Genomic DNA, 228,639 nt, shown 5'->3' on the forward strand with positions numbered 1-228,639 from the left:
GGTGAAGTATTCCCGTTGCCCCGACGCCGCGTGCCGGTAGCGTCGCCCTTCGATGAAGCCGTCGATGCCGACGCGTTCCGGCACATGCTCACGCATGTGCCAGCGGTTGTATTCCTGCGCATGCTGGGGCGCAACGTCATTCCAGAGCGCCAGAAACGCCGGGCCGGGAAATACCATGAGTCGTTTGTCCAGTTGTCGATAAAGGGGCCGCGCGTTCAGCGCGTCACGGGCGTCAGCACCGGTACCGGCTCGCGCCGGAGCGGTGGCATCGCAAACATGCAGCAGGCGGCAAGCAAGGCGGGAATGCCGACGATCAGGAACAGCACGGGATACGCCATGCCTGAACCGAGCAATATGCCGCCGATGCTGGAGCCCAGCATCGAGCCGAAGCGACCAATGCCCGTCGCCCAGGCCACGCCCGTGGCACGGTTCGCCGTCGGGTAATACGTCGCCGCAAGGCCGTTGAGGCCAACCTGCGTGCCGCTGATGCAAACACCCGCCAGGTATACGAGCGGCGCGAGCATGGCAACTTTGCCGAATGTCTGGCCAACACAAATCACGGTGACGAAGGCCACGGCATAGGCCACGCCCAGTACGCGTGTCGGCTTGGCACTGTCCATGACGCGTCCCAGCAGCAAACCGCCGGTCGTACCGCCGATGGACCACAGCGCGGTGATGAGTGCCGCGTTGCGCATGGAGCCACCGGCGTTGGTGATGATGGTCGGCAGCCAGCTTGCCATCAAGTACAGCACGGACAGTCCCATGAAGAAGGTCGCCCACAACAGCAACGTGCCGCGCGCATAAGGCGCCACCAGCAACTCGCGCACCGGCGAGCGGCTCGGCTTCGTCTCAAGGGCAACGAAGGTCGTCTGCAACGTCACGTCATCGGGCGCGATTCGGCGTCCAAGCGCGCGGAGGCGCTCCTGCTCATGCGGGCGGCGCAGTGCGAGAAAACGCATCGACTCGGGCAGCAGCGCCCACAAGACCGGCAACAACAACAGCGGCAACACGCCACCCACGAGCACCATGGCGTGCCAGCCGTGCCGATCGATGATCTGCGCGGCCACCACGCCGCCGACGGCGGACCCCATCGAGTTGCCGCACATCATCAAGGTGATGATGGACAGCTTGCGCTTGCCCGACGCGTACTCGGCCGTGAGCGTGACGGCGGCAGGCGAAGCCCCCCCGATGCCCGCGCCGGCGACGAAGCGCAGGATCGACAGTTCGGTAACGTTCGTTGCGAACAGTGTCGCCAACGTCGCCAGGCCGAAGGTGGCGACCGACGCGAGCAACACGAGCCGGCGACCGCGCCGGTCGGCCAGCGGTCCGAACACCAGTGAGCCGGCCATCATGCCGAGCAGCGCCGACAGAAAGATCGGTGAGAGTTGCGCCACCGACAGGCCCCATTCGCGCCGCACCGAAGGCGCGATGTATGCCGCCAGTCCGATGTCGATGCCGTCAATGGCGACAATCAGAAAGCACAGGGCGACGACGCGCCACTGCAGCCGCGACATTCGGCGTCCATCGAGGAACGACTGAAGATCGAGCGGCGAATGGGCGTTCGGAAGATGAGTAGTCTTTGACATGCGAGTTCAGGCCCCTTCGATATCGTCAGAACAGCTTGCGCAATCCGACGCGCACGGCCAATTGGTTGGGGGTTGTCGACGCGTTCAACCCGAAGATGTCGGCCACGGCGGCCTTGCCCGTTGAATCGTGCCCGCTTGCGTGCTGCCAGACGAGAATTCCGTAAACGTAGGTGGTCTTGGAGAAATTGTAGGCGGCCCCGCCTTCGACGGACTGATAATGCCCACCCGGCGCGAAGCTGTACTGGTAACCGACGCCAGCCATTGTGTTCGCCGAGAGGTTGTAGCCGTAGTTGATCTGATAGTTGTTGAAGACAGCGTTGGGCGGTGCCGATGGGTTGGCCGCAGTGCGCACGATGTCGAGAAAGCGCACGTTCTCGTACATGGCCGAGACCTGCGAACGACCCCACGTGTATTTCGCCCCACCGCCGACGACCTGCTGGCTCGTGGCCGTGACGTAGTTCTGGAAGATCGGGTTGGTGACCGGGTTGCTATAGGCGGCACCGGGCTGTGCCGCACTCGTCGCGCCGAAGATCGACGTGCCGGGGGTGCGCATGTTCATGTACGCACCGCTGATCAACAGGCCACCGCTCGTGTACGAAGCGCCTGCGCCGTACGTCCGGTCCTTGGCAAAATCGCCCGCCGCATTCCCGAACGAGAACATCGTGCTGAATTTCAGACCGCCGTAGGTCTGACTCTCGTATTTGACGACGTTATTGATCTTGTTGTAGTTCCACGAGCCGTCGATGTCGCCCAACGTCGCGCCAAGTCCCCCGGCAAACATGAACGAGGTGGACAGCGGTACGAAGTAGTCGTTGGTCATCGAGTACTGATGACCGATGGTCAGCGTACCGAGTCGCGCGTCGGACAGACCGACGAACGCCTGACGTCCGAACAACGTGTTGGCCGGTTGCGCGGTGCCGTTCATGATGTTGAAGCCGGCTTCGAGCGTGAAGATGGCCGACAGGCCACCCCCGAGATTATCGACACCCCGCAAGCCAAACTTGTCACCGGCGCGCCCGCCACTCGCGGCCTGCCAGGCCGAGCTGCCGCCAGTGTTGTTCACGTAGGTCATGGCGGCGTCGACCGCGCCATAGAGTGTGACGTTGCTTTGCGCAAACGCGCTCAGCGAGCATGCCGCGAGCGGCAGACAAGCGATCCAGTGCTTCAAGGTTGTCTCCTATATCTCTTATTTTCTGTCGGATGTCGCCGGGCATCGGGCATGCCGTACACCGGTCGGCCAGATCATGGCCGAACGGGGCGCGCAGACATAGCAGCGGAGTGGAAGTTCAGAACACGCGATTTGGAAATAATCGCGCTGCGCCCTCAGGGCGAGGCAAGCGATACGGCGGCGGGGCTCACAGGTCGGTCCCTTGCGCCTTCAGCCTCGCCAGTCCTTCGACGAGAAAATCCAGCAGCGCATGGAACAGTTTGGGATTGTGATGGTTCGCTGGACGCAACACCTTGATCCAGTAGTCGGGTAGTCCGAACCCCGGAAGAATCTGCACCAGCCGACCCGCCAGAACGCTGTCGCGCGCCCGATAGCGCGGCAGGATCGCCACGCCCATGCCGTCGACGCAGGCGTTGTGCATGGCGTCGATGTCGTTGGTCGCGAAGCCACCGTCGACAGTGACCTGGATGTCGCCGGCACGCGCATCGGTAAACGTCCACGTGCGCACGGTGTTCTGGTACGAGTAGAGCAGGCAGCGATGGCCGGGCAAGTCGGACGGATGCTCGGGGGTGCCTTGGTGCGCCAGATAATCGGGCGACGCGTAGACGTGGCGCTTGAACGGACACAAGGGGAATGCTTCGACGCCCTCGTAGGTCACGGGCAGGCCCGTGATCACGAAATCGAAGTTCTCGAGCACGGGGTCGACGGCGCGGTTGGCCAGTTGCAGCTCGATGCTGGCTTTGGGATGAGACAGGAAGAACGCGTTGAGCAGCCTGCCGAGGAAGTGGTTAGTGAACGATGCAGGTGCCTTGACGCGCAAACGCCCGCCAAGCGAGCGTTCATCGACCACGGCGCGTTCGGACAGTCGCTCGTAGGCGGCCAGGAATTCGCGCGCTGCGCCCAGCATGTCGCGTCCCGAGGCCGTCAGGGTGAGGCTGCGGGTGGTGCGCTGGAAAAGCAGCACCTTGAGCTCTTTTTCCAGCGCACTGACCCGCTTGGTCACCACCGGCGCCGACACGTCGAGCCTGCGCGCGGCCGCGGTGAAGCTGCCCATGTCGGCCACCGCGAGGAACGCTCGCACGTTCTCTACACTATCCATCGCTCCATACCTCTCATCTTCTTATGGAGGTGAATTGTATAGATAGCCGCTCCCGTCGCCCACGAACGCCACCCCTGCCCGCCTACATCACCCTCGCGCGTCGCACTTCAGAGATATAAATCAGGATCAGCGAGACCCAAACGACGCCATAAAGGAGCATGAAACAACTTGAGCGAATCTTGACGATGTCGAGCAGCGCGCCGAACAGGATCGGCAGCAGGAACCCGCCCAGGCCACCCGCCAACCCCACGATACCGGTCACGACGCCCATGTTCTCGGGAAACTCGTCCGCCACGTACTTGAACGTCGAGGCCATCCCGAAAGCGAACACGGCACCCAGCACGAACGCGAGCATCACGAATCCCACCACGGATACGCTGATGTGGAACGTTTGCGGTCCCTGGATCGTGTAGATCACGAAATCGGTCTTCGGATACGACAGGAGGAACAGGCAGATCCAAGCCACCCACAGGCACCACCACGTGACCGCGTGCGCGCCGAACTTGTCGGCGAGCACGCCACCGACCGCGCGCAGCACCGAGCCGGGCAGCGAAAAACCGGCCGCCACCGCCGCGGCCATCACCACTGTCATGCCGTATTCGGCCTTGAGATACTGGGGAATCCATAGCGACAACGCCGTGAACCCGCCGAAGGTGATCGAGTAGTACTGACACAACCGCCATACGCGTGCATTGCTCAGAACCTTGAACGACGCCAGGATCGAACCGCCCTTCTTCCCCGCGCCCGGGTCTGGCGCGGACGCCAGCCAGAAGATCACTGCCGTGACGAGCAGCACGACCGCATAGATGCGTGGGACCGCACGCCAGCCGTACGCCGCCTCCAAGCTCGGCGTGATGAACAGGTTGACGGCCGCCCCGGCCGTGCCTGCCCCGAAAAAGCCCATCGCGAATCCGCGCCTGTCCGGCGGGAAGAAGCGCGCGACATAGGGTGTACCGACGGCGAACGACGCGCCCACGCACCCAAGAAATAGCCCGATAACGAGGAATTGCCACAACTGCGTCGCGTAGCTGACGACATACACGGGAATCGCGCACGTCACCAGCAACACGGTCATCACGAGGCGCCCGCCAAAGCGGTCCGTCCAGATCCCGAGCGGCAGGCGCATCACTGCGCCAGTCAGCACCGGCGTCGCCGTGAGCAGACCGAATTCTGTGCTGTTCAGGCCAAGGTCCTCGCGCAACTGGATGCCCAGCACGCCGAACATCATCCAGACCACGAAACAGACGAGAAATGCGAACGTACTCGCGAACAACACCGAGTACGCCTTGGCGCCCGGCGCGGGCAGATTGCCGGCAACCGATGGCGATGCGGCAACGCGTGCGATATCCATCCCTTCTCCTTTATTGGACCAGCGGCCCGTCGGCGCTCGCAAACGTCACGCCTTCCAGGTCGGCTTGCGCGGCCAGCAGTTGCACGTACTGACGCGTGGCGCGCAGGCGCACCTGCGCCGTTAGCATCGTGGCGATGTCGTCCTGGACGGCCTCGAACGGAATCAGCGCACCCGGCACCCGGTGATCGATTCGCACCAGATGAAAGCCGAAGCGGGTTTTGATCAGCCGCGGCAGAACGCCGATCTCGTCCGAACCGAAAATGCCTTGCGCGAACTCCGGCACGCAGCTCGTGCGCTCGAGCTGGCCAAGGCTCCCGCCCACCTGCGCGGACGGACAGTTCGACCGCTCCGCCGCCATCGTTTCGAACTGGTCGGGCGCTTGCAGGATCGCGTTGAGCGTCTCTTCCGCCTTGGCGCGCACCAGCGCGAGCGGTGCTCGACCGGTCACACCGAACAGAATATGGCTGGCGTGCACCAGTTCGCCGCTGGTGAAGCGATCGCGATGCTGCTCGTAATAACGACGCGATTCCTCGGCGGTGGCCACGGGCGTCGCGACTTCCTTCGCGAACACCGCATCGGCCATCGCGTCGGGCCGGTCGGCGTCGATGGGCAGCCCCAACTCGACGGCACGCTGGCGCACCAACTCGCGGATCGCGAGCGCGTAGCGGGCCATCGTCTCGGCATCGGCCGTCGGATCGGCGCCGGCGATCGGCGCGTCGGCAAGTTCTGCCGCCGCCTCGTCGATGGCGCTCGTGGGGATCTCGACACCGTTCACGCGCAGCGGCGCGCGGGCATCTGCCAACAAGGTTTGCATGTTGAGGGTCCTTGGCCGTAGGGACGTTATTCGACGCTTATCGACGTTCAGGTGCAACCATTAACGCCGCGCCTCAGCGCTTGCGCACCAATTGATACGGGCGGATCAAATAGACCACGGACGCCAGACCGCTCCAGATGTGCACCATGCGCGTGAACGGCGATACGAGGAAGATCGTGAAGCCGAGCGCGATATGCGCGCGATAGGTCAGCGGCACGCCTTCAAGCAAGGTCGCCACGCCCGGCTGGAATGTCACGATGCCTTTCACGTAATCGGTCAGTTGCTCGAACATCGCGCCGTCCATGTGCCGCATGGAGAGCAACACCGTGCCGAGTCCGAGCGCGAGCTGAATCCAGAGCATGAACACGATGACAATGTCCCACGTGCGGCTCGTGGCACGCACGCGCGGCGTGCCGATGCGACGGGCGATGAGGATCGTCAGGCCGATGATGGCCACCACGCCCGCGGCTCCGCCACCCACCATCGCGATCAACTGGTGCTGCGACGCGTTCAGGAACGGCGAAACGAGCCAGTGCGGCGCCAGGAATCCGGCGAAATGCCCGGCCACGACGACCAGCACGCCCCAGTGAAACATATTGCTGCCCAGGCGCAGCATGCCGTGCTTGAGCAATTGCGACGAATCGCTCTTCCACGAATACTGCTCGCGGTCGAAGCGGATCAGGCTGCCGATGAGCAGCACCGTCAGGCAAATGTACGGATAGATGCCAAACAGAAACTGATGAAAGAAAGCTTGCATGGTCACACTCCTTGCTTTCCGAACTCAGCGCCCGGGACGGCGCGCATGGAACTGAATCGGTTCACCGACGGTATTGCCCTGCCCGCTCGGATGGCCCGCGCCCATGAAGCGCACCGGGGCATCCTGATAGCTGGCGTCGATGGCATCGTAGTCCGCCGCACGCGGAATATGCGACGCATCGTCGACGTGTTCGGGCGGCGTCTGCGTCTCGCGCTGCGCCGCGGTTGCACCGCTCAGCCAGAGCAGCGCGCGCGTGAGTCCGGCATAGGGCGATCCGCGTTTGGCGAGCCCGGCATCGATGGCCTGCAGGAGATGCTCGATGTCCTTCAGACGCGCCAAGCCTTCCGACTCCGGCAGGACCCCGACGTATTCGAGAAACGCGGGCAGATAGTCGGGCAGTTCGCCGGGCGCCAGATAGATGCCGCTGCGCTCATAGGTCTGCATGAGGTCGACCATCGCCTGCCCGCGATCGCGCGACTCGCCGTAGACGTGTTCGAACAGGTAGAGCGACGTCACGCGGCCACGGTCGAACTGCGCCACGTAGTTCTCCTGCAACGTGAGCAAATCGCGCTCGCGCCAGTAGGCAAAGAACGCGTCGAGCTCACGCCGCGCGGCGCCGCCAATGCGCGGACTGCCCAGCAGCGTCTGCTCGATCTCGGGCAATGCGAGGGCCACTTCGTCGTCCGGGTAATGCAGCAGTGCGCCGAGCAGGCGGCACTGCAAGCCGAGGGGGGTATCGGAGGCGGACATCTCAAATCTCCTGAATCGGAATGGTCCGCTTGTTCTTCTTGACCGGGTTGAACAGGTTGCCTGTGTCGTTGCCCGACGAGCATCCGTTGCCAAACGAAAAACCGCATTCGCCATGCATGTCGAACGTGTTCTCGGCGTATTCGCGATGGGCAGTCGGAATCACGAACCGGTCTTCGTAGTTGGCAATCGCCAGATACCGGTACATCGACTCCACCTGAGCGACGGACAGACCCGCTTGGGCCAGCACGTCGTCGGCCTGCACGCCGTCGACGTGCCGTGCGCGCATGAACGCGCGCATGGCGAGCAGGCGCTCAAGGGCTAGCTTCACCGGGGCTTCGTCGCCGGCGGTCAGCAAATTCGCGAGATAGCGCAGCGGAATGCGCAGCGACGCCACGTCGGGCAGCGCGCCGTTCATGCCGAGATCGCCGCTGTTGGCCGCGGCGTTGATCGGCGAGAGCGGCGGCACGTACCAGACCATCGGCAGGGTGCGATATTCCGGGTGCAGCGGGAACGCGATGCGCCAGTCGACCGCCATCTTGTAGACCGGTGACGCCTTGGCGCCTTCGATCCACGCATCGGGCACGCCGTCGAGCCTGGCCTGCGCGATCGCCGCCGGATCGTTGGGGTCCAGGAAGACCGACAATTGCGACTCGTACAGGTCTTTCTCGTCGGCAACACCCGCCGCCTCGCTGATGCGGTCGGCGTCATAGAGCAGCACACCGAGATAGCGAATGCGGCCCACGCACGTCTCCGAGCAGACGGTCGGCTGCCCCGCTTCGATGCGCGGGTAGCAGAAGATGCACTTCTCGGCTTTGCCGCTGTGCCAGTTGTAGTAGATCTTCTTGTACGGGCAACCCGACACGCACATGCGCCAGCCGCGGCACTTGTCCTGGTCGACGAGCACGATGCCGTCCTCCTCGCGCTTGTAGATCGAGCCCGAGGGGCACGATGCGACACACGCCGGGTTCAGGCAGTGTTCGCACAGGCGCGGCAGGTACATCATGAAGGTGTTCTCGAACTGGCCGTAGATGTCCTTCTGCACCGCTTCGAAGTTGTAGTCCTGCGAGCGTTTGGCGAACTCGCCGCCGAGAATCTCTTCCCAGTTCGGTCCCCACTCGATCTTCTCCATGCGCTCGCCGGTGACCAGCGAGCGCGGCCGCGCCACCGGCATGGCTTTCGCATCCGAGGCGGTCTGCAGATGACCGTAGTCGAATGTGAACGGCTCGTAATAATCGTCGATCTCCGGCAGATGCGGATTGGCGAAAATGCTGGCGAGCAGCTTGAGCTTGCCACCCTGCAGCGGTTCGAGCTTGCCGTTGGCCTTGCGCGTCCAGCCGCCGCGCCAGCGTTTCTGGTTCTCCCAGTCTTTCGGATAGCCGATGCCCGGCTTGGTCTCGACGTTGTTGAACCAGGCGTATTCCATGCCTTCGCGGCTCGTCCAGACGTTCTTGCACGTAATCGAACAGGTATGGCAGCCGATGCACTTGTCCAGATTGAGCACCATGGCAATCTGCGCACGCACTTTCATTGGCGTTCTCCGGTCGGGGGCACGAGCACCTGGTCGGCGGTATCGTCGAGCCAGTCGATACGATTCATCTTGCGCACTACCAGGAATTCGTCGCGGTTCGAGCCGACAGTGCCGTAGTAGTTGAAGCCGTACGAAAGCTGGGCGTACCCGCCGATCATATGGGTCGGCTTGACGCTGATGCGCGTGACCGAATTGTGAATGCCGCCGCGCGTGCCGGTGATCTCCGAGCCCGGCGTATTCACGATCTTCTCCTGCGCGTGGTACATCATCACGGCCCCGCTTGGAATCCGCTGACTCACCACGGCACGGGCGCACAACGCCCCGTTCGCGTTGAAGCACTCGATCCAGTCGTTGTCCACGATGTCCAACTCGCGCGCGTCGGCCTCCGACATCCATACGATCGGTCCGCCGCGCGACATGGTCAGCATCAGCAAGTTGTCGGTGTAGGTGCTGTGGATGCCCCACTTCTGGTGCGGCGTGAGGAAGTTGAGCACCTTTTCGGGATTGCCGTTGCTGCGCTGGCCGAGCATGTGCGCATAGCTGCCCGTGTCGATGGGCGGCTTGTAGACGCACAGCGATTCGCCGAACGCCCGCATCCACGGATGGTCCTGGTAGAGCTGCTGGCGTCCGCTCAGCGTGCGCCAAGGCACGAGTTCATGGACATTGACGTAACCGGCGTTATACGACACGTGCTCCGATTCGATCCCGCTCCAGGTGGGCGACGAAATGATCTTGCGTGGCTGGGCCTGAATATCGCGGAAGCGGATCTTCTCGTCGGCGCGGGCTTCGGCGAGATGCTTGTGCGACAGGCCGGTAACTTTCGTGAGTGCCTGCCAAGCCCGCACGGCCACCTCGCCATTGGTCTCGGGCGCAAGCGTGAGAATGACCTCGGCGGCGTCGAGCGCCGACTCGATGCGCGGCCTGCCGTTCGAAACCCCGGCCTCCGAGACCTTGTAATTGAGCTGCCCGAGCAGGTCGATCTCCTCGTGCGTCTCCCACTGAATGCCCTTGCCGCCGTTGCCGAGCGAATCCATCAACGGGCCGAGCGACGTGAATTTACGGTAGGTGTTCGGATAGTCGCGCTTGACGACGACCACGCCTTGCGCGGTCTTGCCCGGCACCGGGTCACACTGCCCCGCGCCCCAGTCCTTCACCTCATACGGTTGCGCGAGTTCGCCGGGGGCATCGTGCGCGATGGGCGCGAGCACCACGTCCGTCTCGTTGCCGAGATGGCCGTCGCACAATTCGGAGAAGCGCTTCGCGATGCCCTTGAAGATCTCCCAGTCGCTGCGCGCCTGCCACGCCGGATCGACGGCGGCCGAGAGCGGGTGAATGAACGGATGCATGTCGGACGTGTTCAGATCGTCCTTCTCGTACCACGTGGCGGTGGGCAGCACGATGTCGGAATACATGCATGTGGTGGACATCCGGAAGTCCAGCGTCACGAGCAGGTCAAGCTTTCCCTTGGGCGCTTCGTCGCGCCATTTGACTTCTTCCGGACGGGCACCGTGGCTCTTGCCGATATCTTCGCCCTGCACGCCGTGCGTGGTGCCCAGCAGGTGCTTCAGGAAGTACTCATGCCCCTTGCCTGACGACCCGAGCAGATTCGAGCGCCACACGAACAGATTGCGCGGGAAGTTGTCGGGGTGATCCGGGTCGGTACACGCCATGCGCAGCGTGCCGTCCTTGAGGGCGTTCGCCACATACTGGCCCGCCTTCGACGGGTCGGGCAGCGAGCGGCCGACATCGAGCGGATTGGTCTGCAGTTGAGGCGCCGTCGGCAGCCAGCCCATGCGCTCGGCGCGCACGTTGTAGTCAATGGGGCGTCCGTGGAACGGCGTCTTATCAGCAAGCGGCGAGAGCAAGCCCGACGGATCGCTGTTGTCGTAACGCCACTGGTCCGTGTGCGCATAGAAGTACGACGTTGCGTTCATCTGGCGCGGCGGGCGGTGCCAGTCGAGCCCGAACGCAAGCGGCGTCCAGCCCGTTTGCGGGCGGAGCTTTTCCTGGCCGACATAGTGCGACCAGCCGCCGCCGGATTTCCCGATGCATCCGCACATCACCAGCATATTGATGATCGCGCGGTACGACATATCCATGTGGAACCAGTGATTGATACCGGCCCCGATGATGACCATCGACTTGCCCTGCGTCTTGTGCGCGTTCTCGGCGAACTGGCGGGCCACCGAAATCACGTCTTCCCGCTTGACGCCGGTGATCGCTTCCTGCCACGCCGGGGTGTAGGGCACATCGTCGTCGTAGGTGTGGGCGATGTGTTCGCCGCCGAGGCCCTGATCGAGCCCGTAGTTCGCGATGAACAGGTCGTAGACGGTTGCCACCAGCACTTCGCCTTCGGTGGTCTGGATGCGGCGCACACCGACATTGCGGCGCTGCACGGAGGCGTGCGACGTGCAGGTGAAATGCGCATGAGGCTGGTTGCCGAAATAGGGAAAGAGCACGGGCACGACCTCGTCGTGGCCCTTCACCAGCGTGAGGCACGGCTGGATGGGCTTGCCATCGGGGCCCTCTTCGCGCAGGTTCCACTTCCCCTGGTTGGCGTCGTCGCCCTGTGCCCAGCGATAACCGATCGAGCCGACCGGCGCGACGAAATCACCGCTCAGCTCATCGATCACGACCGTCTTCCAGTCGGCGTTGTGCGGTTGGCCCAGCGCGCCGTCGAAGTCGGCCGCGCGCAGTTGGCGCTCCGGCACGTAGCCGTCGCCCTGCTTGACCATCCGAACGAGACACGGCATGTCCGTGAAGCGTCGGCAGTAGTCGATGAAGTAATCGCTCTTGCCGGCCAGATGAAACTCGTTGAGGATCACGTGTCCCATGGCGAGCGCCAGCGCGGCATCGGTGCCCTGCTTCGGATGCAGCCACAGGTCACCGAACTTCGCCCCTTCCGCGTAGTCGGGGAAAATCGACACGATCTTGGTGCCCTTGTAGCGCACCTCGGTCATGAAGTGGGCGTCCGGCGTGCGCGTCTGCGGCACGTTCGAGCCCCACATCACAATGAACGTCGAGTTGTACCAGTCGGCCGACTCAGGCACGTCCGTCTGCTCGCCCCACGTTTGCGGCGAGGCCGGCGGCAGATCGCAGTACCAGTCGTAGAAGCTCAGGCAGACGCCGCCAATCAGCGACAGATAACGCGCGCCCGCGGCATACGACACCATCGACATCGCCGGAATCGGCGAAAAGCCGGTGACGCGATCCGGGCCATAGCGCTTGACCGTGTAGACATTGGCGGCGGCAACGATCTCATTGACCTCGTCCCACGAGGCACGCACAAAGCCACCGAGGCCGCGACGGGCCTGATAGGCACGGCGTGACGCCTCGTTTTCCACGATGGAGGCCCACGCCTCGACCGGCGCGAGCGACTTGCGCGCGTCGCGCCAGCGCGACACGAGTGCGCTGCGCACGAGCGGATACTTGAGACGATTGGCGCTGTAGAGATACCAGGAGTACGATGCGCCGCGCGAGCAGCCACGTGGCTCATGGTTCGGCATGTCAGGGCGTGTGCGGGGGTAATCGGTCTGCTGCGTTTCCCAAGTGACGATGCCGCCTTTGACATACACCTTCCAGGAGCAGGACCCGGTGCAATTGACCCCGTGCGTCGAGCGCACGATCTTGTCGAATTGCCAGCGTTGACGGTAAGCGTCTTCCCAGTGGCGGTCTTCATCGGTCGTGGCGCCGTGCCCCTCGGAGAACTGGGGACGTGAAGACGTGAAAAAACGAAGACGGTCAACGAAATGACTCATGGCGTTTCCCTGGCATGAGTCGGCGCAAGACTGCGCCGACAGGCGAGCGAAAGCGGGAACGCCACACGATTCCGAAGTGTTGGGGGGCGGTTCCCGCCGGCTTAAGGCAACGACTGCGCAGTCGGGTCTTCGAATACGAGGCGATTATTCTCCTTCGCCTGCGTCATGTAAAGCGCGTCGCATCGAAGGTTTGCGTTGGCTCAACACGTGTCGATATTTCTTGTAGTGCTATATAAGCCGTGCCCCGTTTCTGCTTGACGTTGCCCGCCCGGATGGCGGCGCAAAGCGCTATATCCTTGCTGATATAGTGCTTTGGACTAGGTCCGTCGGGCCAGCACCTCGTCGCGCGGGCCGGCGTCGACAACGCGTCCCCCGTCCATGACCACGAGGGTGTCGAATCGATCGAGCAGACTCGGCCGGTGCACCGACGCGACGATGCAGGCGTTCGGGAACGCTTCATACAGGCGATCCAATACCCGTGCCTCGGCTAGCGGGTCGAGCGCGCTGGTCGGTTCGTCGAGCAGCAATAGCGAACTCCCTCGCGCTGCCAGCGCGCCCCGCGCGAGCGCGAGCCGTTGTCGCTGACCGCCAGAAAGGTTGCCGCCGCGCTCGTTGAGCGTGCTGGCCAGGCCCTCAGGAAGATGCTGGAGGACGTCGTCGAATGCCCCCGCATGCACGGCGGCCTGCACGGACTGCGCGTCGGCCGGTTCCCCAAACGTCAGGTTCTCCTCCACGCTCGCCTCGAACACTTCGGCTTCCTGCGGAATCAGTGTGGCCAGCGTGCGCAGATCGGCCCACGGCGTTGACGCGCCGTCGCGCAGCAATTGGCCGTGCTGCGGGAGATAGAGTCCGGCGAGCGTGCGCAACAGTGTGCTCTTGCCGCCACCGCTGGGGCCAACGAGCGCCACGCGGGTGCCGCGCCGGAGCACGAGGTCAACGCTATGAAGTCCGCCACGCGTGTCGTCGGCGTAATGCCACGACACGCCGCGCAATGTCAGTGTGTCCCACGGCGCATCAGGCACGACAGCGGGGGCGATCGCGTCGGGCTCGCCCGGTGCCGCCCAGATCGGCGCGGCGCTGCCGAAATCCGTGTGCATGCGGGCGAAGCTCTGGAAGTTCGACGCCATCGCGCCGACCACCGTCGCCGCCTGCTGTGCGTATTGGTAGATCATGAATACCGTGCCGAGCAACACCGCCTGCCCCGGCTGGCGCGACTGCAACACGTAGACGATGACCAGGATCCAAGTCAGCCCCATGCCGAGAATATCGACGGCGAACCATTTGCCCTCGTTCACCACGACGGCGCGACGCAGCGGCGCCATCACCGTCTCCATGCGACGCCCCAGCACTTTGCGAGACGCTGCCTGCAGGCGCAGGCCGATCACCGTGCCCGCATTGCCGACGAAGTCGAGCAATGCGGCGGCGTAGCGCCGTTCGGCGTCGTTCTCTGCGCGCGCGAGCTGCATCAGAACACGGTCGAACCGCAGGATGATGAGCGCCACGACGACATAGCCCGTCACGGCAATCACACCGCTGGTGCGAGACAGCAATGCGAGCGCCACCAGCGGCCCGACGAAATTGAAGGCGCTTTGTAGATAGCCGAATTGATTCTGGGCGAAGTCGGACAGGGCGCGACTGGATTGCACGACGCGGTGCTGCAACTCGCCCGAGTGGCGGCCATCGCGCCATGCGAGCGGTGCGGTGGCGATCCGTGCATACAGTTGATCGGCCAGCCGGACACGCACGCGAACCCCGACGTTGCGCTCGAGTATCCGGCCCGGGCCGTGGAGCAGCCACGACACCAGATAGACACCGACCAGATAGACGATCCAGCGGCCCGCCGTCGTCATGTCGCCTTGTTGCAGCGCATTAATCGCCTGTGCCGCCAGCCACGGCATGGTCAGACGCAACAACTGTGCAGCCGACAACAGGCCGGCGGCGCCGAGCAAATGCAGCCGCACGCCGTGGGCGTGACGCCAGAGCGCGCGGTAGAGATCTCGCGCCGCACCGCCCAACCCGATGGCGGGCGCTTGTGCTGGAGCGTCGGGCACCGTCATGCGTGCATCGTTCCTTTGCCGTTAGGCTCAGCCCCCGGTCCGCATGCCCCTCGACGGGCGGACGGCGAACCGGGAAGTCGTCAGGCGCCGCAAAGGGTGCCAGAAGTGGCGCCAAAAGCGGCGTCGCGAGCGGTCAATATATTGGAAAATCGATCAAGCGTCGCGCTTACAGGCTGGAATGCGCGTGCCGATCATCCGGGTCGCGCGCGTGTGCGTGGGTTCTCGCCTGCCCGGCCAGCGCGGCCGACACCGTCACCGCAAGGGGCGCCGGCGTGGCATCGGGTTGTGTTCGGCGATCGCGCGGCGATGGGGCCACATAGTAGAAGCGCAGCTCAGCGTCGGGATAGTGGTACGGCACCATGGCGAGATTGACGGCACACGAGTCGCAGAACGGCAGACGCGAGCACAGCACGATCGAGCGAACGACGTTCTCGCCCACCGGGTTATCCGCATAGATCTGCGCCAGAATCATCCGCTCCGTATCGAGCGTGCGGGACCGCACCCCGCCCGTGGCGGCGTTGAACGTCGGCAGGTCCGCGTCGGCCATTGCCAGACGCAGTTCGGGCGGCTCGGTGAAAATGACCTCCTCTCCCGAGCGGGCTGCTGTGCGGCGTTGGGCGATGACATTGTGGTCCCGCCGCGCATACGCCCGGCCCGCGTCCACGATGCGCACGCTCGGCGTGTTCGTACGCAGCGTAGTGCGCTGGAGTCCCGACAGGCAGTAGTAAATCGTTCTCGTGCCGTCGACGAGCGTCACTTCCGCCACCGCGATATTCGCGTTGCGCGAGACCGCGCGCATCCGGTCGCCGACATCGCGTGCCGCGCGCGCTGTGCCGCCGACCAGCGCCTGGATCCCCGACATGCCGGGAAACAGCGTCTCGAAGATCGACAGCACATCGCGTGTCGTTTCCACGTCGCCGACGAAGGGCAACTGCGACCATACGGCCAACGGGGCGGGACGCGAGACAAAGTCCCTCGCGATCGCATTGATGAACGCTTCGGCTTGCGCCGGATAGTGTTGCCAGTGGCTCCACAGTCGGTTGAACATCGGCATCAACGACGCATCGATGCCGGGGGCGGAGAAAAGCCGCTGGCGCCGGGCGACGCCGGCGGTGTTCTGGCGGCGGCTACCCGGTGTTCGATCGCTTGCGTCAGGTCCCGAACCGCTTGCCGCGCCTCGATCACCGACAGTGAAACGTCCTCAAGCCCGCGCCAGACGTCCCCCGGAGACGGCGCCTGCTGCCAGAGCTTGAGATACAACTGCAGAAACGTGCGCGCATCGCCGTAGGCGATCGTCGGCAGCACCGTCGCGTTCTCGGCGGCCGCGCGATGGTGCTGCGCCGTGCGGTACGCGCGAATGTCGCGGTGCTTCGCCGCGCGCAAGTGCAGGCGCACCCGACGTGACGAACGTGACGATTCGCCCTCGTCGCTGTCGGGCAACCCGAAGCGGTAATAAACGTCGCTCGTCAGTTGCACCACACCATGCAGCGCGCCATCCGTGTCCCGATACGTTCCGAATGGCGCCGCGATGCGCATGTCGCCAAGCGTGAGACGCACGCGACGCCCACCGACCGGCCCCTCCGTCGTCGACTGCTCATAGAAGGACAATTCGCCGTCCAGCTCCGGCGCATACACCGACGGATCGACGAGTGGCGAGTCCGGCGAGACGTGCGGCACGCCATGCTCGTCCAGACGCCCCATACGCCCAAAGGCAAAGAACACGTGGCTACCGTCCTCCGCTCGAGACAAACGGGAATAGACGGCGACACGCAGGCGAGCGAGTGGCGACGCGTTCATTGGCTGATGCTGCGTAAGCGTTGCGCCCTGCTCCGTGACCGTGACCTCGTCGGGTCGCTCGGAGTGGCATTCGAGACACATGCCGTCGATGTCGATCCCCGTTCCCCGCGAGATGCGGCACAGCGACTCCGGCCCACGCTCGCGACGGATGTCCTCAAGTGGCCGGAGGTCTGACGCGTGTTTGCGCGAGTGCGCCACGGTCGCGCCGTACAGGACACCGTCGATGTCGAACACCTTTACGCCGTTCTGCGTCAGGTCCGGGAGGTACTCCACGTAGACATCCGGCGGCAACGACCATTGCACGCCTCGGCCCAGCGGACCGGAGAATGGCTCGTGTTTGATAAATCTCGGCAACGGCGGTGGCGTCGGCGTCGGCGTGGCATGAGTAGAGGCTTCTATGGGGTTGTCCGGCCAAAGGTGCTGGAGCAGCGCGATGGCATCCTGGTGGAGCGTATCGGCGCGCACCATGGCGGCCAGACATTCAAGCCCGGACATCGTCAGGCGAGAGGCCAATGGGTTGGGCGCAGGACCTCGGCATCGGCAAACGCCGCACGCGTTTGCGCGTCCGATACGGCGACGGATTCCCGAATCAACGCGACGATAGCGCACTGGATATCCCCTCGGTACGCTTCGAGCCCCGCTCTCAGGGCCTCGCGGCTGTCGGCTGGCGCTGGCGGCCGACCGAGCGACCTGGCGTGCGGCGCCGGCAGGCACTGCGCCATCACGCCACCGCCGTCGGGGCGGTAAGGCCACACGCGCAGCAACGCGTGAACGCCGGACACCGCGTCAGAATGCGGCAACGCCATCGGCGCCGTGGTTGGACCCGGTTCGATACGAACCTCTCTACGGCCGATCGACCGCGGCCCGGCAACCGGTGCCCGCGGGGCGACGGCCGCGACCGCTACGCCTGTCGTACAGACCACCGCCAACAAGCCCAGCGCGAAGGCCGCATTGGGGGCCTCACGGCCCGTTGCGCCAACCGCTGCGCGAGCGACGGGCTCGGTCAACAGCGGTGGCGGGGCCGAACGCGGAGGCGCCTGCGTCTGGACGGCGCGACGACGGGGCACCGACAGACCGGCCCGCCAGTCGTCAACGAATGCGGGGCGAGCGATGCCCCGTCTTGTATGGTGCGCATTGGCGGTCGGTCGATGCGCGTGGTGCGGCATGGCGTAATGCAATCGAGTCATTCAGCGTTTCTCCGTGAATTCGGCGGCGTTGTACGATCGCGAGATTGCGAAGGACAACATCCGCAGCGAGGGGGAGAACGCTAACGCGGCCCGCGCAGAAGCGATTGCTGAAACGAACCGGCGATTGTGGCAGTCTTCACTGCTGCCACCGCCGCTAGGGAGAAATTCGGAAATCGCCGTCCGTGCCGAGAATGGCGGTCCTGCCATGCACGACGCTGACCGACAGCGTCTACGGCTGGCGTGGCGTAAGCTTGCGATGCCCCCAGTGTGCTCGCGTCATGCAGACGTCATGCTGAGGTCACCGCGTCAGCGCTATGATGGCGAACTTTGTGTTGCTGGATAACGTAAGTTGGAACCCTTGAAAACCGAGATCGAGACCGTCCCGGGTCCCGCCACGACGCATGCGCGCGCCGCCCTCGAAGTGCTCCGCACGTTTCTCCTGCTGGGCCTGACCAGCTTCGGCGGACCGGTCGCCCACATCGGCTATTTCCGGCGTGAATTCGTGGAGCGGCGTCGCTGGCTCGACGACGCGAGCTTCATCGATCTGGTGGGGTTGTGTCAGTTTCTGCCCGGACCGGCGAGCAGCCAGGTTGGGTTTTCCATCGGCCTTCGGCGGGCCGGATGGTTGGGCGGCATCGCCGCGTGGTGCGGGTTCACGCTGCCGTCGGTGCTGCTGCTTCTGGTCTTTGCCGTCGTGGCACCGCACCTGGGCGGTCCGGTCGGCGATGGCGTGCTGCATGGCTTGAAGCTGGTGGCGGTCGCCGTCGTGGCGCAGGCCGTATGGGACATGGCGAGACGATTATGTCCCGACACGCGCCGCGCGGGGATCGCGTTGGCCGCCATGACTGTGCTCGCGTTGACGACCACCCAGTTTGCGCAGCTCATCGTGATCGTGCTGGGCGCGGGCCTTGGGGTTCTGCTGCTGCGCTCGGGCCACGCGATGGCGGCACCGCCGTTGCCCTCGCCCGCGCGATTCCGAATCTCACGTACAGCGGGCGCTGTGGCGCTGATCCTCTTCTGCGTGCTGCTGGCCGGGTTGCCGTTCCTGCGCCATCTCACCGACGAGCGGTCCGTGGCCATATTCGACGGCTTCTACCGATCCGGCGCGTTGGTGTTCGGCGGTGGCCATGTGGTGCTGCCGCTGCTTCAAGAGCAGACGGTGGCGACGGGATGGGTGTCGAACAGCGACTTCCTGGCGGGGTATGGTGCGGCGCAGGCGGTGCCGGGCCCGCTCTTCACGTTCGCGACCTACCTTGGGTGGCGCTCGGGGAGCCCGCTGCATCCGTGGCTTGGCGCCGTGCTTGCGACGGCGGCGATCTTTCTTCCCGGGCTGTTGCTCGTCGTGGCTGCGCTGCCGCATTGGCAGGCGCTGCGTGAGCGTGCATCGACGGCGGCCATGCTTGCCGGGGTGAATGCGGCCGTCGTGGGCATATTGGCCTCGGCGTTGTACTCCCCGGTGTGGACGAGCGCCGTGCACAGCGCCGCCGATTTCGCGGTAGCCGCGATTGCGTTCGTGCTGTTGACGCGGTGGAAAGCGCCGCCGCTTGCCGTGGTTGCGCTATGCGCTGTCGCCGGCGCGGCGGGGCTTGCCTGACGGGCTTGAGGGGCCTCGATGTTGAATACCGCCTGACCGATCCGAGCGCGGCGTGGGCCAGGCGGGATGCGTCAGGACGATTCGTTATCGCAGCCGGACACCGGGGGCGAGCCGGCTTCCGTGCGCGATCTTGCTTGCGTGATGTTGCTGAACGGCGGGACGTCTTGCGTGAGCCAGACGTTGCCGCCGATCACCGAGCCTTGTCCGATAGTGACGCGACCGAGGATCGTTGCGCCGGCGTAAATGACCACGTTGTCTTCCACGATCGGGTGACGCGGTAGGCCTTTGCGCGGATTGCCGTCGTCGTCGGCCGGGAAGCGCTTGGCGCCGAGCGTGACGGCTTGGTAGACGCGCACGCGCTCGCCGAGAATCGCGGTTTCCCCGATGACCACCCCTGTCCCGTGATCGATGAAGAAGCCGGCACCGATCTGGGCGCCTGGGTGAATATCGATCCCTGTTTCCGAATGGGCTTGCTCGGCGATGATACGGGCGAGCAGAGGCAATTCCAGTCGATAGAGTTCGTGGGCGACGCGGTGGTGAATCATCGCGTGAATGCCTGGGTAGCAGATCAGCACCTCGTCGACGCTGCCGGCGGCCGGATCGCCTTGATAGGCGGCGAGCACGTCACGGTCGAGCAATTCGCGGATTGTCGGGAGCCGTTGGGCGAATTGCTGGATGGTGGCGTGGGCGCGTTCCTCGATGCGTGCGGGCGTGAGGTTGGCGTCGTGGCGGGCTTTATGGCGCCATTCCATGCGGGCTTGTTCGGCGAGACCGTTGAGCACGCTGGTCAGCGTGTGACCGACGAAATAGTTCTCGCCTTGCTGGTGCAGGTCTGGCGGGCCGAGGCGCATGGGGAAGAGCACGCCTTTGAGGGCGCCGATGATGGCGGCGAGGTGTTCACGGGAGGGCAGATCGCGCCCACCGGATTCGAGCAGGCGGCGTTGGCCGTCGCGCCAGCGCAGGCGAGCCGAGTGCAGGGAGGAGACGATATCGTCGATGTCGAAAGCGGCCACGAGGGGGAACTCCTGAAAAGCGGGTGCCGGGGACGGTGTCGTCGCCGAAAAGCGAAAGAAAACGGAGTGCTGGAAAGCGCACAGACCAAAGAAGGATAACGGGTTTCCAAAGCACCAGTGGTGAAGTGGTTTATTTGGGCGGTGCCGGGCTTGGGTCGTTGGGTGGAGGGACTGGGGGCGTGGAGGGGAGACGGACCGGGGCCCCTTTCTGCAGCGAGTTGGGTTTATGTTTGAGAGGCGGAAAGGGGCCCCGGTCCGTCTGGGGGGCAGGTGTGGAAAGCGTCAAAACGCGTCAAAACGCGTCAAAGAGGCGCCAACGAGGCGGACAACCATCGCAACGGACGCGCCGAGTGGCAGACGATCGTTGCGTACATCGCGTGGGAAGAAGCGGAGATACCAGGTATGAAGCGTCAATTCCGACACCTCAACGTTCCCTACAGATCGCAGTGGGGCGATCCGGCGTTGAACCGAGTGGACGCGGCATGCTGATCGATTTTGGCGAAGGCGCAAACGTCCCCTTCGCCCGGACCAGCCCCTTACAGGGCCCGCTTGACGGTGCGCGCCGCGCCTGAAATATCCTGCCCGACGCCGTCGACCGTATTGCAGCCTGCCAACGAGAGCAGCGAACCGACCACCAGGAAAACCGCCAAAATACGCGCCAACATATCGACCTCGATACAAAAAACGTAATAACCACGAGTTTCCGGCCCCCTCGGAGCCTCCCAGGGCCCGGAACCCGGCTTCTTGTTGTGATGAGCAGGGAAGCGACTACCCCCGCCTCAAAACGATGCGCAATTGTGCGTCAAATTCACCTGAACAGGGGCAAACATGAAAACCCCACGTCCCCGCCCTACAACACCGCCAGCGTTCGCCGAATGTGATCGGCAAACGCCACGCTCAAGTGATTCGGACGCGCGCGATCGAACTTTACCGTAATCCCGACCGACGGCAATGGCGGCAACGTATCACCTGTAACAATGCGTAAATCCTGGGGCACCGCCGTTTGCGTCATCACCGCGAACGCCTGCCCCGAGCGTGCCAGCGCCGTCAATCCCGCCAGATTGCTGCTCGCGTAGGCAATGCGATACGCCCTGCCCGCGCGCGTCAACGCCTCGCATGCCGCCATATGATCCAGCGTATCCGGGTCGGACAATGCCAGCGGCAGCGCCACGTCGGGATTCGAAAGCACCGCCTCCAGGCCCGGATTCCCGATCCAGACCAACGGTTCCCGTCGGATGACGCCCTCATCGTCCACGCCGTCCGGCACCGAAATCAGCGCCAGATCCAACGTATGGCGCGACAGTTGCTCCATCAAGCGCGGTGTCGGCTCGCAAATCACCTCCACCAACGCGTGCGGATGCGCCACCGCAAACTCACGCAACAGATGGGGCAGAAACGCGGCAGCGTAATCGTCCGGACACCCGAATCGAATCGTGCCGCTCAACCCCCGGCCCGACATCTCCGCCATGGCCTCGTCGTGTACCCGCAGAATCCGCTGGGCATGCCCTAGCAAACGCTCGCCAGGGCTCGTCAACGCCACACCGCGGCCCGTGCGCTGCAACAACGGCTGATCGACGATCGCTTCCAGACGCTTCATCTGCTGGCTCAGCGCCGATTGCGTTCGCGCGATGCGCTGCGCCGCACGGCTGAGCGAACCCGCCTGCGCAATGGCGACGAACGAACGCAGCAAATCGATTTCCAGGGACAGGCTCAAGATATTAGACTCACTTCTATCTTCCATTAGCACTATTCGCTTCCATGAAATCAGAGCGCTGCCTAGACTGCAAGCGGTAAATGCCCCGCCCCATCGCCGTTGCCCATCGGAGACACCTGCATGTCCAAGAACCAAGACGCCGACTTCTGGCGCAACGCCCGGCAACATCTGATCCGTTACGGCGGCACCTTCGAGCCGATAATCATCGAGCGGGCGCAAGGCAGCTTTGTCTACGACGCCGACGGCCGCGCAATTCTCGACTTCACCTCCGGACAGATGAGCGCCGTGCTTGGCCATTGCCATCCGGACATCGTCGCCGTCGTCACTGAGTCTATCGGTACCCTCGACCACCTGTTCAGCGGCATGCTCTCCCGGCCCGTCGTCGATCTCGCCACGCGGCTCGCCGACATCACCCCCGAAGGCCTCGACCGGGTCATGCTGCTGAGCACCGGCGCCGAATCGAACGAAGCCGCCATTCGCATGGCCAAGCTCGTCACCGGAAAATTCGAAATCGTCGGGTTCGCCCAATCGTGGCACGGCATGACAGGTGGCGCCGCCGCAGCGACCTACAGCGCGGGACGCAAAGGCGTCGGGCCGGCCGCCGTCGGTTCGTTTGCAATTCCCGCGCCGTTTACCTACCGTCCCCGCTTCGGCCCGGCCGGTCAGTACGACTACCTCGCCGAACTCGACTACGCGTTCGACCTGATCGATCGCCAGTCCAGCGGCAACCTCGCGGCCTTCATCGCGGAACCCATCCTCAGCTCGGGTGGCATCATCGAACTGCCGCCGGGCTATCTCGCAGCCCTCAAGCGCAAGTGCGAAGAACGCGGCATGTTGCTCATTCTCGATGAAGCGCAGACCGGCATCGGCCGCACCGGCACGATGTTCGCGTTCGAGCGCCACGGGGTCACTCCCGACATCCTGACGCTCTCGAAAACCCTCGGCGCCGGACTGCCGCTCGCCGCCATCGTGACGTCCGCCGAGATCGAGGAACGCGCCCACGAACGCGGCTACCTCTTCTACACCACCCACGTCTCTGATCCACTGCCCGCCGCCGTCGGCTTGCGCGTGCTCGACGTCGTCGCGCGCGATGGGCTTGTCGCGCGCGCCAATGCCATGGGCGAACGTCTGCGCAACGGATTGCTGGGGCTGATGGAGCGCTTCGAATGCGTGGGCGATGTGCGCGGACGCGGCCTGCTGCTCGGCATGGAAATCGTCAAGGATCGTCACACCAAAGCGCCGGCCGACGGACTCGGCGCGAAGATCACACGCGAGTGCATGAACCTCGGCCTGAGCATGAACATCGTGCAACTGCCGGGCATGGGCGGCGTGTTCCGCATCGCGCCGCCGCTGACCGTCAGCGAGGCAGAGGTCGACCTCGGGCTTTCGCTGCTCGGTCAAGCCATCGAACGGTCGCTGTAAGGTCGAGCACGTCGCCTGGCTCCCACTCACCCCTGCGACGACTGACGGCGGACCACCGTCGTGGTTTGTCCCGCATAACCCCAGTTGTCCGTGTCGATCTCTTCGATCACGATATGGGTAAGGTGCGGCGGCTTGTGCAACACGCGCTCCAGCGTTTCGGTGACTTCGCGGATCACCTGTGCTTTCTGCTCGGCGGTATTCCCTTCCCGGGTGATACGAATGCTGACGAACGGCATGACTGACTCCTCAACGTGGCGCGGCCGGCGAACTCGCCGGACCGCCGTTCCATGGAAAACCAAGGCGAAACGCCGTGTCGATCAGCGTCCGGCGCTGAAACCGCCGTCCACCGGAAGAATCGTCCCCGTCACATATTCGCTCTGCACGAGGTACTGCACCGCCCGCGCGATGTCCGATACATCGGCAATGCGTCCGAGCGGATGCATCTGCCCCAGCGCGTCGTGCGTTTCAGGGGCATGCATCGGCGTGTCCACGACCCCGGGGGCTACCGCGTTGACCGTTACACCGTACGGCGCCAACTCCAGCGCTAGTGCGCGTGTCGCCTGATTGAGGCCTCCCTTGAGCGCGGCCGCCATCAAGGCGGGAACACTCGAATGCGCCTGCAACGCGATCGACGCGGTCACGTTGACGATCGCGCCGCGACGGCGCTCGCTCATGTGGCGCGCCGCCACTTGTGAAAAGTACAACGCGCCCTTCAGGTTCGTGGCGATCTGCTCGTCGATCTCGTCCGGTGTGAAATCGACAAACGGCTTCGCCGTGAAGATGCCTGCGTTATTGACGAGCACATCGACATGACCGAACGCCTCGATTGCGCGCGCGAAGGCCGCTTCGGCCACCGTGGGGTCACCCACATCGCCCGCGACCGGCACGAATCGCTCGCCCATCCCCAGCGCCGTGCGCGCCGCGTCGAGGCGAGCGCTGCTCCGCCCGGTCCCCACGACGTTGAAACCCGCCTTCAGGAAAGCTTCCGCCAACCCGAGTCCGATGCCACTTGAGGCACCCGTGATAATGGCCGTGCGTTCCGAATGGTTCATGATGTCTATCCTCAACTTGAAGTGGCCTGCCGGGACGGCGGATCATCCACATGCCCCGCGGGTTGAGCACCACTCTATTCGTGAATGAGGACGCGAAAAACACATACGGATACACTTGTCTTTTTACATGATGTAAAGAATCGATATGCAGCGGCAATTCGGCGACATCCTGCTCGGCAGCATCGAGTTGTTCTGCCTGGCAGCGGAAGCGGGCAGCTTCACGGCGGCCGCGAACCTGGCGGGGGTGACGCCGGCCGCCGTCAGCCGGTCGATCGCCCGTCTCGAGCAACGCCTCGGGGTACGTCTCTTTGTCCGCTCGACAAGGCGCATCCGTCTGACCGAAAGCGGTAGCACGTACTACGACGAATGCCGATCCGCCCTTGGCATGCTCTCCGAAGCTGAGCATCGTGTCTCAGGCGCCCAGTCGCAGCCGTCCGGCACCCTACGTATCAGTGTGCCGACGACCTACGCGCACTATCGACTGCTGCCGCTGTTGCCCGCGTTCCAGGCGCAATATCCGCGCATCAAGGTGCACGTGCATGTGAGCAACCGCAACGTCGACCTTCATGAGGAACGCTTCGACTTCGCCATCCGCTTTCGCGCCCAGCCCGAGTCGAGTATGGTGGCGCGCCCGCTCGAAGACGCCGCACTCGTGGTCGTCGCCCACCCGGATTACCTGAATCGCGTGGGAACACCCCGAACCCTTGACGACTTGGCCGAGCACGACTGCATCGAATTTGACCTGCCGAGCACGGGGCGAGCGATACCGTGGCTGTTCCGCGAGGCGGGCCGCGACATCGAGCATGTCGTGAATGGCCACTTTCGTTGCAGTGACGACGTGCTCTCGGGCGTCACACTCGCGAAGGCCGGTGCCGGGCTGTTCCAGACTTACCGCTTCATCGTTGAGGAAGATCTGGCCGCCGCGCGTCTGGTCGAGGTGCTGGCCGCTTATGGGGGACGCTCGCGCCCGGTGAGTCTGATGTACCCGCACGGCAAGACGTTGCCGTCTCGCGCCCGAGTCTTTGTCGAATACTTGCTGCAAACGTTGGGGCATTCGTCCGCCCTTCGCAACACTGACTTCCGCGCGGCGGCCATTCCCGCCCCCCGGCGCTCGGACTAGACTCGGTCGTAGCCCGCTCCCACGGTCCACGCCAATTCCTTGCGCAATGCTGAGGTTCCTGTGAAGCCCCCCGTCGACGTGTCCCAATTCGCCTCGGCCGATGCCGCCCACGCAGCCGACGGCGCCAGTTATGCCGAGCGCAACATTCGGTACTGGCGCCGTAATCTGACTATTGCTGTGTTCGGATCGTTTACTACGTTGGTCAGCCTGAGCCTGTTGCTGCCATTCCTGCCGCTCTACGTCCAGCAGCTTGGCGTTGCATCGGAGGCGGCCGTCATTCAATGGTCAGGCGTAGCGTTCAGTGCGACGTTTCTCGGCACCGCCGTCACCGCGCCCCTCTGGGGCCACCTCGCGGACCGTTTCGGCCGCAAGCCAATGCTCATCCGCGCGGCCGTCGGCATGGCCATCGTGATGTCACTCATCGGCGTCGCGCACAATGTCTACCAACTCGTGGGGTTGCGTCTGATTGCCGGTCTGGTCGGGGGTTATGCGTCTGCGTCGACGGTGATGGTGGGCACACAGGCACCGCGTGAACGCGCGGGTTGGGCACTGGGTGTGCTGTCGACGGGCGCCCTCGCGGGCAGTCTGGTCGGGCCGCTGGTCGGCGGATTGCTGCCACCGTTGCTCGGGATTCGTGGCACCTTCTTCGCCGGCGGTGCGATGATTGCGGTCACGGCACTGCTCACGATCTTCGGGGTTCGCGAAGACTTCGATGCGTCGCGCGATGGGAAACGCCACGCCCCATCGGTAACGCCGACCGACGATCACTCGCCGCACGCCGGCAGCATCGCGGCCATTCTGGCCACGGCCATGATGGTATTGCTGGCGAACATGTCCATCGAACCGATCATTACCGTCTACATCGGGCAATTGGGCGTTGACAGCGCGCACCTCACGCGCGTCGCCGGCGTCGTCATGGCCAGCTCGGCGCTGGGCAGCATGCTCACCGCAGCCCGCTTGGGTGCGCTCGCGGATCGTGTCGGGAGTTGGCGCGTTATCGTCGGTTGCCTTGTCGCGACGGCACTGGTCATGGTGCCGCAAGCGTTTGTCACCGCATGGTGGCAATTGGCCGCCCTGCGTGTGCTCATGGGCATGACGCTCGCGGGGCTGCTGCCCGCCATCGGCAAACTCGCCCGTCACTCGGTCGGCGAGCGCAATACCGGCAAGATGCTCGGCTACCTTCAGTCGGCACAATTCAGCGGCCAGGTGATCGGGCCCGTCGTCGGCGGCCAGATTGCCGTCGCGTTCGGGCTGCCGTCGGTGTTTTTCATGACGGCAGTGTTGCTCCTTGCCTGCAGTCTGTTGGCGAACGGCGCACGAACCCGAACTGCCGAAGGCGCGCGTCGACTCGCCTGACGGCGTGACGCCGCACTGAGCGGCGCCGATTGCGCCGGCGGCTCGACCCGACGCAGGGTCTCAATCGGTATCATTCACCGACGCTTAATGTTTGATGTTGCGACGTTTAACCACGAGGCCCCCTATCGTTCCTACACTGCCTCCTTCGACGACGGCGCTGTGCCCTGCCATCCCGCGAATGCGCAACGGCGGTGGCCAGCGCCCATGTCCCTCCCCACCGTCCGAGACATCGCACCATGACCGCCAAGCCGCCCCTTCCCCCGCCCTCATTGCCGACACTCGACACGCCGGCCGCCGTGATCGACGTGCCGCGCATGCAGCACAACATTCGCCGGATGCAGTCCCGCATGGACGCCCTGGGTGTGCGCTTTCGTCCCCACGTCAAGACCAGCAAGTGCGTGGAAGTGGCACGCGCTCAGATCGAAGCGGGAGCCGCCGGCATCACCGTCTCCACCCTGAAGGAAGCCGCCCGCTTCTTCGACGATGGCGTGACCGACATCCTCTATGCCGTGGGGATGGTTGCGAGCAAACTGCCGGCGGCCCTCGCGTTGCGACGCCGCGGCTGCGACCTGAAGATTCTCACGGACAGCATCGCCTCCGCGCAGGCCATCGTGGCATTCGGCGCCGAGTTCGGCGAGACATTCAACGTGTGGATCGAGATCGACACCGATGGCCACCGCTCGGGTATTGCGCCTGAAGATGATGCGCTGCTCGACGTGGCGCGCGTGCTGCATGAGGGCGGTGCGACGCTGGGCGGCGTGATGACCCATGCCGGCTCCAGCTATGACGTCGACACGCCCGAAGCGCTCGCCGCCATCGCGGAACAGGAGCGCGCCGGCTGCGTGCGCGCCGCCACCCGTTTGCGCGATGCCGGACTGCCGTGCCCGGTGGTCAGCGTCGGCTCGACGCCCACTGCCCTCACCGCACCGCATTTAGATGGCGTCACCGAAGTGCGCGCGGGCGTATACGTGTTCTTCGATCTCGTCATGCATAACATCGGCGTGTGTACGACCGACGAACTGGCATTGAGCGTGCTCACGACCGTGATCGGGCATCAGCCCGAGAAGGGCTGGGCCATTGTCGACGCCGGCTGGATGGCCATGAGCCGCGACCGCGGCACACAAAAGCAGAAACGCGATTTCGGCTACGGACAAGTGTGCCGCATCGACGGCAGCCTCCTGCCTGGGTACCAGTTGAGCGGCGCCAATCAGGAACACGGCATTCTGTCGCACGAAGGTGAGCCGGACCTCGACATCGTCGCGCGATTCCCAATCGGCACGCTGTTGCGCATACTGCCGAATCACGCCTGTGCCACCGGCGCGCAATTCCCCGAATACCACGCCATCGCTCCAGATCGCGAGCTGGCGGTCTGGTCGAGATTGCACGGTTGGTGAGCGGATTCGGCTCGCTTCGCGGCGCGCCGCAGTGCACCTTTGGCGCGGCTTCGTCTTGACCGATGCCGTGCGCAGCGGGTCGCGTTTTTTCTCCTCCGCAGTGAGCGATTGGCTTATGCTTCAGGCTTTCCCACCCGCACGTCAGTGACCGGAGAAGCCATCAAGGTGCCACGTCAATCTGCCCAACCGACTGTCGAAACGCTCAACGAACAAGGGCCGGCACCGCGCTACCTGCAACTCAAGCAGTTCATTTGCCGTCAGATCGACAGTGGCGCCTGGCCGCCGCATCACCGCATCCCCTCGGAAAACGAGCTGGTCGAGTTCTCGGGCGTGAGTCGCATGACGGTCAATCGCGCGCTGCGAGAACTCACCGTCGAGGGACGTCTCGTACGCATGCAGGGCGTCGGCACGTTCGTAGCCGAGCCGAAATCGCACTCCCCGCTGCTGGCCGTCAACAATATCGCGGACGAGATCGCCGAGCATGGCCATCGCCATCGCGCCGAAGTGAAGCTGCTGCGCGAAGAACTCGCCGGCCCCGAACGCGCGCTTGCGATGGACCTGCAGGAGCGCGAAACGCTGTTCCACTCGGTGATCGTTCACTACCAGGACAACGTGCCGGTGCAGATCGAGGATCGCTGCGTCAATCCCACGCTCGCGCCACACTACCTCGAACAAGACTTCACCCAACTGACGCCCAACGCCTATCTGCAGCGGCTCTCGCCGCTCACATCGGGCGAGCATGTGGTCGAAGCCGTGACGGCCACCCCCGAGGAAGCGCAACTGCTGCACATCGCACGCACGGAGCCGTGCCTGCTGATCCGTCGGCGCACGTGGACGGGCAAACGCGTGGTCTCGGTTGCCCGGCTGCTGCACCCCGGTTCTCGCCACCGCCTCGAAGGCCGCTTCGGCGCGCCAGAATAAGCCCCGGCAAGCCAACGATCAGGCACCGATAAGCCAGCGCCGGCCATCCCCTGTAACGCCGTCCCCTCGGCTCACTGACGTACGTAAAAACCCTAGTTCACGACAACTTGTATATACAATACTGTACAAGTCATTCTCCGCTCCGAATTTGAGGAACACGTTGTGAGCCAAGTCACCCGATACCGCGATGTCACGATCCGCGCCCCGCGCGGCACGCAGCTCAATGCCCGTAGCTGGCTTACCGAAGCCCCGCTGCGCATGCTCATGAACAACCTGGACCCGGACGTCGCCGAGAACCCGAACGCGCTCGTTGTGTACGGCGGCATCGGCCGCGCCGCCCGCAACTGGGAGTGCTACGACAAGATCGTCGAAGCGCTCAAGACGCTGGGTGACGATGAGACGCTGCTCGTACAGTCGGGCAAGCCGGTGGGCGTGTTCAAGACGCATGCCGACGCGCCGCGCGTGCTCATCGCCAACTCGAATCTGGTACCGCACTGGGCGACCTGGGAGCATTTCAACGAACTCGACGCCAAGGGGCTGGCCATGTACGGCCAGATGACCGCCGGCTCGTGGATCTACATCGGCAGTCAGGGCATCGTGCAAGGCACTTACGAGACCTTTGTCGAAGCCGGCCGCCAGCACTACGACGGCAATCTGAAGGGCCGCTGGGTGCTCACTGCCGGCCTGGGCGGCATGGGCGGCGCGCAGCCGCTGGCCGCTACGCTGGCCGGCGCCTGCTCGCTGAACATCGAGTGCCAGCAGACCAGCATCGACTTCCGTTTGCGCACGCGCTACGTCGACGAGCAAGCCAAGGATCTCGACGACGCCCTCGCGCGCATCGCCAAATACACGGCGGCCGGTCAGGCCGTGTCCATCGCCCTGTGCGGCAATGCGGCCGAAATTCTACCGGAACTGGTGCGCCGTGGCGTGCGTCCGGACATGGTCACCGACCAGACCAGCGCCCACGATCCACTCAACGGCTATCTGCCGATCGGCTGGACCTGGGACGACTACCGCGAACGCGCCCGCGCCAGGCCCGCAGAAGTCGTCAAGGCCGCGAAGCAGTCGATGGCGGTCCACGTCAAGGCCATGCTCGACTTCCAGGCGATGGGCGTGCCGACGTTCGACTACGGCAACAACATCCGCCAGATGGCCGAGGAGGAAGGCGTCGAGAACGCCTTCGATTTCCCTGGCTTCGTGCCCGCCTATATCCGTCCGCTCTTCTGCCGTGGCGTCGGGCCGTTCCGCTGGGTGGCGCTGTCGGGCGATCCGGAAGATATCTACAAGACCGACGCAAAGGTCAAGGCGTTGATTCCCGACGACGCGCACCTGCACCGCTGGCTCGACATGGCGCGTGAGCGCATCAGCTTCCAGGGCCTGCCCGCGCGGATCTGCTGGGTCGGGCTGGGCTTGCGCGCGAAGCTCGGACTGGCCTTCAATGAAATGGTACGCTCAGGAGAACTCTCGGCACCGGTCGTGATCGGCCGCGACCACCTGGATTCGGGATCGGTCGCCAGCCCGAACCGCGAAACGGAAGCCATGCGTGACGGCTCGGACGCCGTCTCCGACTGGCCGCTGCTCAACGCGCTGCTCAACACGGCGAGCGGCGCGACCTGGGTGTCGTTGCATCACGGTGGCGGCGTCGGCATGGGCTTCTCGCAGCATTCGGGCGTGGTGATCGTGTGCGACGGCACCGACGCGGCGGCCGCGCGCATCGCCCGTGTACTGAACAACGATCCGGCGACGGGCGTCATGCGCCACGCCGATGCCGGCTATGACATCGCCGTCGACTGCGCGCGCGAACATGGCCTGAACCTGCCCATGCTGGGCGACGCGAAGTAAGCGAGATACTCCAAAAACTGTCGAATCAAGGAAATCCGTCCATGGCACACCTGTTTGTGACGCCCGGCGCGCTCACGCTCGCGCAACTGCGCGACGTCTTTCAACACCCGACCACCCTCACGCTCGACGAGACCGCCTACGCGGCCATCGACCAGAGCGTGGCCTGCGTGGAAAACATCGTCGCCGAAGGCCGCACGGCTTATGGCATCAATACTGGCTTCGGACTGCTCGCCACGACGCGCATCGCCAAAGACGATCTCGAGAACCTGCAACGCTCACTCGTGCTCTCGCACGCCGCCGGCGTGGGCGCACCGCTTGATGACGCGCTCGTGCGCCTCATCATGGTGCTCAAGATCAACAGTCTGGCGCGCGGCTATTCGGGGATTCGCCGCAAGGTCATCGATGCCCTCATTACGCTGGTGAACGCCGAGGTCTACCCGTGCATCCCGCTCAAGGGCTCGGTCGGCGCCTCCGGCGATCTCGCCCCGCTCGCCCACATGTCGCTGCTGTTGCTGGGCGAAGGTCAGGCACGCTATCGCGGTCAGTGGATCAGCGCCCGCGAAGCCCTCGCCGTGGCCGGACTTGAACCGCTCACGCTCGCCGCCAAGGAAGGCCTGGCGCTGCTCAACGGCACGCAAGTCTCGACGGCCTATGCCCTGCGGGGTCTGTTCGAAGCTGAGGACATGTTCGCCGCCGCCAGCGTCTGCGGCGCCTTGACCGTGGAAGCGATGCTCGGTTCGCGCGCCCCGTTCGACGCCCGCATTCACGCCGCGCGCGGCCAGCGTGGCCAGATCGATGCCGCCGCGCTGTACCGCCATCTGCTGGGCGAGACGAGCGAGGTGGGTGAGTCCCACGCGCACTGCGATAAGGTGCAAGACCCCTACTCGCTGCGCTGCCAGCCGCAAGTCATGGGCGCGTGTCTCACGCAGATCCGTCAGGCGGCCGAGGTGCTCGCCGTCGAAGCGAATGCGGTGTCGGACAACCCGCTCGTGTTCTGGGAACAAGGCGACGTGATCTCCGGCGGCAACTTCCACGCCGAGCCGGTCGCCATGGCGGCGGACAACCTCGCGCTCGCGCTGGCCGAAATCGGCGCGCTGAGCGAGCGTCGCATCTCCCTGATGATGGACAAGCACATGTCGCAATTGCCCGCGTTTCTCGTGGCCAACGGCGGCGTGAACTCCGGTTTCATGATCGCGCAGGTGACGGCCGCCGCACTCGCCTCCGAGAACAAGGCATTGGCGCATCCAGCCAGTGTCGACAGTCTGCCGACCTCGGCCAACCAGGAAGATCATGTGTCGATGGCCCCCAACGCCGGCAAGCGGCTTTGGGAGATGGCCGATAACGTCAAGGGGATTATCGCGATCGAATGGCTTGGCGCCTGCCAAGGGCTGGACTTCCGCGAGGGGGTCAAGTCGACCCCGGCACTTGAGCGCGCCCGCGCGCTCCTGCGCCAGTCGGTTCCGTTCTACGATAAGGACCGCTATTTTGCGCCCGACATCGAGGGCGCAAGCGCGTTGATCGCCCAGCGCCAGCTCAGTGCGCTGGTGCCCTCAGGCACGTTGCCTAGCGCGCCAGTCGCTTAAATCGCACAGGCCTCTTCCCCCGCCGGGGCGAAGCGAACTGCGATTCGCGCCACCGGCGGTTGGGGACTGGGTTGCCCGTCCCCCCGCATTCCCTTGCCGCCCGCGATCGCGGGCTGGCTCATCACGCATTCAGGAGACAGCTTGAAAAACCTGCAACGCAATCTGAGCGCGCGACACATCCGCTTTCTGGCGCTCGGCTCCGCCATCGGCACGGGCCTGTTCTACGGCTCGGCGTCCGCCATCCAACTGGCCGGTCCGGCGGTCATCCTGGCCTATATTCTGGGCGGCGCCGCCGTGTACATGGTGATGCGCGCGCTGGGCGAGATGGTCGTGCGCCAGCCCGTGTCCGGCTCGTTCGGCCGCTATGCGAGCGACAACCTTGGCCCCCTGGCCGGGTTTCTCACGGGCTGGACCTACATTCTGGAGATGGTCATCGTCTGCCTGGCGGACGTGACCGCGTTCGGCATCTATATGGGCTTCTGGTTCCCGGACGTGCCGCAATGGATCTGGGTGCTTGGCATCGTGATGCTGATCTGCGGGCTCAACCTGTGCAACGTGAAGGTGTACGGGGAGATGGAATTCTGGCTGGCGCTGGTGAAGATTCTCGCCATCGTCGCGATGATCGTGGGGGGCGGTGTGATTCTGTTTGCGGGCGTGCAACTCCATAGCGAGCATGCCCCTGCGGTAAGCAATCTCTGGTCGCACGGCGGTTTCCTGCCCAATGGCTGGGGCGGACTCGTGGCGTCGCTGGCTGTGGTGATGTTCGCGTACGGCGGGATCGAGATCATCGGCATTACCGGCGGGGAGGCCAAGAGTCCCGAAACCGTGATCCCGCGCGCCATCAACGCCGTGCCGATGCGCATTCTGCTGTTCTATGTGTTGACGATGTGTGTGCTCATGGCGATCTTCCCGTGGACGGGCATCGGCAGCCAGGGCAGTCCGTTCGTGCAGATCTTCTCGGGGCTGGGCATCAAGTCCGCCGCAGCCATCCTCAACGTGATCGTGATTTCCGCCGCCATCTCGGCCATCAACAGCAACATTTTCGGCGCGGGTCGCATGATGTTCGGCATGGCCGAACAGGGTCAGGCGCCTGCCGCGTTCTCGGCGATGTCTCGCCATGGGGTGCCGTGGGTCACGGTGCTGGTGATGACGGCCGCGCTGCTCGGCGGCGTGGTGCTCAACTACCTGATCCCGGAAGGCGTGTTCCTGATCATCGCGTCCATTGCCACGTTTGCCACGGTGTGGGTGTGGCTGATGATCCTGCTCTCGCAGGTGGCGATGCGCCGTCGCCTTTCTGCCACGGAGGTCGCCGCGCTCAAGTTCAAGGTGCCGCTATGGCCGGTCGGTCCGGCGCTGGCCATCGCGTTCATGCTGTTTGTGATCGGGGTGCTCGGCTTCATGGAGGACACCCGTGTCGCGTTGTATGTCGGTGCCGGCTGGATCGTACTGATGTCGGTGGCCTATCAGTTCGGCGTGAAACCCAAGGAAGCGCAGGTGCGCGGCCCAATGAGCCTGGAATGAGCCTCTCATGAAACGGACCTACTGGAAACACTGTCACGTCGCGACGATGCGCGACGGCCGTTACCACGCCATCGAAGATGCCGCGATCGTCACATGCGGCAAGCATATCGAGTGGGTCGGCGCGCGCAGCGAGCGCTCCGCCTCGGGCACCGACGCATGCGTCGATCTGCAAGGGGCGTGGGTCACGCCCGGCCTGATCGATTGCCATACGCATCTGGTGTTCGGTGGCAACCGCAGCCTCGAATTCGAGCAACGGTTGCAGGGGGTGAGCTACGCGGACATCTCGGCCGCCGGCGGCGGCATCAAGCACACGGTGCGGCACACACGCGACGCCACCGAGGATGCGCTCTTCGAATCGGCGCGCAAACGGTTGCTTGCCTTGATGCGCGACGGCGTCACCACGGTCGAGATCAAGTCGGGTTACGGCCTCGATCTGAACAGCGAGCGCAAGATGCTGCGCGTGGCACGTCGCCTGGGCGAGGCGTTGCCGGTCACGGTGAAGACCACGTGCCTGGCTGCGCACACGGTGCCTTCGGAATTCGCGGGCAAGGCGGACGAGTATGTGAATTACGTCTGCAATGACATCCTGCCCAAGCTCGCGGAGGAGCATCTGGTCGATGCGGTCGATGCCTTTTGCGAGACCATTGCCTTTTCACCGTCGCAGGTGATGCGCGTGCTGCTGCGCGCGCAGAAACTGAAGCTGCCGGTGAAGCTGCACGCCGAGCAACTCTCGCCGCTCGGCGGCGCAAGTCTTGCGGCCGAGATGGGTGCCCTGTCGGCGGATCATCTGGAATATATGAGCGCTGACGATGCCGCCGCGATGGGACGCGCGGGCACGGTTGCCGTTCTGCTGCCGGGCGCGTTCCACATGTTGCAGGAGACGCGTCGCCCACCGGTGGATCTGCTGCGTCGTCACGGCGTCGACATCGCGGTGGCGTCGGATCTGAACCCGGGCACGTCGCCCGCCCTCTCGCTACGCTTGATGCTCAACATGGCCTGCACGCTGTTCGGTCTGACCCCGGAAGAAGCACTGGCGGGCGTCACGCGCAATGCGGCCAAAGCCCTGGGCATGCTCGGCACGCACGGCACGATCGAAGCCGGGAAGACGGCGGACTTCGTGGCGTGGGAAATCGATCGACCCGCGGAACTGGCCTACTGGCTGGGCGGCGAGTTGCCGTCTCGGACCGTACGCCACGGCGAGTGGCGCGACCTGACCTCGGTTTGATCTCGCACGGCGCACAGGAGACTTGCATGGCAATTCATTGGCAATCGGTGCCGGGCGATCCCCCGATCTGGCGCGGGCGCACGGATACCGGCGAGCGTGGCGACACGCGCCGGCTGTTCAACGTCGTGCGCGAGATCGATGCGCGCACTGATGCGGCGGCGGGCGGCGCGCCCGTGCTGCTCGGCTTCGCCTGCGATGCGGGCGTCAAACGCAACCAGGGACGCGTTGGCGCCGGTGAGGGTCCGCAAGCGATCCGTCGGGCGCTGGCGAACCTGCCCGCCCACGACATCGCGTGCCTGTTCGATGCCGGCGATATCACCTGTGACGGCGATGATCTCGAGGCGGCGCAAGCAGCACTGGCCGACGCGGTACGCCATCAGCTCGATGCCGGGGCGCAACCGGTGGTGCTGGGCGGCGGTCACGAAATGGCGTGGGGCACGTGGCAAGGACTCCGCGCGCATCTCGATGCGACTGGCGACCGCTCGCGCGTGTTGATCCTGAATCTCGACGCCCATTTCGATCTGCGCACGGCGCGCCCAGGCACGTCGGGCACACCGTTCGATCAGATCGCGCAGGCCTGCGAAGCGGCCGGACTTCCGTTCGACTACGCATGTCTGGGTGTCAGCCGGTTGAGCAATACGGCATCGCTGTTCGACCGCGCGCGCGAGTTGAACGTGATCCACGTGGAAGACACCGAAATGCAAGAGCGGCATCTGGACGCGCGTCTCGCACAGATTGACGCTTTGATTGCCGACGTCTCACATGTCTATCTGACGATCGATCTCGATGTGCTTCCGGCGCCAGTCATGCCAGGGGTATCCGCCCCCGCCGCGTATGGCGTGCCAATGTCCGTCGTCGAAGCCATCGTCACGCATGTGCGCCGCTCGGGCAAACTGCGCGTGGCCGACCTGGCCGAATACAACCCGCGCTTTGACCCGCAAGGCGCAGGGGCTCGCGTCGCCGCCCGCCTCGCTTATCGTCTGCTCTAACGTCTGCCCCACGTAGCCGCCGGTACGTCGGGTGCGTCCCGGTGGCGTCGCGTCCGCTTCACACGCTTCACACGCTTCACACGCTTCACACGCCCCACCCGCTTCACTCTCCCACAGTCAGACGGACCGGGGCCCCTTTCCGCCTCTCAGACATAAACCCAACTCGCTGCAGAAAGGGGCCCCGGTCCGTCTCTCTCACCGCCCCTCACCACCCTCCCCGCACCACCGCCCCTCACCACCTCCCCGCACCGCCTCGCCCCACGCCCTCCTCCGATACCTCCTCCGTCTGATGCCCCCGCTTTCACCGACCGAGACGAACGTCCCGCTCCCGTCGCCACTGCTCGCCCAAAATTCCCTCGCCCTAATACAAAGTATTAGTTTTTCTTATGTTGATTTTGTTTTATGCCCTTCAATCCCTACAATTCTTAAAAATTCTTATATCGATTCATCGCGACGCGCCAGCAAGGCCATTTCCGCCCGCTAAGACGCGTCGCCCGAACCGGAGACACGCCGATGAAAAAGCGCGCAGACCTCGATGTCAGATCACTTCGGATTTTCGAGGCCGTCGCGTCGGCAGGCAGTCTCTCTATCGCCGCCGATGCCCTGGGCGTCACGCAATCCGCTATCTCCCAAGCCATCGCGCAAATCGAACAGACCGTCGGCACACGCGTGCTCGATCGGTCGCGCCGCCCACTCAAGCTCACCCCGGCCGGACTCGCGCTCTCACGCCACGCGCGTCAGATTGTGGACGACATGGACCGGCTTATCGCTCAGGTGCAGGACGCCGACGTCGCCAGCCGTGCCGCAGTGCGCGTGGGCATGATCGATTCCTTCGCCGCGACGGTTGGCCCGTCCATCGTACGTCAGATGTCGGACAGCACCAGCGAGTTGCTGCTCTGGTCGGGCCTTGCCAACGGCCACGCGCAGGCGTTGCTCGCCCGCCAGCTCGATCTGATCGTAACCAGCGATCCGATGCATGACATGGAGCGCCTCGTGCGCCGCCCGATCTTCACGGAGCCGTTTATCGTCGTCGTGCCCAAGGCCCGCGAGGCCGATCTTGCACAGGCCGATTTGAGCGAACTGATCCGCACGCTGCCCTTGATTCGCTTTTCGGGCCGTTCGCACTTCGGCGCCGTGATCGAACGACATTTGCGCCGCACCGGCCATTCGCCTCGCATGCATCTCGAAATCGATACGTCGGATGTCGTGATGTCGATGGTTGCCGCCGACCTGGGCTTCACGATTGCCACGCCGCTGTGCGTGTTGCAAGGCCGTGCTTCGCTGCCGCAGGTGGCCGCACTGCCACTGCCGGGCCCCGCCCTGTCTCGCACGATCTATCAGGTATCGCGCGAGGGCGAAGTGTCGGAGATGGCCTCGCAGTGCTTTCTCGCCGGGCGCATGGCCCTCGCGCAGGAAGCCTTTCCAGAACTGCGCCGCGTCATGCCCTGGCTGGGGGAACGGCTGGCGCTTTGCTGAGCCCGGCCAACGATGGTCAGCCACCGCCCCAGGCGCCGGGCCAGATGAATTTCACCTGAAGCGCGCCCATCGTTCAACGCGAATAACACATAACCTACCAAGGAGACACGCATGAACCTGTCACGACGCAATTTCCTTCACTCCAGTGCGGCCCTGTCGGCCGCCGCTGCCGCCGGCACTCTGTCCCTCTCGGGTATCGCCCGCGCGACGAACGCGACGTCCGTTCAGTACGGCGGCTCGGCATGGCTCGGTCACTACCCGGCCTACCTCGCCATGAAGTCGGGGGCGCTCGCCAGCGCCGGCATCGACCAGCAATGGCAGTCGTTCGGCACGTCGTCGGCGCGCATGAGCGCTGTGCTCTCGGGCGGCATCGATATCGCTTGTACCGGTATCGTGTCGGCGCTCGCGCTGATGGCGCGCGGCTCCAAGCACTTCTCGATCGTCGCGGTGCCGGAGAGCTTCGGCCGCGTCGAGGGGTTGTTCGTGCGCGATGGTGTGAATTCGTTGCAGGATCTCAAGGGCAAGAAGCTGGGCGTCACGTTCGCCTCGAGCGCGCACCTGCTCGTGCTCGATCTGCTCGGCAACGCCGGCCTGTCGAACGACGTCACGGTGCTCAATGTGCCCGCCCCCGAGTTACCCGGCGCAATTCAATCGGGCCAGATCGATGCCGCCGCCGCTTGGACGCCGCAGTTCAATCGCATCCGCGCCATGTCGGGTATGAAGCTGCTGGCCGACGATACGCAGTTCTCGCTTTACAAGAAGTACAACGTCACGCCGGGCCCCGATGTGCTCATTGTGCGCAATGCGTGGGCCGAGAAGAACGCCGACGCGGTTCGCAAGTACCTCAAGGTGTATTTCGATACCTGCCAGATGTTGCGCGAGAAGCCGGACGACGCGGCACGCTCGCTGATCGCGCTGACCGGCATGTCGGCGCTCGATCAGGTCGAGACGATCAAGGGCGCGGAGTGGTACGGCCTCGCCCAGCAAACGCAGTTGCTCAAGGCGCCGGGGAGCTATGTCGACGGCCTGCAACGTCTGGCGGAAATGCTCGTCACGTACAAGCAGATCGACAAGGCGCCGGCCGTGCGTCAGTGGATCAACACGTCGTATCTGTAAGTCCTGCGGCTGGATCAGTGCGCCGGGGCCGGTCCATCGCGGTGCCGGCGCACGCTCGAGGAGTCTGATTGTGAGTCATCATCAACCGTCCCGCGCCACGCTGCTGGGTGTGGGCTTTGTGTCCGTGGTCGTGTTCCTGCTCGCGTGGGAAGCGGCGTGCCGCACCGGGATCGTCGATCCCTTGTTCCTGCCACCCCCGTCGGCCGTCGGCGAACGCATCGTTTCGATGCTGTCCGACAGCACGCTGCTCGCGAACGTGCTCGCCTCGACGCGCCGCGTGATGACGGGCTTCATTGCCGCGACCGCCGTGGCCATTCCGCTGGGGATCGTGCTCGGCACGTCGAGCTACGCCCGTGCGGCGTTCGACCCGATTCTGTCGTTCCTGCGACCGCTGCCTTCGATGAGCTGGATTCCGCTCTCCCTGTTGTGGTTCGGCATCTCGGAGACGCAGAAGTACAGCATCGTGTTCATGGGAACGTTCGCCCCGGCGCTCGTCTACGTTATCGAAGCCACGCGCAATGTCGACCCACTGCTCATCCGCGCCGCGAAGAACCTGGGGGCGAGCAACGCGCAAGTCATGCGAGAGGTCATCCTGCCCGCAAGTCTGCCGCAGATTCTGAGCGGGATGAAGATCATTCTCGGCCTGTCGTGGACGTGCGTGATCTCCGCCGAGTTGGTCGCTGCGCGCGAGGGCTTGGGCTTTCTCATCATGAACGGCAAGGAGTTTTTCCAGACGGAAGTCGTCGTGCTCGGCATGGTGATGATCAGTGTCACCGTGCTGGTGACGGATATCGTTTTTCGCGCCATCGAGCGCAAGGTGTTGAGGTGGCAGGCATGAACGATCGAATCGATTCCCACGTGGGCGCTTTGCACGCGTCGGGTGCCGCGTCTGCAAGCCCCGCCGAAACCATGATCGCCATCGATGGCGTGTCGAAGCGTTACGGCGATTTTCAGGCACTCGAGCGTGTGGACATGAATATTGCACGCGGCGAGTTTGTGGTGTTGCTCGGGGCATCGGGCTGCGGCAAGTCGACGCTGCTGAACCTCATCACGGGCTTCGACGCCCCGACCACCGGGCGCATCCGCGTGAACGGCCGCGAGGTCAAGGGCATCGACCCGCATTGCGGCATGGTTTTCCAGCAGTACGCGCTGTTCCCGTGGCTGAGCGTGCTCGATAACGTGGCGTTCGGCCTGAAGATGAAGGGCGTCGACAAGGCGTCCCGCTACGCCACGGCACGACGCTACATCGACACGGTTGGCCTCAGGGGCTTCGAGGATCGGTATCCGAAGGCGCTCTCGGGCGGCATGCGCCAACGTGTGTCGATCGCCCGTGTGCTCGCGAACGACCCGGACGTGATTCTGCTCGACGAACCGTTTGCCGCACTCGATGCGATGACGCGTCAGGTGTTGCAGGAGGAGTTGCTCCAGATCTATCAGAAGAGCGGCAAGACCATCGTCTTCATCACGCACTCCATCGACGAAGCCCTGATGTTGTCGACGCGCATGGTGATCATGAGCGCGCGACCCGGGCGCGTGGCCTGCGACCTGCCGAACGATCTACCGATGCCGCGCGACGCCCAGGTTCAGCTCTCGCCGCGCTACAACGAACTCAAGTCGCAAATCTGGAACACCGTGCAGACCGAAGTCATGCGCAGCCTGGAAAGCCAGGCTGCATAACGTTCGGCGAGCCTCCGTCCTTCTATCGTCATGCCCAATCAAGTCACTCCCTCCCGCAGCGCGCGGGACACTTTCCCCGCGTATCAGGCGGGGGCCGGCTGGAACGCCCTGCTGCCGACGCGCATGCCACACACGCAGCCGCCTGTGGCCCGCAGCTTCGACGTCATCGTCATTGGTGCGGGGTTCACCGGACTGGCCGCCGCACGGCGCGTAGCGGAATTGCGTCCTGAGGCGTCGGTGCTTGTGATCGACGCCACCACGGTCGGCAATGGTTCCGCAGGCCGCAATTCGGGCTTTCTCATCAACCTGCCGCACAACACGGGCATGGGCGGGCACGGCAGCCCGATGGAGGTCGCGCGCAAGCAGATCCGGCTCTACGACATCGGCCTGAAGTGGCTGCGTGACCTCGTCACCACGCATGGCATCGACTGCGACTGGAACCCGGTCGGCAAGTACCACGCGGCCGCCACGCCCGATGGCGAGCAGCGCCTGCGCGACACGCTCGCGCAATATCGCGAATGGGGGGTGACTTACCGGGAACTGTCGCGCGATGCCCTGCAAAGCGAGATCGGCACCGACTATTACGGCTACGGCTATCACTCGGAGAACAACGTCTTCGTACAGCCTGCCGCGCTCGTGCGCGGTCTGGCGGATAGCCTGCCCGCCAACGTCCGGCTGTGGGAAAACGAGCCGGTCCTGTCGCTCGACGGCACCGGACCCTTCACCGTGACGACGGCGCGCACGCAACTGCGCGCCTCGCAAGTCATCGTGGCGAACAACGGGTTCGCGCGCAAGCTCGGGCTGGCGCGCGACCGCGTCTTCACGATCTACACTTACGCGGCCATGACCGACGCGCTGCCGGCCGACGAGTTGGCCAAGCTCGGCCCCGCGCGCGAATGGGGCGTGATTCCAGCCAATCGTCTCGGCACGACGCTGCGCAAGACCCACGGCGGCCGGTTTGTCGTGCGCAGCGCCTATTCGTACGAGAAGGAACGTCCGATGGCCGAGGTGAGCGCCATGCTCACGGACGCGTATCGGCGCCGCTATCCTCAAATGGACTCGCACAGGTTCGCGTTTGTCTGGGGCGGTGTGACGGCGCTCACCCGCAACGGTGCGCTCTACTTCGGCGAGATCCGCAAGGGCCTGTTCGCCTCGCTCGGCTGCAACGGCGCGGGAGTGCTCAAGGGCAGCATGTTCGGCAAGCTGCTCGGCGAGATGGCCTGCGGCCGGCAGTCGCCCGAACTGGCCGATGCGCTGGGGTTCGAGCGGCCGACGTGGCTGCCGCCCGAGCCGATCCGACGCGTGGCGATCCTGTCGGCGATTCACTATCAGAAGCATCGCGCCGGAAGGGAACGATAGGCCGACGCGCAACGGCGAGCGCGGCTTATTGCGACTGCGCCACCGCCACGTCCGCACGCCGGCGATACCAGACCGCATAGATCACCGACAACGCCACGACAAACGGCACGCCATAGACCAGCGTCAGGCGGAATTCGTCGGTGAAATAGGTGGTGACCAGTGTCGCCAGCATGAGCAGCGCGCCCGCCAGACTCGCATACGGATAGCCCCACATGCGAAAGCTCAGCGACGCTGCCGCGTGCGCGCGGCGGAAGTACAGGTGCGTGACGAAGATCATCAGCCACGTGAACATCGCACCGAACATCGACACGGACATCATCAGCGTGAACGACGCCTGCGGCACGAACACGTTCAGGGCGACCGCCAGCCCGATGCCGATGGTCGAGAGCATGAGCGCCGCGACCGGTACGCCGTTGCGGCTCACCTCGCCGAACCGGCGCGGCGCGTACCCGGCCCGCGACAGGCTGAACATCATGCGCGTGGTGATGTAGAGCTGACTGTTCATCGCGGAGAGCGCGGCCACCAGAATCACCAGGTTGATCACCCCCGCCGCGCCCGGGATATGCGTCGCGGCCATCACCTTGACGAACGGACTGCCGTCTTCACCCGCCGCGTTCCACGGCACGATGGCAAGCGTCAACGCGAGCGTGAGCAGATAGAAGAACACCAGACGGAACATCGTCGCCCGGAAGGCGCGCGTGATCGCCCGCTGCGGATCCTGCGCCTCGCCGGCCGCCACGGCAATCATCTCGATGCTCAGATAGCTGAAGATCGACACGATCACCGCGACCCACATGCCCCACGCCCCCTTCGGGAAGAATCCGCCGTGCGACGTGTAGTTGGCCACTCCGATGCCGCTGTCCACCGGCGCCCGAAACACCACATAGGCCCCGAGCATCAGGAACACGACAATGGCCGCGATCTTGAGCATCGAAAATCCGTACTCGACCGCGCCGAACACCTTCACGCTCGCCGCGTTGATGCCGATCAGGCCGGCCGAGAAGCCAACGATCCAGTACCACCCCGGCACCGCCGGAAACCAGTATTTCATGTAGACGGCAATGGCCGTCACCTCGGTGCCGACCGCGAACACGATCGACGACCAGTAGCCGTAACGAACCAGAAACCCCGCCAGCGGCCCGATATAGTGCTCCGCATAGGCGCCGAACGACCCAGAGGTCGGGTGCGCCACGGTCATCTCCGCCAGACACCCCATCAACAGCAGCGCAATCAGGCCACCGATCGCATAGCTCACCAGCACGCTCGGCCCGGCAAAGCCAATGGCAAACGCACTGCCCAGAAAGAGGCCGGTGCCAATCGCACCGCCAATGGCAATCATCGACAATTGCCCGCTGCTCAGGCCGCGATGCAGCCCCTTTTCTCGCTCGACAATGCTGTCGAAGCCCGCTTGTGTCGTCTTCAATTTCGTCTCCTGTGAGTCGGATGGTGTTGTTCAAAAGCTGTGTTCGATGCCGAAACCGATGCCCCGGTAGTGCGCGCCCGGCGGTGCGCTTGCGCCGTTCGCGCCGAGCGTCGGACGCGGCGAGACGCCGTACCGACCCCAAGCGCGATTGATGACCTGGTAGTACGCGACGTACACGTCCGTGCGCCGTGAAAAGTCGTAGCGATAGCCAAGATTGAGTTGCGTGGCTCCAAGCCCGTCGGTACTGCACGACGCACCGCCCGAGCGGGAACACGCGCCGTTCGTCGCATAGCCGCCGCCGAGCCAGACCGAGTGACGGCCGCCGCCAAACCAGTGCTGGACCATGGCGTAGAACGCATCGCGCCGGTAGCGGTTGAGATTGCCGAGAGTGCCGTCGTCCGTGCGGTAGGTCAGCCGATCCCAGCCCGCGACCCACTTGGTTTGCGCATAGGTAAAGACCACAAGCACCTTGTGCGCGTCGTCGCGCGACCCCGTGGCGTGCGATCCGACATTGGACGGATTGGCGGACGACGGCGCGCCGAGCCATGCCAGCCCGAAGTAGTCCTTGTGCAGCGCGTACGCGTAACGCACGCGCAGCGGACCGTTCAGGTACTCCAGTCCGGCCCCGAACACCTGTGGCGAGATCTCGCCCGCCGGCGTGACGACCTTGCTGTTCGACGGCGAGTACGAGAACCGCAGTTGCAACCCGGCCCACGTCGGTGTCCAGTACTGAAGACTGTTGCCCTGCCGACGGTTGAACGTGGCATCGACCGCACTGCCCACCCGCCCCGATTGCGTCGTCGTGTTCGGCACATTGAATCCGGGATTGCTCAGGATCGTACTCAGGTCGCCGGTGTATGGATTGCGCACCGGCGAGCCGACCGCGAGCGTCGACCATTGATACGGCGTGTCCCAGTTGCCCAGAAACGCCGTACCGAACGGCCCGGTCAGGCCCACATTCGTATTGCGTCCCGCGATGGTGCCGGTCGATTTGCCGTCGAGCGCGACAGGTGTCTCGATCTGCCAGATCGCGGCATACCCGTCGCCAAGATCTTCCTTGCCGCGCATGCCGAAGTACGAAATGCTCGACAGCATGCGCGCACCGCTCGCCGTCGGCGCATTGATCGCCCCCGACGGCGCCTGGGTCGGACGCGGCGCCGACGCGCTCGCCTGACGCCCGCTAACACTGACCCAATCGGTCATCGGCGTGAGGTGGCCGTAGACCTGCACCTGAGCGTGCGACACCTCGCAAGCGCCCGGACCCAGCGCCAGCGCAAGGCCCCATGCCACTGCCAGCCTCGTGCCCCCCCGCGCAGTCAGGTGCCGCGTGGTCCCGACATACAGCCAGCCACGACATATCCCTCGATACCGCAACGTGCCGCGCATGTCCGCTTACCCTGCCAACGTGAAACCGCAAGCGGCCAACTGCGCGTGCAGCCGTACGTGTTGGTCGCTCGTCAGTTGCGTAAGCGGCGCACGCACGCGCGCCCACGCCGGATCGTCACGATGCGAGGCCAGCACCGCCTTGAGCGCCGGAATCATCGGGAACGACTGCACGATGCCGCGAACGATGTCGGCCTGTGCCTGAAGCGCCGCACCGGCATCGTCCGCCCACTCGCGACACAACCGCCCGATCATGGGCGCATTGATGTTGACCGTCGCGGAAATGCAGCCTTTCGCGCCCTTGGCCGACGCGCGCGACACCAGCGACTCCGATGCCGGGAAGATGCCGAAGCCGGGGAAGGCGTCGAGCATCGCACTCAGATGAGTCCAGTCACCCGAGCTGTCCTTGATGCCAACCACGGTCCGCGGGAAGTCGCGCCTGAGCCGCTCGATCACCGGTAGCGTGATGGGCACGCCCGAGAGCGCTGGGATGTGATAGAGGTACAGACGCAAACGCGCATCGTTCACCTGATCGATCACGCGGGCGTAGTAGTCGTACACGCCATCGTCGGTGACGCCTTTGTAGAAAAACGGCGGCAGCATGAGCACCCCCGCGCAGCCACGCTCGACCGCGTGCCGCGTGAGCGTGACGGTCTCGGGCAACGAGCAGCAGCCGGTGCCGGGCAGCATGCGCCGCACATCAAGACCGTTGTCGACCAGATGATCGAGCAACGCCATGCGTTCGCGGGCGTCGAGAGAATTCGCTTCGCTGTTCGTACCAAACGGGGCCAGGCCCACGTCGTGCGAGAGCAACCATTCGCAATGCGCGAGAAAACGGGGGGCATCCGGCGTCATATCCGCCTGAAACGGCGTGACGACGGGCGCAAACGCCCCGGTCAATTCGTGATCGACCATGACAGTTCCTTAAGGGAGGGAGAGATGAACGGCGCTGCCCGCACCGAGAGCCGCCTGTTCGCTGCTGACCCGCCGCTGAACCGCCGCCGATTCGATCAACGGTTCAACGGTTCAAGGGTTCAACGGCGCAATGGCTCACCGGCGCAGGCAGGCGCGAACCGCATCAGGGCGATGGGTCGATGTCGTGCAGGAAGTGCAGGATCTCGCGACCGAGCGACTCGTCGCCGGAATCGAGATGCGCAACCACCGACGTATGGTTGTGGTCGCGCACCTGTAGCCAGCGCGGCGCGCGGGCGTCGCGCTTGGCCAGCCGGTGACAGAACTCAAGCGCATAGGTGTCGAGATGGGGATTTTCGAACTCCGCCACGACGGTCATCACGGGCACCGGCATCGCTTCGGCATGCGCCATCGGCGCGTCGGCCTCGTGGCGTGCAGGCGCGTCGCCGTAATACGCCACCACACCGGGCGCGTTCGGATTGTCGGGCAGCACATCCGCACGCAGTCGCGCGCTGATAAGCACGGTCCCCGCCACCTCGGGCTGCGCCGGCCGCACCCGCGGGTCGCACAGATAGCTGGCCACGTGCGAGCCGCCGGCCGAATGGCCGATCAACAGCATGCGCTTCACGTCGGCCCCACCCTCGCCCGCATACTCGCCGATATGCTCGCGCACCCAGCGCACCGCGGCGCCCACGTCCTGTGCGCCGCCCGGGAACGGCGCCTCGGGCGCGAGCCGATACTCCACGTTGACCGCCACGCAACCGTGACGCGCGAAGTATCGGGGCACGTTGCCGTAGATCTGCGCATTGGCGTTCATGTCGCCGCGAACGAACCCGCCGCCATGCACGAAGATGACGACCGGTGCAGGCTCGCGCAAACGCGACGCCGGCCGATAGACGTCAAGCCGATGCCGCGCATGCGGCCCATAGGCCAGATCACGCACGACGGTGTACGCGTCGGTCGACGCTTGCGCGAGCAGCGGCGTGTAGGTCTCCAGCACGAGGCGCCGTCCGGCAGCGATATCGTCGGCCCAGCGCGGCCCGAGCGCGCGCATGTGCGATCGCGCTCGCGCCCACCCGTCTGCCGTCGCCGCAATCGTCTGTCCGGTCATCAATAGACCCCCATCAGTTGCGAGAGCTGCGCGACATACCCGGCGTATCGCGGGTGCTGCTTGATCGTCTGCGGCGAGCGCGGACGCGGCAGATCGATCACGACTTCCTGCTGCACCTTGCCCGGACGCGCCGACATCACGATCACGCGATCCGACAGGAACACCGCCTCCTCGATGCTGTGCGTGACGAGCAACACCGTTTGCCGGTGCTCCTGCCAGATGCGCAGCAGTTCGACGTTCAGGTTGTCGCGCGTGAGGGCGTCGAGCGCACCGAACGGCTCGTCCATGAGCAGCACTTTCGGTTCGAGCGCCAGGATCTGGCCGATCGACGCGCGCTGGCGCATGCCGCCGGACAACTCGTGCGGATGATGATCGGCGAACTGGGCGAGCCCCAGCATCTCCAGCAGCGCCGCCACGCGCGGCTCGCTCTTGGCTTTCGGGATCTTGCGCAGACGCGTGCCGAGCAGCAGGTTTTGCCGCACCGTGAGCCACGGCAACATATTGCTCGTCTGGAACACCACGCCAATCTCGGGGGCGGGCCGCGTCACGCGCTGGCCCGCCACACGCACCTCGCCGCCATCGTGCGGCACGAGGCCGGCAACGATGCGCAGCAGCGTGCTCTTGCCGCAACCGCTCGCGCCGAGAATCGACACGAACTCGCGATCCGCAATCGAAAGCGATACGTCGTCGAGTATCTTCACCGGTGAGGCCTTGCGCTGCTTGGCGGCGAAGGTCTTGTCGATGTGGCGCACTTCGATCATCGTGTTTTGGACCTGCGCGGCGTCCGCCGGTGCCACTTTCGCATCGCCGGCGGGGCGCGACGGCGCGGGGAACGGCGTCACCGTAGTCGTCGAGATCGTCATACGTTGATCCCTCGCCACCAGACAAAGCGCGCCAGACGCTCGATCACCCAGTAGAGCACCACCGCCAGCAGCGTCACCATGAGGATGGCCGCGAACATGACGTCGGTGCGCGCCGCCGCCGACGCAAACACGATCAGATGCCCCAGCCCCGCTTCCGAGCCGATGAACTCGCCTACGATCGCGCCGATCACCGCGAGCGGCATGGCGATCTTCAGGCCATCGGCGAACGCGGGCAGCGCCGCCGGCAGGTACAGCCGCCAGAAGGTGTCCCACGGGCTCGCGCCCAACGCGCGGAAGTGCTCGTCGAGGTTGCGCGCGACACTGGCGAGTCCGCCCATGGTCGCCACGACGACCGGGAAGAACGCGAACAGGAAGGTCGACGCCAGCTTCGACGCAAACCCATACCCGAACCACACGATCATCAGCGGCGCGAGTGCGATCTTCGGCATGCTCTGCAAGGCAGTGACGAGCGGGTACAGCGTGCGACGCGCAAACGCGCTGTAGCTGATGACGACGCCAATCACGAGCCCACCTGCCACCGCCGCCACGAAGCCGGTCAACACTTCGACCGTTGTGATCCAGGTGTCCTCCAGCATTTGCGGATGCACTTCCCAGGCCGCGCGAAAGATCGCCGACGGCGGCGGCATCAGGTACGACTGCACCTTGAAGTACGTCACGGCCAATTCCCACAGGGCGAGCAGCACGCCCCAAAATACGATCGTCTGTGCGATGCGTTTCATTCGATGTCTCCTCCGGAATCTCGGCTGGCTAGGTCTTTCCGCCCGACTTGTCCTTGACCATGCCCGGCGGGGGCGGCACGACGAAGCGTTCGAAGCGGAACCGGTCGAAGCTCTCGATAGAGCGCTCCCACACCTTCGCTTCGTACGGGTGGTCGTCGTCGATCTGCGTCATTTCGCAATACAACTCGACGTTGTTGCCATCCGGGTCCTTGAACACGAGGAAATAATTCGCCCCCGGCCCGTGACGCCCGATCCCACGCACGATCTCGACGTCATGCGCACGCAGCACCGCCACGGCTTGCTCCATCTCCTCGACACTGTCGACGAGGTAGGAGAAGTGCTCCATGCCGGGACGGCCGTAACGCGGCAGATCGTCGATGTCCGGCGAATCCTTCGGAATCTGCGAGAGCGCCAGATCGTGGTGGTCGGTGCCCGCGCGCAGGAACACCATCTGGTCGCCAATCCAGTCGGAGACGGTCAATCCGAGCACTTCGGTGTAGAACTTCGCCGACTTCTGGATATCACGCACCACCAACACCAGGTGACCAAGGCGCTTCGGGTTGAGCTTGGGTTTGACGCTTGTCATCTCGACTCCTTGCATTGCAGCGATTGCGCGACCGTCATTCGACGAACTGGTTGGTATAGAGGTCGGTGGCCTTCAGTGTGGGGGGCAGGTTGAAGGCGTCGCGCACGAACTGCGCGGTCGTCGCCATGCGCGCCACCGGCAGCCAACCCGCCTTGTGCCCCTGCGTTTCGCGGTCGGTCTCCAGCACGCCGATCTGCCGAATCTGTTCGACCATGACCTGTTTGTCGAGCATGGGGTACTGCGACACGATCACACCCGCCGACGCCTCTGGATGCTCGCGCATCCACGCATAGCCGCGATAGGTGGCCTGCACGAAGCGACGCACCACGTCAGGCTGCTTCGCAATCATCGTCTCGGTCGTGACGATGCCGTTGCCGACCATGTCGAGCCCGAAATCTCGGTAGCGCAGCGATCCGATCTCCCGTCCCTGCTTCGCCGCGAGCGACTTGAGCACCGGCAGGTTCGCGCCTTCCCAGCATTCGGTGAGATCCACGCGACCTTGCAGAAACGACGGATTGATCGTCGACGGGTCGAGCCGCAACAGCTTGATCGCCGTCGGCGGCAAGCCATTGGCCTTGAGCCAGGCCGGCACGATGTTCTGTAACGGCGACGCCCCGCCGCCGCCCATCGACAACCCCTTGAGATCGGCGGGCTTCGCAAGGGTCCGCCCCGGTTTGACGAGGTAGCAGATCGCGCCGGGCCAGACGGCATTGATCGCGCCAACCATCTTCGTCTTCCCGCCCTGCGCGCGGTTGAGCATCACGCTGATCGGATCGCCGTAGCCGAACTCGAACAGGCCCTGATCGACTTCATTGACGGTGCGCTGCCCGCCATGGCCAACGACCGCCGACACTTCGAGGCCTGCCTCGCGGTAAAAGCCCTGGTGAATGGCAACGAGCACCCCCCCGGTGCTGCCCTGTGGCAGCCACGAGAGGTTGAACTTGACCTTCTCCTGTGCGACGGCCGGCGTCGGCCACAGCGCGCCCGCACCGATAGCACTCACCGTGCCGATCGCCCCCATCGCTCCCATCGCACCGATCGATCCGGCACACGCAAGCACCGTCCACCACCGCCTTGCCCACTGCCACTGCTCCATTGCCGCCTCCTCCTGGCCGCTACCTGAGCGGCCGTTGTTATCTTTGCTGCGCCACGACGCGGTTCTCGATGGCCCCAATGCCCTCGATGCCCGCCACCATCACGTCGCCGGCCTTGAGATAGACGCCGCGTCCCATGCCCACACCGGTCGGCGTGCCCGTGGCAATCAGATCGCCTGGCTTGAGCGTGAGAATGTCGGACAGGTAGGCGATCTGCTCCGCAATGTTGAAGATCATCCCCGCCGTCGTGTCGTTTTGCATCATTTCGCCATTCACCGACAGCGTCATGCGCAGTTGCTGGGGATCGAGAATCACCTCGCGCGGCACAAACCACGGCCCCAGAGGGGCGAAGGTATCGAAACTCTTCCCGCGAAACCAGTCGTGCGTGAACGGATAGTCGGTGCGGCGGTTCAGGTCGCGCGCGCTGACATCGTTGATGACCGTATAGCCCGCGATCCATTCATGCGCCTGCTCGACCGGAATATGCCGTCCCGGACGGCCGATGACCACCGCCAGCTCGACCTCCCAGTCCACGCGCTGCGCATGCGGCGGCAGCACGACGTCCGTGCCGGTCGCCGTCACGCTCGTCTCCGCCTTCATGAACATGTACGGCGAACTCTCGCTGCGCGGCGCGAGCTTCGTACCCATTTCGGCCGCGTGCTCGTAATAGTTCGATGCCGTTGCAAAGATGCGGCCCGGCTGATAGGGCACGCACAGGCGATAGGCGTCGCTCGCCAGCGCGCCGATCTTCGCCGGCACACCCGCGTCCAGCGCACGGCGCACGGCGGCGTTGATCGCTTTGCCGTGCACATCCCAGTCCGAGAGCAGCGCCGTCAGATCGTGCGCCGCCAGCACCGCATCGTCCACGTCCGTGCCCATGTGGCGCAGCACGGCTTCCAGATCGTACAAATGCCCATGTTGCACGAGCGCCGTACGCCGCGCGGCAACGGCGCCCGGCGCCAGCGATTCATAAGTTGCAAGTCCAAACCAGGTCACACCTTCCTCCTTGTCTTCCCTCAGGGAACCGACGTCGCGCGTTGCGCATCGGTCGTTTTTTTGATTGCCATGTGAAGATACAATACATAGCATATGTATACATAGCAAATGATTTGTATTTTATTTTCCTATCCAAACGATCTTCACGATGAAGGCCTCCATGACCGACGCTTCGCCACTCCTCTCCCTCATCCCGCTTGCGCCGATCACCCGCGCGCGACTGATCGCCGCGGGACTGCGTCTGCACGAGATCGACGCCGATTGCGAGGCCGTCGATCGGGCCGATGCCATCCGCCTCATGTCCAATGCGTCCAACGTTCGCTTCGTGCTCACCAATGGCACGACAGGCCTTACGGCCGTGCAGATGGATGCGCTACCGAAGCTCGAACTCGTCTGCGCCTTCGGAGCGGGCTACGAGAACATCGACGTCGCCTCCGCCACCGCACGTGGCATCGCCGTCGCGCACGCGCCCAACACCAACGGCGAGACCGTCGCCGATCACGCCCTGGCCCTCATGCTCGCCACCGCACGCGGCCTCATCACGCTCGATCGCGCCGTGAAGGCCGGTGGCTGGGCGAACCACCGCGCACCGCGCCCGACGCTGCATGGCGCGCGACTCGGCATCGTCGGCCTGGGTCACATCGGTCACGCGATTGCGACGCGCGCGGAAGGCTTCGGCATGTCCATCCGCTATCACACGCGCACACCGCGCCGCGACTGCCGTTGGCACCATGTCGCTGACGTCGGCGCCCTGGCCGACGCCAGCGACTTTCTCGTGCTAGCCTGCCCGGGCGGTGCCGCGACACATCACCTCGTGAACGCCGACGTGCTGGCGCGGCTCGGCGCCGACGGCTTTCTCGTGAACGTGTCGCGCGGCAGCGTCGTCGATACCGTGGCCCTGATCGAAGCTCTGTGCGACGGCGTGATTGCAGGGGCCGCGCTCGACGTGTTTGAGCACGAACCCGAGGTGCCTTCGGCATTGCGCATGCTGGAGAACGTTGTGCTGACGCCGCATGTCTCGGGACGCTCGCCGGCCGCCCTGCACGCACAGATCGACGCGCTGCTCGCCAGCCTTCACGCCCATCTCGCGGGCGCGCCGCTGGCGTCCCCCGTCAATGCGGTGGCGCGGCATGTCGCGCGATAACGCGTTCAGGTGAAAAAAGAAGCGGGCAACCAGGAGACCTTCGGAGGTTGCCCGCCTCAACACTTCACGCTTTGGAGGCCCTGTGAAGTCGTGCGCGGCGACGGCACGACGCGTCGTGCCGCCTTGACACTGTGCTTACCGTGCCGGCCAGGGTTTTGCCGGTGCGCCCATCACGGGCTCACCCAGCAACGGGCTCGACAGGGCGTAGGCGCCGTTCTCGGTGAAGGCCCACATGATGTTGCGGTCGTACTCGGTGTACATCGCGAGCACCCCCTTGCCCAGCGTGTAGACGGGCAGCTCGGACTCGTCGGCCAGCCCCGGCACGAAGTAGCCCGCAATGCGCGGCTTGGCCGGATCCTTGACGTCGAATATCTGCACCCCCGCGTTGTAGAACGAGTACGGCACGATGCCCTGGCGCCACGCGCCCGGCTGGCCGATCGAATTCGAACGCTTCGGACCGAAGTTGCCGCCGCGCTGGCAGAAGCTGGTGAACGGCGCCCCTTCGGGGACGTCGGGCTCGGGCAGCTTCGCCGCGACCTTCATCTTGGCCGGGTTGCGCGCATCGACCACGAAGATGTCCTTGTACGGCTCATAGCAGTCCCGGTTCATCGGGTAGCCGCTGGTCAGCACGTACCCCGTGCGCTCGTACTGGCTCACGTCCGCATTGTCGTACTCGGTGCCCGCGAAGCTCGGCGCCGTATTCACGTTGCCCAGTACCTTCGGATGCGCCGGATCGGACAAGTCGAACGACCACAGCCCCAGACCCCCCATCGCGCCGAAGCCCACCTTGCCGCCCTGCTCCAGCGGCTTGGGTAGGAAGATCGGCATGCGCGAACCCATCCACGAGGTGCGGTTGCCCGCCCGCGGATTCTGCAAATAGGCCTGTTCGTGCGCCGCATTGCCAAGAATCTGCCCCGGCACCGAGATCTGCGAGACGAACTTCGGATTGGCCGGATCCGACATATCCCACACCTGGTAGCCCGGCGAGTAGAGATAGTTCGGGTACTCGGTAAGTGCGTAGCTGTCGTCCGGCGCCGATGAGAGAATCATGTACTTGCCGCCGTAGAACTCCGGTGAATCGAGTGAGCCCGAGCCCTGCTGCTGCCCGACCGGCGCGTCCGGATGCTGGTAGTCGGTGGTGCGCGTGGCGATGAGCTTCCAGTCGGACGGTAGCGGCCCATCCATCTCGAAGACCTTGAAGCCCTTGAGCGAGTTGTAGTGCCGTTGCGCGGCCACCTTGTCCGGTTGCTTCGACTTGTCGGTCATCAGGCCGTAACGGCCGATTTCGAACGACGCCACGAGAATCGGCTTGCGCCGTGTCTTGTTCCACACGATGGTGGCACCGCCCAGATAGCCGTGCACATTGTTCGGATCGAACTTCTCGCTCGATCCCTTCGGGCCCCACACGCCGCCGGTCGAATACACCACCTTGCCATGCGCGGGATCGGTCACGTCCATGATGCGCAGGTAGTCGCGATCGTGAATATAGAGGTAGCGCTTGCCGTTGAAGTCGGCGATGTTGTTCCATGCGTGGAACGGCGAATTGACCCCCGGGTAGAACGCCAGGACTTTCACGTTCTTGGTGTAGCTTTTCTTGTCCCACGTCGTCAGTTCACCCGGAAAGCGCTGACCGGTGTGCACTTCCGGTGTGGCCTTCGGCCAGATGAATTTGCCCGTTGCCGGATCCATGCCGTAATCGACGCCCGCCTTGAGCGGCTTGGGCTCCCGATCCGGCGTGAGGCGCAACCATCCCGCCAGGTAAGGATCCTTGACGTTCGGCATACCGGGCGTACCGGTGGGCTGTGTGTCCGACCGCGTGGCAGCGGGCGCCGCCGGCGCGCTGTCCGGTGCCGACGCGTGGGCCGCGAGCGTCATCGTGAGCGCCGCGAGCAATGCCGTCGCGGTCAACGAAACGCCGAGTGTGGGCTTGCGAAACATGTCTTCCTCCTTCGTCTCAAAAATCTTCTCGCCAGCGCGTCAGTCAGGCGCTGGCGGCGTGATGTCGCCGATCGGAACGCGTCAGAACGCGTGGCGGATGCCGAACTGCACGCCCGACGGATTCTGTGTGCCGGTCGGCGTGACCTGGAACGTCACCGGGTAATGCACCGTTGTGTCGTTGCTGTGCTGCACACGGGCATAGGTGGCGTAAAGCGTGGTGCGTTTGGACAAGCCGTACATGTAGCCGATCACGAAGCCGTTGCCGTTCGAGAGCGCCTTGTTGTCGTCGTCCTGGCGATGGACAAAGCTCGCGTAGAAGCGATGACGGTCGGTCAGCGCATACCGCACACCGGCCTGAATATCCCAGCCGCGCACGTTGAATGCGACATACGGCGGGTACGCGTAGTAGCCGTTGTACGTGTGATAAATCAGGGTCGGCTCGACGCTGCCGAACTTGTAGGTGGCCGAGAAGTAGTTGTCGCGCGACGAGTGGATCTGGCTCGACGAGTAGATGTCGCGCGTATATTGCAACTCGCTGACGGCGCCCAGGAAGATGCCGCCGTTGCGGTAATCGAGGCCGGCCGAATAGAATCGGCCCGAGCGCGTGCCGTCGCCTACACCGGTGGTGGCCATGAAGCGGCCCATCAGCCCATGCCAGCGGGGCGTGTTGTACTGAATGGCGTTGTCGACGCGGTACGACGCGTAGAAGAACTCCATGTTGTTGACCATACTGAAGTCCGCCGCCCAGCTAGGGTCGGCGTAACCGGCGATCCAGTAAGACGGCGTGAACTGACGGCCGAGCGACACTTCGCCCCACGCCCCCTTCAGGCCAACGAACGACTGGCGCGCCTGCGCCGATTGCGTGCCGTTCGCGGCAGAGAACATGGGCTCATACGTGAAGAATGCGCGGTTGCCGCCGCCCAAGTCCTCGAACCCGCTCAAATTGAAGCGAGAGTTGTTCAGCCCGCCGCTGGAGACCCGCGTGACCTTGCCGCCATTGGCCCCCGATCCCCACAACTGCTCGACGTTCAGGTCCACGAACCCCGAAAGCGTCACGCCCCCGGTCGATTGCGCGTACGCACCGCCCTGCAGTGCGCCCAGCAACAATGCACACAACACTCGCTTCTTCATGCTGTCTCCTGAGTTTTCTCGTTTTTGTCGCGGCGCCCCTGACCGGGTGTCTGCCGCCCGCGCTACATGTATACAATCAGTCGAATTATTATACATAGCAAAGAAATTGAATTTCTACCGCTATTTGTTTATACAAACGATCGATTTTTTTATAGCGGGTCACCCCGGATGGCCACTGGCCCGTGAGCGCTGGTCGCTGAGCGCCGCCGGCGCGTGGCGTCCGGCGGGCAGAGGCAGGTGTTGCGAACCCTGGCGCCGAGCGAGAACGGCGTGCTATCAGAGCCCCGTGCGATCGGCTTGCAGCCCTTCGTGACGCAGCGCTGGCGCGTTGTCCTTGCCCGTGCCGTCCTTCGACGCACCGCCCCAGCCGTGGGCAGTGACATCGAAGATCACGCCATTCGGATCGAAGAACTTCACTTCATAAAAGATGTTGCTCTTCACCGGCACTTCGCCCATGTAGTAGCGGCCCCCGGCAGCTTCGATTTTCGTACGCGTGGCCTCGACATCCTCGACCCAGATCCCGATGTGATGCAGCCCCACATACTCGCGGCCGCGATCGCCTGCGGCTTCGTCGTTCTTGTAATTGAGCAACGCCAGGTTGATGACGCCGTCAGACAGATAAACGCCCCGAGCGAGCGACGAGTCCGTCTCGCCCACTTTCTTGAAGTCGAATGCCTGCATATAGAACGCTGCCGCCTTCCACGGATCGGGCACCGAAAGCGCAATGTGACGCAGTTTGGCCATGATGAGATGTCTCCTTCGAATTGAGGTGTCGACGCGTGCCGGAACACCCGGCAAACGTTCATGTATACTATCTCAGCATATTGCATCCAAAAACGTATTTTTGAATGCACTTGGATCACCCTGCTGCGCTTTCCATCCGGGAATGGCGTCCTGATGACGCCTCCAGACATAGTGGCGAAGGAAAATACTCGTATAATCTCCATGTATACAATCGCATCAAAAAGACACATCCACGGAGCGAGATAGACAAGCATGGCCGAAACCATTGCCGCACGAATCTGCCGGGTGTTGACCGGCGAGATCATCGACGGACGCCTGCCGCCGGGACAGAAGCTCGAGGAAGTCGCGCTGGCCGAGCGCTTCAAGGCGTCGCGTACGCCCATTCGTGAAGCGCTGCGCGAACTCAATGCACGCGGCCTCATTGAACTCACCCCGCACAAGGGCGGCGTGGTGGCGAGCATCAGCGTCGACGATCTGTCCGACATGCTCGAAGCGATGTGCGAACTCGACGCCCTGTGCTGCCGGCTGAGCGCCCAGCGCATGAGCGCGATGCAGAAGAAGCAGCTCGAGATGATTCACATCCAGAGCAAGCAGTGCATGGATGCGGGCGACGAAGCCGGCTATCTCGCGCTCAACCGCGAGTTCCATCAGTTGCTGAGCGCGGGCACGCAGAACAAGACGTTGATGGCGCTGATCGACAGTCATCGTGAACGTCTGGCGCCCTTCCGCGCGGCGCAAGCCGATGTCGAAGAGCGCTTCGCCGTGTCGTTCGACGAGCACGAGCGCGTCGTCGAGGCCGTGCTCGCGGCCGACGCCGAAGCCGCCTATAACGCCATGCGCAGCCACACGGCGCGGTTGAGCATTCATGTGCTCGAACGCCTGCAACACAGCCGCAAGCTGAGTTAAGCCCCGCCCCCGCTCGTCTGTCCAGGCCGGCTTCGTTCACACGGCCGGCCGATACGCTCCTGTCGCTGACGCCCCCGATGCCCGCACGCACGCATCGGCCTTCCTGGGGGCATCGCTCCAATTCCCCGATTGGTGTATCGGTGCCCATCCGCGCAACGCGAGTCGCGACGCCGCTTTGCACGCAACTGTCACTCATAAAGCGCAGCCCGCGCGAGGTTGAACATTGCCGTCGCCGTTTCTAGGCTCCATCCGTGAAGCGCGTTGCCGCGTTTCGCGCGCGGCCGGCAGGCCGCCGGCTTAGAGACCGCCATCGTCCGATGGACGGCATCCAACTCAGCCTTTCGTGGAGAAACACATGTCGCAAATCACCGATGTGCTGGTCAGCATCGACACCAAGACGATCGTCGACCGGTACGGCAAGAACTCCAGCATGGCGAATCCCCCCCTCATCGACTTCAAGCACGTCTTCATGATCGTGGCGCAGGGTAACGTGGTGAGCGGACAGGCGGGCGGTGAGCTGGACGTCGCGGCGACCGTCGGCGACGTCATCCGGTGGCGCGAATGCTCGCTCTCGCTCGGATTCGAGCAATCGTGCATCTTCTACAAGTTCATCGGCAATCAGGGCAACGACCTGATCTCCCCGCCCTCGCCACGGGAAGCGGAGGTCACGATCCCCGTGCCGAATCCGCCCGACCCGACCCATCCGAAGAAGCAGACCTGCTCGAACTACTTCTGGTCGTGCGAAACGCTCAAGACCGGTCGCGTCACCTACCACTTTCAGTTCATGATCCTCGATCGCAGCGGTAATTTGTGCGGCTGCTACCAGTGGGATCCGTTCATCACCATTCGCAATCACTGACGAGCGCCGCGCCGCGATCCACGACGCGCCAATCCGGGCGCCCGATCGCGGTCACCTAGGCTCACGGCAAGGAATCCCAATGTCCAACGCAAACACCTCCGACGGCGATGGCGAATGCGGTGCGATTGCCGACGTTCTGCTTGTCATCGATACCGTGACGCTGCTTGACCAGCACCCCGAAGCGATCGACGCGCCCGTGGGCGTAGACGCCGACTGCTGCCATGCGCTGGCCGCGGATAGCGCGGCGCTCACCGGTGTCAATGCGGCGCAATGGCGTGTCGACGTTCGCCCCGGCGACCGCTTGCGGCTGCGCTGGACGCCGCTCGCCATGCGTGGCGAACATGCCGTGATGCTCCAGCTCTGCCTCGATGACGAGACAACGCTGAGCGGCCTGCAGTTGCATTGCCTTGAGCACGCCACGCGCTACGCGCCGCAATCGGGTTCGCCGCAGGCCGCCGTCGCGCGCGACGCCCCGGATGCCTTTTGGCAAGCCGATGTCGTGGGCAGCGGCACGGCAGCGCTGACCATCGAGGCCATCGTCACGGACCGCGATGTCCATGTGCTCGGCCGATTTCGCTGGCCAATGCGCGTGGTTGTGCCCTGAGCGTCTTCATTCATTCAAAAATCGAATGTCACCCATTTTGATATTTAATTTGTCGATGGATGGCGGGTTCGCTATCTTGTGCATCTTTCCCGATGGTTTCGCCCCCACGAAACTCCGCGATCAGAACGACACAGGAGCCATCAATCATGTCGAAGACTACGTATTACGCGCCGCAGGGTGGGCATCCGAGCCAATCGGAACTGCTGACCGACCGCGCCATGTTCACCGAAGCGTACGCCGTCATTCCCAAGGGCGTGATGCGCGACATCGTCACGAGCCATCTGCCGTTCTGGGACAACACGCGCCTGTGGGTGCTCGCCCGTCCGCTCTCGGGCTTCGCCGAGACCTTCGCGCAATACATCATGGAAGTCGGAGCGGGGGGCGGCAGCGACCAACCCGAGCAGGATGAAAACGCCGAGGGCGTGCTGTTCGTCGTCGAAGGGGAGATCACGGTGACGATCCAGGGCAAGGCGAACCGCCTCACCCCGGGCGGCTATGCGTTCCTGCCGCCCGCGACCGACTGGCAAGTGCGCAACCACAGCCAGGGCACCGCCCGCTTCCATTGGATTCGCAAGCACTATCAAGCCGTGCCGGGTTTGCCGGCCCCTGAGCCGTTCGTGAAGCACGAGCAGGACGTCGAGCCGATTCCGATGCCCGGCACCGACGGCCGCTGGGTGACGACGCGCTTCGTCGACATCCAGGACATGCGCCACGACATGCATGTGAACATCGTGACGTTCCAGCCCGGTGGCGTAATCCCGTTCGCGGAAACTCACGTCATGGAGCACGGCTTGTATGTGCTCGAAGGCAAGGCCGTCTATCGCCTGAATCAGGATTGGGTGGAAGTCGAAGCCGGTGACTTCATGTGGCTGCGCGCCTTCTGCCCGCAGGCGTGCTACGCCGGTGGCCCCGGCCCGTTCCGCTACTTGCTGTACAAGGACGTCAACCGTCACATGAACCTGACGCTGGGTGCCCAGCCGAAGTAAGCGCCGAAACAAGCGCTGAAACCGGTGCCGTAGCAGGCGCTGAAGTCAGCGTCTGCGCTATGCGCCCCTTGGCGCCCATCCCCGCACGCATCCCGCCGCGCGCGTCGCTCACTTCGGCGCGCGCGGTTTCGTCGCGAGCATCCCGACGAGCACTTTGGCGAGCGCCATCACCATGGCATCCGCCGTCGGTCGGTGAAAGATCGCCAGCTCGAAGGCGTCGATGACCGGTAGCCCCTGCGCCCGGCCAAGCACCGCATGCCGCGGCAGTACGGCGCGCGGCGGCACCAGACTGATTCCCATCCCGTCGGCCACCGCGCCCTGAATGCCGCTCAGGCTGGAACTGGTGAAGCTGATGCGCCAGTCGCGTCCCATCGTCTCAAGTGCATGAATCATATCGTCGCGATACAACCCGCGCGCGGGAAACGTCACGAGCGGCACCGGATCGCATCCGAACGACGGATGCGCCGCGCTGTCGATCCACGCCAGCCTCTCGGGGCGGCTCGCCACCGATTCGCGACTGCCGCGACGCTGCTTGACCAGCACGAGATCGAGCTCGCCGCGATCGTAGCTCGCGAACAAATCGCGGCTCAGGCCGCTCGTGACTTCGAGCTTGACCTGCGGATACTGCCGATTGAAACGCGCGAGCACCTGCGTCGTGGCGCCGGTCGCGAAATCCTCCGGCACGCCCAGCCGCACCGTCACTATCACGGCTCCGGAGAGCGCCTCGAACATCTGGTCGTTGAGCGCGAGCATCTGACGCGCATGGCCGAGCAATCGCTCGCCCGCGTCGGTGGCATGGACGTCGCGATTGCCGCGTTCGAGCAACTTGTGCCCGACCAGGTCTTCGAGACGCCGCACCTTTTGGCTCACGGTGGATTGCGTCGAATGCAGACGCGCGGCCGCCGCCGTGAAGCTGCCGCAATCCGCCACCGTGATGATCGAGCGCAGCAGATCCAGATCGAACAGCGGGCGATTCGATTTTGCACTGCCAGCCATGTGAAGTATTTACGTTGTCGATGGATGGCAGCACTTGTATCACGCGCGACAACCGAGCGTCAAAGCCCCAGGGCCCGACCATCGCTGCGAGGATCGTGGGCACCGCTCATCTGCCCGTGCGCACCGATGCGAATCGCACCGGGATGGCCCGCCAACTGACTCTGCGGCGGCAGCTCGCTCATCTCGTGCCCACGCGCGGCCAGCGCCGCGAACACTTCGGCACCGGCATCCTGTTCGAGCTTGAGGGCATCGCGGCTGTCGGAGAAGGTCTTGCCGAGCAGGAAGCGCGGCCGTCCCAGCGCGGTGAGCGGATCCATCTCGTAATCGATCAGGCGGGTGAGCACCGCGGCCAGCGTCTGCGGTTGCCCGTCGGCGCCCTGCGTACCGTAAAGCAGTTGCGGGCGTCCCTGCTTCAGATACATGCCTGGATTGAGCGTATGGAACGGGCGCTTGCCACCGTGCAGCACGTTCGGACTCCGTGCGTCGAGACTGAACGACGCGCCCCGGTTGTGCCACAGCACGCCCGTGTCCCCCAACACCACACCGCTGCCCCAATCGAAGTAGACCGTCTGCAGCATGCTCACGCAGTTGCCCTGACTGTCCGCTGCACCGATGTACACCGTGTCACCAGTCTTGAACACATGCGGCCATGACATGGCGCGATCCATGCGAATGCTGCGGGCATGCGCGTCAAGGTGGGCGCTCGCCAGCAAGCGATCGACCGGCACATCGACGAAATCGGGGTCGGCTACATAGCGATTGCGGTCGATGAATGCGAGCTTCACCGCCTCGACCAGCACGTGGTAGTAGTCGGCGCTGCCCTCGGGCATCGACTTCAGATCGAAGCGATCGAGAATGCCCATGATCTCCAGCGTTGTCACGCCCTGCGTCGGCGGACGCAGCCCGAGCAGCTCGCCGTCACGATAGGCCACGCGCAGCGGCACTTCCTCGCGCGCCTGCGCCCGTGACAGGTCGCCGGCGCGCAGCGGCGAGCCGGCCTGCTTGAGGCCTGCCGCGATGCGGCCGGCCAGATCGCCTTCGTAGAACTCGCGCCCGCCATGGGTGGCAATGCGATCGAGACTGCGCGCCAGTGCCGGCTGATGAAAGCGCTCGCCCGCCTGCGGAATGCGGCCGTTCGGCATGAAGACCGAGGCGAAGCCTTCCCAACCCTGCAATTCGGCCGCGCGCAATGTTTGCCAGAAGTGTTGCGACGGGGTGACCGGGAAGCCGTTCGCCGCATATTCCGTGGCGCGTGAGAACAGCGACGACCACGCCTGTTGTCCCCCCCATTGCTGGCGACTGAGGTCGAATGCCTTGTCCCAGATCGCCACGGTCGCGGCCGTGGTCAGCGCCGCCCCCGGACCGCGCACGGGGATGGCGCCGCGGTAGGCCGGCACCTGTGCGGCGGCTTGTCCGATGCCCGAGAGCGTACGCACGTTGCCTTCGCGGTCGCTGATCACCATGAAGGCGTCGCCGCCCAGACCGGTGAAGTGAGGATACGTCACGCTCAGCACCGCGCCGATGGCAATCGCGGCCTCAATGGCGTTGCCGCCCGCGCGAAGCACTTCGAGTCCCGCCTCGCTGGCCAGTGCGTGCGGACTGGTGACCATGCCCCGCGTCGATTGCGCAAGGCGCGGGCCGGCGTCGGCTCGTGCGTCGCTGTGGGCGGCTTGGGCCGCGTCGGCCGCCGGCGCGGGCAGCACCGCGCTACCGGCCAATGCGGCTGTGCCTCGCAGGAAGTTTCGCCGCGTGGTGCTGCCGGCGGTGTCGCCAGTCGCGACCGGAGGTGTCGTGGTCAGCCCATCGGCCATGTCTTGTGCGAACGTCATGCCGTCCGTCTCCCCAAACAATGTCATTGGAAGGCGAAGCGCGCCCGACACCGGCAGACGCTTCGACCCGATCCCATCCGTGCGTCGAGCCGGAACCGGCTCGCACCGTGCCGCCGCCCCGGCTGGATGCGCGAAACGGCAGGCTTGCGTCAGACTTCCGCCTTCCAGCCCTTCCAGTGGCGTTGATGCGTCACTTCCGGGGCCGAGAAGCGCTCCTTCACCCAGGCGTAGACCGGGCCGAGGGCGTTCATGGCGACGGCCGCCCCGAGTGCCGCCAACGGGTCCTGTGCCACCGGGCCGAAGCCGCCGAACAGCGTGGCGAAGTACGTCGCGAACCCGAAGAACATGCCCGGAATGAAATTCAGTGCCGGGAACACGCGGGCCAGCGCCATCATCGAGCCGTTGCCCGCGAAAAGAATCACCATCTCCGCGGCGACAAGAGTGTTACCGCTGAACTGGGCGCCCGCTTGCTTGAACCCCAGCACGATGAGGCATGCGAAGCACGCGCCCACCGGCAGCGTCGCCCAGATCCGTTTTAGGTTCACCAACGTGGGTCCCCCCATGGCAAAGGTGGCGGCCCAACTGATAAAGATCGCCCAGGGCGGCAAATGCAGCGGCAGCATCGCGATCGGGATGGTGGTGACGGCCAGTAACGAGGCAACGACTTCCGCAGGCAGCTTCTTCATGAGTGTCTCCTTGAGTGTGATGAGAACTGCATTACGCGCAACAACAGGAATGCCGGTGAATCTCGCAGTGATGCTGCGTCACGACCGTGATTCGGCCGCGTTTGATCACCCACAGGCGTGGCGGGATGTCGAGCAGCGCATCGGCCACCTTGAACGTGTCGAGAATGATGAGATCGGCTTGTTTGCCCACGGCGATGCCATAGTCGTGCGAGAGTCCGATGGCACGCGCGGCGTTATGCGTGCCCATGTCCAGAATCGCCTGCTGGTGCTCCGGCACGCCGAATTGCGCCACGTGCGCGAGCAGATTGCCGATCTGCAACATGTCGGCCTTGCCGAACGGCGTGAAGGCGTTGCGCACGTTGTTGGACGAATACGCCACGTTGACGCCTGCGGCATGCAACGCCTTGACGGGCGTGAGACCCCGCCGAGGGTTCTGCACGTCCTTGCGCCCACCCAGATAAAGATCGGTCGCGGGCAGCGTGACGATGCTGATGCCGGCAAGACGGATCTGCTCGATCACGGGCGCGAGTTCGTCGTTGTCGAGCGCACCCAGGCTGGTCACGTGCCCCAGCGAGACCCGGCCCTGATAGCCGGTATCGATCGTGCGCTGCGCAATGTACGAGATGGCCGCGAAACGCTGATCGCTGGTGTCGTCGGCAAAGTCCGCATGCATGTCGATGGGCGCATCGAAGCGCTGCGCCAGCTCGAACACGATGTCGATATGGCGCTTGGTGTCTTCCCAGTTCAGCTCGTTGTAAGGGCATCCGCCGACCACATCCGCCCCCATGCGCAGCGCGTCGATCATCAGCTCGTAGGTGCCCGCAGACTTGAGAATGCCCTCCTGCGGGAACGCAACGATCTGCAGATCGAGCAAGCTTTGGTACTCATCCTTGAGCGTGAGCAGCGTCTCGACCCCGATCAGCCCCTGAATCAGGTCAACGTCCGGATGGGCGCGAACCGCGACGGTGCCGTTCTTGATCGCCATGTCGAGGACCTGACGCGAGCGATCGAGCACGTCCTCGCGCTCCTGCCGGCTCTTGAGAATGCCGGTCACGCGGATGGCCTCGTCGAGCGTGCCGAAGCGTGCGGGCAGACGGCGATGCAGCAGTGCCTTGTCCAGATGCAGGTGCGCCTCGATAAGCCCGGGAATCGCCGCGCGGCCTTGCGCGTCGATCTCCTCGGTCGCGCTGGCGTCGATGCCGGGCTCCATCGCAGCGATGCGTCCGTCTTTGATGGCGATGTCCACGAGCGGCGCATCGTCGCGCACGCACACGTGTTTGATCAGCAGGTCCACATGCATGGTGCGGTCTCCTTACGTCTCAGGGTTGAATGAAATGCTGGCAAGCGCCGGCCGGGTGGCAGTGAGTCGGTGCCCCGCCTTCGGGGCTTGAAGCAAGATTAGGGGAGTGCCCGCGGGCGGGGCATCGGGATTTGCTGGTTTTCGTCTAAGAATTTCCCTAGACGCAGTGCAGCAAGCGAAACCGAGGGGGAATGCGTGTGGCCGATGATCGCGTCGGGAATGTCTTGCGCGTTGGGGGCGTGGGTCGCGTGTGGGATCAGGCGTCGGTGCCGGCGACGATCAAGCCGTGTTCGATGGCGTAGAGCACGAGGCCCGCCGTCGACGGAATGTCCATCTTGGTGAGGATATTGGCCTTGTGCGTACTCACGGTCTTGGCCGAGAGCGACAGGCAGCGCGCGATCTCGTTGATGCCATGGCCCTCGACCAGCATCTGGAATATCTGGAATTCGCGGGCCGTCAGCCCGCTGTGCGGCAACGCCTCGGCCGGTTGCTGCAACTGACGCACGAGCTTGTCCGCGACCAGGGGCGAGACGACCGTGCCGCCGCGTGCCACGCGCCGGATGGCGCTCATCAACTGTTCCGACTCGGCGTTCTTGGTGAGATAGCCGGCGGCCCCGGCGCGGATGGCCTGCACCGCGTATTGCGATTCGCGGTACATGCTGAGCACGAGTATGGGGAGCGCCGGATACGTTGCCTTGATCTGCGCGATGAGGGCAATGCCACTCTTGCCAGGCATCGACATATCGAGCAGCAGCACGTCCACGGCGATCAGGCGAAGCCGGTTGAGGACATCCGCGCCGTCCACGGCTTCCGACACCACGCACATGTCAGGTGCCATCGAGATGATCTTTTTCAGCCCATCGCGAATGATCGCGTGGTCGTCGGCAATCATGACACGCATCACCACTCCCTCTCGTTCGTTAGGTTCATTAGGTTCGTGAGGTCCGTGAGGTCCGTGAGGTTCGATGGGGTCGCCGGGCTCGTTGCGTTCATTGCGTTGGCGGCATCATCGTCGGTCAACCCTGCCGCAGGTGCGCGCGCAGGAATTCTCACCCGCACGCGGGTTCCCTGTCCCGGGGCGCTTTCGATCTCGAACGCACCGCCCAGCATCAGCGCGCGTTCGCGCATGCCCATCAGACCGAGGCGCTGACCGTCCCCGGCCCGTGCAGTGTCCATGCCCCGGCCATCGTCCGCGATGCTCACGTAACAATCGCCGTCGCGCAGCTCGAGCGTCACACGCACCTGCGACGGCTGCCCATGTCGGCTGGCATTCGTGAGCGACTCCTGCACGATACGGAAGATCGCCGTGCTGCATTCGCTGTCGAGACGCGTAGTCACCGCTTCCGGCATGTCCAGCTCGCACGGCAACCCATGCCGCTGCGCGAACGATTCTGTCAGCCACTCCAGCGCCGCGTGCAGGCCCAGTTCGTCGAGCACGGCGGGCCGAAGGTCGGCGGCGATGCGATGCACCGCGTCGATGGTCTCGTCGACCAGGTCCTTGAGCATCTGGATATGGGCGGACCGATCGGCCGGCGACGCGACGGGTTGCGTGTCCAGGTAGCTCAGGCCAAGCCGAAGGCCGCCCAGCCACTGCCCGAGTTCGTCGTGAAGTTCGCGCGAGAGTCGCGTGCGTTCCGCTTCTCGCACCGTTTGCAGATAGGCGGAGAGCTGACGCAGTTGCGCGCGCGAGTCGAGCAATGCCGTTTCGGAGCGCTTGCGGTCGGTGATGTCGCGAGAAATCCCAACGGTGCCCACGATACGGCCAGCCGCGTCGCGAACCGGCATCTTGACGGTGTCGAACCAGCGCGGCGCGCCGTCGGCCCCCGGCCGGCTCTCTTCGTAGCGCCGGCGTTCGCCGCTGGCCACGACCGCTTTGTCGGTGGCGAGGTAGACCTTCCCCCATTCCGAAGACCAGACCTTGTCGGGCGTGTTGCCGATGATCTCGGCTTCCGTGCGGCCGCAAGCCACCAGGAAAGCGTCGTTGACGAGGATGTAGCGCGACTCGGTGTCCTTGAGCCAGGCCTGGTCCGGAATGTTGTTCAGAATCGCCCGGTGCAGCTCTCCATGCGTCTCCACTTCGTCTCCTTGGCTGGCAACGGACTGCCGCAGCGGCGCGGCGACGTTACGCCCTCACGCACTCGCGAACGGGGCGCTCGCCCCATCGACAGCACACCGTGACGTCGGTGCCGGTCCGCCCCCAATATAGCCAGACCGGCGCCTGGGCGCGCCTCTAGTTTTCCCGCATATCGCCATGCTGCGGGGCTGACGCACGCCCGACACCTCAGCCTTCATACCCCCGGAACAGCCCGCACAGCCGGAATACATCTTCCGTGAATGGCGTGCCCTTGACCTTGCAATAGCGGCTCGCCAGCTTCATCAGTTCCTTGATGTCGCGTCCGCTCGCGTTCGGGTAACGGCTCGCGAGCGACTCGATCAGGGTGTCGTCGAGCGGCGCACCGACCTGATCGGCCTGCATCCGCCAGAGCCGGCGCGCATGCGACGGCGATGGCGTCTCGTAATGGATCGTGGCGATACAGCGCGACAAAATGGCGTCGTCGACGTCGCCGCTCCGGTTGGTCGTCATGAACAACAAGCCATGGAAGTATTCCAGCGAACGCAGAAATTCCGCGACGATGGCGTTGTGCTCCAGATCGTTGTCGCGCCGACGGATGTACACGTCCGCCTCATCGAGCAGCAGAATGGCATTCCAGCGCATGGCCCGACGCAGAATGCTCATGAGCGTGGCCCCGACCGACGCCGCGGTCGTCCCCAATTGCCCCGAATGCACTCGGTAGAGCGGCTTGCCGACGACTTCGGAATAGATCTCCGCCGTGAGCGTCTTGCCGAGTCCCGGGGCGCCCTGGCAAAGGATGGTCGCACCGCCCGATTTGCCCGGCACGAAGTCCGGCATCATCACATCCATGTTCGATGTCAGGATGTCGATCAGGTCGTGATGATGCGCCGGCAGCACGAGCTTGTCCCGCAGCCCCGGCTGATACGCATACTCGGTCATGTTCTGCACGTGCACCCAGAGGTTGCGGTGCCAGTCCAGGTGGAACACGTGCACATAGCAATGCAGCGGAATGGTCTCGAACCCCTGCGCGACCTCGGCGTTGCGCCAGAAGTCCGCATCGCACGCCATCTCGAAATTGCGCTCCAGGCGCTCTTCGTCGTTCACGCACTTCGCTGCCGCGCCGTCCACCACGCGAATCAACTCGGTCGCGCCTTTTGCATCGACGGAGAACGCCGCGCGGCGCAGTACGAACTGCGCGCCGAAGGCACGCTGCACGCGCAGAAACCGCTGCGCATGCTGTTCGTATTCGCGCTTGAACTCGGCGCACTCCTTGTAGAAACCGAACTCGGCGAGCAGCTCGGGAATGGTGCGATTGGCGATGTCGTCGCGCGTGAACACGAGCGACGTGGTCATGCCCGAGCGGCGCAGGCGATGCTCCGTCAGATTGGAATTGGCCGACTGCATTGTGTTCGCCAGCATGTCCATGACGACATAAGGCGATCCTTGCTCCGGCTCTACATAGCGCAAGCGGCGCACGAGCCACGGCAGCAACGCACCGTCACGGTGACGTTGGTACAGCCAGCCATCGATGACGTCGCGCGCCAGATAGGCGACGAGGCCCGGCACCAGCTTGTCCAGACTTGGGATCACCCGCGCCTGCGGGGCATTGAAGACGTTGTCGAGCGCGAGCATCTGGAACATCAGCGCCCGTTCGTTCTGCGTCTTGCACAGCACGTAGAGCGTATTGAGCGACTTGGCGTCGAACCAGTGGCTCGACACTCGCAGGTTGCCGCGACACACGCCGTAAGCCGTCAACTGTTTGCCCAGCGTTGAATCAGTGCCGATCAGTTGCAGCAGCGGATGAATCAGTGACTCGGGAATTTCGAAATCCATGAACGGCACTCCCCGTAAGGCGTATGGCCCGTGCGTACGTTGCCCCGTGGCAAGGCGCGTGTCAGGCGAGGAAGAAGTCGACGGCACGCGCCACGACGTCCGGCTCGATGATGTGCCGTCCGTCGAACTCGACGAATTGCACGTCGTAGCCCGCCGCCGCGAGCTTGCTGGCGTTTTGGCGGCCGCTTGTCTCGATGGGCAGTTGTTCGTCGGCGCGTCCGTGCGCGATGAAGACGCGGGGCTGCCCTTCCTGAACGAAGATGGACATGAAGCCGCCCGAGAACGCGATCACATGGGTCGCAATGTCGCCGTTCGTCACCCCGATGGACAAGGCGTAACTCGCCCCGTCGGAAAAGCCCGCGAACGCCACACGCCCTGTGTCGATGCGATACCGGCTGGCGACCTCGCGCAGCGCCGATTGAAGACGCTCCAGATCGGGGCCGTTGCCGCCGATCACGATGTCCCACGTCGGAAAGGTCGAATGCGGTGCGAGCACGAGAAACTTGTGACGCTGCGCATGCGGCTCAATGAACGGCAACACTTTTTCCGGAAAGCCGCCCGCGCCATGAAACATGACAAACAGAGGAACGGCGGTGTCGGTGGGGAGATCGGGCGGCACGTAAAGCACAGTGTCACGCTGCTCACTCAACCCAAGCGAGTGACGGCCGGAAGGCCAGGGGGACAGCAAGGCCGCGCCGGATGACGTCGGCGCAGGCACCGCTGCGCCAACGTCGGGAGAGGCGGACGTCAGCACGTCCGGTGACATTCGTCCAAACAACGAAGGGTCGAACATAGCGAGGAGATTGTCTCGTGATCGTTGATGTTATTGATATATTGTATATCAACAAAGATCTCCGCCGATGTCCGATATGCCTTTGGACAGCCGCCTTATTCGGCCATATAGGCGGTCAATCCTGCCACGAGCGCGTCGAAGGTGACTTTGCAGCGCGGACTCTGACGCAAGTCTTCGTGCATCGTGACCCACGTTTGCAGTGAGAAGCGAAAGGCGTCGGGCAGCACGCGCACGAGCCGGGCATCTTGTTGCGCCAGCGGCACCTGACACGCACCGATGCCGTAGCCTGCCCGGATCATGGCCAGTTGCGCCAGATCGCTGTCGGCGCGAAACGCAAAACTATCGCGTGACCAGACGGGCATGCCCCGTGTGGCCTCGCGGATGAACGGCGTCATCTGATCGAAGCCGATCATCGTGTGATGCGCGAGATCGGCCAGCGACGTCGGCACGCCGTAGTGCGCCAGGTAATCGTCGCGCGCATGCAGGCCGACGTCGATGTTTCCGACGCGACGCGCCATCAGCGCGTCCTGCTGTGGCGGCGCCATTCGCACGGCAATATCCACCTCGCGATGCAGCAGATCCTGAATGCGGTTCGTGGGTACCAGTTCGATCACGAGCTGCGGGTGGGCACGTCGCAGCGCGCTCAGGATCGGTGGCAGCACCTCCACGCCAACGACTTCGCTCGCCGAGAGGCGCACGACGCCGTTCGCCCCCTCCCCTTGGCTTGCCGCCGCCCGCTCGAATGCCTGCGCGGTGTGTTGCATCGCCTGCGCATGGGGCCGTAGCGATGCCGCCGCATCGGTGGGCAGCAAGCCGGTCTGCGAACGCGTGAAGAGCGTTTGCCCCAGCACCGCCTCCAGTGAGGCGATGTGACGGCCGACCGTCGGCTGCGTAATGCCCAACGCACGCGCCGCGCCGGAGAGCGAGCCCTCGGTCAGCACAGCGAGAAACGTTCGGCAGAGATCCCAGTTCAGTGGCGTCATCATACAAAAATGTATAGCCGATAGATGGTTTTAGGCAATTTTAATTGAATTGCCTCGCGCGGAGAATGGCGTCACCGACAACATTCAAGGAGCGGCATCATGCACTACGGGTCCCAACACAAAATCTCTCGCGCGCTGGTTCTTGGGGCGACCGGTGGCATCGGCGGTGAAGTCGCGCGTCAGTTGCTCGCCGCCGGCTGGCATGTGCGCGCGTTGCGTCGTGGCGGTGCGCCGCGTGCCGCTGCATCGCCCGCCGGCATCGAGTGGCTCGACGGCGACGCCATGCAGACCGGCGACGTCCTCGCGGCGGCACGCGACTGCGAGGTGATCGTGCATGCCGTGAACCCGCCCGGCTATCGCCACTGGGACACGCAAGTGTTGCCGATGCTCGAGAACACGCTCGCGGCCGCCACGATGCATGGCGCCACGATCGTTCTGCCTGGCACGGTCTACAACTACGGCACCGAGACATTCCCGGTCCTGCGCGATGACGCCGCGCAGCGGCCGCGCACACGCAAGGGCCGCATCCGCGCGACGATGGAAGCCCGTCTGCGCGACGCGAGTCGGCACGGCGTGCAGACGATCATCGTTCGCGCCGGCGATTTTTTTGGTGCGCAATCACGCAATAGCTGGTTTGGACAAGGACTGGTGAAGCCGGGTCGGATCGCGCGCGTCGTCCAGGTGCCCAACGCACCCGGCGTGGGTCATCAATGGTCCTATTTGCCCGACGTCGGCCGCGCGATGGTCATGCTCATCGAGCGTCGTCATGCGCTCGACGCCTTCGCCACCTTCCACATGGCCGGGCATTGGGATGCCGACGGCACTCAGATGGCGGCCGCGATCACTCGCGTCATGGCGCGACACGGTGTCGACGTCAAACTCCGTCGATTCCCGTGGTGGCTCGTTTGGGCGGCATCGCCCTTCGTCACGACGCTTCGCGAGCTGCGTGAAATGCGCTATCTGTGGCTGCAGCCCGTGCGCATGGATAACACGCGACTCGTGGCGACGCTCGGGCATGAGCCTCATACGCCGCTGGACGTCGCGCTGAGCGCCACGCTCGAAGGGCTCGGATGCTTGCCAGGTGGCGGGCCTTCAGACAGCACGCCGGCGGCACATCCGACCCCCGGGGCGCGGTAGCGCGCGTCAATGTCACGCCACCGGCAACCGAATGACCGACGGGCAGTCCGAGTAAAGGCGAGCCACGTCGTCGGCGCGCAAGGTCAGCACGGCGCGCTGATTGACGTAGCCCTTGTCGGTGATCTCGCCTTGCTCGAGCGACGGCGGCGCCGCCAGGATCACCGCGCGGGCGGCACGCTGCGAACTGCCCGCGTCCTGTGCCAGTTGTGCGAGCGCACCTGCCACCCACGCCCGGACATCGTCGTGCAGCGCCATTGCCTTGCCCTCGTGCAGCGCGTCGTCCGATGACAGCTTGGCGCGCATTGCGGGGCTCGGGAAGATCAGCAATCCGATCTCATCACGGTCGTGCCCCGCGATCACCACATCCGACGCGTACGGTGCCAGCGCACTCACGGCACGCAAACGCAAGGCACCGACCGACACCCATGTCCCGCTCGTCAGCTTGAAATCTTCCGAGACGCGACCGTCGAATATCACGCCCGCCCCGGGGTCGTCCGGATCGCACAGGCGGCCCGCGTCTCCGGTCCGGTAGAACCCCTCCTCGTCGAACGCGGCGGCCGTTGCCTCCGGATCGCCCGCATAGCGTTCGAACACCGACGGCCCGCGCACGCGCATCTCCAGCTTGTCTCCACTGGGCACGAACTTGAGTTCATTGCCCGGCACCGGTACGCCAATATTGCCTGCGCCCGGAATCGGAAAATGCACGCTGGTGATCAATGGCGACGTCTCCGTCGCCCCCCACGCCGACGTGAAGAATGGCAATGTGTCGCAATGCTTCGACGCCAGTCGTTCGAACCGCTGCCATACCGCCGGAGGCAGGCTCGCCGCCGCGTAAAACAGCGCTTGAAGACGACCGAAGAAGCGCGCGGCGAACGCGTCGTCCGCTTCCAGAAACGGCGCGAGCGCCTCGAATCCCTTGGGCACATTGAAGTGCAGCGTGGGCGACACATCGCGAAGATTCTCGACGGAGCGCCCGATCAACTCCGGCACGGGGCGGCCGTCATCGACATAGAACGCACCACCATTGCGCAGCACCATATGGAAGTTGTGATTCGCACCGAACGTATGACTCCAAGGCAGCCAATCGACCACCACCGGTGCCGCCTCGTCGATGAAATGCCAGCATTGCGCGATCATCTGCTGATTCGCGGCGAGCATCCGATGCGTGTTGACGACGATCTTCGGCTTTCCCGTGGAGCCGGAGGTCAGCAGCAATTTGGCGGTGTCTTCCGGAAGCACCTTGGCAAACGCCGCCTCCACAGCGGGCGATGCCGCCGTGGCGGCGAGCGTCTTGAACGACAGCCAGTCTGCCCGCTGGCAGTCGGTCGCGACGATCGGGCATCGGATAGGCGCCCCCGCCAGCGCGCGCGCATAGGCGTCGCCATCTTCCACGTAGACGAGCGCCGGGTCGAGACGCGCCAGGATGCCATGCAGCTTGCCCATGTCCTTCGCCACGCGCGAATAGGCCGACGACACGATGGCCGTCTGACGCCCCACCATCATCGCGCCGAGTACCAGCAGTGCGTGGTTGACGCTATTGTCGGACAGGATCACAACCGGTCGATCTCGCGGCACGTCGAGGTCGAGCAACGCCTGCCCGACGCCGCGCGCCATGGTCAGTGCGTCGCGATACGTCACCTGACGCCAGCGATCGCCCGCCTCGGGCGCATGCCGCTGCGCGAGGAACACCGCACCGGGGGTGCGTGCCGCCCATTGCACGAGCCAGTCGGCCGGGCTGCGCGCGAATTCGCCCAGCGGCGTCCGTGAACGAATCACGAAGCTGCCGTCGGCACGCGTCTCACGCTCGATATCGGGCCGGGCCAATCGGCGCGCACCGGCCGCGGCGGCGCTCAATTGATCGTCCACTTGCCGCCTTTCACCGTAACGAGCACGCGACCATCTTCGCCATACGCCGAATGGTCCTGTGCATTGACGTTGATCATCCCGTGGGTTGCCGCCAAACCCCGGGTCTGCTCAATGGCCGCGACCAAGGCGTCGCGAAACGCCTGCGTGCCAGGTTGCGCCTGCTTGGCCGCCACGGCCACCGCTCGGTCGAGCACCAGATAAGCATCGTAGGCATAGCCGGCAAACAGATTGCGCGAACCCGCCCCGTATTGCGCCTCGTAACGCTTGACGAAGTCCACGGCCACGGCACGCCCGGGGTGGTCCGCGCGCAGTTGCTCGGCCACGAGAATGTTGCCTACCGGCAGAATCACGCCCTCGGCAGACTTGCCCCCGACACGCAGAAAGTCGTTGTTGGCAACGCCGTGCGTCTGGTAGATACGCCCCTTGTAGCCGCGCTCGCGCAACGTGTTCATCGGCAAGGCCCCCGGCGTGCCGCTGGCCGCGACGAGCACGGCGTCGACGTTGGCCGACATCAACTTGAGGGCCTGTGCGGTCACCGACTGGTCGTTGCGAGCGTAGCGCTCGACCGGCGCGACCTGAATCTGCCGTGCAACCGCGCGTGCCTGAATGTCCTTGAGCCACGCCTCTCCGTAAGAATCGGAAAAGCCGATGAAGCCGAGCGTCTTCACGTGATGCGCTTTCATGTCGTCGAGCACCGCATCCGCCATGACGGCGACCGACTGCGGCAGCGAGAAGACGTAGCGCATCTGCGTCGCACTCGGCACGAACGGGCAGAGCCCCAACTGCGGTGTGCGCGTATCGGCCGCGACCGCCGCCACCGCCAGACATGCCGGCGTCGTCGATGAGCCGATGATGGCGTCGACCTTGTCCTCCGTCGCCATGCGGCGCGCGTTCTTGGTTGCCGTGGTCGGGTCGGTCGCGTCGTCGAGCACGATATATCGCGCGGGCACGCCTCCGAGCGTGGGCGGGAGCATGCCGATGGCCTGCTTCTCCGGAATGCCAAGCGATGCGCCAGGCCCCGTGGACGAAAGCGTCACACCGATAGTGACGCCGGGCGGTTGTGCGCCCGCGGGCGGCGCGACGCACAGCGCCGCCGCACAGAAGGCCATTGCGCCAAGCGCGGCGCGCGAGAATGCAAAACGGTGAGTGAACCTCTTTGCCGCCATGTGACATGTCTCCTTGTCTTTTTGTATTTGGGGCCATGCCCCATGCCGCGCCGGCGCCGGAATCAACGCACCGCGAACTCCGGCAGCACTTCGCGATTGCGAGGTAGGCCCATGATGTCGCGGGCTTCGGCCGGTGTCGCCGGCTCGTAACCCATCTCGCGCACGAGCCGCACCACGCGCTCGGTCAGTTGCTGGTTCGTTGCCGGCACCCCCTGTTCGTAATACAGGTTGTCTTCCAGACCGACGCGGACGTGCCCGCCCAGCAGCAGCGAATTCATGGCCGACGGCAGTTGCGCGGGACCAATGCCGCTCACGCAGAAAATGCTTCCCTTGGGCAGCAGATCAACCATCGACTGCAACACGCGCGGCGTGTATGGCATGGCATTCTGAAATCCCCGGTGCACACCGAGCACCAGATTGACAAAGAACGGTTCGTCGTCGAAGCCCGCAGCAGTGAGGGTAGCGAGGTCCTGCACGATGTGCGTCGGGCTGAAAACCTCCCATTCGGGCTTGATACCGCGCTTCTTCATCTCGATGGCGAGATGTTTCGAACGCTCCGGCGACGTATGCATGAGCAGTTCCCGGCCACCGAAGCTCGCGATGATCGTGGTGGCGTCGAGCGTGCACATCTCGGCACCGGCATCCATGCCCTTCAACCGCTCTTCCCAGAGAATTTCCCAGTAGCCATTGTCGGCCTGGCGGATCATGTCGCCGTGCACACCGCCGCCCGTCGAGTTGTTGATCACGATGTCGCATTTGTCGCGAATGCGGCGGTTGATGTCGCGGTAGATGGCCGGGTTGCACGTGGCGCCATCGTCGCCGGGACGGCGCGCATGGATCGCCACGACGCTCGCGCCCGCGTTGTAGCAGTCGTAGACGTCGCGCGCGATCTCGTCGGGCTGCGTGGGCAGGTGGGGGTTCTGCGATTTGTACGCCATGCCGCCCGTCGGCGCGATGGTCACGATGACTTTCGGTTTGCTCATGCCAATGTCCTTGCGTCCCGGAATGCGGGGCGTCGAATGGATAGATCGTTGAATTTGGGGCGCGGGCGGTGTGTCCGAGGATGCCCGCGCCCGCGTCGACTAAGCCTTGCCCGCGAGAATGCCGAGAATGACCGCATCGCGCTGTGCTTCGAGTTGCGCATTGCCGCGGCCGGCCAGTTCGGCGTCGACGCCAGCGGCGATGCGCGCCTTGAGGTCGTCCGTCAACACTGGCTCGCCGAGATCCGCCCACCACGATTCGATCGGCGGGCCGAGATGCTCGAGCATGTGGGCGATACCGCCCGCACCGCCCGACAACTGCAGGTTAACGAACGGACCGAAGGCCGCCCAGCGCAAGCCCGGACCGTAGGCGATCGCGTCATCGATGTCGGCCACCGAAGCCACGCCGGTGTCGACCAGATGTATCGCCTCCCGCCAAAGCGCCGCCTGCAGCCGATTCGCGATGTGCCCCTTGACCTCCTTCTTCACATGGATCGCACGTTTGCCGATGGCGCGGTAGAACTGCATGGCGGTCTCGATGGCCGCCTGCGACGTCCGCTCGCCGCCAATGACTTCGACCAGCGGAATCAGATGCGGCGGATTGAACGGATGCCCCAGCACCACGCGCTCAGGATGCGTGCAGACCGACTGCACACGGCTCATCAGTAGTCCAGAAGAACTCGATGCGATGACGACGGACGATGGCAAGGCAGCGTCCATCTTGCGAAAAAGATCTTGCTTGAGGTCCTCGCGCTCGGGACCGCTCTCCTGCACGAAGTCGGCGCCGGCGAGCGCGGCGTCGAGCGTGTCGTGGAACGTCAGCGCGTCGCGCGAGGCACCCGCCGTGAGGCCGATCCGGATCAGCGTGGGCCAATGCGCATCGATTGCCTCACGCAAGCGCTCGCGGGCGCCCGGCGCCGGATCCCAAGCACTCACGCGCAGACCGCGCGCCAGGAAGTAAGCCGCCCAACTGGCACCGATGACACCCGTGCCGATGACGGCGATCTGTTCGATGTTGTCGTATTTCACATTCGTCTCCATAGGGAGGGGGGGTGGAACGACTAACGTGCCACCCGGCCCAAAAAGCGTTCCATGCGTTCGCGTGCGTCCGGCGTCGCGAGCATCAACGCGCTCGTGACCGACTCGGTAAACAACCCGTCGGCCATGGACATATCGTGAATGCGCGAGAGCGCGTGAATCGTCGCCCAGTTCGACAGCGGGCTATTGGCCGCCGTCTCGTGGGCCAGTTGCGTCGCGAGCGCCAGTCCCTCGCCCGCTTCCGTCAAATAATGGCCCAGGCCCAGGCGTTCACCGTCGACGGCATCGTAACGGCGGCCCGTGAGCATCATTTCCGTCATGCGGTCCGGCCCGAGAATGCGCGCCACACGTACCGACGCGCCGCCGCCCACGAAGAGGCCGCGCTTGCCTTCGGGCAACTGAAAGAATGCGCTTCGCTCGATGACGCGCACATGCGCGGCAAGCGCAAGTTCCAGCCCCCCGCCGATCACCGCGCCGTGAAGCACCGCCACCACGGGGCGACCGCTGAATTGGATCTCGTGGAACACCTTGTGCCAGCGTTGCGAAACCCGCAGCACGTCGATGGGGTCCCGCGCACTGTTCTCCGACAGATCCAGCCCGGCGCAGAAGTGCTCTCCCGCGCCGTTCAGCACAACGGCGCGTACGCTGTCGTTGAAATCGCGAAATGCGGCGTCGAGCGAGTCGATGGCAGCATCGTTGAGCGCATTGCGCTTGTCTGCGCGATCCAGTGTCACGAAAGCGATGCCGTCGTCGACGCGCACGCGCAAGTGGGGATAAGTCATTGTCTGCAGTCGCTCCAAAAGATGAAAAGTATCTTATAAGATATTTTCCGCTTTGCGCGGATGGTGCAATGCAGTTCAGGGTTAACAGGGATAAATACGTTTTCAGGCAATTTAATGCACGCCATGCGGACATTCTGGCGACGAGTCCGGATAACGTAGGACACACGGCGGGTATCTCATAGTATATTTATGCGCAAGCCTTGCATTCCCTGTCTGCCCGATGCCGAAACCGCCCGCCGACCACCCCACCCTAGATCCGGCCGATGACGCCGAGGCAGGGGCATCGTCGCCTTTGGCGTCGTTGGCTCGGCAGGTACGCACGTTGCGCGCGCAGCGGGGCATGACGCGCAAGCAGCTCGCCATGCAATCGGGGGTGTCCCTCCCCTATCTCGCTCGCGTGGAAGCCGGCACCGGCAACGTCTCGCTGGCCGTTCTGCACAAGCTTGCCGATGCGCTGAACGTGCGCGTGGAGGCGCTCGTGGCCGAGCGCACCGCTTACGATGGCGATCTGCTCATCCTCGTCGAGTATCTCCGTCAGCAACCGCTGGAAACGCTCGCACGCCTGCGTCGGCAGATTGTCGTGCCGGGCGCGGCAGACGCGCGCCGCACGGGGCAGCGCATTGCCCTCATCGGCTTGCGCGGCGCGGGCAAGTCAACGCTTGGTCCGGCGTTGGCACAGGCCATCGGCGCGCCCTTCGTCGAGCTGGACAAGGAGGTCGAGCGCGAGGCGGGCATCGCCATCGGTGAAGTCATCACGCTTTACGGACAGGCCGCGATGCGGCGCATCGAACGGCAGTGCATCGAGCGGATCATTGCGGAGCACGACCATGTCGTGCTCGCCACCGGCGGCGGGATTGTCTCGGAAGCGCCCACCTACGAGCGCGTGCTCCGCGCATTTCGCACGGTGTGGCTGCGCGCCCGCCCAGAAATTCACTTCCAGCGCGTGATGCAGCAAAACGACGCGCGCATTGCCACCGAGGCGCTTCGCAACGAGGCGCTCGATCACATCCATCGCATGCTCGATGCGCGCGAGTCGCTCTACCGGCTAGCCGACGTTACGCTCGATACGTCGGACATCACGCCCGACGCCGCGCTCTCGGCGCTCACGCGCGATCTGTCGCCTGCCCGCGCCGCGTGAGCGGTCCCCCAACGGGTGAAAGACGCATTCGCATGTCGCGCGCTTGAGCTGTCACAGACGCCGTACTATAGTGGCCGACGCCATGCATCGCTCGCGCTGTCGTGACGTGCTCGATCAGCGGCACGTCGGCGCCGCACGCCAACTCAAGGATTTCGCTCACTATGGACACCACCGTCGTCGAAAGCTGGAAGGATTTCATGGAACTGTCCTCCCGCTTCGAAGGCTGGGCCTTTCGCGGGCAGCAGGACGCACGCTGGCATCTGCAAAGCTCGCTCTCGCGGTACCTGCACGCCTATGTGGCGGACAAGGAACAGTGGCGCAGCCGTGAGGCACGCGCCATCCGCATCTTCCGGCGCAAGGCGCACAACCATGTGCCCTGGCCCGACCTGCTGCACGACGATCTTCGCTGCCTTGGGCTGATGCAGCACCATGGTGCCCCGACCCGTTTGCTCGACTTCACGAAATCGCCCTTTGTCGCCGCGTTCTTTGCACTGGAGCGCGCCACGAGCGATTCGGCCATTTTCGCGCTCAACACCCCCGCACTGTACGACGACCGTGCTCGTCCGCGTCATGCACCGTGGCTCACCCGCGATACGATCGATCCGCGCGTCAAGGGGAACATGGAGAAGTACTTCCTCGGCAACGACAACGAGGTGGTCTGGTTCGGCGAGCCGGAAGAAATGGACGGTCGACTGATCGCACAATCCGGCACATTCGTGGTACCCGGCGTGATCGACCGGCCGATGCACCGCATTCTCGACGGCTATGAGAGCGACGAACCGCTGCTGCGCAAGATCGTGCTGCCGTTGGCGCTACGCGCGGACGCAATGAAATGGCTTTATCGGATGAACGTCACGAACGCATCGCTGTTTCCGGATCTCGACGGCCTCGCCCGCTCGATTGCCATCGAAATCGAAATGATCTGGCCAACGCAGACGCTGGGATGAATGCCCCGGCGTGCGGGTCAGTCAGGCGTCAGATCAACTGCTGCAAGAAACTGGCCCCGCCGGATTTGCGCGCGGACTTGTTGGCATACATACGCTGATCGGCCACGCGGATGAGTTCGCTCATCGACTCGCCGTCGTCGGGGAACACCGCCACCCCGACACTTACGCGCACGCTCAGGCTGGCATCGTTGACGGAGATGACCTGCTCGATCTCGGCGCGCAGACGCGTGACGGCGACGTCGATCCGCTCGACGACCTCCGCATCCTGGACAATGGCGACGAACTCGTCGCCCGAGTGACGCGCCACGAAGCCGCTTCCCGTAACCCCGGCCTTCATACGCTGACCAATCTCCTTGAGCAACAAGTCGCCGACCGCGTGCCCCAGGCTGTCGTTGACCCCCTTGAACCCGTCGATATCGGCGAACAGAAGCGCCAGCTTCCCGTTGGTGCGCTGTGCGCGGCGCACGGCCTCGCTCGCGAATTCGCCAAACGTGCGGCGGTTCGGCAGCCCGGTCAGCTCATCGAATCGCGCCGCTTTGTAGAGGTCGTCGATCAGTTGCTTTCGCTCGATGGCCAACGCGGTCTGGTCGCAGACGAACGCCAGCAGCCGCTGCGCAGCCTCCGCCCGCAGCGCGCTGGCCGGGCCGTAGAGCATGAGTGTGCCCACGGCACGGCGCGCCGTGTGCATCGGCAAAATCACCAACGCCTGTGCGCCGGGCCTGGCGAGCGCGTCTGGCGCGAACGGCTCGGTACATAAGTGGGGGATCGATTGCCCAGCGCCGTCGATAGGGGCCGCTTCGATCAGGTGCCACAGCGATTGTTGCGCTTGCGCAGCCTGCGCAGCGAGGCCCCGCGCCTGCGGCCAGTCGAGCAAGGGGATGTCGGCGCTGTCGCGATACTGATACGCCTTGTCCCACGTCATCAGGGCCGCATCGCAGGTCGCCACGACAATGGCATCGATGGGAAACAGCGTGGCCAGCGTGTCGTGGACAGCCTTGCACAGGGAGCGAATATCGGCGGCGTCGTGGGCTGCTTCGGATATCGAGTACGTGGCGCGCTGCAGCGCTTCGGCCTGCTTCTTGGCCGACACGTCGCGTGCCACGCCAATGCGCAGTTCGTGGTCTTCGGACCAGCGGGCGGACCACATGATGTGGACGTAATGACCGTCCTTGTGTATGTACCGATTCTCGAACCCGATCCGGGGAAGTCCCGCCATCACGAACTTCGATTCTTCAATCGTGCGCTCGCGATCTTCCTTCACGACGAAATCGATCATCGAGCGCCCCAGCAATTCCTCCGGGGTGTACCCGAGAATGCGCTCGCAGGCCGGACTCACATAGACGAGAGCGCCAGCCTTGTCGACAAGAAACACAGCATCGAGCAGCAACGCCATACAGCTTGCCAAGACGTCTTTTGTTACAAATTCCATGGATCTCGAACGGACACGAAGGCTCCGCGCAGTATAAGGCAATCTCAATATGTGAATATTTCGTCACCTTGACGACGCAAAACTTGCGATCGCTTCCCCGCCGCACTACGATCCCGCGCTCCTCAAAAAATCAGTTGCTTCAGCCACCCCGGCGCTGCGATATTTGCCGCGCATTGCGCCCGCACGTTCCGGCACGCGGTCTCGTATTCACTTCGCAGCAGCTTGATTCTCGCCGCAACGAGACGCCGGAATGCCAACTCGCGCTCGCTGAATCCCACCCGGTCCTCATATCGGGTACCGTCGGGCAAGGGGCCTCGAATTTCGTAATACGTCACCCCGTCACGCGAATACTTCACGACTTTGGCTGCCATCTTGTCTCAATACTTTTCAGTTTTCCCCGCCCCAGTGTGCCCATTATTGTTTTGCGTTTCCGGGGTGTGAGTGCGATTGTCACTTGACGGATTCAAATTGGCAACCGGGAACGTGCGCCCGTGGCGGTCGCACCACGGAGCGGTCACCGCAATCCGGCGTTAACCGAACGTCGATTTTCGATTGAATGGATTAAACGAAGAATTAAAAGGCGTTTCAAATCGCGCCGCGCAGATGCCGGCGTGATCGACATCGACATGACCCTCGCGCATCGCGGCGCCATCGCTGATCGATGCACTTGACGCCACTTGCGTACAGCGGATAGAGTCTGGCCATGACGAATTTCCGAATCCCCTGCTCGCCGCGGTTGCGCGTTGTCCCGATGGGACAGCGGGGTGCGTTCGTCAAAAGCAAAAAACAGTCGCTCAACTGACCGGGGCGTGCTGTTCCGTCAGTTGAGCGACGGAACAGCCACGTGGACCCGGCAGTCCTCACCTCGCGCCGCCCTGCCTCACTCGGCGCGCCTGCCTCGAAGTTTCCCACGCGCCTGCCATTGCCCGTCGTCCTGCTGAACGGTTTTCTTACCGGTCAACGCACGTTCGTTTCGTACGTAACGTCCAGGGAGACACTTATGCAAGTCGCACAGTCCCAACCCCAGTCGCTCGCTTCCTCTCGCGCCCCGCTCTTTCGCGGCATTTGGGTGCCGCTCGTCACGCCTTTCGCCAGAGATGGCGCCGACACGCCGGTCGATCACGCGGCATTACGTCGACTGGTCGCGCACTATCGTCGCTCGGGCATCGCCGGCCTTGTCGTGTGTGGCACGACGGGTGAAGCGGCAGCCCTTGACGACGCCGAACAGCTTGCCGTGCTCGACACCGTGCTGACCGAGGTCGGCGACCTGCCGGTGATCGCCGGGCTCGCCGGCAATCACCTGGGTCACACGCTGACGCGCCTGGACGCCTTTAACGCCCTGCCCCTGGCGGGCGTGCTAACGCCGGCGCCGTATTACATCCGGCCCGCACAGGCCGGGCTCGTCCACTGGTTTCAGACGCTGGCGGATCGTTCGCGTGCGCCGGTGGTGCTGTACGACATTCCGTATCGCACGGGTACCCCCCTGACGCTGGAGACACTGCTCACGCTTGCGGGTCACGACAACATTCGCGGCATCAAGGATTGCGCGGGCAACGCGCACACCACGCAGGCACTCATCGCCGACGCACGCCTATCGGTGCTGGCAGGTGAGGACGCTCAATTGCTGTCCACGCTCGCGATGGGCGGCCATGGCGCGATCATTGCGACGTCGCACTGCCGGCCGGCGCATTTCGTGGCCGTGTATCGCGCGGTGCAAGCACAGCAGCTCGATGTCGCGCGCGTGCTGTTCCATGCGCTCATGCCGATGGTGCGGCTGATGTTTGCCGAGGCGAATCCCGGCCCCGTGAAGGCCTGGCTTGCACATGAGGGCCTGATGGCCGATGTGCTGCGCGCGCCGATGACGAGCGCGTCACCTGCCCTGACACAGCAGTTGGTCGCGGCCGTTGCCGCCATCGACGCCGCGTTGGGCGCGAAGGCGGCCAATGCCGCCTGAGGCGAGATAGAAGACGAGGGGTGTGGAACAGTGGACGTCAGGCCGCCGCGCGCTGTCGTCCTTGCGCCGTCGTGCCGCGCTCGCCGCGGGACGACAAAGCGCCTGTCAACGCCAATGTCGGCGTACGCGGCGTGATGCCCGGGCGCGCGCTGCCGTCGCTTTCCACGCGGAACTTCGCGGTCTCGTTGACCAGGTCGGCGGCCTGCTGACGCAGGTGGTCCGCCGCAGCCGCCGCCTGTTCCACGAGGGCGGCGTTCTGCTGCGTGACCTGATCCATCTGCGTGACGGCCTGCCCCACCTGCTCGATGCCGCGCGCCTGGTCGTCGCTCGCGGCGGCGATCTCGGCGATCAGCTCGCTCACGCGTCGCACCGACACGACGATCTGGTCCATGGTACGACCCGCGACTTCCACGCGCGACGTGCCGTCTTCGACCTGCTGCACCGATGCCGCGATCAATTCGCGGATGTCCTTGGCGGTGCCTGCGGAGCGCTGGGCGAGCGTGCGCACCTCGCCGGCCACCACGGCAAAGCCACGCCCCTGTTCGCCGGCGCGTGCCGCTTCCACGGCCGCATTGAGCGCGAGAATATTGGTCTGGAAAGCAATACCTTCGATGGCCTTGATCATGTCGCTCATGCGCGCCGACGCGCTGGCCATTGCCTGCATCGTCTCGACGACGGCACGCACGCTCTGCGCCCCGGCATCCGCCACCCCGGTCGCTTCGTGCGACAGGCGCCGCGCCTCCATCGCATGTTCGACGTTCTGACGCACGGTCGATGTCAACTCTTCCATCGACGCTGCCGTCTCTTCTAGCGAGGCCGCTTGCTCTTCGGTGCGTTGCGACAGGTCGGTGTTGCCCTGCGCAATTTCGCGTGCCGCGTTGTCGATCGCCCCCGACGCACCCTGAATATTGCGCACGAGATGGCCCAGTTGTTCGACGGCTGTGTCGAGCGCACTCGCCATCTGGCCGATTTCGTCAGCACGCTCGGCATTGACACGATGCGTCAGGTCGCCACGTGCAAGCGCCGAGGCCCCCGCCACCGCCGCACGTACCGGGCGCGTGACCGAGCGCGTAATCGCCACCGCCGACACCACGGAGACCACGACCGACGCCAGCATTGTGGCGAGCAGCCACAGGCGTGCGGATCCATAAGCGGCGGTCGCATCGGCGGCTTCCTTCGCGCTGACCACCTTGCCGACCTCCATCAGGCCGTCGAGGGGGGCGAAATACGCCACCTGCGCCTTCTGCAGCGGCCCCATCAGCTCGATCTTGGCTTGCGCAAAGTCGCCGCTGCGAACCAGCGCCACGACCGCGTCGAGCTGCTTTCCATAGTCCGCGTTCGTGTCGGCCAGCGTGCGGTAGAGCGCCTTGCCCTTGTCGGTATAAAAGATCGTCGCCATGCCCGCGATGCTCTTGTTGTTGGTCTGGCGCATCTCGTCGATCTTGGCCAGACGGGCATCGAGTTGCGTGTTGTCTTCGGACATCACGATATCGCGCAGGAGTACGGCAACGTGCGCCGCGCGATCCTTCAGGCCATGAAATTCAAGAATCTTGTTGTTCAGGTCGGAGACGATGAGCTGGGTATTCGTATCCATCGTCGCCATTTTCGTCACGGCCACCACCGCCACGACCAACAGCATGAATACATTGACGGAAAAGGCGGCGGCGAGCCGTTTGCTGATACTGAGGTTCTTGAACATTGCCTTGCGCGCGTTAAGCGATTCGTCCTGCGGTGTAGTCGTGACTTCGGCCTGCCGCCGGCAAGCCAGGCAGGCCAGTGCCTCTCTCTGTACCTCTGTGGAGATATAACGAGTGCATTTGACGAAACTTGAGCCTCTGCGCGACGAATTCGCCGAATCGTCCGTCTGTGCCGTTCAGACGGGCAGCCATCGAGGGATATCCGCACCAAAACGGCGCAAACGACGCCTGTCAGCCTGGCAACTGATAGGGGCCGCCACGGGCCAGGGCGCGTTGATACGCATCACGCGCATGAATGCGTTGCAGAAAATCGGCGATCGCAGGCCAGCGCCCCTGCGCGTTGCCGCGCGCGCTCGCGGCTTCGAGCGGGAAACTCATTTGGATGTCCGCTGCGCTGAAGCGATCGCCGACGAACCAACCGGTCTTCGTGAGCGCGTCGTTCACGTAGTCGAAGTGCAGGCGCAGTTGCGGATCGACGAAGCTCGACTGCAGCGTGTCGCTGATCTTGCGGGCAATGGGGCGAGCGAAGAACGGCATGGGCGCGCTCGCAATGCGCAGGGCGACGAGCTTGAGCAGCAAAGGCGGCATGGCCGACCCCTCGGCGTAGTGCAACCAGTAGGTCCAACGCAGCCGCTCCGGTGTGCCTCGCGGCGGGGCCAGTCGCCCGAGTTCGTCGCGATCGGCGAGATACTCGATGATGGCGCCCGACTCGGCGAGCGTCAGTTCACCGTCGGTCACGACCGGCGACTTGCCAAGCGGATGCACCTCGCGCAGTGCCGGCGGAGCGAGCATGGTCTTCGGGTCGCGCGTATATCGTCGCAGGTCGTACGGAATGCCCAGCTCTTCGAGCATCCACAGCACGCGTTGCGAGCGCGAGTTGTTCAAATGGTGAACCGTCAGCATAGGGTCTGGCTCCGGCGGGACGTCCGCTCGCCATTGTCGCCGCAACGCCGGGTTTAAGGGTAATCTTGTCCATCGGCCGATCCGGAATCGACTCTGAGCCCTCTCCCTCTCTTTCATCCCTCATGGACCGAATCGATGCCATGAAAGTCTTCGTCGCGATCGTCGACGAAGGAAGCCTCGCCGGTGCAGCCCGGCGCCTCGGGCGCTCTGCCGCGGCGGTAAGTCGCGCCATCGGCTACCTCGAGGCGCATACCGGCACGGCGCTGCTCCATCGCACGACGCGCTCGGTCAAGCTGAGCGTTGCAGGCGAGCGCTATGCCGCCGCATGTCGGCGCATCCTGCTCGACCTGGACGAAGCCGATGTGATCGCCGCCGGGGAACGCTCGGCCCCACGCGGCCTGCTCACCGTCTCCGCGCCGCTCGCCGCCGGCGAAACGTTCATGCGCGAGATCGTGGACGCCTTCATCGAACGCTATCCGGAAGTCGTCGTCCGCCTGCAGTTGAGCGACCTGCCCGTGAGCCTGATCGACGAGGGCATCGACGTCGCGATGCGCGTCGCCCACCTGCCCGACTCCTCGCTCGTGGCCACGCACGTGGGCGAAGTTCGAAGAATCATTGCCGCCTCGCCCGCTTATCTGGCGACCCACGATCCTATCGGATCCCCCGCGGATCTGTCGAAGCAGCAAATCGTGTCCATGACGTACTTCGGCATTGACTCGTGGCGCTTCCCCGCCACAGGACGCGGTTCAGTACCGCAGATCGTACAGTTCACCCCGCGGCTGGTCGTCAATTCGATCCGGGCCGCGATTGCCTCGGTCGTCGCAGGACACGGCGTGGCGCGAATGTTGACGTATCACATCGTCGACGAAATGGCGCACGGCACGCTGCGCATCGTCTTGCGGGACTACGAACACCCGCCCATGCCGGTTCACGTCATCACACCGCAAGGACGGTTGGCCGTGCCCAAGGTGCGCGCCTTCGTCGACTTCGCGGTACCGCGTCTGCGCAAGCATTTCACACGCGTACACAAGTTGGCGAGTCAGGCATAAGGGATGGGCAGTGCCGATGAAGCGGCGTCCTGCCGCCGCGACATTGTTACGCCGTGCGGAAGAATGACTTCCGAGACATAGCCGTTCCCCTGCGCGCGGCCACCTCCTAGACTGAGGCCATTGCCGTCAAACCTCGCACCGACCCACGTCGGGGCGAAGCCGGTGCTTCCGGAGTCCTCATGTCCCACGCCGCCCTTGGCCGCCCCACAACCGCCGCGTTCAACGCCTGGCGCGCCACGCTGTCGGCCGCCTGCGCCAGTCTTGTCGGCATCGGCTTTGCCCGCTTCGCCTACACGGCGCTTCTGCCCGCGATCATCGGTGCGCACTGGTTCGCACCCGCGACTGCTGCCTATCTTGGCGCGGCCAATCTCGGCGGCTACCTGGCCGGCGCCTTGGGGGCACGCGTGCTTGCCCGGCATGTGTCGAGCGTGAGACTCGTGCGCACGATGATGCTGGTCGCCGTCTTCGCTTTCTTCGCCTGCGCCTGGCCCATCTCGTTCGTCTGGTTTTTCGGATGGCGCTTCGCCTCGGGGTTTGCGGGCGGCGTATTGATGGTCACGGCAGCACCGTCGGTGCTGGCGCACGTGCCCCCCTCGCGGCGCGGCATCGTGAGCGGCGCAATCTTCGCCGGCCTCGGGCTGGGCATCGCAGCGTCGGGCACGCTCGTGCCGCTCCTGTTGCGCGACGGGCTTGCCCACGCGTGGAGCGGTCTCGGCGTGCTTTCGCTCGTGCTCACGGCGGTGGCGTGGCGCGGTTGGCCCGACGGCACGCCGACGGCAACGGCCTCCAGCGCCCCCGCTCCCATCAGGCGCGCACACGTCAGTCCGGTGGCGCTGCGCTCGCTCTATATCGAGTACGCACTAAACGCCGTCGCACTGGTGCCGCACATGATTTTTCTCGTCGACTATGTCGCCCGAGGGCTGGGCAAGGGACTCGACGCCGGCGCGAACTATTGGGTGCTGTACGGACTGGGGGCGATCGTCGGTCCGCTTTTCGCCGGGCACCTCGCCGACCGGATCGGCTTTGCACGGGCCTTGCGTGTCGCTTACGTCGCGCAATTCTGTGCGGTGCTGCTGCCGGTGCTCGGCCTCGGCCTGCCCGCTCTGATGGTGTCCAGCGTGGTCATGGGCGCCTTCACCCCGGGCATCGTGCCGCTGGTGCTCGGACGCGTGAACGAACTACTCGCCCATCATCCTGCCGGACAAAAAGCCGCGTGGAGCACCGCCACGACCAGTTTCGCGACGTTGCAGGCAGGTGCCGCGTACGGACTATCGTTTGTGTTCGCCGCGACGTCGGGCAACTATTCGCTGCTGTTCATGGTGGGCGGTGTCGCGATGGCGATCGGACTGCTCGTCAACGTGGCCTCCGCTCGCCTGGCGCTCCACTTCCCAGGCGACACACCGAACGCACGCCGGAAGTAGCGGGTGAAGTGGGACAGATCGTTGAAGCCTTGCGCGACGGCCACGTCGGTCGCCGGCGCGCCGGCGCGCAACGCGGGCAAGGCTCGCACCAGACGCAACTGATTGCGCCAGGCATGCGGCGCCAGGCCCGTCTCGCGCGAGAACAGTCGCGCGGCGTGAAACGGCGACAGGTCGACCGCCTCGGCCAGGGCCGTCAGCGACAATGGCTCGGTGAGATCGGCCGAGAGCCGCGCCTTCATGGTCTCGACCCGCACCGCATCGCGATATGCCGGCGTATCCGGCACCCGCGCCCGCGCATGGCGCGCCAGCATGAACGACACGGCCTCGATCAGTACACTTTCCGCCAGCAACGGGTCGGCGCCAGCCTGAAGTAGACGATGCGCCGCCGTCAGTCGATGCATCGCCTGCGGGTCGCGGATGACCTGCTCGCCAAACCAGGGATGTGCGTCGCCCGGCATCGTCAGCCCCGCCAACGGACGCGTCACCTGACGCTGTACGCCTTGCACGAAGCCGACCGGCAGGTAAAACACGCGATAGCGCCACCCGAAATCGGTTTCGCGCGCGCCGGTATGCACTTCGCCTGGGTGAATGACGGCCACGGATCCGGCGTCCGCCACATGCTCGCCGCCCCGGTAGGCATAGCGCTCGGCCCCTTCCACGATGCACGCGAACGTATATGCATCGTGCCAATGCGGTGCGAAGGTGTGGTCGTTGTACTCAGCGGTGACCATATCGCCACCGGGGACCAGCGACGAGCGCCAGTAGTGAGGGGCGTTGCGAAACGGCTGAATCGGCGGGGACAGTAGATTCATGTGCACTACTTTACACCCGGCGTCAGGCAGTTTGCCGGGCGCGCACCTTGCCTGCTTGAGTCCTCGGTGCACGGCGATCCTGCCCTATCCCGTCCATCATCGCGTCGCCACCACGAACAGGCGTGGAAACGGCAGCAATACCGTACCGTCGGCCAGCGCCGGATACGCGTTGGCAATCGCGTCGGTATAGCGCGCCAGAAACGCCTCTCGCGATGCGTTGTCGAGCTTCGCGAGGAACGGCCGCAACGCGCTGCCCTTGAACCACTCCACGACGGCCGGTGCCCCGCCCGCGAGCGGGTGGTAGTACGTGGTGCGCCAGATGTCGACGCGCGAACACAGCGCGCGCAGCAGCGGGTAGTAGAACGTCGCGCCATGGCGTGCCGTGCGCTCCACCCCTTTGAGCGTTGCGGCCCAACGCGGATCGGCCGCCACTTCCCGCATCAGCCGGTGCGCAGGCTCGTCGAGATTGTCGGGCGTCTGCACGGCCAGCGAACCGCCGAGCGCAAGACAATCGACCAGACGCGGATACAGCGTCTCGTGATCCGGCAACCATTGCAACACCGCGTTGGCGAGAATCACGTCGAACGGGCCATCGGCCCAGGTCGCGATATCGGCCACGTCAAAGCGGCATTGCGGCAGTCGCGCACGCGCCGCATCGACCATGTCCTGCGAACTATCGAGCCCGAGCACGTTAGCGTGTGGGTAACGAGCGGCGAGCACTTCGGTGGAGTTGCCGGGGCCGCAGCCGATATCGACCACGCGGGCCACTCCGCGACCCGCAAGCGGCGGAATGGCGGCGACGAGATCGCGCACGGGACGCGTGCGCTCGTCTTCGAACTTGACGTATTGTTCGGCCTGCCACGCAGGATTCACCGGGGCATTCGGCGACGGGACTTTCGACATGACGCTCTCCATGGGGGATGGGGCAAGCGCCTTACGATATCAGGTCGCCGCCTGCAATGCCTCGACAAACACACGCAGGTGCGACGGCTCGGCATCGGTGATCGCCCAATACGTCATGCCGCCGCGCCGCCAGCGCGCAATGGCATAGCCATCGGACCCCGTGATCGTCGGCGCCGCCGCACCCATGTCACGCGCCGGAAACACGTAGACATCGATCGGATGCTTGTCCGTACGGTAGACGAGCACGGCCACCGTGCGTCCACCCACGTAGTCGACGCGTCCGCCTTCCAGCGGGAACCCCTTGGCCGACAGATCGGTGACGGGCGGCGCGTAATCGATGCGTCCGTTGAACCACGGCTTGACGGTGTGCTGATCGGTCGAGACCACGTCGATCGGATGTTGCGACAGCAACGCACGCACATGGCTCGCCACGATCTCCTGCGGTTGCAGGCCCATGACAGCCGGTTCCTCAATCCCCTGCGGCGTCGCGGGCGGACGCGCCACCAGCAACGCCATCGCGACCGCGAGTCCGCCGAGAATCGCGCCGCCGGCACCGCCGAACAACCAAGGGGCAAGGCTCGGCCCCCACGCCAGCTCGGCCGGTCGATTCACGTGTGAGGGCTTCGGCGGCGACGCCGGATGGGCCGGATTCGTCGGATCGCCCCCAGGCTTCGCATCCTGCGCAGGCACTGCCGTGGCGGGCGCCGACGTCAGGCGCACTTGACGTTCGGCGAGCGCCATGTCGTCGCGCAGGCGTTCGCGTAACGTCTGCGGGGCAGCATGGCGCAACGAACCGTCGCGCAACAGCTTGCCGAGCGTAGTCGCTTCGCCGGCGACAGGGGTTTCGCCGGCGCTCGTCCCCGGCGTCGTATCGTTGGGGTCGTCAGGCTTGTTCATCGGGTCCTCCCCGCGTGGTGCCGTCAACTGGCAGACGTGTCAGACGTGCGACCTGCGCCGACGGCGCGCACGGCGTGGTCTTGGCGCTCGTGCGCGTGGCGGCCTGTGCATCGAGCACGGCAGCGGCCAGCATCTGCCTGGCGCGCGCCAGACGCGACATCACCGTGCCCGCCGGCACCCCGACGATCGTCTCGATCTCGCGGTAGCTCAGATCCTCCATCTCACGCAACACCAGCACCTCGCGAAACACCACCGGCAACGAGGCCAGCGCTCCGCGCACAAGCGCGCACTCGTCACGTTGCACGGCAAGACGCTCAGGGTCGCCGGGCGTTGCGTCATCCCAACCGGGCAGACGGGCGTCATCCTGCAGGCCGTGCCTGGCCTCGTCGAACGGTGTGCCGAGCGCCGCATCGGCGCGGCGACGCCACTCCGTCAGCCAGGTATTGCGCACAATGGCCAGCAGCCACGCGCGCGCATTGTCGCCACGAAAACCGTCGAAGAAACGCAACGCTCGCAAGTAGGATTCCTGCACGATGTCGTCGGCGTCGCTTGCACTGCCCGACAGCCAGCGCGCGAGGTTGTACGCCGCGTCGAGGTGCGGCAAGGCCAGTGCATCGAACCGTTCCGACGCAGGCGCGCCGGGTTTTTCAGCGTCGGTCACCGGAGTCTCCCCAGTGCGGGCAACGCGGTGCCCGGGTGAATTGGTCTGTCGTCGCGAACACGACGTCAATGGCCTCATTGAATCACATCTGCCTTTCGCCACGACGATTTCGCGACTACTTCACGACGATCACACCGGTCATGTGAGGATGAATCGCGCAGTAGTAGCGATACGTTCCCGGTTTGTCGAACATGAATGAGAACGTGCCGTTGGTATCGAGCGCGCCCGACGCAAACGCATGCGGATTGTCCGAACTGGTCACGGTATGCGGGTCCTCGTCGTGATTGGTCCATGTCACACGCGTGCCCGCGCGGACGGTGAGCGTCGCGGGCGAGAACGCAAAGTTGTCGATATTGACGGCATTGGCGTCCGCGGCGTTGACGACGCCCACGAGCGCCGGCAGACAGAGCGTGAGCATGCCGGCCGACGCCACGGCGACGCCACGCAGCCATACGCGACGCCGTGCACCGCAAGCGTTCAGAAGAGACGATTTCATGGAAGGGCTCCGAAAGCCGTGGGCGTCACGACGCCAACGAGGTGTCACTGAGCATTGGCGTTCCGTCGAGCGCCGTGAAGTCGACGCGACGAATGCCGAGGGCCTGCCGCAGTTGCGACGCGTCGACCTTCAACGGTCCCGGGCCGGGGCCATCACCCGGTGCGGGCTGCGGATACGCTGTCGACATGGCTGTCTGCAAACGCACATTGCCCTCCACTTTTTGCAGGACCTGGTGGATATGCCCGTTAAGCACCGTCACCGAGCCGAACGGCCGGAGCAGGGCGAGTGCGCGTTCGCCGTCGTCGGTCCCCCAGCCCCAGGCGGGATAGACCGACCACAACGGCATATGGGTGAACACGACGAGCGGCGTGCTGCGCGAGCGCCCCTTAAGATCCGCCGCGAGCCAGGCGAGTTGCGTGTCGCCCAGATAGCCCATGCCGCCCGCCTTGAGCCCGATCACGTTGACCAGCGCGACGAAGTGCACGCCTTGTCGATCGAAGCTGTACCAGCCGACACCCCGGCTGTCGGGTGCGAAGCGTGCGAAGAAGGCGCGTCCGTCGTCGGCGATCACGTCGTGCTCGCCGGGGACGTAGTGGGTTTCCAGGCCCGCGCTGCTTACGATCTGCTGCGCGGTATCGAATTCCTCGGCGCGCGACAAATGACTGACGTCGCCCGTGTGGAGCAGGAACGCGGGACGCTGCGATGCGCCGCGGATTCGATCGATGGCCAGTTGCAGCGTGGACGCCGGATCGGGATTGGCCGCCTTGTTGAAGCCGATATGGCTGTCGCTGATCTGCACGAACGACAGTGCATGACGTGCCGCCTTGTCGGCCGCCGCAGCCGGCGCCCCCAGCGACAGGCCGCGCGGCACGCCCCCGTCGAGGGTCCACAGGATACCCGCGCCCGCCCACGCAAGACATGTCATCGCCCGGCGACGCGACATGCGTCGCGACGGGTTGCCCTCGTCGAACGAACGGGCATCGGAACCGGTCTCCGGCTTGACTTCCCCTTGATGGCTCATCGCGCACCTCCCTTCGTTACGTGCGCTGCCCCGCCCGTCACCGTGACGAGTCGCAAGAGCGCCCATATCCGTAATACCGGTGCACGTACCGCTTTATTCCCGGAAAGTCGATCTCGACGCGCCCCTCAGAGCGGCGAGTACTGCCATCGAGTGGCCACCCCGGCCCCCCCATGGAGAAGCCACGACGGCACGCCATTGAGCACGCTCAGGCAAGGGTTGCCCGTGCCCGCCGGCGATTCGCTCATCTTGGCCGTGCGGCGCAGCAACGGGCGTGGATCGGCTGGCACACCTTGGCGGCGCAGTTCGAAATGCAGGTGCGGGCCCGTGACCATTCCCGTCTTGCCGACCGCCCCGATGAGGTGGCCCGCCGCCACCGTCTCACCGACACGCAGCCCGCGCGCCGTGGCGGACAAGTGGGCGTAGATCGTCTCGCTATCGTGCCGATGCGCGATCACGATGTAACGCCCGAACCCCCGGCGCTCGAAGCCGATGGACTTCACCACACCGTGCGCCACCGCGCGCACCGGCGTGCCCGACGGCGCCACGAGATCGATGCCGGTGTGCCGATGCTTCACGCGCCGCACCGGGTGGGAGCGCGTGCCGAAATCCGACGAGACGCGCGAATAGGTCACCGGCATGACGAGAGGCTTCGACGCCCGTACCGTCATGGTCGTGGCATACAGCGGCGATACCTTGCCGCAGACGGATTGCGGCAATGCCACGTTCGCGTGCGGCGACGATGCGTCGGCCGACGCGGTCGGTGCCGCCGGCGAGAAGGAAAACGACGGGGTCAGGCGCGGGTGCAGGCGTAATGCGTCGGCCATGCCGCCAGTTTCGGCCATCGCAGCCGCCGGCACCGCCATGCATAGCCAGACGCACGCCGCGCGCCAGCGGGCACGGCGGCCTTCGCCTTGCCCCCGCAGGCCTTGCGCGCCGCCGTCCAACGCGGCGCACCTGCGCTTGGAGGAAGGAGAAGAGAAAGACATCGTTCGAGAAACCTGTTCGAAAACGACGCAGTTTACGGGGCATCACGACAACAATTGACGGGAAAATGCGCAAACCATCCATCAAGTCCCAGCAAAATGCCGTCATTTGGGAATTAACCCGGCGCGAGACCCCGTTCCGTGCCTTGCCGCCGTGCGATGCCGGACCGGCATTTGTTCTCCCTAGCGTCGCGCGCGTAAGATAGCGCTTTCGCCCGAAGCCCTCCGCCCTCGGGCCGTCATTTGCCAGTCATGTCTAGCTTCTGGATCACGATTACCAATTTCGGTGGTGCCGCCGTGACGGTGCCCGCCGCCGCCGCCCTCACCCTCTGGTTGCTCTCGGCCCGTGCGTGGCGCATGGCATTCACCTGGGTCGCCCTGTTTGCGGCGGGTGCGCTTGTTGTGGCGGCTTCCAAGGTCATGTTCCTCGGCTGGGGCCTCGGGTGGCGCGAACTCGATTTCACCGGCGTGAGCGGCCATACGATGCTCGCCGCCACCGTGTACCCCGTCGTTGCATGGATGCTTGTGCGCCACCTCGCATGGCCGTGGCGCGTGCTCGGCATGGCCACCGCCACGGCGGGTAGCGTGGCGGTCGGGGCGTCGCGCGTCGCCCTGTCTGCGCACTCGATTTCGGAGACGGTGGCCGGCTGTATCGTGGGCTTCGCCATCTGTGCTGCCTTTGCCTGGCATACGCGTCGCGACGCCACCCCCAATCTCAAAACCCTGCCGATGGCGGCCAGCCTGTTCGCGCTTGTGATGTGGCTGCACGGCGAGCGCGTGCCGACGCAGCGCTGGATCACCCACGTCGCGCTCACGCTGTCCGGACGCGAGCACCCGTTCCGTCGCATCAGTTGGCGCGCACGAAAGCCCATGCCCTCGTCGACCCTGCGGCCCTCGCGCCCCGCGCCGGCGAAACCCGCCGCCTCGCCCGATGCCCCGACGCCAGCCGCGGCACGATGAACCACCTCACGGAATGACGTCGTCGTCCCTGCGCAATTTGTCGCAGATCACGATACGTGCATAGCGTCTGCGATATATTTGTCGAAACGCCCCGTGACGTATTGACGTCGCGACACCGGGGTTGCCCAATGCATCCTCCTCGCTTCGTCGTCCGCCGCGCGCGTTCGCATGATCGTAGCGAGGTAGAACGGAGTCCGCCATGCCCGCTCGCACTGCCAAGACCTCCGAATCGCCGTCGTCCCCATCGTCCCAATCTTCCTCCGCATCGCGCTCGCGCGGCACGCCCAAAGCGGCGAATCCGCCGACGCGCCGTGCGACGCCCCCGGGCCCGGTGCCGGCCGCCGTAGCAAGCCCTGTCTCTACCACGACGGGAGGCACACCTGCGCCAGTGGAGACGCCCGAGATCGCATTTCCGTCGTTGGCCACCTCATTTACCGACAGCCTGGACCGTGCCGCGATGGCCGCGACCGCGCGGTTTACCGGCAATGTCTCGCCCGCAGCGGTCGCGCTCGCCTGGGCCGACTGGGCCATGCACGCCGCGACGGCGCCCGGGCATCAGCTCAACGTCTTCAAGGCTTTCGCCGCCATCGACAAGCCCACGGCCAGTGATCGGGCGAAGGTCGGCGGCCCCTCCATCGCCGACCGGCGCTTCCGCGACCCGCTTTGGGATCAACTCCCGTTCGCCTGGTGGCGTGAACGTTTCCTGCGAACGCAGGATTTCGTGGACACGATGACGGGCGAAATCCCGGGCGTCGATCGGCACCACCGCGACGTGGTGCGCTTCATGGCAAGGCAATGGCTCGATGTGTTCTCGCCAAGCAACGTCTGGTTCCTGAATCCGGAAGTCATCAACGCGGTACGCGACACGCACGGGCAAAACCTCGTCAGTGGCGCGCAACGCTGGTGGTCCGACCTGCGCGACATGGCGGCGGGCCATGCGCCGGGGGCGGGGCCCGAAGCGTGCAAAGCGTTCTGCGTTGGCCACGACATTGCCGCGACGCCCGGCAAGGTCGTCTATCGCAACGCGTATTTCGAGTTGCTGCACTACGCTCCGGCGCAGGCGCAGACGTGGCGCGAACCGATTCTCATCGTGCCGTCATGGCTGCTGAAGTACTACATCCTCGATCTGGAAGCGCAGCATTCACTCGTGCGTTATTTGGTCGCGCAGGGGCATAACGTCTTCATGATGTCGTGGCATAACGCCGGGCCGAAGGCTCGTGGCCGTGGACTGAACGACTACCTGAACGCCGGACTGCTGACCGCCCTGCGCGAGGTGCATCGCCTGACGGACAACGTGCCCGTTCATGCCTGCGGCTACTGCCTGGGCGGCACGCTGCTCGCCATCGCGGCAGCGACGCTTGCGCGCGGAAACCCGATCGGCGGTGAAGAGGGAAGCGAGATCAGTCGCGATCACCGAGGCGGGGACGGACGTTCGAAAGGCCGCGAGGCAGGAAACCACCTGCTCGCCAGCGTGACGCTGCTGGCCGCGCAATCCGATTTCAGCGAGCCTGGCGAATTGGGATTGTTTATCGACGCCAGCCAGGTGGCGTATCTCGAAGCGATGATGTGGCGCCAGGGATTCATCAGCGGTGAGCAACTCGCGGGGACGTTCCAATTGCTCAATTCGCGCGATCTGATCTGGTCGCGGCTCATGCACGACTACCTGCTCGGCAAACCGGCGCAAACGACCGACTTTACGGTGTGGAATGCCGACACCACACGTATACCCGCGCGGCTGCACAGTCAGTGCCTGCGCGAGCTGTATCTGAACAATGCGTTGGCGACGGGAACACTGAAGGTGGGTGGGCTACCGGTCGCGCTATCGGACATTCGCGTGCCGATGTTCGTGGTGGCGACGGAACGCGACCACATCTCCCCGTGGCGCTCCGTCTACAAGATGCATCTGCTCTACAACGGCGATCTGACGTTTGCGCTCGTCTCGGGCGGGCACAACGTGGGGGTCGTCTGTGAGCCGGGACATCCGACTAGTCACCATCGCGTCGCGACGCGCGTGGCAGGCGCGGCGTATCGCGATCCCGACGAATGGTTCGTCACCACGCCCGCCAAGCCAAGCTCCTGGTGGCCGGCATGGCAGGCGTGGCTGCTCGCCCAAGGCAGCGGCAAATCCGTCGCCACCGCCTGGCCACCTGCGCACTCGCTATGCGATGCGCCCGGCGCTTACGTGCTCGAGCGTTGAGCCGGAGCGCCGCCGCGCTTGGGCGGTACGCGCCCGTTGAGAGGCGACTGCTGAGAAACGGCCGCCTCGGTGGCCTGTGCCGCTTGCGTCGACAAGCGTCGCCACGCGTCCATCGTGCCCAATGTCGCGTCGTTGAATGCCTGGAACCACTTCTGCAACGGCGCTTCGGCGGCCTTGGCGGCGTCTCCTGGCATTGTGCCCGCCCCCATCAGATCGGGCAGCGTCATCGCACCGGCCATGCCGTGCTGCAGCTCTTCGCCCGTCTTGCGCAAATGCTCGGTCCAGAGCAGTTGATTGTTCGCGCACACCGCCAGCCACTCGCGCCAGAATTCGTTCTGTTGCGCGAGCTGACCGTTGAGCATTTGCAAGTGCGCGGTCAACAACCCATTGAAGTCCTTGGCGCCGCCGAGCGACTTGGCGGCGTCCGCATGGGCCTTGAGCAATTCGGTATCGCGCTCTGCCTGCAATTGGTGCATGTGTTGCGCAGCTTCCAGCAAAATGCCGTAGGCGCCCAGCGCACTCGCTGTGCCGAGCTTGACCATCGTCAGTGCCGGATTCGTTTCCTTTGACATCGTGACTCTCCTGAATAAGTAGTAGGCAGCGTCGCTGCAAGTCACTCCATATGCATGCCACCGTTGATGGCAAGGTTGCTGCCGGTGATGAAACCCGCGTCTTCCGAGGCAAGGAAGGCCACCAGGGCGGCCACTTCATCCGGGCGCCCCAACCGGCCGACCGGAATTTGCGGAAGGATGCGCGATTCGAGCACATCGGCCGGGACCGCCGTGACCATCTTCGTGGCGAGATATCCCGGCGAGATCGTGTTGACGGTCACCCCGGCCTTGGCGACCTCCAGCGCCAGCGACTTGGTGAACCCATGCATGCCGGCCTTCGCCGCCGCGTAGTTCGCTTGTCCAAACGCCCCACGGCTGCCATTGACCGACGAAATGTTGACGATGCGGCCCCAGCCGCGCGCGACCATGCCGCCGAAGATCGGCCGGGTCATGTTGAATACGCTATCCAGATTCGTGCGCAATACCGATTGCCAGTCTTCGGACGTCATCTTGCGCATTGTCGCGTCGCGCGTGATTCCCGCGTTATTGATCAGGATGTCCACCGGACCGGTATCGGATTCGACGGCTTTCGCGCAAGCCTCGCATGAGGCAAAATCAGCGACGTCCACACGGTACGCGGCGAACTCGCGGCCCGTGGCGCGCATGCGCTCGACCCACCCTTCGCAATCGTGATTCTGTGGCGAACAGGTGACTGCAACCCGATACCCGGCATCGGCCAGGCGCAGGCTGATGGCCTCACCCAAACCGCCCATACCGCCTGTGACCAAAGCGATGCGTGTTGTCATGGCTATCCGTCTCCAGTGAATGATCGCGAAACGTCAGATACCTCCAGCATAGCCGCGAACCCCCAGCTTTCCGCCGTGCGCGATCCCCCCGCATGCCCTTCGCTTGACTTCGGTCAAAGTCTCAAGCCCACGTGGCGTCATGCGCGCGAAGACTCACTCATGTCCGCAGTGGTTGCGTCGGGTACTCGCTAGGCATCGTACTCCAAATTAATTCGGCGGTTGGCCTTCCCAGGCTTGCCGACAACAATCCAATGACACGCCCCCCGTCGATAGTCACAGGGCGGTGAAAAGTCGTGCGCAGCGCCGTTGCACCACGCGGTCAATCCATATATCATCGCCCGTAGATTTAATCTTGATGTCTCCCTTTGTCAGTTACGAGCGCACGATGCCCCTTCTGCCCGACATCGCACCACGCCGCCTTGCCCTGGCCGTCGCCATCACGGCCATTGCCGCCCTATTGAGCGCGTGTTCGCGCAAAGCCCCGCCGGAGGTGCCCCCGCGCCCGGTCGTGGCGGTGGCGGCCAAGGTCGCCGAGCACGCGCCCGTTGTGTCGCTACCGGCGCAAATTGAGGCGCGCTACGTCACGCCGCTCTCGTTCCGTGTTGCAGGCCAGATCATCGAGCGCAGCGTGCGACTCGGCGACGCCGTCAAGGCGGGCCAGATCGTCGCCCGGCTGGATCCGGCCGATCTCTCGAAGCAGGCCGCCAGTGCGCGCGCTCAGCTCGACGCCGCGCAGCACCAACTTGATTACGCGACACAAACCGTCACCCGCGACCGTGCGCAAGCCCGCGAAAACCTCATCGCCCCGGCGCAGCTGGAACAATCGGAGAATGCCTACGCGAGCGCGCTCGCCCAGCGCAATCAGGCGACGCAGCAGGCCGCACTGGCCGGCGATCAGTTGAACTACGGCAGCCTCAAGGCGGATCGCGACGGCGTGATCACCGCCGAGCAAGCCGATACGGGACAGAACGTCAGCGCGGGTCAGCCGGTTTACCAGCTGGCATGGACGGGCGACGTCGATGTGATTACCGACGTGCCCGAAGTCGTGCTCGGCGCCCTGCGCGTCGGGCAGATGACGACCGTCTCGCTGCCCGCCGTGCCGGGCAAGACGTGGCAAGCGCGGGTGCGTGAAATCGCGCCGGCGGCCGATCCCACGAGCCGCACTTACCGAGCCAAGCTCTCGCTGCTCTCACCCAGTCCCGACGTCAAACTCGGCATGACGGCCAACGTCGCGTTCGCACAACCCTTCGCGCCGCCGGTCGCCCCACCTGTGGCACCGTCGACGACATCGGCCACGCCCGCCGCAATGGTGTCCGGCGGGCGCGCCGCCCCCCCGCTCGCCGACGGCCCGCCCATCACGCTGCCGTCGACCGCGCTCTTTCACGAGGGCGATCAACCCGCGGTGTGGGTCGTCAAATCCGACGACACGCTGGTGCTGCGGCGCGTGAAGATTGCTCGCTACGGCGAGCGCACCGTCACCGTCGCGGGCGGCATTCAACCCGGTGAGCGCGTCGTCTGGCAAGGCGCGCACACCGTCACCGCCGGCGAGAAGGTTCGCGTGATTGCGCCGCTGCACCCCGAGGACTTCGCGTCATGAGCCCGCAGGACGGCAAGCCGCCTGTGCCCGCGGCATCCCCCGCCGCGCCGCCCGCCGCACCCAAGGACTATCGTCACGAGGAGGGCCGGTTCAATCTCTCCGCATGGGCCCTGCGGCATCGCGCGCTCGTGATCTTCCTGATCGCGATGGCCACGATCTTCGGCATTCTGGCCTACTCGCGCCTCGCGCAATCAGAAGATCCGCCCTTCACGTTCCGCGTGATGGTCATCCGCACGTACTGGCCGGGCGCGACCGCCAAACAGGTGCAGGAGCAGGTCACCGACCGGATCGCGCGCAAGCTCCAGGAGATGCCGGCGATCGACTTCCAACGCAGCTATTCACGCCCTGGCGAGTCGCTGCTGTTTTTTTCGATGAAGGATTCGGCGCCCGCGAGCGACGTGCCGGAAGAGTGGTACCAGGTGCGCAAGAAGGTCGGCGACATCGCGTACACCTTGCCGCAGGGCGTGCAAGGACCGTTCTTCAACGATGAATTCGGCGACGTCTACACGCACATCTTCACGCTCCAGGGCGACGGCTTCGGTCCCGCCCAGTTGCGCGATTACGCCGACTCGCTACGCACCGTGCTGCTGCGCGTGCCTGGCGTGGCGAAGGTCGACTACTTCGGCGACCAGGAGCAGCGCATCTATGTCGAGATCAACAACACGCAACTGACGCGACTCGGCATTTCCCCGAACCAGATTGCGCAGGCCGTGGGCGCGCAGAACGCGGTCTCGCCCGCGGGCACGATCGACACGCCCAACGACCGGCTGGTCGTGCGCCCGAGCGGCCAGTTCCGCAGCGTGGCTGACCTTGCCGACACGCTCATCCGCGTGAACAACCGATCTTTCCGGCTGGGCGACATCGCCACGATCAAGCGCGGCTATGTCGACCCGCCCGTCTCGGAGATGCGCTTCGGTGGCAAGCCCGTGCTCGGCATCGGCATCACCATGCAAAAGGGGCAGGACGTCGTTCACCTTGGCAAGGCGCTGGCCGGCAAGATGGGCGAGCTGCGTGCTCAATTGCCCGCAGGCCTCACGCTCACTGAAGTCGCGAGCATGTCGAAGTCCGTGTCACAGTCCGTCGACGACTTCCTCGAAGCGGTGGCCGAAGCCGTCGCCATCGTGCTCATCGTGAGCCTCGTCTCGCTTGGCTTGCGCACCGGCATGGTGGTGGCCATTTCGATTCCGGTTGTCCTCGCCGTGACGTCGCTGTTCATGTACCTCTTCGACATCGGGCTGCACAAGGTGTCACTCGGCACGTTGATCCTGGCGCTCGGGCTGTTGGTGGACGACGCCATCATCGCTGTCGAAATGATGGCCGTGAAGCTCTCCCAAGGCTGGAATCGCAAGCGTGCGGCCGCCTTCGCCTACACGAGCACGGCGTTCCCCATGCTGACCGGCACGCTCGTGACCGTGTCCGGCTTTCTGCCCATTGCCCTGGCGAAGTCGAGCACGGGTGAATACACACGCTCGATCTTCGAGGTCTCGGCCATTGCGCTGCTCGCCTCGTGGCTGGCCGCGGTCGTGCTCATTCCGCTGCTCGGCTACAAGCTGTTGCCCGAGCGAGCCCGCGAGGCCCATCACGGCGACGATCATGAGCACGAGGTCTACGACACCCGCTTCTACAATCGCCTGCGCGGCTGGCTGACATGGTGCATCGAGCGCCGCTTGATCGTGCTTGCCATCACCGTCGTGCTGTTCCTGATTTCGATGGCCGGCTTCTCGCTCGTACCCCAGCAGTTTTTCCCGAGTTCCGATCGGCCCGAACTGATGGTCGATCTCCGTCTGCCGGAAGGGGCGTCGTATGAAGCGACACTGCGCGAAACGCAACGTCTCGAAAAATTGCTCAAGGGTCGGAAAGAGATCGATCACACGGTGAGCTTTGTCGGCACCGGCGCGCCCCGCTTCTATCTGCCGCTCGATCAGCAACTGCCCACGCCGAACTTCGCGCAACTGGTGGTTACCGCCAAGTCCGTGGACGATCGCGAGGCGCTCGCCCAATGGCTCGAGCCGACGCTGCGCGAGGCCATGCCCGGTGTGCGCACCCGGTTGTCGCGACTGGAAAACGGACCGCCCGTCGGCTTTCCCGTGCAGTTTCGCGTGAGCGGCGACGACATTGGCACGGTGCGCAAGATCGCCGAGCAGGTGGCGGCCGTCATGCGCAAGAACGGTGACACCGCCGACGTCCAGTTCGACTGGGACGAGCCCTCACAACGCTCGGTGCACTTTGAAGTCGACCAGCAGAAAGCACGCGCACTGGGCGTGAGTTCGACGGATATCTCGAACTTCATCGCCATGACGCTCACGGGCTACGACGTCAGCCAATACCGCGAACGCGACAAGCTGATCTCGATCACACTGCGCGCGCCCAAGGCCGAGCGGGTGGATCCGGCGAAGCTCGCCACGCTCGCCATGCCCACGCCGAACGGCCCGGTGCCGTTGGCCACGCTGGGGCATGTGGTGAACGACCTGGAATATGGCGTGATCTGGGAGCGCGACCGGCAGCCGACGCTCACCGTGCGCTCGGATGTACGCGCGGGCAAGCAGGGGATCGACGTGACCGACGCCGTCGACCGATCGCTCGGCGATATCCGCAAGGCCCTCCCGGTGGGTTATCGCATCGAGATCGGCGGATCGGTCGAGGAGTCCGCCAAGGGACAGTCCTCAATCATGGCGCAGATGCCGATCATGATCATCGCGGTGCTCACACTCCTGATGATCCAGCTCCAGAGCTTCGCGCGGACCTTGCTCGTGGTGCTCACGGCCCCGCTCGGCATGATCGGCGTGGTCGCCACGTTGCTGCTGTTCGGCAAGCCGTTCGGTTTCGTGGCAATGCTCGGCGTGATCGCGATGTTCGGCATCATCATGCGAAACTCGGTGATCCTGGTCGACCAGATCGAACAGGACATCGCCGCGGGACACCCGCGCTTCGACGCCATCGTGAGCGCCACGGTGCGGCGCTTCCGGCCAATCACGCTCACGGCCGCCGCCGCCGTGCTCGCGCTGATCCCTTTGCTGCGCAGCAACTTCTTCGGCCCGATGGCCACGGCGTTGATGGGCGGCATCACCAGCGCCACGATCCTGACCGTGTTTTTCCTGCCGGCGCTGTACGCCACGGCATTCCGCGTGCGTCACGACGAACGTGCTTCGCCCGCCGCCCCCGCACACGCGGCTAACCCGCAAGGAGACCGCTCATGATGCCGCGCCTCGTCCGGCGCTGGTGCGCCCCGCTCGTTCCGATTCTCCCACTGTGGCTGAGCGCCTGCGCGTTCACCCCGGGCGACACGCCGCCGGTCATGCCCTCGCCCGCACACTATGGCGCCAGCGCGCTGCCCGCGCATACCGACGTGGCGCAGGGCACGGCACAGCAGTTCGACGTGGGCGCGGCCCCCGTGAGCGCGTGGTGGCATGCCTATCGCTCGGACACCCTCAATGCCCTCGTCGACGAAGGGCTGCGCAACAGCCCCTCCCTGTCCTCGGCGGAGCATGCCTTGCAGGCCGCGCGCGAGCAGTTGAAGGCGCAGATCGGCGCGTCGCTCTTCCCGTCGATCGACCTTGGCGGCGAAGCGGCACGCGAGCGCAATCTCGGCATCCCGAATCTCGGACCGCCAACGGCGCTCTACAACATGTTCGTGGGACAGGTACAGGCGCGCTACACGTTCGACTTATTCGGCGCCGCTCGCTTCGCCGACGCGTCGCTGGCGGCCCAGGTCGATCAGCAGGCGTTCCAGCTCGAATCGGCGCGGCAGGCGCTCGCGGCGAATATCGTCTCCGGCGCCATCGGGGCGTCGGTGCTCGGTGCACAGGTCAAGGCGACCGAGCGGCTCGTCGAACTGGCGCAGGCCGACGCTACAGAAATGGCCCGGCGAGAAGTGCTCGGCGCCGTCTCCCGCGCCGACGCGCTGGCATCCGCGCAAAACGCCGAGACGCTCGCAGCGTCGCTGCCCGGGCTGCGCGCGCAGTGGCAGTCCACGCGCCACGCGTTGGCCGTGTTGCTGGGCCGCACGCCCGATCGCGCCCCCGACGATGTGCCGCTGGGCGCGCTGAAGGTCCCCGAACGGGTGCCGGTCGTCGTGCCGTCGACGTTGCTGCAATCGCGGCCCGACATCCAGGCGGCCGAGATGGCCCTCAAGGCGGCCTCGGCCGAGGTCGGCGTGGCCACGGCGCAGATGTTCCCGAGTCTGACGCTCAGCGCGTCGATGGGCAAAGGCGGTTTCCATTGGCCGATGGTGCTTTCCGGCGCCGGGGCGCTCTGGAGCGTCGCCGCGTCGATCTCGCAGCCGATCTTCCACGGTGGCGCATTGCTCGCGCAGCGTCGCGCAGCGAGCGCCACTTATGCGGCCGCGCTCGACCGATACAAGCAGACGGTGCTCGCCGCGTTCAAGAACGTAGCCGATACATTGGCGTCGCTCGAAGCGGACAACACATCGCTGCGGCACGCGGACCTTGCCAGCGCGGCGGCCGAGCAGATCTATCGCGACACGACCGCCCGCGTGCGCCTGGGCGCCCTGCCGGCGTCGGCGGCTCGCGGGCGCGAACAGCAGTACTGGAACGCCTATCTCACGACAGTGCGTGCAACCGGCGCACGTTTGTCGGATACTGCGCTCCTCTTTTACGCAATGGGGGTGCCGCCGGCGCCAGTGGCCGATACGGCCCAGGCCGCTGAGCCCACACGCCCCGCGCACGACGTTGTCCGACAATGACTGCCATATCGACCCCGCGGGGCCGTCGCCCCAAACACCTGCCCGAAGGCCGTGCGGCGTTGCTTGCCGCCGCCATCGACGCCTTTTCGCAACTGGGCTATGACGGTGCCAACCTGCGTGGCATCGCGCGGGCGGCGAAGGTCGACGCCAGCCTGGTGCGCGTGCACTTCGGCTCGAAGGAGCAACTGTGGCGCGCATGCGTGGACACGCTCGAAGGCGCGCTCGCGGGTCCGAGCGAGCGGCTGCGCGCGTTGTCGCTCGACACTGCGCGTCCGGTGACCGATCGTCTCAAGGAAGCCATTGCGATCATCGCCGCCCACGCCATCCACCATCCGGAGCACAAGCAGTTCATCACGCAGCACGCATCGGAGACCGGCGAGCGCGGTGCCATCCTGCACCGCCATCTGGTGATGCCCGTCTACGACTGCATGGAGCCCCTCATCGTGCAGGGCATGCAGGCGGGTGTCGTGCGTGCCGAACATCCGGCCATGTACTTTTGCGTGCTTGTCCACGCCCTGCACCCACCGCCCGGCTCCCCGGTGCTGATGCAATTGATTGCGCCGCAGGTCGGCGGCGACGCCTTCGGGCCGGCCCTGATCAAGCAGGTCGAATGCCTGTTCTTCGCCGAACCCAACGCCCCAAAAGACTGACCCCCGTCAGCGACAAGCGACGCGGCGGTGTCACGAACGCCCCTTGACGGTATCCGGGACGCGACAGGCGCGCCGATGCATTACACTGGCGGCCGCCTTCTTTTGCTTTCATCCTCATGTCAGACGCTAATTCCACCACCGTCATTCTCGGCGCCGGTCAAGCCGGCGGCGAAACCGCCCTCGCCCTGCGTCAACTGGGTTACACGGGGCGCATCGTGCTCGCCGGCAACGAAAGCCACCTGCCGTATCGCCGCCCGCCGCTCTCGAAAGCGTTTCTGTCCGGTCAGGCCGATGAAGCCAGCCTGCTGATCCGTCCGGCAGACGCCTGGGAGAAGGCCGAGATCGACGTGCGTCTGGGCGTGACGGCCACTGCCATCGACCGCGCGGCGCGCACCGTCACATTCGACGACGGCCAGACACTCGGCTACGACCATCTGGTGCTGGCGCTTGGCGGCCGCGTGCGCCATCTGCCCATTCCGGGCGGCGACGCCCCGAACGTCTACTACCTGCGCAACATCGCAGATGCCACGCGTCTGCGCGAGGCGCTCGCCCCGGGCAAGCGCGTCGTCGTGGTCGGCGGCGGCTACATCGGGCTGGAAGTGGCGGCAACCGCCGTCAAGGCGGGCGCCGCGGTGACCGTGCTCGAAGCGGCCCCGCGCCTGCTGGCCCGCGTGGCGGAAGCCGATCTGGCGGACTTTTTCGCGACGTTGCACCGCGAGCACGGCGTCGACGTGCAGGTGGGCGTCGGCGTGACCGCGCTTGAGCAGGATGCGGCCGGTCGGGTCGTCGCGGTCGTGGCCGGTGACAAGCGCCTGCCGGCTGATGTAGTGGTCGTTGGCATTGGTGTCGTTCCGAACGCCGAGTTGGCACAGGCCGCGGGGCTGGCGGTCGAGAACGGCATCGTCGTCGACGAATTTGCCCGTACCAGCGATCCGGCGATCCTGGCGGTGGGCGACTGCGCGCATCACGAACACCCGGCGCTGGGCCGCCGCATTCGTCTGGAATCGGTGCCGAGCGCGAGCGAAATGGCGAAGGTGGCGGCGAGCGTAGTGCATGGCGATGCGCCCAAGGCCGTCGCGACCGCGCCCTGGTTCTGGTCGGATCAGTTCAACGCGAAGCTGCAAATGGTCGGCCTGACGGACGGCCATGACGCCATGATCGAGCGCCGCTTGCCGGATGCGCAAGGGGCCGCCGTGTTCATGCGCTTCTATCTGCGCGAAGGTGCCGTCGTGGCGGCCGTGAGCATCAATCGGGCACAGGAGTTTCTGGCCGCACGCGAACTCGTCGGTCGCCGCGCCGTGGTCGACCCGGTGCGTCTGGCCGACGCGGCCACGCCCCTCAAAACGCTTCTGTCAGAACTCGGCCCAGTCGCCTGAGGCCGAACGCCTTCTTCCGATGTGCCAAACGCCGGGCGGTTCCGCCCGGCGATCAACGCGCCGCCTGACGGCGCGCGTGTCACTCCACCGGTGCGTGCGCGGGCAACAGCAACACCGGCCGACCCGCGTGACGGGCCGTGTCCTCCGCGACGCTGCCCAGCGTGAAGCGCCGGAACCCGCGCCGCCCGTGCGTGCCAAGCACGATGACATCGGCATCGGTCTCTTTGCCTGCGCAGATAATCTGATCGGCAACCCCCTCGCCGACCGGCTGAAGCTCTCGCAACTCGACGTCGCCGGGCACGCCCGCCTCATGCAGGCGTCGCGTCGCCCACTTCAGCGCCTGCTCGCCCACGGCGCGCACCGCGCCGAGCAGCGGGGCCGAGTCGAAGCCTTCGGGAAATGGCCCCGGCATATCCAGCACATGGACGACGCGCAACGACGCCGCATGCGCGCGAGCGAGCGAAAGTGCGTATTCGAAGGCGCGGTGCGACGTCTCGCTGTCGTCGAGCGCGACGAGTATCCGTTCGTAGTGTCCGCCCGCACGCAACGGCGAATGCGGGCGCGCCTCGCCCGCCACCAGCATCACCGGCACCTCCGCGCTGCGCAGAATCTGTTCGGCAACGCTGCCCAGCATGGCGCGTCGCACACCGCCCCGGCCGTGCGTGCCGACGATGATGATTTCGGCGCCCCACTCGTTGGCCTCGCGGGTGATGGCCTCCGGAACGGTCTCGCCGGTCGTGCGCAGATCGAGCAAATGCGCCTGTGGGTCGAGCCCTTCCTCGCGCAGATACAGCACCGCGCGCGCCAGATGTTCCTCGCCCTCGCGCTGCATGTCGCGACGCACCTGCTCCAGGTCGATGAGCTTGGCGAAGGCGGAGGTCACCGGCGTGACGGGGTCTTCCACCGTGTGAATGACGCGGATCACGTCGCCGTTGCGCGCAAAGGCGGCCGCCTCGCGCAGCGCACGGCGTGACGATTCGCTACCGTCGGTCGCCAGCAGAATGCGTTTTGTCATGAGCAGCCTCGCAAAGAGCATCACAGGAAGGCCTCGCACGCAGGCAGCGTGTCCGGCATCGTGCCGCCGCGCGAGTCGCTTCGACTGTCGAACCGTGACACGATGCAGCTACTATAGCGCTCGATCGTAGCCGACGACTACCTTCGCTGGCTCGGGAATCCCCCTTAAGACGCGCTTGCTTGATGCAACGCAAAAACGCCACAGGCCCGACGCATCGGGCCTGTGTACGGCGTGAGTCCAGCAGAAAGCCGGGGGCGGAACGTCGCGCTTATCGGGCGGCGTCGCCCCAGCGATAAGCATGCGACGCGTCGTCGAGCTTCGCCTTGAGGCCGGCGTCGAGCGCGTAGTCGACGGTGCCGAGTGTTTCGGTCAATTGTTCGACGCGGCTCGCGCCGATAATCGCCGACGTGACCGCCGGGTTCGCCAGCACCCAGGCGAGCGACAGACGCGTCAGCGACTCACCCGCGTCCTTCGCAATGCCTTTGAGCGACTCGATCGTCTCGAACTCACGCTCGTGCCAGTAGCGCTGCTGGTACATCGAGCCGGCCTTGCCGACCGTCGCCGTGGTGAAGCGACCTTCGCTGGGGGCGGCATCATGTCGGTATTTGCCCGTCAGCAATCCGCCGGCGAGCGGGTTGTAAGGGATGACCGCCAGACCTTCTTCACTGGCCAGCGGCAGCAGTTCGCGCTCGATCTGACGGAACAGCAGGTTGTAGCGCGGCTGCACCGACACGAAGCGCGCCACGCGCAGCACGTCGGCGCGGCCCAGGGCACGTGCGAGGCGATAGGCGAGGTAATTCGACACGCCGACGTAGCGGGCCTTGCCCGACTTCACAATGGTGTCGAGCGCCTCGAGCGTCTCGTCGATGGGCGTGTCGGTGTCGTCGGAATGCAGTTGGTACAGGTCGACGTAGTCGGTTCCCAGGCGGCGCAGCGACGCATCGATGGCATCGAGCAGATGCTTGCGCGACGCCCCCTTGTCCCACGGTGACGGTCCCATCTGGCCGCAAGCTTTGGTCGCGACGATGAACTGGCTACGGCGCCCCTTGAGCCAACGTCCGACGATCTCCTCGGTACGTCCGGACAACGAGATGTCGGCGCCGAGCGGATAGACGTCGGCAATATCGATGAAGTTGACGCCCGCGTCGGCGGTACGGTCGAGAATCGCATGGCTGGCGGCTTCCTCGGTTTGCAGACCGAACGTCATGGTGCCCAGGCACAAGCGGGAAACGCTCAGGCCGGTGCGGCCGAATTTGGTGTATTGCACAGTAACTCCCGGAAGTTTCGAATGCGTCCATGCCAGGCAACGATCGCGGGCCTCGCCGGCCACGCCCGCTGGCAAGAGCGCACAGTATGCGCGATTCCGGGAAAACGCGTGCGCGAGCCCGAACGCGCATTCGCGTGCGGATCCGGCGAGGACTCGCGCAGGGTTGGCGCGTCACTCCATCGATTTGAGGTCCACCCAGACACCGTCAGTGCCTCGAATGAGCTGCTTGCCGCCGTACTTCATGACGGTGGTCTGCTCGTTCGCCGACACGAAGGCCGTCTGCGGTAAATCAGCCGCGTATGACGCCAGATCGGGCGTTCCCGCGAACGGGTTGTTCGCGATCAGATGCGAAACCAGCGTCATCAGCGCCAGATAGCTCGTGGGTGTGGAAATCGTGATGGGCGTGCCGTGGCTGGCCCCCGGCCCGTTGCCGAAGCCCACGAGCTTCACCGCCACCGGCACATGCGTGATCTCCGGCAGCGGCACCTCGCGCATGCCCGAGACCTGCAGCTTGCTGCCGCGCAGCGCGGCGCCGTGCTCGGGCACGAACACGACCACCGCCTTGCGGCCCGACCGGGCAATGGTGTCGATGAACTGACCAAAATCGTCGAACATCGCCTTCACGCGTATCGGATAGCTCTGCGCGCTGGGCAGTCGCGAGCCTTCAAGACGGTTGCCGTCGTGCAGCGAGATCGTGTTGTAGTAGAGTGCGACGCGTTTGTCGGGCATGGCCATACGCTGCTGCCACCACGATTGCAGCACGTCGCCATCCGAGCGGACCGGGGTTTCGTCGAACGAGCGCATGGTCACACGCGTGCGCGTGTTGTCGAACGGCGTGATGCCCTGCACGCCGAAGTTCTGCTGAACCTCCTGCATGAAGTTGTCGAAATGCCCGTCGTGGTTCATCGCGAGCGACGGCGTATAGCCGAGCTGCTTCAGGTCACTCATCACGTAGCACTGCGGGCCGGCCGGATCGTACAGTGCCTTGTGCGTCGGCTGGCCGCAGCCGGCGCGCAGCACACGAATGGCTGCCGGGCCGCTGTAGCTCGCCGCGGAGTTGAAGTTCTTGAAGACAAAATCAAAGCGCGAGAGCAGCGGCAGGTTGGCGAGATTGTCGGCGTCGAGATCGTCCTGCGCGAGCGAACAGATGTGCAGGAAGATGATATCGAAGTCCGGTCCGGCCCCCGCCTGCGCGGGCATCGCGACGGCGCGCGTCAGTTCGCGAGTGTAGAAGCCATCGAGTGCCGCGTCTGGATTCGCGGCCAACGGCACCTCGCCATCACCCGACACGAATTCGTTCACGCCGGCGGTCGCGGCGCTCGCTCCCGCCGACGGCGCGGCCGGGATATCGCCCGTCGCCGCGACCACCGGCGTGACCGGGCCCAGCGCACCGAAGCGCAGCACGAGGGGCACGATCACGAGCGCGAGCATCACGAAGGTCGTCACGCGAACCCAGCGGTTCACGATCCAGTAGACGAGCGTCAGGATCGCGAGCAGAAGCCAGAATTGCGTCGGCACGAAGCGTCCGAGCAGCTCGATCAGGTACGAGAACCGGAATTGCAGCAGCGCCGGCAACTGCTCGACGAAACGGGCGAACGGCGGCAGGTTCGAATCGTAATAGAGCAGCGCCGCACCGGCCGGCAGAGCGATCACCTGTCGCCCAATGCGCGCCCAGCGCGGGCGCAGCCGGATCGCGAGCAGCACTGCGAAGAGGAAGTTCGGCAGCACGTGAAAGCCGATGGTGCCGGCCCACAGGAGCAGCAGCTTCAGGATGAAATAGAGGTTCCAGATGCCCATCGTATGCGTCCCTGAGTTCCGGTGTTGTCCGGCTTACGTCTGGCGTGCGCTGCGCAGGCGATCCTGCCAGCGCGTCACGAGTTTGCCCAGCAAGTAATTCGCCAGCACCTGATAACCGCGCAGCCCCATCGCGAGCATCTCGAAGAGCGCCTTGATCGGTTCGTCGCGCGTGCGCTCGACGTCCCAGTCGCGCCAGGCGTCGGCACGGCCGAACGTGAATTGCACGAGATGTTTGTCCTGCGCCACCGTGAGTGGCATGAACGAGAGAAACAGCGCCTGCCCGCGCACCCCGACCACGCGCACCGGAAAGCCATATTCCGTCGCGCCGCGCGAGAGCGCGACCTGCGCTTCGGTGCCCTCGCTCAGTTCGAGTGGCACGCTCAGCAGCAGCGCCAAACCGCCGCCGGAGAAGTCGCGCGTGTGGCACGCGATCGTGCGGCCGTCCGGCAAATACAGCATGGCGGGCATGCGCATCGACACCCGATGCGTGCGGCGCACCTGCCGAACCTCGGTTGCCACCGCCACCGCCGCCCCCAACACAGCCAGATTGAACGTCACCCACGCCAGGTTGAAGACCAGCGCCCCCATCTCGTGCGCCGGTGCGTAGAAGTAGCGCAACACCCCCGCCAGAAAGCCCAGCAGATTGAAGCCAAGCAGCACCAGGTAAGGCTTCGAGATATTCCAGTCGAAGAAGCTCTGCTCGATCAGACCGCCCTTGGCCGTCACGTTGAACTTGCCGTATCGCGGGTTGATGAACGCCACCGTCGTGGGCAGCGCCACGTACCACGCCAGCACGGCTTCATAGACATCCGACCAGAACGAATGGCGATACTTGCCCTGGATGCGTGAGTTGGCGATGTTCGCGTGTGCGATATGCGGTAACACATAGGCGCAGATGCTCAGGGCCGCCGCCTGCACGATATGCAATCCGAAAAACAGATAGGCGATCGGCGCGAGCAGGAAGATGATGCGCGGAATGCCATAGAAGAAATGCAGCATGCCGTTCGCGTAGCAGATCCGCTGTCCGAACTTCAATCCGCGTCCGAAGAGCGGGTTGTCGACGCGGAAGATCTGCGCCATGCCGCGTGCCCAGCGAATGCGCTGGCCCACGTGACTGGAGAGCGACTCGGTCGCAAGACCCGCCGCCTGCACCACTTTCAGGTACACGGTATTCCAGCCGCGACGGTGCATCTTGAGCGCCGTGTGGGCGTCTTCCGTCACCGTCTCGACGGCGACACCGCCGACTTCGTCGAGTGCGGTACGCCGCAATACAGCACACGAGCCGCAGAAAAACGAGGCATTCCAGAAGTCGTTGCCGTCCTGCACGATTCCGTAGAACAGTCGCCCTTCGTTGGGTACCGCCCCGCGCGTGGCGAGGTTGCGCTCGAACGGATCGTCGGAGAAAAAGTGGTGCGGGGTTTGCACGAGCGAGCAGCGCGGGTCCTTGAGGAAGGCACCCATCGTCGTCTGCAGGAACGAGCGCACGGGAATGTGATCGCAGTCGAAGATGGCGACGAACTCGCCCTGTGTCTTGCCCAGCGCATGGTTGATGTTGCCCGCCTTGGCATGCCGATTGTCGGGACGCGTCACGTAGTGCACCCCGGCGAGCGCAGCGAATTCGCGCATCTCGTCGCGGCGTCCGTCGTCGAGCAGGTAGATATTGAGCTTCTCGGGCGGCCAGTCGATCCCGCAGGCGGCATACACCGTCGGGCGCACCACGTCGAGGCCCTCGTTGTACGTGGGAATATAGATGTCGACGCTGGGCCACTCGCGCGTGTCCGGCGGCAGCGGCGTGATGCGGCGCTGCAACGGCCAGACCGTCTGGATGTAGCCAAACAACAGGATCATCCACGTGTACATCTCGGCGGCCACGAGGGTGTAGCCGACCGCCGCCTCCGGCAGGGTGTCGAACGCCAGCGATTGCGTGAGACGCCACCATACATAGCGGATCGTGGAAATCAACGACAAACCGATCAGCACGAGCACCGAATACTGACTGTCGAGCCGGCGGAATACCAGCGCCAGCGTGAGCGTGCAGATCGAGAACAGCAACTGCTCGAACGGCTCGAACGGTGTCGTGACGATCCAGAACACGCCGACCAAGCCGAGCAGCGCGACAACGGCCGATGTGACACGCCACTGCATCACGCGCGCGAGTTGCGCGTCGAAGCGGTGGGCGAGCTGCGCGGGGGTGTCGGGCGGAATGCCGAAGAGCGTCTGCACCAGCCACAGGCGCGCGCGTTCGTTGTTGTCCCGGAGCGCCAGCCAGCCGACGTACGGTGGGAATGCCGGGCGCCGATCGGCCCGGCGCCACACCAGTGCCTGCACCATCTGTCCGACGCTCGCATCGATCGGAACGTCGAGCCGATGCGTGACACGCGCGTTGATCCAAGCCAGTGCGCGCGCGGGATAATCAGTGCGTCCGGCGCGCGGCGGCGGAAACAGGAGACGCAACCACCAGTCGCGCCATTGATCCAACCGATTCACCTCAAGTCGCATCGCCAGGCGCGTCACCGCGTGGTCGCCAACCTGCGTGACCCAGCGTTGATGACTCGGCGAACGCAAGGTCGCCGCAAGCGTCCATTGCAGCAGACTCGGCGGGCGCCCGTCCGCGCGCGGTGGCACCGCGAGACGCACCACCAGAATCTCGCTGCCGAGCCGGTAAAGGGTGCGCAATGCGTCGCGGATCATGCGCGGCCCCCGGTGTCGGTCACCGCATCAATCGGCGTCGTGGCATGCAGCAACCATGCGGCCAAATGGGCGAAATCGAGCGCAGCCTGCGATCCCTGCGCCCCCATGGCCAGGGTCTGGCCGCTGGCCGCCACCGTGCCGATCGCGTCGTCACGATGAATGCGCAACGGCACACTGGCGTCGCCCGCGCGGGACTGGATCAGATGGAGGAGATCGTTGTTGAGCTCAGAATTGGCGGCAGCGAAGTTCGGCACCATCTGAGCGCGGCCCGCGCACGCCGCGATCAGGTCCAGCTGCGTGACGTAGCCGGTCGTCGTCACGGGCACCACGCCAAGGACGAGGTCGGCGGCCGCCACGGCGGCCTGGGCAATGACATCGGGCAAGCGCTGCGTGTCCATGAGGACGCGCGTGCCCTCGGGCAAACCCATCGCGTCGAGATGACGACGCAGCCCGCCTGCGTCCTGACGCAGCCATTGGCCAATGGCGCTCAGACTCGCCGCCTCGCTGCGACCGGCAGGCAGCAGCGACACGCGCGCCGGCGTCTCGCACAGCACACTACGCCAGCCGTCCGGCGCAACGCTCGGTGACAGCACGCCTGCCGCGCACGTCTCGCGCAATCCGAGCAGCGCACCGATGCTGTTTTGTGCGTCGAGTTCAAGCACGGCGACCGGATGCGATGCCTGCGCGAGTTCTGCGGCCAGATGGGCCGTCACCGTACTGCGCCCCGCGCCACCGGCGCTGGAAACAACGGCAATGAGTGTCAGCATGTGGCCCCCTTCCCCGCCCAGGCATCGGAGATGTGGGACACAACGGCGGCGAAGGCAAAATCGATGCGAGCGCGCATGGGTCAGTAACTCCAGATCGGGCGTACCGGCGACGGCGGCATCGGCACATCACCACGCCGGGCGTCGAAGTGATAGCGCAGGTAGACGAGGAAGCGATTCGGCGCGTAATAGTCCGAACGCTCGAACTGCGCCTGAGCGCCGATCACCCAATGACGGTTGACCCAGTATTCGGCACGCCCGAGAAGCGAAAACCCCACGCCGAAGCCGCCGCCCGAGCCGTACGTCAAGTTGCCGCTGGCCGATTGCAGCGTACCGTCCGTCGGGAAGTACGGCATCGCTTTCTCCTGACTTTGCGAGACGGACACCGACCCGCGCAGGTAATACGACCAGCGCTGTGTGCGGCCGTACCACTCCAGCGGCAGCGTTAGCGACACATAGGTTTGCGGGCTGTAGTAACCGCCATGGCCATAGGTATAGAACCGCTCATTCTGCGCAAAGCTGTCGAAAAACACCGTGACACCGGTGTTCATGCGCATGTCGCGCCGGTAGACGAGCGGCAGGTCGACACCAGCGCGCGCCGACACCTCCGAGTTGTTGAGCACATTCTCGCCGGTCAGTCGCGCCACGCTCGCTTCGCCAAAAATGCCCCACTTCAGGAAGTCGCGCGACGCGTGGAACGTCAGGGCATCGCGCCGCACCCCGCCCCATTTGCCGTCGCCGAAGATCTCGGGCAACGGCAGGTACGACCCGGCGTACGACACCATGCTGCCCGCCATCGGCCGACGCGACGCGTCGACCCAGTAGTGGTAGCGTCCCACGTTGCCGAACAGGCGCACGCCGCCGGTCACATAGGAAATGGGAAAGCCCACGGGCGTATGGCCGACGTCTGCCCGGATCCAGTCGTTCTCATAGCCGAGCATCAGCGCCTGTCCATGTGCCTTCTGACGCTTCGTGCCGTAGTCGCCCAACACACCGGGATTGGCGGCCCGGAACGCGGGCACGTTAAGCAACGGCAGCGTGCCGAACTCCGACGTGCCATTGAGCGGCAAGTCGCCAGCGTCCGCGCTTACGTAGTCGGTCTGGGCGAACACGTGGCCGTCGTAACCGAGCGCGTATTGGCCGTACACCGGCACGGCGCGCGCATTGAACATCGAGATGCCGCCGTCGCCCTTCTTCTCGTCGATTTCATAGCCCGCCGCGACATAGCTGTTACGCCGCGCTTCCAGCGAGTCGATAGCCGACTCGGCCGACGTCATGCCGTCGTAGCCGGGTAGCGCGCCTTGCACGATTTCCTCCTTGCGTGCCTGGTCGTACCATCCCTTCGCCTCGCGATAATGACGCTGCGACTGCGCGATGCGCCCGCGCTGCACGGTCACAGCGGGCGTATCGGGGAATTGCGTGCGCAACGTGTCGTTGAGTGCGATGGCCTCGTCGAAGCGATCCATCGCCGTGAGCCGTCGCACAACGCCCAGCTGTGTCCAGACGTCGCTGGGCGACGCCTCGGCCAGTGCGCGATCGAGTTCGCGGTTGGCCGCCGCGTCGTCCTGCATCTCGTAGAGCACGCGCACGAGCGACAGGCGCGCGTCCTGATCGTTCGGATCCTGGCGAAGCTGCGCTTGCGCGATCTTGCGCGCGTCGTCGAAACGGCGCTCGTCGAAGTACAGATCGCCGAGCATCGACAGCGCGCGTTTGTCGGGCGGTTGACGCGAGAGCAATGGATCGAGCTTCGCGCGCGCGGTCGTGAAATCGCCCAGCGCCCGCGCACGGTCGGCCTCGCGCAGGGCGAGACGATCCTGCAAGTCCTGCCGTTCGGCGCGCTGATCCGCCCCGAGCGTGGCCGGATCGATGCCGGCCAGGAACGTGCCCAGTTCCGCATCGCGTTCCGCCGTATCGAGCAATTCCGCGTAGCGCAGTTGTGCGTCTGGCTGCGGCTTGTCGGCGTGCGCCGCCAGCCAGTCGCGCATGAGCGCCAGCCCCGGCTCGGGCTGTCCCGCCGCCACGCGGGCGCGCGCGACTTCAGCGATCAGTTCCGGGTCGTCGCCAGCCATTGCCAAGGCATCGGCATAGCGCCGCTCGCTCTGCGCGTCGTCGCCGGCGGCATGCGCCTCCCGAGCCAGACGCGCCGTGTCGCGAATCGCGAGCGTCGTCTGCATGCGGCGGATCGACGGCGTGACGTTCGTGACCGGGATCTGCGCAAGTGCGGCACGAGCCCCGACTTCGTCGTCGATGACGTTCAAATAAAGCGCCTGCGCGTACAGCATCTGCGCGCGGTCGTCGGGCGGGAGCGGTTGATGCAGACCCTCGGCCATCACGTCGCGACCGATCTGCGGCAGGCGCAGCTTCCGGTAGAGGGTTGCCAGCGAGTAGCGGGTCCAGGCATTGCCCGGGTCGAGCGCGACGGCGCGCTCCAGGGCCGCGAGCGCCGGGCCGTGATGACCTTGTGCGATCGCGCGCTCGGCGTCGTCGGACAAGGCAGCGGCCTCGGCCTTGTCGAAGCGCGCCTTTTCCTGTGGGAAGCGTCGTCGCAGATCGCCGAGCAGGGTCGCCAGTTCGGCGCGGCGCTCCTGGCGCGAATACAAGGTAATCAGGCCACGCAATGCCGTGTCGTTATCCGGCTCGATCCTCAGCGCCTGCTGGAAGAGCCGCTCGGCATCGTCGTTGCGCTTGTCGTCGAGCGCAATCTCGCCCAACAAAGCCAGACCGTCGGGATTGCGCGGGTCGCTGGCCAGGGCGCTACGCACGAGCCGGTCGGCCTCGGCCAGACGACCGGCGTCGCGCGCGGCGCGCGCCTCGGTCATCGCGCCCCAGAAGCGCGACGTCTGGAGCAGCGCACGCCACTTGTTCGCGTTTCCCGGATCCTTGCGCAGCGCCTGTGAAAACAGCGCTTGCGCCGCCTGATGATCGCCTTGACGCATCTTGACGAGCCCCAGCGAGCCGAGCAGTTCGCCGTCGTTGGGGCGCTTGGCGCGCGCCGCGTCGAGCGACGTCTGCGCGTCGCTCAGCCGCCCCTGATCGAGCGCCTTGATGCCAGCCTGCCTCGCCTGATAAGCGGGATCGTTGAGCATCCGCGTGCGGGCTGCCTGTTGCGCGTTGAGCTTGTCGTACGCCGCGCGGATCTCGGTATCGTTCGGCGAGAGCGCGAGATAGCGCTGATAGAGGGGCAGCCAGGCCAGATTGCCGTCCGCCCGCGACAATCCTTTCTGCCAGAGCGGCAGCAAGGCGTTCAGATCGGCGTCGGGCCGCGCCGCGAGTTCCGCGACCATTCGCGTGCCTGCCAAGCGACTCGCCGGACGGTCGATCATCAACTCGGCCAGCGATTGCGATGCGCGCGAATCGCCAGGCGCGTCCTTCGCGAGCGCTGCCAGCCCCCGTTGCGCCGCGGGCCAGCCGTGGGTGGCATTGGCTTGCGCCCGGTAGTACTCGACGCCAAGATCGCCACTGGGCGGACCGTCGGGAAACAGCGCCTGGTACTGCGCGAAGGCGGCGTCGGCCTGTCCGCTGCGCTGGAGCAGTCGCGCGCGCGCCATGCGGGATTTGTCGACGGTGTTCACGCGGATCACGTCGGCCAGCGCTTGGGTGGCGGGCGCGTTCGGATAGCGCGCCTGCAACGTCTGCAAGGCCTTGCTCGCTTGCTCTGGGTGATTTTCTTCACTCTCGATCTGGCCGAGCAGCGATAGCACGTCAGGTTGCTCCGGTTGCACGAGCAGCGCCTTTTCCAGCGCTGCGCGAGCAAGATCGTTGCGATGACGGGCGTGCCAGAGCGTGGCGCTCGCAAGCAGACGGCTCACGTCGCGATTGGCGGCCACGACATCCGGCTTGCCGCCCTCGCCCGGGCTCGGCGCGGCGCGCGCGGGGACAACACCGGCGGCCATCAGCACACAGGTCAGACACGCGGAGCGAATCACCGTGTTGCGCAAGTCGCCTCCCATGGCACCTGCAACATGCCGTCGGCGGCGAAACGGAAGCGCCCATCGCGCCAGCCGAGACCGAACAACGAGAGCACCGAGCTGTAGTAGCCGGGTGCCGCTTGCGCCTCGAGCGCGCGCGCACGCGTCACTTGCGCCTGCGCTTGCGCGGTATCGCCCACCGCCTGAAGCAGCGGCACAAGGGCCGCCGAAAAACCGGACCCGCCGGATTGACTGGCCGTGCCGTCGCGCGTATCGACCCGTTCGGGCGGCGCACCGTGAGCCGCGACAAACTTCAGCATGCCGCCGAAGGTGTGCATCAATGCGTGAAAGTCATCGCTGCCGGGCGCGAGCATGCCAGCCCATAGGTAGACACGAATCGCGTTGTAGCTGCCCTCGCCCTTCGTGTCCGGATCGATCTCGAAACCGCGGCCCGCACGATACATCGCCCATTCCGGGGCGAATCCCAGCGGTGGCGCCGTCAGCGTGATTTGCTTGAGCGATGACGGGATCAGTTGGGCCCAGCCGCTTTCGGGAAAGCGCCCCGCCAGATAGCGCACCACTTGCATCGGCACATAGCTGGGATTGAGCCGCCACAGATCCTTCGCGGGATGAAAGCCGACCGGCGCCGGCAGCAGCGTGCGCCCGAGACCGGGCACGACATCCGTCTCCTCCGACACAATGCGGCGTGCAACGAGGGCGCCCAGCGCGGTATACCGCCGCACGTTCCACAATCGCCCTGCCTCGCCCAGCGCGTAGGCGATCCACATATCGGCGTCGCTCGCCGGGTTACGGTCGAGCACGCCCCATTGCCCGTCGTCCTTCTTGCCCCAGAGCCATGCGGGCAGGTGAGCGGTCAAATCGCCCTGCGCCAGATTGTTGACGGTCCAGTCGAGCACCTTGTCGAACGTGACGCGATCGTTGGCCATCAGCGCGAAGGTCAGCGCATAGGCCTGACCTTCCGACACCGTGCGCTGATCGTCCATGCTGCGATCGATCACGCGCCCGTCGTCGCTCAAAAAGCCCGCCTTGAAGCGTGTCCAGTCAGGCCAGTCGACCGTGGCACAGGTTCGCAACTTCGTCGTGGTCGTGGGCGCGGCCTTCGCCGGCGCGCTGTGCGCCGGGTGTGTCAATCCGCCGAGCACCGGCAACGCACTGCATGCGGCGAGCGCACGCAGCACGGCACGACGGCGCCGGCCCACACTTTCGGCGCGTGTCATTTACTGCTCCAGACGACGCGCAGCACGCCGCTGCAACCAACCGAAGCACTTGAGCGCAATGGCGAACGCCGCAAGCAGTGCGACGAGCCCCACCAGAATTGGATGGCTTGAAAGGTGATAGCGAATGCGGGTCCACCAGCTCACATCGCCCACGAAGTAAGTCTGGCCAAGGCGGAATGAATCGGCACGATCGCCGCCGAACACCGCGAGATCGCCATGGATCTCCGCCCGTCGGGCGTTGTCGCCGATGGCATCGACCACGCTGAGCAATGCGTCGTCGCTCGACGCATTGATCGCGACCACCGAGCGCGAGCGGGTCACCGGCGACTCGAATCCGATGAGCGCGGCGAGCGGCCCCTTGGACAATGCGTCCATGTGCGCCGGCCCGACAGGGCTTGCCGCAAGCGCCGAGCCTATCGCACCGTCGCCCCGCGAGGCCTGCGGCTGGGCCGTCATGACCCGGCGCGTCTGGTCGATGATCAGCGGCAGATTTTTGCCCCACTTGACCAAGAGGTCAGCCACATCCTGGCCGCCGACCATCAGGAGGTCGCGATCCTTGAAGCGGTCGGTCTGCGTCGTGTCGAGCACTTCGAAGCGATCGGCATAGACGCCAGTCGACCGGCCGAACTGGCCGAGCGTCGAAAAGACGGCTTCGAGCGCCGCGGTGTCCGGCGTCTTCGACATCACGATGGCCGTCTGCGCTAGATCGGCGTACTTCGTGAAGGGGAATCCGCTGCCGACGAAGAAGCTCAGGTTCGGCATCTCGGCGTAGTGCGGCAGGCCGCTGAAATCGATGGTCGAATCGGCGTCGATGGCCGAACGTGCCGCGTGGGTGATCGACTGACTGCACATCCCGTCCTTGTGCGGCTCCATCGCGAACTGAAACGACAGCGAATTGCGCGACGCCACCTGGAACGCGGGGATGCGCACTTCCTTGCGATCGGCCATCGTGCCGTCGGAGAGCAACTCCACGAGCATGTGGCTCTTGTCGATACTGGCGCCCGAGGCGCGAAGACGATAGGCGCGCACGAACTGATCGTTGATCGACACGCTCATCGACGAATCGTCGGGCTTCGCCGGCGGCGTGTAGCGGTACTTCAGATCCATCGGCACGCCCGTGTTCTGCCACGTGAGCAGATCGGCGGGAAGATTGAGGCGGAGACGAATCGGCCACGGCATGTAGCCGCTCGCTTGCAGGTCGCTCGGATTGTCGACCAGTTCGCCGAACTTCACGGGGCGGTCGGTGCGCACCCACCGCGGCGCGTCGTACGCCGCGCGCGGTGGCATCGGCGTGAGCGCGTCGATGCGCATGGCGTCGCCCGACAATGCGGCGCGTCCCGAGACGAGCGCGAGCGCGGCCGTCTCCAGATCCTTGGCGTCGCGGCCCTGCACGACGAGCAATTTGAGCGACGGATCGTCCGGATTCGACATCATGCGCAGGGTCGGGGCATCGACCTTCGGCAAATCGAGTCCCGGGAGCATCGTGTCGTTCGTGACGAACACGATGGCGTGCTTCGACGGCAACGTCTTCACGCTGACAGGGAAGCGCGTACGGCGATAGTCGCCGATGGCGCCCGCCCACGTCGCCACCACACCGGCGGCATGCACCACGGCGAGCGACGGCGGCGCACCGAAGACGAACGGAACGGTCTGGTCCCGGTTGTCGTGACGGTCGAAGAACGGCGCGGGCAGCAAGGCCAGATCATTGCGCAGCGTGAGCGCCTGCGTGCTCGTAACGATCTCGCTCTGCGGACTGATATCCGCCCATAGACTGGAGTGCAACGGATCCTCACACTCCATTGTGTAATGCCCGATCAGCACCAGTCGCACGCGGTTGAAACCCGAGAGCAAGCGGGGGTCGAGTGCAATCTCGCGCACCAGGTTCTTGCCGCCGTCCTGCTTGTTGAACGGCAGCGTGGCGACCAGTTCTTCGTTCAAATATATCTTGAGTTGCGAGAGATCGGGAATCAGCGCGGGCGAATAGGTGTAGCGCAGCCGCAACAGCGCCGAGGCGACCGTCTGATCGAGTCGGATTCCGAAGTTGACGTCGCCCGATCCTTCGGTGCCGCGCAATCGCAGGCCATCGGTCTGGCCCAACTGGGCAAACGTGACGGTGCGCTGGCGGGTACCGGCCGATGCCGCGGCAAGCGCCACGGTGGTCCCTGACGGGTCGGGCGACGCCGCGGCGCCCGACGCTGCGCCCAGCGCGGCGACGCCGCCTGTCGGCAGCGCCATCGGCGCCTTTGCTGCCCGGCTTGCCGCCGGTGCCGCGATCGCCAGGCGAGTGCCCGCAAGGTCCATCGCAGTGGCAGCTAGCAGACAGATGGCGGAGATTTTTTTGTAACGCGACCAAGACGCTCGAAGCTGCATGTGCGATGCCTCATCTGTTCTTGTGCTGCATTATTGCCGCTCTCACATGAGGCTTGCCCAAAGGACCCGACGTCTCACCACGTCGTTGTCCGGCAATCCTAAGATTGCCGGTGTCCGGCGGACCTGCACAGCATGCGTGTCTGACAGCGGTAGATGCGCCATGCTAGCCTGCCTGAGTGAGAGGAATCAAGCGAACTTTGGGCTTCGGTCACTGAAGGCCCGGTGCACCGGCTGACCGGCCGGCAGCGAAATTGCCCTGCTTTCGAGGCACCTATACAATGCCTTGAATGCGCCAGACCGAACCCTCATCCGCCAAGGTCACGTTGCCCATGACAACTGTCACGCCCAACCCGCAAACCGCCGACGCGACGATCGAGCGTCGTTATCCGTCGGATATCGATCGGTTGCGCGAAGTCGTCGGCGTCGATGTGCTGCCGTTCTATCGCGACGAACAAGCGATCGTTGCCAACCGGCAGGCGCGCGAACGCTGGCCGCATCTGGTCGCCTTCGCTGACTCACGCGGCGCTGCATCGACGCTGTCGGCCGCATCGGCGGCGACGACTGTCGCGCCGCGCTCCAGCGCGCGCTGACCTCGCATGCGCGACACCTCGATCGTCGCCGCCTTCGATTTCGACGGCACCATTTCCACCACCGACAGTCTTCGCATCTTCGTGCGCGAGACGGTCGGCACACCGCGCTTCGTGGCTGGGGCCCTGCTCGCTTCGCCGTGGCTGATCGGCGCAGCGCTGCGTGTGGTCGACCGGGGCACCGCGAAGGCCGCGTTCCTGCGCGCGTCGCTGGGTGCACGCACGCGGGCTCAGCTCGAGTACGATGCCAAGCGGTTCATCACGCAGCATTTGCCCCGCCTGCTTCGTCCCGAGATGCTCGCGCGTTTGCGACAGCACCGGGCGATGGGACACCGCATCGTGCTGGTCAGCGCCTCACCCGGCTTGTACTTGCGCCTATGGGCCACCTCGGTCGGTTTCGACGCCGTTCTCAGCACTGAGCTGGCGTATGACGAACTCGGTCGTTTCTCCGGCCAATTTGCCGAGCCGAATTGCTGGGGACCGGAAAAAGTGCGGCGTCTCGAAGCCTGGTGGGCGGCGTCGCCGCCGCGCGTGCTGTTCGTCTATGGCGACAGCCGGGGCGACAAAGAAATGGCCGAGCGCGCCGATTACGCCTGGATCCGTGGTCAGGGCAAGCTCATGCCACTGCCCGATGCCGACGCATCGCGGCAGGCGCCCTGACGACGACGGATCGTCCGCACATGCCCACGACGCCAGAGCCCCGCCGCCGCGTTGCCTGGATGTCGCGGCTGGTGCGACTCGAACCCGTAGCATTCTCCCGATGGGACGCGGTGCATGCCGCGCTCTCCGTTGCCGTGCCCACCGCCATCGGCGCGGCCATCGGTCATGGCGCAGACGCCTCGCTCATCGCGCTCGGCGCGCTGCCCGCCATCGTCGGCGACCGAACCGGCCCCTATCACACGCGGGCACGCTCCATATTGCTGACCGTCGCCACCGGCGTCATGGGCTTCTACACCGGCATGCTCATCCACGACCTCGGCATGTCGCACCCGTGGGCCGCGCATGGGCTGCTGCAAGCGGCGATCCTGCTGCTCAGCTTCATCGGCACATTCGGCAACGTCGCGTCGGCGGCGACCTTGCAGGGCGCCGTATACCTGATCGTCGGCTGGGGCCTGGCCCTTCCACCGCCCGAATGGCGCGCGCCGCTGCTGCTTGCGGCGGGCGGGGTGTTCAGCGTGCTGCTCATGGCCGTTCACTGGCTGCGGCACCCGGGCGCCGCCGAGCGCGACGCCGTCGCCGCGATCTATCAGCAACTGGCCAACGTACTCGACGCGAGCGGTACGCCGCGCGTCAGGCTCGCGCGCCGCTCGCTCGAGAACGCCATTGCCGCGGCCTACGACACGCTGTTGAGCGCGCGCGCGAGCACAGCGGGCGGGTGGGGAGTGCTTGAGCGCCGGGCTGCCCAGATTCTGGCGGCCGAGCCCATCACCTCGGCCGTCATCGGCCTTGCGCAGGGTGGCAGGCCGCTTCCCGCACCACTCGGACGCGCGTTGTACGGCATTGCCCGGCGCATTGCGCGCGATCGGCAGCTCGACGTGGCGGCCACCGTGGCGGTGGCAAAAGACAACCACGCGCCGGCGCTCGCGGCGGCGTTGCATCGCGCCGAACCGTTACTCACTGGCACCGTGCATGCGGCCGAAGCGCCCCTGGTTGCCTTGGCGCGTCATCGGGCGCGTGCCACGCCCGGACGGCAATGGATACCGAAGTGGCCGTGGCCCGACGTATGGCGGTACTTGCTGCGAATTGGCTTGTGCGTGCTGGCCGCGCAGATCTTCATTGCGCTCACGGCACTGCCGCGGTCGTATTGGGTGCCGCTCATCGTCGTGGTCATCTTCAAGCCGAACTATGGCTCCGTGTTCGCCCGTGCGTTGCAGAGCGGCGTGGGCAGTATCGTTGGCGTTGCCGTCTCGGCGGCCGTCGTCGCCATCGACCGGAACGGGTGGGTCAGTCTTGCCGTGCTCGTCCCGCTGGCGGCGTGTCTGCCGTGGGCGTTGCGGCGCAATTACGGGTTATTCAGCGCCTTGTTGCTACCGATACTGATGTTGGTGATGGGCGCATTGCAGCCGGGCAGTCAGGGCATTGCATTTGCGCGGTTCATCGATGCCGTGGCGGCGTGCGCGATCGTGTTGCTCGTGGGGTATTTACCGTGGGCCAAGTGGGAGCGGCATCAACTCGACGAGCGCGTTGCCAATGCGCTCGATGCGCTGGGTCGATATGCGGCGCTTGCCGACACGCAAGATGTCGATGCAGCGTTTGGTGCTCGGCGGGTGGCCTACAAAGCGCTCGACGACGCGCGTATTGCGTTACAGCGGGCGTTGTCCGAACCGCCGATGGTGAGTCGTCGGGCGGCGCGCTGGTGGCCGGCGCTAGTGGCCTTGGAGCGTGTGGCCAATGCCATTACGGACATCGTTCCCCGAGCGGGGGCGCATGACGCGCAGGTCAATCCGGGGGCGGCGGTGCTCACGCGGATGGCGGCGGCGATTCGGCATGGTGGGTTGGGGCCGGCGATGCCGTCGGCGTTGGCAGCGGGAATAGATCCGGGGTTGGACGAGGCGTTGCGCGCGGCCATTGGCGTGTTGTTTGGCGATGCGAAAAAGGCGGGCTGAACGGCATGTTGGCGGCGACCGGGCGACACTGATTCCGGTCGGAGGGGAGACAACGCAGGCATAATGCGGGCTTCCGGCGCATCCTGAGGGAAGTGAAGAAGACGGACCGGAGCCCCTTTCTGCAGCGAGTTGGGTTTATGTTTGAGAGGCGGAAAGGGGCTCCGGTCCGTCTGGGGCGGGCTTCCCGACAGAGGTTGATCTCCCGACAGAGACAGGCTCCCCGTCAGAGGGGGGGGCGTCCCGCCCAAGCTTCCGTGCGCCGCCACGCTATTCAGAAGACATCGCATGAACACTACCCCGACGCTAGCCTGGACCGAAGACGGTCGCCCCGTGACTGCACGCTGGCGTTCCGAAGCTGGCGTAACGCCGCCGCACCGAGTGGAAGTCGTTGACGACACCGTGACGGCAGACGAGGCCTATCATCTTGCCTGTGGCGGAACGGCCTTGCTGTACCGAGGCGACTACCAGAATGCGCGTCAGTTGCTGCAGGCGATGGCGCGGCGGGTAGATCGTCCGCCGCATCGTCCGCGCCGCAAGCCCGCGGCCAAGGGCGAGGCAGCCCTCGCCAGCCCGGCCGACGCCTTCCACAAGTATCGGATGGCGCAAGCGCAGCGTGCCCGCATCCTTGGCATGGTGCTGATACCGCTGGACGCTGACTATGGCATTCCGTTGCGCCGCGCGCCGGACGTTCGCGAGGCGTGCGCCGAAGCTTGGGGCGCGCCGGACACCACCCCCTCGGTGGCATCGCTGCGCGAAATCCTCGGCTTGATCGGGGCCCATGAATGGCGCAAGAAGGGTGTGCCGATTGCGGCGTTGGCCGCGTCGATTCACCCCTGGTACGGCGTGTATTCACCCATACGTGGCGAGTATCTTCAACTGATCGATCAGGCGCCGCTGCCGGCCAAGACCCTGGCGTTCGACATTGGCACAGGCACCGGCGTGATTGCCGCGGTGCTTGCCCGTCGCGGCGTGCAGCAGGTCGTCGGTACGGAGCGCGATGCCCGTGCCCTGGCGTGTGCACGCGAAAACATTTCGCGGCTTGGTTTCGATCGCGCCGTGAAGATCGTCGATGCCGACCTGTTTCCCGAGGGCAAGGCACCGCTGATCGTCTGCAACCCGCCGTGGGTGCCGGCCAAGGCAAACGCACCCATCGAGCATGCAATCTACGATCCGGACAGCCAGATGCTCAAGGGCTTTCTGAACGGCCTCGCCGCCCACCTGAGTCCCGGCGGCGAAGGCTGGCTGGTACTGTCCGACCTGGCGGAACATCTGGGCTTGCGCACGCGCGAGACCTTGCTCTCGTGGATTCACGGCGCTGGCCTGGTGGTGCTCGCGCGTCACGACGTGCGCCCGCACCATCCCAAGGCCAGCGACGCGAACGATCCGCTGCATGCGGCACGCGCCGCCGAAGTGACCTCGCTGTGGCGTCTCGGCGTTCGTCCGGCTTGAGGGTCGGCGATCTCGGTTGACGCTCGGTTGACGTGGACCACGCCCGGCGGCCACCCCGGCACCGGGCTCGCGCGATATCAGCGCTGGGCCTGAAGATAGGCCGCGGCGCCGTCGCCCGCTACACACGCGCTCGCAAAGCACGCCGTGAGCAGATAGCCGCCGGTGGGCGCTTCCCAATCGAGCATCTCCCCGGCGCAAAACACGCCGGGCAAAGTCTTCACCATCAAGCGCGCGTCCAGCGCTTCCAGCGCGACACCCCCGGCACTGCTGATGACCTCGGCAATCGGCCGCGTGCGCAACAGCGTCAATGGCAAACGCTTGATGCCGGCGGCCAGCGCCGCCGGGTCGTCGAACGCCTCACGCGGCAAACACTCGCGCAGCAACGCCGACTTCACGCCCGCGAGCCCCAGGCGACTCTGCAGATGGCTCGCCATCGAGCGCGAGCCTCGCGGCCGGCCCACTTCCTCGGCGACACGCTCGAGACCCCAGTCCGGCAACAGATCCAGATAGACCTGCGTGCTGCCCTCGGCACGAATCGCATCGCGAATAGGGGCGCACAACGCATACACCAGACTGCCTTCGATGCCCTGCGCCGAGATCACGAACTCGCCTTTGCGCGTCGTGCCGTCCCGTAAAGTCATCGTGACCGATTTCACCGGATGGCCCGCGAACCGCTCGCGCATGTGCGGCGTCCAGTCCGACTCGAAGCCCGCATTGGCCGGCAACAGCGGTGCGACCGCCACGCCATGATCGCGTAGCCACGTCACCCAGGCGGCGTCCGAGCCCAGTTGCGGCCAACTCGCGCCGCCCAGCGTCAGCACCACAGCCCTCGCCCGCACGCGGCGCTCGCCCCCGGGCGTTGCAAACCGCAAATCGTCCGGGCCGGCCGACGCCCGGGCGTCCCAGCCCAGCCAGCGATGCCGCACATGCAGCCTCGCGCCCGCCGCGCGCAAACGGGTAAGCCATGCCCGCAACAGCGGTGCCGCTTTCATGTCAACGGGAAAAACGCGACCGGAACTGCCGATAAAGGTATCGATGCCCAGCCGATGGGCCCATGAGCGCACATCGTCCGCGCTGAACCGGCGCAACCACTGTGCCACTGCGGCCGCACGTTTGCCGTACCGGGCCACGAACGGCTCCGCAGGCTCGCTGTGCGTGAGATTCATACCGCCCTTGCCGGCCATGAGGAACTTGCGCCCGACCGACGGCATGGAGTCGTACACATCGACGCGCCACCCCGCCGCCGACAGCACCTCGGCCACCATGAGACCCGCGGGGCCCGCCCCGATCACGGCCACGTCGATCGTCTCGGCGGGAGCAAGGGTCGAAGTGTCAGACGGCGAGAGAGAAGCGCTGGATGGGGGCATGCTTGGAAATGATGTCGCGAAATCACGGCTGTCGCACCATGCCGGGCGGGCGCAGGATACTCGCAGGCGCGGCGGCGAAGGCCGCTATTGTCCCACAGCACCGACAAGACCGTCCGTGCTTTGGCGTTACAATCGCCCCCCATTCATGCTTCCCCCTGGAGTCGCGCATGTCGTCAGCCGATCCCACGTCGATCGGACGCACCGCTTACGCAAGTTTTGCCGAGCGCTACGCCGAGATTGCCGTGACTAAACCGCATAACGCCCTTTACGAGCGCCCTGCCACGCGCCACCTGCTCGGCAGCGTCGGCGGCCTGCATGTTCTCGATGCCGGCTGCGGCCCGGGTATCAACAGTGCGTGGCTCGCCGAGCAAGGCGCGACGGTACACGGCATCGACGTCACACCGGAGATGATCGCGCTGGCGAGAAAGCGCTGCGAAGGACTCGCGGCAACGTTCGACGTTCAGGACCTGGGCGCGCCGTTCTCCTCGTTGACCGACCACCGCTTCGACGCCATCGTCAGCGCCCTCGCACTCGATTACGTGGAAAACCTCGGACCGGCGTTTCGCGAGTTCGCGCGGGTTGCCAAGCCCGGCGCGACGCTCGTCTGGTCGATGGGGCATCCGATGCGCGACTGGCTTGACGAGCGCACCCGGCGCAACCGCCCCTACTTCGACGTCACGCGATTTGGCATGTACTGGAGCGGCTTCGGGGAGCCGAAGCCCTATGTGGAGTCATACCGGCGACCGCTCGCGGGCATTCTGAATGCCGCGGCAGACGCCGGCTGGCAACTCGAGCGCATGGTCGAACCGCTGCCGTTGCCGGAGATGGCCAGCGTCGACCCAAGGCTTTACCGCGAACTCTCGCAAGCGCCCGCCTTCCTTTGCCTGCGCGCACGCCTGACCAAACCGGCGGGCTGAAATGCCCGCGGCGATGCGTCTGGCGACGCGTCACGTCACGACTCGTCGCGCGCCCCCCAGGGAATAAGCATCGTGGCCGTGCACGTCGCCCCCACCAACACCGCGGCCACGCCGTAGCGCGACACCTCCGGCAGGTTGAACAGCAGGCCATGAATCGTGGCGAATATGCCTCCGAGCGTCACAAATGCGGCGATGGAGGCAATCACGACGCGGGTATCGGAACACATACGGCACCTCGCAACGAGACCACGCGCGTTGCGAAGCGTTTCATGCGGGGAAATCGGCCCGACCCGGAACGTGCCCGGCCAGAGCTGCGCGACTTTCGGCTGACTTCGACGGCGTCCCTCACTTAACAGTGTAGAACGCGGCGAACCAAACGGTTAACCCGACTCAGGGCTTGCGCTGGGTATCCTTGGAATCGCGCTCGTCGTCGCTCGGCCAGGGCGTGAGCATCGCCACGATAAACAGAATACCGAACAGCACCGTCACCACGCCGCCCTTCATGACGTGCGTTTGGTCGTAGAGCAGACCGTGGATGGTGGCGAACGCACCGGCCAGCGTCATGAAGGCCGCGATCGAGGCGATGACGACGCGAAATTCCGAACCCATAGCGACTCCTGATCGTGATCGACGAGGGTGCCGCTGACGTAACCTCTCAAGCAGCAACGTCAGCTTACGCCGATCAGTGCGGCTCGCCTATTGCGTCGCATGACGAAACGTTCGCGGGTTTGACGCGAATCAAGTCGACCAAGAAAAGTCTTCCCTCGGCGGGACGTCGGAGGTGAACGACGGTGTGCGTCGCTCAGCGCCGGGCGGCTTGCCGCCTGGCTTCGCGTACCCAGCGAAAGTGCCCGCTGCGTAACAATACGGGGCCCGAAAGCCCCATCGTCAGATATTCACGCGTGAGTGCGTGAATATCCGTTCGCCCGTGTTCGAAGGCGTGCAACAAATCGTCCGCGCGCGCCGAGTAGGCGCCGAAATGATCCTCCAGGGCTTCGGCCGACACGGCGCAATCGATCGGCCGACCATTGACGACAACCGCGAATTCAATCGTCAGATCTTCATAGTTGAATACGGGACGGTGATCCGGAAACTCGATTTGCATGGCTGCACCCCCGGCTGACGAATGGACGCGTTCGACGCATCGGCTGATACGTTGCATCCAGCATAGTGCATCGCCGAACAATCCGTGAGTCGCATCGCTTATCGGTGCGTCATTGGCGATTGGACCAGGTGCCGCGCGCCCATCATCGCATCCATCACGCGAGAAAGTTTACGCAATCAATTGATTTGTATAAACAATTACCCATTCACGCCCTCTCTATGCTCGAGAAATTCGACGAATCCGGTGATGAACACGGTCAGTTGCTGACGAACGGCGTCGTCCTGGAGCTTCCCGTCGGCATCGATGACCTTGTTCGCGTGCGACACCATCAGGCGCCCCTGCCACCAGGGCGTGGTCTGCAGCGTGCGCAACACCGGCATCCATGCGTTCTGGCTCAGAATCGTGCCGAAGCCGCCGGGCGATGCCCCCATGACCGCCACGGGCTTGTCACGGAACACTCGCGCACTATCGGCAGGTGGCCGCGATAGCCAGTCGAGCGCATTCTTGAACACGCCCGGCATGCCGTTGTTGTACTCCGGGGTTGCGAGCAACAAGCCGTCGGCTTGTGCGATGGCGTCCTTCAGCGAGGCGACGGCGGCTGGAATTCCCTCGCTTTCTTCCACATCGCCGTCATATAGCGGAATGCCATGCAATGTGCGGATGTCCAGCGTGACGCCGGCGGGCGCCACCGCCTTCGCCGCCGCCAGCAACGCCGTGTTGTATGAGCCCTTGCGCAGGCTGCCGGACAAACCAATGATCGTCGTCATCGCGTCGACTCCCGATGGCGCTTACGCGCCGCGTTGAAATGAATAAAGACTACCCAGGTCGAGCAATTGCGTGAGGTCGTCGAGGGCGCTGCGGCTCTCGTCGAGCAGGGCCGGGTCGGCAAGATCGCCCACGGCCAGCCGGTCACGATAGTGGCGCTTCACCCATTCGGTGAGCGTGGCGTACCGTGCGTCGTCGATCCAGAGCCCCGGGTGGGTCGCCTTGCGCTCGTCGTCGGTCAACACCACACGCAGACGCAGGCATGCCGGTCCGCCGCCGTTGCGCATGCTCTCGCGCAAGTCGAACACGTGCAACTCGCGAATCGAACCCCCACTGGCCACCAGCGATTCGAGAAAGCGCCACACGGCCGGGCGCTCACGGCACTCCTGCGGCACCACGAGCGACATCCCGCCGCCCGCCGCGGGTGCCCGCGCAAGTAACTGGCTGTTGAAAAGATAGCTGCCGACGGTGTCCTCGATCGAGACGTCGTCCGTGCCGACCTCCACCACCTCCAGCGAGGTGCCCCGGGCCGCCAGCCGCTCGCGAAGCGTCGCCAGCACCGCCGCCTGATCGACGAACGCGCGAGCATGGCAGAACAGCACGTTGCCATTGCCCACGGCGATCACATCGTTATGGAAGACGCCAGCGTCGATGGCGTCGGGATGCTGCTGTGCGAACACTACGTCGTCTGCCGCCAGCCCGTGCAGACGGGCAATCGCCTGACTCGCCTGCAGCGTCTGGCGTGCAGGGAACCGACGCGGTGCCGGCGCGTTCGCCAGATCGTCTCGTCCGTAGACGAAGAACTCGACCCCGCGCTCCCCGTAGGCCCCGCACAGCCGCGTATGGTTCGCCGCGCCCTCGTCGCCCAGGGACGGCCAGCCCGGCAGGGCGTCGTGATGCGCAAAGCGGGCTTCGTCCGGGAACGCAGTACGCAGCACGCGTGACGTCGTGTCGTGCTCGAACGCGCGATGCAACTTGCTGCACAAATTGGCCGCCGTGAAATGCACCCGGCCGTCAGCCGTGTCCGCCGAGGGGCTGACGGTGGCGGCGTTGGCCGTCCACATGCTCGCGGCCGAACTTGCCGCACCTAGCACCTCGGGCGCCGTGCGAGCCGCCTCGCGTATGACCGCCCGGTCGTCGCCTGAGAAGCCAAGCGTGCGCAACAAGGCAACCGACGGACGCTCTTGCGGCGGCAAGACGCCCTGGGCGTAGCCCAGATCGGCCAACGCCTTCATCTTGGCCAGCCCTTGCAGCGCCGCCTCGCGCGGATTCGATACGCGATTGGCGTTGTTTGCAGAGGCAACGTTGCCGAACGACAACCCCGCATAATTATGCGTGGGGCCAACCAGTCCATCGAAGTTGGCTTCGAGGGCAAAACGCGTCATATCCATTCCTGGGAAAGCGGAAAAAAAGTCGAGATAGAAAGATCAGCACGCGGCAAAGTCCAGGCCCGGACCGAGGTGCTCGGGCAGGATCACCCGCGGGGCCTCCATCGACGCTATCGGGTAGGCACAATAATCGGCCGCGTACCACGCACTGGGACGGTGGTTGCCGGACTCGCCGATGCCCCCGAACGGCGCCGCCCCGGCCGCGCCCGTCGTCGGCCGGTTCCAATTGACGATGCCCGCGCGGATCTCGGCGAGAAACTGTTCGTAACGCGCGGGATCGTCGGACACCAGACCGGCCGCCAGCCCATAGCGCGTGCGATTCGCCAGCGCGATGGCCTCGTCGAACGTGTCGTAGCGCAGCACCTGAAGCAATGGGCCGAAATACTCTTCGTCGGGTAGCGCATCGCGCGCGGCCAGCGACGTTACGTCGATCAGCCCCGGCGTGAGCAATGCCGAGCGACCGTCCGGCTGGGCGAGTGGAAGGATCGAGCGGGCGCCAAGCGTCATCAGGTCGGCCTGAGCCGCCGTCATGCGACGCGCCGCCTGAAGCGACACCACCGCGCCCATGAATGGCTGCGGATCGGCATCGTAGCGTCCGACGACGATGCGTTGCGTCACCCACGCCAGTCGTTCGATGAACGCGTCGCCGTGCGGCCCACGCGGCACGAGCAAGCGTCGGGCACAGGTGCAACGTTGCCCGGCTGAGAGGAAAGCGGACTGAACCGTCACATGGACGGCCGCGTCGATATCGGCTGGCGCATCGACGATCAGCGGATTGTTGCCGCCCATCTCGAGCGCGAGGAGCTTGTCGGGACGCCCTGCGAAGTGTCGATGCAGGGCGCGGCCCGTGGCGGAACTGCCGGTGAAACACAGCCCGTCGATACCGTCGTGCGCGGCGAGCGCCGCCCCTGTCTCGCGCCCGCCCTGCACGAGGTTCAATACCCCTGGCGGCAGGCCCGCTTCGATCCAGCACCGCATCGTTCGTTCGGCCACGCCGGGCGCCAGTTCGCTGGGCTTGAAGACGACGCTGTTGCCCGCGAGTAGCGCCGGCACGATATGCCCGTTAGGGAGATGCCCGGGAAAATTGTACGGTCCGAAAACGGCCATCACGCCATGCGCCCGATGGCGCACGACGCTCTGCCCGTCCGCCACGGCACTGCGTCGCTCGCCCGTGCGCTCCTGGTAGGCTTTTGCCGAATGCGTGACCTTCGCGGCCATCGTCGCCACTTCGGTGCGCGCTTCCCACAGGGGCTTGCCGGTCTCTCGACCGATGGCGTCGGCAAGCGTTTCGATTTGCGCGGTCACGATCGCCGCGAAGCGCTGCAACACGGCCAGTCGCTCGTCGACACTTCGACGCGCCCAATCGCGCTGTACACGACGCGCGGCCTGGACGGCGGCGTCGACATCGGCCGCATCCGCCGCATGGCCCTGCCACACGACATCGCCCGACATGGGATCGAGCGCGCGGAATTCCGCCCCGTTGGCAGTGCGCCAGACACCTTCGACGTACAGATCGGTCATGAACGGCAATCCCCAAGGCCACGCTCGATGGAACGGCGTGCGATGCGGATCATGATGACACGGATTCGACCGCCGGAACAATGTGCGCATGCCGGACGGACCGGCAAAACCGCATGTACAGGGCGTTGCCCTGCATGGGCGACGTGATACACCGAACCGGCCAACGACGCGCATAAAATACGAGTCTGCATTTCTGGAGATCCTTCATGATGACCGACGCCAATCGTTCGGCCCTGCGCCACTGGCTAAGCGACGTGCGCGAATCGCACGACAGTGTCCCCAGCGAAGGTATCGAGCCCTGTGGCGTACGCTGGCAACGCCACGCTGAAGGGGTGCTCGAACTGACACCCGCCGACGCGGACCAGGTCACCGGCACGCTCGACGCGCGTGGCGGTCAACGCTTCGACGCCATCCTCTCGTGCGGGATTCACGGCGATGAAACCGCCCCGATCGAGATCGTTGACGGCATTCTGCGCGACATTGCCGACGGCCGCCTGACGTTGCGCGAGCGTGTGCTCGTCGTACTTGGCAACCCGGACGCCGTACGTGCCGGCAAGCGTTATCTCGAATACGACCTGAACCGGCTGTTCCAGGGCGCTCACGCCAAGCGTGCGGAGTCGCCCGCCGTGCAGCGCGCGCGTGAACTCGAAGTGATCGTGGCGCAGTTCTTCGCCGAGACGCGCGACGCACGCCGCCTGCGTCGGCACGTGGACATGCACACGGCGATTCGCGCGTCACTCTTCCCCCGCTTCGCGGTGGTGCCGAGTCCGCCGCAGCGTCCAGCAAGCGACGACTGGATCGAGACACTTGCCGCGGCCGATATCGAAGCGGTGATGTTGACCGAGCAGCCGTCCGTCACGTTCTCGTATTACACCTGTGCGAACTTCGGCGCCGAGAGCTGCACGCTCGAGCTGGGAAAAGTCGCGCCTTTCGGGCAAAACCGTCTTGACGATTTTGCCGGCATCGACGCCGCCCTGCGCCGTTGGTTGTCCGGCGCGCAGATGGGCAAGCGCGATGACGGCAAGGTGCCGCGCGCCCGACGCTTTCGCGTGGCCGCCGAGATCGTGCGCCGCACGGACGCATTCGTGCTCGACGTCCCGGCCGACACACCGAACTTCACACCCTACGTGGCCGGCACCGTGCTGGCGCGCGACGGCGAGACCACCTATACGGTTTCGCATCCGGAGGAACGCATCGTGTTCCCCAATCCCGATGTCGCGAACGGACTGCGTGCCGGGGTCATGGTCGTGCCCGATGCGTAACGTGTGACGCAAAGCACGGTCAATGCCTGATCGCGCATCGCGGACTGGCCTGAAGCCACTACGCAACTTCGCGAATGAACGACTTCAAACGACTGTTCAGGCGTGGCCGTCAAGGACAGACGGGGGTAGCATCGCCCGCTTCATTTCGTCCCTTCCTGCCTGAGGCCCGGCAACTTGCCGCCGGCCTAGTCCTGCCCACGACGCCATGCTCCGCAACTGCTTCTCGTGCCTTCCAACCATCCTTCTTGCGTCCGATACCCCGCTCGCCACCACCGAGGTGACCGACGCCGGGCGACGCGAGCCCGTCACCCCGCTGGAGGAGGATTTCGCGCGCGCCCAGCAAGCTGCCGCGCAGGCCAGCCTCGCGGCCGGGTCGCCGACCGCGCCCATGACACGGACGTACGCGTGCCCGAGCCCAGGCGCGCTCAGAGAGTCTGCGGAGTTCGCACCACGCCCCGTACTTCGGACGTTCTCGGCACCCCCCACCCCGACGCGGCCGTCGACAGTCGACGCTCCCACCTTCATGATCGACATGTACGCGGGACCGGGTGCAAGCCGCGCGCTACGCATCTTCGATGCGCTATGGCAGGAGGTTGCCTTGCCGGCCCTGAATGCGTTGGGTCCGCCCGCCGTCACCAACGGATGGCGCGCCCCACGCACGCCGCTGGCGCCGCCTTGGCCTGAGGGCCTGCCAGCGCCCGTCGACATGGCGACGCAGCCGTGGCACGACACCTTGCACACGCATCTGCATCGCCAGGCCCGAACGCTTGCCCTCCATGGGTTCGACGTTGACGACGTGAGCGATCATCTGGAAGCGCTCTTGCGCGAGCAGCGACCGGTGTTCTCCTGGCGCGCGTTCTGCATCGGCACCCTGCGCGACGCGCTGCCGTTCGCCGTCGGCTCGACGCTCGCCTCATTGTTGACTGAGACGACCGATCCCACCCGTTCCCAAGCCACGTTCTGGCCGCCGATGGCCGCACTGGCGATCGTGCTGATCAATCTGCTCGGCACGGCGGGCTTCAACGTGACCCAGCGGCAGTACCGCAACCGGATCGCGCGCACGACGCCGGCGCCTGACCTGGAAGGACTGAGCGCGATCCTCTCGACCCCTTATCGGGCGGCCTTTGCACAAGTGCTCGGCTTCGTGTTTTGTTACGGAGTGCTGCGCAATGGGGCGCGATACGGCATCGAACGCGGCATGTCACGCTGGTTTCCCGGGATTTTCACCCGGCGATTCGGCGACACCCTCCACGCGGCGCTGGAAATTCCACTGGCGCCCGTCCCAGGATTGACGCTGTTGCCGATCATCCACCAGTTGGGCACGAGTCGGCATAACGCCAGCCTGCAAATCCTCACGCAGGACAATCTGGCCGAGTTGCTGATCGAGGCCGCGCGACGTGAACCCGACGACCGGGAAGCGCCCGCAAGTCTGCAGGCGTTCGTCCGCGATGTCCGTGGCATGCTTCGCTCTGCCCCGCCCCGGCTCATCTGGTTCGCGCTCACGGCCACGTTCTACTACCTTGCATGGATGGGCGACGGCTCGGCGCACGGCCATGGCCGCGACAACGCGACGCGATGGGACGACGGCGCCAATGCCCTGAACGCCACGCAGCTCGCGCCTGACGAAGATTCTCCGAGTCTGGTGGAAGACGCTCATGTCTTTGCGGTGCTCAACGTGCTCTACGGTCTCATCGGCCTCATCTTCTCGATCGGCCACAGCGCCGCGCAGCGCGAGGACATTCGCACTGCGCACGAACGTCGTGCGCCGCGACCGAAGATCAGCACCATCACGGTGGTCACGATCGCCGACTCGGGGGTATCGTCGGCAAGCGCCATGTCGATGCGCCCCAACAGCCCGCACGGGGCCGTGACCGGGGAAGTCAATAACAACAAGGTCCCAACGCCGCCACGCGCCATCCGCGCCCTCCCCGCCCCGCTCGCATCGCACACCGCTTCGCCACCCGTCGCAGGCGACCGCCACGTCGATGACGGGCACGCGAGCCTTCGCCCGCCGGGTTCGCGCCGACACGGCACGACGACGGCGCCCGGCGCGCTGAGCCCACCGCTGCGCCGTACAAGGTGGCCCAGCGCATCATCCGACGACGCTGACGAGCCCCGCGAAACAACACCCCTGTGAGGCGCCTGCGCGGCGCACTTGCCGTGCCTGCGCAGCCGTGGCATGGTGCTTCTCACCTGCACACTTCGTGCAACCAGTACGTCCGGACGCGTGTTGATGCGCGTTCGCCCCCCTGCCTGTCGGAGCGCCCATGCTTTCCACCACCCCGAGCGAACTCGCCCGTAACCTGCTCGTGATTCTCGTGCTCAGCCTGCTGATGATCGGCACGTTATGGGTTCTGCTCCCGTTTCTGCCGGCATTCATCTGGGCGGTGACGATCGTCGCGTCCACCTGGCCATTGCTCGTTGGCCTGCAACGCCGCCTGTGGGGCAAACGGTGGCTCGCCACCACCGTCATGATCTTCGGCATGCTCGTGATCGTCGTCGCGCCGCTGTCCGCCGCGATCGGCACACTGATCGGGCACGCGTCCGACATCAGCGAGCAAGTGCACTCCATCGGGCAACGGGGCCTGCCGATGCCGCCCGACTGGCTGATCCGCATCCCCGTGGTCGGCCAACGCGCCAGCGAAGAGTGGCAGGCGCTTGCAGCGGCGGGCCCCGGCGGTCTCGTCGCGCGGATTCAGCCTTATGCCGTCAAGGCGGCGACGTGGGGATTCTCCAAGCTGGGGTCGATCGGCCTGCTCGTGGTTCACCTTGGCCTCACGCTGATCATCTCCGGCATTCTCTTCATGCAGGGAGAGCGTGCGGCGCGCGCGCTGATTCGCATGGCGCGGCGCCTCGGCGGTGATCGGGGAGAAGAATCGGTCCGGCTTGCCGGAATGTCGATTCGCGCGGTGGCGCTCGGGATCGTGGTCACGGCCGTGACGCAGTCGCTGCTCGGCGGCCTCGGCCTGTGGCTGACGGGGGTGCCGCTGTCAGGCTTCCTGACGGCGCTGATGCTGGTGCTGTGTGTCGCCCAGATCGGTCCGTTCCCCGTGCTGCTCTCGAGCGTGGCGTGGCTCTACTGGCAGGACAGTCCGACGCTCGCCACGCTGCTGCTGGTGCTCTCGGTCTTCATCGGCATGCTGGACAACGTCATGCGACCGATGTTGATCCGCCGGGGGGCCGATCTGCCGATGACGTTGATTCTCGCGGGGGTGCTGGGGGGCATGTTGACGTTCGGGATCGTTGGCCTGTTCGTCGGGCCGGTGATTCTGGCTGTGACCTATACGCTGCTGAACGCGTGGATCAACGAGGGGCTGGCCCGTCCGCCGATGTCGCCGAGCGGCGCACCGGCGGCGCCAACGTCCGCCGCGGTGGCGCCGGAGGCGTCGCCGACTGGCGCGGTGGCGCCCAAGCCCCCGGCAGTGCCGGACGACAAACATCGATGATTGCCTCGGTCTGCGACGGTGGGCTGTCACGCCCAACGGACGCATTTTTCGGATTGCTTCACCTGTCGCCGCTCGCCGCGACGTGGCTAAATACTTCCCGTCCTCACATGAATACGGGAAGTATCAAATGTCACACGCTACCGCCTCCCCGCTACCTGTTGCGCGCGCACAGCGCTCGCCGCGCGTGCCGCGCCGAGCCCGCCTCGGCGACCCGCCGCTGTTACGCCGGGTCGGCAACGAACTGACTTATACGCCCACGCGTTGCCGCGTGAGTGCAAGCCTGATCGTCGGCCGCATCAATCCGTGGTGGCAACGACTGTCGTAGGCGCACCTCGATCACACTCACCTCTGCGAGATTTCGCCAGGGCCATAAACGACAAACGCGCCGCCCGGAGAACCGGAACGACGCGTCGCGGGTGCATCCGTCAATACGCCCGGCAAACCTCCGGGCACACGTTCGCACCTCACGCCGATCGCGCTTATCTCGCCTTCGCGGGCAGGATCTGACCCGAGACCTCGCCGAAGCCCACGCGGTAACCATTCCCCTGGCACCAGCCGGCGATCATCACGGTATCGCCGTCTTCGATAAACGTGCGCTTCGCGCCGCTGGCAAGCGTGATCGGGTTCTTGCCGTTCCACGTCAGTTCGAGCAGGCTGCCGAACGAGTCCGGCGTCGGGCCACTGATCGTGCCAGAGCCCATCAGGTCGCCAACGCGCACATTGCAGCCCGAGACCGTATGGTGAGCGAACTGTTGCGCCATGCTCCAGTACATGTGACGGAAGTTGGTGCGGCAGATGGACGTCGCCTGCGCATCGCCGTCGGCTTGCATCAGCACTTCCAGCGCGATGTCGAAGGCATGCTTGCCCTGCTGCTGCAGGTACGAGACCGGCTGCGGATTCTGCTCGGGGCCGGCCACGCGGAACGGTTCGAGCGCTTCCATCGTCACCACCCACGGCGAGATGGACGTGCCGAACGACTTCGAGTTGAACGGACCGAGCGGCACGTATTCCCACTGCTGCAGGTCGCGCGCCGACCAATCGTTGAGCAACACCATCCCGAAGATGGCCGCTTCGGCCGCGTCCACGCTCAGGCTGTCGCCCAGCGACGTGTCACGACCGACGATGAAGCCGGTTTCGAGTTCGAAGTCGAGCTTGCGGCACGCGTCGAAAATCGGGCGCGGCGCATCGGGCAACTTGATCTGTCCGTTCGGGCGATGAATCGGCGTGCCGCTCACGACCACGGAGCTGGCCCGACCGTTATAGCCGATGGGGATTTCCAACCAGTTCGGCAGCAGCGCGTTGGCCGGATCGCGGAACATGCTGCCCACGTTGGTCGCGTGCTCTCGCGACGAATAGAAGTCGGTGTAGCCGGGCACTTGCACCGGCAGATGCAACGTGACCTGTGCGAGCGGCACAAGTGCCTGAGCCCGCAACGCGGCGTTTTCACGCAGGGCGGCATCGCCGTCCACGGCGAGCAGCGACGTCAGGCGCGCGCGCGTGGCGCGCCACGCCGCGCTGCCCAGTGCCACGAACGCATTGATGGCGGGCTGCGAGAAGACCGTCGCGCCACCGGCCTCGGCGACCTTGAGCACGCCGGCGGCTTCGAGCGCCGCCAGGTCCAGTACCTGATCGCCAATGGCCACGCCAACACGCGGCGTCGGTTGCGACGCGGTGCTGAACACGCCGTACGGCAGGTTTTGCAGGGGGAAGTCGGTCACGCCAGTGTTGGCGGACGCGACCCAGCTTTGTGGGAGTGCTGACATAGGGAATTCCTCGTTTGAGACAGCGCATCGGCCGGCGCTGCACCATCGAAGGGTGCGGCCGGCCGTGTCAGGGGTTGGCGACGTTGCGACGCGAGGCCGCTTACTTCTGGTTCGGGTTGAAGTGCTTCTTCAACCCTTGCCAGCAGGTGTAGTAGTTGTCCTGCCGCTGCTTGGTCTCCAGCGCGAAGCGTGTGGGGCGGATGATCGCCGGCGTCTCGAACATGAACGCCATCGTCGCGTCGACCTTGTGCGGCTGGCTCGTGTCAGCGGCAGAAGCCTTTTCAAACGTGTCCGCATCGGGGCCGTGGCCCGTCATGCAGTTGTGCAGACTGGCGCCGCCCGGCACGAATCCCTCGGCCTTGGCGTCATAGACGCCTTGGATCAGCCCCATGAACTCACTGGCGATATTGCGGTGGAACCAGGGCGGGCGGAACGAGTTTTCCATCGCCAGCCAGCGCGGCGGGAAGATCACGAAGTCGATGTCGTCAACGCCCGGCGCATTGCTTTGCGATTGCAGCACCAGGAAGATCGACGGATCCGGGTGGTCGAAGCTGATCGATCCGATCGTGTTGAAGTGACGCAGATCGTACTTGTAGGGCGCATAGTTGCCATGCCAGGCCACAACGTCAAGCGGCGAATGACCGATGTCGGCACGCCACAGCGCACCGCCAAACTTCGCCACCAGCTCGAAGTCGCCTTCGACATCCTCATAGGCCGCCACGGGCGTGAGGAAGTCGCGCGGATTCGCCAGGCCGTTCGAGCCGATCGGACCGAGATCCGGCAGACGGAACAACGCGCCATAGTTCTCGCATACATAGCCGCGCGCGCGGCCATCGGGCAGCGTCACACGGAAGCGCACGCCACGCGGCAGCACGGCGATTTCGTAGGGCGCCACGTCGAGCACACCGAATTCCGTCGCAATCCGCAAACGGCCTTCCTGCGGCACGACGAGCAACTCGCCGTCGGCGTTGTAGAAGAAGCGGCCGTCCATCGACCGGTTCGCCGCGTACAGATGAATGCCGCAACCGCGCCCGGCATCCGGGCTGCCGTTGCCGGCCATCGTCACCATGCCGTCGACGAAATCGGTCGGCGCCTCGGGCATCAGCAGTGGGTCCCAACGCAACTGGTCCGGGGGCGTCGGCACGTCGTCGAAACGGCTCAGCCAGCGCGACGCCGCGACGGCGGTGAACGGCTTGTGCATCGCGGCAGGACGAATGCGATACACCCACGAGCGACGGTTATGACCACGCGGTGCCGTGAACGCCGTGCCCGAGAGCTGTTCCGCATACAGGCCGTACGGCGCACGCTGCGGAGAGTTCTGCCCGACAGGCAGCGCACCGGGCAATGCTTCGGTCGCGAACTCGTTGCCAAAACCGGACAGGTAGCCCAACTCCCCCTGTATTTGATCTGCTTGACGCATAAGTAGCCTCGTCTCCTGATGTCGAATGGAAATATTGTCCGACAAGCGATGACATTTTGCGATATAAATAGACGAATCCACTCTATTCATAACGCGAATAATATCGCCGCCTCATGATTTCCTTACGCGACGTCGATTTGAACCTGTTGGTCGTCTTTCAGGCGGTACTCACGCATCGGAGCATTTCTCAGGCCGCACGCGAATTGGGGCTGTCTCAACCCGCAGTCAGCAACGGGTTGGCCCGCCTGCGGCAGACGTTCGACGATGAACTCTTCACACGCACCGGCGCGGGCATGCAACCCACGCCGTTCGCCGAGGCGCTCGCCGAGCCTGTCTCGGTGGCCCTGGCCGGCATCTCGCGCGCCATCAATCACCGGGAGGCGTTCGATCCGGCGAGCAGTCAGCGGGAGTTTACGTTGGCAATGACGGATGTGGGGGAGGTGTACTTCATGCCGACGCTCGTCGACCTATGCACCCGGCTTGCGCCTGGGGTACACCTGCGCACCGTCCGAACGACGTTGCCCGACCTGAAGGACGCCATGGCGTCGGGGCGCATCGACCTCGCGGTGGGCGCGTTCGACGATCTGACCGGGCCATTTTTCCAGCGCCGGTTGTTCCGTCAGCAGTATGTGAGCCTGTTCCGCATCGGCCACGCGCTCGACACGCCGCATGCAGGGCTGGCGGAATTCCAGGCCGCACGCCATCTGTTCGTCGCCACGGGCGACAATCCTTATGCGCGCGTGAATCAACTCCTGGCGCAGGCCGGCTTCGGGGCCGACGCGAATGTCTGGGTCCCCCACTTCATCGCCGTGCCGTACGTCGTGAGCGTCAATGATCTCGTGGTCACCGTGCCGCAGAAGTTTGCAGAGCGTGCCGCCGCGCCGTTCGGGCTGCGCTTCGTCAAACCGCCGCTCCGGCTGCCCGCGCTGCAAACGAATGTGTTCTGGCACCGTCGCTACCACCAGGACGGCGGGAATCAGTGGCTACGCCAATTGATTTCGGAGCACTTCGCCGAGTCGTGACGACGAGCGCCTGACGCTGCCGTCAGGCGTCGTTGGCAATGGCATGTCCCTGCGCACGCAGCCAGTCGTTCCACGCGGCGTCGAGCACTTCGAACGCCGATTCCATCTGTCCGACGGACGCCTGGGGCGCCAGATGCTCCACCTGCGCCGCGAGCGATGCCAGCGAACTCAGCCCGAATGCCATGAAACCGCCCCGCAAACGATGCGCGGAATGACGGAGAGTGTCGCGCGATGGGTCGACCAACGCTGCCCGGCAATTGGCGATGTCCTGATCGGCAATCTTCACGAACGTGTCGAGCATGTCGGACAGCGGTGGCCGCCAGTCCTTCGCCGATGTCGAGTCGGAGGACGGCGTCGGTCCGCTGTCGATCAGGTCCGATGACGCTGGAAGCGGCGCGATGTCCACGCACAGCGAGGGATAGCGCGCCCGTATCCGTTCAATCACGCGCAACAACGAGCGCGCATCCACCGGCTTGTAGACGATGGCGTCGAACGGGGACGTCTCGTCGCGGTCGGTGCGCATTGTGACGTCGGCCGTCGCGACGATCACCGGCACATGGGCCGCGCGCGCCTTGATCTGCGTAGCCAATGCATGCCCGGAGAGGTGCGGCATGTTGGCATCGGTGATCACCAGCATGTGGGATTCCGCATCGAACGCGTCAAGTGCCTCGCGCGGGTCGTGATAGCAATCGACCATCGCGCCCAGTCCTTCCAACTGCCGGGACAGCAACATGCCGCTGATCGGATGATCGTCCGCGACAAGCACGTACCACCCGGCCAACGGCTTGATACGCGCCTGCGCGCCGGGGGCGCCCGGCAAGTCACCGCTCGCGGCAAGCCCGGGCGCCGACACGAGGCCGAGCGCATCCCAGAGCTCCGCCTGCTGGAACAACGCGATGTCGCGCGGCCACGCGGGGGCGCTGCCGGCCGGACGATCGACCGGCGTCGAGCGCAGCAGATACACCTCCGAGCCCGCCATACCGCGCACCGGCCATTCGTCGGCAAACATGAGCAAGCCCGCGTCCTGAACGCGGCCACTGCCCGAAGACCACGATACCGCGTCGTCATATCTGACCGGCAGGTAACCCGCCCGACGAATCAATGCGTCGAGATACGCATGGCGGCGAGCGAGTCCGCTCACATACGCAAACGTCTCGCCTCTCCCGACGACGGGCAACATCTCGCTGTCCGACGCCCAGGGCAGACGGAGCGTGAAGCGCATTGTCGTGCCCTCGCCCTCCTGACTGTCGACCTGCAGCACGCCGCCGAGCATACCCACGAACTGATGCGAGATCGCGAGCCCCAGGCCGGTGCCGTGCTGCATGCCCGGCTCCGACGTACTCTTGCCGAACGGCCGGAACAAGTCCGCCAGATCGGCAGGCGCAATGCCAACGCCACTGTCGCTGACCGTGAAGGCCACGTCACAGCCCTGAGGGTCAGTGCGCGTCACCATGGCGCTGAAGGCGACGTACCCTTTCTCGGTGAACTTGATGGCATTGCCGACAAGATTTGTCACGACCTGTCCGAGTCGCAGCGCATCGGTATGCACGGCACGCGAGAGCTGCGGGTCGATCATCCAGTCCAGCGTGAGTCCCTGCAACCGCGCACGTCCCGTGAACGACAAGCCGATGGCTTCGAGCTCCTTGAGCAACAAGCCATCGCGGCCATTCAGTTCGAAGCGACCGACCTGAATCCGAGAATAGTCCAGCAGATCGTTGATGAGATCGAGCAGATTGCGCGTCGAGCTTTCCATCACATCGACGTAATACCGATGATCTTCGCCCAGACGCTGCGCGCTCAACAGTTCAAGCGACGCGAGCGTGCCATACAACGGCGTACGCATTTCGTGGCTAACGGTCGTCAGGAAGACATCCTTGGCGCGATTGGCGCTCTCGGCGGCAAGCCGCGCCTTGCGTTGCTCCAGTTCGAAGCGGCGTTGCTCTGTCACGTCGGACAGTGTGGCGATGAGCACCGACTGTTCACGAAAGACAGTATCGACGAAGCTCACGGCGTAGTGACGCTCGCCGGCGTCGTCGATCGCGCTCAGCAAACGCCGCACCGGACGCGCCACCACACCGCTGTGCAGTTGGCGGTACATGCGCGTCAACTCGCCATCGCCCAGATTTCGAAGCAAATCGACGGTGCCCGCATACGCAGGATTGCTCATCACCACACTGGGCTCGAAGGGATCGATGATCGCCATGCCGACGGGGGCCGTCTCGATCAGGGTTTGCGTGAAGGCGTCTCGTTCGAGCAGGGCCGTCGTACGTCGACGCGCCGGCTCGATCATGCGTTGGCGCATGTAGCGCATCCCGGCGTACACGGCGGCCGCATAGAGACACAACAGCAACGTGGCGCCGATCAACAGCGTGGCATTTTGCTGCAGTAAATCTATCGGACGAACGGTATACCGGACGAACCACGGCGACGACGCCGGATGACGCTCGAAGACCAGACGCTCGCCGTCGTAACGCACCGCCATTTGCGCGTCACCAAAGAGCGGCAACGTGGCGAGCGTACGCAAATGTCCCAACGACGAGAGCGACGCGCCGGCGCTTGCCACCACGAACCCGTCCGCCGACACCAATTGGAGGGCTTCGCCCGTGTGCTCCAGCGTTCGCAGCCGCGGCGGCACAATGCTGTCGGGCGCCATGGTGGTGCCGACGTAGGCCATCAGATGACCGTCGAGATCGCGAATTGGCACGAAGCTCGAGACCGCCGTCAAACCGGAAAGTGCATTTTTGTAGTTGTAGGTCCAGAACGGACCGTCGTTGCTCGTGGGACGACGCGCGGCATAACGCTCGACCTTGTTGATCTCGGCGAGCGTCGCGTTGGTGTCACGCGCGAGATCCGTCGCGCTGACGGGCTGCAGGTCGAACGACGTACGGCGAGCGGCAAACGCGCCGTCCGCCGAGATGATGAAGGTTTCGTCCTGCCCACCCAGCGCACTCCAGAAGTTGGCATCGAGAATCATCAACCGAAGGGTGAGGCGCGCCAATCGCTGCGCTCGCTCAGCCGGGATCTCCGCCAGCTTGACAATCTGGAAGTCGCCATCGAACCCCACGCCGGCAACGCGCTTCGCCGTGCCGATCGGCATGGTAAGCAGCGGGCCCAGAATCCGATCGGTGAGTGATTGTGTAACACCGCCCGGACGAACGTTGCTCGCCAGTGCGGCTTGCGCCATCGTACTGGCCTGCTCGTTGAAAATTTCGACGTCGCGGATCTCGTGGCCCACGGTCGCGAAGAACGTCGCCGTCTTCTGCCCCCCTTGCCAGACCATGCCGAACAACGCGTAGGACACCACAGCGACCCAGACCGACAAACCAAAAAGCAGGGCCAGCAAGCCACCGATACGAAGCAGGCGGCCTGCAATCGCGATGTCACGCGTCATCGTCGCATCGGACGCGGACGCGGACGCCAATGTCGTATGTCGAGTCAAACTCAGACGGCGCTCGGCATTTCGACTTCGCCGTGACGCGAAAACTGAACCGGGCTCGAGACGTGCAGCTTGAACAGCTCCATATCGGTACGGCAGCCCAACTTGCTCATCGCCATGCGTTTCTGATTGTTGATCGTCTTGGCCGAACGCTTGAGGGCATCGGCAATCTGCGACACGTTCAGACCGTCCAGGTACATGCGCAGCACTTCCATTTCCTTCGGGGAAAGCGGACGGCAAGCGGTCGGCTTGCGGCGCATCTGCTCTTCGAGAATCTGCTCGGCGCGCCCCCCCCGATAGCTCATGCCACGTCGGCAACGCTCCACACACACCGTGATTTCGCGCAGATCGTCGGACTTGGTCATCACGCCCAGCACGCCGCAACTGTCGAGCGCGTGGATGATGGCCGGTTGTTCGATCGAGGTGAACACGATGATCTTGACGTCCGGATACTTGCGACGCACACGATTGATCATGACCAGGCCGTCGCCAAAGGTGCCGCCGGGCATGCAGTAGTCGGTAATCAGCACGTCGACCGAATTCGTCTCCAGTGCCTTGAAGAGCTCGGTCGAGTTGGTGACGGGCGGCAGCACGTGGAAACCCGGATCCGGGGACAGCATTTCACGCAGTGTCGAGGCGATGATCGGATGATCATCCGCGATCAGAATTTTTACCATCATTTTGCAGAATCCTTTTAAAAGAAGTCAGCCGTGGGCGCGCGCGATCCTTCGCCGTGTCTACGCGTCATGGCTTCCCAAAAGAGGAATGTGGGTCGAGCCAACACACTCGGTGGTCACGAAGGCGTAACCGCGTTACTACTGTGGACGCCGGCAGGCCGCGACCCGGCGGCGCATCGCCACCTCCGGCCCGGTGCGCCGGAAACGTCTCGCTATCCGGCAACGCCGGCGGCGCCCGCACCCTCGACCGTCGTCCAGCCAGAGCACGTCTTGTGGCCCGTCAAGCGCGCTGCGCCAGTGCCCATGACAGGCTTGACGCAATAGCGAAGGCGCACGCCGCGCAAACCCGCCGACGGCATCATCTCGCGTGCTCGTGCGACAACGCGAATACGCGTCGGTCCCGACGCCGCTTCCCATTGATGCACGCTGTGGGTCTCAGGCCAATCGGCCATCCATCGATACGTCCCGCTCACCACCTGACCGACCTTCGGCGTGGCACTCATCGCCACGGCGGCGGCGACCGGCCGCATCCGCGTTTCAACCGCACGCGGGGCCGCAGCCAGTTGCGCTGCCACCGACGGCGGCGTGCCGACGCGTTCCGACGCCTGCCCCGCCGCCGACACACCCGGTGTCGATGCCTGGTATTCACTGCATCCCGCGAGCCACGTCATCAGAAGGGCGCCGCTCAGGCGTGTCAGCGTAGCAAAAGTGAGGTGGCCCATGACTCGCTCGGCACTCGAACAGCGGAACGAGGAGGACGCCGAAGCGTCAATGTATGTCGTGGTCATCGATGCAAAGCCAATCGACATACCGCGTGACACTTCAACGTCACGCGCTGATTTGCGACCAGCAGAAATATAGGATAAATCTACAAAATCCAGCCATTTTGGATCTCCTTATGGGAAACATCCTAGTCCAAATTAGGCGGATTACCGAATGCGAGGCGCGCAGCGCACGCAATATGCGGCGCCTCCATGCGGGAACAACTCGGATTACGTACCCGTCATGCAAGCACCACGTCTCAGTGGACAACCGGGCGACGGAAAGATTCATTCCATGCATTCCCGGGATGTCAACCACGATGGGTACGCAGCGGGTACGAGAATGCAAGTGACGTCGTGAGTCACTCGCAAGGCGTAGCGATTTTTGAAGGATCTGCGTGTGCCGCGCGATGGCACAACCGCCGCTGCGGCATGTCAGACGCCGAAGGCTTTGGCGAACATGCCCAGGGCGACCGCGGCCATCAGTGCCGAGAAGATTTGCTGCAGTCTGGACGCCGCGATGTGCGGTGTCAGGGCGCGCCCGAGCAGCATGCCGACGATGCCGCCAACCACGAACATCCACCCTTGGGGGCCCGGATGCATGCCGTTCCACCAGGCGTTGGCCACGGTGCCCGCGGAAATCAACGCGATGACGAAAAGCGACGTCGCCACGACGCCGTGTACCGTGATGTCGGTGAAACGCCGCAACGCGGGGACGATCACGAATCCGCCCCCCACGCCCAGCAGTCCCGACGCGAAGCCCGACACCGCGCCGATGAGGCCGAGCGTGGCGGCGACGCGCCGCGTCCAGTGCAACCGTCCCGTCTCTGGATTCATTCGGCATGGCGGTTGCGGCGCGGCACCGGCCGACGCCGCCAGATCGGTGCCTTTATCGGTGCCCGCTGTCCCGGCGCGCGACGCGCGATACATGCGCACCGCCACGACCATCATTGCGATGGCGAAGAGTCCAACGAGCCAACGTTCCGGCAGTCGGTGAGCCATCCACGTGCCAAGCGGCGCCACGGCGACCCCGATCCCGGCCATCAGCATTGCCGCGCGATAGCGCACGAGGCCGACACGCAGTCCATGGGCGCTCCCCACGGCGGCACTTGCGCCTACGGCGAGCAGGGCCACCGGGCCGGCCTGCGGCACGCCCCACCCCAGCCCGAAGACCAGCGCCGGCACAGCAAAAATGCCGCCTCCCGCACCGGTCAAACCCAGCACGAGGCCGACCGCGGCCCCGAGCAAAGCAGCCATCGGGGAAGCACTCAAAAATTCTAGGGACATGGCAAGGAATCCAGCGGAAAGCGACTTGGCGGCCCAAATCACTATTAGTCATATGCTTATGACTGTGGATTATATAGAGTCCGGAAACAACGGAAAAGTCCCAATCGGTGGGGGAATCGCGAGGCCTGATGCGTCAAGCAGGCAGGGCAAAGCAGGCAACGTCGTTCAGACGTCGCCGTACCGGGAAGCGGCAAGCCGCAAACAATGATGGAAAGGTTACCCGCCTCGTGGCGGTTCATCGCGCCGGGTCGAAGGCCCATCCGCGGCATCGAGTTCGGCGAGGATATCGCCCGTATGGGCCCCTGGCGCAGGCGGATCCTGATACGTGACCGGGCGCTGGCCATTAAGCCGGACGGGCGAAACGATGGTGTGAGTCGTCTCGCCGCTGGGCAACACCACCGGCCGCACCCAGCCCATATGGGCCACCTGCGGATCGGCCAGAACACGCGAATAGGTGCTGATCTCCGTACATGGCACGCCCACGGCAACCAGCCGGGCGAGCCACTCACTGCGATCCTCCTGCACAAACACGGTTTCCAGCACGTCGCGCAGCGCAGCTTGATGGCGCGCTCGCTCGCGCGCGTTGACGAAACGCGAATCGTCGAGCAGATCGACGCGATGCATCAGCGCGCAAATCGCCTGCCAATGCGCTTGTCCATCGAGATCCATGCCGAAATAGCCATCTCTGGCCCGAAACGTGGGCCACGGTGCCGACGGCCCACCGAAGCGCGCGGCCTCCTCGTCGTCAATTGCCAGCGGCGACAACTTGCTTCGTGTGGCGGCCACCGTCCCGCCGTATCGATGCTGCTCCATACCCTGCGCGACATCGGAGGCGGCGGCCGACGCCTCCCCGGGCACCAACCCGGCGCGCTGCGCGGCTAGCGCGCCCTGCTCACCCGCGTGAAGTGACGCGATGGCAAGCGTTGTGCCGAGCATCGGCACGTCGATGTGAACACCGCGGCCTTGCTGTCTGGCAGCGACCAGCGCCGACGACACGGAGAACGCGGCATAGAGTCCCGCGGCCAGATCGGCGACCGGCAAGTCGCGGGGCGGCTCCAGGCCCCCCGGCGACGCCCCCAGCATGCCTCGCAACGCGTCGAGCGCTGGCACGCCAGACTGCGGCGACGCGCGCGGGCCATCCTGACCAAACGCGGAGATCGACACGTAGACCAGGTGTGGCTGTACGGCCGATAATGCGTCGTACCCGAGTCCGGCGCGCGCGAGCGTTCCCGGTGGCAAACATTCGACGAGGACGTCCGCGCCGCGCACCAGGGAATGGGCAAGGTTGCGGCCGTCGAGCGTGAGCAAATCGAGTGCGACGGAGCGCTTGTTGCGCCGCAGGCCGACCTGGGCCGATGCGCCGAGCGGACTCGAGTTGTCGTTGGCATTGTCGTCGACCGGATCGTCGACCAAGATGACGTCTGCGCCCATGTCGGCCAGCAACAAGCCGCAGTAAGCAGCGGCCGCGCCACGACTGAATTCGATGACGCGGATCCCCGAGAGTGGTGCGTTCAATATCTGACCCCTATTTGCCTGGCGTTTCTTGTTGTTCTCAACCCTTGGCAACCGTCTGACGCGGCGTTCACGCATTCTAGAGCAAATATTCCACGCCGGTCACGGCAGAAAATGCGGCATCCACGAGGCGCGTTGCCACCGGGCAACAGGGCTGCCGAAGGGGACATCGCAACATGCGTCTGACATAGACGCCGTGCATGGGGACGTACAGGAAACGCTCATATCGGCGCCCGCTCGCGGCCCTGTCGTTCACAGCCAGCCGGCCTTGCGGAACTTGACGAACAGCAGCGCATCGATGGCGATCATCACGCCAATGCACAGGGGGTAGCCGTACTGGAACTTCAGCTCGGGGATATCGGCGAAGTTCATGCCGTAGATTCCCGCGATCATCGTGGGCACGGCGAAGAGCGCCGCAAATGAACCCAAGCGCTTGGTTGTCTCGTTCTCAGACAGCGAGATCATGCCGAGATTGACCGACAGCGCGGTCGTGACCATTTCGCGCAGCAGATCGATATTCTTCGTGATGCGCTGAAGATGGTCGAAGACGTCGCGAAAATACTCTTGCATGCCGCCACAGAGCTTGGGCGCCATCGCCCCGAACAGCTTGCTGACCGCCTCCATCAGCGGCACGCAAGCGTGCTGCAGTGTAATGAGCCGGCGCTTGAGTTGATACAGGTCTTCGATGATCGCGCGTCCCTTCGCGGGGGCATTCGGCGTGAAGATCTGCTCCTCGATCGCTTCGAGCTGTGCCTCGAGTTCGTTGAGTACCGGGAAGTAGCTATCGACGATGGCATCCATGAGTGCGTAGAGTACAAAGATCGAGCCCTGACGCAGCAGATTCGGCTCCTTCTCCGCGCGGGCCCGCACGATGCCGAGCCCCTGCGTGGCGTTCGAGCGCACCGACAGCACGTAGTTGTGCCCGGCGAAAATCGCCACCTCGCCCGTCGAAAAATCCCCGTCGGCATCCTTGTTCAACACGTGCAGCACGGCGAACAGCGAGTCGCCGTACTGCTCGATCTTGGGTCGCTGGTGACCGTGCTGCGCGTCTTCGACGGCCAGGTCGTGCAGACCGAACTCATGTTGCATCTGCGACAATTCGCCGGGCCCGGGGTCCTTGAGCGCCACCCACACGAAGCAGTGCGGGCGCTGTAGATAGTCCGAGATTTCATCGGGATGCAGATCGGCAATCTTGCGGCCATCCTCATAGGCCACGCAATTCACTAGCATTCGTCTTCCTGGTCTAGGCGACCGCCCTGCCCCCGGCGCGAGCCCGGGACACCGTGAGCGGGCCGGCCTCGACCGTCACGCTCCGCGGGTGTCCTGCGCCTGCGCCGTGCGTTGCAGCGGCAGCCGGATATGAAGGACGCCCGCCTCCATTTCCTTGTCCTCGACAAAGCCGAGATGACGGGCGAGGGTCAGCATACGCGTATTTGCCGTGAGCACATAGCCGATCAGTTCCCCGGTGCCGCGCTTGCGGCTGTAGTCGACGATATGCTCCATGAGCGCCCGCCCGAGCCCGCGCCCTTGCGCCTGAGGGCTCACTGTCACGGAAAACTCGGCCACCGTATTGTCCGGATCGGCGAGCGCCTGCACCACGCCAAGCAGACACATGGTGCCCGCTTCGTCCTTTTCCGTGGCGACGAACGTCATCGCACGGTCGTAGTCGATCTGCGTCACGCGTGCCATCTGCGAATGCGACAGTTCCTTGATCAGGCCGAAGTAACGGAACTGCACGTCCTGTGGCGTGAGCGTGTGGAAGAACGCTTTATAGGCCGGCTCGTCCTCCGGCCGGATCGGACGCACCCGTACCGGCCTGCCCCCCGCATCCACGGTAGACTCCAGTTCCTGCGGATAGGGACGGATCGCCAGGCGCCCGTGGCCCGGCAAGGCGGGCGGCCGCACCACGATACGTGCGTCGAGCGCGAGCACGCCGTGCGCGTCGGCGAACAACGGATTGATGTCGAGCTCCGCGATCTCGGGCACGTCGCACACAAGTTGCGAGAGCTTCACGAGCGTGAGGTAGATGGCTTCGTGATCGGCAGCCGGTCGGTTGCGATAGCCGGCGAGCAGCTTCGCCACGCGCGCGCGCGCCACCATGTCGCGCGCGAGATTGAGGTTGAGCGGCGGCAGACCGATCGTACGATCGGCGATCACTTCCACCGCCGTGCCGCCCTGCCCGAAGAGCAGTACCGGACCGAACACGTTGTCCGTCGCCACGCCGACGATCAATTCGAACGCCTCCGCGCCGTTGGCCATGCGTTGCACGGAATAGCCCGTTACGCGCGCCTCCGGCTTGGCCGCGAGCGCACGCTTGCGAACCTGGCACGCCGCCTCGCGTGCCTGCTCGGCCGATTCGATATTGAGCACCACGCCGCCAACGTCCGACTTGTGCGTGATGTCCGGCGAAATCAGTTTCACCGCGACCGGGAAACCGATCCCTTGCGCCAGTTCGCCCGCTTGCTCGGGGGTCGTGGCGACGAGCGTCTCCACGACCGGAATGCCGTACGCGGCCAACACGCCCTTCGCTTCGGGCTCGGTGAGCAATGCCCGGCCCTCGCCCATGGCGCTCTCGACCATTGCGCGCACGCGGGCCACGTCGGGCGCGAAACCGGGCGGGATCGACGGCGGCGTTTCCATCAGCAGCGACTGGTTGCGGCGATAGTTGACGGCTTCCAGAAACGCGCGGGCGGCGTTCTCGGGCGTGTCGTATGTCGGCCATCCGGCTTCGCGGCAAATGCGCCGCGCACGCTCGGCCGTCTCACCGCCCAGCCAGCACGTGAACACGTTCTTCGACGGCTTCGGCAGAGCGGCAAGGCCGTTCGCCACGTCCAGGCTCGGCATGACCGCCGTGGGCGCTTGAATAAACAGCACGGCCGCCGTGTCGGGGTCTTCGCACAACGCTTCCAAGGTGGCCGTATAGCGCGCCAGATCGGCATCGCCGCCGATGTCCACCGGATTCACACGGCCAAGCGTTGTCGGCAGCACGGCGTCGAGGGCGGCGCGCGTCTTGTCGGTCAGATGTGCCAGCTTGCCGCCATCGAGCACGAGGGCGTCGGTGGCCATCACCCCGGCGCCACCGCCGTTGGTCATGATCGACAGCTTATCTCCGTAGAACGGGCGCAGCCGTGCCAGCGTCTCCACCGCCGCAAACAGGTCGTCGGTCGTGTCGACGCGCAACATGCCCGCCCGCCGGATCGCTGCGTCGTAGACATCGTCCGAGCCCGCCAGTGCCCCTGTATGCGACGCTGCGGCTTGCGCGCCTTCCGGCACCCGTCCCGACTTGATGACGACCACCGGCTTGTTGCGGGCCGCGGCACGTGCGGCGGACATGAACTTGCGCGCGTGCCGAATCGATTCCATGTACATCAGGATGGCGTCCGTGCCGGGATCGCTCGCCAGATAGTCGAGCATGTCGCCGAAGTCCACGTCGGCACTGTCGCCCAGCGAGACGAAATGCGAGAAGCCGATCTCGCGCGCATCGGCCCAGTCGAGCACCGCCGTGGTGAGCGCGCCCGATTGCGACACGAAGGCGAGCTTGCCCTCGCGCGCCCCCATATGAGAGAAGCTGGCGTTCAGCCCGATACCGGGACTGAGCAGCCCAATGCAATTCGGTCCAAGGATGCGCAGCACATGCGGCTTCGCGTGCTTGAGCATGCGCTCCTGTAGTGTCACGCCGTGGCGATCGCGTTCGCGGGCAAGCCCCGAGGTCAGCACCACGACGGCGCGCGTGCCGCGATCGCCGAGCTCACGAATCAAGTCGGGCACCGTCGCCGGCGGCGTACAGATCACCGCCAGATCGGGGGCCTGCGGCAATTCGCCGATGTCACGATAGCACTTGAGATTCGCGAGCGTCGAATACTTCGGGTTGACCGGATAGATCTCGCCCCTGAAGCCGCCGTCGATGACGTTTTTCAGCACCGTCGTGCCCACTCGCCGCTCGCGCAGCGACGCACCAATCACGGCAACCGACTTCGGCGCGAACATCTGGCTCAGATTACGCGTGGTCATGGAAACTCCGGGTGGATCGAGAGGAACGCATGCGGACGCGCGCACCGGGCATGGCCGGGGCGCGCGTTCGTTGTCGCTTCGCGGGCAGGCGGTCTAGCGGGGCTGCGACCGGGCTCCCGCAAGGGCGCCCGTCGTCATCGCCATCAATCGCCCCGCAGGTGCGCTTCGACCTTCCAGAGATGGTCGTCCACGCCACGCGAGATTTCCGTGAAGACGTCCGACGTCGTGGCGTCGCCGATCTCTGCCGAGGCGTCGATCAGGCCGCGAATGATCTCGCCGTAGGCCGCGAGCGCTTCGGCCAGCGCGGCCGCGTGATCGAGACCGCGTTTGAATTCGTTCTTGTAGACCGGCAGTTCGGTCTTCTCGGCAACGGACTTCACGCGACCGTCGGCCACACCGCCAAGGGCAACCAGGCGTTCCGCACACAGGTCGGCCCATTCGAGGGCCGCGTTGTAGACGTCGTCGAACAGCAAGTGCAGCTCGATGAAGCCCGGACCGTGCACGTTCCAGTGCGCTTGCTTGGCCTGCCGCTGGACGTCGATGCCGTTGACCAGTCCGCGATTCAGCAGGTTGACCGATTCGATACGAATCTTTTCACCGAGGGTGTTACGCGTATGATTCAGAGCCATTTCACACTCCTGACGTCTGGCAGCCCGCGGGCTGCCGGGGAAGGCGTCGGCATCGGGGCGTCGCAGACCACCCCATGCGGACGAAGGGAACCGCGCAAGACTCGGCACCTCGGCGTGACCACGTCAGCCGATGTCCGAGCGGGATTGCGACGCGCCGTGCGTGACGCCCCGCAACGTGAAGCCTGCCATCACCGACGACACCTACAGGCACAGGGGCCGCAGCGCGATGGCCTATATCACACCGTTGGCGCAAAGGATGTCCGATGCATAGCACCAAGTCATTCTAGAGACTGCTTACTTTCGAGATCAAGTGAAATATGCGCGTCGTCGAGTGCCATCCTCACGCGCTTTGATTGACATCATCGCGCCGCCATTTTCTCGTCGCGCCAGCACTCGCCTCCGCGGGAATTTCGCCTTGCCAACGCCGCCAGCAACGAGGCAACCGCTCATCCATGGGATGAAACTTGCGCCATTGCGTTCCCCAGACGATGTCGACGGGGACAGCGCCGTGCGCACTGCGTCATGCTGATACATGCGCTTTGCGCGTATTCGGTCGATACGTGACGTGCGGCGTCCCGCCGTGAAGATGGGATGATTCCGAAAGCCTTTCGTCAACGCCGAAATCAGGCAAATACCTTCATAGACTACGTAAAAAGCGGCCGCGAAGGACGTTAGAACAGACGCGATTTGCGTAGTTCCCGAGTCTCACTTCCGCAACCTCCAATAGGACTCCAAAGGAGAATGACGATGCATCGATCTCTACTGTGCCTGGCCCTTTCCGGAATCGTCTACCTGCTGGCGCACGGCGCGCCGGCACGCGCCGCCGTCTATACCAACGGGTCGGCGACGGCGCAAATGCGAGTGCAATTGACGATTCTCCCTGGCTGTACCATTGCCGCCACACCGATGACGTTCAACGCGGTGCAGGGATCCGCGACCGGACCGGTGGCAAGTACGTCGTCGCTGAGCGTGACCTGCACGGCGACGACGGGGTACAACATCGGGCTGAATGCCGGTACGGTGCCGAACTCGACGGAGGCGGATCGTCTGCTGGCGGGCACCCTCTCCGGCAATACCACCACCATTCCGTTCGGCCTCTATCAGGACGCCGGCTACGCGACGCCGTGGGGCAACACGCAGGGGGCGAATACGTTGAGCGATTCGGGCACCGGCGCGGTGAAGGTGCATACGGTCTACGGACAAGCGACGCTCTCGGCCACGATGCCGGCCCCGGACGTCTATTCGTCGACGGTCACCGCCACGGTGTACTTCTGAGAAACGGGATCGATCATGCGCCCAAGAAGCCCCATGCGCCCCGCCGTTCGCCGCCCAACGGCCTACGCTTGCGGCGGCGCGTTCGTCGCGCTGTTGACGCTGTACGTGACCGACGGCAACGGCGCCACGCTGCAAGTCTCGCCGGTCATCGTCAATTTCCTGCCCACGCAGCCGGCCACCACGCTGACGCTGGGCAACTCCGGCGACGTGCCGATTCACGGTCAGCTCCGGCTGTTTGCGTGGACGCAGCGCCATGGCGACAACGTGCTCACCCCGAGCGACGCGCTCGTCGCCAGCCCGCCGATCCTGCGCATCGAACCCGGCGAGCGGCAGATCGTGCGGCTCGTGCGCATGGCGCAGGTCGCCGAGCCGCAAGAGCAGAGCTACCGGCTACTCGTCGACGAACTGCCCTCCACCGGTGCCACGCCGGTCGAGGGCATCTCGATCCGCCTGCGTTACTCCTTGCCGGTGTTCGTGCAGGCAAGCGATGCGCGGGCGCCGTCGTTGCGCTTCGATGTGCGCATCACCCAAGGCGAACTGGAGGTGCACAACGATGGCGAACGGCATGCGCAACTTGGCGCCACGCGCGTGCTGGACGCCTCCGGGCGCAGCGTCCAGTTGACGCGCGGCCTGCTCGGTTATGTCCTCGCGGGGCAGACGCGCCGCTTCGCCGTGCGTTGGCCCGCTGGCGCCCCGCCAGTTGCGCCGTTCACGGTCGAGTCGCGCGTCGACGCCGTACCGATGCGCTTTGCCGCGGGCACCGCGTCGGATGGCGAGCGCTAAGCGTGTCCGCCGGGGCCGTGCCGCCACCCTCTCGACTCCCCGGGTCTGTCACTCGCGAACTCCCGGGGCGCAGGGTTGGAGCGGCGCCACGTCCGGAGCGGTGGCTACGGCGCTCGCCACGTCGATGGCGCTCGGCGCGGCCGCCTTCGGCAAGGCCGGCGATGCGCACGCTGCCGCTGCTGCGACGGTGTCGGAGGATGGACCAGCCGCAACCTCTGCACCGGACGCCGCAGGCACCGCGCGGTTCGACAATGCCGCGGTGTCTGACACGGCCACGCCGTCTGCGCAGCGCGCCGGCAGCGTGTCCCGCCTTGACGGAACTTATGTGCTGGAGGTCATCGTCAATGGCGAGTCGACCGGCCGGATCGGGCCGTTTTTGCGTCGGAAGGGGCGATGGTTCGTGCGAGCAGGCGATCTGCGCCTGCTCGGCTTGACCTCGCCCCAACTGCCACCACGCGACGCGACCGACGTCGCGCTCGATTCGCTCGACGGCGTGCGTGCGACGTACGACGCCGCACACCAGACGCTCGCCCTGCAAGTCGGCGACGCGTGGCTCACGCCCTATGCGTTAGGCCGTGCGCCCCCAGTCTTCATGGCCGCGACGTCCGGCACGGGCGTGCTGATCAATTACGACGGGTATGTGCAGCGGGACCGGTTCACGCGGGCGTCCGTCTGGAGCGAAGTTCGCGGCTTCTGGCCCGGCGGCACCGTGCGTCAGACAGGGCTGGCGGAGCACTCCGCCTGGCGCCACGGCTATCGGCGCTACGACACATGGTGGCAGCACGATGACCCGGCCCGATTGACGACCTGGGTGGCGGGTGATCTCATCACCGGCTCGCTCGCGTGGACGCGCTCGCTGCGCATTGCCGGCCTGCAATGGCGGCGCAACTTCAGCCTGCGTCCGGACCTCGTCACCTTCCCGATACCGACGCTGCACGGCAGCGCTGTGGTGCCGTCGTCGGTCGACGTCTATCTCGATGGTGTGCGCCGCATGAGCGGACACGTGCCGCCCGGACCGTTCGTCATTCAGGATGCCCCCGGTCTGACCGGCGACCTGCAGGCGAGTGTCGTGACGCGCGACGCGCTCGGACGCGAGCGGGTCACCACCGTCCCGCTCTACATCGACCCTCGGCGGCTGGCCAGCGGCTTGTCGAGCTTTTCAGTGGAAGCGGGCCTGCCGCGCGACGATTACGGCGTGCGCTCATTCTCGTATCGACGCCACCCTGTGGCGTCGGTGACCGCGCGCTATGGCGCGACCGACGCCGTCACGGTGGAAGCGCAGGCACAAGCCGGCCGCCGACTCGCGCTGGGCGGCGCAGGCGCCCTGATGGCGCTCGGCCAGATGGGCGTCGTCAGCGCGTCGGCCGCGATCTCGGGCGGCCGGGGCACCGGCACACAGTGGAGCGCGGGATACCAATACCTATCGCGACGGATCGGCGTCGACGTGCAAATGATCCGGACCACCGGACGTTATCGTGATATCGCGTCGCTCGACGGTGCGCCCGCGCCACGCGCCAGCGACCGCGTGAGTGTGTCCGTGCCGTTCGGACGCAGCCGCACGGCCTCGCTTGCCTGGTTTTCACAGCGCGTGCCGGGCCAGCCGGCCACCCGCGTGCTGTCGGCCAGCCTCGCACTGCCGGCGGGCACGCGCGGCATGTTCTCCGTCGGCGGATATCGCGACTTCGCTCGCCACCGCGTCCATGGGGTGTTTGCCATGCTGAGCGTGTTGCTCGGCGGCGGCGCGCTGGGTAGCGTGTCGTTCAACCAGCAGGACGGGCAGACGCAGGCATCGGTGGGTGCCAGCCGTGCCCCGGACTACAGTGGTGGCTGGGGTTGGCAGGTCATTGGCGGACGCGCCTTCTCGCAACGCACCGTGCAAGGCGAATTGCAGTATCTCGGGCGACACGGCCAGATCTCCGCCCTTGCGCAACAGGTGGGACGACGTACCGGCACCGCCCTCGGCATGACCGGCGCGCTGGTCGTCATGGACAACAGCGTGCACGCGACACGGCGCACCTACGATGCGTTCGCCCTCGTGAGTGCCGATCGGCAAGTCGACGTGCCGGTGCTGCGCGAATCGGTGCCCATCGGCCGCACCGATTCGCGCGGCTACTATTTCGTGCCGGATCTGAATGGCTTCGAAGCCGCGCGCATCGGCATCGACCCCATGCAGCTTCCGGTCGATATGGAAGTGCTGACGACCGAGCGCCGCATTGCGCCTCAGGCGGGAAGCGGCGTGCTGGTGCGTTTCCCGGTGCGGCGCTACCGTGCGGCGCTTGTTACCCTCACAGGCGCCACGGGGCAGCCGCTGCGCCCCGGGACGGCGGTGCGCCATGTGCAGAGCGGCGTCGCGACGGTCGTCGGCTATGACGGGGAAGTCTTTGTCGATGCCCTTGCGCCGAGCAACACCCTGGAGTCCCGAGACGCTGGGCAGCGCTGCCGAGTCTCGTTCGAATGGGCCGCGCCCGCCGAAGGCCGCATCGCCCGCATCGGTCCGCTGGCCTGCGTCGCATTCGGCACGCTCGCCAACGAGCGCCCGGCGCCCTTTGGTCCCGCCCCCGTCCCCGTCCGCTGGGGACAGGAGGATCCGTCATGACACCTCCCACCGGGACCCTGCCGACGCGGCGGCGCCCGATCGCGGCCGCCGGTGTCGCATTCCTGTGCGCGTACGCGCAGGCGCAGACTTGTTCGGTGGGGGCACCGACGCTCGCGTTCGCGGCCTTCAGTCCGATCTCCGGCGCCGCGCTCTCGGCAACGGGCACGGTGCCCATTTCGTGCACGTGGCCGTTGCTCGGCGGCAGCGCCAACGTCAAGGTGTGTCTCGCACTGAATGCGAGTCAGCCCCTTGCGCTGACGAACGCGGGCGATACCATCAATTTCGGTCTCTATGTCGATCCCTCATTCGCCAACCCATGGGGAAGCGGTCCGAGTCAGGCGATCGCGTTCACGATGACCCGCAACCTTCTGGGCGGGACGGTGACACAGAACGTCAATGTCTACGGGAGAATCGCAGCGGCGCAGACCACGGTGCCCACGTCCGGCAACGGCAACACGGTCTACACGCGGACATTCACGTCGGCCGACACGAGCCTGCACTATGCGCCCTACGGCCCGCTGTCGGCCGTCCCGGACTGCGGCAGCGCCATGACCGCCGTGCCGGGCACGCCGTTCACCGTGAACGTGAGCGTCATCAACAACTGCACGATCGCCGCGACGAACATCACGTTCGCCACGCAAACGGCGCTCGACCGCCCGGTGACCGGTGCGGGCCAGCTTATGGTGCAATGCACGCAAAACGACGCGTATCGCGTCAGCCTGTCCGGCGGGCTGCTGGGCACGGTCACGTCGCGCCTGATGGCTGGGGAGACCGGCGCCAACGTCGCCTATCAACTCTACTTGGACAGTGGTTACGCCACGATCTGGGGGGATGGCTCATCGGGCACGTCGCCACTGACCGGCATCGGCACCGGCCTCGTTCAGTTCATTCCGATCTACGCGCGCGTGCCGTCGCAATCGACACCGGCCCCCGGCGTCTACACGGACACGGTGACAGCAACGATTCAATTCTGAGACGGCGGCGAACCGCCGTCGGCGCACGATCAGATCGCGTCGGCGCGCGGCGGCTTGAGCGGCAGCACCTGAATGCGGTCGCCCTGCTTCACACCCAGCGCCTGCGCCGCGAGCGGGCTGAGCGCGAACGCGCGTCGCTCGGGACGCCCCGTGACGAGCGTGGCGCGAAAGCCGTCCAGCCCGAGGCACGCCACGAGGTAGGGCTCCGCGTTGGGGACGGCCGGCGCCGCCCCCTCGTCCTGACCGGCCGTGCCCGTGAGGGTCACGCTGAGATAACGGCTGTCGCGTGCGGCGCGCAAGTCGGCCACGCGCGCTTCGAGTACCGGGCCGCTGTCGAAGATGTCGACATGTGCCCCGGAGCGCATGCCCTCCTGTTCCAGCAACCGGCGCGCCGGAAGCGTATCGCGATGCGTGACCCCGATGGCGGCCTGCGCCTGCGGGGAGAGAAAGTCGACATAGATGGGGTACTTCGGCATCAACTCGGCCACAAACGACTTCTTGCCGATCGAGGTGAGGTAATCCGCCTGATCGAAATCGATCTTGAAGAAATGTTGCCCGAGCGACTGCCAGAACGGACTCTGCCCGTTGTCGTCGAAAAAACCGCGCAGCTCGGCACACACATGCGGACCGAAACGCTCGGGGAACTGCGCCATGAACAGAAAACGCGCCTTCGAGAGCAGTGCGCCATTGCCATGTCCGCGCCACGAAGGATCGAGCAGCAACGAGCACAGTTCGCTATAACCGGTGAGGTCGTTCGAGAGCGAGAGCGTCAGCATTCGCGACCAGACGTTCAGCTCGCGACTCGCATGCACGATCGTATCCTTGCGATACGTATAGAACGGTTGCTCCAGCCCGACTGCGGCCTCCAGACCGCACACGCCGGCGATCTCGCCGGAGGTGACGTCTTCCATCACGAACAGATACCCTTGCTCTGCCGTGGGGGCTTGCCCCGCCAAGGTAGCGGCAACTCGGGCCAGGCGCGCCTCGAGCGCCGCTTCATCAGGCTTGAATGACGTCATGCCGGGGCCAGCCTGCGCCGCCAGCTTCAACAGCGCGGGAAGATCGCCGCGACGCGCCAGGCGCACGACGCGCAGCGAGGTCGTCGCTGCCGCGTCGGGCGAGTCCGTGTCGGCGGCCGGGGGCGTCGCCATGGTCGATTGACGGGTCATGAGCACCTTCCGCGAATTGAGTAAAACAAAGGCCGGAGCGACGTCATCCGTCGGTCCGGCCCGAAGTCCTGCATACCGTCAGGTCGTGACGTCGGCCGGTGCGATCAGATCGCCTTCACCGTCGCCGCCACGACCGCGACCGCCTTCTCCAGCGACGCGAGACCGGCGTCGATATCGGCGAACGGAATGTTCAGCGACGGCGCAAAGCGCACCACGTCGCCCCCGGCCACAAGCACCATCAAACCGTGCTTTTCGGATTCCGCCACGATGTCCTTCGCGCGACCAGCGAATGCCGGCTTGAGCACCGCGCCGATCAACAGCCCCATGCCGCGCACGTGGTCGAACACGCCATGACGCGCGTTGATCGCCTCGATGCCCTTGATGAAATGATCGTGACGCGCCTTCACGCCGTTGAGCGTCTCCGCCGTGTTGATCAGTTCCAGCACACGCCCGGCGATGGCCGTGGCAAGCGGATTACCGCCGTACGTGCAGCCATGCGTGCCGGGCGAGAAGCTCGCGGCGATCTTGTTCGTGGTGAGCATGCCGCCAATCGGATACCCATTGCCCAGTGCCTTGGCGGTGGTCAGAATGTCCGGCGTCACGCCGTATTGCTCATACGCGTACAGCGTGCCGGTGCGGCCGACGCCCGTCTGCACTTCATCGAAAATCAGCAAGGCGTTGTGCTTGTCGCACAGCGCGCGCAGGCCCTGCAGGAATTCCGGATCGGCGGGCAGCACGCCGCCCTCGCCTTGCACCGGCTCGACGATGACCGCCGCCGTAGCGTCCGAAATGGTCGCCTCGACGGTCGCCAGGTCGTTGTACGGCAGGTGCATGATGCCGGCCGGGATCGGGCCGAACCCTTCGGTGTATTTCGCCTGACCGCCAACGCTCACGGTGAAGAGCGAGCGGCCGTGGAACGAGTTGTAGAACGAAATGATCTCGCTCTTTTCCTTGCCGCCGCGCTCGGCCGCATGGTCGTAGGCGTAGCGGCGCGCGAGCTTGAGTGCCGCTTCGTTGGCTTCAAGGCCCGAATTGCAGAAGAACGCCTTGTCGGCGAACGTGGCGTCGGTCAGAGCCGTGGCCAGACGCAGCACCGGCTCGTTGGTGTAGCCGTTGCCGATGTGCCAGACCTTGCGCGCCTGCGCTTCGATGACCTTCACCAGTTCGGGGTTGGCGTGGCCAAGCGCATTGACCGCGATGCCGCCGGTGAAATCGACATACTCGCGACCCTGCTGGTCCCACATGCGCGAGCCTTCGCCGCGCACGGGCACCATCTGGGCAGGAGCGTAATTGGGCACCATCACGTCGTCGAACGTCTGGCGGGTCACAGCGATTGGCTGGCTCATGACTACCTCGTGAAATCGGAGTGCAATCGTCGATTGCGGGGCAGGCCTGGACAAAGGTCACTGCCCTGTGAAAAGAACCTGGCTGGGGGCTCAGGGGGCCGGCGGCGCGCCAATGCCGGACGGCAATGGCACTTGGCGCGCGTACCCTCGCATTGTAATCAGATGCGGCCCTCGGATATACCTCCGCGAGCCTCGCCATCGTGAGAATTACAGGACTTTGCGCAAGAATTCGCGCGTGCGCTCGTGCTTCGGGGCCGAGAAAATCTGCTCCGGCTTGCCTTCTTCCATGATCACGCCCTGATCGATGAACAGGACGCGGTCGGAGACTTCACGGGCAAACCCCATTTCGTGGGTCACAACGACCATCGTCATGCCTTCGTCGGCCAGCGACTTCATGACTTCGAGCACTTCGCCCACCAGCTCCGGATCGAGCGCCGAGGTCGGCTCGTCGAAGAGCATGACCTTGGGCTGCATCGCGAGCGCGCGGGCAATCGCCACACGCTGCTGCTGACCGCCGGAGAGCTGGTTCGGGAAGGCATCGATCTTGTCGATCAGGCCGACCTTGCGCAGCAGTTGCTCGGCGATGGTCACGGCCTCGCCACGCTTGATGCCGTTGACCTGCATCGGCGCGAGGATCAGGTTCTCGAGCACCGTCATGTGCGGAAACAGGTTGAAACGCTGAAACACCATGCCCACGCTCGCGCGCATGGCGTTCATGTCCGTCTTCGGGTCTTCCACGTGAAAACCGTTGACGAGCACTTCACCGCCGCTCACGTCTTCCAGGCCGTTCAGGCAGCGCAGGAACGTGCTCTTGCCAGAGCCCGACGGCCCGATCACACACACGACTTCGCTCTCTTCGATGCGGCACGAAATGCCGCGCAGTACGTGCGCCTCGCCGTACTGCTTCTGCAGGTTATTGACGACGATCACCTTTGCCGTACCTCGATTCCAGATGTTGAACAAATGCCGACAGCACCAGCGTGATCACCCAGTAGATGAGCGAAATCGTCAGATACGGCTCCCAGTAGCGAGCGTATGCCCCCGATACTGTGCGCGCGGCATACGCCAGTTCCGCCAGACCGATGGCCGACGCCAGCGACGAATCCTTCACGATCGCAATGGCGTTGTTGCCCAGCGGCGGCAGCATGCGGCGAAAGGCCTGCGGCAGCACGACCTTGCGCAGCGTCTGCATATAGGTCATGCCCAGCGAGCGCGCCGCTTCCGCCTGCCCACGATCGATCGACTGAATCCCGGCGCGGAAAATTTCGGACACGTAGGCCCCCGCGTTCAGCGAGATGGCCAGCACCGCCGACATGAAGGCGCCGTATTGCGAACGGATTTCCCGCGCGAGGTCGCCACTCACGAGCAACCCTTCCGAGGGGTTGATCAGCACCGGCATCAGCGCGAAGTGAATCAGCAGAATCTGCACGAACAGCGGCGTGCCGCGGAAAAAACTGACATAGAAGCGCACCGGGTATTGCACCGCGTAGCGCAGGAAATACTTATAGAAGCCGTGACGCGCCTCGGCCAGTCGGCCGACGCCCAGCACGAGCCCAAGTAACGTGCCGGCGATCACGCAGATCACCGTGCACTTGAGCGTCATCAGCGTGCCCTCGACGAACAGGGGCATGTATTCGCTGATGATGTTCCACTGGAACCCACCCATGAAGCACCTTTCTCACGAAATGAAACGAACCGGCGGGCCGGCAGAAAAACGCTCGCGGCCCGGGGGTTGACGTCGGAAGTCGACGATCAGCTCACGGGCCGCGAGTGGCCAGGTCTCTGGCGAGCGTGGCGCGAATCTTACACGCGTTGCTTACTGTTGCGGCAGCGACGGCACATCGGCGTCGAACCACTGCTTGTAGATCTTGGCGTAGGTGCCGTCGGCCACGATCTTCTTCAGACCGGTGTTGATCTTGTCGAGCGCGACCTTATTGCCCTTCTTCACGGCGATGCCGAAGTACTGGCGCTTGAACTTGCTGTCGTAGACCAGCTTGAACGGCTTTTCCGGATGGCTCTTGATGTAGAACTTGATGACGCCCACGTCGCCCACGGCGGCGTCAACACCCCCGCGATACAGCTCTTCGAGCATCAGCGGCGTATTGTCGAAGCGGCGGATCGCGGTGCTCGTGCGGCCCAGTTCTTCCGACACGGAAATGTCGCCGGTGCTCGAGTTGACCACCCCCACCTGAAGCTTCTTCAGATCGGCCAGACCCGCGACCTTGGCGCCCGGCGAGGTGATGATGACCTGATCGGCCGGGAAATATGGGGCCGAGAAGTCCACCATTTCACGACGCTTGTCGGTAATGGTGATGCCCGAAATGATGATGTCGCGATCGCCCTGGTCGAGCGTGGCGAAGATGCCTTCCCACGGCGTGCTGACCAGCTTCACAGAGAACCCGCCGGCCTTGCCGATGGCTTTGATGACGTCGACGTCGAACCCGGCCAGCTCCTTCTGCGGCGTTTCGAACTCGAACGGGCGATACGTACCGCCTGCGCCCACCGTGTACGTGGGATCGGCGGCCTGCGCTGCCGGCAACGCGGCGAAGGTCGTCAGAAAGCAGGCGGCGGCCAGCACGAGGCGCTTCGTCAACATGTTGATTTCCTTGGCGAGAATTCTTGAAAGAGCGCAATGATACTCCGCACCGTCACCGAAATGAAAAAAAGCCATCGCCTCGGTTTAGGACGTTGCGATCTCGCGACGCGCGATCCAATTCCCGCCAAATGAGAATGCAAATGCAGGGTTGGCACGCGCCAGTGCCCGCCCGCACGGTCGCGCCTCGTCTGCCGGGCCCGTGCGTCAGAACGCCCCCGCCGCGATGGGGCCTGCCGTCTGGCCGGGACCGAAGACCATATCGCGATACGACTTGCCTGCGGGAATCATCGGATAAACGTCGTCCTCGCGGGCGACGAGGACGTCCAGCAGATACGGCTCGCTCGGGTCTTCGAGCATGCGGGCGAGGGCGGCGGGCAACGCGTCTGCCCGGGTCACACGGGCGCCCGCCACCCCATACCCCGCCGCAATGGTGACGAAGTCCGGATACGGACGCCCGTCGCCGGCCGCGTCCGGCGCGTTCGGGTCGACAAGCGATGACGCGACGCGATTGCGTGCGTAGATCATGTCCTGCCATTGGCGGACCATGCCCAGCCACTGGTTGTTGATGACCAGCACCTTGACGCCCAGCCCATAGCGGCGGCAGGTCGACAGTTCGTTGACGGACATGTTCAGACTGCCGTCGCCGTCGATGTCGATGACCGGGACGTCCGGCAACGCCACTTTGGCACCGATCGCTGCCGGCAAGCCGAAGCCCATCGTGCCGAACCCCGCGCTCGACAGGAACGTGCGCGGCTGGCGAAGTCGCAGGTGCTGCATCGCCCACATCTGGTGCTGTCCGACGCCCGTGGTCACGACCGCTTGCGGCGGCAGAAGCGCCGCGAGTGCCGTGATGACAGCGACGCCCGTCAGCGCGCCCACAGAGTCGGCCTCATTGACCGCATCCGCTGCGCCCTCCTGCCGGAGCGCCCGCAGCGGATGCGCCTCACACCGCTCGCGCAAGTAGGCGTGCCAATCCGGCACGTTGCGGCGCGACGCGTGCGCCAGCAGGCCGGCGAAGGCGTCGCGCAGATCCGCATGCACGCCGAGCGCGACGGGCTTGTTCTTACCGATTTCGGCGGCGTCGACATCGATATGGACGATCGTGGCATGCCGCGCGAACGAGGCCGGATCGCCGATCACCCGGTCGTCGAAACGCACGCCGAGCGCCAGCACAAGGTCGGCTTCATTGACCGCGACGTTGGCCGCGTAGGCGCCATGCATGCCGAGCGGGCCGAGCAGCAACGGATGGTTGTCGGGCATCGCACCCAGCCCCATCATCGTGAGCGCCACCGGGCAATCGAGCGCTTCGGCCAGTGCCACGAGCTGCGACCCGGTCCCCGAGGCGATGACGCCGCCCCCGGCGTAGATCACCGGGCGCTCGCTTCGGGCAAGCAAGGCCGCGATCCGTTGGGCGGTCTCGTCGCTCATGCCCGCCGGCACCGGCGCTGTGACACGCTTGTCGGTCGGATGATCGGGACGCGCCTGTTGAATATCCTTCGGAAAATCGAGCAAGACAGGCCCTGGCCGCCCCGCCATGGCGCAGGCGGACGCTTCGCGCAACGCGGCGGGAATGTCCCGCGCCTCTCGGACCTGCCGGGCGAGCTTTGTCACCGGCTGGGTGATAGCGACGATGTCGACTTCCTGAAACGCGTTCTTGCCGAGCCAATGCGTGGCGACGTTGCCGGTGATGGCGAGAATCGGCACGGAATCGCTTGCGGCGTCGGCAATGCCCGTGACGAGATTCGTCGCGCCGGGGCCGGAGGTCGCCAGACATACGCCGAGCTTGCCCGTGGCACGCGCATAGCCTTGCGCACCGAAGACCGAGCCTTGTTCGTGCTCTGTTCGTACCAGTGTGATGGCCACACGCGAGAGCGCGTCGAGCATTTCGAGGTTGGCGCCACCGGGATAGCAGAAGACGGTATCCACGCCAATCTCGACCAAGGTCCGCGCAATCAACTCGGCCCCCTTCGCAGACAACGGGGCAACAGGCTGGGCGACGGCGCCGGTCGCGGTTTCGGCAGCGGGGAACGTCAGATCAAGTTTCATGGGTACGTGTATTCCTGCGGGATCCATCGAATCGGGAGGCATTGTGGCGGCGATTAGGCCCAATGAGAACCCAGCTTACCGGGATCGGCCAGCAAATGCTTCGCGTATCGTTGACAAAACGCCATTGATTTCACATGATTCATTCAAATATTCAGGCCATTGAGAATTAATCATGCAAATTGACGAATTCGACGAGAAAATTCTCGCACTGCTTCAAGAAGACGCTTCGCTCTCGGCCGCACAAATCGGCGAGCGCATCGGACTGTCGCAATCGCAGTGCTGGCGTCGCATCGACCGACTCGATGCCGAAGGCGTCATCGAACGACGCGTTGCGCTCGTCGATCGCAAGAAGGTCGGATTGAACGTGATGCTGTTCGCTCACGTAAAACTGGCCGGCCACAATCGCAACGCGCTGCCCGAGTTCTCGAAGGCCATTCAGGATTTTCCGGAAGTGCTCGAATGCCACGTGCTCATGGGCAATGTCGACTTTTTGCTGCGCATCGTCACACGCGATGTCGAGGCTTATGAGCGATTCTTCTTCGAACGTCTTTCGCAATTGCCAATGGTCCAGGAGGTCAACTCGATGATCGCGCTCTCGCAGATCAAGTCGACGACGGTTCTGCCGATCGGCAACGGTAACGAGCGGTGAGGAACGGTGGGGAGCGCCAAGAAGCGGTAACGCGCCGTAGGCGACGCTCAGGCAAGGCGGCCGCGATCGCGGCGAGCCTGCCGACGCGACCTCGCACGCTTCATGACACGACGGTGACCGAATCGTGTCACGATTCCCGCAGTAGACTGCCGACTGCCCTGCCCCGATGGCTGCGGCATGGAGGGATATCCTCCCCGTTGGACACCGCCGTCGCGAGCCTCTATGCTTAAGCATTCACTCCAGGAGTCCTGCATGAAACGTTGGTTCGGAATCGCTGCCGCAGCCGCCATTGTCGGGGTGACGGCCTGGTGCTTCATTCCCGCGCACGCCGCCCTGAAGAACGGCACCCCCGCCCCTGTTTTCTCTGCCCAAGCGTCGCTCGGCGGCAAGGTCTTCACGTTCTCGCTGGCCGACGCCCTGAAGAAGGGCCCCGTCGTGTTGTACTTCTATCCGGCCGCGTTCACCGAAGGATGCACGATCGAAGCGCACGACTTCGCGGAGGCCACCGACAAGTTCAAGGCGATGGGCGCCACGGTCATCGGCGTTTCGCACGACAACATCGAAACGCTCAACAAGTTCTCCGTGTCCGAGTGCCGCAGCAAGTTTGCCGTGGCGGCCGACACGGATCAGCGCATCATGCGGGCCTACGACGCCGTGCTTTCGCTCAAACCCGACTATGCCAATCGCGTCTCGTATGTCATTGCCCCCGACGGCAAGGTGATCTACAGCTATGTGAGCCTCGATCCGGATAAACACGTCACCAACACGATGGAAGCGGTTCGCAAATGGCGCGACGCACATCCGTCGTGATCGCGAGATCCACACAGGAGAAGGCGGCATGAAAGCGACCGGACGCGCACAGACGCGCGGCGAAGAACTCGCCAATAGCGCGAGTCACGGCATTGCCTGCATGGCCGCCCTCGCCGCCACGCCCGCCCTGTTCACGGCGGTCCGCCCGCCGTTGCCAAGCACGGGAGAGCAGATCGGCATCGGCGTGTTCGCCATCACCATGGTGATCGTCTATCTGGCGTCCGCGCTGTATCACGGCTTGCCCGATGGCCGTGCGAAACGGCTGTTCATGCGTGTCGATCATTGCGCCATCTTTCTCTTCATTGCCGGGACGTACACCCCCTTTACCGTCAAGATCCTTCACGACCCGTGGGGCTGGCCGCTGCTGACCGGCGTATGGGCCATGGCCATTGCCGGGCTGGTCGCCAAGGGACTCGGCCTGCTCGACCGGCCGCTCGTCTCTACCCTGCTCTACGTTGGGCTAGGCTGGATCGCCGTGCTGGTCGCCGGTCCGGTGCTCGCCGCCATCCCCGGTCCTGGCGCAGACTGGCTGTACGCCGGCGGCGTTGCCTACACCGTCGGCGCCCTTTTCTACTCGCTCGACGGCCATATCAAGTTCGGCCATCTGGTCTGGCATCTATTCGCCATCGGCGGTACGGCCTGTCACTTTCTCGCCGTCTACCGCTACGTCTGATTGTCCAGCGCGATTCGGCAGTCCGTGAGCTTCTCGGCCAGCCGATCGCATCGCGCCGTCAACGCCGGATCGCCGAACATGCGGCACGCCCCGCGCATGCGATGCAGCAGTGCCTGCGCCGCGTCGATGTCCTCCGCGCGCCGTGAGGCGATCAGGCGGCGAAAGCGCGCAAGATCCTTCGCCATTTCCTCGCGCATCAAGCGACGTGCGTACGGATCGTCATGCAGCGGCGGCCGCGATGCCTTCGGGCGCTCACCCGCATTCAGCGGCGCAACGCATTCGCTCACCTCGTTCACCTCGCTCGCCTCGCAAGGCCACCGCACCGCCAGCATCTGCGCCAGCCGTTGGCGCGATACCGGCTTCGTCAACACGCCGTCGATACCGGCGTCTCGTGCTGCCCGCGCGCCGACGACCGACCCCGTCACCGCGAACACCACGGGCGATGCGCGACCGAGCACCGGGGCCAATGTGCGAAGCGTCTTCGCCAGCGTCAGGCCGCATGCACCGCCGAGCTGCACATCGGTGAGCACGACATCGACCTCTTGCGCCGTCCATTGGAGCAACGCGTCGCTCAGTTCACCCGCACGCGCGACGACGCAACCGAGCGACGACAACTGGTCGCCGAGGATCCTGCGATTCATGACGTGGTCGTCCACCACCAGCGCCCGCAACCCGGGACGCACGTCAACGTGTGCGACAGGCACCGCCGGCGCCGATGCGGGCGGCGAAGCCATTGGCGTCGCTGGCGACGCGGGCGACTCGCACGCCTCAGCGCGAGCTACGCCGGAGGAAGGCACGGCATCGGGTGTGGCGAAGGGTACCGACAAGCGAAAGCGGGCGCCGGTCGTCGACGGCTCAACGCTGAGCGCGCCCCCCATGCGCCGCGCCCATTGCTGGGCGATCCACAATCCCAGCCCGGAGCCGGGCACCGAGCGGTCGGCACGGGCAAATGCCGCGAAGACGGCGTTTTCCATGCCCGCCGGAATGCCGGGCCCGGTGTCGCAAACGTGAATCGTCAGTTGTCCCGTACCGGCGTCGCGCCGCTTCCCGGTCAAGGCAGCGTCGTGCGCCGCAGCGGCGCGCCACGATGCCTTGACCGCCACACCGCCACAAACGGTGTATTTCAGCGCATTGTCGAGCAGCGTTCGCAGGATCTGGCGCAATCGGGCTGCGTCTCCCTGAATCATGACGGGCACCTCGGTGGGAATATGGCATTCGAGCACGAGCCCTTTGGTGTGCGCCGCCCCAGCAAACCCGTCGACCTCCGCGTCGAGGCACGCGCGCACCTCGAAAGCGGCCTCGCGAAGCGGGAGTTCCGTGACCTCGTCCTGCCCCAGGTGCAGCACGTCGTCCACCGCGCTCGCAACGACGTCGAGCATATTGCGCATGGCGCCAAGTCGTTCCCTTGGCGCCATCGCGCCCGCATCGACAGGCGGGTCACCCAGGTCACGCCTATCCTCCAGGCGGCCGCCCTCGCCCCAAAGCGCATCCAGATGCCCTTGCAGCACCTGCAACGGAGCACGCAATTCGTGCACCAATGCGAGTCGAAAGGTACTGGCAGCCCATGGGGCATCACTACCCCACCCCTCCGGCCCGCTTGACGTTACCACGTGTGCCCCGTCGGAGGAAAACCCGCCGACATCGCGGCCGCCGCGCGGGAATTTGAATTTGTCGAGATTCATCGCGTCGTTGACGCCGCATCACGATTCGCGCGTTTTGGCGTACTGAAGAAACCGTAAGAGTCTTCAAGTCTGGCCTTTTGCAAGTCGTTTGCGACTGCGCAAATTCCGATCTTCTCTTGTGGACGCCGCACTTTCGGAATCGCCCGAGCCGAACGGTTCAAGTTCTGCCTCTCATCTGCCGATAATCCCTATGACCCGTTCTGGAGACACCGACGGGCAGGGAGGCCGCGCGCGCTGACTCTGCGGCCCAAGCATTCAAACTATCGATCCCTATGTATAAGAACATTACGATTCGGACCAGTCTGACACTGGTCCTCGGTTTGCTTGGCGCACTACTCGTCCTCGTTAGCGTCCTGGGCCTCCAGGCGCTAGGGTCCAGCAATGCCTCCCTGAGCGAGATGGCCACGCAAGACACGCCGGCCCTGGCCGAGGTCAAGGGAACTGCAGAGCAGATGCTGCGCAACCGCCTGGCGATGGCGGCCTATGCCTCATACGTCAGCCTGGGCGCCGACCCGGACGAGTCGGCGAAAGTCCTCAAACGAGGCAGCCAATACATCGCGGCGTCGGACGCTCTGTGGAGCGATTATCTGAAACGTCCCAAAGAAGATGCGCACGAAGCGGAGTTGGCGAAGTCAACCGACGCCAAGCGCCGCGCCTTTTTCGATCAGGTCGTCACGCCTGCGCTCAACGCCCTGAAACAAGGCGATGTCGCTGGGTTCCATCAGATTCAGGCGCGCGTCGCCCCGCCGGCCTATGCGGCGCTCGACGCGGCCATGCGCGAGTTGCAGGAGATCCAGATCGCGCGGCAAAAGGCCCGATTCGACGTGGCCCAGCACCGCTACAACGTCATGCGCATCACCCTGGGGGCAACCCTGGCCGTTGCGCTGCTCCTCGCGCTGTGGGGCCGCGCCATGCTCGCGCGCGCCGTGCTGCGTCCGATTCGCGACGCCATCTCGCATTTCGAGCGGATGGCCGCCGGCGATCTGAGCCAGCGCGTCGAGCAACACACGCGTAACGAGATGGGTCAACTGTTCGGTGCCCTCGGCCGGATGCGCGACGGTCTCGCCAGCACGGTCGGCACGGTGCGCGAGAGTACGGAAGCCATTCACGCGAACGCTCACGAGATTGCCGAAGGCAACGCCAACCTCTCGCAGCGTACGGAAGCGCAAGCGTCGTCGCTGGAGCAAACAGCGGCGAGCATGGAAGAGCTGACCGCCGTGGTCAAACAAAATGCCGAAAACGCCCGAGCCGCCAGCCAACTCGCCGTCACCGCGTCGGAGACCGCGTCGCGCGGTGGCGACGTGGTGCAGGAGGTCGTGACGACGATGCGCGACATCGCCGCGGCGTCGCAAAAAGTCACCGATATCCTGACGGTCATCGACGGCATCGCCTTTCAGACGAACATCCTGGCGCTCAACGCAGCGGTCGAAGCCGCCCGCGCTGGCGAGCAGGGCCGCGGCTTTGCCGTGGTGGCAGGCGAGGTCCGCACGTTGGCGCAGCGCAGCGCGTCGGCGGCCAAGGAAATCAAGGGCTTGATCGAGGCGTCGGGTAACCGCGTCGAGACGGGCACCCGCCTGGTCGAGCGCGCGGGCGCGACGATGGTGGATGTCGTGCAGTCGGTCAAACGCGTGACCGACATCATGGGCGAAATCTCGGCGGCCGGTGTGGAGCAGTCGAGCGGGATCGAACAAGTCAACCGGGCCGTGACGCAAATGGACGAGATGACGCAGCAGAACGCCGCGCTCGTGGAAGAGGCTTCCGCCGCGGCTGCCGCGCTGGAAACGCAGGCCATGCGCCTGCGCGAGTCGGTCGCGCTGTTCCGACTGTCGGCTCACGAAGCCGCGCGGCCCCCCGCGCTCAACGAGACCGTCGCGACGCTCGACACGCCCCAGGGCAGACTGGCGCTCGCGGCTTGAGGATCGCCACCGCCGATCAAATGCTCGCGCGCTGCTCGAAGCCTTTGATCGGCGAATCCGCAACCCAGGCCTTGTCGACTTCGCACGACGAGACCTGCGCGTGCTGCGGCCCCTCGCGCATCCATTCGCACAACGCGAGTAGCTGATCGGGCTCCCCCTGCGCGATGGCCTCGACCGTACCGTCGCGCCGGTTGCGTACCCAACCGCGGAGTCCGATCCGGCGCGCCTCGTCCACGCACGCGGCGCGATAGCCGACGCCCTGCACCAGCCCATGCACTACGATCTGCCACGTTGCCGTCATGGCCCCTCCTACGGTGATGGACGATGGGCAAGTCCACGCGAAACCAACGGACGAGGGGCCCGATCGAGACCGGGCCCTGTCACTACGTTAGCACACCGCCTCGGCACGTCTAATACACGTCGCGGCGATAGCGTCCCTGCGCCGACAGGTCGAGCAGGACGTCCGTTCCGATGGCGTCGGCCAGCGCGGCATCCACTGCGGGCGCCATGCCGGAGAGGCTGCCGCACACATAAATCGACGCGCCGCGCGCCACCCAGGCCGCAATGTCCTGTGCGGCTTCGCGCACCCGATCCTGGACGTAGCGGCGTTGCGCCTGGTCACGCGAATACACGCGGTCGAGGCAGGCAATGCCGCCCTGCGCGTGCCATGCACACAACGTCGCGTCGTGGAAATCATCGTGCGCCGCGTGACGCTCACCGAAAATCAGCCAGTTGCGCCGCTGTCCGTTAGCGATACGTTCGGCAAGGTGCGCTCGCAGTCCGGCCAATCCCGTGCCGTTACCGATCAGGATCATGCCGCGCCCCGCCGCCGGGCCGTGAAAGCCGGGATTCGGACGCACCCGCATCGACACAGACTCGCCCAACGCCACGCCCTCGGTGAGCCAGCCGGAACCCAGGCCCAGCGAGCCATCGGGATGGCGAACCTGGCGCACGAGCAACATCAGTCGCCCCTCGTCGCAGGTCGATGCAATCGAATACTCGCGCACGGGCAACGGCGCCAGACGCGCCAGCCAATCGTGCAGATCGATGCCTGCCGGCGGAGCGGTGTCGGGCAACAGGCGTTCGCGCAACGCGTCGCCCAGCGTCGTCTCGCGCCCAGCGACACTCACCCGCACGTCGCGTGCCCAGACACTCCTCGAGAGGAAAGTGTCCACGCGTGCGACCGAGTGGCGCGGCCGCACGTCGACCCGATCGCCCGCCATCCATTGCACGCCCGACGGCGGGGTGAACGCCAGGTGAAAGGCCGGCAAACCAGCGCTGCCGGGATTGAGCAGGTCGCGCTCGACCAACGTCCACGGCTGAAAGCGGGGGCCGTCGTGTGGCTTCGACGCCGCCAGCGGATGGCCGAACCACTCGCCAAGCCGGTCTTGCCAGCGCACCCACGCGCCCGGATCGCCACGGTCGACTTCGATGGGCTCGAATGCCGCCACGCCGCCCTGCGCACGCAGCCAACCATCGAGTTTGCGGCCGAATCCGCAGAATCGGTCGTAATGACTGTCCCCCAACGAGAGCATCGCGAAGCGCAACGTCGGCAAGGCCATCGCCCGATTCATCAATTGCTGTGCAAAGCGGCGCGCGCTGTCGGGCGGCTCGCCATCGCCGAACGTGCTGACGATGAACAGCGCCCGCCTGGCCGAGCCGAGTTGCGCCTGACCGATGCGCGCCAGCGGCTGGATCTGGGCCCGGACGCCCGCGCCTTCGAGCATGCCGGCCGTCTGCCACGCAAGGTCTTCCGCCACGCCACTCTGACTGGCGTAGCCGATCAACACCCCATCGTCCGCGAACGTCCCCCCCGCAGCGACCGGCGAGCCAGACCTCGCCACGACCGGGCGCGATGCCGCCAGCGCGCGTTGCTTCCTGCGCCGGTCCAGATACAGCATCCAGCCCGTGACGAAAAACACCGGCATCATCAGGCTCGAGAGCATCATGACAACGACGCCCGCGGGTCCAAAGAAGCTGCCGCGATGCAGCGCGTAGATGCTCGCCATCCATTGGCCGCCCGTGGTTTTCTGAGCGTACCGGTCTTCGTTGCGAATCGCGCCGGACGCCGCATCGATCTCCAGACGGTTGAACGCCCGCTCGTGCGGCGCCGACGTGTCGAGCCACGTCACCTGCAGCGGACCACCGGATTTCTGCGCCGGACGCAGGGACACCTTGGTGTAGTCCGGCACGTGCCCGGTGAAGCTGCGCCACGCCGTGGTCATCTCGGATGTCGTCGTCGCGGCCAGATCCGGCAGCGCCGCCGGCTTGCCTTCGCCGTGCGCGCGCCGCGTCGGCGGGGCAGCAGGCTTATTGCGCACCGGCGGCGACACACCCGCGATGGAAAACAGCATGCCGCGCCACCAGTCGTATGACCAATACAAGCCTGTCGTGGCGGAAAGCAGATACGGCACCAGCACCACCGTGCCGATCACGGCGTGCAGGTTCCAAAGGAATGGACGACCGCGCTTCTTGAGATCGATATGTAACCAGGCTCGCCAGTGACCCACCCGTCGCGGCCAACGCAGATACAGGCCGCTCAGCGCCAGCACGAACAGCAGCATGGTGGCCGCCGCCGTAATCTGCTTGCCGATTCCGTCCACCGTGAGGAAACGGTGAATATCCATAATGAACCGGAAGACGGCATCGGCCTGTGACCGGCCAAGCATCTGCCCGGTGTAGGGATCGACGAAATACGTCGCGCCGCGCGGCCCATCGCCCACGGACAGCCGCACGCCGACCGCGTCTTGCGGCGCGCGCGTCATCGTCATGAGCAGAACGCGCCGGTCGGGCGCCGCCTCATGCACGCGCGCGAGCAACTCGGGAATCGGCAGCGGCGCCGTGTCGCGCACCGCTACGGTCATCACGCCCGGACTGAAGGCCCGAGTCAGGGCGTCGTCATAAGAAAGCAGCGCGCCGGTCAGACCGACGACGGCCAACACCAGCCCGGCGGTAATGCCGAAAGCCCAATGCAACTGAAACCAGAGTCTTTTCATCATCGTTATCGTCCGGCGCACATTCGAGCGCCGGAATCGGCGCATGCGCGGCAGGTATGCCGTGCCGCCGTCCCCGATCGTCTACTTTACGGCAATTGTGGAATGTTATTGCAAACGATTCTCATATTCAATACCAATTTAACTTTCCAAACCTTGTAGGCGTCATCCGACAAGCGTTTCATTGAACGGACGACTTCCTGTCGGTTTTTGACGGGGTAGGATGATGTCTTCCGCGCGGATGTCCGCGCTCCCGCCCACCGAACCGCCGCACGTCACGTCTCGTCTGCCCTCCCCTGCGCCCGCCGCTCGGCCCCGGCGATGACCTATCGACCTGCGGCACGATAGCGACGGAGTGCCATGCAACCCCTAGCGTCTTCCCCGCCCGCGACACGCGACACGACACCGGCCGACACTTGCCACGTCGATGTCACCACGGTCGCCTTCTTTTTCGACCTCGACGGCACGTTGGCCCCGCTCGCACCGCGTCCCGACGCGGTCAGACTGCCGCTCGACACGGCCAATGTTCTCGCCAGCCTGTTCCACCGCGCGTGCGGCGCCATCGCCGTCGTCTCGGGGCGCGCCATCGACGATATCGACGGCCTGCTCGCCCCGTTACGCGTGCCCGCCGCCGGCCTGCACGGGGCGGAAATCCGCCATGCCGACGGCGAACGCGTTCGCGCCGAGGGCTATGCCGTCGACGCGGAGCGAATTGCGTCGATGATCGCGCCGCTGCACGCGCTCGTCGCCCAGCACCCCGGCCTATTATTGGAGAACAAGGGCAGCGCGCTGGCGCTGCACTACCGTGGGGCCCCTGAACTGGCAAGCGTGGCGCGCGATACCATGCGCGCCCTGGCCGAACTGCATGCCGAGCGCTTCGTGCTGCAACCCGGCAAGCTGGTCTTCGAGCTGCGTGCGCGCCACGTCAGCAAGGGCCGCGCCATTACCACCTTGCTGCAAGAGGCGCCGTTCGCCGGTCGAACGCCGCTCTTCGCGGGCGACGACCTGACCGACGAGGCCGGGTTTGCCGAGGTGAATGCGCTGGGCGGCATCACGATCAAGATCGGCGACGGCGAGACGTGTGCCCGCCACCGTCTGCCGTCGCCCGAGGCCCTCACGGCCTGGCTGCTGACATTGCCCCCCGCCAGCCCGCCCCCACCCTCAAAGGAGAACGGAGCATGAGTCGCTTGGTCATCGTATCGAATCGGGTCGCCCCCATCACCGAGGGCAAACCGACCGCAGGCGGACTGGCGATCGGTGTGTACGAAGCACTCAAGGATACCGGCGGCATGTGGTTCGGCTGGAATGGGGAAATCGACGCCGAGCCGGCCACGGTGCCCGAGATCGCCCACCGCAACAACGTCACGTTCGCGACCGTGCCGCTCACGCGCCGCGACTACAACACCTACTATCGTGGCTTTTCGAACGCGACCCTGTGGCCGACCTTCCATTACCGCGACGACCTCACGCGCTACCAGCGCGACGACTACAACGGCTACCGCCACGTCAACGCGCGCTTTGCCGCGCTGCTCGCACCGCTGCTTGAGCCCGACGACCTGATCTGGGTGCACGACTACCACCTGTTGCCGTTCGCGCAGGCGTGTCGCCAGATCGGCGTACAGCAGCGACTCGGCTTCTTTCTGCACATTCCGTTCCCCTCGCCACAGGTCCTCATGACCGTGCCGCCGCACGAAGCGCTGGTGCGCGCGATGTGCGAGTACGACCTCGTCGGCTTCCAGACCGAAACCGACCGCACGGCGTTTACCGACTATCTGGTACGCCACGCCGGTGCGACCCTGCACGACGACGGCACCGTCACGGCCTTTGGTCGCACGCTGCGCACGGGCGTCTACCCGATCGGCGTGTATCCCGACGAGATTGCGCAGCAGGCGACCGCGCGCGCGACGGTCAAGCACATCCTCGATCTGAAACAGGGGCTGCAGGACCGCAAGCTCATCATGAGCGTGGATCGCCTCGATTATTCGAAGGGGATGCTCGAACGATTTCGCGCGTTCGAGCGCCTGCTCGAACTGTGGCCGAACCAGCAAGGAACCGTGAGTTTCGTTCAGGTCGCACCGCCCAGCCGCTCGGACGTGGCGGGCTATGGGGAAATTCGCCAACAGTTGGAAACCGAGGCGGGGCATATCAACGGGCGCTTCTCGGATCTGGCCTGGACGCCGCTTCGCTATATCAACAAACGCTACGCTCACGAAGTCCTGATGTCGTTCTTCCGGGCGTCGCAGGTGGGTTACGTCACGCCGCTGCGCGACGGCATGAATCTCGTGGCGAAGGAATACGTGGCGTCGCAGGATCCGGCGGATCCCGGCGTGCTGGTGCTGTCATGCTTCGCGGGCGCCGCTCAGGAACTGGACGGCGCGCTGATCGTGAATCCCTATGACATCGACGGCATGGCCGAAGCGTTGCGCACGGCGCTGAACATGTCACTTTCGGAGCGCCAGACGCGCCACGCCAGCATGATGGCGACGCTGCGCGAGCACAATCTGTCGACGTGGCGCAACCGGTTCATCGCCGATCTGCGACCGCCGACGACCGCCGCTAAACCAGCCTTGCTGCGTACGCAACCGGCCGCGGCCTCAGTCGACGGGTGAACGTCGCCAGAGGGCGCGGCGAGCCGCACGACGCGCCGCCATGATCTGCCACGATAAGGTCGCGACGGGCGGACGGTCTTACTTGCCCGCCGGACGCGACTGCTGCACCTGTGCCAAACGTTTTTGCAGGCCGTCCGCGATTTCCTTCTGGTGGGTTTGCTTGGCAAAGTCGATGGCCGTCATGCCGATCTGGTTCTTGAGACGGACATCCGCGCCCCCATCGAGCAGCACCTTGCACGTGGTGATGTGCCCCCCGCGAGCGGCCATCATGAGCGGCGTGGTGCCGTTGGGCGACTCGGCATCGACGTAAGCCGACGCGTCCAGCAGGATCTGCACGATGTCATCGTGCCCGTTGGTCGCGGCGTAATGCAGCGGCGCCCAACCCTTCTTGTTGACTTCGGCATCCTTGTCGATGAGCAGCTTGACCATCGGCGTGAGGCCTTGCAGCGAGGCGATCATCATCGCGTTCTCGCCTGCCGCGTTGGTCGCATCGAGATCCGTGCGCTTATCGTCGATGAGCAGGCGCGCCACGTCCACCGACTTTTCGCGCATCGCGATCACCAGCAGCGGGTTGCCCTTTTCGTCCGTCGAATTCGGGTCGACCCCCGCCTTGAGCGCTTGGGCGATGGATTTTGTGTCGTTGAAGACGACCGCCTTGACCAGAGCGCTATTGGAAGTGGCCGCCGTGGCGCATGCCGTCAGACAAAGCACGCTGAGCAACATCCAGGCTCGGATCATCGAAAATTTGCGCATTGGGAGCTCCTGTCGGTAGTCCGGTGAATAACGGAAAGGCAGTTCGGTCGATTAGGGGTACGGGTCTTACGGTTCAGGGCTTTGCCGTGGCAAACAGGCGGAAGAAATTCTCCGTCGTGACATCGGCGATCTTCTGCAGCGGCTCGCCGCGCAGATCGGCGATAAATTCGGCCACATGCCGCACGTAGCCCGGCTGATTGAGCTTGCCGCGATAGGGCACGGGCGCGAGGTACGGCGAATCGGTCTCGATCAGCATGCGCTCGAGCGGCACGCGCCGCGCCACGTCCTGCAAATCGCGGGCGCTCTTGAACGTGACGATGCCGGAGAACGAGATATAGAAGTTCTGATCGAGCGCGCCTTGTGCGACCTCCCAGCTCTCGGTGAAGCAGTGCATCACCCCGGCGGGCTCGCCCGCCTGCTCTTCGCGCATGAGGCGCAGCGTATCCTCGGCGGCCGCGCGCGTGTGAATGATGAGCGGCTTGCCGGTGAGGCGCGCGGCACGAATATGCGTGCGAAAGCGCTCGCGCTGCCACGCCATGTCCTCGATGCTGCGACCTTCGAGCCGGTAGTAGTCGAGCCCGGTTTCACCAATGGCCACGACTTTCGGGTGGGCGGCCAGACGCACGAGGTCGTCGACGCTCGGCTCGGGCGTGTCTTCGTAATCGGGATGGACACCGACCGAGGCATACACGTTGTCGTGCTGTGCTGCGATGTCCAGCACCTGCGGCAGCGTCGGCAGGTCGACCGAGACACACAGGGCGTGGCTCACCTTGTTCTCACGCATGCGCGCGAGCAAGTCGGGCATCTGCTCGGCCAGTTCCGGGAAATTGATATGACAATGCGAATCGATGAACATGATGTGCGATCGGTGTCCGGTGCCCTGCGTCAACGCGACGCCGGCCCACCGAACAACTGTTGGTATTGCAGGAAAAGGGCCTCGAGCAGCACGCGGGTATTGAGCGGGTGATTTTGCACCTGACGCTGCTGCGCCAGCTCACGCAGGAAGCCGAGCAGGTGCACGTCGTCCGTCGCGTCGCCGCAACGGCGCAACGCCTGGGCATGACTCGGGAAGAAGCGTACGGTGCCCGTCATGCGCTGCGCGAGCACATCGAAGCACCAGCGTTGCAGCGTCTCCAGAATGCCCGGCAAATTGCCCTTGTGCAGTTGTTCCGCACAGGCAAAGCCGTCGATCGCGGCGCCCTGCGCGAGCTGGCCGATCAGCCAGTCGCGCCAGGCGCGCTCGTCCGGCTCGGCGAGTGCGCGGGCGGCAAGCGGCGCCCCGCCGGTCTCGGCCAGTACCGCGGCGGCGGTGGCGGCGTCGAGTCCCGCGTCGCCCATCAACCATTGCGTTGCCTGCGCGTGATCGGGCCGGGTCAACACCATGCGGCGGCAACGCGACAGAATCGTCGGCAGCAGACGGTCCGGCTGCGTCGTCACCAGCAGGAACACCACGCCCTCGGGCGGCTCTTCGAGCGTTTTGAGCAGGGCATTCGCCGCATGCACGTTGAGCGCCTCCGCCGGATAGAGCAGCACCACGCGTCGCCCCTGACGGTGCGAACCCAGGCTCGCGAAGTCGATCACTTCGCGGACCTGCTCGATCTTGATTTCCTTGCTCGGTGTCTTGGTTTTCTTGTCGCCCTCGGCGTCGGCACGGGCGTCGGCACCAGGCAGGCTATCGGCCAATATTTCAGGACAGACGGCACGAAAATCCGGGTGATTGCCGCTGGAGAACCACTGGCACGCACCACACGTGCCGCATGGCAGGTGGTCGGCGCGCGGCGATTCGCACAGCAGGGCCTGCGCGAACGTGCGGGCGAGCGCCAGCTCGCCAATGCCGGGCACCGCCTGCAACAGCAGCGCGTGCGGCATCTGGGCGCGCAGGTCGTTCAGGCGTGTCCAGTCCTGTGACTGCCAGGGATACAGCATATGGGCTCCTTGGCCGATAAATGCGTCGGGCGAGACAGCGAAATTACGCCATGGCGAATTCGCGAAATACCGACGCTGCGAGTCGGTCGAACAAGCGGATTATCGCGCGTCAGCGCGGCCCGTGCCCGGGCACGCCCAGACGGGCGAATACGCCCGCGAGTTGTCCGGCAATGGCCTCGATGCTTTGCGCGGCGTCAATCACGACGAATCGCTCCGGCGCGGCCTTGGCACGACGCAGGTACTCATCTCGCACCCGTGTGAAAAACGCCGCCGATTCGCGCTCGAACTTGTCCGGCGCCCGGGCGCCCGCCAGCCGCGCGGCGGCAATCGCCGGATCGAGATCGAACAGAATCGTCAGATCGGGTTGACGCGTGCCCTGCACCCATTGTTCGAGGATCGCCAGCTTGTCGCGTGACAGCCCCCGCCCGCCGCCCTGATAGGCAAACGTCGCATCGGTGAAGCGATCGGAGACGACCCAGTCGCCGCGCGCGAGCGCCGGTTCGATCACCTTCGCCAGATGCTCGCGACGTCCGGCGAACATCAGCAGCGCCTCGGTTTCGAGATCCATCGGCTCATCGAGCACGAGCTTGCGCAACGCCTCGCCCAAGGGGGTGCCCCCCGGCTCGCGCGTGGCGACGACGCTGCGCCCCACACTGGCGAGGCCCTGACGCAGCGTGTCGACAAAGGCGTTGACGTGCGTGCTCTTGCCGGCGCCGTCGATGCCTTCGAACGTGACGAACCTGCCCGGCACAGTGGCCGTGGCCTCGGGGGAATGCGTCATTGCTCACCTCGCTGAAATTTGTCCACGGCGCGATTGTGCTCCTGGAGGTTCGCCGAGAAATGGCTCGTGCCGTCGCCGCGCGCCACGAAGTACAGCGCGTCGGTCGACGCGGGATTCAACGCTGCCGCAAGCGACGCCATGCCCGGTAGCGCGATCGGCGTCGGCGGCAGGCCGGCGCGGGTGTAGGTGTTGTAGGGCGTGTCCGTCTGCAAGTCGCGCTTGCGCAGGCGCCCCGTATACAGATCCCCCATGCCGTAGATCACCGTGGGATCGGTCTGCAGCAACATACGCTTGCGCAGCCGATTGACGAACACGGCCGCGACCTGGCCGCGCTCCACCGCCTGCCCGGTTTCCTTCTCGATGAGCGACGCCATGATAAGCGCCTCGTACGGTGTCGTGTAGGGCAACCCCGGCGCACGCGCGGCCCACGCTTCGTCCAGGCGCTTCTGCATCAGGCGATAGGCCCGCTTGTAGATATCGACGTCGCTCGTGCCTTTTGGAAACAGGTAGGTGTCGGGAAAGAACATGCCCTCGGCTTCCGCACGATCGGCGCCCACGAGCTGCATGAGATCCGCGTCGGGAAGCCCGGCCGTGTCGTGCCGCAACGCCGGGTTCGCGTCCAGTTCGGCACGCATCTTCTTGAAGGTCCAGCCTTCGATGATGGTCACGACATACTGGTTGACGTCACCACGCGCGAGCTTTTCCATCACCTCGAATGGCGTGATGCCGGTCGCAAACTCGTAGTTGCCCGACTTGAGCTTGGTCCCCACGTCCATGACGCGAGCCAGCAGATTGAACAACAGCGGTTGTACCGGCACGCCGCCGGTACGCAATTGCGTCGCCACGCTGCGCACCGAGCTGTAGGGTTTGATCGTGACGTCGAGCGTTGGCTTGCCCAACTGCAAGGGGGCTTGCGCCCAATAATAGAATGCGCCGCCCGCCGCGAGCGCAGCGACAATCAACAGTACGAACAGGCGTTTGATGAAAGACATGAATTGCAGGGTAAGCCATCCAGCGACGGCAGCGGGTTCGGGGGACTCGGTCAGACAGCGTGGCGCCGACGGCGTCGAGCGGCGCGTTTTGCGCGTCGAACCGAGCTCGCACGTTCTGGCGGAAGACCCAATATAATACTTTGACTTGCCGAACCCTCACAGATTGACAGCCACCTTCGTTTATGACCTCCCAATGGCGTGATCTCCTGCCGCAAGCGGCAGACGTGAATTCCCCCGATATTTTGTCCAACGCGAGCGCACGCGCCGCCCAGTTCGACGCCTTGCAAACCGGCAGCTTCGTCGCGCTGGCGAGCGACACCGGCCTGATCGCCCTGAGCGGCGCCGATGCTGCGAGCTTTCTGCACGGCCAACTGACCAACGACGTCGAGCGCCTGGCGCCCGCACAGGCGCGGCTGGCCGGCTACTGCTCGGCAAAGGGGCGCCTGCTCGCCACCTTCCTGATGTGGCGCGATGCGTCCGCCGACGCCACGATCTATCTGGCGTGCGACGCCACGGTGCAGGCTGCCGTACAGAAACGACTGTCGATGTTCGTCCTGCGGGCCAAGGTCAAGCTGACCGACGGTGCTGCCACGCACGTGTTGCTGCAGGTCGGTGGCCCGGCGGCGGAGGCCGTCCTCGCGAACACGTTCGCCGCACTGCCCACCGAATCGCTGGCCGTTGCCCACGCAACCCTCGGCGACGACGCGACCCACCTGATCCGACTGCCGGCGGCCGGCACGGCACGCTCGCTCTCGCGCTTCCTCTGGAGCGTGCCGGTGGCGCGTGTCGCCGAGGTCTGGGCCTCGCTGACGCAAGCCCCCGGGGTGGTCGCCGTTGCCCCAGCCCTCGCGGCATGGCTCGATGTGCATAGCGGCGTGGCGCGCGTCACGAGCGCGACGCAGGAGCAGTTCGTTCCGCAGATGGTGAACTGGGAGGTCGTGGGTGGCGTGAACTTCCGCAAGGGCTGCTATCCGGGCCAAGAGGTTGTCGCGCGCAGCCAGTATCGCGGCACCATCAAACGGCGTCTGCATCTGGCGCACGTCGATGCCACGCAACCCGCACCGGGCCAGGAACTCGTCGAGACAAGCGATCCGGACCAGCCATGCGGCATGGTCGTGCACGCGGCACCGGCACCGAACGGCGGCTACGACGCGCTCGTTGAAGTGAAGCTCACCGCGCGCGAAGCCGACGATGTGCGCCTTGGCGCCGCCGATGGCCCCGCGCTGACCTTCGCCGAATTGCCGTACGACATCGTGGACCCGACGGAGTCGCCCGCGTCGTCTGCGGCGGCGTCCTGACCCGGCCGCCGCGGCGCCCGAGAATGGACTGTTACGTCTACTACCGCGTTTCATCGCACAACGCCGGCGCGGCTCGTCTGGCCGTCGCGCAACTTTTCGCGCTGACGGCAGCGCGCTTCGGCGTCACGGGGCGCCTGCAATGGCGCGCCGACGCCTCCGCCCACGACACCGCCGCCGGCACCACAACGTGGATGGAGCGCTACGACGGCGTCAGCGACGCGTTCGTCGCGGCGCTGACGCCGTTGGCCGCCGAGGCCGGCTTGACGATGCGCATCGACGGCGAGCGTCACGCCGAGTGCTTTGTCGACGCCGAGCCACCATGTGCCTGATCGTCTTCTCCTGGCAGCCCGAGGCCGCCACGCCGCTGGTCCTGCTCGCCAATCGCGATGAGTTCTTCGAGCGTCCCGCCGAACCGTTGCACTGGTGGCGCGATCGCCCGGACGTCCTTGCCGGCCGAGATCTACGCGGCGGTGGAACGTGGATGGGCGTCAATCGTGCGGGACGCTTCAGCGCACTGACGAATTTTCGCGACGGGCGCGCCCCAATGGCGCCGAAAGACTCGCCATCGCGTGGCCTGCTCGTCTCGGCCATGCTCGATGCAACTTCGTTCGACGACGATCTGGTGCGCATTGAACGGCACGCGCACGAGTACACAGGATTCAATCTTCTCGCGGGAGACTTGCCGGCGGGCAAGCTGTTCTGGTTGGGAAATCGCGCCCACCACGTCGGCGGCACGGCACCGGCCGCCTTCGCCATGCCACTCGCTCAGGCCATCGCGCCCGGCGTCCACGGTCTGTCCAACGCCGTGCTCGACACGCCCTGGCCCAAGCTGGTCAGCCGTCGCGAGGCTTTCGCCCATGCACTGACACACCATGCCGACGACGCCAGCCTGCTGCGGATCATGCGCGACGCCAGCGAAGCGCCCGACAGCGCGTTGCCGGAGACGGGCGTCTCACGCGCGTGGGAACGCTCGCTATCGGCGGCATTCATTGCGTCGCCCGCGTACGGGACCCGATGCACCACCCTGCTTCGCTACCATCGTGACGGCACCGTCGACATGACGGAAGTCACCGTAACGCCAGGTCAGTCGCCCACGGTCTTGTCCGGCCGTCGCGATTTCACCTTCACCGCCCAGGCCACACTCGCTCGATAGTGCGACCCCTTCACGCTTGTCGCCTCAAGGGGATGCGCCCCGCCGTTTCTGGATGACGCCCGAGACGTTCGCCCAAAACTGTCATTAGGCATTTCCTGATTTCCTGCGGAAACGCCACAAATTTCGCCTGACAGATATTTCGGTGTCTTACATTTGGCTATAATTGCTCGCCAACCATTTTTGGGGGGCTATGGAAGGGCGACCCGATTCATTATCGAATCTCCCGCCATATCCGGCCGTATCGAGCGACGGCCGTGACAACGCATTTAGCGAAACAGCGCGTGGCTCAGCAAAGCGGCAATCGCTTTTTTTCACTCAAACGCCATGCCAGACAACATCGACCCGCGAACGATGCGTCGCACAGCCCTATGGAGTTCGGAAGCCGTTCCCGCTGGGGAATCGACGCCGCTACCCACGGTGCCCGCGCACTCGGCGACGGCTGGATCGTCCCGCACCGTTGCCCACTGGGCATTGCCTGTGCGCCGGTGGGCCTATCGTCAACATGACGCAGCGTCGGCCCGCAAGCCGGAGGTCGGCGACATCGATCCCATGTTGCGCCGGCGTCTGAGCCCGCTCGCCCGACTGGCGTTGTCGGCCGCCACGGCGTGCGGTCCGCTGCCGCCCAAGTGCCGGGTCGTGTACGCCTCTCAGCACGGCGAGATCCAGCGCACCACGCAAATGCTTGACGCGCTGGTTCGCGGCGAGCCGCCCTCGCCCACCGCGTTCAGCTTGTCGGTCCTCAATGCAACCCCCGGCGTGCTCAGCATTGCGCGCGACGACCGCTCGGCCATCAATGCCATCGCCGCGCTCGACGATACGCTTGGCTACGCATTGCTCGACGCATGGACGCAACATCGGGAGGCCCCCGACGCGCCGCTGCTGGTGATTTACGCCTTCGAAGCACCGCCGGCCTGCTTTGGCCCGACGTCGCGCCAGATCGACGACAGCGCGAGCGCTCTGGCGCTACTGATCGAATCCGGTGCCACCGCGCGCCTGACCTGCACGATGCATCTGCCGACCGCTCGCGAGGCGCACGCGGAGCGCCGCGCGCAATGTCAGAGTCTGGTCACGTCGCTGCTGGAGGGCGGCAGCGACCTCTGGCGCGGCGAACGCCACGATTGGCAGTGGGAATGGCACGAGGACGCACGGCATGCCAATGTCTGATTCTTGTACACAACTACGGTGGGAGCTCCTGCGGCGGCGCACGGCGTCGCTGTGGCTATGGTCGTGCTTCGCCGTCGGCGGTCTCCTCTTTTCGCTGATCGTATTCCCCGCACTCCTTTTGCTTCCGATGTCCACGCGCCGCCGCCGCCGCTGCGCCATGGCTATCGTGCATCACGGCTTCGCCGCGCTCGTCGCGGCTTCGCGTGCCCTGGGCGTCATCCGCTTCGACATCCAGAATGCCGAGAAACTGCGGCACCTGGGCCGCGCCATCGTGATCGCCAATCACCCGTCGTACATGGACGTCATGGTGTTGCTCTCACTCATGCCGCGCGCCTGCTGCATCGTCACCAGTCGGCACTGGCGCAACCCGCTGTTCGCCGGCATCGTACGCGCGGCCGGCTATCTCCGTAACGACGGCGGACCCTCGCTCGTCGGTGCCAGCGAAGCGGCGCTGGCCGACGAGGTGCCCCTCATCGTGTTTCCCGAAGGCACACGCAGCCCGTCGCGAGGCCAGCTCGGCAAGTTCTCCCGGGGTTTCGCGCACATCGCGCTGGCACATGACTGCCCGATCCTGCCCGTGCTGATCGACTGTGATCCGCCTGCCTATACGAAACAACACCGGTGGCACTCACTCCCCCCCTCCACGCCGACCCTGCGCGTTCGTGTGCTGGAAGACGACTTGAGCGAGCACGTGGCCGCCGCGCCGGTTCGCTTCGCGCCCGCCAACGAGGACGTGCTTGCCCCATTGGCGGCGAGACGCCTGACGGCGCTCGCCGAACATTTTTTCATCGATCAGATTTCTCAACATGGCTTCACTAGAACTTGAAATCAAGCAATTGATCGTCCAGTCCCTTGAACTGGAAGACATTGCGGTGGACGACATCGCCGACGACATTCCCTTGTTCGGCGATGGCCTCGGCCTGGACTCCATCGATGCGCTCGAGTTGGGCATCGCCCTGCGCAAGCGCTTCGGCCTGCAAATCGAAGCGGGCGACGACGCCGCGCGCGCCCAGTTCCGCAGTGTTGCCACCCTCGCCCAGTTGCTGCGCGAGCGCGGCTGCACCCAGTAAGGAAACCGAATGATGAGTTCATTGACGTTGCCCTTGTCCGACGAAGACATCCTTTCCCGTTTGCGCACCATCCTGCACGACACCTTCGAGATCGAACCCGAACGGGTGACCTTGCAGGCGCACCTGTTCGAGGAGCTTGACCTCGACAGCATCGATGCCGTAGACCTTGCCATCCAACTGCAGCGCCTGACGGGCAAACGCATCAAGCCCGACGAGTTCAAGAGCGTGCGCACCGTCGACGACGTTGTGGCGGCCGTGCGTACGTTGCTCAACGACTGATCGTCCGGCATGCCCCGACTTCACGCCGACGCGCCAGCGTCATTGCCGCGCACCCCACAAGCCCGAGTCCGCTGGCCATCTGTCGTCGCGGCACTCGCCTACCCGATGCTGATCCTCGCCGGAATCTCGCTGGTTCCGCCGCGCTATCTGGCACTGCTGCTCCTTGCCGGCCTCGGCCTGCGATACCGGCACAACTTGCGCGCCCATCGGCTGCTTATGCCCGTCGAATGGGCGGTGGCCGGTGGATTGGCCGCGCTCGCGTTCGCGACAGCGCTGAGCAACAGCGAGCTGTTGCTGCGGTGTTATCCGGTCGCTGTCAATCTCGGGATGGGGCTCACGTTTGCGATGTCGCTCCGCGCCCCCATGTCGATGGTCGAGCGCATCGCGCGGTTGCATCAGCCCGACCTGCCGGTGGACGCGACGCCCTACCTGCGCAACGTCACTCGCGTGTGGATCGTATTTTTCATCTTCAACGGCGCCGTCGCGCTCGCCACGGCGCTTTGGGCGTCGCGGGAGATCTGGTCGCTCTATAACGGCGGAATCGCATACGTACTGATCGGCCTGCTGTTTGCGGCGGAATGGTGGTGGCGTCGGCGCATGTTGGCGCGAAAAGCGTCCGCTTGCGCGGCAGGCACGTCGCCGCCGGAGGGCGCGGCATGAGCGTTCCCGCCTCGATCGAATCGTCCGCCCCGTCAGCATCGCCTGCCTCACACGAGCGTTCCGCAGGACTGGCGCCCTGCGCGTGCACGCCGCTAGCCGAACTGCTGCGCGCGCCTCGCGCGCCGTCGCTCGTCGTATGCGTGGACGGCCGATCCGCCGCAGACGACGTGCATGGGCTCGGCACGTTTGGCTCGCTCACCACGCGCGCCTGGCGCGAACGCGTCGGGGCGTTGCACGCTGTCTTTGCGGCACGCCCTGCCCTGCGACTGGCGATGTGTCTGGACGATCCGTACGACATGAGCTGCGCCCTTTTCGCCGCGTGGGCCGCGGGGCGAACCCCGGTCGTGTTACCCAACGCACTGAACCAGACACGCCGCGACTTCGCCTTCGCCTTCGACGAGGCCATCGATGCGGCCACGTTGGCTTCCTGTGCGGATCGTCGTGATGACATGAACGTCGTGCCAGGGATCGCGCACACGGCGCTCGCCGCAGCGCTGCCCGCCTCGAGCAAATTGATTGTCTACACCTCGGGAAGTACCGGCGAGCCGAAAGCCATCACGAAGACGCTCGCGCAACTCGATGACGAAGTGCAGATGCTGCACCGGCATTGGGGTGCGCAATTGCAAGCGGCGCTCGTCGTCGCGAGCGTGCCGTGCCATCACATCTACGGGCTGTGGTTTCGCATGCTCTGGCCGTTGGCCGCTGGCGTGCCGTTTGCTCGGCACACCTTCGCGGAGCCCTCGCAAACGCAGCAGTGGCGCACGTGGCCTGCCGTCGTCTGGATCGCTGGCCCCGCGCAGCTGACGCGTTGGCCCGCATGGCTGGGCGACGACGTTTGGCGCGATGCGCCCCGCCTCACCTTCTCGTCGGGCGGTCCACTGCCCAAGGACGCGGCGCTGCAATGCGCCCACCTCGTGCGAACCGCTCGGCCTTCGTTGCCGGCAGACGTGGCGCACGCCCCGGTCGAAGTGTTCGGCAGTACGGAAACAGGCGGCATCGCGTGGCGTCAGCAGGATCGCACGTCCGACTGGACCCCGCTCGACGACACACGCGTGCGATTGACCGACGAGGGTGCACTGGCAATCTGCTCGCCGCGTGTCAACCACGGGCGCTGGTGGCCGACCGACGACGGCGCCGTCGTGCATCCCGACGGGTCGTTCGCCTTGACGGGGCGCCTCGATCGCACCGTCAAGATCGAGGGCAAGCGGCTCTCATTGCCCGGCGTTGAAGCGGCGCTGCTGCGCCACGAATGGATCGACGATGCCGCCGCGGCCGTGGTCGCGGGACGCCTCGCCGTCGCCGTCGTCCTCAGCCCTGCCGGCCGGTGCGCTTGGCGAGAGCGCTCGCTCAAGACCGTGCGTGAGACGCTGCGTCACGCGTTGGCCGCGACCTTCGATGCGACGATGCTCCCGAAGCGCTGGCGTTTCCTGATGACATTGCCCCTCAATGAACGCGGCAAGCGCACGGCCGCCGACATTGCGGCACTTTTCACACCGGCGTCCCCGTGGCTGCCCTCGGTGCTGGGCGTTCGGTGGAACGATGCCGACGACCCTGCCCCCGCAACCGCACTCGACGGTTCGCTCGTGATGTCCCTGCGCGTGCCGCCCGAGCTGGCGCACTTCAACGGTCACTTTCCAGGACTGCCGCTGCTGCCCGGCGTGGTGCTGATCGACTGGGCAACGCGGTTTGCCGCAGCGCATGCGTCGCAAGACGCCGCACGTCATGGCTGGGCGGTCGCGCCAACGTCGTTACATCAAGTCAAATTCTCCGCGCCCGTATTGCCGGGAACACGCTTCGACCTCACGCTGACGTTCGATACCTCACGCCGTCGCGTGCACTACGCCTACGAAGGTGCCCGCGGACCTGCCGCGACCGGATATCTCGTCTACGCCGCGCCGCCCGCGCTTGCCGGAGAGGCGCAACGATGACGACAACACTCGGTCCCAGCCTGTCGCCATGCCCTTTCCTGCCGTGCGTGCTGATCCCGGTGTACAACCACCCGGCGCAAATCGCACGCATCGTCGACACGCTGCTCGCGCAAGGCCTTCCGGTGCTGCTGGTCGATGACGGGAGCGACGCCCCGACGCGCGACTTGCTCGTGGCCATTCAGGCCAACCACCCGCAGACCGTGACGCTGGAACGGCTACCGCGCAACGTCGGCAAAGGCGGCGCTGTCTCCCACGGATTGCGCCGCGCCCACGCGCTCGGATTTACGCACGCCCTGCAAGTCGATGCCGACGGTCAGCACGATCTGTGCGACGTCTCCGCCTTTCTCGAAGACGCCCGCCAGCACCCGAGCGCCGTGATCTGCGGCACGCCACGCTACGACGCGTCCGTGCCCAAGGGGCGTTTGTATGGCCGCTACATCACGCACTTCTGGGTGTGGATCGAGACATTGTCGTTCGACATCGCCGATTCGATGTGCGGCTTCCGGGTCTATCCGCTTTCGGCCACCACCGCGCTGCTGGCGCGCCACCGGCCACCATCGCGCATGGCCTTCGACACCGACATTCTGGTGCGTCTGTACTGGCGCGGCGTGCCGATCCAGAGCCGGCGCACACGCGTCGTCTATCCGGAGAACGGGGTTTCGCACTTCCAGATGTTGCGCGACAACGTCGGCATTTCCTGGATGCACACGCGGCTCGTATGCGCCATGATCCCGCGCGCGCCGGGACTGCTGTGGCGGAAGTGCCGCCGCAAGCCGAGTGCACATGCCCAGGCGGTGGCAGCCATGCCGGCCGCCGCAACATCCTCCGCGACATCCTCCGCAACGCCCACCGTCGACGACGGCCTGGCGTGGTGGCGGCGCCCCGAGCGCGGCAGCTTGCTGGGCATGCGCCTGTTGGCACTGGCTTGCCGGTGCTTCGGTCTGCGCACGGCGCGCGTCTGCCTGATTCCCGTGGCGGCCTATTTCGCGCTGAAGGACACACAAGCGTGCGCGGCCTCGCGCGATTATCAGCAGCGGCTCCGGAACGCAGCCCCCGAACTCGGGCTGCCGGCGCCCACGCGATGGCACACGTTCCGGCATCTTCTGGCGTTTGCCAACGCGGCACTGGATAAATTCGCCGCCTGGCGCGGACTCCTCGGCGAGCGCCATGTCCAGATCGACGACCGTGCCACGCTCGACGCGGCGGCCAGCGATGCGCGCGGCGCCCTCGTCATCGGCTCGCACCTCGGCAACCTGGAGATGACCCGCGCACTCGCCCGTTCGCGCGGCATCGACCGCATCCATGCCGTGGTCTACACCCGTCACGCCCAGCGATTCCGCTCGATGCTCGCCGGGTCGAACGACGCGTTTGCCGAGAACCTGATCGAGGTCGACGACATCGGCCCCGCCACGGCCATCATGCTGCGTGAGCGCATCGACCGGGGCGACTGGCTTGTCATCGTCGGAGACCGCGTGCCTTCCACCGAGGGTGGTCGGGTCGTGCCGGCCCCGTTCCTCGGCGCATCGGCGCCGTTCGCGCAAGGGCCGTTCATTCTCGCCGCCTTGCTCGAGTGCCCGGTGTATCTGCTTTTCTGCCTGCGCGACAAAGCGTCTTACCGACTCTATTTCGAACCGTTCGCCGATGCCGTGGCGTTGCCGCGCGCCCAACGCGAGGTCGCCCTGCGCACCTACGCCGAGCGCTATGCGCGTCGGCTCGAGCACTACTGCCGTCAGTACCCGATGCAGTGGTTCAACTTTTTCGATTTCTGGCGAGGCAAGTCGCCACAATCATGATGCAACTACCGACTTCACTGAGCGACGCCGATGCGCGCGCCGGCACACCCCCGCGCCATGGGCTTCACGACGCGCCCCCTGACGCCGACGCGCGCCGCGCGACAGCGCCGGCCGTCGTGTTCGGCCAGGCCCGTCTGACGATCGAAGACATTCTCGCGCTGGCCCGACGCACCCGCAGCGCGCGTCTGTCCACCAACCCCGTGTGGCAAGACCGCATACGCCGCGGCGTGAGCGCGCTGCACGCGCACCTTGCGGCCGGTCGTCCCGTCTACGGCGTCACGACCGGTTACGGCGATGCCTGTGTCGTCGACGTGCCCATGTCGCTCATCGAAGCATTGCCCGCACAACTGACGCGCTACCATGGGTGCGGCATGGGCGAATGGCTCGACGACCCGGCCGTGCGCGCCGTGCTCGCGTGCCGGCTGGCGTCGCTCGCCCAGGGGTACTCGGCCGTGCGCCCGGAACTCCTCGAGGCACTCGTCCACCTGCTCGCCCACGACGTGCTGCCGCGCATTCCGTCCGAAGGCTCGGTCGGCGCGAGCGGCGACCTCACGCCGCTGTCGTACGTCGCGGCTACGCTCATCGGCGAGCGCGACGTGACGTATCGCGGCCGCCTCTGCGCAGCGTCGGCGGCCCTGGCCGCCACGGGGGGCGCGCCGATCACGCTGGCCCCGAAGGAAGGCCTCGCGCTCATGAACGGCACGGCCGTCATGACCGCGCTGGCGAGTCTCGCCTTCGCACGCAGTCGCACGCTGGCGCGTCTGGCCGCCCGGCTCACAGCGTTGACGACCGTAGCGCTCGACGGCCGCGCCGCGCACTTCCATCCGACGCTGTTCGACGCCAAGCCGCACGACGGTCAGCGCGACGCCGCCCGATGGATTCGCGACGACTTGTCCGGACGCACGGAACCGCCCGAGGCGCGCCTCCAGGATCGCTATTCGTTGCGATGCGCTCCGCACGTCATCGGCGTGCTCGTCGACGCGCTGAGCTGGGTCCGGCGCGACGTCGAAAACGAGATCAACAGTGCCAACGACAACCCGCTCATCGATCCCGACACCGGCGAAGTCCATCACGGCGGCAACTTCTACGGCGGGCACATCGCCTTCGCCATGGACAGCCTGAAGACGGCGGTCGCCAACCTCGCCGACCTGATGGATCGCCAACTCGCCCTGCTGGTGGACGACAAGTTCAACAACGGCCTGCCCCGCAATCTCAGCGGCGCGACGGGCCCTCGCGCACCAATCAACCATGGTTTCAAGGCGGTGCAGATCGGCGCATCGGCGTGGGCGGCGGAAGCGCTCAAGCACACCATGCCGGCCAGCGTATTCTCACGCTCGACCGAATCGCACAATCAGGACAAGGTCAGCATGGGAACGATCGCCGCACGCGATTGCCTGCGCGTGCTGACGCTCACCGAACAGGTCGGCGCCGCTCACACGCTCGCGGTGGCGCAGGCCGTCAAGTTACGCTTGCGGCACTCGCCGGACGCCGCGCCGCTGCCCGCCGCACTGCGGGCGTGGCTCGAAACGGTCACCGCCCAATCGCCGTTCGTCGACGAAGATCGCGCGCTTGAACATGAATTGCGCGCCGTGCGTGCCTGGCTTGCCGATGGAGGCGATCTGCCTAATGACGACTGAGACGACCGGTCGCCGACCGGAAAAGGCCCCCTGGCTCAGCGCTTTCGCCGACGTCGAGATTCCGTTCCATGACGTCGATGTCATGGACGTCGCCTGGCACGGCCACTACGTCAAGTATTTCGAGATCGCACGCTGCGCGCTGCTGCGCCGCTTCGACTACGACTATCCACAGATGCAGGCGTCCGGCTATCTCTGGCCCATCGTCGAGTGCCATCTCAAGTACGTTCGCCCCGCGCGCTACGGGCAGCGGGTGCGTGTCACGGCATCACTGACCGAGTATGAGAATCGGCTTCGCATCGCCTACGAGATTCACGACATCGCTACCGAAACGCGCATGACCAAGGGATATACCGTCCAGGTCGCGGTGGACGCGCGCAACGGCGAACTGCAATTCGTGAGTCCCCCCGTCGTACTGAGCAAGTTGGAGGCCGTATGGGTCGCCATCTGATGCCGCGTGCTGCGAGCGTGCTTGCCCTCGCCCTACTGGTCGGCGTCGGGCTGTCGTCGGCACCCGCCGTCGCGACCGAAACCGAGACCGCCCCCGTTGCGGCATCAGCGGCGGCCGATTCGGCGTTGCTCCAGCGAATCCTCGCGCAGGTCAGTGCGCATCCCGTGGTGCACGCCGATTTCGTCCAGACGCGAACCTCGGCCTTGCTGACGGCACCTGCGCTCACGCGCGGCACGCTGGTTTTCGCGCGCGAGCGCGGCGTGATCTGGCAAGTGCGTTCGCCGCAGCCGCAAGGGTATGTCTACGGCCGGCAACGCAGCGCGCGCATCGATGCCGACGGCAAGCTGCTGTCGCTCGACGGGCAGCCGACGGCCATCTCGCAGCAGATCAACGAATGGGCCAATGCATTCATGCAGGGCGACACCAGCGGACTCGCCTCCCAATTCGGCATTTCCGTCACGGGCACCCTGCGTCGCTGGCAGGTGGTGCTCACGCCCGCACAACCACAGATCGCTCAAGCGATGCGGCGTCTCACGCTCAGCGGCGACACGACCGTGCGCACCGTGACGCTGGAGACCCGGCGCGGTGAGACCGTCCAGTGGCAGTTCGACAAGGTGCGCACCGGCGAGACGCTCGACGTGCAAGCGCAACGCCTGCTGCGAATGGTCGAATGACGCCACGCACTCGGGCATTGCGCCGCACACTCACCTTCGCCCTCGTCGCGGGCCTCGTGCTGCTGGGTATCTGGCTGCTGGCGGTGCGCCATCTGCCGCTGCAGACCAATGTGCTCGCGCTGTTGCCCACGACCGAGCGCGATCCCGTCGCGGAGCAAGCCGTGGACCATCTGGCGGGCAGCGTCAGCGACCGTGTCGTGGTCCTGATCGGCGCGCCCGACGCCCACGCGGCCCGCGCCGCCGCGGCGCGTTTCGACGCGCTGGCCCGTGCGAGCGGCGCCTTCGCGAGCGTGCAGGGTCGGGTGCCGCCGTTCGACCCGGCCTTTCTCTCGAATTTCTATCGGCCGCATCGCTTCCAACTCCTCTCGCCAGCGGATCGCGGCGACCTGCAGGCGCAGCTTCGCCGACATGCGTCTGGCGACGCGAGCTTGCCGCCGCTATCGCTGGCCCATTCCCCCTTCGGCCTGACCGACGCGGCCGATGACCCCTTTGGCTGGCTCGACCGCTGGCTCACGCGGCTGCCGTTCGGCCAGCTTAGGATGTTGCCCGACGACGGTTGGCTGAGCGCGCGCCAAGCGGGGAAGACATGGGTGCTCGTGTTGCTGCAAACGCAAGGCCCGGCCTTCGACAGCGCCGTGCAGCAGCGAATCACTCAATTCTTCGACACGGCACAAGCGCGGATCGTAGACCTCTCGCCCGGCGTGGAAGTGCTGCGCAGCGGCGCGGTCTTCCATGCGGCAGGGGCACGATCGCAGGCGGAAACGGAGTTGCATCGCATCGGCATCGTTGCAACGCTCGGTATTGCGCTGCTCACGCTCTGGGCGTTCCGTTCGGGCCGCCTGCTCGCCATGGGGCTCGCGACCATCGCCTTCGGCACGCTGTGCGCTGCGCTCGCCACGCTGCTGATCTTCGGTGAGCTGCACTTGCTGACGCTCGTCTTCGGCGCGGCCCTGATCGGCGAAACCGTCGACTATGCCATTCAGTATTTCGTCGGCGTTGGCGGTCTGACGCGCGAGGCAGCCCAGCGGACCCTGCCGATGCTGCGTCCGGCATTGCGTATCGCCCTCGCGACCAGCGTGCTGGGCTACGCGATTCTCGGCACTGTGCCGTTCCCTGCATTGCGTCAGATCGCCGTGTTTGCGCTGGCGGGCCTGCTCTCGTCCTATGTGTTCGTCGTTTGGGCCTTGCCCGCCTTTCTGCCGCGCGAGGTGCCTGCGCTGCGCGCGCCGGTCGTCGCCCTTGCCCAACGCTGGCTGGCGATCTGGCGCGGCGCGCTTGCCGGGCGGCGCGGCACGGCGGTGGGGGGGCTGATCCTGCTGGCATGCGTGCCGGGCTGGTGGCGGCTGGGCGTCGACGACGACGTTCGCCGGCTCATTGCCCGCGATCCCGCACTGGTCGCGCAAGAGCAGGCGATCTCGCGCATCACCGGTATCGACGGAGCCACGCAGTTCTGGCTGGTACAAGCCGACAGCGAAGAAGCGCTGCTCCGGCGCGAGGAACAACTCGGCGCGCGCCTCGACGACGCGGCGGCCCGCCGCGATGCCCCCTTCGACGGATGGACCGGCGTCTCCCAGTTCGTGCCGTCCATGCAACGTCAACTCGACAATCGGGCGCTGTTGGGCGCGGCTCGCTTCGACGCGCCCGACGCGTTGGTCGACGCCATGACGCGGGCCGGGTTCCGCCCGGCATTCGCACGGCAATACGCCGATGCCTACGCCGTCGAGGGCGACACGCCGCCGCTTCGGGTCGACCAATGGCTCGCGTGGCCCGGTTCGACGCCGCTACGCATGCTCTGGATGGGCCGGGTAAGCACGTCGGCGGGAGGGGCGTCCGCCCCGGCGAAGGCCGGTCATTTCGCCAGCCTCGTGCGCCCCCACGGCCTGCGCGACAGCGCCGCAGCCGGGCGCGTGGCGGTCGACTTGCCCGGCGTGACCTACGTCGACAAGGCCGCATCCATCTCGGCGCTTTTTGCCCGGTATCGCGTCGCAAGCGGAATTTGGTTCGCCGCCGCCCTCATCGTGGTGACTGGACTGCTCACGCGTCGCTACGGGTGGCGCGGCGCCATCGCCACCATCACTCCGACATTGCTCGCCACCGCGGCAGTGTTCGCGGCGTTCGGCTATCTCGACCTGCCGCTGACATTGTTCGCGCAGATGGGCTTGATGCTGGTCCTGGGCGTCGGCGTGAATTACGCGATCTTTCTGCGTGAGGGCGAACTACGTGCCGGCGGCGACCCGCGCATGGCCGCGATTGCGGTCGCCGGCACGCTGATGTCGGCCGCGACGACCCTGCTGTCGTTCGGCCTGCTCGCCTTCAGCGCCATGCCGAGCCTGCATGCCTTCGGCCTGACCTTGACGATCGGCATCGCATTTGCGTTGTGGCTCGCCCCCTATAGCCTGCGCTACCCGGAACTGCGCTCATGAAGTCTCCTGTCTATCTCCACGCTCTTGGCATGATCAATGCGCTGGGTCACGACCTGCCGGGCATCGCCGCGCGACTGTTCGCCGGCGATACGTCCGGTATGCGGGTTCGTGACGAGGTGCCCGCGCCGCTTACGTCCCCCGCCCCCGTGGTGGGCGCCGTGCGCGTGACCACTGACGCGCTGCCTTCGCTTCCCGCCCGGCTACAGCGGTACGACTGTCGCAACAACCGGTTTCTGGTCGCCGCGGCGCAACCGTTGCGCCCCACCCTCGCACGCCATATCGCGCGCCATGGGGCAACGCGCATCGGGGTCGTGATCGGTACGAGCACGTCGGGTATCGCCGAAGGCGAAGCCGCGCTGCGCACGCTCGCGGACCGGGGCGCGTTACCGGCGGCGTATCACTACGTCCAGCAAGCCCTCGGGGCACCGGCGCAGTTCGTTGCCGAGTTGCTCGGCGTGCACGGCCCCGCCTACACAATCTCGACCGCGTGCACGTCGAGCGCAAAGGCATTCGGTGCGGCGCGTCGCCTCATCGACAGCGGGATCTGCGATGCCGTAGTGACCGGCGGTGCGGACACGCTATGCGATCTGACCCTCGGCGGCTTCGGCGCGCTCGAGTCGCTCTCGCAGGGGCTCGCGCGCCCGATGAGCCGCCAGCGCGACGGCATCAACATCGGGGAAGGCGCGATGCTCTGCCTGATGTCGCGAGCGCCCGGCGACATCGTCGTGTCCGGCATTGGCGAATCGAGCGATGCTTATCACATCTCGGCCCCCGCGCCGGACGGCCGTGGCGCCATCGACGCCATGCGGGCCGCCTTGCACGACGCCTGCCTGGCGCCCTCGCAGATCGACTATGTTCATCTGCATGCGACCGGCACGCCGAAGAACGACGCGATGGAAAGCCTTGCCACACATGCCTGCTTGGGTGCCACCGCGTGGGCAAGCGGCACCAAACCCATGACCGGACATCTGCTCGGCGCCGCGGGCGCGACAGGCATCGGATTGTGCTGGCTCACGCTTTCAAGCGATGGCCGCCTCCCGCCGCACGTCTGGGATGGAGACGCCGCCCCCGAGCTCAGCGCCCTGCGGCTCGTCACCCCCGGCACCACGCTCGGTCGCGCCCCTCGCCACGTCATGACGAACGCCTATGCATTTGGCGGGAACAACGTCAGCGTCATCCTCTCGCGCGCGGAGGCCCTGTGATGCCCGCCGCTTCTGTCTGGCCGCCGATCGAGACGCTGCTGCCGCACCGGCCGCCGATGCTGCTCATCGATAACGTTTGCGAGCACGACGCCGAGTCGATCTGCGTGCAGGCAACGCCCGATGCTCACGCCTGGTATGCGGATGCGCACGGCAACATGCCCGTTCACATCGTCATCGAACTCATGGCGCAGGCGATTGCCGCGCACGAAGCGCTCACCCGTCGTATCGAAGGCCTGCCCCCCGCGCCGGGCGTGCTGCTCGGCACACGCCGCCTCGAAGCGCGTGTGGCCTCGCTGCCCGCCGGCGTGCCGGTTCTCGTGCGTGCCACATGCGTGCTACACGACGACAACGGCAACGGTGCCTACGACTGCTGCGTGCAGGCCGACGACGAGACAGTGGTCGATGCCACGATCAAGGTGCATCAGCCAACCGATTTCTCTGCCTTCTTGATGGAGCCCCAATCATGACCCGACGCGTTCTCGTCACCGGCAGCAGCCGGGGCATCGGACGGGCCATCGCCCTGCGCCTCGCGCAGGACGGCTTTGCCGTCACCGTTCATTGCCGTGAGCAGATCGCTCCCGGCGAAGCCACCGTCGCGCAGATTCGCGAAGCGGGCGGCACAGCCACGCTCGTGTCGTTCGATGTCCGTCATCGCGATACCTGCCGACAAGTGCTCGACGCCGACGTTGCCGAACACGGCGCGTACTACGGCATTGTCTGCGGCGCAGGCATCACGCGCGACAACGCGTTCCCCGCGCTGTCCGACGACGATTGGGACAGTGTCATCGACACCAGCCTCGACGGCTTCTTCAATGTCGTCCATCCCCTCACGATGCCCATGGTGCGACTGCGCGCCGGCGGTCGCATCGTCACGGTGGCGTCCGTCTCCGGGGTGATGGGCAATCGCGGCCAGGTGAACTACAGCGCCGCGAAGGCCGGTCTGATCGGCGCCACGAAAGCCTTGTCGGTCGAATTGGCGTCGCGCCGAATTACCGTCAACTGCGTGGCGCCGGGGCTGGTCGACACCGGCATGCTCGAGGGCGTGGCGCTCGACGAAGCGCTGCGCATGGTGCCCATGCAACGCGTCGGCCACCCTGACGAGGTGGCGCATGTGGTGTCGTTCCTGATGTCGGACGGGGCCAGCTACGTGACTCGCCAAGTCATCGGCGTGAATGGAGGGATCGTCTGATGACACGCGTCGTAGTGACTGGATATGGCGGAGTGACAGCGCTTGGCAGCCGCTGGGAAGACATTGAGCGGGCGCTGCGCACCGGGCAGAACGCCGTGCGCCGCATGCCGGAGTGGGACTACTTCGAAATGCTCAACGGGCGCCTCGCCTGCCCGGTGGAAGACTTCGCTGCGCCGTCGCACTGGCCGCGCAAGCAATTGCGTTCCATGGGACGGGTTGCCCAACTCGCGCTTCGGGCCACGGAACATGCCCTCGCCCACGCAGCGCTGGATGTCGCCGCGCACGACCCCGGCGATATCGGTGTGGCGTACGGGTCGTCATCGGGCAGCATCGCGCCGATTCAAGCCTTTGGCGTCATGGTCGACACGGGATCGATGGCCGGCGTGACGTCGACGAGCTACATCCAGATGATGCCGCACACGACGGCTGTCAACATCGGCGTGCACTTCGGACTCCAAGGCCGCATCATCCCGACGTCGAGCGCCTGCACGTCGGGCAGCCAGGCCATCGGATACGCATATGAAGCCATTCGCTTCGGCCGCGCGAAAGTCATGCTCGCTGGCGGTGCCGAAGAATTGTCCGGCCCCGGTAGCGCCGTCTTCGATACGCTGTACGCGACGAGCACGCGCAATGACGAACCGAAGCTCACGCCGCGCCCGTTCGATGCGGCGCGCGATGGCCTCGTGGTCGGCGAAGGCGCGGCCACGCTGGTGCTCGAATCGCTCGAACATGCGCGAGCGCGAGGGGCCACGATTCTCGCGGAAATCGTCGGCTTCGGCTGCAACACCGACGGCAATCACGTCACGCAACCGACCGCGGCCACGATGGCACGCGCCATGCGGCTCGCGCTCGACGATGCGGGTCTCGCCCCGCAGGCCATCGACTACATCAGCGCACACGGCACGGCCACGGACCGCGGCGATGTTGCCGAGAGCGAAGCCACCGGCAGCCTCTTCGGCACGCACGTGCCGATCAGCGCCATGAAGAGCTATCTGGGCCATACCCTCGGTGCGTGCGGCGCCATCGAAGCATGGTGGGCCATTGAGATGATGCGTCGCGACTGGTTTGCCGGCACGCTCAATCTCGACACACCGGATCCGGCCTGTGCGCCGCTCGATCACATCGCGGGCGCTCAGGGCCGCGATCTGGAAACGCAGCGAATCATGAGCAACAACTTTGCGTTCGGCGGCATCAACACGTCGCTGATCTTTCATCGATTTGCGGGTTGACGGGCGTTGCGCAGCGCAACGTCCATTCACAACGGAGAAGGAGAACCTATGCAGACTCGTCGACACTGGCTGATCGCCTCGCTTGCCATCACCGCTTCGGCCGTCCTCGCGCCCACCGCCCACGCGGCGCGCCCGGCGGTGCCCATCGTGCCGCACGATAACGTGCCGATTGTCTCCGGCAGCGGCAAAACACTCTCGCTCGACGAGATTCGCGGCGCCATTGCGCGCGGCGCCGCCGTGCACGACTGGACGGTAAGCCCCGTGCATCCGGGAGAACTCGTGGCCTCGCTGAACGTGCGCAACAAGCACTTTGCCTCGGTGACGATCAAATACACCGAAACGGCTTACTCGGTGACCTATCGCGACAGCACCAATCTTGAGTACCAACTCTCCCACCCGAACGCCTCGGCGCGCCGCGAGGACTTCCCCTCGGCGCCGCCCCCCAATACGCCGTTGATCCATCCCAACTACAACCGCTGGGTCGACACGCTCATCCGCGACATCAACACGGAGCTGCGCCGTCTCTGATGACGTCCTTTCATCGCCCCGACGGATTGCCCCGGGTCGTCGTCACCGGCATCGGGATGGTGTCCGCCGCCGGTCACACGCGCGATGCCATCGTGGACGCCCTGCGACATCGGACGAGCGGCGTTCATGAGGCGCCCGATTATGTCGCCCACGACCTGCGCACGACAGTCACCGGACGCCCTCACGCCGGATCGCTCGACGACGCGGTGGTGCCGCGCAAGCTGCGCCGCTTCATGGGGGACACGGCGCTGTATGCCTGCCATGCCGGCCTTCGCGCCGTGGCCGACGCCGGGCTCGATACCGCGACATTGAGTCGCGGGCGATGTGGTGTCGTCGTCGGCTCCGGCACCGGGGCGATGAAGGATTTTGAAGCGGCGCTGGACGTCGCGCGCGAAAGCGGCGCGGCGCGGGTGCTGCCCTACGTGGTGCCACGCGCCATGTCGAGCACCGCGCAAGCCGCCCTCTCCGCGCTCTTCGACCTGCGCGGGGTCGGCTATGCCATTTCGTCGGCGTGTTCGACATCGATTCACTGCGTGGGGCACGCCGTCGATGTGTTGCAGCTCGGACGGCAGGACGTGATGCTCGCGGGCGGCAGCGAAGAGGCCCCCTGGGGCGCGGCGATGTGTTTCGATGCGATGGGGGTACTCTCGCGCGCCCACAATGCGACGCCCGAGGGCGCCTCGCGCCCGTTCGACGCCCAACGCGACGGTTTCGTCCTCGGCGGTGGTGCCGCCATCCTCGTCCTGGAAACACTCGCCCACGCCATGGCGCGAGGCGCACGCCCGCTCGCCGAGATCACGGGGGTCGGTTCCGCCACCTGCGCGTCGCGAGCGTTCGGTGTCGACATCCCGACCATGAGCGCGGTGGTCGAAACAGCGTGTCGTGGGCTGACGGCACCGCCCACCTTCATCAGCGCCCACGCCAACGGATCCATCGACGGCGATATCGCGGAACTGCATGCGCTGGCGCACGCCTTCGGTGGGGTGGCCGAGGTCCCGGCCATCACCTCGATCAAGGGCCTGACGGGACACACCGTGGCGGCCGCGGGGGCAATGCAGATCGCGTGCGCGATCTGGGCGATGCACGAGGGTTTCGTGCCGGGCGTAGCCAATCTGGCATGCCTGGACGCCGCCGCCGCACCCTTTCCGATCCAGACAGCCCTGCAAGAGACGCTGGTAAGCCGCGTGCTGATCAACACCTTTGGCTTCGGCGGCACTTACGGCGCGCTGACGCTCGCACGAGTTTAGCGCCCGTGCCCGACCTTCCGCGCACTAGACCTTAGACGCGACAAACACGTTAAACACGTCAAACCCGTTAAACGCTTACGCGAGCGGCTTTCTCGCAACGACGTTGACCAGCGTCTCCTCACGCGCGCCGAATGCCGGGCGACGCTGCAACTTCAACCGCTCCAGCAGCCCGAAGTCCTTGGCTCGGCTCCACCACAGGTACGGATAAGACACGTTCTCGGGACCAAAGGTAAATCCCGCCGCGCGGATCATGTCGAGATACCCCGTTGCGCTTCGCTGAACGTGCATCGGATGCCGGAACAGCAGTCTGATCACCCACGAGCGGATATAGGCCTCGGTCGACTCGGCGAAACACAGCAAACCGCCCGGCTTCAGCACCCGATAGAACTCAGACAGAGCCGCCTCCTGGTGCACGAGGTGGTGGAAGGTCTGATGGCAGAACACGATGTCGCAACTGGCATCGGGCAGCGGGATCGCGGCGCAATCGCCCGCGCGCAGATCGACGGAAATCCCCGCGCTTCGCACGTGTGTCTGCGCTTCGCTCAGCGCCGGGGCGAAGCAGTCGAACCCGATCAGGCGCGACGGTGCGAAATAGCGATGCAGAAGCGGCAGAGATTGTCCGTGGCCACATCCCGCATCGAGAATGACGGGGGCCTGCGGTATCGCACCGTGCGCCAGCCTCATCAGGTCTTCGATGGCGACGCGCAGCACGTGATGACGCCAGGTGTAGGTCTTCAGAAACCAGTTCCCGAAGCGGGTCTCGGGAACAAAGGCCTTTGCGCACGATTCGGGGCGCGGGGGAAGCGCAGGCGGTGCGGGAGGCGGTTTGGCAGCAGTGGTCACAATAGCGAATACCGCCCTGGCGGCTTATCGGGTGGAAGCCCGCTATTGTGCCCACTGCACGAGTCCATGAGAAGTACGTAAAGTGCAATACTCCTGAAATTCAGGGATGCTTTCTAAATTCGAGAAAAATCCCGAATCACACGAGCCTCACGATCTGCTTGCCGAAGTTCTCGCCCTTGAGCAGACCGAGGAATGCGGCAGGCGCGTTCTCGATCCCTTGCGCCATCGTTTCGCGATAGCGCAGCTCACCTGCGGCGATGGCGTCGGTGAGCTCCTTCAGTGCCTGTGGCCAGACGTCCAGATGCTCGGTCACGATGAAGCCCTCGAGCCGCACCCGGTTCGTCAACAGCAGCCCCGGGTACTTCAGCGGAATGGGCTCGCCGTTGTAGCCGGAGATCATGCCGCACAGCGCGATACGCGAGTGGGCATTGAGGTTGCGCATGACCGCGTCGAACACGTCGCCGCCGACGTTCTCGAAATAGCCGTCGATGCCATCCGGCGCAGCAGCGCGCAGTGCTTCGTCGAGATGACCCGCCTTGTAATCGACGCACGCATCGAAGCCAAGCGTCTCCACGACGTAGGCGCACTTCTGGGCGCCCCCCGCAATCCCGACCACGCGACAACCGGCGCGCTTCGCCAGTTGACCGACCACGCTGCCCACGGCCCCCGAGGCCGCGCTGACCGCGACCGTCTCTCCGGCCTTCGGCGCGATGATTCGATTCAGGCCATACCAGGCCGTCACGCCCGGCATGCCCGCTGCGCCAAGATAGGCGCTCATCGGAATGCGTGCATCGTCGATACGGCGCAGGTTGCTGCCGTCCGAAATGCCATATTCCTGCCAGCCGAACATGGCGGCAACGGCGTCGCCCGGCTGCCAGTCCGGATGGCGCGACTCGATCACCTCACCCACGGTCGCCCCGATCATGACCGTGTCGAGGGGTTGCGGCGGCGCGTACGACTTGGTGTCGTTCATCCGCCCGCGCATGTACGGGTCGAGGGAAAGATAGAAGTTGCGCACCAGCAACTGCCCTTCGCCGATCTCCGGCAATTCGGGCGCCGCCAGGTGAAAATTGTCAAGCGTGGCTTCGCCCTTCGGGCGTGAAACCAGCAGAATCTGTCGATTAATCGTCATGGCCTTTCCTCCACGTTAGTGAGTCGCCGCGACATCTCGAATGCGCGTTGTCTCGCGGTGACATCATCTCAGTGACATCGTTGATGAGTCGTCTGGCAACGACGCAAAGCATCGACCGCAGTCAGTCGCCGCGCGCTTCGTCCGGACGTCGCTGCTCGCGCACGGCGCGCCCCACCGCGAGTCGACGCAAATACTTGAAGGTGCCCATCGCCTTGGCGACGAGCTTGCCATCGGCGTCGCGCACCTCGCCCTCGCAGTACGCCATCGTTGTCGTGCGGTGCAGCAGGCAACCAAACGCCCGCATCTCACCGGCACCCGGCTGCATGAAGCTCGTCTTCATCTCGATCGTCACGACGCCCGTGCCTTCCGGCGCCACGCTCCGGCAGGCGGTGCTCATTGCAATGTCGAGCAGCGCCATCGTCGCGCCGCCATGCACGACCTCCCAGCTATTGAGATGGTGAGGCGCCAGCGGGAGACGCAGTTCCGACTCGCCTCCTTCAGCGCGCAGCAGTTCGATGCCGAGATGGTCGGTAAACCCAGAACGAATCGATAGCGTACTCATCGGGCACTCCGGCCGCACCGGCCATTACGGTAAAGCTTGTCCATCGTCATTTCATCAGCTTGCGACGCCGCGCATCATGCGCGGCGTCTGGTATTCAATCAGTCGCCTTCGACTCACTCGCGCGACACGCCGGCCGCGCTCAGCGAAGCCCAAGCGTTGGCGAGCGAGCCATTGAGATCGATGGCACGACAGGCGTGCTCGATCACACAGACATCGAAACCCGCCGCCTTCGCGTCGAGCGCGCTCCATGCCACGCAGAAATCCGTCGCCAATCCTACGCAATGCACCCGCCTCACGCCCTTGTCGCGCAGATATCCCGCCAGACCGGTCGGCGTCTTGCGATCCGCCTCCAGAAACGCCGAATAACTATCGACGTGCGCGTGATACCCCTTGCGCACCACCGCCTGCGCATGCGGAATTCGTAGCCCGGCATGCAATGCGGCGCCAGGCGTGTCCTGAACGCAATGCGTCGGCCACAAGACCTGTTCGCCATACGGCAGAACCATCGTCTCGAACGGCCGACGCCCCGCGTGATTCTCGGCAAACGACACATGCCCCGCGGGATGCCAGTCCTGCGTCAACACCACTCGCGCGAACTTGCCCGCCAAGGCGTTGATCGCGGGCACCACGGCGTCGCCCTCGGGAACCGCCAACGCGCCGCCCGGCATGAAATCGTTCTGCACGTCGATCACGAGCAGCACTTCGTCCATCGGTTTCATGGGTTTGCCCCTCATTCGTCGCAGCGACCGCCCCATTCTGGCCCCATCGCGCGCGTCCCGCTTATCCGTTGAAGCGCTTGCCGGCGTCGGCAAGTTCAACAAGCCGCGCGGCAGGCATCCAATCTTCGCCGTGCGCGTCCTGCGCAAACTCGCGCACCCGTGCGAGCACCTTGTCGAGCCCCACCGCATCGGCATAGTGCATCGGCCCGCCACGCCACAACGGGAAGCCGTAGCCGTTCAGATACACCATGTCGATGTCCGACGGGCGTGCCGCCGTGCCGTCGGCCAACACTTTCGCACCTTCGTTCACCAGCGCGTAGACGAGGCGATCCACGATCTCTTCGTCCGAGAAGGGGCGCGGCGCGATACCGTTCGCCTTGCGATAGTCGTCGATCATCTGCCCGACCTTGGCCGATTCACGAGGCGAGCGATCGCCCTCGGCGTAATCGTACCAACCCGCGTGCGTTTTCTGGCCGAAGCGTCCGGCTTCGCATACGACGTCGGCAATCTTGGGATAGACGATGCCGGGATGTTCGGCATGTCGGCGCTTGCGAATGGCCCAGCTAACGTCGTTTCCGGCCAGATCGCTGGTGCGGAACGGCCCCATCGCGAAGCCGAAGCGCTCTATGGCGGCGTCGATCTGCGCGGGCGTCGCGCCCTGCTCGACCATCCACTGAGACTGCTTGAAATACGGCTCGAGCATGCGATTGCCGATAAAGCCGTCGCAGACGCGTGCCACCACGGCAAGCTTCCCAATGCGTTTGGCCAGCTTCATCACCGTTGCCAGCACGTCCTTGCCGGTCTGCGCACCGCGCACGACCTCGAGCAAGCGCATGACGTTCGCCGGGCTGAAGAAGTGCATGCCGACGACGTCCTGCGCCCGCGATGTGGTCGCGGCCAGGGCATCGAGATCGAGCGTCGACGTGTTCGACGCCAGGATTGCCCCCGGCTTGGCCACTTTGTCGAGCTCACGGAAAACGACCTGCTTGATGGCCATCTCCTCGAACACCGCTTCGACAATCAGATCGGCATCGGCCACCGACGCGAAATCGGTACTGCCGTGAATACGTGCCTGCCGCATCTGCGCGTCGTCTGCCGTGAGCTTTCCACGCGTGACTGCACGCGCATAGTTGCCTCGTATCGCTTCGATACCGCGGGCAAGCGCCGCGTCGGTCGTGTCGACCAGCGTCACCGGAATCCCCGCGTTGGCAAAGGTCATGGCGATGCCGCTGCCCATCGTCCCGGCCCCGATGACGGCCACGCGCTCGATGTTGCGCACCGGCGTGTCGTCCGGTACGTCCGCAATCTTGGCGGCCGCGCGCTCGCCGAGAAACGCATGACGCAGCGCCTTCGACTCCGGCGAACTCACCAACGCCACAAAACACTCGCGCTCGAACTTCACACCGTCATCGAACGGGCGTTGAAGCGCCGCCTCGACGGCAGCCACGCATTTTTGCGGCGCGGGGAAATGCGGTTGCTCGCGTTGCACCTTTTCACGTGCGGCATCGATCGCGGCCTGCGCCGAGCCGTCGGCGTCATCGAGCGCCACGTCACGCAATCGCGGCAACGCGCCGCCTTGCGAGGCGATGTTGCCGGCGAAGGCGATGGCGCCCGCAAGCAGGTCGTCGCGGTTGCCTTCGAACATTGTCGAGAAGAGCGTACCGACGAGCGCTTCCGACTTCACCACACGCCCCGTCACCACCATGTCGAGCGCACGCGCCACACCGATGGCACGCGGCAGGCGCTGCGTCCCCCCCGCGCCAGGCAGCAGGCCCAGTTTGACCTCGGGCAGCGCGATCTGCGCGCCGGGCAACCCCACGCGATAGTGGCAGGCGAGCGCCAATTCGAGTCCGCCCCCCATCGCCACCGCATGCACGGCCGCCACAACGGGTTTCGCGCAGGCATCGAGCGCGGCGATCACCTCGACCAGCAGCGGGCTCTGGGTTGCCTTCGGCGTATTGAATTCGCGGATGTCGGCCCCGCCGGAGAATGCCTTGCCACCGCCGATCAGTACTACGGCGCGCACCTGAGCGTCGGCCTGGGCTTTCGCGAGCCCGTCGGCGATGCCGGAGCGCGTGGCGTGTCCCAAGCCATTCACCGGGGGATTGTCCAGCGTGATGACGGCCACGCCGTCACGAACCTCATAAACCGTGCTCATCGTTGTCTCGTTCCTTATATTCTTGGGGGCTATGTGCGGTGACGCGGTGCGTCGTTGGGCGCGCTGCGGGTGGGCAAGCAGCGGCAAGACGATCCGTGGATTCTAGCGCAGCGCTACACCTCGAGCCATTCACGGCGTATCGCGCAAGCCTCCGCCAGCCTATCGGGCGTGCCCTCGAAGACTAGTGCGCCCCGGCCCATCACGGCGACACGCTGCGCGCAGCTGAGCGCGAGCGATAGCTTCTGCTCGATGAGCAGAATGGCGACCCCGGTTGCACGCAAATCGGTCAGAATCCGGCCAATGCGCGCAACCACACGCGGTGCGAGGCCTTCCGTCGGCTCATCGACGATCAGCAGATCGGGCCCGGCCATCATCGCCCGGCACAGGGAAAGCAGTTGCTGCTCGCCGCCGGACAGCGATGCGGCTGGCGCATCGCGTCGCGGTGCCAGCTCTTCGAAGCGCTCGAACGCCTGGGCCAGTGTAAGTGCGCGATGGTTGCCGGACGTTGGCCGCACCGTACGCCCGTTCCCGGCCCGCTGCCCGAGCCATAGATTCTGCGTGACGGTCAGCGGCCCGAACACATCACGCGTTTCCGGCACATAGCCAACGCCCAGCCGCGCAATCTGATGCGGTGCCAGCGACGTCAGCGATCGACCCTGCCAGCGAATCTCCCCCTCGCGCGGCAACTGCCCCATGATCGCGCGCGCCAACGTGGAGCGCCCCGCCCCGTTGCGCCCGAGCACTGCCACGATTTCGCCCGGCGCCACGCGCATCGTCACCCCGTGCAGCACCCGGCTGCCGCCATACCCGGCCCTCACGTCGATCAACTCAAGCATCGCGCGCCTCCCCGGCACGGGCGGTCTCATCGATGGCATCCGCAAATTCCCCGAGATACGCCGTACGCACGTCGGGATGCGCACGAATCCGCTCGGGTGTATCGCACGCGATGATGACCCCGCGCACCAGCACAGCGATCCGGTCGGCCAGCGAGAAGACCACCTGCATGTCGTGCTCGATCATCAACAGCGAGCGCTCCCGGCTGAGGTCGGCGATCAACGCGACCATCCGTGCCGACTCGGACTGGCTCATCCCCGCCGTCGGCTCGTCGAGCAACATGACGCTGCCCGCCGATGCAGCGCACAGCCCGATCTCCAGGACGCGCTGCTCCGCGTAGCTCAGGGCTGCCGCCGGCACGTTGCGTCGCGCCGACAGCCCGAGACGCGTCAACCACAGCTCGCTACGCCGTGTGACGTCGCTCAGCCCCTGCATCCGCCGCCAGAACGTGTAGCGATGACCTTCCGGCCAGAGCCCGGCGCAACGCAAATGATCAATGACGCTCATTTGCCCGAACAACTGCGACGTCTGGAAACTGCGCGACAGGCCAAGCCGGCTGATGACATGGGATGCCCGACCGGTGACATCGCTGGTGTTCATCAGAACACGCCCGTCGTCGGGCCGTGTCCTGCCCGTGATGACGTCGAACAGCGTGCTCTTGCCGGCGCCGTTGGGCCCGATGATGGCAAGCCGCTCGCCGGGCATGAGCGTCAGATCGACGCCGCACAGCACCGACGTGGGCCCGAACGATTTGCGCACGCCTCGCACGCTGAGTGCCGCGCCAGACGGAAGGGTTGGCCTCGCCGCTTGCGTCACCGCTTGCGTCATTGCCGGTCCTCCACCGAGTGTTGGGCGCCCGCCGCCGTGTGGCGCAACCAATGCCCGGCGCGCGCGACGACCACCGCCCCCGCCACGAGCGCCACGGTTGCCAGCGCCCAAGCCCCCGGCCCTGCGTATGCGCCGAAGCCCCCCACCGCCTCCGGCCCGGCGTCGCTCGCAAGGCGCGCGCCGTAAGTCATTTCGACGATGCCGATCAGCCCGCCGGTGCACATCGCCAGACCGACACAGACCACCGCGTAGGGGCGCCACAACGCACGTGCCATGCCGGTGCGCCAGGCGCGCCCGTGTGCCGCGATCAATCCGGCGATGCCGCCCGGCGCGAACAGCACGACGGCGAGGAATCCCAACCCGAGATAGAGCTGCCAGGCGCGCGTCAGTGTTGCCAGCATCACCGTCGCGAACACACCGACGACGGCGCCCAATATCGGCCCCGCGAAGTACATCGTCCCGCCAAGCACCGTGAAGACGAGTACGACGCCGGAGCGCTCAAGACTGAAGGCGTCGGCGCTGACCAGTTCGAAATTCAATGCGCCCAGCGCGCCCGCCACCCCCGCGAAAGCCGCCGCCAGGATCTGCATGCGGTAGCGCACCGCCGATGCCGATGGCCCAAGGAAAGCGACCCGCGCCGCATTGTCGCGCACGGCGCGCGCCAGGAACCCCAGCGGCGTGCGCGTGATGCCGTACATCAAGGCTGCGCAGACGAACACCCAAACGGCAACCAGCCCGTAGACCTCGCGCTGCGTTGCAAACGTCACCCCGAACCACGCCGCACCGAGCGTGCGGTCGGTCGGAATGCCGCGCTCGCCGCCGAACCACTCGGGCAGCATCCCGGCCATGACCCAGACAAGCTCCGCCACGCCCAGTGTAATCATCGCGAACGTCATTCCCGCGCGTCGTGTCGTGACGTAACCGAGCGTAGCGCCCGCCACACCTGCCGCGAGCGCACCGGCGAACGGCACGAGGGCCATCGACACCGGCAGCCCGTGCGCCCCAATACGATTCATGCACCACACGCCCGCATACGCCCCAACACCCGCATACGTCGCATGACAAAAGCTCAACAAGCCGGTCGAACCGAGCAGCAGATTGAACGACAGCGCCAGAATGGCCGCGGTCCCCATCTGCGTCATCAGGGTGAGCGCCCCATCGGAAGGAAAGCACCACGGCGCCAGGCCGAGGATGGCGGCAAAGGCCGACCACGCGCCCAGGTGGCGGCGCCAGGATACAGGCGGCGCCACCGGCGAACGGGCGATCACATTGTCCATTACCCCTCCCGCACGCCGAAAAGCCCGCGCGGACGCCATAACAGCACCGCCACCATCAGCAGATACGGCACCGCTGGCGCGAGCTGCGCCACGGTCAGGTGCGACAGGGGCGCCACGGCTTTCATGACGGCACCCGCAGCACCAGCGGTGCCGTCGGTTCCCCAAGGGCTCTGCGCCAACCACCGTGCGAGGCTCGCATCGCTCGTCACGGCCCATGTCTGGAGCAGGCCGATCAGCAACGACGCCGCAAACGCCCCGCCCAGCGAACCCAGCCCGCCGACCACGACCACGACAAACACCACGCTGCCGACCGTTGCCGCCATGCCCGGCTCGGTCACCAGCACGTTGCCCCCCGCCGCCCCCGCAAGCGCCGCCAGCGCCGCGCCACAGGCGAAAACGCCTGTGTAAAGCGCAGGCACGTCGTAACCGAGGGCCTGGGTCATCGCTGGCTGCGATAGGGCGGCCTGCAGTATCCACCCCGCCCGCGTCGCGCGAAACACGCCCCACACGAGCAGGGCAATGGCGCACGCAAGCCCCATCAGAAACAGCCGGTACGCGGGCACCGCGATGCCCGCCACATGAACGAGCACGCCTTCGAAGACCGTTGGTACGCCGTAATCGACCGGGCCGCGGCCCCATGCGAGTTGGACCAGCTCCACCACGATATACGCGAGGCCGAACGTCGCCAGCAACTCCGCCAACGCACCGCGCGCACGCAATCGCCGCAACACGCCGCGCTCGAACGCAGCCCCGATCAGGCCAACGATCAGCGGCGCGGCGAACAGCGCCGGCCAGAACCCGACCGCTGCCGAGAACGTGTAGGCAAAGTACGCCCCAAGCATGTAGAAGCTGGCATGCGCGAAGTTCAGCACGCCCAGCATGCTGAAAATCAGCGTGAGTCCGCTCGACAGCATGAACAGCAGCAGGCCGTAGCTCACGCCATTCACAAGCACGAGGCCGGCCGTGGCACTCAGCAGATGCACTGCATCTCCTTCGGGAAGACCAATGAACGACGCGGCTGAGACGGCCGCATCCAGAGGAATTTCAGGCTGACATTATAGAGGGGACGGGCGACCACGGCGGTGCGGGATCGCCCGAAAAACGGCGTCAATGCTGGATTTCGGGCGCCATCCGCGTGCCAGGTGAGACGTTTCCGAGCGGGTTCTCGGCCGACGCCCCCCACCCCGGAGACGGCAACACGACGCCTAGGATGCCGCCTGATAATCGCGGAACGCCTCTCGCAATTTGAGCTTGAGCATCTTGCCGGTTGCCGTGTGGGGAATCTCGTCGACGAAGACCACATCGTCAGGGATCCACCATTTCACGACCCGGCCTTGGTAGAACGCCAGCACGTCCTCGCGTGTGAGCGTCGAGCCAGGCTTGCGAACGACCACCAGCAGCGGCCGCTCCTCCCATTTCGGGTGACGAATCGCGATGCAGGCCGCCTCGTGGATCTCGGGATGCGCCATCGCGACGTTTTCCACGTCGATGGAACTGATCCACTCGCCCCCCGACTTGATCACATCCTTGCTGCGATCCGTGATCTGCACGTATCCCTCAGGATCGATCGTGGCCACGTCGCCCGTGGGGAACCAGCCGTCGACCAGCGGCGAGGTGTCCGAGCGGAAGTAACGATCCAGCACCCATGGCCCGCGCGCGTACAGATCGCCAAACGCCTTGCCGTCCCACGGCAGTTCTTTGCCGTCGGGGCCCACGATTTTGAGATCGACGCCGTAGATCGCCGTCCCCTGCTTCTCGAGAATATGCTGCTGCGCCTCGGCCGGCAGGTCGCGATGATGCTTGCGCAGATGGCACAGCGTGCCCAGCGGCGACATCTCACTCATGCCCCACGCATGGATGACGCGCACCCCGTAGTCGGTCTCGAACGTGTGCAACATGGCCGGCGGGCACGCCGAACCCCCGATCACCGTGCGCTCGAGCGTCGAGAAGCGCGCGCCGATCGATTTCACATGCGTGAGCAATCCCAGCCAGACCGTCGGCACGCCGGCGGAAAACGTAACGCCCTCCGCTTCGAAGAGTTCATACAGCGACTTGCCGTCCAAATCCTTGCCGGGGAAAACCAGCTTCGCGCCGACCAACGCGCTCGAATACGGTAGCCCCCATGCATTGACGTGAAACATCGGCACCACGGGCAAAACGGCGTCACGCGCCGACATGGCCATCGCGTCGGGGAGCGCTGCACCGAAGGCATGCAACACCGTCGAGCGATGACTGTAGAGCACCCCTTTCGGGTGGCCCGTCGTGCCCGACGTATAGCAAAGTCCCGAGGCCGTGTTCTCGTCCATCGACGGCCACGGGAAGTCGCCGTCTTCAACGCCGATAAGATCCTCGTAGCACAGTAGCGCCAAACTCGATGTCGGCAGATGCGCGCGATCGGTCATCGCAATCCAGCCCTGCACGCCGGGGCACTGTGGCGCGATAGTCTCGATCAGCCCAATGAAGTTGATGTCGAAGGCCACATACCGATCTTCGGCGTGATTGACGATGTAGGCGATCTGCTCAGGAAACAGGCGCGGGTTCACCGTATGCACCACGCTGCCCATGCCGGAGACGGCGTAATACAGCTCGAGGTGGCGATAGCCGTTCCACGCCAAGGTGCCCACGCGCTCGCCGTCGCCCACGCCCAGCCGGCGCAGCGCCTGCGCGAGCTGGCGGGACCGGTGCTCGACGTCACGCCAGGTATAACGGTGGATGTCGCCTTCGATGCGACGCGACACGATTTCGGTATCGCCGTGATGACGCGCGGCATGGGTGAGCAATGTGGAAATCAGGAGCGGCGCAGCCATCATCTGGCCGAGAAGCGGTGTTGCCATGCGTCGAATCTCCAGAAAAGTCGGGACAGCCTGTATGACGGAGTACGTCGTGGGACGACGGTCGTGATTTCGTGCTTCGCCAGTCGACACGTCTGAAGCACGTCGTTGGGCGCGCTTCACCGAATCGCGCTGAATCATTCTTGACGCGCGCGCGCGCCGGGTCAACGCCGATCGCTTGTGCGCCGCAGCACAGGCGCACGCGCGTGCGCGGCCGCACGCCGGCAGCACGCGACGGACACCTCAAGTAGAATGTTTGTTCACCTTCAGGAACGTCCCCAATGCCGGCTACCGACCGCTCCGCCGCTGTTTCCGCCTCACTCAAGCCCTACGGACCGCTGTCGTTGTCGAACCGTTTTGCCGCACTCGGCCCCGACTTCTACACGCGCCTCGCGCCACAGGCGTTGCCCGCGCCGTACCTGGTCGGCTTTTCCGCCGACGCGGCCCGCCTGCTCGGCTGGTCGCCCGAAGCCGCACGCGATCCCGAGTTCGTGACCACGTTCGCCGGCAATACGCCGCTGCCCGGCGGCGATCCGCTCGCCAGCGTGTATTCGGGCCACCAGTTCGGCGTGTGGGCCGGCCAATTGGGCGACGGCCGGGCACTGCTGCTCGGCGAGTCGGACGGCCCCGGCGGGCGCTGGGAAATCCAGATCAAGGGCGGCGGACTCACGCCCTACTCGCGCAGGGGTGACGGACGCGCCGTGCTGCGTTCGTCGATTCGCGAGTTCCTCGGCTCGGAGGCCATGTTCCATCTCGGCGTGCCGACCACGCGCGCCCTATGCGTGATCGGCTCCGATGCCCCGGTGCGTCGCGAAACCATCGAGACGGCGGCCGTGGTCACGCGTTTGTCGCCCAGCTTCGTCCGATTCGGACACTTCGAACATTTCTGGGCAGGCGATCAGTATGGCGCGCTGCGTCAGCTGGCTGATTTCACGATCGATCATCACTACCCCCATTGCCGCGACGAGGCCAATCCGTACCTCGCTCTGCTCAGTGCCGTGTGCGATGCGACGGCCGAACTGGTCGCGCACTGGCAGGCCGTGGGCTTCTGTCACGGCGTGATGAACACCGACAACATGTCGATCCTCGGTCTGACGATCGATTACGGCCCGTTCGGCTTCCTCGACGGCTTCAACGCGCATCACATCTGCAATCACTCCGACGCGCAGGGACGCTACGCCTATCAGGCACAGCCGAACGTGGCGTACTGGAACCTCTTCTGTCTCGCCCAGGCCCTGTTGCCGCTGTTCGGCGAGGGCGAGGCGGCGATCGAGCAGGCGCAGTCGGTGCTGCCCGCGTTCAAGACCCGGTTCGCCGAGGAGATCGATCTGCGCATGCGTGCGAAGCTCGGATTGCGCGAATCGCATGCCGACGACGAAGCGCTCATCAACCGTCTGTTCAAGCTGATGCACGAGGGACGGGTCGACTTCACGCACCTGTTCCGCACGCTGGCGGGGCTTGAGCTGGAGAACCCGGCCGCCGACACGCCGCTGCGCGACATGTTCATCGATCGTGCCGGCTTCGATGCCTGGGCCGTGGATTACCGCGCGCGACTGCGCCACGAGGCCAGCACCGACGCGAAGCGTGCGGTCGCGATGCGGCTTGTCAATCCGAAGTACATCCTGCGCAATCATCTGGCGGAGATTGCAATCCGGCGTGCGCGCGAAAAGGACTTTTCGGAAGTCGACACGTTGCTCAAGGTGCTCTCGCACCCCTACGACGAACAGCCCGAATTCGAACGCTATGCCGAGCTGCCGCCCGACTGGGCCGGGCAACTCGAGGTCAGTTGCTCGTCTTGATCGACGGCACGGCGCGGCACCGACGGGACGCGGGCGTCAGCGATGCATCAGCGAGGTGTCACGCATTGCAAAACGGCGCGTCGCCCCCATCTGGGCCAGGTCTGACCATAGACGACGCGCGGCGGCAACACCGGGGCCGCCGCCCATCAGGAGACTCTCATTCATGAGCAAAGTGGAAAAAAGCGACGCCGACTGGCGTGCCCAACTCGACGACGTCGAATACCAGGTCACGCGTCATGCTGCCACCGAACGCGCCTTCACCGGCCGTTACTGGGATCATTGGCAAGACGGCACCTACCGCTGCATCTGCTGCGGCGCGCCGTTGTTCGAATCGACGGAGAAGTTCGATGCGGGTTGCGGCTGGCCGAGCTATGCGAAGCCCATTGACAAATCCGGCATCGACGAGGTGATGGATTACAGCCACGGCATGGTGCGCGTGGAGGTGCGGTGCCACAACTGCGACGCCCACCTCGGACATGTGTTCGAAGACGGCCCGCAGCCGACTGGACTGCGCTATTGCATCAACTCGGCGTCGCTCGACTTCGAGGACAAGGACGGCCAGGCCGACAAGCCGGTCGACGACTGACCCGAGAATCCCCTCGGCGTCCCGTCAGCGCGCCGCTTCAACGCGCCCGATCCGTGAATTCGATCAATTTGCAGCGGGCGCCGCGCGCTTTGGGACATCCCTCGCGGGCGGGCGTCCCGGCGTGACGCGCCCGTCTGCTAAGCTGGCGCTCCCTCAATGGAACACAGGAAACGCCGCCGATGACCCGTCCGACAATTCGCTTCGCACCCCTGCTTTTCTCTGCAGCGGCATCGTTCGGCACCTTGAGTGCCGCGCCAGCCATCGCGCAGTACATGGGCCCGGCGGCCAGTGTTGCGACGACCGGCAGCGTGGTCGTGCCATCGGCCATGCCGCATGTCGCGACCGTCGGTCAGGCACTGGCCGCCCCCGACGATGCCATGACCGTCATCGAGGGCTACATCGTCAACCGACTCCGGCATGAGCACTACACGTTCCGCGACGACACGGGCCGGACCATCGTCATCGAACTCGACGACAAATACCTGCCGCCCGGCCACCAGATCAACGACAAGACGCGCGTGCGCATCACCGGCGAAGTCGACCGCCATCACCTTCGCGCCAACGATATCGACGTCAAGCGCATCGACATCCTGCCGTAAGGCACGCGGCCGCCGGCCTCGGGAAGCGATCCCGCGACCCCGCGAACCGGAGGCAAGCCGGGGTGAAGCGGCGGCACAGACGCCGCGACGCGCATTTGGCGATGTACAGCGTCCCACCACGGGCCTTTGAAATATAATGTGGGTTTGCCCCGGCGCCTGTTGCCCGAGGGCGATTTCTCCCGAAGCCCCCGAGTCGAGACTTCATGAAATTCTTTTTCGACCTGTTACCGGTCATCTTGTTTTTCGTCGCCTTCAAGTTTGCCGGCATCTATGTCGCCACCGGCATCGCGATCGCGACGACGATTGCGCAAGTCATCTGGATGTGGCTGCGTCACCGCAAGGTCGAGCCCATGCAGTGGGTGAGTCTGGCGATCATCGTGGTGTTCGGCGGCGCGACCATGTTGCTGCACGACGAGACCTTCATCAAGTGGAAGCCCACGGCGCTTTACTGGCTCTTCTCGATCACCCTGTTCGTCGCCGAACTCATCTTCGACAAGAATCTGATTCGCGCCATGATGGAAAAGCAGATGGCATTGCCCGACCCCCTGTGGCGGGCGGTGAATTTCAGCTGGGCGCTGTTCTTCCTCGCAATGGGCGCGCTGAATCTGGTCATCGCCTACCATTACTCGACCGATACATGGGTCAACTTCAAGCTCTTCGGCGGCATGGGCCTGATGGTCGTGTTCATCGTCGTGCAGAGCCTGTGGCTCTCGAAGTACATCAAGCAGGACGAATAACGTCCGTCAGGAAGTCACAGCCATGACCATGGAACAGCAAATCGAAGCGCGCCTCACCGCGGCGCTCGCCCCCCTGGAATTCGCCCTTGAGAACGACAGCGCCCGTCACGCCGGTCATGCCGGCGCGACGTCGGGCGGGCATTACAACGTCAGAATCGTGTCTGCAGCGTTTGCCGGACGTAACCGCGTGGCGCGGCACCGCCTGGTGTATGATGCGCTAGCCGATTTGATGCAAAACGGCATTCACGCCCTCGCCATCGTTGCGCTCGCCCCCGGCGAAGCGTAACTCGCATGCGACCATGCGACGTATCCCCCGTCGATTAACCTTGCCTTCGTCATTCGTTAGGAAAAACAGCATGGCATTGAAACTCGCCCGCACGGCACTGGCGCTCGGCGCCGCCGTGTCGCTGACCGCCGTCTCCCTCCCCGCTCTCGCTCAGAACGTCGCCGTCGTGAATGGCACGCCGGTGCCCGTGTCTCGTGCCGACGCCATGGTGCGTGAAATGGTCCGACAGGGTCAGCCGAACTCGCCGCAACTGCAACAGCAAGTGCGCGAAGAGCTGGTCAAGCGCGAGATCCTCGCGCAAGCGGCCGTCAGCAGCGGACTGGCTGCCAAGCCGGACGTCAAGGCGCAGCTCAAGCTGGCCGAGCAAGGCGTGCTGATTCGCGCCCTGATCGCTGACTTCCAGAAGACCTCGCCGGTCACCGACGCCGAGGTTCAGGCGCGTTATGACCAGCTCAAGAAGCAGTTCGGCGACAAGGAATATCACGCCCGTCACATTCTGGTGCCGAGCGAAGACACCGCCAAGGACATCATCGCGAAGCTCAAGGGCGGCGCGAAGTTCGCCGACCTCGCCAAGCAGTACTCGAAGGACCCCGGTTCGGCACAGAACGGCGGCGATCTCGACTGGTCACCGGCCAACGCCTACGTGCCCGAGTTCTCCGACGCCCTGCAAAAACTGCAAAAGGGTCAGTACTCGCAGACGCCGGTCAAAACGCAGTTCGGTTATCACGTGATCGAACTGGACGACGTTCGCGACGCGCAGATCCCGGCGCTCAACGATGTCAAGCCGCAGCTCGTGCAGCAAATGCAGGAAGAGAAGCTGCAAGGCTTCATCGACGGCCTCGAGAAGAAGGCCAAGATCCAGTAAGCGTTACCGGCTATCGGTTCGGCTTTGAAACGAAAATCCCGCCTTCCGGCGGGATTTTCGTTTCCAGCGTGGTATTCCACACGCGCTGACGTGCAGAATATCGTCGCTTAAGCCACCCAGCGGCGCGCGTTGCGGAACATGCGCATCCACGGGCTGTCCTCGCCCCACTGCTCGGGCGCCCAGCTCATCTGCACCGTGCGGAACACGCGCTCCGGGTGCGGCATCATCACCGTGAAGCGCCCGTCGCCCGTGGTCACCGCCGTCAGGCCGCGCGGCGAACCGTTCGGGTTGAACGGATACTGCTCGGTCGGCTGTCCCCGATGGTCGACGAAACGCACGGCGGCAATCGCCTCATCGATGTTTCCTTGCTGACCGAAGTTGGCATAGCCCTCGCCGTGCGCGATCACGATCGGCAGTTGCGAGCCGGCCATGTCCTTGAAGAACAGCGACGGCGAATCCAGCACTTCCACCTGCGTAAGCCGCGCCTCGTACTTCGACTGGTTGTACGTGAACTTCGGCCAGGCCGCCGCCCCCGGGATCAGGTTCGACAGGTTGCTCATCATCTGGCAACCATTGCACACGCCCAGTGCGAACGTGTCGGCACGGTTGAAAAAGCCGGCGAACTGTTCGGCCAGCGCCGGATTGAACAGAATCGTCTTGGCCCAACCCTCGCCCGCCCCGAGCGTATCGCCGTACGAGAATCCACCGCAGGCGATGAAGCCCTTGAACGCTTCGAGCGAGTGACGGCCGGCGAGCAAATCGCTCATGTGCACGTCGTAGGTATCGAAGCCGGCCTTGTCCAGCACGTAGGCCATTTCCAGATGCGAATTCACGCCCTGCTCGCGCAGGATGGCCATCATCGGACGCACGCCCGTCGCGATGAACGGGGCCGCGACGTCTTCGCTGGCATCGAACGTGAGCTTCGGCGAGAGACCGGGGTCGCTCGTGTCGTTGAGGGTTTCGTATTCCGCATCGGCCGCGGCCGGGTTATCGCGCAGACGCGCGATGCGCCAGCTCACTTCCGACCACTCGCGTTGCAGCGCCGCGCGCGGCGCGCCAAACACCTTCTTTGCATCGCGATAGATTTCGATGACGTCATTCGTGTTCGGCTTACCGATCACGTGCGAGCAGGCGGACAATCCGGCTTCACGCAGCATTTGCAACACCGCATCGCGCTCCGAGGCGCGCACCTGGATCACCCCGCCAAGTTCTTCCGAGAAAAGCGCGCGCAGCGTCTTGTCTTCGCGACGGCCCACCGTCTGCTTGGCCCAATCCTTGGCATCGCCGTAATCGGATTCGAAGCCGTCGTCGAGCGTGAGCATGTCGACATTGAGCGAGACGCCAACGTGGCCCGCAAACGCCATTTCCGCCACGGTCGCGAAGAGGCCGCCGTCCGAACGATCGTGATACGCCAGGAGCTTGCCGTCGCGGTTCAGTGTCTGGATGGCGTCGAAGAAGCGTTGGAGATCGGCCGGATCGTCCAGGTCCGGCACGACGTCACCGATCTGCTGTGTGACCTGCGCGAGGATACTGCCGCCCAGACGGTTCTTGTTGCGACCCAAATCAATGGCGATCAGCACCGTCTCGCCCACTTGCGCGACCGAGCGCAGTTGCGGCGTGAGATGACCGCGCACATCCTCGATCGGTGCGAAGGCCGAGACGATCAGCGACACCGGCGCGACCACGTCCTTGCTGCGGCCGGCGTCTTCCCACTTGGTGCGCATCGACAGCGAATCCTTGCCGACGGGAATCGACAGGCCCAGCGCCGGGCACAGTTCCATGCCGACCGCCTTGACCGTATCGAACAACGCAGCGTCTTCCCCTTCGGTGCCGCACGCGGCCATCCAGTTGGCCGACAGCTTGATCTGGTCGAGCGACGCAATCGGCGCCGCCGCAATGTTGGTGATGGCTTCGCCAACCGCCATGCGACCGGACGCCGGCGCGTCGATCACGGCCAGCGGCGTGCGCTCGCCCATCGTCATGGCTTCGCCACGATAGCCCGTGTAGTCCATCAGCGAAATGGCGCAATCGGCCACCGGCACCTGCCACGGGCCGACCATCTGGTCGCGGGCCGTCAAGCCGCCCACGGTACGGTCGCCAATCGTGATGAGGAACGACTTGCTGGCCACCGTCGGGTGACGCAGTACGGCACGTGCCACGTCGTCGAGCGACAGGCCCGTCACGTCCACCGGCGGGAGCGTCGTCGCCACACGCGTGACGTCGCGATGCATGCGCGGCGGTTTGCCGAGCAGCACGTCCATCGGCATGTCGACCGGGTCCGGCGACTCCGGATGCATCGCATCGACCAGCTTCAGTTGACGCTCATCGGTGGCGATACCGACCACCGCCACCGGGCAACGCTCGCGTTGGCAGATCGCCTGGAAGGCCGGGAAGCTGTCCGGCGCGATCGCCAGGACATAACGCTCCTGCGCTTCGTTACTCCAGATTTCCGCCGGGGACATGCCCGACTCTTCGAGCTGCACCTGACGCAGATCGAAGCGCGCGCCCTTGTCGGCGCCGTCGACCAGTTCCGGGAACGCATTCGACAGACCGCCCGCGCCCACGTCGTGAATCGACAGGATCGGGTTGGCTTCCCCCTGACGCCAGCACGCATTGATCACTTCCTGCGCGCGACGCTCGATTTCCGGATTGCCGCGCTGCACCGAGTCGAAGTCGAGCTCGGCCGTGTTCGTGCCGGTGGCCATCGAGCTGGCGGCACCGCCGCCCATGCCGATACGCATGCCCGGGCCGCCGATCTGAATGAGCAGCGTTCCGGCCGGCAGATTGTGTTTGTGGGTGTGCTGCGCGGCGATGTTGCCCATGCCGCCCGCGATCATGATCGGCTTGTGATAGCCGCGCACGCGGCCGGCCACGTTCTGCTCGTACGTACGGAAATAGCCGCCGAGAATCGGACGGCCGAATTCGTTGTTGAACGCGGCGCCGCCCAGCGGGCCGTCGACCATAATTTGCAACGGCGACGCAATGCGGTCCGGGCGGCCATAGTCGGCGCCCGTATCGCCGGGATTGCGCAGCGACGGCGGCACCGCCACGTCGAGATCGTTCTCCCACGATTCGCGCGCGTCCGGCAGCGCCAGATTCGACACGGTGAAGCCGGTCAGACCCGACTTCGGCGTGGAGCCGCGGCCGGTCGCGCCCTCGTCGCGGATCTCGCCGCCCGCCCCCGTCGACGCCCCCGGAAACGGCGAAATGGCCGTCGGGTGGTTGTGCGTCTCCACCTTCATCAGCGTGTGCGTGAGTTCAACGCTGCGGCCATACTGGCCGTCGGCGCCACGCGGATACCAGCGCTCGACTTCGGCGCCTTCCATCACCGAAGCATTGTCCGAATAGGCCACCACCGTCCCCTGCGGGTGCAGTTGGTGCGTGTTCTTGATCATCTGGAACAGCGACTTGTCCTGCGCCTGACCGTCGATGGTCCATTGCGCATTGAAGATCTTGTGACGGCAATGCTCGCTGTTGGCCTGCGCGAACATCATCAGTTCCACATCGGTCGGATTGCGCTTCAGGCTCGTGAAGGCGTCGACCAGATAATCGATTTCGTCGTCGGCCAGCGCGAGACCCAGATCCCGGTTGGCGGCTTCGAGGGCGCTGCGGCCCACGCCGATGACGTCGATCGTCTGCAGCGGCTTGGCCGGCAACTCGACGAAGAGCGCCTCGGCGTCGTGGCGCGTGGCCACGACCGTCTCGGTCATGCGGTCGTGCAGCACGCCGGCCACGCGCGCCAGGACATCGGCCGCCAGCGACTTCTTGCCGCCAAGAAGGCCCGACTTCACACCGATCGTGTATTCGACCGCGCGCTCGATACGGCGCACGTGATCGATGCCGCAGTTGCGGGCGATATCCGTCGCCTTGCTCGCCCAGGGGGAAATCGTGCCCAGACGCGGGATCACGAGCACCTGGTCGCCCACCGGCTCTTCACGCACCGGCTCACCATAGGTGAGCAGACCGGCGACGCGGGCCACGTCTTCGCTCGACAGCGGTTCGGCGCTGGCCACGAGATGCACGTAGCGGGCGTCGACACGCACGATCGAACTGTCGATGGCTTGCAGGGTCTGCAGAAGACGTTGCTGGCGGAATTCGGAGAGCGCCAAGGCGCCGGCGAAGCAGGCAATGTGAGTCATGGAAGGACGGAAGGCGAGGCGTTCAAAACGCGGGGGAACGACAAAGCGAGATTATACCCTGCTTACCCCGGGTTATACCCGAGTGCGCCACACGCATTATGGGGAGCCTCTCGCCCTGCGAGGGCGTCTCTCTGGTAACCTATGCGCCCCGTCATCTACACGGGCCGCGAAACCGGCATTCGGGTGCGGCACGGCATAAAACGACACTAACAAGCGAACGTACGGGCGTTCGCCACACACCAGACGGTTGGGAATGAAGGTCATCGTTATCGGCGGCGGGGTCATTGGTACGTGCACCGCCTACTATCTGGCCGCCGCGGGGCATACGGTCACGCTAGTCGAGCGCAACAGCACGGTGGCGCAAGAGAGCAGCTTCGGCAACGCCGGCGTCATCGCGCCCGGCTACGTCACGCCATGGGCAGCGCCGGGCATGCCGCGCAAGCTGCTCGGCCATCTGTTCAGCTCGGCCAGCCCGCTTATCTTCCGGCCGGGCCTGTCGGCCGGCACTTGGCGCTGGGCCGCCCGTTGGCTGCGTGAATGCAAACTCGAACGCTACCGCGCCAACCGCGAGCGGATGCAGCGTCTCGCGTTCTATAGCCAGCGCTGCCTGCATGCACTGCGCGAGACCCATGTCTTCGAGTACGAGCACACGCAAGGCTATCTGCAACTGTTCCGCACCGAACGCGACGTCAAAATGAACGAACCGGCGCGCGCCATGCTCGCCGAGAACGAAGTGCCGCACCGCTTGCTCACGGCCGACGAGTGCCGCAAGCTCGAACCAGCGATTTCGACCGACGCCCAACTGGCGGGTGGCCTGCACCTGCCGCGTGACGAGACCGGCAACTGCCCGCTCTTTACCAAGCGCCTCGCCCAGATCGCCCGCGAGATGGGCGTCACGCTCGCGACCGAGACGACGGTGCTGTCGGTGCGTCCGAACGTGGGGCGATCGGGGGTCACCGTCGAGACGGCCAGCACCGCGCAGCTTGCGCAGCGCACGGCACTCGACGCCGATGCCGTCGTGATCGCGGCCGGCGTGGCCAGCACGGCGCTGCTGCGTCCGCTGGGCATTGACCTGCCGCTCTGGCCGATCAAAGGGTATTCGATCACGGTGCCGGTCAAGACCGAACTGTTCAGCCCTCGCATCGCCGTCATGGACGAGTCGTACAAGACCGCCATCACCCCGCAAGGCAACCGTCTGCGCATTGCAGGCACGGCCGAACTGGGCGATTCCGAACTCGTGCTGCGCGAGCGCGCCATCGCCACGCTCTACAAAGTGGCGACGGACTGGTTCCCGGGTGCAGGCAAGTACCGGGAGGCGCGCGCCTGGGTCGGCGCACGTCCGATGCTCCCCGACGGCCCGCCCGTGCTCGGCGCGACGCCGCTGCCCGGCATCTTCCTGAACGTCGGCCACGGTTCGACCGGCTGGGCGATGGCCTGCGGTTCCGGTCGCGTGCTCGCCGACGTCATCTCCGGACAAACGCCGGAAATCGATCTGAACGGTCTGACACTCGCTCGTTACGCGCACTGATATACGCATGCTGGCGTGCGAGGATGCCTGCGGGCCACCCCATGACGAGGGCTGGCCCGGCCCGACGCTCGTAAGCGCGTTCACAGGCCGGCATCGTCGGTAGCCAGCCCCGGTCCGGCAGGGCCTTGTCGTAAACCACCGACACCGCGTCCAGATTCACACCGGCAGGCAGAATGTTGCGTTGAGGGCATAATCTCCGAATGGCCCGCAGAACACACCGCGCCCAAGCCGTCGATGCCGGCATGCGACGATGTGCAGCGTTCGCCGCCCCTCGATACCGGGAGCCTTGTCTGTCATGTCCGATTCATTGCGCGCCGACGCCCCTGCTGCCGCTGCTGCTGACGCCCCTGCCGCTGCCAGCGCCACTGTCGGCGTGGATCCCCTGACACGATCCATCGGGTCGCCACACGATTGTGCGACGTCATCCACTGCCGCATGCGCGCGCGATACCCTCGACTTATGGCTTCCCGACACGCTGCGCGAGGTCGAGCGAGCCGCTGCCGCCCAACTCCCTGCCCATACGCTCATGGCCCGCGCCGGGGCCGCCGTCGCCGAGTGGCTCATCGGTCGATTGCCCGCGCTCGCGAGCGCGGGACGTCAACCCGTGTTGTTGCTCGCAGGGCCCGGCAACAACGGGGGCGACGCTTACGTTGCGGCGCGCGAATTGCATCGGCGCGGGGTGCGTGTCGATGTGTGGCAACTTGGGGCGCCGTCAACCGACGACGCCCGCTGGGCGCACGCCCACGCCCTCTCCGCCGGCGTACCCATCCAGCCTGCCCCGGCCCTCTGGCCTCAACCCTCCTCGGGCTACGCCTGGATTGTCGACGGCCTCTTCGGCATCGGCCTGACGCGCCCTCTCGACGGCCCCGCCGCGGCGCTCGTTGCGCACATCGTCGAGGCCCACGCACAGGGCACACCGGTGCTCGCCATCGACATTCCCAGCGGACTGGCGGCGGCCACCGGCGTCGTCGACGGACCGGTCATACACGCCGACGTTACGATGGCAATGCTGGGCGCCAGCCCCGGGCTGCTCACCGGGATGGGGCGCGACGTTGCCGGGGACGTGCTCATTGCCACCCTGGGAACGGACGAGGTGCTGGCCGCGGTGCGGTCCGGACGCCCCGACGGCCAAGCCATCGCGACGAGCGCGCCGGCCGCGTTCGGTGCGCATTTGCCGCAGCGTCATCATGCATCGCACAAGGGAAGCTATGGATCGCTGGCGGTGCTGGGCGGCCATGAAGGCATGATCGGTGCGCCGCTGCTTTGCGCGCGTGCCGGATTGATGACGGGCGCGGGACGTGTCTATGTGGGCTTCGTCGCGCACGATGCACCCGCCTGGGATCCGCAGCATCCCGAACTGATGCTGCGTCATGCGGAAAACCTTGACCTCGCGACGATGCAGGCCGTCTCCGTCGGCCCCGGGCTCGGGACCTCCGCCGCATCGGCCGCGTGCCTGTCGCGCGCGCTCGCCCTGGACGACACGCCCCTGGTCATCGATGCCGACGCCCTCAATCTGCTGGCCGCCGAGCCCGCGCTCGCCGAGCGCGTGCGCCGTCGCGCCGGTCCCACCGTCCTGACACCGCATCCGCTCGAAGCGGCGCGCCTGGCGGGGGGCGACGTCGCGCGCGTTCAATCGGATCGGCTGGCTTGCGCACGGGCGCTCGCCCAACGCTTCGACGCAACGATTGTGCTCAAGGGCTCAGGCAGCGTCATCGACGACGGAACGCACGCCTGGATCAATACGACGGGCAATGCCGGGCTGGCGACGGCGGGCACGGGCGACGTACTCACGGGCGCGATCGGTGCGCTGCTCGCGCAGGGTATGCCAGCGCCGCAAGCCGCACTGGCCGCGGTCTGGCTGCACGGCCGGGCTGCGGAACGGTGCGCCGCCGCAGGGGCCGGTCCCGCTGGACTGACCGCAAGTGAACTTTTGCCCGCCATGCGCGCCGAACTGGCTGACTTGCTGAACGAGGCGGGGTGCGCCAAGCGAAGCACGCAAACGCGCCGCACGGCGCCGGCCGGCTAGCCCTGACATCTCGCTTCACGAGGATGCAGGACCGCCAGATGGTCGTCCACCGTCGCGTTTCTACGTGATTTCGCGACGACTCCCGTTATACTCCGCTTTATCGAAATGTCCTTATCGCACATGCCGTACAAGCCATCCGCGCCTTCCACTCGTCTGGATCAACTCCCTGCCTGGCGTACCCTGCTCACGCACCGCGACGACATTGCCGCGCAGCACATGCGCGACTGGTTCGCGAGCACCGGCGCCCACGCACGCGTCGAACAATTCTCATTGCGTGCGGCCGGTCTGTATCTCGATTACTCGAGGAACCGCATTACCGGCACAACACGCACGCTGCTCGCACAACTCGCGCGCGAGTGCGGCCTGCCGGCCAAGCGCGATGCGATGTGGGCCGGCGACGCCGTCAACATCACGGAAAACCGCGCGGCGTTGCACGTTGCGCTGCGCGCACCGCAGGACATGGCCTTTCGCGACGCGGCCGGCGACGTCAGCCGCGGGGTGCGCGAGACCCTTTCGCGCATGCGTGCTTTCAGCGAAAGCGTGCGCGACGGGCGCTGGGTCGGTGCGACGGGCAAGCCCATTCGACATCTCATCAATGTCGGGATCGGCGGATCGGACCTGGGTCCGCGCATGGTGTGCGACGCGCTAGCCGTCTACGGGCGGCGAGATCTGAGCGCGCACTTCATCGCCAACATCGATCCCACCGAACTGGCACGCACGCTGCCCTCGCTCGACCCCGAAACCACGCTCGTCGTGGTGTGCTCGAAGACCTTCACCACGCTCGAAACCATGACCAACGCGCGCACGATTCGCGCCTGGTTTGTCGCGCATGGCATTCCTGAGGGCGAACTCGGCAAGCACTTCGTGGCGGTGTCGACGAATGCCGAGGAAGCGATGCGCTTCGGCATTCACCGCGAGAACGTGTTCGAGTTTGGCGAGTGGGTCGGCGGGCGGTATTCGCTGTGGTCGTCGATCGGGCTCATCATCATGCTCTATCTCGGCCCGCAGCATTTCGACGCGTTGCTCGCCGGTGCGCATGCCATGGACGAACACTTTCGCAGTGCGCCACTCGAGTCCAACATGCCGGTGCTGCTTGGCCTGCTCGGCATCTGGTACCGGAATTTCTTCGACGCCCAGACGATTTCCATCGCGCCGTATACCGACGCATTGCAGAAACTGCCGCCGTATCTGCAGCAGTTGGACATGGAGAGCAATGGCAAGTCGGTGCAGCTCGACGGGACGCCTGTCTCGTGGCAAACCGCGCCGATCCTATGGGGCGAGCCAGGCACGAACGGTCAGCATGCCTACTTTCAGATGTTGCACCAGGGCACCACGCTGGTGCCGGTGGACTTCATCGCCGTCCTGAATCCGCAATACGATGCGCCCGCCTATCTCGATCATCACCGCAAGCTGCTCGCCAATTGCTTCGCGCAAAGCGAAGCGTTGCTGCAAGGCGGCTCGATGGCCACGGCGGAACAAGCTGGAGGACCGCTGGGCGCACAACGCCGCTTCGACGGCAATCGTCCGAGCAACACGCTCGTGATCGATCAATTGTCGCCCGAGCGCCTGGGTGCGCTGATCGCGCTCTATGAGCACAAGGTGTTCGTGCAGGCCGCCATCTGGAACATCAATCCGTTCGACCAGTGGGGGGTTGAACTGGGCAAGACGCTGAGCCGCGCCATCGAGCCCGAACTCGCCGATCCGGACTTGCTCACGCCCGACGCGCACGACGCCTCGACCACGTCGTTGATTCGCCTTGCAGGCGACGCCCTGAAACGCAAGCACTGAAACGCGCGATCGCCGCGGCAACATCACTGCGGCGTTTTCGACCCTGCGTCTCGTGCGTCCGACGGGCCATCGATCCTTCGTCCGCCGGCGAGTTGCACTGTCGTGTCGCAACGCTGCGCGATCGCCTGATCATGTGTCACGAGCACCAGCGTTGCGCCACGCGCCTTGTTGAGCGAGAACATCAGGTCGATCACGCGCTCCCCCGTCGCCGTGTCCAGACTGCCCGTCGGTTCGTCGGCAAACAGTATGGCGGGTTCGGTGACGAAAGCACGCGCCAGCGCCACGCGCTGCTGTTCGCCGCCGGAGTGGACCGGCCAGCCTTTCGTAGACATCTTCGAGCCATAATTTATGGCAACCGAGGAGGTCAGTAT

General features: G+C 65.3%; 189 protein-coding genes and 2 pseudogenes. 83 read left to right on the forward strand and 108 right to left on the reverse strand.

Annotated features, from left to right (window positions below):
- Positions 1 to 215 precede the first annotated feature (215 nt).
- From BGP02_RS12090 to BGP02_RS12145, 12 genes are all read right to left on the reverse strand, one after another.
- On the reverse strand, positions 216 to 1,586 hold the full coding sequence (locus BGP02_RS12090) for an MFS transporter (protein ID WP_286798595.1): 1,371 nt from the start codon (positions 1,584 to 1,586) through the stop codon (positions 216 to 218).
- A gap of 25 nt (positions 1,587 to 1,611) precedes the next feature.
- Positions 1,612 to 2,754 carry a porin gene (locus tag BGP02_RS12095; RefSeq protein WP_017234424.1) on the reverse strand — a complete coding sequence of 381 codons (1,143 nt, stop codon included), beginning with the start codon at positions 2,752 to 2,754 and terminating at the stop codon, positions 1,612 to 1,614.
- A 187-nt stretch (positions 2,755 to 2,941) separates the two neighbouring features.
- The gene (locus BGP02_RS12100; RefSeq protein WP_017234423.1) at positions 2,942 to 3,853 is read right to left on the reverse strand and encodes a LysR family transcriptional regulator; all 912 of its coding nucleotides are present in this window, start codon (positions 3,851 to 3,853) and stop codon (positions 2,942 to 2,944) included.
- An 82-nt stretch (positions 3,854 to 3,935) separates the two neighbouring features.
- Positions 3,936 to 5,204 carry an MFS transporter gene (locus BGP02_RS12105; RefSeq protein ID WP_017234422.1) on the reverse strand — a complete coding sequence of 423 codons (1,269 nt, stop codon included), beginning with the start codon at positions 5,202 to 5,204 and terminating at the stop codon, positions 3,936 to 3,938.
- Positions 5,205 to 5,214: 10 nt separating this feature from the next.
- Positions 5,215 to 6,018 carry a peptidylprolyl isomerase gene (locus BGP02_RS12110; protein ID WP_017234421.1) on the reverse strand — a complete coding sequence of 268 codons (804 nt, stop codon included), beginning with the start codon at positions 6,016 to 6,018 and terminating at the stop codon, positions 5,215 to 5,217.
- A gap of 73 nt (positions 6,019 to 6,091) precedes the next feature.
- Positions 6,092 to 6,775, reverse strand: a complete 684-nt coding sequence (gene narI / locus BGP02_RS12115) for a respiratory nitrate reductase subunit gamma (protein ID WP_017234420.1) — start codon at positions 6,773 to 6,775, stop codon at positions 6,092 to 6,094.
- A 24-nt stretch (positions 6,776 to 6,799) separates the two neighbouring features.
- Positions 6,800 to 7,525: a nitrate reductase molybdenum cofactor assembly chaperone gene (narJ, locus tag BGP02_RS12120; RefSeq protein ID WP_017234419.1), complete on the reverse strand. Its 726-nt coding sequence runs from the start codon at positions 7,523 to 7,525 to the stop codon at positions 6,800 to 6,802.
- A 1-nt stretch (position 7,526) separates the two neighbouring features.
- Positions 7,527 to 9,053 (reverse strand): nitrate reductase subunit beta, encoded by a 1,527-nt coding sequence (narH, locus tag BGP02_RS12125; RefSeq protein WP_286798597.1) that lies wholly within the window; start codon positions 9,051 to 9,053, stop codon positions 7,527 to 7,529.
- Complete coding sequence (locus tag BGP02_RS12130) at positions 9,050 to 12,811, reverse strand: nitrate reductase subunit alpha (RefSeq protein WP_268567827.1); 3,762 nt, start codon at positions 12,809 to 12,811, stop codon at positions 9,050 to 9,052. The genes narH and BGP02_RS12130 overlap by 4 nt, the downstream gene beginning before the upstream one ends.
- Positions 12,812 to 13,128: 317 nt before the next feature.
- Positions 13,129 to 14,868 carry an ATP-binding cassette domain-containing protein gene (locus BGP02_RS12135; protein WP_286798599.1) on the reverse strand — a complete coding sequence of 580 codons (1,740 nt, stop codon included), beginning with the start codon at positions 14,866 to 14,868 and terminating at the stop codon, positions 13,129 to 13,131.
- A 166-nt stretch (positions 14,869 to 15,034) separates the two neighbouring features.
- Positions 15,035 to 15,922 carry a deaminase domain-containing protein gene (locus tag BGP02_RS12140; RefSeq protein ID WP_261938556.1) on the reverse strand — a complete coding sequence of 296 codons (888 nt, stop codon included), beginning with the start codon at positions 15,920 to 15,922 and terminating at the stop codon, positions 15,035 to 15,037.
- Positions 15,922 to 17,160 (reverse strand): hypothetical protein, encoded by a 1,239-nt coding sequence (locus BGP02_RS12145; RefSeq protein WP_286798601.1) that lies wholly within the window; start codon positions 17,158 to 17,160, stop codon positions 15,922 to 15,924. The genes BGP02_RS12140 and BGP02_RS12145 overlap by 1 nt, the downstream gene beginning before the upstream one ends.
- A 1,050-nt stretch (positions 17,161 to 18,210) precedes the next feature.
- On the opposite strand from BGP02_RS12145, the gene chrA reads away from it, so the two are divergent.
- Entirely contained in the window at positions 18,211 to 19,446 is a 1,236-nt protein-coding gene (gene chrA, locus BGP02_RS12150) for a chromate efflux transporter (RefSeq protein ID WP_157211351.1), read from the forward strand.
- A 71-nt stretch (positions 19,447 to 19,517) separates the two neighbouring features.
- Here the strand turns inward: chrA and epsC are convergent, their stop codons facing one another.
- The 3 genes from epsC to BGP02_RS12165 all read right to left on the reverse strand — a co-directional run bounded on the left by epsC (position 19,518) and on the right by BGP02_RS12165 (position 22,200).
- Positions 19,518 to 20,459, reverse strand: coding sequence for a serine O-acetyltransferase EpsC (epsC, locus tag BGP02_RS12155; protein WP_261938553.1), 942 nt, complete (start codon positions 20,457 to 20,459; stop codon positions 19,518 to 19,520).
- A 536-nt stretch (positions 20,460 to 20,995) separates the two neighbouring features.
- Positions 20,996 to 21,124, reverse strand: a complete 129-nt coding sequence (locus tag BGP02_RS12160) for a hypothetical protein (RefSeq protein WP_017232138.1) — start codon at positions 21,122 to 21,124, stop codon at positions 20,996 to 20,998.
- A 185-nt stretch (positions 21,125 to 21,309) separates the two neighbouring features.
- Positions 21,310 to 22,200 (reverse strand): LysR substrate-binding domain-containing protein, encoded by an 891-nt coding sequence (locus BGP02_RS12165; protein WP_026131634.1) that lies wholly within the window; start codon positions 22,198 to 22,200, stop codon positions 21,310 to 21,312.
- 93 nt (positions 22,201 to 22,293) lie between these two features.
- On the opposite strand from BGP02_RS12165, the gene BGP02_RS12170 reads away from it, so the two are divergent.
- Positions 22,294 to 23,595 carry an aspartate aminotransferase family protein gene (locus BGP02_RS12170; RefSeq protein WP_017232140.1) on the forward strand — a complete coding sequence of 434 codons (1,302 nt, stop codon included), beginning with the start codon at positions 22,294 to 22,296 and terminating at the stop codon, positions 23,593 to 23,595.
- 26 nt (positions 23,596 to 23,621) lie between these two features.
- Here BGP02_RS12170 and BGP02_RS12175 read toward each other — a convergent pair whose 3' ends face one another.
- Entirely contained in the window at positions 23,622 to 23,831 is a 210-nt protein-coding gene (locus BGP02_RS12175) for a tautomerase family protein (protein ID WP_017232141.1), read from the reverse strand.
- 81 nt (positions 23,832 to 23,912) lie between these two features.
- A complete protein-coding gene (locus BGP02_RS12180; RefSeq protein WP_286798602.1) occupies positions 23,913 to 24,647 on the reverse strand; it encodes an SDR family NAD(P)-dependent oxidoreductase in 735 nt (244 codons plus the stop codon).
- Positions 24,648 to 24,792: 145 nt separating this feature from the next.
- Here BGP02_RS12180 and BGP02_RS12185 point away from each other — a divergent pair, with 145 nt between their 5' ends.
- From BGP02_RS12185 to BGP02_RS12250, 14 genes are all read left to right on the forward strand, one after another.
- Positions 24,793 to 25,767 (forward strand): LysR family transcriptional regulator, encoded by a 975-nt coding sequence (locus BGP02_RS12185; RefSeq protein WP_017232143.1) that lies wholly within the window; start codon positions 24,793 to 24,795, stop codon positions 25,765 to 25,767.
- A gap of 78 nt (positions 25,768 to 25,845) precedes the next feature.
- On the forward strand, positions 25,846 to 27,123 hold the full coding sequence (locus tag BGP02_RS12190) for an MFS transporter (protein ID WP_051060065.1): 1,278 nt from the start codon (positions 25,846 to 25,848) through the stop codon (positions 27,121 to 27,123).
- A gap of 236 nt (positions 27,124 to 27,359) precedes the next feature.
- Positions 27,360 to 28,517: a DSD1 family PLP-dependent enzyme gene (locus BGP02_RS12195; RefSeq protein WP_017232145.1), complete on the forward strand. Its 1,158-nt coding sequence runs from the start codon at positions 27,360 to 27,362 to the stop codon at positions 28,515 to 28,517.
- Between the two features lie 165 nt (positions 28,518 to 28,682).
- Positions 28,683 to 29,438 carry a histidine utilization transcriptional repressor HutC gene (hutC, locus tag BGP02_RS12200; protein ID WP_026131635.1) on the forward strand — a complete coding sequence of 252 codons (756 nt, stop codon included), beginning with the start codon at positions 28,683 to 28,685 and terminating at the stop codon, positions 29,436 to 29,438.
- A 162-nt stretch (positions 29,439 to 29,600) separates the two neighbouring features.
- Positions 29,601 to 31,280, forward strand: a complete 1,680-nt coding sequence (hutU, locus tag BGP02_RS12205; protein ID WP_017232147.1) for a urocanate hydratase — start codon at positions 29,601 to 29,603, stop codon at positions 31,278 to 31,280.
- Positions 31,281 to 31,321: 41 nt separating this feature from the next.
- The gene (gene hutH, locus BGP02_RS12210; RefSeq protein WP_286798604.1) at positions 31,322 to 32,863 is read left to right on the forward strand and encodes a histidine ammonia-lyase; all 1,542 of its coding nucleotides are present in this window, start codon (positions 31,322 to 31,324) and stop codon (positions 32,861 to 32,863) included.
- A 141-nt stretch (positions 32,864 to 33,004) separates the two neighbouring features.
- Complete coding sequence (locus BGP02_RS12215; RefSeq protein ID WP_017232149.1) at positions 33,005 to 34,384, forward strand: L-histidine transporter HutT; 1,380 nt, start codon at positions 33,005 to 33,007, stop codon at positions 34,382 to 34,384.
- A gap of 7 nt (positions 34,385 to 34,391) precedes the next feature.
- Entirely contained in the window at positions 34,392 to 35,609 is a 1,218-nt protein-coding gene (hutI, locus tag BGP02_RS12220) for an imidazolonepropionase (RefSeq protein ID WP_261938550.1), read from the forward strand.
- Between the two features lie 26 nt (positions 35,610 to 35,635).
- Positions 35,636 to 36,598: a formimidoylglutamase gene (hutG, locus tag BGP02_RS12225; RefSeq protein WP_017232151.1), complete on the forward strand. Its 963-nt coding sequence runs from the start codon at positions 35,636 to 35,638 to the stop codon at positions 36,596 to 36,598.
- Between the two features lie 513 nt (positions 36,599 to 37,111).
- Positions 37,112 to 38,074 (forward strand): LysR family transcriptional regulator, encoded by a 963-nt coding sequence (locus BGP02_RS12230; RefSeq protein WP_017232152.1) that lies wholly within the window; start codon positions 37,112 to 37,114, stop codon positions 38,072 to 38,074.
- Between the two features lie 111 nt (positions 38,075 to 38,185).
- Positions 38,186 to 39,190 carry an ABC transporter substrate-binding protein gene (locus tag BGP02_RS12235; RefSeq protein WP_286798607.1) on the forward strand — a complete coding sequence of 335 codons (1,005 nt, stop codon included), beginning with the start codon at positions 38,186 to 38,188 and terminating at the stop codon, positions 39,188 to 39,190.
- A 70-nt stretch (positions 39,191 to 39,260) separates the two neighbouring features.
- Entirely contained in the window at positions 39,261 to 40,028 is a 768-nt protein-coding gene (locus tag BGP02_RS12240) for an ABC transporter permease (protein WP_286798608.1), read from the forward strand.
- A 71-nt stretch (positions 40,029 to 40,099) separates the two neighbouring features.
- Positions 40,100 to 40,867 carry an ABC transporter ATP-binding protein gene (locus BGP02_RS12245; RefSeq protein ID WP_286798670.1) on the forward strand — a complete coding sequence of 256 codons (768 nt, stop codon included), beginning with the start codon at positions 40,100 to 40,102 and terminating at the stop codon, positions 40,865 to 40,867.
- A 30-nt stretch (positions 40,868 to 40,897) separates the two neighbouring features.
- Entirely contained in the window at positions 40,898 to 42,226 is a 1,329-nt protein-coding gene (locus tag BGP02_RS12250) for an NAD(P)/FAD-dependent oxidoreductase (protein WP_286798609.1), read from the forward strand.
- A gap of 25 nt (positions 42,227 to 42,251) precedes the next feature.
- Here the strand turns inward: BGP02_RS12250 and BGP02_RS12255 are convergent, their stop codons facing one another.
- From BGP02_RS12255 to BGP02_RS12295, 9 genes are all read right to left on the reverse strand, one after another.
- Positions 42,252 to 43,649, reverse strand: coding sequence for an amino acid permease (locus BGP02_RS12255; protein WP_286798610.1), 1,398 nt, complete (start codon positions 43,647 to 43,649; stop codon positions 42,252 to 42,254).
- A gap of 30 nt (positions 43,650 to 43,679) precedes the next feature.
- Positions 43,680 to 44,939, reverse strand: a complete 1,260-nt coding sequence (locus BGP02_RS12260) for a porin (protein WP_017232158.1) — start codon at positions 44,937 to 44,939, stop codon at positions 43,680 to 43,682.
- 102 nt (positions 44,940 to 45,041) lie between these two features.
- Positions 45,042 to 45,947 carry a dihydrodipicolinate synthase family protein gene (locus BGP02_RS12265; RefSeq protein WP_017232159.1) on the reverse strand — a complete coding sequence of 302 codons (906 nt, stop codon included), beginning with the start codon at positions 45,945 to 45,947 and terminating at the stop codon, positions 45,042 to 45,044.
- A gap of 163 nt (positions 45,948 to 46,110) precedes the next feature.
- On the reverse strand, positions 46,111 to 46,998 hold the full coding sequence (locus tag BGP02_RS12270) for an alpha/beta hydrolase (RefSeq protein ID WP_232424514.1): 888 nt from the start codon (positions 46,996 to 46,998) through the stop codon (positions 46,111 to 46,113).
- Positions 46,999 to 47,054: 56 nt separating this feature from the next.
- Entirely contained in the window at positions 47,055 to 47,918 is an 864-nt protein-coding gene (locus tag BGP02_RS12275) for an ABC transporter ATP-binding protein (protein ID WP_268566308.1), read from the reverse strand.
- On the reverse strand, positions 47,915 to 48,658 hold the full coding sequence (locus tag BGP02_RS12280) for an ABC transporter permease (protein WP_017232162.1): 744 nt from the start codon (positions 48,656 to 48,658) through the stop codon (positions 47,915 to 47,917). Before BGP02_RS12280 ends, BGP02_RS12275 begins: the two co-directional genes overlap by 4 nt.
- A 28-nt stretch (positions 48,659 to 48,686) precedes the next feature.
- Positions 48,687 to 49,244 carry a VOC family protein gene (locus BGP02_RS12285; protein ID WP_261938543.1) on the reverse strand — a complete coding sequence of 186 codons (558 nt, stop codon included), beginning with the start codon at positions 49,242 to 49,244 and terminating at the stop codon, positions 48,687 to 48,689.
- 34 nt (positions 49,245 to 49,278) lie between these two features.
- Complete coding sequence (locus BGP02_RS12290) at positions 49,279 to 50,340, reverse strand: ABC transporter substrate-binding protein (protein ID WP_261938542.1); 1,062 nt, start codon at positions 50,338 to 50,340, stop codon at positions 49,279 to 49,281.
- 37 nt (positions 50,341 to 50,377) lie between these two features.
- Complete coding sequence (locus BGP02_RS12295; protein WP_286798613.1) at positions 50,378 to 51,334, reverse strand: fumarylacetoacetate hydrolase family protein; 957 nt, start codon at positions 51,332 to 51,334, stop codon at positions 50,378 to 50,380.
- Between the two features lie 160 nt (positions 51,335 to 51,494).
- Here BGP02_RS12295 and BGP02_RS12300 point away from each other — a divergent pair, with 160 nt between their 5' ends.
- Complete coding sequence (locus BGP02_RS12300) at positions 51,495 to 52,478, forward strand: 2-hydroxyacid dehydrogenase (RefSeq protein WP_286798614.1); 984 nt, start codon at positions 51,495 to 51,497, stop codon at positions 52,476 to 52,478.
- A 135-nt stretch (positions 52,479 to 52,613) separates the two neighbouring features.
- Here BGP02_RS12300 and BGP02_RS12305 read toward each other — a convergent pair whose 3' ends face one another.
- The 3 genes from BGP02_RS12305 to BGP02_RS12315 all read right to left on the reverse strand — a co-directional run bounded on the left by BGP02_RS12305 (position 52,614) and on the right by BGP02_RS12315 (position 56,291).
- The gene (locus tag BGP02_RS12305) at positions 52,614 to 54,416 is read right to left on the reverse strand and encodes an LVIVD repeat-containing protein (RefSeq protein WP_261938539.1); all 1,803 of its coding nucleotides are present in this window, start codon (positions 54,414 to 54,416) and stop codon (positions 52,614 to 52,616) included.
- A gap of 81 nt (positions 54,417 to 54,497) precedes the next feature.
- A complete protein-coding gene (locus tag BGP02_RS12310; protein WP_261938538.1) occupies positions 54,498 to 55,547 on the reverse strand; it encodes a porin in 1,050 nt (349 codons plus the stop codon).
- A gap of 276 nt (positions 55,548 to 55,823) precedes the next feature.
- Complete coding sequence (locus BGP02_RS12315; RefSeq protein WP_017232169.1) at positions 55,824 to 56,291, reverse strand: VOC family protein; 468 nt, start codon at positions 56,289 to 56,291, stop codon at positions 55,824 to 55,826.
- A 252-nt stretch (positions 56,292 to 56,543) separates the two neighbouring features.
- Between BGP02_RS12315 and BGP02_RS12320 the strand changes: the two genes are divergently transcribed.
- From BGP02_RS12320 to BGP02_RS12335, 4 genes are all read left to right on the forward strand, one after another.
- Positions 56,544 to 57,197 (forward strand): GntR family transcriptional regulator, encoded by a 654-nt coding sequence (locus tag BGP02_RS12320; protein ID WP_017232170.1) that lies wholly within the window; start codon positions 56,544 to 56,546, stop codon positions 57,195 to 57,197.
- A 355-nt stretch (positions 57,198 to 57,552) separates the two neighbouring features.
- Positions 57,553 to 58,056, forward strand: coding sequence for an inclusion body family protein (locus tag BGP02_RS12325; protein WP_130026056.1), 504 nt, complete (start codon positions 57,553 to 57,555; stop codon positions 58,054 to 58,056).
- Positions 58,057 to 58,135: 79 nt separating this feature from the next.
- Positions 58,136 to 58,660: an AidA/PixA family protein gene (locus BGP02_RS12330; RefSeq protein ID WP_017232173.1), complete on the forward strand. Its 525-nt coding sequence runs from the start codon at positions 58,136 to 58,138 to the stop codon at positions 58,658 to 58,660.
- A gap of 146 nt (positions 58,661 to 58,806) precedes the next feature.
- The gene (locus BGP02_RS12335) at positions 58,807 to 59,646 is read left to right on the forward strand and encodes a bifunctional allantoicase/(S)-ureidoglycine aminohydrolase (RefSeq protein WP_017232174.1); all 840 of its coding nucleotides are present in this window, start codon (positions 58,807 to 58,809) and stop codon (positions 59,644 to 59,646) included.
- A gap of 108 nt (positions 59,647 to 59,754) precedes the next feature.
- Here the strand turns inward: BGP02_RS12335 and BGP02_RS12340 are convergent, their stop codons facing one another.
- The 9 genes from BGP02_RS12340 to BGP02_RS12380 form a co-directional block, all read right to left on the reverse strand.
- Positions 59,755 to 60,642: a LysR substrate-binding domain-containing protein gene (locus BGP02_RS12340; RefSeq protein WP_286798616.1), complete on the reverse strand. Its 888-nt coding sequence runs from the start codon at positions 60,640 to 60,642 to the stop codon at positions 59,755 to 59,757.
- Positions 60,643 to 60,701: 59 nt separating this feature from the next.
- Positions 60,702 to 62,252 carry a gamma-glutamyltransferase family protein gene (locus tag BGP02_RS12345; RefSeq protein ID WP_502688480.1) on the reverse strand — a complete coding sequence of 517 codons (1,551 nt, stop codon included), beginning with the start codon at positions 62,250 to 62,252 and terminating at the stop codon, positions 60,702 to 60,704.
- 368 nt (positions 62,253 to 62,620) lie between these two features.
- On the reverse strand, positions 62,621 to 63,157 hold the full coding sequence (locus BGP02_RS12350; RefSeq protein WP_017232176.1) for a DUF1097 domain-containing protein: 537 nt from the start codon (positions 63,155 to 63,157) through the stop codon (positions 62,621 to 62,623).
- A gap of 31 nt (positions 63,158 to 63,188) precedes the next feature.
- The gene (locus tag BGP02_RS12355; RefSeq protein WP_017232177.1) at positions 63,189 to 64,457 is read right to left on the reverse strand and encodes an amidohydrolase family protein; all 1,269 of its coding nucleotides are present in this window, start codon (positions 64,455 to 64,457) and stop codon (positions 63,189 to 63,191) included.
- Positions 64,458 to 64,713: 256 nt separating this feature from the next.
- Positions 64,714 to 65,361, reverse strand: coding sequence for a response regulator transcription factor (locus BGP02_RS12360; RefSeq protein ID WP_026131643.1), 648 nt, complete (start codon positions 65,359 to 65,361; stop codon positions 64,714 to 64,716).
- Entirely contained in the window at positions 65,358 to 66,533 is a 1,176-nt protein-coding gene (locus tag BGP02_RS12365; RefSeq protein ID WP_286798617.1) for a PAS domain-containing sensor histidine kinase, read from the reverse strand. The genes BGP02_RS12360 and BGP02_RS12365 overlap by 4 nt, the downstream gene beginning before the upstream one ends.
- Positions 66,534 to 66,738: 205 nt before the next feature.
- A complete protein-coding gene (locus BGP02_RS12370) occupies positions 66,739 to 68,364 on the reverse strand; it encodes an AAA family ATPase (protein WP_286798618.1) in 1,626 nt (541 codons plus the stop codon).
- Between the two features lie 61 nt (positions 68,365 to 68,425).
- Complete coding sequence (locus tag BGP02_RS12375; RefSeq protein ID WP_026131644.1) at positions 68,426 to 69,157, reverse strand: alpha/beta hydrolase; 732 nt, start codon at positions 69,155 to 69,157, stop codon at positions 68,426 to 68,428.
- 95 nt (positions 69,158 to 69,252) lie between these two features.
- Complete coding sequence (locus tag BGP02_RS12380; protein ID WP_286798619.1) at positions 69,253 to 70,143, reverse strand: LysR family transcriptional regulator; 891 nt, start codon at positions 70,141 to 70,143, stop codon at positions 69,253 to 69,255.
- 96 nt (positions 70,144 to 70,239) lie between these two features.
- Between BGP02_RS12380 and BGP02_RS12385 the strand changes: the two genes are divergently transcribed.
- A complete protein-coding gene (locus BGP02_RS12385; protein WP_286798620.1) occupies positions 70,240 to 71,277 on the forward strand; it encodes an NAD(P)H-binding protein in 1,038 nt (345 codons plus the stop codon).
- A gap of 12 nt (positions 71,278 to 71,289) precedes the next feature.
- Here the strand turns inward: BGP02_RS12385 and BGP02_RS12390 are convergent, their stop codons facing one another.
- The 5 genes from BGP02_RS12390 to BGP02_RS12410 form a co-directional block, all read right to left on the reverse strand.
- A complete protein-coding gene (locus BGP02_RS12390; protein ID WP_261938531.1) occupies positions 71,290 to 73,143 on the reverse strand; it encodes a feruloyl-CoA synthase in 1,854 nt (617 codons plus the stop codon).
- Positions 73,128 to 74,309 (reverse strand): ABC transporter substrate-binding protein, encoded by a 1,182-nt coding sequence (locus tag BGP02_RS12395; protein ID WP_286798621.1) that lies wholly within the window; start codon positions 74,307 to 74,309, stop codon positions 73,128 to 73,130. The genes BGP02_RS12390 and BGP02_RS12395 overlap by 16 nt, the downstream gene beginning before the upstream one ends.
- A gap of 62 nt (positions 74,310 to 74,371) precedes the next feature.
- Entirely contained in the window at positions 74,372 to 75,292 is a 921-nt protein-coding gene (locus BGP02_RS12400) for a beta-keto acid cleavage family enzyme (protein ID WP_017232186.1), read from the reverse strand.
- Positions 75,293 to 75,391: 99 nt separating this feature from the next.
- On the reverse strand, positions 75,392 to 76,330 hold the full coding sequence (locus BGP02_RS12405) for a 3-hydroxyacyl-CoA dehydrogenase NAD-binding domain-containing protein (protein WP_039829858.1): 939 nt from the start codon (positions 76,328 to 76,330) through the stop codon (positions 75,392 to 75,394).
- A 20-nt stretch (positions 76,331 to 76,350) separates the two neighbouring features.
- A complete protein-coding gene (locus BGP02_RS12410) occupies positions 76,351 to 77,109 on the reverse strand; it encodes a crotonase/enoyl-CoA hydratase family protein (protein WP_261938528.1) in 759 nt (252 codons plus the stop codon).
- A 220-nt stretch (positions 77,110 to 77,329) separates the two neighbouring features.
- Here BGP02_RS12410 and BGP02_RS12415 point away from each other — a divergent pair, with 220 nt between their 5' ends.
- Both BGP02_RS12415 and BGP02_RS12420 read left to right on the forward strand, forming a co-directional pair.
- Positions 77,330 to 78,247 carry a helix-turn-helix transcriptional regulator gene (locus BGP02_RS12415; RefSeq protein ID WP_286798622.1) on the forward strand — a complete coding sequence of 306 codons (918 nt, stop codon included), beginning with the start codon at positions 77,330 to 77,332 and terminating at the stop codon, positions 78,245 to 78,247.
- Between the two features lie 161 nt (positions 78,248 to 78,408).
- Positions 78,409 to 79,194, forward strand: a complete 786-nt coding sequence (locus BGP02_RS12420; protein ID WP_017232190.1) for an FRG domain-containing protein — start codon at positions 78,409 to 78,411, stop codon at positions 79,192 to 79,194.
- 28 nt (positions 79,195 to 79,222) lie between these two features.
- Here BGP02_RS12420 and BGP02_RS12425 read toward each other — a convergent pair whose 3' ends face one another.
- Together BGP02_RS12425 and BGP02_RS12430 are read right to left on the reverse strand one after the other, a co-directional pair.
- Entirely contained in the window at positions 79,223 to 80,623 is a 1,401-nt protein-coding gene (locus BGP02_RS12425; protein WP_286798623.1) for a sensor domain-containing diguanylate cyclase, read from the reverse strand.
- Between the two features lie 122 nt (positions 80,624 to 80,745).
- Positions 80,746 to 80,994, reverse strand: a complete 249-nt coding sequence (locus tag BGP02_RS12430) for a hypothetical protein (protein WP_017232192.1) — start codon at positions 80,992 to 80,994, stop codon at positions 80,746 to 80,748.
- A gap of 629 nt (positions 80,995 to 81,623) precedes the next feature.
- Between BGP02_RS12430 and dapA the strand changes: the two genes are divergently transcribed.
- Entirely contained in the window at positions 81,624 to 82,577 is a 954-nt protein-coding gene (gene dapA / locus BGP02_RS12435; RefSeq protein ID WP_286798624.1) for a 4-hydroxy-tetrahydrodipicolinate synthase, read from the forward strand.
- Between the two features lie 37 nt (positions 82,578 to 82,614).
- Here the strand turns inward: dapA and BGP02_RS12440 are convergent, their stop codons facing one another.
- A complete protein-coding gene (locus BGP02_RS12440) occupies positions 82,615 to 84,276 on the reverse strand; it encodes a methyl-accepting chemotaxis protein (protein WP_286798625.1) in 1,662 nt (553 codons plus the stop codon).
- 229 nt (positions 84,277 to 84,505) lie between these two features.
- Positions 84,506 to 85,177, reverse strand: coding sequence for a glutathione S-transferase (locus BGP02_RS12445; protein WP_017232195.1), 672 nt, complete (start codon positions 85,175 to 85,177; stop codon positions 84,506 to 84,508).
- 122 nt (positions 85,178 to 85,299) lie between these two features.
- Here BGP02_RS12445 and BGP02_RS12450 point away from each other — a divergent pair, with 122 nt between their 5' ends.
- Both BGP02_RS12450 and BGP02_RS12455 read left to right on the forward strand, forming a co-directional pair.
- Positions 85,300 to 86,226, forward strand: a complete 927-nt coding sequence (locus tag BGP02_RS12450) for a LysR family transcriptional regulator (protein WP_286798626.1) — start codon at positions 85,300 to 85,302, stop codon at positions 86,224 to 86,226.
- A 179-nt stretch (positions 86,227 to 86,405) separates the two neighbouring features.
- A complete protein-coding gene (locus tag BGP02_RS12455) occupies positions 86,406 to 87,647 on the forward strand; it encodes a YbfB/YjiJ family MFS transporter (protein WP_286798627.1) in 1,242 nt (413 codons plus the stop codon).
- Here the strand turns inward: BGP02_RS12455 and BGP02_RS12460 are convergent.
- From BGP02_RS12460 to BGP02_RS12490, 7 genes and pseudogenes are all read right to left on the reverse strand, one after another.
- Positions 87,608 to 88,459, reverse strand: a pseudogene (locus tag BGP02_RS12460) (AraC family transcriptional regulator); the annotation flags it as partial. The gene BGP02_RS12455 and the pseudogene BGP02_RS12460 sit on opposite strands and share 40 nt — an antisense overlap.
- A 96-nt stretch (positions 88,460 to 88,555) precedes the next feature.
- Positions 88,556 to 89,362 carry a trans-aconitate 2-methyltransferase gene (tam, locus tag BGP02_RS12465; RefSeq protein ID WP_286798628.1) on the reverse strand — a complete coding sequence of 269 codons (807 nt, stop codon included), beginning with the start codon at positions 89,360 to 89,362 and terminating at the stop codon, positions 88,556 to 88,558.
- A 39-nt stretch (positions 89,363 to 89,401) separates the two neighbouring features.
- The gene (locus tag BGP02_RS12470) at positions 89,402 to 90,259 is read right to left on the reverse strand and encodes an anti-sigma factor family protein (protein ID WP_017232201.1); all 858 of its coding nucleotides are present in this window, start codon (positions 90,257 to 90,259) and stop codon (positions 89,402 to 89,404) included.
- On the reverse strand, positions 90,246 to 90,920 hold the full coding sequence (locus BGP02_RS12475) for an RNA polymerase sigma factor (RefSeq protein WP_261938523.1): 675 nt from the start codon (positions 90,918 to 90,920) through the stop codon (positions 90,246 to 90,248). Before BGP02_RS12475 ends, BGP02_RS12470 begins: the two co-directional genes overlap by 14 nt.
- A 115-nt stretch (positions 90,921 to 91,035) precedes the next feature.
- Positions 91,036 to 91,416: a cupredoxin domain-containing protein gene (locus BGP02_RS12480; RefSeq protein WP_017232203.1), complete on the reverse strand. Its 381-nt coding sequence runs from the start codon at positions 91,414 to 91,416 to the stop codon at positions 91,036 to 91,038.
- A gap of 25 nt (positions 91,417 to 91,441) precedes the next feature.
- Positions 91,442 to 92,437 carry a metallophosphoesterase family protein gene (locus BGP02_RS12485; protein ID WP_268566327.1) on the reverse strand — a complete coding sequence of 332 codons (996 nt, stop codon included), beginning with the start codon at positions 92,435 to 92,437 and terminating at the stop codon, positions 91,442 to 91,444.
- Positions 92,438 to 92,562: 125 nt separating this feature from the next.
- On the reverse strand, positions 92,563 to 93,423 hold the full coding sequence (locus BGP02_RS12490) for a M23 family metallopeptidase (protein WP_268566328.1): 861 nt from the start codon (positions 93,421 to 93,423) through the stop codon (positions 92,563 to 92,565).
- A gap of 249 nt (positions 93,424 to 93,672) precedes the next feature.
- On the opposite strand from BGP02_RS12490, the gene BGP02_RS12495 reads away from it, so the two are divergent.
- Together BGP02_RS12495 and BGP02_RS12500 are read left to right on the forward strand one after the other, a co-directional pair.
- On the forward strand, positions 93,673 to 94,380 hold the full coding sequence (locus tag BGP02_RS12495; protein ID WP_261938520.1) for a phosphatase PAP2 family protein: 708 nt from the start codon (positions 93,673 to 93,675) through the stop codon (positions 94,378 to 94,380).
- A gap of 199 nt (positions 94,381 to 94,579) precedes the next feature.
- Entirely contained in the window at positions 94,580 to 96,577 is a 1,998-nt protein-coding gene (locus BGP02_RS12500) for a PHA/PHB synthase family protein (RefSeq protein ID WP_157211346.1), read from the forward strand.
- On the opposite strand, the gene BGP02_RS12505 is transcribed toward BGP02_RS12500, so the two are convergent.
- Both BGP02_RS12505 and phbB read right to left on the reverse strand, forming a co-directional pair.
- Complete coding sequence (locus BGP02_RS12505; protein WP_017232207.1) at positions 96,559 to 97,149, reverse strand: hypothetical protein; 591 nt, start codon at positions 97,147 to 97,149, stop codon at positions 96,559 to 96,561. The two genes, BGP02_RS12500 and BGP02_RS12505, sit on opposite strands and share 19 nt — an antisense overlap.
- A 41-nt stretch (positions 97,150 to 97,190) precedes the next feature.
- Positions 97,191 to 97,934 (reverse strand): acetoacetyl-CoA reductase, encoded by a 744-nt coding sequence (phbB, locus tag BGP02_RS12510; RefSeq protein ID WP_017232208.1) that lies wholly within the window; start codon positions 97,932 to 97,934, stop codon positions 97,191 to 97,193.
- 385 nt (positions 97,935 to 98,319) lie between these two features.
- Between phbB and BGP02_RS12515 the strand changes: the two genes are divergently transcribed.
- The 5 genes from BGP02_RS12515 (at position 98,320) to BGP02_RS12535 (ending at position 106,259) form a co-directional block, all read left to right on the forward strand.
- Positions 98,320 to 99,531 carry an efflux RND transporter periplasmic adaptor subunit gene (locus tag BGP02_RS12515; RefSeq protein ID WP_286798629.1) on the forward strand — a complete coding sequence of 404 codons (1,212 nt, stop codon included), beginning with the start codon at positions 98,320 to 98,322 and terminating at the stop codon, positions 99,529 to 99,531.
- Entirely contained in the window at positions 99,528 to 102,728 is a 3,201-nt protein-coding gene (locus BGP02_RS12520; RefSeq protein ID WP_286798630.1) for an efflux RND transporter permease subunit, read from the forward strand. The genes BGP02_RS12515 and BGP02_RS12520 overlap by 4 nt, the downstream gene beginning before the upstream one ends.
- Complete coding sequence (locus BGP02_RS12525; protein WP_286798631.1) at positions 102,725 to 104,233, forward strand: efflux transporter outer membrane subunit; 1,509 nt, start codon at positions 102,725 to 102,727, stop codon at positions 104,231 to 104,233. Before BGP02_RS12520 ends, BGP02_RS12525 begins: the two co-directional genes overlap by 4 nt.
- Positions 104,230 to 104,883, forward strand: coding sequence for a TetR/AcrR family transcriptional regulator (locus tag BGP02_RS12530; RefSeq protein WP_261938517.1), 654 nt, complete (start codon positions 104,230 to 104,232; stop codon positions 104,881 to 104,883). The genes BGP02_RS12525 and BGP02_RS12530 overlap by 4 nt, the downstream gene beginning before the upstream one ends.
- Positions 104,884 to 104,999: 116 nt before the next feature.
- Positions 105,000 to 106,259 (forward strand): NAD(P)/FAD-dependent oxidoreductase, encoded by a 1,260-nt coding sequence (locus tag BGP02_RS12535; RefSeq protein WP_286798632.1) that lies wholly within the window; start codon positions 105,000 to 105,002, stop codon positions 106,257 to 106,259.
- 79 nt (positions 106,260 to 106,338) lie between these two features.
- Here BGP02_RS12535 and BGP02_RS12540 read toward each other — a convergent pair whose 3' ends face one another.
- From BGP02_RS12540 to bcsB, 8 genes are all read right to left on the reverse strand, one after another.
- Positions 106,339 to 107,274 (reverse strand): universal stress protein, encoded by a 936-nt coding sequence (locus BGP02_RS12540; RefSeq protein WP_198288652.1) that lies wholly within the window; start codon positions 107,272 to 107,274, stop codon positions 106,339 to 106,341.
- Between the two features lie 268 nt (positions 107,275 to 107,542).
- Positions 107,543 to 108,541, reverse strand: coding sequence for an aldo/keto reductase (locus BGP02_RS12545; protein WP_017232213.1), 999 nt, complete (start codon positions 108,539 to 108,541; stop codon positions 107,543 to 107,545).
- Between the two features lie 171 nt (positions 108,542 to 108,712).
- On the reverse strand, positions 108,713 to 110,338 hold the full coding sequence (gene bcsG, locus BGP02_RS12550; protein ID WP_286798633.1) for a cellulose biosynthesis protein BcsG: 1,626 nt from the start codon (positions 110,336 to 110,338) through the stop codon (positions 108,713 to 108,715).
- Between the two features lie 33 nt (positions 110,339 to 110,371).
- A complete protein-coding gene (gene bcsA / locus BGP02_RS12555; RefSeq protein ID WP_017232215.1) occupies positions 110,372 to 113,029 on the reverse strand; it encodes a UDP-forming cellulose synthase catalytic subunit in 2,658 nt (885 codons plus the stop codon).
- Complete coding sequence (locus BGP02_RS12560; protein WP_286798634.1) at positions 113,026 to 113,796, reverse strand: cellulose synthase operon protein YhjQ/BcsQ; 771 nt, start codon at positions 113,794 to 113,796, stop codon at positions 113,026 to 113,028. The genes bcsA and BGP02_RS12560 overlap by 4 nt, the downstream gene beginning before the upstream one ends.
- 80 nt (positions 113,797 to 113,876) lie before the next feature.
- Positions 113,877 to 117,743, reverse strand: coding sequence for a cellulose synthase subunit BcsC-related outer membrane protein (locus tag BGP02_RS12565; RefSeq protein WP_286798635.1), 3,867 nt, complete (start codon positions 117,741 to 117,743; stop codon positions 113,877 to 113,879).
- Complete coding sequence (bcsZ, locus tag BGP02_RS12570; RefSeq protein WP_017232217.1) at positions 117,716 to 118,939, reverse strand: cellulose synthase complex periplasmic endoglucanase BcsZ; 1,224 nt, start codon at positions 118,937 to 118,939, stop codon at positions 117,716 to 117,718. Before bcsZ ends, BGP02_RS12565 begins: the two co-directional genes overlap by 28 nt.
- Complete coding sequence (gene bcsB, locus BGP02_RS12575; protein WP_286798636.1) at positions 118,940 to 121,174, reverse strand: cellulose biosynthesis cyclic di-GMP-binding regulatory protein BcsB; 2,235 nt, start codon at positions 121,172 to 121,174, stop codon at positions 118,940 to 118,942.
- Positions 121,175 to 121,638: 464 nt separating this feature from the next.
- On the opposite strand from bcsB, the gene BGP02_RS12580 reads away from it, so the two are divergent.
- From BGP02_RS12580 to BGP02_RS12595, 4 genes are all read left to right on the forward strand, one after another.
- On the forward strand, positions 121,639 to 121,899 hold the full coding sequence (locus tag BGP02_RS12580; RefSeq protein WP_157211349.1) for a hypothetical protein: 261 nt from the start codon (positions 121,639 to 121,641) through the stop codon (positions 121,897 to 121,899).
- A gap of 6 nt (positions 121,900 to 121,905) precedes the next feature.
- Positions 121,906 to 122,556: an HAD-IB family hydrolase gene (locus tag BGP02_RS12585; protein WP_017232220.1), complete on the forward strand. Its 651-nt coding sequence runs from the start codon at positions 121,906 to 121,908 to the stop codon at positions 122,554 to 122,556.
- A gap of 20 nt (positions 122,557 to 122,576) precedes the next feature.
- Positions 122,577 to 124,502 carry an FUSC family protein gene (locus BGP02_RS12590; protein WP_083902191.1) on the forward strand — a complete coding sequence of 642 codons (1,926 nt, stop codon included), beginning with the start codon at positions 122,577 to 122,579 and terminating at the stop codon, positions 124,500 to 124,502.
- 285 nt (positions 124,503 to 124,787) lie between these two features.
- A complete protein-coding gene (locus BGP02_RS12595; RefSeq protein WP_026131653.1) occupies positions 124,788 to 125,951 on the forward strand; it encodes a methyltransferase in 1,164 nt (387 codons plus the stop codon).
- Positions 125,952 to 126,028: 77 nt separating this feature from the next.
- Here the strand turns inward: BGP02_RS12595 and BGP02_RS12600 are convergent, their stop codons facing one another.
- Positions 126,029 to 127,249 carry a TIGR03862 family flavoprotein gene (locus tag BGP02_RS12600; protein WP_286798637.1) on the reverse strand — a complete coding sequence of 407 codons (1,221 nt, stop codon included), beginning with the start codon at positions 127,247 to 127,249 and terminating at the stop codon, positions 126,029 to 126,031.
- Positions 127,250 to 127,485: 236 nt separating this feature from the next.
- Between BGP02_RS12600 and BGP02_RS12605 the strand changes: the two genes are divergently transcribed.
- Positions 127,486 to 128,235 carry a class I SAM-dependent methyltransferase gene (locus BGP02_RS12605; RefSeq protein WP_261938509.1) on the forward strand — a complete coding sequence of 250 codons (750 nt, stop codon included), beginning with the start codon at positions 127,486 to 127,488 and terminating at the stop codon, positions 128,233 to 128,235.
- Positions 128,236 to 128,270: 35 nt separating this feature from the next.
- Here BGP02_RS12605 and BGP02_RS12610 read toward each other — a convergent pair whose 3' ends face one another.
- The 6 genes from BGP02_RS12610 to astD form a co-directional block, all read right to left on the reverse strand.
- Positions 128,271 to 128,462 carry a DUF2964 family protein gene (locus tag BGP02_RS12610; protein ID WP_017232225.1) on the reverse strand — a complete coding sequence of 64 codons (192 nt, stop codon included), beginning with the start codon at positions 128,460 to 128,462 and terminating at the stop codon, positions 128,271 to 128,273.
- A 163-nt stretch (positions 128,463 to 128,625) separates the two neighbouring features.
- Entirely contained in the window at positions 128,626 to 128,844 is a 219-nt protein-coding gene (locus BGP02_RS12615) for a DUF2964 family protein (RefSeq protein WP_017232226.1), read from the reverse strand.
- Between the two features lie 193 nt (positions 128,845 to 129,037).
- Positions 129,038 to 129,397, reverse strand: coding sequence for a DUF1488 family protein (locus BGP02_RS12620; RefSeq protein WP_327198093.1), 360 nt, complete (start codon positions 129,395 to 129,397; stop codon positions 129,038 to 129,040).
- Between the two features lie 140 nt (positions 129,398 to 129,537).
- On the reverse strand, positions 129,538 to 130,107 hold the full coding sequence (locus tag BGP02_RS12625; RefSeq protein WP_017232228.1) for an NADPH-dependent FMN reductase: 570 nt from the start codon (positions 130,105 to 130,107) through the stop codon (positions 129,538 to 129,540).
- A 21-nt stretch (positions 130,108 to 130,128) separates the two neighbouring features.
- A complete protein-coding gene (gene astB, locus BGP02_RS12630) occupies positions 130,129 to 131,490 on the reverse strand; it encodes an N-succinylarginine dihydrolase (protein ID WP_017232229.1) in 1,362 nt (453 codons plus the stop codon).
- A gap of 42 nt (positions 131,491 to 131,532) precedes the next feature.
- Entirely contained in the window at positions 131,533 to 133,014 is a 1,482-nt protein-coding gene (astD, locus tag BGP02_RS12635) for a succinylglutamate-semialdehyde dehydrogenase (protein ID WP_261938507.1), read from the reverse strand.
- 206 nt (positions 133,015 to 133,220) lie between these two features.
- Here astD and astE point away from each other — a divergent pair, with 206 nt between their 5' ends.
- The 4 genes from astE (at position 133,221) to BGP02_RS12655 (ending at position 138,047) form a co-directional block, all read left to right on the forward strand.
- Positions 133,221 to 134,276, forward strand: a complete 1,056-nt coding sequence (gene astE / locus BGP02_RS12640; RefSeq protein ID WP_017232231.1) for a succinylglutamate desuccinylase — start codon at positions 133,221 to 133,223, stop codon at positions 134,274 to 134,276.
- 523 nt (positions 134,277 to 134,799) lie between these two features.
- On the forward strand, positions 134,800 to 136,413 hold the full coding sequence (locus BGP02_RS12645; RefSeq protein ID WP_017232233.1) for a hypothetical protein: 1,614 nt from the start codon (positions 134,800 to 134,802) through the stop codon (positions 136,411 to 136,413).
- Positions 136,414 to 136,543: 130 nt separating this feature from the next.
- Positions 136,544 to 137,722: an AI-2E family transporter YdiK gene (gene ydiK / locus BGP02_RS12650; RefSeq protein ID WP_286798638.1), complete on the forward strand. Its 1,179-nt coding sequence runs from the start codon at positions 136,544 to 136,546 to the stop codon at positions 137,720 to 137,722.
- A 127-nt stretch (positions 137,723 to 137,849) separates the two neighbouring features.
- Positions 137,850 to 138,047: a hypothetical protein gene (locus tag BGP02_RS12655; protein WP_157211350.1), complete on the forward strand. Its 198-nt coding sequence runs from the start codon at positions 137,850 to 137,852 to the stop codon at positions 138,045 to 138,047.
- Positions 138,048 to 138,201: 154 nt separating this feature from the next.
- Here the strand turns inward: BGP02_RS12655 and fahA are convergent, their stop codons facing one another.
- The gene (gene fahA / locus BGP02_RS12660; protein ID WP_268566340.1) at positions 138,202 to 139,485 is read right to left on the reverse strand and encodes a fumarylacetoacetase; all 1,284 of its coding nucleotides are present in this window, start codon (positions 139,483 to 139,485) and stop codon (positions 138,202 to 138,204) included.
- 100 nt (positions 139,486 to 139,585) lie between these two features.
- Positions 139,586 to 140,905, reverse strand: a complete 1,320-nt coding sequence (hmgA, locus tag BGP02_RS12665) for a homogentisate 1,2-dioxygenase (RefSeq protein WP_286798639.1) — start codon at positions 140,903 to 140,905, stop codon at positions 139,586 to 139,588.
- Positions 140,906 to 141,018: 113 nt separating this feature from the next.
- On the opposite strand from hmgA, the gene BGP02_RS12670 reads away from it, so the two are divergent.
- Entirely contained in the window at positions 141,019 to 141,927 is a 909-nt protein-coding gene (locus BGP02_RS12670) for a LysR family transcriptional regulator (RefSeq protein WP_017232237.1), read from the forward strand.
- A 22-nt stretch (positions 141,928 to 141,949) separates the two neighbouring features.
- Here BGP02_RS12670 and BGP02_RS12675 read toward each other — a convergent pair whose 3' ends face one another.
- The 8 genes from BGP02_RS12675 to dps all read right to left on the reverse strand — a co-directional run bounded on the left by BGP02_RS12675 (position 141,950) and on the right by dps (position 154,240).
- The gene (locus tag BGP02_RS12675) at positions 141,950 to 145,318 is read right to left on the reverse strand and encodes a hybrid sensor histidine kinase/response regulator (RefSeq protein ID WP_286798640.1); all 3,369 of its coding nucleotides are present in this window, start codon (positions 145,316 to 145,318) and stop codon (positions 141,950 to 141,952) included.
- A gap of 50 nt (positions 145,319 to 145,368) precedes the next feature.
- Positions 145,369 to 146,043 (reverse strand): response regulator, encoded by a 675-nt coding sequence (locus BGP02_RS12680; protein ID WP_286798641.1) that lies wholly within the window; start codon positions 146,041 to 146,043, stop codon positions 145,369 to 145,371.
- Positions 146,044 to 146,252: 209 nt separating this feature from the next.
- A complete protein-coding gene (locus BGP02_RS12685) occupies positions 146,253 to 146,762 on the reverse strand; it encodes a hypothetical protein (protein ID WP_150562965.1) in 510 nt (169 codons plus the stop codon).
- A 474-nt stretch (positions 146,763 to 147,236) separates the two neighbouring features.
- Positions 147,237 to 148,088, reverse strand: a complete 852-nt coding sequence (locus tag BGP02_RS12690) for a sulfite exporter TauE/SafE family protein (protein WP_254440947.1) — start codon at positions 148,086 to 148,088, stop codon at positions 147,237 to 147,239.
- Positions 148,089 to 148,304: 216 nt separating this feature from the next.
- Positions 148,305 to 149,603: a CaiB/BaiF CoA transferase family protein gene (locus BGP02_RS12695; protein ID WP_286798642.1), complete on the reverse strand. Its 1,299-nt coding sequence runs from the start codon at positions 149,601 to 149,603 to the stop codon at positions 148,305 to 148,307.
- Between the two features lie 249 nt (positions 149,604 to 149,852).
- The gene (gene corA / locus BGP02_RS12700) at positions 149,853 to 150,830 is read right to left on the reverse strand and encodes a magnesium/cobalt transporter CorA (RefSeq protein ID WP_286798643.1); all 978 of its coding nucleotides are present in this window, start codon (positions 150,828 to 150,830) and stop codon (positions 149,853 to 149,855) included.
- Between the two features lie 75 nt (positions 150,831 to 150,905).
- Entirely contained in the window at positions 150,906 to 153,611 is a 2,706-nt protein-coding gene (locus tag BGP02_RS12705; RefSeq protein ID WP_286798644.1) for a bifunctional acetate--CoA ligase family protein/GNAT family N-acetyltransferase, read from the reverse strand.
- A 143-nt stretch (positions 153,612 to 153,754) separates the two neighbouring features.
- Positions 153,755 to 154,240, reverse strand: coding sequence for a DNA starvation/stationary phase protection protein Dps (gene dps, locus BGP02_RS12710; RefSeq protein WP_017232245.1), 486 nt, complete (start codon positions 154,238 to 154,240; stop codon positions 153,755 to 153,757).
- 747 nt (positions 154,241 to 154,987) lie between these two features.
- On the opposite strand from dps, the gene BGP02_RS12715 reads away from it, so the two are divergent.
- The 4 genes from BGP02_RS12715 (at position 154,988) to BGP02_RS12730 (ending at position 159,868) form a co-directional block, all read left to right on the forward strand.
- The gene (locus BGP02_RS12715; RefSeq protein WP_017232247.1) at positions 154,988 to 155,515 is read left to right on the forward strand and encodes a Csu type fimbrial protein; all 528 of its coding nucleotides are present in this window, start codon (positions 154,988 to 154,990) and stop codon (positions 155,513 to 155,515) included.
- 33 nt (positions 155,516 to 155,548) lie between these two features.
- Positions 155,549 to 156,298 carry a fimbrial biogenesis chaperone gene (locus BGP02_RS12720; protein ID WP_017232248.1) on the forward strand — a complete coding sequence of 250 codons (750 nt, stop codon included), beginning with the start codon at positions 155,549 to 155,551 and terminating at the stop codon, positions 156,296 to 156,298.
- Positions 156,299 to 156,398: 100 nt separating this feature from the next.
- A complete protein-coding gene (locus BGP02_RS12725) occupies positions 156,399 to 158,894 on the forward strand; it encodes a fimbria/pilus outer membrane usher protein (RefSeq protein ID WP_286798645.1) in 2,496 nt (831 codons plus the stop codon).
- A complete protein-coding gene (locus tag BGP02_RS12730; RefSeq protein ID WP_286798646.1) occupies positions 158,891 to 159,868 on the forward strand; it encodes a Csu type fimbrial protein in 978 nt (325 codons plus the stop codon). The genes BGP02_RS12725 and BGP02_RS12730 overlap by 4 nt, the downstream gene beginning before the upstream one ends.
- Before the next feature lie 29 nt (positions 159,869 to 159,897).
- Here the strand turns inward: BGP02_RS12730 and astA are convergent, their stop codons facing one another.
- The 6 genes from astA to ilvB all read right to left on the reverse strand — a co-directional run bounded on the left by astA (position 159,898) and on the right by ilvB (position 167,025).
- Positions 159,898 to 160,962, reverse strand: coding sequence for an arginine N-succinyltransferase (gene astA / locus BGP02_RS12735; protein ID WP_286798672.1), 1,065 nt, complete (start codon positions 160,960 to 160,962; stop codon positions 159,898 to 159,900).
- 179 nt (positions 160,963 to 161,141) lie between these two features.
- Positions 161,142 to 162,383 carry an aspartate aminotransferase family protein gene (locus tag BGP02_RS12740; protein ID WP_150549997.1) on the reverse strand — a complete coding sequence of 414 codons (1,242 nt, stop codon included), beginning with the start codon at positions 162,381 to 162,383 and terminating at the stop codon, positions 161,142 to 161,144.
- Between the two features lie 207 nt (positions 162,384 to 162,590).
- The gene (locus BGP02_RS12745) at positions 162,591 to 163,313 is read right to left on the reverse strand and encodes an amino acid ABC transporter ATP-binding protein (RefSeq protein WP_017234560.1); all 723 of its coding nucleotides are present in this window, start codon (positions 163,311 to 163,313) and stop codon (positions 162,591 to 162,593) included.
- The gene (locus BGP02_RS12750; protein WP_017234559.1) at positions 163,297 to 164,049 is read right to left on the reverse strand and encodes an amino acid ABC transporter permease; all 753 of its coding nucleotides are present in this window, start codon (positions 164,047 to 164,049) and stop codon (positions 163,297 to 163,299) included. The genes BGP02_RS12745 and BGP02_RS12750 overlap by 17 nt, the downstream gene beginning before the upstream one ends.
- A 150-nt stretch (positions 164,050 to 164,199) precedes the next feature.
- A complete protein-coding gene (locus BGP02_RS12755; RefSeq protein WP_286798647.1) occupies positions 164,200 to 164,979 on the reverse strand; it encodes a basic amino acid ABC transporter substrate-binding protein in 780 nt (259 codons plus the stop codon).
- Positions 164,980 to 165,183: 204 nt separating this feature from the next.
- Complete coding sequence (gene ilvB, locus BGP02_RS12760; protein WP_268566346.1) at positions 165,184 to 167,025, reverse strand: biosynthetic-type acetolactate synthase large subunit; 1,842 nt, start codon at positions 167,023 to 167,025, stop codon at positions 165,184 to 165,186.
- A 172-nt stretch (positions 167,026 to 167,197) separates the two neighbouring features.
- Between ilvB and BGP02_RS12765 the strand changes: the two genes are divergently transcribed.
- The 3 genes from BGP02_RS12765 (at position 167,198) to trhA (ending at position 169,157) form a co-directional block, all read left to right on the forward strand.
- Entirely contained in the window at positions 167,198 to 167,674 is a 477-nt protein-coding gene (locus tag BGP02_RS12765) for an Lrp/AsnC family transcriptional regulator (protein WP_017234556.1), read from the forward strand.
- 252 nt (positions 167,675 to 167,926) lie between these two features.
- Positions 167,927 to 168,484, forward strand: coding sequence for a peroxiredoxin (locus BGP02_RS12770; protein ID WP_017234555.1), 558 nt, complete (start codon positions 167,927 to 167,929; stop codon positions 168,482 to 168,484).
- 28 nt (positions 168,485 to 168,512) lie between these two features.
- The gene (gene trhA / locus BGP02_RS12775) at positions 168,513 to 169,157 is read left to right on the forward strand and encodes a PAQR family membrane homeostasis protein TrhA (protein WP_130026117.1); all 645 of its coding nucleotides are present in this window, start codon (positions 168,513 to 168,515) and stop codon (positions 169,155 to 169,157) included.
- Here trhA and BGP02_RS12780 read toward each other — a convergent pair.
- Positions 169,148 to 170,683, reverse strand: a complete 1,536-nt coding sequence (locus BGP02_RS12780; protein ID WP_286798648.1) for a sensor histidine kinase — start codon at positions 170,681 to 170,683, stop codon at positions 169,148 to 169,150. The two genes, trhA and BGP02_RS12780, sit on opposite strands and share 10 nt — an antisense overlap.
- Before the next feature lie 428 nt (positions 170,684 to 171,111).
- Between BGP02_RS12780 and BGP02_RS12785 the strand changes: the two genes are divergently transcribed.
- Positions 171,112 to 172,755: a methyl-accepting chemotaxis protein gene (locus BGP02_RS12785; protein WP_026132061.1), complete on the forward strand. Its 1,644-nt coding sequence runs from the start codon at positions 171,112 to 171,114 to the stop codon at positions 172,753 to 172,755.
- 16 nt (positions 172,756 to 172,771) lie between these two features.
- On the opposite strand, the gene BGP02_RS12790 is transcribed toward BGP02_RS12785, so the two are convergent.
- The gene (locus BGP02_RS12790; RefSeq protein WP_017234551.1) at positions 172,772 to 173,056 is read right to left on the reverse strand and encodes an acylphosphatase; all 285 of its coding nucleotides are present in this window, start codon (positions 173,054 to 173,056) and stop codon (positions 172,772 to 172,774) included.
- Between the two features lie 109 nt (positions 173,057 to 173,165).
- The gene (locus tag BGP02_RS12795) at positions 173,166 to 175,754 is read right to left on the reverse strand and encodes a PepSY domain-containing protein (protein ID WP_286798649.1); all 2,589 of its coding nucleotides are present in this window, start codon (positions 175,752 to 175,754) and stop codon (positions 173,166 to 173,168) included.
- A gap of 354 nt (positions 175,755 to 176,108) precedes the next feature.
- Here BGP02_RS12795 and otsB point away from each other — a divergent pair, with 354 nt between their 5' ends.
- Together otsB and otsA are read left to right on the forward strand one after the other, a co-directional pair.
- Positions 176,109 to 176,930, forward strand: a complete 822-nt coding sequence (gene otsB, locus BGP02_RS12800; protein ID WP_150562957.1) for a trehalose-phosphatase — start codon at positions 176,109 to 176,111, stop codon at positions 176,928 to 176,930.
- A complete protein-coding gene (gene otsA, locus BGP02_RS12805; RefSeq protein WP_261938494.1) occupies positions 176,927 to 178,357 on the forward strand; it encodes an alpha,alpha-trehalose-phosphate synthase (UDP-forming) in 1,431 nt (476 codons plus the stop codon). The genes otsB and otsA overlap by 4 nt, the downstream gene beginning before the upstream one ends.
- Before the next feature lie 78 nt (positions 178,358 to 178,435).
- Here the strand turns inward: otsA and BGP02_RS12810 are convergent, their stop codons facing one another.
- From BGP02_RS12810 to mltG, 5 genes are all read right to left on the reverse strand, one after another.
- A complete protein-coding gene (locus BGP02_RS12810; protein ID WP_017234548.1) occupies positions 178,436 to 179,110 on the reverse strand; it encodes an ankyrin repeat domain-containing protein in 675 nt (224 codons plus the stop codon).
- Between the two features lie 73 nt (positions 179,111 to 179,183).
- On the reverse strand, positions 179,184 to 179,966 hold the full coding sequence (locus BGP02_RS12815) for a TatD family hydrolase (RefSeq protein WP_261938493.1): 783 nt from the start codon (positions 179,964 to 179,966) through the stop codon (positions 179,184 to 179,186).
- Between the two features lie 29 nt (positions 179,967 to 179,995).
- On the reverse strand, positions 179,996 to 181,036 hold the full coding sequence (gene holB / locus BGP02_RS12820; protein ID WP_017234546.1) for a DNA polymerase III subunit delta': 1,041 nt from the start codon (positions 181,034 to 181,036) through the stop codon (positions 179,996 to 179,998).
- Between the two features lie 109 nt (positions 181,037 to 181,145).
- The gene (tmk, locus tag BGP02_RS12825) at positions 181,146 to 181,817 is read right to left on the reverse strand and encodes a dTMP kinase (RefSeq protein ID WP_150562955.1); all 672 of its coding nucleotides are present in this window, start codon (positions 181,815 to 181,817) and stop codon (positions 181,146 to 181,148) included.
- Positions 181,814 to 182,809, reverse strand: coding sequence for an endolytic transglycosylase MltG (gene mltG / locus BGP02_RS12830; protein WP_130026127.1), 996 nt, complete (start codon positions 182,807 to 182,809; stop codon positions 181,814 to 181,816). Before mltG ends, tmk begins: the two co-directional genes overlap by 4 nt.
- Positions 182,810 to 182,991: 182 nt before the next feature.
- On the opposite strand from mltG, the gene ygfZ reads away from it, so the two are divergent.
- The 20 genes from ygfZ to BGP02_RS12930 all read left to right on the forward strand — a co-directional run bounded on the left by ygfZ (position 182,992) and on the right by BGP02_RS12930 (position 202,731).
- Entirely contained in the window at positions 182,992 to 184,107 is a 1,116-nt protein-coding gene (ygfZ, locus tag BGP02_RS12835; RefSeq protein ID WP_017234543.1) for a CAF17-like 4Fe-4S cluster assembly/insertion protein YgfZ, read from the forward strand.
- A 23-nt stretch (positions 184,108 to 184,130) separates the two neighbouring features.
- Entirely contained in the window at positions 184,131 to 184,436 is a 306-nt protein-coding gene (locus BGP02_RS12840; RefSeq protein ID WP_017234542.1) for a DUF4936 family protein, read from the forward strand.
- Positions 184,427 to 185,260, forward strand: a complete 834-nt coding sequence (locus BGP02_RS12845) for an NRDE family protein (protein ID WP_017234541.1) — start codon at positions 184,427 to 184,429, stop codon at positions 185,258 to 185,260. The genes BGP02_RS12840 and BGP02_RS12845 overlap by 10 nt, the downstream gene beginning before the upstream one ends.
- A gap of 351 nt (positions 185,261 to 185,611) precedes the next feature.
- On the forward strand, positions 185,612 to 186,424 hold the full coding sequence (locus tag BGP02_RS12850; RefSeq protein ID WP_157211500.1) for a beta-ketoacyl synthase chain length factor: 813 nt from the start codon (positions 185,612 to 185,614) through the stop codon (positions 186,422 to 186,424).
- Positions 186,425 to 186,581: 157 nt separating this feature from the next.
- Positions 186,582 to 187,250 carry a lysophospholipid acyltransferase family protein gene (locus BGP02_RS12855; RefSeq protein WP_017234539.1) on the forward strand — a complete coding sequence of 223 codons (669 nt, stop codon included), beginning with the start codon at positions 186,582 to 186,584 and terminating at the stop codon, positions 187,248 to 187,250.
- Positions 187,231 to 187,494, forward strand: coding sequence for a phosphopantetheine-binding protein (locus tag BGP02_RS12860; protein WP_026132056.1), 264 nt, complete (start codon positions 187,231 to 187,233; stop codon positions 187,492 to 187,494). Before BGP02_RS12855 ends, BGP02_RS12860 begins: the two co-directional genes overlap by 20 nt.
- Positions 187,495 to 187,527: 33 nt before the next feature.
- A complete protein-coding gene (locus tag BGP02_RS12865) occupies positions 187,528 to 187,773 on the forward strand; it encodes an acyl carrier protein (RefSeq protein ID WP_026132055.1) in 246 nt (81 codons plus the stop codon).
- Positions 187,774 to 187,878: 105 nt separating this feature from the next.
- Positions 187,879 to 188,433 carry a COG4648 family protein gene (locus BGP02_RS12870; protein ID WP_017234536.1) on the forward strand — a complete coding sequence of 185 codons (555 nt, stop codon included), beginning with the start codon at positions 187,879 to 187,881 and terminating at the stop codon, positions 188,431 to 188,433.
- A complete protein-coding gene (locus BGP02_RS12875) occupies positions 188,430 to 190,361 on the forward strand; it encodes an ApeI family dehydratase (RefSeq protein ID WP_286798650.1) in 1,932 nt (643 codons plus the stop codon). The genes BGP02_RS12870 and BGP02_RS12875 overlap by 4 nt, the downstream gene beginning before the upstream one ends.
- Positions 190,358 to 192,154, forward strand: a complete 1,797-nt coding sequence (locus BGP02_RS12880; protein WP_017234534.1) for a glycosyltransferase family 2 protein — start codon at positions 190,358 to 190,360, stop codon at positions 192,152 to 192,154. Before BGP02_RS12875 ends, BGP02_RS12880 begins: the two co-directional genes overlap by 4 nt.
- The gene (locus BGP02_RS12885) at positions 192,151 to 193,791 is read left to right on the forward strand and encodes an HAL/PAL/TAL family ammonia-lyase (RefSeq protein ID WP_254440946.1); all 1,641 of its coding nucleotides are present in this window, start codon (positions 192,151 to 192,153) and stop codon (positions 193,789 to 193,791) included. Before BGP02_RS12880 ends, BGP02_RS12885 begins: the two co-directional genes overlap by 4 nt.
- Complete coding sequence (locus tag BGP02_RS12890; protein ID WP_286798651.1) at positions 193,781 to 194,239, forward strand: acyl-CoA thioesterase; 459 nt, start codon at positions 193,781 to 193,783, stop codon at positions 194,237 to 194,239. Before BGP02_RS12885 ends, BGP02_RS12890 begins: the two co-directional genes overlap by 11 nt.
- Positions 194,224 to 194,913 (forward strand): LolA family protein, encoded by a 690-nt coding sequence (locus BGP02_RS12895; protein ID WP_286798652.1) that lies wholly within the window; start codon positions 194,224 to 194,226, stop codon positions 194,911 to 194,913. The genes BGP02_RS12890 and BGP02_RS12895 overlap by 16 nt, the downstream gene beginning before the upstream one ends.
- Positions 194,910 to 197,336, forward strand: coding sequence for an MMPL family transporter (locus BGP02_RS12900; protein WP_286798653.1), 2,427 nt, complete (start codon positions 194,910 to 194,912; stop codon positions 197,334 to 197,336). The genes BGP02_RS12895 and BGP02_RS12900 overlap by 4 nt, the downstream gene beginning before the upstream one ends.
- Positions 197,333 to 198,538, forward strand: coding sequence for a beta-ketoacyl-ACP synthase (locus tag BGP02_RS12905; RefSeq protein ID WP_286798654.1), 1,206 nt, complete (start codon positions 197,333 to 197,335; stop codon positions 198,536 to 198,538). Before BGP02_RS12900 ends, BGP02_RS12905 begins: the two co-directional genes overlap by 4 nt.
- Complete coding sequence (locus BGP02_RS12910; RefSeq protein ID WP_017234799.1) at positions 198,538 to 199,005, forward strand: hotdog family protein; 468 nt, start codon at positions 198,538 to 198,540, stop codon at positions 199,003 to 199,005. Before BGP02_RS12905 ends, BGP02_RS12910 begins: the two co-directional genes overlap by 1 nt.
- Positions 199,002 to 199,727 (forward strand): 3-ketoacyl-ACP reductase FabG2, encoded by a 726-nt coding sequence (locus BGP02_RS12915; RefSeq protein WP_286798655.1) that lies wholly within the window; start codon positions 199,002 to 199,004, stop codon positions 199,725 to 199,727. Before BGP02_RS12910 ends, BGP02_RS12915 begins: the two co-directional genes overlap by 4 nt.
- Positions 199,727 to 200,956 carry a beta-ketoacyl-ACP synthase gene (locus tag BGP02_RS12920; RefSeq protein ID WP_286798656.1) on the forward strand — a complete coding sequence of 410 codons (1,230 nt, stop codon included), beginning with the start codon at positions 199,727 to 199,729 and terminating at the stop codon, positions 200,954 to 200,956. Before BGP02_RS12915 ends, BGP02_RS12920 begins: the two co-directional genes overlap by 1 nt.
- Before the next feature lie 48 nt (positions 200,957 to 201,004).
- Positions 201,005 to 201,484 carry a hypothetical protein gene (locus BGP02_RS12925; RefSeq protein ID WP_261938484.1) on the forward strand — a complete coding sequence of 160 codons (480 nt, stop codon included), beginning with the start codon at positions 201,005 to 201,007 and terminating at the stop codon, positions 201,482 to 201,484.
- Positions 201,484 to 202,731, forward strand: coding sequence for a beta-ketoacyl-[acyl-carrier-protein] synthase family protein (locus tag BGP02_RS12930; protein ID WP_261938483.1), 1,248 nt, complete (start codon positions 201,484 to 201,486; stop codon positions 202,729 to 202,731). The genes BGP02_RS12925 and BGP02_RS12930 overlap by 1 nt, the downstream gene beginning before the upstream one ends.
- 75 nt (positions 202,732 to 202,806) lie before the next feature.
- Here the strand turns inward: BGP02_RS12930 and BGP02_RS12935 are convergent, their stop codons facing one another.
- The 11 genes and pseudogenes from BGP02_RS12935 to BGP02_RS12980 form a co-directional block, all read right to left on the reverse strand.
- Positions 202,807 to 203,442, reverse strand: coding sequence for a class I SAM-dependent methyltransferase (locus BGP02_RS12935; protein ID WP_017234794.1), 636 nt, complete (start codon positions 203,440 to 203,442; stop codon positions 202,807 to 202,809).
- A 268-nt stretch (positions 203,443 to 203,710) separates the two neighbouring features.
- Positions 203,711 to 204,706 (reverse strand): NADP-dependent oxidoreductase, encoded by a 996-nt coding sequence (locus BGP02_RS12940; protein ID WP_017234793.1) that lies wholly within the window; start codon positions 204,704 to 204,706, stop codon positions 203,711 to 203,713.
- A gap of 121 nt (positions 204,707 to 204,827) precedes the next feature.
- Complete coding sequence (locus BGP02_RS12945) at positions 204,828 to 205,268, reverse strand: PaaI family thioesterase (RefSeq protein WP_017234792.1); 441 nt, start codon at positions 205,266 to 205,268, stop codon at positions 204,828 to 204,830.
- 113 nt (positions 205,269 to 205,381) lie between these two features.
- The gene (gene pncA, locus BGP02_RS12950) at positions 205,382 to 205,987 is read right to left on the reverse strand and encodes a bifunctional nicotinamidase/pyrazinamidase (RefSeq protein WP_261938482.1); all 606 of its coding nucleotides are present in this window, start codon (positions 205,985 to 205,987) and stop codon (positions 205,382 to 205,384) included.
- Positions 205,988 to 206,048: 61 nt separating this feature from the next.
- Positions 206,049 to 208,145, reverse strand: a complete 2,097-nt coding sequence (locus BGP02_RS12955) for a 3-hydroxyacyl-CoA dehydrogenase NAD-binding domain-containing protein (RefSeq protein ID WP_261938481.1) — start codon at positions 208,143 to 208,145, stop codon at positions 206,049 to 206,051.
- Between the two features lie 113 nt (positions 208,146 to 208,258).
- Entirely contained in the window at positions 208,259 to 208,981 is a 723-nt protein-coding gene (locus BGP02_RS12960; RefSeq protein ID WP_017234789.1) for an ABC transporter ATP-binding protein, read from the reverse strand.
- Complete coding sequence (locus BGP02_RS22425) at positions 208,974 to 209,261, reverse strand: ABC transporter ATP-binding protein C-terminal domain-containing protein (protein WP_502688481.1); 288 nt, start codon at positions 209,259 to 209,261, stop codon at positions 208,974 to 208,976. Before BGP02_RS22425 ends, BGP02_RS12960 begins: the two co-directional genes overlap by 8 nt.
- A pseudogene (locus BGP02_RS22430) lies at positions 209,250 to 209,693 on the reverse strand (ATP-binding cassette domain-containing protein); the annotation flags it as partial. The gene BGP02_RS22425 and the pseudogene BGP02_RS22430, both read right to left, overlap by 12 nt.
- Positions 209,694 to 209,803: 110 nt before the next feature.
- A complete protein-coding gene (locus BGP02_RS12970) occupies positions 209,804 to 211,084 on the reverse strand; it encodes a branched-chain amino acid ABC transporter permease (protein WP_150562942.1) in 1,281 nt (426 codons plus the stop codon).
- Positions 211,084 to 212,067 (reverse strand): branched-chain amino acid ABC transporter permease, encoded by a 984-nt coding sequence (locus BGP02_RS12975; RefSeq protein ID WP_286798657.1) that lies wholly within the window; start codon positions 212,065 to 212,067, stop codon positions 211,084 to 211,086. Before BGP02_RS12975 ends, BGP02_RS12970 begins: the two co-directional genes overlap by 1 nt.
- Positions 212,068 to 212,289: 222 nt before the next feature.
- Positions 212,290 to 213,918, reverse strand: a complete 1,629-nt coding sequence (locus BGP02_RS12980; protein WP_286798658.1) for a 3-(methylthio)propionyl-CoA ligase — start codon at positions 213,916 to 213,918, stop codon at positions 212,290 to 212,292.
- 278 nt (positions 213,919 to 214,196) lie between these two features.
- On the opposite strand from BGP02_RS12980, the gene BGP02_RS12985 reads away from it, so the two are divergent.
- The 6 genes from BGP02_RS12985 (at position 214,197) to BGP02_RS13010 (ending at position 218,787) form a co-directional block, all read left to right on the forward strand.
- Positions 214,197 to 215,714 carry a protein adenylyltransferase SelO gene (locus tag BGP02_RS12985; protein ID WP_286798659.1) on the forward strand — a complete coding sequence of 506 codons (1,518 nt, stop codon included), beginning with the start codon at positions 214,197 to 214,199 and terminating at the stop codon, positions 215,712 to 215,714.
- Positions 215,715 to 215,877: 163 nt separating this feature from the next.
- The gene (gene msrB, locus BGP02_RS12990; RefSeq protein ID WP_017234782.1) at positions 215,878 to 216,300 is read left to right on the forward strand and encodes a peptide-methionine (R)-S-oxide reductase MsrB; all 423 of its coding nucleotides are present in this window, start codon (positions 215,878 to 215,880) and stop codon (positions 216,298 to 216,300) included.
- 179 nt (positions 216,301 to 216,479) lie between these two features.
- Complete coding sequence (locus BGP02_RS12995; RefSeq protein ID WP_017234781.1) at positions 216,480 to 216,899, forward strand: YgiW/YdeI family stress tolerance OB fold protein; 420 nt, start codon at positions 216,480 to 216,482, stop codon at positions 216,897 to 216,899.
- A gap of 203 nt (positions 216,900 to 217,102) precedes the next feature.
- Positions 217,103 to 217,636 (forward strand): septation protein A, encoded by a 534-nt coding sequence (locus tag BGP02_RS13000; protein ID WP_017234780.1) that lies wholly within the window; start codon positions 217,103 to 217,105, stop codon positions 217,634 to 217,636.
- A 22-nt stretch (positions 217,637 to 217,658) separates the two neighbouring features.
- Positions 217,659 to 217,922 (forward strand): BolA family protein, encoded by a 264-nt coding sequence (locus tag BGP02_RS13005; protein WP_017234779.1) that lies wholly within the window; start codon positions 217,659 to 217,661, stop codon positions 217,920 to 217,922.
- Between the two features lie 70 nt (positions 217,923 to 217,992).
- Positions 217,993 to 218,787 (forward strand): peptidylprolyl isomerase, encoded by a 795-nt coding sequence (locus BGP02_RS13010; protein WP_017234778.1) that lies wholly within the window; start codon positions 217,993 to 217,995, stop codon positions 218,785 to 218,787.
- Between the two features lie 107 nt (positions 218,788 to 218,894).
- On the opposite strand, the gene purL is transcribed toward BGP02_RS13010, so the two are convergent.
- Positions 218,895 to 222,926: a phosphoribosylformylglycinamidine synthase gene (gene purL, locus BGP02_RS13015; RefSeq protein ID WP_286798660.1), complete on the reverse strand. Its 4,032-nt coding sequence runs from the start codon at positions 222,924 to 222,926 to the stop codon at positions 218,895 to 218,897.
- A 253-nt stretch (positions 222,927 to 223,179) separates the two neighbouring features.
- Here purL and BGP02_RS13020 point away from each other — a divergent pair, with 253 nt between their 5' ends.
- From BGP02_RS13020 to pgi, 3 genes are all read left to right on the forward strand, one after another.
- On the forward strand, positions 223,180 to 224,454 hold the full coding sequence (locus tag BGP02_RS13020; protein WP_150562937.1) for a D-amino acid dehydrogenase: 1,275 nt from the start codon (positions 223,180 to 223,182) through the stop codon (positions 224,452 to 224,454).
- A 295-nt stretch (positions 224,455 to 224,749) separates the two neighbouring features.
- Positions 224,750 to 226,480, forward strand: coding sequence for an NAD(P)H-hydrate dehydratase (locus tag BGP02_RS13025; protein WP_286798661.1), 1,731 nt, complete (start codon positions 224,750 to 224,752; stop codon positions 226,478 to 226,480).
- A gap of 120 nt (positions 226,481 to 226,600) precedes the next feature.
- A complete protein-coding gene (gene pgi, locus BGP02_RS13030) occupies positions 226,601 to 228,268 on the forward strand; it encodes a glucose-6-phosphate isomerase (protein WP_286798662.1) in 1,668 nt (555 codons plus the stop codon).
- A 23-nt stretch (positions 228,269 to 228,291) separates the two neighbouring features.
- Here pgi and BGP02_RS13035 read toward each other — a convergent pair.
- The coding region (locus tag BGP02_RS13035; RefSeq protein ID WP_286798663.1) for an ATP-binding cassette domain-containing protein at positions 228,292 to 228,639 on the reverse strand (348 nt) is incomplete at its 5' end.

The sequence above is a fragment of the Pandoraea sp. 64-18 genome, from assembly GCF_001899225.1.
Classification (GTDB): Bacteria; Pseudomonadota; Gammaproteobacteria; order Burkholderiales; family Burkholderiaceae; genus Pandoraea; species Pandoraea cepalis.

Bases quoted from the DNA above. Each gene is read 5' to 3' on its own strand.
- BGP02_RS12090 (WP_286798595.1), bottom strand. From the start codon at position 1,586: ATGTCAAAGACTACTCATCTTCCGAACGCCCATTCGCCGCTCGATCTT.
- BGP02_RS12100 (WP_017234423.1), bottom strand. From the start codon at position 3,853: ATGGATAGTGTAGAGAACGTGCGAGCGTTCCTCGCGGTGGCCGACATG.
- BGP02_RS12105 (WP_017234422.1), bottom strand. From the start codon at position 5,204: ATGGATATCGCACGCGTTGCCGCATCGCCATCGGTTGCCGGCAATCTG.
- BGP02_RS12110 (WP_017234421.1), bottom strand. From the start codon at position 6,018: ATGCAAACCTTGTTGGCAGATGCCCGCGCGCCGCTGCGCGTGAACGGT.
- narI (WP_017234420.1), bottom strand. From the start codon at position 6,775: ATGCAAGCTTTCTTTCATCAGTTTCTGTTTGGCATCTATCCGTACATT.
- narJ (WP_017234419.1), bottom strand. From the start codon at position 7,525: ATGTCCGCCTCCGATACCCCCCTCGGCTTGCAGTGCCGCCTGCTCGGC.
- narH (WP_286798597.1), bottom strand. From the start codon at position 9,053: ATGAAAGTGCGTGCGCAGATTGCCATGGTGCTCAATCTGGACAAGTGC.
- BGP02_RS12130 (WP_268567827.1), bottom strand. From the start codon at position 12,811: ATGAGTCATTTCGTTGACCGTCTTCGTTTTTTCACGTCTTCACGTCCC.
- BGP02_RS12135 (WP_286798599.1), bottom strand. From the start codon at position 14,868: ATGACGGTGCCCGACGCTCCAGCACAAGCGCCCGCCATCGGGTTGGGC.
- BGP02_RS12140 (WP_261938556.1), bottom strand. From the start codon at position 15,922: ATGCCGATGTTCAACCGACTGTGGAGCCACTGGCAACACTATCCGGCG.
- BGP02_RS12145 (WP_286798601.1), bottom strand. From the start codon at position 17,160: ATGTCCGGGCTTGAATGTCTGGCCGCCATGGTGCGCGCCGATACGCTC.
- BGP02_RS12160 (WP_017232138.1), bottom strand. From the start codon at position 21,124: ATGTTGGCGCGTATTTTGGCGGTTTTCCTGGTGGTCGGTTCGCTGCTC.
- BGP02_RS12165 (WP_026131634.1), bottom strand. From the start codon at position 22,200: ATGGAAGATAGAAGTGAGTCTAATATCTTGAGCCTGTCCCTGGAAATC.
- BGP02_RS12170 (WP_017232140.1), top strand. From the start codon at position 22,294: ATGTCCAAGAACCAAGACGCCGACTTCTGGCGCAACGCCCGGCAACAT.
- BGP02_RS12175 (WP_017232141.1), bottom strand. From the start codon at position 23,831: ATGCCGTTCGTCAGCATTCGTATCACCCGGGAAGGGAATACCGCCGAG.
- BGP02_RS12180 (WP_286798602.1), bottom strand. From the start codon at position 24,647: ATGAACCATTCGGAACGCACGGCCATTATCACGGGTGCCTCAAGTGGC.
- BGP02_RS12185 (WP_017232143.1), top strand. From the start codon at position 24,793: ATGCAGCGGCAATTCGGCGACATCCTGCTCGGCAGCATCGAGTTGTTC.
- BGP02_RS12195 (WP_017232145.1), top strand. From the start codon at position 27,360: ATGACCGCCAAGCCGCCCCTTCCCCCGCCCTCATTGCCGACACTCGAC.
- hutH (WP_286798604.1), top strand. From the start codon at position 31,322: ATGGCACACCTGTTTGTGACGCCCGGCGCGCTCACGCTCGCGCAACTG.
- hutI (WP_261938550.1), top strand. From the start codon at position 34,392: ATGAAACGGACCTACTGGAAACACTGTCACGTCGCGACGATGCGCGAC.
- hutG (WP_017232151.1), top strand. From the start codon at position 35,636: ATGGCAATTCATTGGCAATCGGTGCCGGGCGATCCCCCGATCTGGCGC.
- BGP02_RS12230 (WP_017232152.1), top strand. From the start codon at position 37,112: ATGAAAAAGCGCGCAGACCTCGATGTCAGATCACTTCGGATTTTCGAG.
- BGP02_RS12235 (WP_286798607.1), top strand. From the start codon at position 38,186: ATGAACCTGTCACGACGCAATTTCCTTCACTCCAGTGCGGCCCTGTCG.
- BGP02_RS12245 (WP_286798670.1), top strand. From the start codon at position 40,100: ATGATCGCCATCGATGGCGTGTCGAAGCGTTACGGCGATTTTCAGGCA.
- BGP02_RS12250 (WP_286798609.1), top strand. From the start codon at position 40,898: ATGCCCAATCAAGTCACTCCCTCCCGCAGCGCGCGGGACACTTTCCCC.
- BGP02_RS12265 (WP_017232159.1), bottom strand. From the start codon at position 45,947: ATGGTCGATCACGAATTGACCGGGGCGTTTGCGCCCGTCGTCACGCCG.
- BGP02_RS12270 (WP_232424514.1), bottom strand. From the start codon at position 46,998: ATGCGCGCGCTCGGGCCGCGCTGGGCCGACGATATCGCTGCCGGACGG.
- BGP02_RS12275 (WP_268566308.1), bottom strand. From the start codon at position 47,918: ATGACGATCTCGACGACTACGGTGACGCCGTTCCCCGCGCCGTCGCGC.
- BGP02_RS12280 (WP_017232162.1), bottom strand. From the start codon at position 48,658: ATGAAACGCATCGCACAGACGATCGTATTTTGGGGCGTGCTGCTCGCC.
- BGP02_RS12285 (WP_261938543.1), bottom strand. From the start codon at position 49,244: ATGACAAGCGTCAAACCCAAGCTCAACCCGAAGCGCCTTGGTCACCTG.
- BGP02_RS12290 (WP_261938542.1), bottom strand. From the start codon at position 50,340: ATGGAGCAGTGGCAGTGGGCAAGGCGGTGGTGGACGGTGCTTGCGTGT.
- BGP02_RS12300 (WP_286798614.1), top strand. From the start codon at position 51,495: ATGACCGACGCTTCGCCACTCCTCTCCCTCATCCCGCTTGCGCCGATC.
- BGP02_RS12305 (WP_261938539.1), bottom strand. From the start codon at position 54,416: ATGTTTCGCAAGCCCACACTCGGCGTTTCGTTGACCGCGACGGCATTG.
- BGP02_RS12310 (WP_261938538.1), bottom strand. From the start codon at position 55,547: ATGAAGAAGCGAGTGTTGTGTGCATTGTTGCTGGGCGCACTGCAGGGC.
- BGP02_RS12315 (WP_017232169.1), bottom strand. From the start codon at position 56,291: ATGGCCAAACTGCGTCACATTGCGCTTTCGGTGCCCGATCCGTGGAAG.
- BGP02_RS12320 (WP_017232170.1), top strand. From the start codon at position 56,544: ATGGCCGAAACCATTGCCGCACGAATCTGCCGGGTGTTGACCGGCGAG.
- BGP02_RS12325 (WP_130026056.1), top strand. From the start codon at position 57,553: ATGTCGCAAATCACCGATGTGCTGGTCAGCATCGACACCAAGACGATC.
- BGP02_RS12330 (WP_017232173.1), top strand. From the start codon at position 58,136: ATGTCCAACGCAAACACCTCCGACGGCGATGGCGAATGCGGTGCGATT.
- BGP02_RS12335 (WP_017232174.1), top strand. From the start codon at position 58,807: ATGTCGAAGACTACGTATTACGCGCCGCAGGGTGGGCATCCGAGCCAA.
- BGP02_RS12340 (WP_286798616.1), bottom strand. From the start codon at position 60,642: ATGGCTGGCAGTGCAAAATCGAATCGCCCGCTGTTCGATCTGGATCTG.
- BGP02_RS12345 (WP_502688480.1), bottom strand. From the start codon at position 62,252: ATGGTCACCAGTCCGCACGCACTGGCCAGCGAGGCGGGACTCGAAGTG.
- BGP02_RS12350 (WP_017232176.1), bottom strand. From the start codon at position 63,157: ATGAAGAAGCTGCCTGCGGAAGTCGTTGCCTCGTTACTGGCCGTCACC.
- BGP02_RS12355 (WP_017232177.1), bottom strand. From the start codon at position 64,457: ATGCATGTGGACCTGCTGATCAAACACGTGTGCGTGCGCGACGATGCG.
- BGP02_RS12370 (WP_286798618.1), bottom strand. From the start codon at position 68,364: ATGGATTTCGAAATTCCCGAGTCACTGATTCATCCGCTGCTGCAACTG.
- BGP02_RS12375 (WP_026131644.1), bottom strand. From the start codon at position 69,157: ATGTTCGACCCTTCGTTGTTTGGACGAATGTCACCGGACGTGCTGACG.
- BGP02_RS12380 (WP_286798619.1), bottom strand. From the start codon at position 70,143: ATGATGACGCCACTGAACTGGGATCTCTGCCGAACGTTTCTCGCTGTG.
- BGP02_RS12385 (WP_286798620.1), top strand. From the start codon at position 70,240: ATGCACTACGGGTCCCAACACAAAATCTCTCGCGCGCTGGTTCTTGGG.
- BGP02_RS12395 (WP_286798621.1), bottom strand. From the start codon at position 74,309: ATGGCGGCAAAGAGGTTCACTCACCGTTTTGCATTCTCGCGCGCCGCG.
- BGP02_RS12400 (WP_017232186.1), bottom strand. From the start codon at position 75,292: ATGAGCAAACCGAAAGTCATCGTGACCATCGCGCCGACGGGCGGCATG.
- BGP02_RS12405 (WP_039829858.1), bottom strand. From the start codon at position 76,330: ATGGAGACGAATGTGAAATACGACAACATCGAACAGATCGCCGTCATC.
- BGP02_RS12410 (WP_261938528.1), bottom strand. From the start codon at position 77,109: ATGACTTATCCCCACTTGCGCGTGCGCGTCGACGACGGCATCGCTTTC.
- BGP02_RS12415 (WP_286798622.1), top strand. From the start codon at position 77,330: ATGCCGAAACCGCCCGCCGACCACCCCACCCTAGATCCGGCCGATGAC.
- BGP02_RS12420 (WP_017232190.1), top strand. From the start codon at position 78,409: ATGGACACCACCGTCGTCGAAAGCTGGAAGGATTTCATGGAACTGTCC.
- BGP02_RS12425 (WP_286798623.1), bottom strand. From the start codon at position 80,623: ATGGAATTTGTAACAAAAGACGTCTTGGCAAGCTGTATGGCGTTGCTG.
- BGP02_RS12430 (WP_017232192.1), bottom strand. From the start codon at position 80,994: ATGGCAGCCAAAGTCGTGAAGTATTCGCGTGACGGGGTGACGTATTAC.
- dapA (WP_286798624.1), top strand. From the start codon at position 81,624: ATGCAAGTCGCACAGTCCCAACCCCAGTCGCTCGCTTCCTCTCGCGCC.
- BGP02_RS12440 (WP_286798625.1), bottom strand. From the start codon at position 84,276: ATGTTCAAGAACCTCAGTATCAGCAAACGGCTCGCCGCCGCCTTTTCC.
- BGP02_RS12445 (WP_017232195.1), bottom strand. From the start codon at position 85,177: ATGCTGACGGTTCACCATTTGAACAACTCGCGCTCGCAACGCGTGCTG.
- BGP02_RS12450 (WP_286798626.1), top strand. From the start codon at position 85,300: ATGGACCGAATCGATGCCATGAAAGTCTTCGTCGCGATCGTCGACGAA.
- BGP02_RS12455 (WP_286798627.1), top strand. From the start codon at position 86,406: ATGTCCCACGCCGCCCTTGGCCGCCCCACAACCGCCGCGTTCAACGCC.
- tam (WP_286798628.1), bottom strand. From the start codon at position 89,362: ATGTCGAAAGTCCCGTCGCCGAATGCCCCGGTGAATCCTGCGTGGCAG.
- BGP02_RS12470 (WP_017232201.1), bottom strand. From the start codon at position 90,259: ATGAACAAGCCTGACGACCCCAACGATACGACGCCGGGGACGAGCGCC.
- BGP02_RS12480 (WP_017232203.1), bottom strand. From the start codon at position 91,416: ATGAAATCGTCTCTTCTGAACGCTTGCGGTGCACGGCGTCGCGTATGG.
- BGP02_RS12485 (WP_268566327.1), bottom strand. From the start codon at position 92,437: ATGAGCCATCAAGGGGAAGTCAAGCCGGAGACCGGTTCCGATGCCCGT.
- BGP02_RS12490 (WP_268566328.1), bottom strand. From the start codon at position 93,423: ATGTCTTTCTCTTCTCCTTCCTCCAAGCGCAGGTGCGCCGCGTTGGAC.
- BGP02_RS12495 (WP_261938520.1), top strand. From the start codon at position 93,673: ATGTCTAGCTTCTGGATCACGATTACCAATTTCGGTGGTGCCGCCGTG.
- BGP02_RS12500 (WP_157211346.1), top strand. From the start codon at position 94,580: ATGCCCGCTCGCACTGCCAAGACCTCCGAATCGCCGTCGTCCCCATCG.
- BGP02_RS12505 (WP_017232207.1), bottom strand. From the start codon at position 97,149: ATGTCAAAGGAAACGAATCCGGCACTGACGATGGTCAAGCTCGGCACA.
- phbB (WP_017232208.1), bottom strand. From the start codon at position 97,934: ATGACAACACGCATCGCTTTGGTCACAGGCGGTATGGGCGGTTTGGGT.
- BGP02_RS12515 (WP_286798629.1), top strand. From the start codon at position 98,320: ATGCCCCTTCTGCCCGACATCGCACCACGCCGCCTTGCCCTGGCCGTC.
- BGP02_RS12520 (WP_286798630.1), top strand. From the start codon at position 99,528: ATGAGCCCGCAGGACGGCAAGCCGCCTGTGCCCGCGGCATCCCCCGCC.
- BGP02_RS12525 (WP_286798631.1), top strand. From the start codon at position 102,725: ATGATGCCGCGCCTCGTCCGGCGCTGGTGCGCCCCGCTCGTTCCGATT.
- BGP02_RS12530 (WP_261938517.1), top strand. From the start codon at position 104,230: ATGACTGCCATATCGACCCCGCGGGGCCGTCGCCCCAAACACCTGCCC.
- BGP02_RS12535 (WP_286798632.1), top strand. From the start codon at position 105,000: ATGTCAGACGCTAATTCCACCACCGTCATTCTCGGCGCCGGTCAAGCC.
- BGP02_RS12540 (WP_198288652.1), bottom strand. From the start codon at position 107,274: ATGACAAAACGCATTCTGCTGGCGACCGACGGTAGCGAATCGTCACGC.
- bcsG (WP_286798633.1), bottom strand. From the start codon at position 110,338: ATGGGCATCTGGAACCTCTATTTCATCCTGAAGCTGCTGCTCCTGTGG.
- bcsA (WP_017232215.1), bottom strand. From the start codon at position 113,029: ATGATCCGCGACGCATTGCGCACCCTTTACCGGCTCGGCAGCGAGATT.
- BGP02_RS12560 (WP_286798634.1), bottom strand. From the start codon at position 113,796: ATGCTGACACTCATTGCCGTTGTTTCCAGCGCCGGTGGCGCGGGGCGC.
- BGP02_RS12565 (WP_286798635.1), bottom strand. From the start codon at position 117,743: ATGGGAGGCGACTTGCGCAACACGGTGATTCGCTCCGCGTGTCTGACC.
- bcsZ (WP_017232217.1), bottom strand. From the start codon at position 118,939: ATGACACGCGCCGAAAGTGTGGGCCGGCGCCGTCGTGCCGTGCTGCGT.
- bcsB (WP_286798636.1), bottom strand. From the start codon at position 121,174: ATGGCGCTGCCGACAGGCGGCGTCGCCGCGCTGGGCGCAGCGTCGGGC.
- BGP02_RS12580 (WP_157211349.1), top strand. From the start codon at position 121,639: ATGACAACTGTCACGCCCAACCCGCAAACCGCCGACGCGACGATCGAG.
- BGP02_RS12585 (WP_017232220.1), top strand. From the start codon at position 121,906: ATGCGCGACACCTCGATCGTCGCCGCCTTCGATTTCGACGGCACCATT.
- BGP02_RS12590 (WP_083902191.1), top strand. From the start codon at position 122,577: ATGCCCACGACGCCAGAGCCCCGCCGCCGCGTTGCCTGGATGTCGCGG.
- BGP02_RS12595 (WP_026131653.1), top strand. From the start codon at position 124,788: ATGAACACTACCCCGACGCTAGCCTGGACCGAAGACGGTCGCCCCGTG.
- BGP02_RS12605 (WP_261938509.1), top strand. From the start codon at position 127,486: ATGTCGTCAGCCGATCCCACGTCGATCGGACGCACCGCTTACGCAAGT.
- BGP02_RS12610 (WP_017232225.1), bottom strand. From the start codon at position 128,462: ATGTGTTCCGATACCCGCGTCGTGATTGCCTCCATCGCCGCATTTGTG.
- BGP02_RS12615 (WP_017232226.1), bottom strand. From the start codon at position 128,844: ATGGGTTCGGAATTTCGCGTCGTCATCGCCTCGATCGCGGCCTTCATG.
- BGP02_RS12620 (WP_327198093.1), bottom strand. From the start codon at position 129,397: ATGCAACGTATCAGCCGATGCGTCGAACGCGTCCATTCGTCAGCCGGG.
- BGP02_RS12625 (WP_017232228.1), bottom strand. From the start codon at position 130,107: ATGACGACGATCATTGGTTTGTCCGGCAGCCTGCGCAAGGGCTCATAC.
- astB (WP_017232229.1), bottom strand. From the start codon at position 131,490: ATGACGCGTTTTGCCCTCGAAGCCAACTTCGATGGACTGGTTGGCCCC.
- astD (WP_261938507.1), bottom strand. From the start codon at position 133,014: ATGACCGATCTGTACGTCGAAGGTGTCTGGCGCACTGCCAACGGGGCG.
- astE (WP_017232231.1), top strand. From the start codon at position 133,221: ATGATGACCGACGCCAATCGTTCGGCCCTGCGCCACTGGCTAAGCGAC.
- BGP02_RS12645 (WP_017232233.1), top strand. From the start codon at position 134,800: ATGATCGACATGTACGCGGGACCGGGTGCAAGCCGCGCGCTACGCATC.
- ydiK (WP_286798638.1), top strand. From the start codon at position 136,544: ATGCTTTCCACCACCCCGAGCGAACTCGCCCGTAACCTGCTCGTGATT.
- BGP02_RS12655 (WP_157211350.1), top strand. From the start codon at position 137,850: ATGTCACACGCTACCGCCTCCCCGCTACCTGTTGCGCGCGCACAGCGC.
- fahA (WP_268566340.1), bottom strand. From the start codon at position 139,485: ATGTCAGCACTCCCACAAAGCTGGGTCGCGTCCGCCAACACTGGCGTG.
- hmgA (WP_286798639.1), bottom strand. From the start codon at position 140,905: ATGCGTCAAGCAGATCAAATACAGGGGGAGTTGGGCTACCTGTCCGGT.
- BGP02_RS12670 (WP_017232237.1), top strand. From the start codon at position 141,019: ATGATTTCCTTACGCGACGTCGATTTGAACCTGTTGGTCGTCTTTCAG.
- BGP02_RS12675 (WP_286798640.1), bottom strand. From the start codon at position 145,318: ATGACGCGTGACATCGCGATTGCAGGCCGCCTGCTTCGTATCGGTGGC.
- BGP02_RS12680 (WP_286798641.1), bottom strand. From the start codon at position 146,043: ATGATGGTAAAAATTCTGATCGCGGATGATCATCCGATCATCGCCTCG.
- BGP02_RS12685 (WP_150562965.1), bottom strand. From the start codon at position 146,762: ATGGGCCACCTCACTTTTGCTACGCTGACACGCCTGAGCGGCGCCCTT.
- BGP02_RS12690 (WP_254440947.1), bottom strand. From the start codon at position 148,088: ATGTCCCTAGAATTTTTGAGTGCTTCCCCGATGGCTGCTTTGCTCGGG.
- corA (WP_286798643.1), bottom strand. From the start codon at position 150,830: ATGCTAGTGAATTGCGTGGCCTATGAGGATGGCCGCAAGATTGCCGAT.
- BGP02_RS12705 (WP_286798644.1), bottom strand. From the start codon at position 153,611: ATGACCACGCGTAATCTGAGCCAGATGTTCGCGCCGAAGTCGGTTGCC.
- dps (WP_017232245.1), bottom strand. From the start codon at position 154,240: ATGGCTCTGAATCATACGCGTAACACCCTCGGTGAAAAGATTCGTATC.
- BGP02_RS12715 (WP_017232247.1), top strand. From the start codon at position 154,988: ATGCATCGATCTCTACTGTGCCTGGCCCTTTCCGGAATCGTCTACCTG.
- BGP02_RS12720 (WP_017232248.1), top strand. From the start codon at position 155,549: ATGCGCCCCGCCGTTCGCCGCCCAACGGCCTACGCTTGCGGCGGCGCG.
- BGP02_RS12730 (WP_286798646.1), top strand. From the start codon at position 158,891: ATGACACCTCCCACCGGGACCCTGCCGACGCGGCGGCGCCCGATCGCG.
- BGP02_RS12740 (WP_150549997.1), bottom strand. From the start codon at position 162,383: ATGAGCCAGCCAATCGCTGTGACCCGCCAGACGTTCGACGACGTGATG.
- BGP02_RS12750 (WP_017234559.1), bottom strand. From the start codon at position 164,049: ATGGGTGGGTTCCAGTGGAACATCATCAGCGAATACATGCCCCTGTTC.
- BGP02_RS12755 (WP_286798647.1), bottom strand. From the start codon at position 164,979: ATGTTGACGAAGCGCCTCGTGCTGGCCGCCGCCTGCTTTCTGACGACC.
- ilvB (WP_268566346.1), bottom strand. From the start codon at position 167,025: ATGAAACTTGATCTGACGTTCCCCGCTGCCGAAACCGCGACCGGCGCC.
- BGP02_RS12765 (WP_017234556.1), top strand. From the start codon at position 167,198: ATGCAAATTGACGAATTCGACGAGAAAATTCTCGCACTGCTTCAAGAA.
- BGP02_RS12770 (WP_017234555.1), top strand. From the start codon at position 167,927: ATGAAACGTTGGTTCGGAATCGCTGCCGCAGCCGCCATTGTCGGGGTG.
- trhA (WP_130026117.1), top strand. From the start codon at position 168,513: ATGAAAGCGACCGGACGCGCACAGACGCGCGGCGAAGAACTCGCCAAT.
- BGP02_RS12785 (WP_026132061.1), top strand. From the start codon at position 171,112: ATGTATAAGAACATTACGATTCGGACCAGTCTGACACTGGTCCTCGGT.
- BGP02_RS12790 (WP_017234551.1), bottom strand. From the start codon at position 173,056: ATGACGGCAACGTGGCAGATCGTAGTGCATGGGCTGGTGCAGGGCGTC.
- BGP02_RS12795 (WP_286798649.1), bottom strand. From the start codon at position 175,754: ATGATGAAAAGACTCTGGTTTCAGTTGCATTGGGCTTTCGGCATTACC.
- otsB (WP_150562957.1), top strand. From the start codon at position 176,109: ATGCAACCCCTAGCGTCTTCCCCGCCCGCGACACGCGACACGACACCG.
- otsA (WP_261938494.1), top strand. From the start codon at position 176,927: ATGAGTCGCTTGGTCATCGTATCGAATCGGGTCGCCCCCATCACCGAG.
- BGP02_RS12810 (WP_017234548.1), bottom strand. From the start codon at position 179,110: ATGCGCAAATTTTCGATGATCCGAGCCTGGATGTTGCTCAGCGTGCTT.
- BGP02_RS12815 (WP_261938493.1), bottom strand. From the start codon at position 179,966: ATGTTCATCGATTCGCATTGTCATATCAATTTCCCGGAACTGGCCGAG.
- holB (WP_017234546.1), bottom strand. From the start codon at position 181,036: ATGCTGTATCCCTGGCAGTCACAGGACTGGACACGCCTGAACGACCTG.
- tmk (WP_150562955.1), bottom strand. From the start codon at position 181,817: ATGACGCATTCCCCCGAGGCCACGGCCACTGTGCCGGGCAGGTTCGTC.
- mltG (WP_130026127.1), bottom strand. From the start codon at position 182,809: ATGTCTTTCATCAAACGCCTGTTCGTACTGTTGATTGTCGCTGCGCTC.
- ygfZ (WP_017234543.1), top strand. From the start codon at position 182,992: ATGACCTCCCAATGGCGTGATCTCCTGCCGCAAGCGGCAGACGTGAAT.
- BGP02_RS12840 (WP_017234542.1), top strand. From the start codon at position 184,131: ATGGACTGTTACGTCTACTACCGCGTTTCATCGCACAACGCCGGCGCG.
- BGP02_RS12845 (WP_017234541.1), top strand. From the start codon at position 184,427: ATGTGCCTGATCGTCTTCTCCTGGCAGCCCGAGGCCGCCACGCCGCTG.
- BGP02_RS12850 (WP_157211500.1), top strand. From the start codon at position 185,612: ATGCGTCGCACAGCCCTATGGAGTTCGGAAGCCGTTCCCGCTGGGGAA.
- BGP02_RS12855 (WP_017234539.1), top strand. From the start codon at position 186,582: ATGGCTATCGTGCATCACGGCTTCGCCGCGCTCGTCGCGGCTTCGCGT.
- BGP02_RS12860 (WP_026132056.1), top strand. From the start codon at position 187,231: ATGGCTTCACTAGAACTTGAAATCAAGCAATTGATCGTCCAGTCCCTT.
- BGP02_RS12870 (WP_017234536.1), top strand. From the start codon at position 187,879: ATGCTGATCCTCGCCGGAATCTCGCTGGTTCCGCCGCGCTATCTGGCA.
- BGP02_RS12875 (WP_286798650.1), top strand. From the start codon at position 188,430: ATGAGCGTTCCCGCCTCGATCGAATCGTCCGCCCCGTCAGCATCGCCT.
- BGP02_RS12880 (WP_017234534.1), top strand. From the start codon at position 190,358: ATGACGACAACACTCGGTCCCAGCCTGTCGCCATGCCCTTTCCTGCCG.
- BGP02_RS12885 (WP_254440946.1), top strand. From the start codon at position 192,151: ATGATGCAACTACCGACTTCACTGAGCGACGCCGATGCGCGCGCCGGC.
- BGP02_RS12890 (WP_286798651.1), top strand. From the start codon at position 193,781: ATGACGACTGAGACGACCGGTCGCCGACCGGAAAAGGCCCCCTGGCTC.
- BGP02_RS12895 (WP_286798652.1), top strand. From the start codon at position 194,224: ATGGGTCGCCATCTGATGCCGCGTGCTGCGAGCGTGCTTGCCCTCGCC.
- BGP02_RS12900 (WP_286798653.1), top strand. From the start codon at position 194,910: ATGACGCCACGCACTCGGGCATTGCGCCGCACACTCACCTTCGCCCTC.
- BGP02_RS12905 (WP_286798654.1), top strand. From the start codon at position 197,333: ATGAAGTCTCCTGTCTATCTCCACGCTCTTGGCATGATCAATGCGCTG.
- BGP02_RS12910 (WP_017234799.1), top strand. From the start codon at position 198,538: ATGCCCGCCGCTTCTGTCTGGCCGCCGATCGAGACGCTGCTGCCGCAC.
- BGP02_RS12915 (WP_286798655.1), top strand. From the start codon at position 199,002: ATGACCCGACGCGTTCTCGTCACCGGCAGCAGCCGGGGCATCGGACGG.
- BGP02_RS12920 (WP_286798656.1), top strand. From the start codon at position 199,727: ATGACACGCGTCGTAGTGACTGGATATGGCGGAGTGACAGCGCTTGGC.
- BGP02_RS12925 (WP_261938484.1), top strand. From the start codon at position 201,005: ATGCAGACTCGTCGACACTGGCTGATCGCCTCGCTTGCCATCACCGCT.
- BGP02_RS12930 (WP_261938483.1), top strand. From the start codon at position 201,484: ATGACGTCCTTTCATCGCCCCGACGGATTGCCCCGGGTCGTCGTCACC.
- BGP02_RS12940 (WP_017234793.1), bottom strand. From the start codon at position 204,706: ATGACGATTAATCGACAGATTCTGCTGGTTTCACGCCCGAAGGGCGAA.
- BGP02_RS12945 (WP_017234792.1), bottom strand. From the start codon at position 205,268: ATGAGTACGCTATCGATTCGTTCTGGGTTTACCGACCATCTCGGCATC.
- pncA (WP_261938482.1), bottom strand. From the start codon at position 205,987: ATGAAACCGATGGACGAAGTGCTGCTCGTGATCGACGTGCAGAACGAT.
- BGP02_RS12955 (WP_261938481.1), bottom strand. From the start codon at position 208,145: ATGAGCACGGTTTATGAGGTTCGTGACGGCGTGGCCGTCATCACGCTG.
- BGP02_RS12960 (WP_017234789.1), bottom strand. From the start codon at position 208,981: ATGCTTGAGTTGATCGACGTGAGGGCCGGGTATGGCGGCAGCCGGGTG.
- BGP02_RS22425 (WP_502688481.1), bottom strand. From the start codon at position 209,261: ATGTTGCTCGACGAGCCGACGGCGGGGATGAGCCAGTCCGAGTCGGCA.
- BGP02_RS12970 (WP_150562942.1), bottom strand. From the start codon at position 211,084: ATGGACAATGTGATCGCCCGTTCGCCGGTGGCGCCGCCTGTATCCTGG.
- BGP02_RS12980 (WP_286798658.1), bottom strand. From the start codon at position 213,918: ATGGCAACACCGCTTCTCGGCCAGATGATGGCTGCGCCGCTCCTGATT.
- BGP02_RS12985 (WP_286798659.1), top strand. From the start codon at position 214,197: ATGCCGGCTACCGACCGCTCCGCCGCTGTTTCCGCCTCACTCAAGCCC.
- msrB (WP_017234782.1), top strand. From the start codon at position 215,878: ATGAGCAAAGTGGAAAAAAGCGACGCCGACTGGCGTGCCCAACTCGAC.
- BGP02_RS12995 (WP_017234781.1), top strand. From the start codon at position 216,480: ATGACCCGTCCGACAATTCGCTTCGCACCCCTGCTTTTCTCTGCAGCG.
- BGP02_RS13000 (WP_017234780.1), top strand. From the start codon at position 217,103: ATGAAATTCTTTTTCGACCTGTTACCGGTCATCTTGTTTTTCGTCGCC.
- BGP02_RS13005 (WP_017234779.1), top strand. From the start codon at position 217,659: ATGACCATGGAACAGCAAATCGAAGCGCGCCTCACCGCGGCGCTCGCC.
- BGP02_RS13010 (WP_017234778.1), top strand. From the start codon at position 217,993: ATGGCATTGAAACTCGCCCGCACGGCACTGGCGCTCGGCGCCGCCGTG.
- purL (WP_286798660.1), bottom strand. From the start codon at position 222,926: ATGACTCACATTGCCTGCTTCGCCGGCGCCTTGGCGCTCTCCGAATTC.
- BGP02_RS13020 (WP_150562937.1), top strand. From the start codon at position 223,180: ATGAAGGTCATCGTTATCGGCGGCGGGGTCATTGGTACGTGCACCGCC.
- BGP02_RS13025 (WP_286798661.1), top strand. From the start codon at position 224,750: ATGTCCGATTCATTGCGCGCCGACGCCCCTGCTGCCGCTGCTGCTGAC.
- pgi (WP_286798662.1), top strand. From the start codon at position 226,601: ATGCCGTACAAGCCATCCGCGCCTTCCACTCGTCTGGATCAACTCCCT.